This window comes from Streptomyces sp. NPDC087901 (genome assembly GCF_044742205.1).
Classification (GTDB): domain Bacteria; phylum Actinomycetota; class Actinomycetes; order Streptomycetales; family Streptomycetaceae; genus Streptomyces.
Genome location: NZ_JBIUUC010000001.1, coordinates 967,101 through 1,195,836, shown reverse-complemented (window position 1 = coordinate 1,195,836; position 228,736 = coordinate 967,101). Strand labels below are relative to the sequence as shown.

Genomic DNA, 228,736 nt, shown 5'->3' with positions numbered 1-228,736 from the left:
AATGGTCAGCGCCCAGAGGGTCCATGAAACGTCCACTGCGCCTCCGGCAGTTCGCTACGGCTACTGATCAGCGTCGTCGCTGCCGGAGGTCTCTTCCACCTGGGCGCGCGGGATGCGCGTCCGGGCCGGCGCCCCGGGACCGGTCACAGTCCGTACTGACGGGAACGCCGCGTTTGGGAGTACTCCCCTCCGCACAAAGAACAGTACAGGGAACACCAAGGAAAGGTAAAGAGAAGGGTAAAGACGTCCCAAAGCCCCAGGTCGGAGCGGGTGGGACGGGGCGGATGGCTCAGCGGTGCCCGGTACGGCGCGCGGCGGCCACCCGGTCCAGCACCTGCTCCAGGACGCGGCTGCCGGGCGGGGTCCTGAGCGGCTCGTACGTCCAGGCGTGACCGACCCAGGGGTCGGCCAGATGGTCGTCGGCGACCGGGGTGACGCGGAGCAGCGAACGCCACAGCGGGTCGAGCACCGGACCGTACGCCGAGGCGTCCTCCCGGTCCGCGACCATCATGAGATGCACCCCGGCGGAGGGCCCCTCGTCGGCGAGATAGCGCAACTGGGTGACGGCACGGTCGTCGAATCCGTGCGGGAAGTCGTTGACGATCAGCAGCTGCTCGGCCGGGTCGAGGTCGGGCGGCAGCGAATCGGCGGCTCCGGCCCTGATCGCCATCTGCACCAGGTCGACGCGCCGAGTGAGGCCGGCAAGGACCGAGGACACTCCCCCGGGCCCGGACGCGGGCGGGCTCGCGAGCACCCCTGCGCCGACCAGTGGGGCCAGGGCCGCAGCGGCGGAGCCCGCCGGGTCGATGACGTGGACCGAGAACTCGTTCGGCGGGTAGACGGCGAGCATCCGCGCGGCGTGCAGGACGGCGCTCTCCATGGCCAGCCGGCGCAGCTGGTCCGAATCGGTCAGGGCGGCTGCCTCGGACGCCGTGCGACCGCTGTCGATCCACATGCCGCGCTCCAGCGGCAGCCGGACGAGCAGCGGGATCTTCACCCCGGCGCTCTCCGGCAGATGGAGGTCACCGATCCGCAGAGCCATGGGGATCTCCATCGGGACGCGGTAGGCGTGCCAGACGGGGTTGTCCCAGCCCGCGTACGCGGCGGGGAGCGCGGGTTCCACCACGGCGGCCTCGGCGGCGAGCTGGACGAGATCGCGGTCCAGTGCCTCGCGGGCCCGGCCGGTCAGCTCGTCGCGCTTGGCCCGCGCCTCCTCGCGGGCCCGGTCGCCCGTGCCGCCGATCCGGCTGCGCGGATCGGACAGGGTCCGCTCCAGCTCCTGGTCCATCCGGGACTCGGCGAAGTCGACGGCGCTGCGGTACGCGGCGGTGGCCCGGGCCAGGTCCTCGAACATGCCCCAGACCTGGTTGTAGAGACGCTCGTCCATGGACCAGCCGGTCGCGTCCCCGGCGACGGGCGTCGCGGGCTGACCGGGCTGGGCGGGCGGCGCGGCGGGCGGGGGCGGCGGCGGTGCGGTGGCCTGGCGACGCGGGTGCGCGTAATCGATGGGGCCCCCTGCGGAGGGGGTGGCGGGTGCGACGGGGGTGGCGGGTGCGACGGGAGTGGCCGGCGGAGAGGGCTCACCCAGGGGGCCGGGCTGCTGGGCGGCTTGGGGCAGTCCGGGGCTTTGGGCCGGCGCCGGACCCCCGGCGTGCCTGACCCGGTCGCCCTCCGAGGTGCGGGGCGGGGGCGGGGCCACCGAGCGGGCCAGGCCGCGGGCGACCGCTTCCTGGATCGACCTCGCCAGTTCGGCCGCCCCGTCCACCCCCTGGTCGGCGAGCATCACGGCGAGACCGCCCGCGTAACCCTGGCCGACCGCGCGGACCTTCCAGGCTCCCTGCCTGCGGTAGAGCTCCAGGGCGGCGACCGCGGACTCGGAGTCCAGACCGGTCAGGGTGAAGGTGGCGATCTCCGTGCCGTCGAGTCCGGTGACCGCGACGAAGGGCGAGGCCACGGCGCCGAACCGGGTCGGGCCGCCCGCCTCCAGCGGCAGTGCCAACAGCACCGTGACGCGGTGCACCGCCTCGGGCAGGGCACCGAGGTCCACGGCGAGCCGATGCTCGGCGGCGGCCTGCCTGGACACCTCCAGTCCCGGCAGCTGCGGCGATCCGGGGTGGGCTATCCACTCGACGCCGTGGACCGTGCCGCGCTCGTCCCCGAGGGTGGCACCGGCCACCACGGGTGCGCCGGCCGAAACCCGGATCTCCAGACGGGTCTGGGGCAAGGTGTGGTTCTGCCCCCGGACCAGCTCGGCCGTCATTGCCCTGTCCCCTCGACGAGTTGCTTCTGCGCGGTGCGTTGTCGTGCATGGTGCGGTGTCGTACGTGGTGCGGTGTCGTACGTGGTGCGGTCGTACGTAGCGCCGTCGGGTCAGGCCGTCGGGTCAGGCCGTCGTACGTGGCGCCGCGCCTGCGGCAAGCTCCGGTGCCGTGCCGCTGTCACGTACCGGGCACTTAGAGGTGCTGCGATGCGGTGCAGCTCCCGACAGCCGATGCCGCCGGGAGCTGCGCGTGCCGATGCGGACCCTTGGGTCCGGCGCTGCCTACAGGTGCGGCAGGATCGCCGGCATGAGGTCCTGGAAGGTGCGGCCGTTGGCCGGGTTACCGATGGCGGTCATCTGCCATCCGCTGCCCGAACGGTGCACCTTCGCCATGATCTGGGCGGTGTACTGCCCGCCACCGTCCAGCGTGTAGCGGGCGAGCTCCTGGCCGTTGGTCTCGTCCACGATGCGGCAGAAGGCGTTCTGCACCTCCTGGAACGTCTGGCCGGTGAAGGAGTTCACCGTGAAGACGATCTGGTCGATGTGGACCGGCACCCGCTGGAGGTCGACGAGGATCGCCTCGTCGTCGCCGCCCGAGCCGGCACCGCCGACCAGGTTGTCCCCGGTGTGCTTGACCGAACCGTCATCGCTGACGAGGTGCCGGAAGAACACGACATCGACCGGCTGCTTGTCGGCGAACAGGACCGCCGAGGCGTCCAGGTCGATCTCCCGGGTGCGTGAGCCGAACAGACCGCGGCGCGGAGCCGCCTGCCAGCCGAGCCCCATCCGTACCGCGGTCAGGGTCCCCCCGTCGCTCTTCTGCAGGCTGATGGCCTGACCCTTGGTCATATTGACCGTCACGCGCTGTCCCCTCTCCGCTGTCCCCGCAACCGTCCTTGCGCGGTTTTCCAGCACCCTACGCAGTCACATCACAGGCACAGCCACCTAGGGCCGTTTTGTGTCGGTCTTGCAACACACCAGGTGCGGCAGGGTCAGGCCAGACCCGCCTCCCGCATCTGGCGCAACTCCTTCTTCAACTCCCCCACCTCGTCACGCAGTCGTGCCGCCACCTCGAACTGCAGGTCCGCGGCGGCCGCACGCATCCGGTCGGTCATCTCCTCGATGATCCCGGCGAGCTCGGTGGCCGGCCGGTCCGTGACCGCCGCCTTGTCCCCGCCGGCCTTTCCGGCCTTCCCCTTCGCGGCGCCGGCCTTGATGCCCAGCGTGGGCACAGGCGCTTTCGCACCCTTCGTCTGGCGGTAGCCGGTACCGAGCAGCTGCTCGGTGTCGACCTCCTCGCGGGCGATCGTCGCGACGATGTCGTTGATCTTCTTGCGCAGCGGCTGCGGGTCGAGTCCGCGCTCGGTGTTGTACGCGATCTGCTTCTCACGGCGGCGGTTGGTCTCGTCGATGGCCTGCGCCATCGCCGGGGTGATCTTGTCCGCGTACATATGGACCTGGCCCGACACGTTTCGAGCCGCACGTCCGACGGTCTGGATCAGCGAGGTGGCCGAGCGCAGGAAGCCCTGTTTATCGGCGTCGAGGATGGCTACGAGCGACACCTCCGGCAGGTCCAGGCCCTCGCGCAGGAGGTTGATCCCGACCAGGACGTCGTATTCACCGGATCGCAGTTCGCGCAGCAGCTCGATACGGCGGAGGGTGTCGACGTCACTGTGCAGATAGCGGACCTGGATGCCCAGCTCCAGGAAGTAGTCGGTGAGGTCCTCCGACATCTTCTTGGTGAGGGTGGTGACCAGGACCCGCTCGTCCTTCTCGGTGCGCTTGCGGATCTCGTGCACCAGGTCGTCGATCTGGCCCTCGGTGGGCTTGACGACGATCTCCGGGTCGACGAGTCCGGTCGGCCGGATGATCTGCTCCACGAAACCGTCGCCCCGGGAGAGCTCGTACTTGCCGGGGGTGGCGGAGAGGTAGACCGTCTGGTTGATCCGTCCCAGGAACTCCTCCCACTTCAGCGGGCGGTTGTCCAGGGCGGAGGGCAGCCGGAAGCCGTGGTCGACGAGGGTCCGCTTCCGGGAGGCGTCACCCTCGTACATCGCGCCGATCTGCGGCACCGTGACGTGCGACTCGTCGAGAACGAGGAGGAAGTCCTCGGGGAAGTAGTCGAGGAGGGTGTGGGGGGCGGTGCCGGGGTCGCGGTCGTCGAAGTGCATCGAGTAGTTCTCGACGCCGGAGCAGGTGCCGATCTGGCGGAGCATCTCGATGTCGTACGTCGTACGCATGCGCAGCCGCTGGGCCTCCAGCATCTTGCCCTGCTTCTCCAGCTCGGCGAGGCGCTGCTCCAGCTCCTTCTCGATACGGCCGACCGCCTTCTCCATGCGTTCGGGGCCTGCGACGTAGTGGCTGGCGGGAAAGATGTGAAGCGACCGGTCCTCGCTGATGATCTCGCCGGTGAGCGGGTGGAGCGTGGAGAGGGCCTCGATCTCGTCACCGAACATTTCGATGCGGACGGCGAGCTCCTCGTAGACCGGGAAGATCTCGATGGTGTCGCCGCGGACCCGGAAGGTGCCCCGGGTGAACGCCAGGTCATTGCGGGTGTACTGCATCTCGACGAAGCGGCGCAGCAGCTGGTCGCGGTCGATCTCGTCGCCCACCTTGAGCTGGACCATCCGGTCCACGTACTCCTGTGGGGTACCCAGGCCGTAGATGCAGGACACGGAGGCGACCACGACGACGTCCCGCCGGGTGAGCAGCGAATTCGTGGCGGAATGGCGCAGCCGCTCGACCTCCTCGTTGATCGAGGAGTCCTTCTCGATGTAGGTGTCCGACTGCGGTACGTACGCCTCGGGCTGGTAGTAGTCGTAGTACGAGACGAAGTACTCGACGGCGTTGTTCGGCAGGAGCTCGCGGAACTCGTTGGCCAGCTGGGCGGCGAGGGTCTTGTTCGGCGCCATCACCAGGGTGGGGCGCTGCAGCTTCTCGATCATCCAGGCAGTGGTCGCCGATTTACCGGTGCCGGTCGCGCCGAGGAGCACGACATCCTTCTCACCTGCCCGGACGCGCCGCTCCAGCTCGGCGATGGCCGCAGGCTGGTCGCCGCTGGGCTGGTAGGGACTGACGACCTCGAAAGGCGCCACCGAACGTTCGATCTTCGAAACGGGCCGCATGCAACCACCGTACGACCCCCCACTGACAACGGGGCCGGGTCAGCGCCGGCGGCGGTCCGCTGTCACCAGTCCTGGGGCTGCGCGGAGTCCTGGCGCTGCGAGTGGAACGAGGCCGGGTCGGCGTGCGTACCGAACCGGGGCACCTGGCGCTGGGCCGGGATTCCGGGGGCCCTGGCCCCGCGGATGACCGCGGGGTCGTTCCAGTCCGGGGTGCCCATGACCACCAGGGGGTCGAACATCACGACGACCGCGGCAAGCACCAGGAAGCAGGCCGGGCCGATCAGCATGGGGACGAGCAGCGCGGTCGCGCTGTCGCCGGAGCCCGCCGAGGCGTCGGTGAGGGCGGCCGGGTGGAGATGGACCCTGAGGGCTGCCATGCCGGTGTAGTGCATGCCGCTCACCGCGACACCCATCACCACGCTGGCACCGAGGCTGGGCAGGAAGCCGTGGATGGAGACGGCGGCCCAGAGCGCGGCGGTCGATGCCACCACGGCGATGACGACGGAGAGCGACACGGTGATCGTGTCGTACTCGAACTGCCCATCAAGTCGCATGCCGGCCATGCCGAGGTAGTGCATGGAGGCCACGCCGAGCCCGGTGATCGTTCCTCCCGTCACCAGTGCCATGCGGGTGGCGCCGCGGTATCCGACCAGGAAGATCCCGATGCCGACCATGACGATCGCGACGGCGAGGCTGGCGAAAGTGATCGGCCTGTCGTAGCCGATCGGTACCTCCTCGACGGTGAAACCCACCATCGCGATGAAGTGCATCGTCCAGATGCCGGAGCCTATGGAGGTCGCCCCCAGAGCCAGCCAGCCGGCCTTGAAGGAACGCTCGGTGCGCAGCGACCGGGTGGTACACCGCAGGCCCAGGGCCGCGCCCAGACAGGCCATGAGGAAGGCGGCCACGGGAGTGACCGCCCCATAGCCGAAGCCGTCGATTGTGCCCTGCATGCTCGTACGCCCTTCGCAGAAGCCCGGGTTCGGCTGACTTTAAGGCGCAAGGCCCGGCAAACAAACAGAAGAGCTGCATTTTATCGACAGGGGTGGCGGCCCGTGACCCGGTCCTCGGGACGGGTTCATGTGGTGGCCGTCCTTCACCTGTCCCCCCGTTCGGCGACGGCCGGAGCCCTCGGGCCGTCCGTAACTCTGATGCGAGGAGTCCACGTGTACGCAGGCACCGCAACCGCCTCCGTCGCTGCCGCCGCCCTGCTGGGCGCCGGCACGTTGCTGATGTCGAGTACGACCGCCGAAGCACCGGGAACGGCCGGCACCGCGGCCGGCCGTTCCGTGGCGGTGGCCCACGCCGTCGCCGCGGGCTCCGCGAGGGACGCCGGCACCGGCGTCCGGGCCGTGAGCGACGTGCCCCGGGAGCCGACGGGCGACCCGCTCGTCATCGCTCACCGGGGCGCGTCGGCATACGCGCCCGAGAACACACTGGCGGCGGTGGACAAGGCCGACGTCCTGGGCTTCGACTGGGTGGAGAACGACGTACAGCTCACCCGGGACGGCGTACCGGTCGTCATCCACGACACCGGTCTGAGGCGGACCACGGACGCCGAGAAGGTCTTCCCCGACCGTGCGCCGTGGGCGGTCAAGGACTTCACGGCCGCCGAGATCGCCCGGCTGGACGCGGGCAGCTGGTTCGGTCCGGCGTACGCCGGGGCCCGGGTGCCCACGCTCCGGCAGTATCTGCACCGGATCGGGCGCAACGACCAGAACCTGCTCCTGGAGATCAAGAGCCCCGAGACGTACCCCGGGATCGAGCAGGTGACCCTGCGGGTCCTGCGTCAGGAGGGGTGGCTCGACCGCGAGCATGTCCGCAGCCGTCTGGTGATCCAGAGCTTCGGCGCCGACAGCGTACGCAAGGTGCACGAGCAGCGCCCGGACGTCGTCACGGGCTTCCTCGGCACCCCTGCCGTCGCCGACCTTCCCTCGTACGCGGAGTTCACCGACCGGATCAACCCGGCGTACACCTCCATCTCGAGCGAGTACGTGGCAGCGGTGCACGCGCTGAAGGGCCCCCACGACAAACGGCTCCAGCTCCACACCTGGACGGTCAACGACGCGGAGCACGCGCTCCAGGTGACCGGCTACGGCGTGGACGGCATCATCACCAACACCCCCGATGTGGTGCGGGAGGCCACTGCCTGACCGCTCGGGACCGTTCGGGACCGCCCGGAATCCCTCTGGACCGCTCCGGACTGTCCGGGACCGCTCGGCGGCCGGCGCGGTGACGGCGGCCGGCGCGGTGACGGCGGCCGGGGGCGGTGACGGCCGCCGTCGTCCGTTGTCAGTGGCCGGTCGTACGGTGGTTCCCATGAACAACAACGGGGTTGTCGAGTGGGTCGTCGTCGACAGCGACATCGGCCCGCTCATGCTGGCCGCGACCGATACGGGCCTGGTGACCGTGGTCTTCCACGCCCGGCCGGCGGTACGGGACCGGGCGCTGGACCGGTTGGCCGCCCGGTTCGGCGCGGAGCCCGTCCAAGCGCCCGGCTCCGCACGGCTCGCGGAGCCGATACGTCAGTTCGCGGCTTACTTCGCGGGCACGCTGAGGGAGTTCTCGCTCGACCTGGACTGGTCGCTGACGAGCGGCTTCAACCGCCAGGTTCTCCGCGAGCTGGCGACATGTGTGCCGTACGGCGCGGTGGCCGGGTACGGGGACCTCGCCGACCGGGTGGGGCAGCCCGGTGCGGCCCAGGCGGTCGGTGCCGCCATGGGGTCCAACCCGCTGCCCGTGGTGGTGCCCTGCCACCGGGTGGTGGAGAGCGACGGCGGGCTCGGCGGCTTCGGCGGCGGGCTGGAGACCAAGCGGCAGCTGCTGGCTCTGGAGGGAGTGCTGCCCCAGCCGTTGTTCTGACTCTCCCGCCCCCACCGGCCGCGTCGTTTCGGGTGTACGTGACGGCCGGCGCGCTTCCGCCTGGCCGGAGCGTGCCCGCTGCTGCCGATCGCGGCGCCGGCGCTGCGCCGGACCGTCGCCCGCCGTGCCACGGCCCGAGCCCGGGTTCGGCGGCCGGGGCCGCCGGAACCCGCCCGCTCACAGGCTGCCCCGAAGCCGGTCAGAGGCTGATGTGGTACGCCTTGCGCAGTGTCTCGTGCACGGTCCACGTCGTGCGGTCTCCCTCGCGCAGCACACAGGCGTCGCCCGATCCGATCTCCAGCGTGGCGCCGCCCTCGACCTCCACGGTCGCGCGCCCGCTGATGACCACGAACAGTTCGTTGGCCTCGGTGTCCGTGACCACGCCGGGCGTGATCTGCCAGATCCCGCGCACCTGCTTGCCGTCAGCCGACTCCCACAGCACCTTGCCGGTGACCTCGGGTTCACCCGAGACGATCTGCCCGGGTTCGAGGGGTTCCGGTTCGAGCGGGACGTCGGGAATGTGTACGGCGAAAGAGGCAGGAGCTTGATCAAATGTGGTCATGGCCGGTCACCTTAGCCACCGCCTCCGGTCGCCTCGCCACCAGGACGGGCTGAAAGAAGCCCGACTCGTCGGGCTCGTACCACACGGGCGCCCGCAGCCCGGCCCGCGCCGCGAACTCGACGATCTGGGCCTCGGACAGCGCCCAGTAGGTGGAGCGCCGCGTACGCACGCCCCGGCGCTCCCCCCTCCTCTTCCTCATGTCGGCGGCCGTGACCCGCAGCCTCAGCCCGCGCGAGGCCGCCTCCTTCGCGGCACGGGCCACCGCCACAGGGCTCAGATCGCTGCCGGTGACCCGGTACCCCAGTGCGGCCAGCCCAGCGCCTGGGTCCCGATGTCGCAGGCGCGTCCAGCACGTCGTGCGCGCCGGCCTCGTCGCCGGAAAGGGGCCCACCGCCCGACGCGGCCACATCGCCCGGTGCGCCGGAACGGGGCCCAGCGCCCGACGCGGCGCATCGCCCTGGCCTGCACTGCCACCCCTGGGAACGACGCCGGCCGGGCCCGGCTCACCGACCAGCGCCGAGAGCGCCGCCGCCTGCCGTGCGATGCTCGCATCCCAGTCCGCGTGGATGAGGTCGTAGTCCGCGGCCAGGTCGTCGTGGAAGTGCCGAACCGTGGGCGACGAACGACCAGTCGAAGGCTCCATGGCCCGACGTTGACGCGGAGCGAAGCGACTTCCAGCCGTCCGGACCGCACACGTTTGAGTGTGTCCCGTCCGCGACAGGGATGTGAACATGTCACTGACTGAGCCGTTCGACGCCATCCCCTACGCGCCCGCCCTCTCCGCAGAGGTACAGGACGCCCTTGCCGCGCACCGGCCCGTCGTCGCCCTGGAGTCGACGATCATCGCCCACGGCCTGCCCCGCCCCCGCAATCTGCGGGTCGCCGAGGAGCTGGAGGGGATCGTGCGGGCGGCCGGTGCCGTACCCGCCACGGTCGCCGTGCTGGACGGCAGCGCCCGGGTCGGCCTGGACAAGGCCCAGTTGGAGCGGGTGGCCGAGGATCCGGCGATGCGCAAGCTGGGGCACCGGGACCTCGCACCCGCACTGGCGACGGGCGCGAGCGGGGCGACGACGGTCTCGGCGACCGCGTTCCTCGCCGCGCGTGCGGGGCTGCGCGTGTTCGCGACCGGTGGGCTCGGGGGCGTGCACCGGGGCTGGACCGAGACACAGGACGAGTCCGCCGACCTGCGGCTGCTGGCGCGTACGGACATCACCGTGGTCTGCGCGGGGGTGAAGTCGATCCTGGACGTGCCCGCCACGCTGCAGCGTCTGGAGACGCTCGGGGTCGGGGTACTCGGATACGGCACCGACCGGTTCCCCGGCTTCTATCTGAGCAGTTCGGGTGAGCCGGTCGACTGGACCGTGCGGTCGCCCGAGGAGGTCGCCGAGGTGATGGGGGCGCAGGACGCGCTCGGTGGCCCGGCGGCGGCACTGATCGTGGCCAACCCCGTACCGCAAGCCGAGCAACTGGATCCCGTCCTGCACGACCGGGTGCTGGCCGAGGCGCTGGACGCGTGCCGGGAGCGCGGCATCGCCGGGCAGGCCGTCACGCCGTATCTGCTCGACCATCTGATGCGGGGTACCGACGGGGCTTCGCTGGAGGCCAATCTGGCGGCCGTCCGCGGCAATGTGGCGCTCGCCGCGCGGATCGCCACCGCCTGGGCCGCCCGGTGACCGGCGGCCTTCTCGTCGTCGGGGACGTCGTCACGGACGTGGTCGCACGACACGGTTCGGCACTGGTCCACGGCACGGACACGGCGGCCAGAATCCGGACCCGAGCAGGCGGCGCGGGGGCCAACACGGCTTGCTGGGCAGTGCGTTCGGGCTGCCGGGACGTGCGGCTGGTGGCCCGCGTGGGCGCCGACTCCGCGGACTGGCACCGGGACCTGCTGCGGCGTGCGGGGGTGCGGGGGCTGCTGACCGTGGACGACGAGGCACCGACGGGCACCGTCGTCGCGCTGGTCGACCCGTCCGCCGAGCGCACCTTCCTCACCGACAGCGGGGCGGTGCTGCGGCTCTCCCCCGACGACTGGTCGCCGTCGATGCTCGACGGCATCGCCCACCTCCATCTGTCCGGCTACCTCCTGTTCGCGGCGACCAGCCGTGCAACCGCCCTGCGCGCGCTGCGGGAAGCCGGGCGGCGGAACATTCCGGTGAGCATCGACCCGGCTTCGGCCGGGTTCCTCGCCGAACTGGGCGTCGACCGGTTCCTGGCCCTGACCGAGGGGGCGGATCTCCTGCTGCCCAATGCGGACGAGGCAGGACTGCTGACCGGGCTTCCCGAACCTGCTGACGCGGCAGCCAAGTTGAGCCTGCTGGTCCGTCAGGTAGCCGTCACCTTGGGCGAGGGCGGCGTTCTGCTGGCCACTGCGGGGGCGGTGACCGCCCACATCGCGGCCGAACCTGTGCACGCGGCCGTGGATTCCACCGGGGCCGGCGACGCGTTCACCGGGGGCTTCCTGGCGGCCCGGCTGGCGGGCGCCGATGATGCGTCGGCTGCGGCGGCCGGGTGCCGCGCAGGGGCGGAGGCCGTCATGACCGTGGGCGGGCGGCCGCCTCTGCCCGCCGAGTGAGCGGCCGCGCTCCGGACCCGCCCACACCGACTCACCCATGCCCACCGAGTCGGCACGGCCGCGCTCCGCACCTGCCCAGCTCTGTTCGCCCCTGCCCGCCGAGCAGGACCAGGCACCTTTCGGGCTACCCGTCCTGCCGCAGCCCGGTCCAGGCGGGATGGCGCGGATCGTCGGCCCTGACGACCGCGTCCGCGCTCCCCGCGGGCGCCACCTCGTCCTCGTACCGGGCGAAGGCGGGCAGGGTCCACTGCTCTTCCTCCCGTGTACGCCGCCCCAGCGCACCCGCCGAGAGCCGCAGGTGGACGCTGAGGTCGAACGGGAACCAGTGCCCCAGCAACAACGGCCCGTGCAGAACCAGCACTCCGCCTTCCGGCAGGTGCCGGTACGGGCTCCGCGTGGCCCGGTCCGTCGCCGGGTCCCACAGATCGGGCAGCACCCGCCCGCTGCCGCCCGGCTCCAGCGGACCGAACACCTCACGCCACAGGGCCCCGGTGTCGAACCAGCTGCCGTAGTACGAGTCGGGGTCCCGCCTGCCGTACTCGTACCGCAGACTGGCCGGCCGCAGGAACCCCGCGGTGGACACCGGGAGTACCGCCCGGCCGCGCAGCCGCAGCCCCTGGGCGACCGCCTCGGCCAGCTCACCGGTGGGGGCGGCCGGGGCGCCGTCGACGGCGAGCTTGAGCCAGGGCCCGCCGTCGGCCGGCTTCAGTACGTCGGCGTGAGCGGCAAGCTCGTCCGCCAGCCGTTCCCAGGTGATCGCTTCGAATCGCACACGCCCATCATGGCCTTCCCCGCAACCACCTCAGCGACGGCCGTCCCACCACCTGGGCAACCGGCGCCCGCGTCGGCGAGAGCGCCTGCGGGCCCCGGCCGGGCGTCGCCCCGACGGCCGCGGGGCCCTTTCCCCACTCATCGCGGCCGGCCGTCGCCTTCACACGTCCCACGGTGCAGTGCTCCCCCGCTCCCTCGTTGCCGAAAATCTGCGGCGTTCGCCGATTCCAGCCATTACGGTCCTGCCCATGGATCTCGAATTCGCCCACACGTTCGCTGCCGAGTGGCAGGCCGCCTGGAACTCCCACGACCTGGAACGCATCCTGACGCACTATCACGAGGACGTGACGTTCAGCTCCCCCATGATCGCGCGGTTCACCGGCGACGCCTCCGGCACGGTCCGGGGCAAGAGTGAGCTGCGCGCGTACTGGGCACGGGGCCTGGAGCTCATCCCCGACCTCGAGTTCGAGGTGATGGACGTGCGCGTGAGCGTCGACACGCTGGTGATCGACTACCGCAATCAGATCGGGGGCCGGGTCTACGAGGTGCTGACCTTCCGCGACGGCCTGGTCGGCGCCGGCCTCGGCGCGTACGGGGAGACACTCGCCCGCTGACGGTCGGCGCCCGGTGGCCCGGTGGCCGGCCGGGGCGCCAGAGGGCGGGTGCCGCGCATCACTTCTTCTTGCCGCAGTCCACCGCATCGGCGTCGTCGGAGAGCTCGCTGCCCTCGGGCAGCAGATAGGTCACCCAGAGGACGACGGGCTCGGTGCCCAGATTGCGTCCGATGTGGCGGTGCTTCGCTCCGGACGGCTCGATGAAGGACGTGCCCGCAGGGGTCACCTCGACCGAGCAGTCGTCCAGGGTGCGCGTCAGTGTCCCGGACTTGACGACGGCGATCAGCTGACCGCGGTGCGTGTGCCAGCCGGTGGAGCCGCCGGGCTCGACGGTGATCGTCCGGAAGGTGACGTCGGTGCGCCCCTTCGGCGTCTTCACCTTCAGCTTGCCCACCGAGGTGCCTTCCGCGACGACGGTGGCGCTCACGCCGCTGCCGGGGGTGGCGACGGCCGCCGCCGGCACGAAGCCGAGCGCGGCCACACAGCCGCCGATGACGAGCGCCTTGCCCAGCCGCCCCTGCTGCTTCTGCGGCCCCTGCGGCCCCTGCTGCTCCCGCCGCTCACGCTGTCTGCCAATTCTCACGGGCAACTCCTCTGCATCGGTGTCCCGGACATCCCAAATGCCCCGACGCTACCCAGAAGTTGACCGATCGAATCACGCCACCGCACGCTCATCACGCACCGCGCAACTCCACGGCCAGCGGCCCGTCGCCGGTCACCTCGATCCGCCCGTCTTTTACGGCCTCGGCGAAGGTCAGCTCGCCGCGCCCCAGCGTGAGACAGAGCTCGGAATCGAGGGCGATGCGCGCATCGGCGCGCACGGCGGGCCCGTCGCCGTAGGCCGGTTCACCCGCCACCGGCTCCCCTGTACGGACATGGAACTCGCCCTCGTCGAGGTGCACATCGACCACCCCGCCGCCGGCCGTTCCCCCGAAGCCGTCCAGGGCGCGCAGCAGCGGAAGGGCGAACCAGTGCGCCCGGACCGCGTCCGTGGGCCGCCGCTCCGCCAGCGCGGGCGCCCCCCACTCGGCGAGCGCCGCGAGGACGGGCAGCAGCCCCTGTCCACGCTCGGTGAGTTCGTACACCGCCGCGGCGGCGGGCGGGGGCAGCTTGCGACGCGTGACCAGCCCGCCCTGCTCCATGTCCTTCAGCCGGGAGGCCAGGACATCCGTACTGACTCCGGGCAGGTCGGCATGCAGATCGGTGTAGCGGCGGGGGCCGGCCAGCAGTTCACGGACGATCAGCAGGCTCCACCGGTCACCGACGGCGTCCAGGGCCCGGGCACTGGCGCAGAACTGGTCGTAACTCCGACGGCGGACCGGGCGGGTTGCGGGCTGTTGCTGACGTGGCATGCGACGCAGTCTAGACATGTTGTTGGACTTTCCAAGCCCAAGCTTGGTAAAACCAAGTATCGCAATCGGGTCGGGGAGGCAGCACCGCATGGAATTCCGCCAGTCCAGCAAGCTCAACGAGGTCTGTTACGAGATCCGGGGCCCGGTCATCGAGCACGCCAACGCCCTTGAGGAGGCGGGTCACAGCGTGCTCCGCCTCAACACGGGAAACCCGGCGCTGTTCGGGTTCGAGGCGCCGGAGGAGATCGTCCAGGACATGATCCGGATGCTCCCGCAGGCCCACGGCTACACGGATTCGCGCGGCATCCTGTCCGCCCGCCGTGCCGTCGCGCAGCGCTACCAGGCGATGGGGCTGACGGAGGTCGGCGTCGACGACATCTTCCTCGGCAACGGTGTCTCCGAGCTCATCTCGATGGCCGTGCAGGGGCTGCTGGAGGACGGCGACGAGGTGCTCATCCCGTCCCCCGACTATCCGCTGTGGACCGCGGTGACGACGCTGGCGGGCGGCAAGGCCGTGCACTACGTCTGCGACGAGGCCTCGGACTGGAACCCGGACCTCGCCGACATGGCCTCGAAGATCACCGACCGCACCCGGGCCGTCGTGATCATCAACCCGAACAACCCGACCGGCGCCGTCTACCCGCGCGAGGTCCTCGAAGGCATCCTCGACCTTGCCCGCAGGCACGGCCTGATGGTGTTCGCCGACGAGATCTACGACCAGATCCTGTACGACGACGCCGAGCACCACAGCGTGGCGGTCCTCGCCCCCGACCTGGTCTGCCTCACCTTCAGCGGGCTCTCGAAGACGTACCGCGTCGCCGGGTTCCGCTCGGGCTGGATGGTGGTGTCGGGTCCCAAGCAGCACGCCCGCAGCTATCTGGAGGGGCTGACCATGCTCGCCTCCATGCGCCTGTGCCCCAATGCCCCGGCGCAGTACGCGATCCAGGCCGCCCTCGGTGGCCGCCAGTCGATCCGGGAGCTCGTGGTGCCCGGGGGCAGGCTGTACGAGCAGCGCAACCGCGCCTGGGAGAAGCTGAACGAGATCCCGGGGGTGTCCTGCGTGAAGCCGAAGGGCGCGCTGTACGCCTTCCCGCGCATCGACCCGAAGGTGCACCCGATCGTCGACGACGAGAAGTTCGTCCTGGACCTGCTGCTGCGGGAGAAGATCCAGGTCGTGCAGGGAACCGGCTTCAACTGGCCGCGGCCCGACCACTTCCGGATCCTGACTCTCCCGTACGCTGACGATCTTGACGCGGCCATCAGCCGCATCGGCCGCTTCCTGGCCGGATACCGGCAGTGACCGAACACCGGAGATGAACGGAGCCCGATCGTGAGCTGCCCCACCTGCCGGGTCCCCGTGCACACCCAGTTCGCCACGTTCGAGCTCGTCGGGCCGATCGTCGAGGGCGGGCTGGACCCGGCCTCCGACCCGGCCTGGGCGGACTCGGGCGCGAAGTCGCCTGCGGAATACGCCCGCTGGGCAGGTCATCTGTGCGGTGTGACCTGTCTGCGCATGGCGCTCGGCGCCGGCGCCCCGTCACTGTTCGCGCTGCGGGACGGAGCACTGGAGTACGGCGCGTACACCGAGGACGGCGACGGCGGGATCCGGGGACTGGTCTACGCCCCGTTCGCCACGTACGTACGCGAGAAGCACGGACTGGAAGCCACGGTCCACCGCCATCTCGCACCGGCGGAGATCCTGGACCTGCTGGACGAGGGCCGGTCCGTCATGGCGTCGGTGCACTACGCGATCCGCCATCCGCGGCGGCCCGCACCGGGGCGCGGTGGCCACCTGGTGCTCCTGACGTCCCGCACGGCCGACGGGACGGGCGTCCACTTCCACAACCCGTCCGGCACGACCGCCGCGACCCGGACGGCGGAGCTGCCGCTGGCCGGCTTCGAGCGCTTCTTCGCCGGCCGAGGCGTGTCTCTGCGCGCGACGGTATGACGCGCGCGGCCCGGAACGGGAGCGGGCCCGGGGGCGTAGCCGGCCCCCGGGCCCTGTGATTGCCGCCTGTACGGCACGCCGACACTTTTAAAGGTCCCGTGTCAGTCTGATGTCGCCGCGTCCTGCCTTTAGACGACCACGGATCGAAGCTCCGCGGGCCGGAGTCGAACCGGCATCTCGACGCGCACGGGCACGGGCCCGGTCGATTCGGCGATAGGCGGCGCATGCTGAGTCTGGAGCAAGAGTCTGAGATTGATCGCGGCCTGCCTCTGCCAGTTGGGCCACCCCGGCCCGCATCCGTACGAGAGGTACGGAAGTGCCGGGGGGAGGACTCGAACCTCCACTTGAACCGCGTCTTCACGACAAACTTCAGTGTCAGCTTTGCGCTCCTCGCGCACCCCGGCCGCGTCGACCGCCGCCGGGGATTCCATGGTCGGTCACCTCATCCGAAGAGGTAACCGAAGACCGCATCACCCACCCGCTGGTCCGTGACGTCCACGCCGTTGGCCTCCTCGCGGGCGAACTTGACGGCCTGCTGGAGCTTCTCCACCCGGTCGAGCAGTTCGTTGATCCGCCGTGCGGGCAGCGCCCCGGAGAACTTCACGGTCGTCCAGTAGCCGATCGGGATGTCCTCGTAGTACACCTCGACCTGCGCCGGGTGCTTCTCGGTGGCCTCCGCCTTCACGTGGTTGCGGGGCACCTTCCTGGTCCGCAGGGTCCGCACCGGCTCGGTCTTCCAGGAGTCCGTCGACGGGTCCTGGGCCCACGCCTCGGAGGCGTCGAGCACCGGGAGCTTGCGGATGAAGGTGTTGATGTCCGTGAGCTGCTTCTCCAGGAAGAGCAGATACGACACCGGCACGCCGCTCACCAGGACGCGGCCGTCGACCGAGACGTCGGCGCGGGCCGCACAGTTCGCCCAGTCCTTCGTGGCGGTCACGTCGAAGAGGCGGGTGAGGGTCGCCGCGGTCTCCCGCAGCACGTCCTCGGCCTTGATCTGCACGAGGGTCGACTCGGGCGGCAGCTGCTCGCCCTCCTCGTCCTTCGGCTGGTAGGTCCGGGAGAGCCCGGCCAGCAGACCGGCCTTCTGGAGGCCGTGATGCGCCGCCGTCAGGTCCTGGTGAGCCTTGGACTTGACGCCCTTCTCCACTGCGATGATCTGATTGAGTTTCGCCACGTCCAGGAATCTAGCAACAGCAACACGGGCCGCACCAGCGGTTTTTGCCGCACTGCGGTGCGCCCGGTGTGCCTGCCTGCTGCGCCCGCGCGCCCGCCCGTTCGGGTGGTTTCCGTACGACGCCCATGTTCCGCCGTCGGCCTGCGGGAGCGGCTTGCCACAGTGAGCCCCACGCGTCCTGCGTCTCTCCCCGCACCTGGAACGAAGGGCCTCCCCCCATGTCTCGCCTTCCCCGCTTCACCGGCGCGATGAACCCGGCCGCCCCGGGCTCCCCCGATGTCTCCCCGGACGTCCGGCACCGCCCGCGGCGCCGGGCCGCACTCGCCGCGGCCACGGCCGGCCTCGCGGTCCTGGCCGTGGGCACACCGGTCGCGTACGCCACGCTCGGCGCAAGCTCCCCCTCGGACCCCAGGCCGGCCACGGCGGCAGCGGTGCGCGGCAAGGACTACGTCGAGACACGGCTGTTCTTCGGCACCGAACGCCCCGATGGTGGATCTGATGTGACCGACCAGCAGTTCCTGGACTTCATCGACGCGGAAGTCACTCCGCGCTTCCCGAACGGGCTGACCATCCAGGACGGCCGGGGGCAGTGGCGGGACTCCAACGGGGTCATCGAGCGGGAGCGCAGCTACGAACTGACGCTGCTCTACCCGGCGTCCGAAGCCCGGGTGCGCGACCCGCAGATCGAGCGGATCCGCAACGCGTACGAGAAGGCGTACGCCCAGGACTCGGTGGCACGACTGGAGGAGCGCACGACGGCGGACTTCTGAGATGCCGGACGGCGGACTCCTCGCTGCCCGCCCGACGCAGTTCCTGAGCCGTCGGATACTGTTCCGCGGCCGGGTGCCGGGGCACCGGACGTCGACCAGCAGGGAGCACTCCAAATGGGCACGCCCGTACGTCACTTCACCGCGACGACCGAGCAGGGTCAGGTCTTCACGGTCAACCTCGAGCGGGACTTCCGGTACGACCCGTACCGCGACTTCCTCGTCTGTACGCACTGCGACTGGTCGCCGTCGCTCCTGACGACCCGGCGGATCATCGACATGGCCGGCGAGCACCTGACGTCCGTCCACCACGCCGGCCGGGGGCTGGCGCAGCAGGACAACGAGTCGTTCCGCAAAGCGCGGCTCATGATGCTGCCTGTCGTCGCCGTGCTGCTGATCGGTCTGCTGATCTTCCTGAACAACTGACCCGCCGGCCGGGTCAGCCGCCGCTGAGCTCCAGGAGCGCGCCCACCGGGTCGGAGTCCGGGGCGGCCCTGGGCCACCACTCGTCCTCGCCGGGGTCGGACTCGTAGCCGTACCACCGGCCGTCGTGGCCGAAGCGGAGCTGGAGCGTGCCACCGGGGTGGGTCAGGTGGTTGCGCCACGGCTGGAAGCGCGGGAAGCCGGCCGCCGCAAGGGCCGGGCGGGCGCGGTCGAACGGGCCGGCCGGGGGGTCCCACGGCGTCTCCAGGACGGCGAGCCCCTCGGCTCCGCCCTGGCGCCAGGCGGCCACGGCCCGGGCCAGGTCGGTGGTGTTGCGGCCGGTGGCGGATGCCAGCTCGCGGTAGAGGGCGCGAGTGGTGGCGGTGAGTCCGGCCGTGGGGCGGGCCGCTGCCAGCCGGACCGCGTCCTGCCAGGCGGTGAGCCCGGCCAGCGGGTCGGCGCCGGTGGCCAGCAGCGCGTGGGCGCGGGCGGCCGCGTCGGTGGCGAGCTGGTCGAGAGCGAGCGGGTCCCGGGCGCCGGGGAACTCCGGGTACGAGGGCGGCTGGCCCTGATGCGGTTCCAACGGGAACGGGGCGGGCAACGGCGGCAGGAAGCGGTCGGCGAGCGCCTCCCGCGCCGGTACGGACGGGGCGGCGGGCGCCGCGGGCCGCTCCCGCGCGGAGTGTGCGGCATTGCGGCGGCCCAGGTCCTCCAGGAGTTCGCGCTCGCCCCGGCCGCGCAGCAGCAGGAGGACGAACGGGTCGGCGTCCAGGAGGCGGCCCATCTGGTAGCAGAGTGCCGCGACGTGCTTGCACGGCCAGCCGTGGTCGGGGCAGGAACAGCTGGGGTCGAGGTCGTTCGCCGCGGGGAGCAGGGTGACGCCGGCGGCGGCGGCCGTGTCGGCGAGGGAGTGCGGCATCTCCTTGGCGAGCAGCGTGGCGAGATGGCCGGGGCGGGCGGCGACCGCGTCGAGGAAGGTGTCCCAGTCGGGGTCGGTGAGCGTGCGCAGCCGGAGCTCCGCGCGGTAGGGGCGGGGGCGGCTGCCGTGCACGTAGGCGACGACGCGCCCCGGGGTGACGGTGACCGCGGCGACGTTCCCGCTGTCCGCGTACGCGCGTCCGCGGGCGAGCCTCGGCGCGTCCATCGAGAGGTCCTCCAGAGCCGTCACCCAGGCCCGGCCCCACCAGCTGTCCGCGAACGGCTCGTCGTCGCCGGTCGTACGCGCGGGCACGGCCTCGAAGGTCCGCCGCAGGTCGTCGGGGCCCGGGCGGGACCGGGCGCCGGGCCGCGGATCGGGGCGGCCGGCGGCCGGCGGCCCGGAGGCGGGGCGGGGGCTCATGACGGCCTCCGGAGCGAGACGAGGTCGGCCAGGTCGTGGTCGCTGAGCTCGGTCAGCGCGGTCTCCCCGGTGCCGAGCACGGCGTCGGCCAGCGCCCGCTTGGCCAGCAGCATCTCGCCGATCCGGTCCTCGACGGTGCCCTCCGCGATCAGCCGGTGCACCTGGACCGGCTGGGTCTGCCCGATGCGGTAGGCGCGGTCCGTGGCCTGCTCCTCGACGGCCGGGTTCCACCAGCGGTCGTAGTGGATGACATGGGCGGCGCGGGTGAGGTTCAGCCCGGTGCCGGCGGCCTTGAGGGAGAGCAGGAAGACCGGCACCTCGCCGGACTGGAAGCGGTCCACCATCCGTTCCCGCTCGGGCACCGGCGTACCGCCGTGCAGGAGCTGCGAGGGGATCGCGCGCGAGGTGAGATGCGCGGAGAGCAGCCGGGCCATCGTCACGTACTGGGTGAAGATGAGCACCGAGCCGTCCTCGGCGAGGATCGTGTCGAGGAGTTCGTCGAGCAGGGCGAGCTTTCCGGAGCGGCCGGCGAGGCGGGTCGGCTCCTCCTTCAGATACTGCGCGGGGTGGTTGCAGATCTGCTTGAGGGAGGCCAGCAGCTTCATGATCAGGCCGCGCCTGGCGATGCCCTCCGAGGCCTCGATGTACGCCATGGTCTCGCGCACCGTGGCCTCGTAGAGCGTGGCCTGTTCGCGGGTGAGGAAGACGGGGTGGTCGGTCTCCGTCTTGGGCGGCAGCTCGGGGGCGATGCCGGGGTCCGACTTCTTGCGGCGCAGCAGGAAGGGCCGGACCAGCCGGGAGAGCCTCTCCACCGCTTCGTCGTTGGCGATCCCGGCAGCGGTTCCGGTGTTCTCCACGATGCGGGCGTGGCGGGCCCGGAACGCCTTGAGGGGGCCGAGCAGCCCGGGGGTGGTCCAGTCGAGCAGCGCCCAGAGCTCGGAGAGGTTGTTCTCGACGGGGGTGCCGGTCAGGGCGACCCGGGCCGGCGACGGGATGGTGCGCAGCGCCTTCGCCGTGGAGGAGTGCGGGTTCTTCACGTGCTGTGCCTCGTCGGCGACGACCAGTCCCCAGCTGTGGGCGGCCAGTTCGGCTGCGCTGGAGCGCATCGTGCCGTATGTGGTGAGGACGAAGCCGCCGTCGGGCTCGGCGAGGGTGCGGTCGGCGCCGTGGAACCGCCGGACGGGGACGCCGGGTGCGAAACGGTTGATCTCCCGGTGCCAGTTGCCCAGCAGCGAGGCGGGGCAGATCACCAGGGTCGGCGCGGGGTGGGCGCGGTGCAGATGGAGGGCGATGAGGGTGATCGTCTTGCCGAGGCCCATGTCGTCGGCGAGGCAGCCGCCGAGGCCCAGCGACGTCATCCGGTCCAGCCAGGCCAGACCGCGCAGCTGGTAGTCGCGGAGGGTGGCATCGAGGCCGGGCGGCGGCGCGATGAGAGTGTCGTCCTCGACGATGCGGGCGCGCAGCGCTGCCAGCGCTCCGACCGGCACCGCCTCGACCTGCTCGCCGTCCACCTCGGCACTGCCGGTCAGGGCGACGGCCAGTGCGTCCACCGGGTCGAGCAGTCCCAGCTCCCGCTTGCGTGCCTTGCGTACGAGAGCGGGGTCGACGACGACCCATTGGTCGCGCAGCCGCACCACGGGCCGGTGCGCCTCGGCGAGCACGTCCATCTCTGCCTCGGTCAGCTTCTGGTCCCCCAGCGAGAGCTGCCAGTTGAACGCGAAGAGCTGTTCGGCGTCGAAGAAGGAGGTGCCGTCGGTGGCTGAGCCGGGGGCCGGCCGTACGACCGCCTCGGCGGTGAGGGAGCGGGCGAGCTCCCGGGGCCAGTGCACGCTCACCCCGGCAGCCGACAGCCGTGCCCCGCCGGCGCCCAGCAACTCCTGCAACTCGTCCTCGGTGAGGGCCAGCACGTCGGGGACGGGCTGATCCAGCAGCCGTTCCAGCGGGGCCCATACGCGGGCGGCGCGGCGCAGGGCGAGCACGGCGTCGATCCGGGAGCGCGGGCCGAAGGGCTCGCCCGCCGTGCCGTTCCACAGGGCGGCCGCGTCGACGACGTAGGTGGGGTCGGCGAGGCTGTGCACCTGGGTGATGGCGGCGCCGGCATGCCGCGCGGCGGCCGGCGTGCGGCCGCCGGTCGCGTCGTCGGCCGCACCGGCCCTGTCATCGGCGCCGGTCGTGTCGAAGAGCTCGTAAGCGGACAGGTCCAGGCGCAGCGACACCCGTACGCCCGCGTCCAGTCCGGCCGCGACCTCCACCGCCCACTCCCGGGCGCCGGGCAGGTGCCTGGCCTCCCGGGCCGCGAACGGGGCCCCCATCGCGAAGGCGGCCGCGGGGGTCCGGGGCAGGGTGTCGGCCACCGCGTCGAGGAAGGAGCCGATGAGCGGCTCGGGGTCGGGGACCTGGAGGGGCGTGCGGTCCGGGAAGGGGATCGCGTAGCCATCGGCGGGCATGGCCGCGGCGACGGCACGCAGGTGGGCGACGTCCGCGGCGTCACGCGGTCCGGCCCGCCAGGCGTCGTGGTCGTCGGCGGTCAGCCCGGGAAGCATCCGGCCGCGGGACACCAGGTGCAGCGCGTGCAGGGTGGCGGCACCCCAGCAGCGGGTGGCGGGGTGGGCGGACCGCTGGTGGCGGGCACGGGCCAGCAGGGGCACGGCCTCGGCCACCGGGAGCAGCAGGGCCGGCACGGTGCTCCGGCGGACGTCCCCCTGCTCGCCGTGGTGCCGGACGACCGTGATCTCGGAGGTCCGCACGCCCGAGCCGTCCGCCTCGGCGGGTCCGGCAGTGCCTGCCGGGGCCACGGCGCCGGGCCCCCACAGGTCGCCCGGCTCGGGCAGCGGGTGCCCTTCCGGGTCCCAGAACGCGATGCGCCCCTCGCGCGGGAGCGCGGCGGGCAGGAAGACCGCGGCACAGCGCAGCAGGCGGCCGACGGCCGCGTCCTGCGGCGACGGTGCGATACCCACCGGCCCCTCCCCTTCCTGTCCGGGCCCCGCTCATGAGCCCTTGCGCCCCCGGTCTTCCCTGCCTGGTCAAGCCCGGCAGGACGGAAACCCTCTGACTCGCGAGTCTAGGCGGGGGGACTGACAGCGGACCGGCCGCCGCCGTGCCCGCAGCTCGTACGGGGTCGGGCAGCGACCGGAGAATCGGGTCCGGGGTCGTGCCTGGCAGGCGCCCCGGCCGGCCCATGGCGAGCAGTGGGGGCGGTGTCCGGCGAGTGACCGGGCCCGCGCCCGGCAAGCGGCCGGGGCAGCGCCCGGCGCGTGACCGGCTCCGTGCCAAGGCAGGCAGGCGGTCAGGTCAGGTCAGGTCATTGTCCGGCAGACGACCGGTTCTGCCTGGCAAACGACCGGGTCAGTGCCTGGCGAGTGGCTTCGAGCCGGTGGGACGGGGCCTCCCGGAAGCCGGGGCCGACTTCGTCGGCGTGGCGGGGCGCAGACGACCGGGGCCCGACGCCGGTGGCTCGGAGGAGGCGGGCGCCGACGGCTCGGCCGACGGGGGTGCGGGCTCCGCCGACCCGCTCGACGCCTCCGGTCCACGGTCGCCACGGTGCTCGTCCGGTGCACGGTCCACGGACTGCGGCACCGGCTGGGTGGGCTGCTGCTCTTGTTGTTGCTGCTGCGCGATCTGCTGCTGTTGCGGTGCCGGCTGCTGCGCCCGCTCCAGGAAGCGGAGCAGCTCCACCGGGAACGGCAGCACCAGGGTGGAGTTCTTCTCCGCCGCCACCGCCACCACGGTCTGCAACAGCCTCAGCTGCAACGCGGCGGGCTGGGCGGACATCTCCGATGCCGCCTCGGCCAGCTTCTTGGACGCCTGGAGTTCCGCGTCCGCGTTGATGACCCGGGCGCGCCGCTCACGGTCGGCCTCCGCCTGACGGGCCATGGAGCGTTTCATCGTCTCCGGCAGCGAGACGTCCTTGATCTCGACCCGGTCGATCTGCACGCCCCACCCGACCGCGGGGCTGTCGATCATCAGCTCCAGGCCCTGGTTGAGCTTCTCCCTGTTGGAGAGCAGATCGTCCAGATCGCTCTTGCCGATGATCGAACGCAACGACGTCTGCGCCATCTGCGAGACGGCGAACCGGTAGTCCTCCACCTCGACGACCGCGCTCGCCGCGTCGACCACCTTGAAGTAGATGACCGCGTCCACACGCACGGTGACGTTGTCCCGGGTGATCCCGTCCTGCGCCGGCACGGGCATGGTCACGATCTGCATGTTGACCTTGCGCAACCGCTCGACGCCGGGCAGCACCATGGTGAATCCGGGTCCTCGGATGTCGGCACGGAGCCGGCCGAGTCTGAGCACCACGCCCCGTTCGTACTGCTTGACGACCCGGGCGGCCGCCGCCGTGTAGACGGCACCCGCCGATACCGCCGCGACCGCTGCGATCAAGAGCTCCTGGACCATGACGGCCCCCTGCCATCCGGAAGTACCGGAACATCTGCTTCACGCCGTAATCAGCGCTATTACCACGTTATGCCCCCATTGAACAGCGAGCGAACCTCGGCCCGCCCTCCCGTCCCCCGCCCGGCCGCTTCCCGGATGCCGCGCCCGCCGTGAGCGGGCAGGGTGACCAGCGTCAGCACGTCCCTCCGTGGCGTACGGGGGTGGCGTGACGGAGTGCGTACGGATGAGCCGGACGAGACAGACGAGGACCCGCCCATGCCCGTGATCGACCATCGACGCCGCCGTCTCGGCATCGCAGCCGGGACCGCGCTCCTGACCCTCACCGTCGCAGGCTGTTCGGGCCTCGGCCGGACCGCCGTGGGTCCGGTCATCTACACCACCGAACGGGACGCCGTGGTCCTGGTGAACAGTCCCTCCGTGAAGGGATGCCACCGGCTCGCACCCGCGGGCGCCAGGGAAGTCGTCAACGAGACCCTGATCGACATCATCCTGTACCGCACGAGGGACTGCACCGGCCCGGGAACGACGTATCTCGCGACCACGCTCTCCGACGTCAACGCAGCCAGCGCGCTGCCCTGGCGCAGCTTCAGCACCGTCCACTGACCCGCCGGGCCCGCAGGTCTGCCAGGCCCGGCAGGTCCGCCGAGTCCCTCAGGTCCGGCCGCCGGACCCCTCAGGTTCACCGGGCCCGGCGGCCACGGGAGCGCGGCGCCACCGGGTGCCCGCACCGTCTCAGGCGCCGCGGCGGACCAGTGCGATCAGTGCCGCCGTTCCGGCCCGGCGGTCCCGGGCGATCAGGGCCATCACCACGATGAGCACTGCGGGCATGACCGCGTTCGGCGGGTCGAGCAGTGTCAACTGGACGATCGACGCCCCTGCCAGCAGTCCGCAGAAGGCGATGGCCGCCACCCCGGCCAGGACCGGGACCAGCAGCGCGATCGCCCCGGCCGTCTCCAGCCCACCGATGGCGTACATCGCACCGTGGCTCCAGCCCATCCGGCCGAAGGACTCGACGGCGGACTCATGGGCGATCAGCTTGGCGATCCCGCTGAAGCCCAGGAAGAGGGCGAGGGCGTACCGCGCCACACTCAGCGCGACGGCACCCCGGCCACGGCTGCCGACGGCGGTGGCGGGGGAAGCGGGGGCGGAGGCGGCCGGCGTGGCTGCGGCCGTCGTGATCTCGGACATGGCGGTCTCCTCGGGGAAGCGGTGCGCGGTGTCGCTCACACAAGGTCAGACCGGCTCCCGGCCGGCAACTCATCGCTCCGCAGCCCGTTGATTCGCCCTGCCGCCCGGTTACCCGGCCACGGCCCGCACCCAGACGCCGTCGTCCGTGAGATAGCGGTCCACCCGCAGTCCGGCCGCCTCCAGATGGCCCTCGAACTGTTCCTTCGACAGCGGACGCGCGAGGAACGTCTGCGACCAGCGCGCGTCGTCGAAGTCGTACTCGGCGCGCACGGAACGCACCCCGTCCCCGACCGGATCCGAGGAGACGATCCGGGTCGTGTACCCGGCCGGATGTACGCGCTCGCGCGGCAGTTCCGTGTGGTAGCCCTCTCCCTCGCGCTGGATGAGCACCACTCCGCCGTCGCGCACGTATCTCCGGCAGGTCCGCAGCAGCCCGTCCCGCACCCGGTGGTCGCCCGCATGCACCAGGAAGGACGCCAGCACGACCACGTCGAAGGTCTCGTCACCGAGGTCCAGGGACTCGATGGGGCTCTGCACCGTACGCGCGCCGCGCACCCGCTCCAGCATCTGCGCCGACTCGTCCACCGCCGTGACATCGAAGCCGCGGTCGACCAGCGGGTGCGTCACCCGGCCCGCGCCGCAGCCCAGTTCGAGGATGCCCGATCCGGCGGGGACGGACGCGGCGATGACGTCCGGTTCGTCACCGACGGCGAGGCGGGTGTACAACTCGACCGCGCACCCGTCCGGGGTGATCGCGCCGGGACCCGTGCCTGAATAGCCCTCACGTACCACTCGTCCGCTCATACCCGGCCGAACGAACGGTCGGCACCCGCCGTTCCCGCGCTCACACCGAACGGCGCGCGACCAGGGCCGCGTTGAGGTGCTGCAGGTCCGTGGGACGGGCCGGGGAAAGGCCGGTCAGCCGGCCGATGCGGCGGATGCGGTAGTCGACGGTGTTCGGGTGCACGTGCAGCGCGGCCGCCGCCGCCCGGCGGTCCAGACCGTTGGCGAGATACGTCTCCAGCGTGTGCAGCAGCTCCGGTTTCGCCTCCAGCGGCTGGAGCAGCCGCGCCAGCCCGTTCAGGGCCGCGCTCGGCCTGCTCAGCTGGTACTCCAGCAGGACGTCGGCCAGCCGGTACAGACCGGCGGGCCGTCCGGTGCGGGCGACGAGGTCGACGATCTCGGCGTTACGGGCCACGGCGGCCGGCACCGCTGCCGGTTCCGTGGTCTCCGCGGCCGCGACGACCGGGACACCCGCGGCCCGGGTGGCTTCGGCGATCAGGTCGCACAGACCGCCCGGCCCGCTCCACGGCGGCGGCTCGGCGACGGGCAGCAGGACCGTGCCGCCGGTCTCGTCGAGGGCGGTCAGCGCGGTCGTACCGGCGAACCGGTCCAGGGCCGTGCGGATCCGGCGGATCTTGCGGCGGGCCGCCACCCCGGTACCGGGGCCCGGCGCCTGCCCCACCTCGTCGTCATGACGGCCGAGTGCGAGCGTCATCGTCAGATACCGGCCGGCCGGGCGCAGTCCGGTACGCCGGGCGAAGCGGTCCAGGTCCTCACCCGTCAGCAGGGCCGCCATCAGGGCGTGCCGGCCGCCGTGTTCCTGGCTGTCCAGGATCTGCCGGGCCTCCAGATAGGCCCCGCTCACCGCGGAGGTCAGCTGCTGCTGGAGAACCATGATGCGGTTCATGATCTCCAGTACGGCCGGCAGGTCTCCGGGGACGGCGTCCTGAGCGGTCTCCTCCCAGCACATCCCGATGCCCACCTGGTACGCGGTGAGGATGGCGTCCAGCGGCACGCCCTCCTCGGCCCGCTGGGCCGCCGAGTCCCGCTGCTGGGCCAGTTCGGCGTCGGTGGCGGGTCTGCGGTGCTCGACGACATCGGCGAAGAGCCGCAGATTGTGCTGCACGATGTCCGCGATGTCGCCGGCGATCTCCTCGTGCGGCAGTTCGGCGTAGACCGGCAGATCGCTGAGCAGCCGGGCGACGACGCGGGCGGTCAGGGCGGGGGCACGGGCCCGCAACTGGGCTGCCACCGGACGGCCGCCGATGCACAACGGCCGCTGCGCATCGGCCCGCCGGTCCTCGCGTCCGCCCGTCAGAGCAACACGCCCTTTGTCATGCGTCACAAAAGCCCCCGCGGAAGTCTGCGTTACCCACCAGTTAAACGACGGCGTCCGAGTCTGCATGATGACCGGCGACACCCGCCATGCCCCCACCTCGCCCCACCATCGGAGGTCGCCGTGAACTCGCCCCGCAACAAAGCATTCTGTCGAACCGTCAGAGCATCTGTGACTGCGCTCGCACTGGCCGGACTGGCCATCGGAACGGGCGCTTCCGGCGCCTCGGCGGCGGGCGACGACACCACGTCGTACGTCGCGCTCGGCGACTCGATGGCCTCCGGTCCCCTCATCCCGGGCATCACGGGCCCGGTGGCCTGCGGCCGTTCCACGCACAACTACGCGCACGAGCTGGCCGCGAGCATCGGCGCCTCGCTGCGTGACGTCACCTGCAGCGGGGCCAAGTCCAAGCACATGACGGAGAAGCAGCCGCTCTCCCTGCTCGACATCCCGATGGGATCGGCGCCGCCCCAGTTCGACGCCCTGCGAGCGGACACCGACCTGGTGACGCTGACGATCGGCGGGAACGACGCCGGTCTGGTCGGCATCGCGCAGGACTGCATGACGCTCGACCCGACCGCCACCCCGTGCAAGGACAAGCTGACCGAGGGCGGGGTGGACCAGGTGGCACAGCGCATCGCGGAGTTCGCGCCCCGGCTGGCCGCCGTCCTGGACGGGATCCACCAGCGTTCGCCGCAGGCCCGCGTGATCGTCACGGGCTACGGGCTCTACATCAAGCCGGGCGGCTGCTGGCCGCTGCAGCCCGTGCTCCCGGTGGACGCCGACTTCCTCCAGGGCAGCGTCGACCGGATGAACACGGTGATCGCCGGGCAGAGCGCCGCCCACGGCGCCGAGTACGTCGACGTCGCCGCCCCCAGCAAGGGCCACGACGCCTGCCAGGCCCCCTCGGACAAGTGGGTCGAGGGGTACGTGCCGACCGCGGCAGCGGCCCCGCTGCACCCCAACCAGCAGGGTGAGGCGGCCTACGCCCGCATCATCGGCGCGCACCTCCAGGGGAACTGACCCGTGCGGCAGCGGCTGCTCAACGGCCTGCTCGCGGCGGCGCTCGGCGCGGCCGCCCTCCTCGCCCCGCCCGCCCAAGCGGCTCCGGCGGGCCACCCGACGGAGCGGGGCTGCGATCCGCTGGCAGTCGTCGAGTGCCTGCTGCCGTTCCCCAACGACTGGTACACCCGGCCGGACCCGGACACCGACACGGGCCGCCGGGTGGACTTCGCCACCGCCGTACTGCCCCGCGCCACGACCGGGCTGCCCATCGACCCGGCCGCCTGGAACCGGTCCGACGGCTTCTCCCCCGGCTCCGCTCTCATCGCCCAGGTGCCGGGCCTGGACCTGGCGGCCACCGGTGCGGCGCCGCTCACCGGCATCGGCCGCTCCCTCGACCGGGACGCCCCGGTCGTACTCCTGGACACCACGACCGGTGAGCGGTGGCCGTACTGGGCCGAGCTCGACGCCAACGCCGCGGACCCCGGGCGCCAGGCACTGCTGATCCACCCCGCCCGCAATTTCCGCGACGGCCACCACTACGCCGTGGCCCTGCGCCACCTCAAGGACGGTGCGGGCCGCACGATCCCGGCGGCCGCCCCGTTCGCCGCCGTCGCCGGCGAGCGGCTCCCCGCCCACGATCCGCTGCGCGCCCGGCAGGACCGGCTCCGCCCCGCCCTCACGGCCCTGCACAGGGCCGGCGTCATGACCGAAGGGCTCCATCTGGCCTGGGACTTCACCGTCGCCTCCACGCGCAGCCTCACCGGGGACCTCTTCACCATCCGCGACGACGCGTTCCGCCGCCTCGGCAACCGATCGCCCGGCTTCACCGTCACCGGCGTCACCGACTTCACCGCCGCCCAGGACGCCCGGATCGCCCGCGAGGTCACCGGACAGATCACCGTACCCAGCTATCTCAGCCTGCCGGGCGGCCCTCCCGGCTCCGTCCTGAACCGAGACCACGACGGCGTACCCCGCCGGCTGCACCTCAACACCCAGCTCGCCGCGTTCCGTTGCGAGATCCCCCGCTCGGCCTTCCATACCCCCTCCCGTCCCTCCCTCTACGGACACGGGCTGCTGGGCTCCCGCTCCGAGGTCGGCGCGGGCAACGTCAAGGACATGGCGGCCGAGCACAACTTCACGTTCTGCGCCACGGACTGGGCCGGCATGGCCAAGGAGGACATCCCCGTCGTCCTCGGCGCGCTCGCCGACCCGAACCTCTTCCCGGCCGTTCCCGAGCGCAGCGAACAGGGCATGCTGAACGCCCTGTTCCTCGGCCGCGCCCTGATCCACTCCAAGGGTCTGGGCAGCGACGCAGCGTTCCGCACCGCCGACGGCCGTCCGCTCGTCGACACCCGGCACGGCCTCGCGTACGACGGGAACAGCCAGGGCGGCATCCTCGGCGGCGCCCTGGTCGCCGCCTCGCCCGACATCCGGCGCGGCGTCCTGGGCGTCACCGCCATGAACTACGGGCTGCTCCTGAACCGGAGCGCCGACTTCGCACCGTTCCAGCAGGTCCTGGACGTGGCCTACCCGGACAGGCTGCACCAGCAGCTCGTCCTCCAGCTGTTCCAGATGGTGTGGGACCGCGGCGAGACGAACGCGTACGCGAACCACCTCACCGACCACCACCAGGTGCTGATGCACATCGCCTACGGGGACCACCAGGTCGCGAACGCGGCGGCCGACGTGGAGGCGCGCACGATCGGTGCCCGTCTGCTGTCCCCCGCGGTCGCCGCCGGCCGGAGCCCGGACACCGTCCCGCACTGGGGCATCCGCCGCATCACCTCCGGTCAACTGCCCTACCGGGGCTCGGCCATGACCGTCTGGGACAGCGGCACCCCCACACCCCCGCTCACCAACACCCCGCCCACCGGTCCCGATTACGGCCACGACCCGCACGAGGATCCCCGCAACTCGCCCGCCGCGCGTCAGCAGAAGGCCACCTTCCTGACCACCGGCCGTGTCATCAATGTCTGCGGCACCACCCCGTGCACCGCCACACCGACCTCCTGACGCCCCCCTCCCCGCCGGGCACGACCTCCCGCGGGGGACAGACAAGGAGCACCATGCGTACGCACCGCATAGCCGGAGCCGCCGTCGCCGCCGCCCTCCTCGCCGGTACGGCACTGGCCCCGTCCGCGCTCGCCGCACCGACCGCCGCATCGGCCTCCGCACAGGCCGCGGTCCCGTTCACCTCCGCCGGCGCCGTGCGCGCCGCCGACGGCGGTCACGCCCTCTCCTGGGCCTCGCCCGCCGCTTCGGTGACCGTCACCGCCGTCACCTCCCCCGACGCCACCACCGGCATCGCCCTCGGCACGGCCCCCGGCACCGGCTCGCTGACCGTCCCGGCCGGAACGCTCCCGGAGGCCGGGCGCTGGTACTTCCGGCTGGTCCCGGACGGCGGCAGCGCCCTCGTGGTCGCCGACCGCTCCCTCGGGCTGGCTTCCGCCCGCAACTTCCGCGACATCGGCGGCTACCGCACGACGGACGGGCGCTGGGTGCGCTCCGGCCTGGTCTACCGCTCCAACAAGCTGAACAGCCTCACCGATGCCGAGCAGCAGCGGCTGGTCTCCCAGCGCCTCACGCTCGACGTGGACCTGCGCAACGTCCAGGAGCGCAACGACGACCCGGACCGGCTGCCCGCGGGCGTCGCGTACCAGGTCGCCGACGTCGTCTCGCTCAGCCACGGCATCCGTTTCCACGACTCGGCCCTGATGACCCTGGCCCAGGCCATCGCGGCCGGTCTCTTCTCCGGCTCGTCCGACCTGGGCCAGTCCATCGGCTACCCGTTCATGGTCAACTTCGTGGGCGCCGACTACGCGTTCCACGACCTGGTCACCGCCGTCGCCACGAACACCTCGGGCGCCACGGTCTTCCACTGCAGCGCCGGCAAGGACCGCACCGGCTGGGGCACCGCCGTCCTGCTCACCCTGCTCGGCGTCCCGCGGGCCACCGTCGAGGCCGACTTCCTCGCCAGCAACCAGTACACCGGCGACCCGGAGGCCGTCGAACTGAGCTGGCTGCGCGCGGCGTTCGCCGAGGCCGATCACATCTACGGCGACTTCGACACGTACGTGCGCGAGGGGCTGAAGCTCGACGCGGCGACCGTGGAGACCCTGCGTGCCAAGCTGCTGACCGGCTGACCGGCCCGCCCGGTCAGCACACCGGGTAGCGGCCGGGCGGCCACGCCACTGTGTGCTCGAACTCCAGGGACAGGTCGTCGGCCATCTCCGCGATCACGGCCCGGCCCTCGGTGAGCACCAGCCACGACGACGGGAGATGCGCGTCGCCGTGGCGGGCGCCGAGCAGATTGCCGCAGACGGCGCCGGTGGAGTCGCTGTCGCCCGAGTGGTTGACGGAGAGCAGCAGCGCGTCGCCGGCCTGGCCGGCCTCCGGCAGGACCAGGGCGCAGTACACGGCGATGGCCAGGGCCTCCTCGGCCACCCAGCCGGCGCCCAGCGACTCCACCTTCTCGGCGCTCGGCGCGCCCTGCGCGGCCAGCTCGACAGCGCCGCGCAGGGCGGCGGCCGTCTCCTCGTGTCCGGGGTGGCGGGCCAGCAGGTCCATGGCCCGCAGGACGGACCCCGGCAGGGAGTCGCCCTCCATCAGATGGGCGACGATCGCCGCGAGCGCACCGGCGGCGTAGGCGCCGGTGGGGTGACCGTGGGTGATCTGCGCGCACCGGGCGGCCAGCGCGAAGCCCCCGGCCGCGGGCCGGCCGGTCAGGCCGAAGGGTGCGGAGCGCATGACCGTGCCGCAGCCCTTGGACTCCGTGTTCACGGGGCCCGGCACTCCGAGCGGGCCCCGCGGGTCGGGGGTGTGCCCGGCCGCGAGGCCGGTCAGGCACGCGTTTCCGGGCGCCCGGCGCGCGTACAGCCAGGGCTGCTGCCTGAGCCAGCCGGTACGGACGACGTCCTCCCCGCCGCGGGCCGGTGGGGAGGGATGGTTCTGGGTGTCCAGCCAGCGCAGGTAGGCGTTCCTGATGACGGCCGTCGCGGCGCCGTCGGTGCCCTCGGCCCCGGAGTGCGCCCTGATCAGTCCCTCGGCCGTGAAGAGGGTCATCTGGGTGTCGTCCGTGACGCGTCCGACGACCCCGTCCTCGTCGGCGGTGAGGCCCTGTACGCCCTGTTCCCCATGCGCCCGGCGGATACCGGCGAGCGACAGGAACTCCACCGGGTTGCCCAGAGCGTCCCCGATCGCCCCGCCCAGCAGACACCCGCGGACCCTGGACCTGCGGACTGCGGCGTCCCCCCATGCTGTGCCGTTCACGGCCGTCCCCCACTCTCTTCCGTCGGAACACCGCACTCGCGTCGTCGCGGGTCCATGCTGGTAGGAGAGGCGATGGCCATGCGTACCGGTAGTGAACCGACGACTGCCCGCAGTTCTCTGCGGATGCGGCTCTGGCTGAGTCTATGGGGCCTGGCCTGGGCCGTCTTCGGCGTGGCAGCGTTCACCTGGACCGGCAGGCCGGGGTGGGCGGCGGCCTGTGGGGTGCTCCTCGTGCTGGTCCTGGTGGATCTGACCGTGATCATCCACCATCTGCATCAGGGCCCGCACTACCAGCCCGGCCGCACCATCCCGCCGTACGAACCCGATCACGGCGGGCGGGGGCGGTACGGGCACTGAGACGCGGAGGTCTCAGCCCTCCGCGTCGAAGCGGGCCGCCTTCAGGAATTCCGGGTTCGGGTCCAGTGCCGCCGCCAGCCGGAAGTGGCGCGTGGCCCGCTCCGGATGACCGGAGCGCTCGAAGGTGCGGGCGAGGGCGAAGTGCGCGAACGCGTTGTCCGGCTCCCGCTCCAGCACGAGCTCGAACTCCAGCTCGGCGGGGCGCAGTTGGGCCGCAGCGAAGAAGGCCCGGGCGCGCAGCAGCCGGGCCGCGGTGTTCTCCGGGTGGGAGGCGATCACCGAGTCGAGCAGGTGCACCGCGCCCCGGGGGTCGCGCGCCGCCAGCAGTTGCTCGGCCGCGCGGAAGTCGATGACGTGTGTTTCGGGGTTCCTCTCGGCCACAGTCGCATCCTTCCCTCGTTCACCCTCAGATGAACGTCTGCCCGGCTGCCGGTGTTCCGGCCCGGGATCAGCCGGCCGCGGCTCGCCCGGTCAGCTCCGCCCAGACCGAGCGGACCTGCGGTTCCAGACCGTCGATCGGCCCGTCGTTGTCGATGATCAGGTCGGCCACCGCGCGCCGCTGTTCCCGGGTGGCCTGCGCGGCCATCCTGGCGCGCGCCTCCTGCTCCGTCATCCCGCGCAACCGCACGAGACGGTCGAGCTGGGTCTCCGGCGCCGCGTCGACCACCACGACCAGGTCGTAGAGGGGGGCGAGGCCGTTCTCGGTGAGGAGGGGGACGTCGTGGACGACCACGGAATCGGGGCCCGCGGCGCGCTCCAGCTCGGCGGAGCGGGCGCCGACCAGCGGGTGGACGATCGCGTTCAGGGCGGCGAGGCGCTCGCTGTCGGCGAAGACGATCGAGCCGAGCTTCGGCCGGTCCAGCGTGCCCTCGGAGGTGAGGATGCCGGTGCCGAAAGCCTCGACGACGGCGTCGAGCCCGGGGGTGCCGGGCTCGACGACCTCGCGGGCGATCCGGTCGGCGTCGATGAGGACGGCTCCGTAGCCGGCGAGCATCCGGGACACTTCGCTCTTGCCGGCGCCGATACCACCGGTCAGGCCCACTTTCAGCATGGGCGGCAGCCTAGTGCCCTGCCCGCGGCGCTGCGGAAAGTGGGTCAGGCCGAGGTCAGCCGTCGCCTTCACGCTCGGCCAGGAACCGCTCGAATTCGAGACCGATCTCGTCGGCGGACGGGAGGTCCACCGGCTCGGCGACCAGATTGCCCCGGGTCTCCGAACCGGCGATCGCGTCGTACTGGTGCTCAAGTCCCTCGACCAGCGAGACGAGTTCCTCGTCGCCCTGGTCGATCTGGCGGTCGATCTCCGTCTGGGTGCGGTGCGCCTCGGTGCGCAGGGTGTGGGCGACGGTCGGCAGGACCAGTCCCGTCGCCGCCGTGATCGACTCCAGCGCGGTGAGCGCGGCGTCCGGGTAGGCGGAGCGGGCGACGTAGTGCGGAACGTGGGCGGCGACACCGAGGACGTCGTGTCCGGCTTCCATCAGCCGGTACTCGACAAGGGCGGCAGCGGAGCCGGGCACCTGCGCCTCGTCGAACGGACTGCGGTGACCCGGCATGAGGTCGGTGCGGTTGCCGTGCGGGGTGATGCCGACCGGGCGGGTGTGCGGAACACCCATCGGGATGCCGTGGAAGGTGACCGCGAGACGGACACCGAGCCGCTCGACGATCTGCTCGACAGCTGCGGCGAACCGCTCCCACTCCACGTCGGGCTCGGGGCCGGAAAGCAGCAGGAAGGGCGCCCCGGTGGCGTCCTGGACCACCCGGACGTCCAGCGTCGGGGTCTCGTACGCCGACCAGCGGTCGCGCTTGAACGTCAGCAGCGGGCGCCGTGCACGGTAGTCGACGAGGCGGTCGTGGTCGAAGCGGGCCACAACCTGGTGGGGCAGCGATTCGAGCAGCCCGTCGACGATCTGCTCACCGGTCTCACCCGCGTCGATGTATCCCTCGAAGTGGTAGAGCATGACCAGGCCGGCCGACTCCTGGGCGAGCGCCATGTCGACGACAGCCAGGCCCTTCGGCTCCCATTCGTACAAACTCTGCGGATCAAGCACGGTTACCGCTCCTCCTTGTGTTCCTGAAGAAGAACGTCCCGGGGGGCACGGGCATTCCCGCCCGTGCCCCTTCACACGGTGTTTACCCAAGTACCCGCGTATGCAGTGCCGTGACCGCCTTCCGTGCGGAGGTGAACGCTCCGTGCTGCCAGGCGTCCGCGTAGCTCAGGTAGTCACCGGCGAAGTAGACCCGCCCCGCTGCCTGGTTGAGCGGTGCGAAGACCGGGGCGTCGGGGCCGCCCGACAGGGAGTGCCAGGAGGCCTCCAGGTACGGGGTCTGCCGCCAGTGGTGGGAGAACGACGTGGCGAGTTCCGTACGGTACTTCTCCCCGTGGATCTTCACACCCTGCGCGACGGCCCGCGCCTCCCGCTCGCGCGGGGTGAGGGCGGCGTACGCGTCGGCGTTGGAGCCGGTGTTGTAGTACCCGATGAGGGTGCCGCGCCGGCCCTGGTGTCCGTAGGACGGATACCAGATGTGGGCGAGGTCCATGTCCGTCTCCGTGATGCCGCCGTAGATCTGGTGATCGCTCTCCCACCAGCGGCTCTTGTACTCCAGTCCGATCTTCCCGGCCGATGACGGCTTGCAGGCCTCCAGGGCGGTCTGGACGGCCGGGCCGAGGTTGTGGGCGGTCTTGGCAAGGATGTTGGGCGGCAGGGCGGCGACGCAGTAGTCCGCCTCGATGCTGCGGGTGTGCCCGGACTGCGTGTAGGTGACGGTGACGCCGTGGGCGGTGTCGGTGATCTCCGTGACGGCGGCGCCGGTGCGGATCCTGCGCTCACCTATCGCCCTGGTGAGCGCGGCGGGTATCCGGTCCATGCCGCCGACGGGCTGGAACATCAGCATCGCCTGGTCGTACTCGAACTCGAAGGCGAAGTAGCGCCCGACGCCGCTGGCGAAGACCTCGGAGGCGGAGGGGACGGAGCCCAGTTCCTCACCGGGGGCGCCGGCGGCCGCGGGGTCGACGCGGTAGCCGCGCCGGGGGCTGCCGGTGTAGTCGAGGGTGTCGCCGATGTCGCCGAAGTCCTTGAGGAAGTCGAGCAGCCGCTCCTGGTCGTCGGCGGTGATCTGCCGGTCGAGGGCTCCCTTGTCGGTGGCCTTGGAGAGGAGCTCGGCCACGTAGCCGTACACATCGGCCTTGGCGGTGCGGTAGCGCGTCGGGGCCTTCATGCCCGACTTCTCGTTGTAGATATAGGCGTTGGCATTCACATTGGTGAACATCTCGATGGGAACGCCCAGTTCGCGACAGTAGTCGAGGGTGACCATCCACTGCGGAATCCGGCCAGGTCCGGCGTTCATGTACTGCCCGTCGGAGAACCGCGCCGTCTGCTTGACGCCGTGGATGTCGGTGGTGGAATCCCCGCCGCGCACGGTGAAGTTACGGCCACCCGTGCGACTGCGGGCCTCCAGGACCGTGCAGTCGTAGCCGGCCTTGCCGAGCTCGTAGGCGGTGGCGAGACCGGCGATGCCGCCTCCCACGACGACCACCTTGGCGGCGGCCTTGCCCTTCAGGTTGAAATCACCCTCGGTGGGGGCGCGGAAGGCCGGTTCGCGGCCTGCGGCCTGGGCGGTGGGGGCGAGGCCGAGCGCCCCCATGGTGGCGAACATCGCGCCCGCCCCGCCGGAGAGCCCGACGTTACGGAGAAAGGTGCGTCGGCTCGCGCCCGGCGTCGCGGGCGAGTGGTGCGAAGCGTGAGTCATGTCCCGGCTCTCCTTCGGATCTTGCGGTTGCCGGGATCCTGGCAAGGGTGTGTTACGGGCCATCAGCTACTCGTGTATCCCACACGTTTCCCTGTGTTCACCTCCCTCACCACACCCGCGAGTAATGGTCCAGACCTTGACATGTCCCGACCTCGTCCCTACCGTCACTGGGCAGCAAGTTCAGACACTCGCCCCACATTCATGTACGAGAACGTCCTGAACCCTTCACGGGAAGGCACCCCATGCGCACCCGCACGCTGTTCCCCGCCCTGCTGGCCACCGCCCTCGCCACCGGCGGCCTGACCCTCGCCACCGCCACCGCCGCCACGGCCGGCGCCGCGACGGTCATCGAGGTGAGCACCGCCGCCCAGCTCAAGTCGGCGCTCACGGCGGCCACCCCCGGCGACACGATCCACCTCGTGGACGGCACGTACACCGGAAACTTCAAGGCACTCGTTCCCGGCACCGCATCGGCACGCATCACCCTGACCGGCTCCGCCGCGGCGGTCCTCACGGCCGGCGGCGGCTACGGGCTCCACCTCAACGGCGCCTCGTACTGGACTGTGCGGGGCATCACCGTCACCGGCGGCCAGAAGGGCATCATGGCCGACGGCGCCAACGGCGTCGTGGTCGATTCGGTGACCGTGCACGACCTCGACATGGAGGGCGTCCACTTCCGCAAGTCCAGCAGCGACGGCGTCATCCGGAACTCCCGGATCTACGACACCGGGCACGACGGACGCGGCATGGGCGAGGGCGTCTACGTCGGCACCGCGGGCGACCTGTCCGACAGGAGCGACCGGGTACAGATCCTGGACAACACGATCGGGCCGGGCGTCGGCGGCGAGAACGTCGACATCAAGGAGGGCACCACCGGGGCGCGCATCGTCGGCAACACCTTCGACGGCAGCGGGCTGACCGGCGCCAACTACGACGACTCCTGGGTCGATGTGAAGGGCAACGGCGTCCTGGTCGAGGGCAACCACGGCTCCCGTACGACCAACAACGGCTACGAGACCCACACCCAGCAGAGCGGATGGGGCTGCGGGACCGTCTTCAAGGACAACACCTCGGACCTGTCCGGCGCGACAGGCGACAAACGGCTCGCGGTCAACGTCACCAACTACGGCGCGAGCTGCCCCACCACCGTCTACGCGAGCAACACGGTGACCGGCGGCAACGGCCTGACCAACATCACCGTCACCCCGTAGGAATCACGTAGGGATCCCGCAGAAGTCCGCGGAAGTCCGCAGGAATCCCGTCGCGGAGAACGAGTGAGGCCCGCTCCCCGAAGGGAGCGGGCCTCACCGTCATCTAATTACCGCAGCCGATGACCGGCCGGAAGGTCGGAGCGTCAGCTCTGGCCGCCCGCCAGCTTCTCGCGCAGGGCAGCCAGGGCCTCGTCCGACGCCAGGGCGCCGGAGTTGTCCGCGGACTCCGAGGAGTACGAGCCGCCGCCGCCGCCACCGCTGCCACCCGAGGCAGCCGGAGCGCTGCCGGCCGGGGCAGCAGCGCCCTCGGCAGCAGCGGCCTCGTCGGCCTCGCGGGACTTGATGACCTGGGCCTGGTGCTGCTCGAAGCGCGTCTGCGCCTCGGCGTACTGGGTCTCCCAGACCTCGCGCTGAGCCTCGAAGCCCTCGAGCCAGTCGTTGGTCTCGGGGTCGAAGCCCTCGGGGTAGATGTAGTTGCCCTGGTCGTCGTACGACGCGGCCATGCCGTACAGCGTCGGGTCGAACTCGACCGAGGCCGGGTCGCCACCGAAGGACTCGTTGGCCTGCTTCAGCGAGAGGCTGATGCGACGACGCTCGAGGTCGATGTCGATGACCTTGACGAAGATCTCGTCGTTGACCTGGACGACCTGCTCCGGGATCTCCACGTGGCGCTCGGCCAGCTCGGAGATGTGGACCAGGCCCTCGATGCCCTCGTCGACGCGCACGAACGCACCGAACGGAACGAGCTTGGTGACCTTACCGGGAACAACCTGCCCGATCTGGTGCGTACGGGCGAACTGCTGCCACGGGTCTTCCTGCGTCGCCTTGAGCGACAGGGACACGCGCTCGCGGTCCATGTCCACGTCGAGAACCTCGACGGTGACTTCCTGGCCGACCTCGACAACCTCGGAGGGGTGGTCGATGTGCTTCCAGGACAGCTCCGAGACGTGCACGAGACCGTCGACGCCACCCAGGTCCACGAAGGCACCGAAGTTGACGATCGAGGAGACGACGCCGGAGCGGACCTGACCCTTCTGGAGGGTCGTGAGGAACGTCTGGCGGACCTCGGACTGGGTCTGCTCGAGCCAGGCACGGCGGGACAGGACCACGTTGTTGCGGTTCTTGTCCAGCTCGATGATCTTGGCCTCGAGCTCCTTGCCCACGTAGGGCTGGAGGTCGCGGACGCGGCGCATCTCGACGAGCGACGCCGGCAGGAAGCCACGGAGGCCGATGTCGAGGATGAGACCACCCTTGACGACCTCGATGACGGTACCGGTGACGATGCCGTCTTCTTCCTTGATCTTCTCGATGGTGCCCCAGGCACGCTCGTACTGAGCGCGCTTCTTCGAGAGGATCAGGCGGCCTTCCTTGTCCTCCTTCTGGAGAACCAGGGCCTCGATCTCGTCGCCGACCTTGACGACCTCGTTCGGGTCGACGTCGTGCTTGATCGAGAGCTCGCGGCTCGGGATGACACCTTCGGTCTTGTAACCGATGTCGAGGAGGACCTCGTCGCGGTCAACCTTGACGATGACGCCTTCGACGATGTCGCCGTCGTTGAAGTACTTGATCGTCGCGTCGATCGCCGCGAGGAACGCGTCCGCGTCGCCGATGTCGTTGACCGCAACCTGCGGAGTGGTGGCGGTGGTCTCGGTGCTGCTCGTCATGTGGGAAAGGGCTCCGGTACGGACAGTGAGTCGAAGTTACTGCTACGCCGTGAGCCCGTATCGCCTCTGCAGAAGCCGGACAGCCTGGGAAGCGCCGGCCCCGTGAACCGGGAGGCGCCTCTCGTGAACCGAGGGGACATACATACAGATGCGAGCGCGGCCTGCTAGGTCTGAGGCGCGCAGGCTCGCAGCGCAACTTGTAGCATACGGGGGCAGCAGGGCACGGTCAATGCGCGAAGGCGCACACCAGGGGCGGAACAGCCCATACCCGGCACAACTCAGGTTCTCCGAGGCCACATCGGCCCCGGAAATGTTCCGGACACACGGGTTCCGTGCACACAGGTTTCCCTAGTACGTACCGCGTACGACGGGGTGAAGGCAAACTACAACGACGGACACGATGAGCCAAGAGATCTACGCGGCCGAACCCGAGGCGACACGCCGCAGCGCCGGCGAGGCCGAGAGCAGCCGGGCCAGCCGCGGCTGGTGGGACAGGAACGCGGACGAGTACCAGAACGACCACGGCGGCTTCCTCGGCGACGACCGCTTCGTCTGGGGTCCGGAAGGCCTCGACGAGGCCGAGGCCGCTCTCCTCGGCCCCGCGGAGTCGCTGAAGGGCCTGGACGTCCTGGAGATCGGCGCCGGTGCCGCGCAGTGTTCGCGCTGGCTGGCCGCTCAGGGCGCCCGGCCGGTCGCCCTCGACCTCTCCCACCGCCAGCTCCAGCACGCGCTGCGGATCGGCGAGGGCATCCCCCTGGTCGAGGCGGACGCCGGGGTGCTGCCCTTCCGGGACGGCTCCTTCGACCTGGCCTGCTCCGCCTACGGCGCGGTGCCGTTCGTCGCCGACCCGGTCCAGGTGTTCCGCGAGGTCCACCGGGTGCTGCGCCCCGGTGGCCGCTGGGTCTTCTCCGTCACGCATCCGCTCCGCTGGGCCTTCCCGGACGAACCGGGCCCCGAGGGCCTGTCCGTCGCCGCCTCGTACTTCGACCGCACCCCCTACGTCGAGCAGGACGAGCGGGGCGACGCGGTGTACGTGGAGCACCACCGCACGCTCGGCGACCGGGTGCGGGACGTGGTGGCGGGCGGCTTCCGCCTGGCCGACCTGGTCGAGCCGGAGTGGCCGGCGTGGAACAACCAGGAGTGGGGCGGCTGGTCACCGCTGCGGGGCAACCTGATCCCGGGGACCGCGATCTTCGTCTGCGTACGGGACTGAGACACCGGCCGGTGCGGGCGGCGGGGCCCCGCCGTACGAGACTGAGTGCGTGATCCGTACCGACGCCCTGGACCAGTTGCCCGTCCGCACCGCCGTGCCCGCGCTGCGGCAGGCGCTCGACGACCGCGGGGTCGCGGTGCTGTGCGCGCCGCCCGGCACGGGCAAGACGACCCTCGTCCCCCTCGTCCTCGCCGGCCTGACCGGGGAGGGACCGGTGCGCCGGGTCGTGGTCGCCGAACCCCGGCGGATCGCCGCGCGGGCGGCCGCCCGGCGCATGGCGTGGCTGCTCGGCGAGCGGGCCGGTGAACGCGTCGGGTTCACCGTGCGCGGGGAGCGGGTGGTGGGGCCGGACACTGTGGTGGAGGTCGTCACCACCGGGGTGCTGCTCCAGCGGCTCCAGCGCGACCAGGAGCTCGCCGGCATCGATGCGGTGATCATCGACGAGTGCCACGAGCGCCATCTTGACGCGGACACCGTGGCCGCGTTCCTCCTGGACGTACGCGAGGCGCTCCGCCCCGACCTGCGCCTGGTCGCCGCGTCGGCGACCACGGACGCGCAGGGCTGGGCCCGGCTGCTCGGCGACGCACCGGTGATCGAGGCGCAGGGCGTGTCGCACCCCGTGGAGGTGGTGTGGGCCCCGCCCGTCCGGCCGGTACGGCCGCCGCACGGGATGCGGGTCGATCCGGCGCTGCTGAGCCATGTCGCCGCCGTGGTGCGGCGGGCGCTGGCCGAGCGGGCCGGCGACGTGCTGTGCTTCCTGCCCGGCGTCGGCGAGATCGGCAGGGTGGCCGGGCAGCTGTCCGGGGTGGCGGCGGAGGTGCTCCAGGTACACGGGCGGGCCCCGGCCGCGGTGCAGGACGCGGTGCTGGCGGGTTCGTCCGAGGGGCGGCGGGTGGTGCTGGCGACCTCGGTGGCGGAGTCGTCGCTGACCGTTCCGGGGGTGCGGACCGTCGTCGACTCGGGGCTGGCCAGGGAGCCGCGCACCGACCACGCACGGGGGCTGAGCGCCCTGACGACGGTACGGGCCTCGCAGGCGGCGGGCCGCCAGCGGGCGGGCCGCGCCGGGCGTGAGGCTCCCGGGACGGTCTACCGCTGCTGGGAGCAGGCCGAGGACGGGCGGCTCGCCCGGTTCCCCTCCCCCGAGATCAAGGTCGCCGATCTGGCGGCGTTCGCCCTCCAGGCGGCCTGCTGGGGCGATCCGGACGCCACGGGACTCGCACTGCTGGACCCGCCGCCGGCCGGGGCGATGGCCGCGGCCCGCGAGGTGCTGACGGCGGTCGGCGCGGTGGAGGCGGACGGGCGGGTAACCGACCGGGGCGTACGTATGTCCCGGCTGGGGCTGCATCCCCGGCTGGCCAGGGCCCTGCTGGACGGGGCGGCCGAGGTCGGCGGGCGCCGGGCCGCGGAAGTGGTCGCGCTGCTGAGCGAGGAGCCGCCGCGGGACTACGGGGACGACCTGGCCGCCGCGCTGCGTACCGCACGGCTGGGCAAGGACGGTTACGCGGCGCGCTGGCGCCAGGAGGTGCGGCGGCTGTCCTCCTCGTCCAAGGGCGCCGGGACCGGCGGTTCCGGCACGGACGACGCCGCCGTCGGCCTGGTGGCCGCCCTGGCGTTTCCCGAGCGGGTGGCGCGGGCCCGGGGCGAGGGAACGTTCCTGATGGCGTCCGGCACGGGCGCGGAGCTGCGGGAAGGCTCGCGGCTGCGCAGCGCGCCGTGGCTGGCGGTCGCGGTCGCCGACCGCCCGTCCCACGCGGCATCGGCGCAGGTCCGGCTCGCCGCCGTCATCGACGAGGACACGGCACGCCTGGCCGCTGGGCATCTGCTGTTCGCGGGCGAGGAGGTCCGCTGGGACGGCCGCGACCTGGTGGCCCGCCGGGTGGAGCGCCTCGGCGCGGTCGAGCTGTCGGCGCGCCCGCTGAAGCGGCCGGATCCCGCGCTGGTCCGCGAGGCCCTGGTGGAAGGGCTGCGGCGGGAGGGCCTCGGGCTGCTGCGCTGGAACCGCGACACGGGGCAGCTGCGGGAGCGGCTGGCTTTTCTGCACCGGGAGCTCGGTGCGCCGTGGCCGGACGTCTCGGACGAGGCGCTGCTGGACCGCACGGAGCAGTGGCTGGAGCCCGAGCTGTCACGGGCCCGCCGCCGCTCCGACCTGGCCGGGATCGACGCGGGGCAGGCGCTGCGCAGGCTGCTGCCGTGGGCGACCGGTGAGGCGGCCCGGCTGGACGAACTGGCCCCGGAGCGGATCGAGGTGCCGAGCGGTTCGCGGATCAGGGTGGAGTACGGCGGCGCCCAGCCCGTGCTCGCGGTGAAGCTCCAGGAGCTGTTCGGCCTCCAGGAAACCCCGCGGGTCGCGGGGGTCCCGGTCCTGGTGCACCTGCTCTCCCCCGCAGGCCGTCCGGCGGCGGTGACGGCGGATCTGGCGTCGTTCTGGCGTGAGGGCTACAAGGCGGTGCGGGCGGAGCTGCGCGGCCGCTATCCGCGGCACCCGTGGCCCGAGGACCCGACGACGGTGGAGGCGACCCGGTTCACGAAGGCGCGGCTCAGGCGGGAGTAGGGGCGGGTTCCGGTTCCTTCTGCCTGACCGTCTCCGCCTCGCCCGGCCGCCGCGAGCGCGCCTCCAGCCACAGCGACAGGGCCAGCAGCGCCATGGCGAGGACGAGGAAGCCCCAGGGCAGGTACGAGGTCAGCAGCAGGACGAGCAGCCGCTGGGACTTGACCAGGTCGACGATCGAGACGATGTAGTCCTCGCGCATCTTCACATGCCCGGCGAACACGGTGACGGTGTCCTGGGCCAGGCCCATCGCCTTCGCGTTCCGCAGCTCCTCCCGGTGGATCTCCTCGCCGTTGACCGGGGCCCCGGTGACGGGGTCGACCCAGAACATCCGCTTGGTCGTGTACCAGCGGGTGATGCCGATCTTGGCGATCTGCGCCGGGGTGATGTCCTTGATCGGCATGGTCTTCGGCATGGGGACCTTGGTCCACGGAACGGTCTGCTCGAAGTAGTAGACCTCCATGCCCCGGAAGTCCTGCGTTCCCATGTAGTGGATGGGCGAGCTCGTACGGGTCTGGGCGTCGAAGTACTCGTAGTCTCGCTTCTCGGTGAGGAAGGGCCACTTGAACTCGATGCCCTCGCGGTTCACCGCGTCGCCGTCGACCGATTCGCCCGTGGCGTGGACCGGGTCCTGGCTGTGCGCGTCGAAGATGTAGCGCTCGGGGATCTTGGAGACCATCTTGCCGTCGGGGCCCTGCACATAGGACAGCGCGTCCCACACGACGACGTCACGGCCGGCGCTGCGCTCGATCTTCTCCGACTCCTCCACATTGCCCTTGAGGGTCTGCACGATGGTGATCTTGTCGACCTTCTCGGCCTTCAGGGTGCTGTAGTCGAGGAGGGTCGCCGGCTTCGCCTCCAGCACGGTCTCCTGGTACTGGTTCGGCGGGATCTTCGCGAGCCGCGGGAAGGCGTACCAGCGCAGCAGTGGTGACAGCGCGGCGAAGAAGACGGCGAAGGCCAGGAGTACGAGGCTGGCTCGGCGGCGCATGGGTGTCCTCCCTCTGCATTCCGTCCGCATGACGTGGTGCGGACGGTTGCTTCTCGGTGCGGTCGGCTACTGCTTCGGACCCGGGACCGTGGTCAGCAGGGGTTTGGGCGAGGTCTCGCCGGGCGGTGCGCCGATCGCGCTGATGGTGAGTACGAGGGCGAGGGCGGCGGCCAGTCCGATGGCAGCGGCAATCAGGGCGCGCATGCTCGGCCTCCCGGGAGCTCAGAACTGATGGGTCGTCAGGGCTGGGGCACCGTAGCAACCGGGGCGCGAGATGAGAACACGTAGAACAGCCCCTTGGCCGGGAGCCGGCGAAGGGGCTGTTCCGGGCGTGGTGAGCCCAGGTGCGCGAGGTCAGGCGGCAGCAGGGGCCTCGACCGTGAGCTCGATGACGACGGTGGCGCCGCCCTCGGTGGTCAGGCGCAGCTTGTACGTGCCCGCGGCGCCGTCGGCGTAGATCTTCGGCAGGGCGACCTTGCCGTCGGCGTCCGTGGTCAGCACGAGGGTGCGGACCGGGTCGCCGTCGTCGTTCGTGAAGTAGGGGCCCTTGTCGTTCTCGACCGGCTCGTCACCATCGGTGATCATGGTGGCCGTGACGGCGACCCCGTCGGCGACCGCGCCCTTGTACGTGGCCTCGGCCGTGACGTCGGCGAACGTCTGGCCCGCCACGGCGGTCAGGTCCGCGGTGCCCGTCCTGGCGATGGCGTCGGCCTGCCGGGCGGTGACGGTCGCCTCGTACGTGACGGCGGGCAGCGAACTGCCGGTGGCCGTCGCGGTCACGGTGAACCCGCCCGTCTTCTCGCCCGCCCGCAGCACCGGTGCGGTGACCGTGCCGTCGGTCCCCGTGACGAGGGTGACGGTGCTCTTCGCGCCGTCGAACGCGGCGTCCGTGTCACCGACGACGGTGAAGGTCACGGACACCTTGGCGAGCGGAGTGCCGCGGTCGCTCTTCGCCCGGACCTTGATCCGCTCGGCGAAGGCGTCGCCCGCCGTGGCGGTCAGCTCGCCGGTGCCCGCGTTCTGCACCGCGGCCAGGACCGGGGACGGGGTGGGCGTGGGCGTCGTGGGAGGCGTCGTCGGCGTGCTCGGATCGGTGGGACCGGGGCTCGGCTTCGCCGGGGGCTTCGGCGAAGGCGTCGGGGTGGGCGTGGGCGTCGGGGTGGGCGTCGGCGAGGTCGACGGGGTGGTGTGCGGGCCGTCGGAGCCGCCCCGGTGGGTTCCCGTGCTGTTTTCGGTCGGCAGGACGCCCGTGCCGTCCGGCACCTCGTGGGTGCCCCGGTTGTAGTACTCGAACCAGGTACGGACGGTACGCAGGTACTCGTCCGAGTGGTTGTAGCTCAGAACCGCCCGGTCCAGGTCGGCGGCGAGCGACAGGTCCCGGGAGCCGGCGCAGAGATAGCGCCCGGCGGCGAGCGCCGCGTCGTAGATGTTGTTGGGGTCCTTACGGCCGTCGGCGTTGCCGTCCTGGCCCCAGGTCGCCCATGTGGACGGAATGAACTGCATCGGGCCGACCGCACGGTCGTGCGTCGAGTCACCGTCGTAGACGCCGTTGTCCGTGTCCTTGATCAGGGCGAAGCCCTGGCCGTTGAGGGCCGGTCCGAGGATCGGGGAGAACGTGGTGCCCTGCGCGTCGACGCGGCCACCGCGGGCCTGGCCCGACTCGACCTTGCCGATCGCGGCGAGGAGCTGCCACGGCAGCCGGCAGGCGGCGTCCGTACCCGCGACGGCCTGCTGGGCCTTCTTGTACGCCGCCAGGATCGAGGCCGGAATGCCCGATTCCGCACTGCCTGTCACGGGCAGATTGACGGAGGTGCCCGGCTTGTTGGGCGTGTTCAGCGGCGGCAGGTCGGTGAAATAAGGCGAGTTGCCGGACGCGGCACCGTCACCCGAGGGCGCCGAACCGGCGGTCGGCTGGTTCGACTGGTCACCCTCTGACGCCACCAGCGGTGAACCGGGACCCTGCGAAGCGGTAAGCGCCGCCACAGCGGCGGCGGCCACGGCAGTCGTGGTCGCCCCTCTGCGCAGTCGGCGGCCGAATTGCGCTGCCATAACGTCTGGGCCCTCCCCGTCGTCGGCTGTCCGCGCTCCCCTGCGCCTGGACTCAGGCGACCCTACGGCAACTTGTGCGCACCGAACACGGCGGCCGGACCGCTTCTTACCGGTTTCTCACCTTCCGGCCAGCACGTTGTCCAGTTCGCGAGGGGTCCGTGACGGCAGCTCACTCATACTTCTCCCATGCCGTTCACGCTCAGCCACGCCGCAGCCGTCCTCCCGGGGATCCGCCGCAACGGAACAGGGCACGGGCCGTTTCTCGCCTCGGCTCTCGTCGCCGGCTCGTTCGCCCCCGACATGACGTACTACGCGGACACCGCGATCCCCGGCGCCATGGAGTTCGGGCAGGTCACCCACGCGTGGTGGGGGGTGTTCACGGTGGACGTCCTGATCACCGCGGCGACCGTGGCACTCTGGCTGCTGCTGCGCGAACCCCTCGTGGCACTGCTGCCCGCCCCATGGCGGGGGCGCGTACACGCGTGGGTACGCGGAGCCCGGCGCCCACCGGAACAGGGGCCGCGGGGCCTGCGGGACGCCGCGTGGTTCGTGGTGTCGGCCGTCATCGGTGCCGCCACCCATGTCGCCTGGGACGCCTTCACCCACCACGACCGGTGGGGGGTGCGACTGGTGCCCGTGCTCGGGCGGAACACCGCCGGATACCCGGTGTTCCAGCTGGTGCAGTACGGCAGTTCGGCCCTGGCGCTCACCGTGCTCGTGTGGTTCACCATGTCGGGGCTGCGCCGCACCGGGGCCCGGCCGGCACCGGCGTCACTGCCCGTCCTGGACCGGCGGGCGCGGTGGTGGGCCTGTGCGCTCCTCGGGCTGTGCGTCCTGCTGGGCATCGTGCACCGCTGCGCGCGCTGGTACGCGTACTTCGGACACGTCAGCACACCGCTCGACATCGTTCCGACCGCCTGCTTCGGCGCGGGCGCCGGGCTGGCGGTCGGACTCGTGTTGTACGGGGTGGGGATGCGACTCCGCAGCCGGGGCGCCGGCACACCGGCGCCCCCCGTCGCCGGTCCGGCCCGGGACACGAGCCGGACCGGCGACTGAGAGGCCGGCGGCCGAGAGCCAGCACCCCGGCCAAAGACCCGCGACGCGTCAGTGCGGGCGCGGCACCCCGGCAAAGACCCGCCTTACGTCGGGGCGGGCGCAGCACCCCGGCATAGACCCGCGTTACGTCAGTGCGCGGCGGACTCCCAGTCCGTGCCCACCCCGACCGACACGTCCAGCGGCGCCCGCAGTTGCACCGCCGTCGCCATCTCGTGACGCAGGATCTCCTCCACCCGCTCCCGCTCGCCCGTGGCGATCTCCAGCACGATTTCGTCGTGCACCTGGAGCAGCATCCGCGACTTCAGCTTCGCCTCGGTCAGCGCGCGGTCGACGTGGAGCATGGCGACCTTGACGATGTCCGCGGCCGTGCCCTGGATCGGTGCGTTGAGCGCCATCCGCTCGGCCGTCTCACGGCGCTGGCGGTTGTCGCTGTTGAGGTCCGGCAGATAGCGGCGGCGCCCGAAGACCGTCTCCGTGTAGCCGGTGGCGCGGGCCTCCTCCACCACCCGGTGCAGATAGTCACGGACTCCGCCGAACCGCTCGAAGTACGTGTCCATCAGGCCCCGGGCCTCGCCCGCCTCGATGTTCAGCTGCTGGGACAGACCGAACGCGGACAGCCCGTACGCCAGCCCGTAACTCATGGCCTTGATCTTGCGCCGCATCTCCGGGTCGACCGCGGACTTGTCGACGCCGAAGACCTGGGAGGCGACCGTGGTGTGCAGGTCCTCACCCGACGTGAACGCCTCGATCAGGCCCGCGTCCTCGGAGAGGTGGGCCATCACCCGCAGCTCGATCTGGCTGTAGTCCGCCGTCATCAGCGTCTCGAAACCCTCGCCGACGACGAAGCCCCGGCGAATCGCCCGGCCCTCGTCCGTACGGACGGGGATGTTCTGCAGATTGGGGTCGGTGGAGGACAGCCGGCCGGTCGCCGCCACCGTCTGGTTGAACGTGGTGTGGATACGGCCGTCCGCCGCGATCGTCTTGACCAGGCCCTCGACAGTGACCCGCAGCTTCGCCTGCTCGCGGTGGCGCAGCATGATGACCGGCAGCTCGTGCTCGGTCTGCGCGGCCAGCCACGCCAGCGCGTCCGCGTCCGTCGTGTAGCCCGTCTTCGTCTTCTTCGTCTTCGGCAGGCCCAGCTCGCCGAAGAGGACTTCCTGGAGCTGCTTGGGCGAACCGAGATTGAACTCGCGGCCCACCGCGGCGTGCGCCTCCTTCACCGCCTGCTGCACGGCGCCCGCGAACTGCTGCTCCATGCCCTCCAGATGGGACCGGTCCGCCGCGATGCCGTGCCGCTCCAGACGGGCCAGCAGGATCGACGTCGGCAGCTCCATGTCGTGCAGCAGCTCGGCGGCACCGACCTCCTTGAGCCGCGTCGTGAACGCGTCGCCCAGGTCCAGGACGGCACGCGCCTGCGTCATCAGGGCGTCGGCCTCGGCCTGGTCGTCCGCGCCGAACGCCAGCTGCCCGTCGGACGAGGACGCCGGGGCGAGCTCACGGCCCAGGTACTCCACGGCGAGGGCGTCCAGCGCGAAGGAACGCCGGCCCGGCTTGACCAGATAGGCGGCGAGCGCGGTGTCCATCGAGACGCCCTCGGTCCGCCAGCCGTGCTCCGGGAAGACCCGCATGACGCTCTTCGCGTTGTGCATGACCTTCGGCCGGTCCGCGTCCGCGATCCACGCCGCGAACGCCTGCTCGTCGGCCGCGTCGAGCAGCGCCGGGTCGAACCACGCGGCGGCCCCGCCGGCCGCGGCGAGCGCGATCTCGGTGACCGTGCCACTGCCGAGCGCCCAGGTGTCCACCGTGGCGACACCGAGCGGCTGGGCGCCGTGCTCGGCCAGCCACGGGGCGAGCTCACCCGCACCCAGCACCGAACCGTCCAGCTCGACACCCGCGGCGGGCACCGGGGCCTCGTCCTCGGCCTTGCCCGGGTCCACCGCGAGCAGCCGCTCCCGCAGGCTCGGGTTGCGGATCTCCAGCACATCGAGCACCCCGGTGACCGCCGTGCGGTCGTACGGAGCACGCTCCAGATCGGACGGGGTCTTCGGCAGCTCCACATCGCGGACCATCTCGGTCAGCCGCCGGTTCAGCCGCACCGCGTCCAGGTGGTCGCGGAAATTCTGCCCGGCCTTCCCCTTGACCTCCTCGGCCCGCGCCACCAGCTCGTCGAACGAACCGAACTGGTTGATCCACTTCGCGGCCGTCTTCTCACCCACCCCGGGAATGCCCGGAAGGTTGTCCGACGGGTCACCGCGCAGCGCGGCGAAGTCCGGATACTGCTGCGGAGTGAGCCCGTACTTCTCCTCGACCTTCGCCGGGGTGAACCGCGTCAGCTCCGACACACCCTTGGTCGGGTAGAGCACCGTCACATTGTCCGTGATCAGCTGGAACGAGTCACGGTCACCCGTGACGATCAGCACCTCGAACCCGGCCGCCTCGGCCTGGGTCGCCAGCGTCGCGATGACATCGTCCGCCTCGAAGCCGTCGACCGCGAAACGGTCGGCGTGCATCGCGTCCAGCAGCTCGCCGATCAGCTCGACCTGACCCTTGAACTCGTCCGGCGTCTTCGACCGGTTCGCCTTGTACTCGGGGAACTCCTCCGAGCGCCACGTCTTGCGCGACACGTCGAACGCCACCGCGAAATGCGTCGGCGCCTCGTCACGCAACGTATTCGCGAGCATCGACGCGAAGCCGTACACCGCGTTCGTCGGCTGCCCCGCCCCCGTCGTGAAATTCTCCGCAGGCAGCGCAAAGAACGCCCGGTACGCCAGGGAGTGCCCGTCCATCAGGAGCAGGCGCGGTCGGTTGTCTGCCGTCTTCTTCGATGCCGTCTCAGCCACACCCCGATCCTGCCACGTACCACTGACAATCCGGACCGTCGACCGCCCCCGGCCGCCCGGCGACCGCTCACCGGGCGGCCCGCCCGCCCCGCGTGCCAGGATCGAGAAGAAGGAAACACGCACAGCGGACCGCACGAGGTCCGCGGCAGGCCCGAAGGGGAGCACGATGGCCACCAAGCCGCCCGCAGGAGACCCGGTCCAGGACGCACCCCAGGTCGAGCCGGCCCAGCACGCCGCCGCCGGGCTGCCCGCCGTCGCCCACAGCCTGCGCATCGCCCAGCAGCAGATGGGCATCCGCCGCACCGCGCAGACCCTCCTCAAGGTCAACCAGAAGGACGGCTTCGACTGCCCCGGCTGCGCCTGGCCCGAGGGCGACAAGCGGCACACCGCCGAATTCTGCGAGAACGGCGCCAAGGCCGTCGCCGAGGAAGCCACCCTGCGCCGCGTCACCCCGGACTTCTTCGCCGCGCACCCGCTCGCCGACCTCGCCACCCGCAGCGGCTACTGGCTCGGCCAGCAGGGACGCATCACGCAACCTATGTATCTGCCCGAGGGCGCCGACCGGTACGAGGCCGTGACCTGGGAGCGCGCCTTCGCCGTCATCGCCGAGGAGCTCGGCGCGCTCGCCTCCCCCGACGAGGCGCTCTTCTACACCTCCGGGCGCACCAGCAACGAGGCCGCGTTCCTCCTCCAGCTGTTCGCCCGCGAATTCGGCACGAACAACCTGCCCGACTGTTCCAACATGTGCCACGAGTCCTCCGGCTCGGCACTCACCGAGACCATCGGCGTCGGAAAGGGGTCCGTCTCCCTGGAAGACCTCCACCACGCCGACCTGATCATCGTCGCCGGGCAGAACCCCGGCACCAACCACCCCCGGATGCTCTCCGCCCTGGAGAAGGCCAAGTCGTCCGGCGCGAAGATCATTTCGGTGAACCCGCTGCCCGAGGCCGGACTGGAACGCTTCAAGAACCCGCAGACCCCCCTCGGCATGGTCAAGGGCGCGGCACTCAACGACCTCTTCCTCCAGATCCGCATCGGCGGCGACCAGGCCCTCTTCCGGCTCCTCAACAAGATGATCCTGGAGACCGAGGGCGCCGTCGACGAGACGTTCGTGGCCGGCCACACCCACGGCTACGAGGAGTTCGCCGCCGCGGCAGCCGAAGCCGACTGGGAGCAGACCCTCGCCGCGACCGGCCTCGACCGCACCGCCATCGAAGAGGCCCTCGCCATGGTCCTCGCCTCGAAGCGCACCATCGTGTGCTGGGCCATGGGCCTCACCCAGCACAAGCACTCCGTGCCGACCATCCGCGAAGTCGTCAACTTCCTTCTGCTGCGCGGCAACATCGGCCGCACCGGCGCCGGAGTCTGCCCCGTCCGCGGCCACTCCAACGTCCAGGGCGACCGCACCATGGGCATCTTCGAGCGGCCCGCACCCGCATTCCTCGACGCCCTCGACAAGGAATTCTCCATCACCTCACCGCGGCACCACGGCTACGACGTGGTCCGCTCCATCCAGGCCCTGCGCGACGGCGACGCCAAGGTCTTCTTCGCCATGGGCGGCAACTTCGTCGCCGCCTCCCCCGACACCGACGTCACCGAGGCCGCGATGCGCACCGCACGCCTCACCGTCCACGTCTCGACCAAACTCAACCGCTCCCACGCCGTCACCGGCACCCGGGCCCTGATCCTGCCCACCCTGGGCCGCACCGACAAGGACGTCCAGGCCGGCGGCAAGCAGTTCGTCACCGTCGAGGACTCCATGAGCATGGTGCACGCCTCCCGCGGCAACCTCACCCCCGCAAGCCCCCACCTGCTCTCCGAACCCGCCATCGTCGCCCGCCTCGCCCGCGCCGTACTCGGCCCCGCGTCCACCACACCCTGGGAGGAGTTCGAGAAGGACTACGCGACGATCCGCGACCGCATCTCCCGCGTCGTCCCCGGCTTCGAGAACTTCAACCAACGCGTCGCCCACCCCGGCGGATTCACCCTCCCGCACGGCCCCCGCGACTCCCGCCGCTTCCCCACCGCCACCGGCAAGGCCAACTTCACCGCCGCCCCCGTCGAGTTCCCCGAACTCCCCGAAGGCCGCCTCCTGTTGCAGACCCTGCGCTCCCACGACCAGTACAACACCACCATCTACGGCCTCGACGACCGCTACCGCGGCATCAAGGGCGGCCGCCGCGTCGTCCTCGTCAACCCCGACGACGCCACCGCCCTCGGCCTCGCCGACGGCACCTACGCCGACCTCGTCAGCGAATGGAAGGACGGAGCCGAACGACGCGCCCCCGGCTTCCGCGTCGTCCACTACCCCACCGCCCGCGGCTGCGCCGCCGCCTACTACCCCGAGACCAACGTCCTGGTCCCCCTCGGCTCCACCGCCGACACCAGCAACACGCCCGCCAGCAAATCCGTCGTGGTCCGCTTCGAGAACCTGCGCTGACACCCCGGGCAGGCGGCACTAAGCGCCCGCTCAGCCGTCTGATATGAACAGTGCGCACACAAGAACGTGCACACAGCAGCGAACCACCGCAGACGATCGGAGCCGGACCCATGGGCGAGCACACCACACCCAAGTTCCCCCAGGAGATCATCGACGAGTACGCCGCCCTCGGCGTCGACCTGCCCGCCCTCTTCTCCGCAGGCCACCTCGGCGAACGCATGGGCGTCACGATCACCGAAGCCTCCGCGGACCGCGTCGTCGGCACCATGCCCGTCGAAGGCAACACCCAGCCCTACGGACTCCTGCACGGCGGCGCCTCCGCCGTCCTCGCCGAAACCCTCGGCTCCGTCGGCACCATGCTCCACGGCGGCGCAACCAAGGTCGCCGTCGGCGTCGACCTGAACTGCACCCACCACCGAGGGGTACGAAGCGGCCACGTCACCGGCGTCGCCACCCCCGTACACCGCGGCCGCACCACCGCCACGTACGAGATCGTCGTCACCGACGAACAGGACAAGCGCGTCTGTACCGCCCGCCTCACCTGCCTGCTCCGCGACGCCCCCAGGACCGACGCCTCCTGACCACGCACCACCCCGCACCACCCCCGCCCGGCCGGAACCCCAATCCGGCCGGGCAGACCCATATCCGGGCACAACCACCGCCACACACACCGAACTTGCACAACACCAGCAACCAACCCCCTTGACCACCCACCCCGTTCCATGGCCCACTCATCTGCCACGCCCCGCCTGCGCCCCCACCACACCGCGTCGACCACACCGCGCCGGATGTAACACTGCGTAACAAGCGCGCAATGTGCATCCACCCCACGCAACAAAACGAACCCGGCCCCGCAGGCACCGGGCACCGAGGCACGCCCTCCCACGCCTCCACACACCCCCCTCACGCGACAGCACCAAGATCACCCCAAGCCCCTTAACAGAGCTGCGCGTTCTCACCATGCGGTCACTTCACCGTCCGGTAAAAAGCCGTACATGTCCACACAGCCACCTCAAGCCTTGCTCAAGGGCATAACAAGACAGTCACATCCTGCGCCACCCCCATCCCCGACCCCCATCCCTGCCCTTAGAGTCACCGCCAGTCACCGCGCCGCCGGGCGCGTCTGCAGCACGGCCCTGTACCAATCAGTACGGCCCGGCGAACGACACGGCACCTCAAGCAGAGGAGGCCGCGCCAGGGAAAGGACTTTTCGTGCGACACCGTTCTTTGCTCATCCTCACCACAGTGCTCACCACAGGAGCACTGACACTCACCGCCTGCGGGTCGCGCGACGACGACAAGAAGGGCAGCGAGAGCAGCGGCAACCAGACCGTCGTCATCGGCGTCGACGCGCCGCTCACCGGTGACCTCTCCGCCCTCGGCCTCGGCATCAAGAACTCCGCCGACCTCGCCGCCAAAACGGCGAACAAGGAGAAGACGGTCCCGGGCATCACGTTCGAGGTCCAGCCCCTCGACGACCAGGCCCAGCCCTCCGTCGGCCAGCAGAACGCCACCAAGTTCATCGACAACAAGAAGGTCCTCGGCGTCGTCGGACCGCTGAACTCCGGCGTCTCCCAGTCGATGCAGAAGCCCCTCAACGACGCCGGCCTCACCCAGATCTCCCCCGCCAACACGGGCACCGAACTGACCCAGGGCGACAACTGGAAGACCGGCGACAAGAAGCGCCCCTTCAAGACCTACTTCCGCACCGCCACCACGGACCAGATCCAGGGCGCCTTCGCCGCGAAGTACCTGTACAACAACGCGAAGATCAAGCAGGTCTACCTCATCGACGACCAGAAGCCCTACGGCGCCGGTCTCGCAGCCTCCTTCAAGACGACCTTCACCGGCCTCGGCGGAAAGATCGTCGGCTCCGACCACGTCAACCCCGACGACCGCGACTTCAACGCAGTCGTCACCAAGGTCAAGAAGTCCGGCGCCAAGGCCGTCTACTACGGCGGTGAGTACCCCGCCGGCGCACCCCTGAGCCAGCAGCTCAAGGACAGCGTCCAGATCCCCCTCATGGGCGGCGACGGCATGTACAGCGCCGACTTCATCAAGCTCAACAAGAAGGCCCAGGGCGACATCGCCACCTCCGTCGGCAAGCCCGTCGAAGAGCTCGAATCCGCCAAGACCTTCATCGCGAACTACAAGACCGCCGGATACAAGGACGCCTACGAGGCCTACGGCGGCGGCACCTACGACGCCACCTGGGCCATCATCGAGGCCGTCAAGGCCGTCGTCGCAGCCAACGACGGCAAGCTCCCCGACGACGCCCGCACCAAGGTCCTCGACGCCGTCGGCAAGGTCAGCTTCGAAGGCGTCACCGGCCCCGTCTCCTTCGACGAGTTCGGCGACACCACCAACACCATGATGACCGCCTACCAGGTCGACGGCGGCAAGTGGGCATCCAAGCTCAGCGAGGCCTACAAGCCGTAACAAGCTCCCGGTCACGCACTGACTGACACCAGACCGCGCGGGAGCGCTACGAGCGCTCCCGCGCGGTGCCATATCCGAACCACTCCACGGAGGCCCTGCGGTGCACGAACTGCCGCAACAGCTGGCCAATGGACTCATCCTCGGCGCGATGTACGGACTCATCGCGATCGGATACACGATGGTCTACGGAATCATCCAGCTCATCAACTTCGCCCACGGCGAGATCTTCATGATCGGAGGCTTCGGAGCTCTCACCGTGTACCTCTGGATGCCGGCCGGCGCCAACCTCCTCGCAATCGTCCCACTCATGATCATCGGCGGCGTCATATGCTCCGTCGCCATCAGCGTCGCAGCCGAACGCTTCGCCTACCGGCCCCTGCGCACCGCCCCCAGACTCGCCCCGCTGATCACCGCGATCGGACTCTCCCTCGCACTGCAGCAGGCCATCTGGAAGTGGTACCCCGACGCCACGAAGGACCGACCCTTCCCCCAGTTCAAGGGCGAAGCATTCGACATCTTCGGCGCCCACATCCAGCGCGGTGACCTCTTCGTCCTCATCGCCGCACCCGTCTGCATGATCGCCCTCGGCCTCTTCGTCTCCAAGACCCGCTCCGGCCGCGGCATGCAAGCCACCTCCCAGGACCCCGACACCGCGAAACTCATGGGCATCAACACCGACCGCATCATCGTCATGGCCTTCGCCATCGGTGCCGCGTTCGCAGCCGTCGCCGCCGTCGCCTACGGGCTCAAGAACGGCCAGATCGGCTTCAAAATGGGCTTCATCATGGGCCTCAAAGCCTTCACCGCAGCCGTACTCGGCGGCATCGGCAACATCTACGGCGCCATGCTCGGCGGAGTCGTACTCGGCGTCGCCGAATCCCTCGCCACCGGCTACATGAGCGACGTCCCCGGCATGGACCTCTTCGGCGGCGGCGCCTGGAAGGACGTATGGGCCTTCGTCCTCCTCATCGTCGTCCTCCTGCTCCGGCCCCAAGGCCTGCTCGGCGAACGCGTCGCGGATCGGGCGTGATACGGATGACCACCCAGAAAGCACTCATCCCCCTCCCCGCACCGATCGCCCGGATCGCCACCGCCGCCGGCGCAGCCATCGCACTCGTCGGCACCTTCCTCCCCTGGACCTGGACCTCCGAATTCCCCGGCGACCTCACCGTCACCGGCTACCCCGGCGGCCTCCAGATCCTCACCCTCACCGGCGCCGTCCTCACCCTCCTCTTCACCCTCTGCGGATACGGCATCCCCGGCCTCCGCTGGCTCACCCCCGGCGGCACCAACAGCCCCGTACGCCTCCTCGCCCTCGGCACCCTCGGCGTCACCGGCTACACCATCGGCGCCATCACCTACGAGCTCGGCGGCGTAGTCAACCTCGAACCCGGAGCCTGGGTCAGCGGCATCGGCGCACTCATCGCCCTCGTAGCCGCCCTCGGACTCCCCAGCGACGAACCACTCCCCACCACCGAACCCCGGCCCGGCGCCTGGAAGCTCTTCCGCAACAGCCTCGCCGCACCCTCCGCAGGCCGCGCCAAGCCCCTCCCCGCCTGGGCCGAAATCCTCATCATCACCGCAGCCTTCGGCGCCGCGCTCTACATCTTCACCTTCTGCGTCGACATCCCCACCGAAGAATCCGAACAGTTCATCGGCTTCCTCATCACTGCGGCCTTCGCCTTCACCGCACTCACCCGGGCCGGCCTCATCGCCCGCATCACCGCGCTGACCACGAAGCACCGCAACGTCACCCTCACCGCAGCCCTGGCCGCAGCCTTCTGCTTCCCCTTCACCCAGGACACCGCGGAATACGCCCTCATCGGCGCGAACATCCTCATCTTCGCCACCGTCGCACTCGGCCTCAACGTCGTCGTCGGCCTCGCCGGCCTCCTCGACCTCGGCTACGTCGCGTTCCTCGGCGTCGGCGCCTACACAGCCGCCCTCGTCTCCGGCGCACCCCTCTCCGCCATCGGCGTCCAATTCCCCTTCTGGGCCGCCGTCCTCACCGGAGCCGCCGTCTCACTGATCTTCGGCGTCCTCATCGGCGCCCCGACCCTCCGACTGCGCGGCGACTACCTCGCCATCGTCACACTCGGCTTCGGAGAGATCTTCCGCGTCACCGTCAACAACCTCAACGGCAACAGCGGACCCGACCTCACCAACGGCTCCCAAGGCATCCCCAGCATCCCCGACCTCAACCTGTTCGGGATCGACTTCGGACTCAGCCACGACATCGGCCCCTTCACCCTCAGCAGGCCGGCCAACTACTACCTGCTGATGCTCGTCGTCACCGCCGTCGTCGTCCTCGTCTTCCGCCGCTCCGGAGACTCCCGCATCGGCCGCGCCTGGGTCGCCATCCGCGAAGACGAAACCGCAGCCACCGCCATGGGCATCAACGCCTTCCGGCTCAAGCTCCTCGCCTTCGCCCTCGGCGCCACCCTCGCCGGCCTCGCCGGCACCGTCCAGTCACACGTCAACTACACCGTGACACCCGAGCAGTACCAGTTCGCCGGCTCCGTACCCCCGAACTCCGCCTTCCTCCTCGCCGCCGTCATCCTCGGCGGCATGGGAACCCTCAGCGGACCCTTCGTCGGCGCCGCACTGCTCTACCTCATCCCGGCCAAACTGCAGTTCATGCAGGACTACCAGCTCTTCCTCTTCGGCATCGCGCTCATCCTCCTGATGCGCTTCCGCCCCGAAGGCCTGGTCGCCGACCGCCGGAAACAGCTCGAATTCCACGAGAACGACGAAACCGTCGTCGTACCCGAACCACGGCAACCCGAAGAAGCCGACGCCGGCATCACCAAGGCGGGGGCGTGAACACCATGACCACCACCACGAAAACCGCGACCACCGTCCTCGACGCCAGCGGCGTCACCATGCGCTTCGGCGGCCTCACCGCCGTACGCAACGTCGACCTCACCGTCAACGCGGGCGAAATCGTCGGACTCATCGGCCCCAACGGCGCCGGCAAAACCACCTTCTTCAACTGCCTCACCGGCCTCTACGTCCCCACCGAGGGCAAGGTCAGCTACAAGGGCACCGTCCTGCCGCCCAAGCCCCACCTCGTCACCAAGGCAGGCATCGCCCGCACCTTCCAGAACATCAGGCTCTTCGCCAACATGACCGTCCTGGAAAACGTCCTCGTCGGACGCCACACCAGGACCAAAGAAGGCCTCTGGTCCGCACTCCTGCGCCTCCCCGGCTACACCAAAGCCGAGAACAGCAGCCGCGAACGCGCCATGGAACTCCTGGAGTTCATCGGCCTCCAGGACAAGGCCGACCACCTCGCGCGAAACCTCCCCTACGGAGACCAGCGCAAGCTGGAAATCGCCCGCGCACTCGCCAGCGACCCCGGCCTCCTCCTCCTGGACGAGCCCACCGCCGGCATGAACCCCCAGGAAACCCGCGTCACCGAAGAACTCATCTTCGCCATCCGGGACCAGGGCATCGCCGTCCTCGTCATCGAGCACGACATGCGCTTCATCTTCAACCTCAGCGACCGCGTCGCCTGCCTCGTCCAAGGCGAAAAACTCGTCGAAGGCACCGCCGAAGTCGTCCAGAGCGACGAACGCGTCATCGCCGCCTACCTCGGTACCCCCTTCGAAGGCGCCCCCGGCGCAGAAGAAGTCGCCGAAGTCGAAGCCGCAGAAGCAGAAGCAGTAGCGGTTGCAGAAGCGGAAGCCGAAGCCGAAACAAACACCGGGGCCGACACCGGCACCAAGAACACCACCACCGAGGAGGAGGACACCCGATGACCGCACTGCTCGAGGTCGAGGACCTCCGCGTCGCCTACGGCAAGATCGAAGCCGTCAAAGGCATCTCCTTCAGCGTGGACGCCGGCCAGGTGGTCACCCTCATCGGCACCAACGGCGCCGGCAAAACCACCACCCTGCGCACCCTCTCCGGACTGCTCAAGCCCATCGGCGGACGCATCCTCTTCGAGGGCAAACCACTCACCAACATCCCCGCACACAAGATCGTCGCCCTGGGCCTCGCCCACTCCCCCGAGGGCCGCCACATCTTCCCCCGGCTGACGATCACCGAGAACCTCCTCCTCGGCGCCTACCTCCGCAACGACAAGGCAGGCATCGAAAAGGACATCCAGCGCGCCTACGACCTCTTCCCCATTCTCGGGGAACGCCGAAAGCAGGCCGCAGGAACCCTCTCGGGCGGCGAACAGCAGATGCTCGCCATGGGACGCGCCCTCATGTCCCAGCCCAAACTGCTCATGCTCGACGAACCCTCCATGGGCCTCTCCCCGATCATGATGCAGAAGATCATGGAGACCATCGTCGAGCTCAAGGCCGCGGGCACCACGATCCTGCTCGTCGAGCAGAACGCCCAGGCCGCCCTCTCCCTCGCGGACCAGGGCCACGTCATGGAGATCGGCAAGATCGTCCTCTCCGGCACCGGAGCGGACCTCCTCCACGACGAGTCCGTCCGCAAGGCGTACCTCGGCGAGGACTGACCTCGTACACGACGAAGGCCCGCGCCCCGGACGATCTGCTCCGGGACGCGGGCCTTCTTCGTGTACGCGTACGAGTGCGGGTACGGCTACTCCGCCGCCCGCTTCTTCTCCTCGGCGTCCTCGATCAACGCCTCCGCCAGCTGCTGCATCGACAGCCGCCGGTCCATCGACGTCTTCTGGATCCACCGGAACGCGGCCGGCTCGGAGAGCCCGTAATCCGTCTGCAGGATGCTCTTCGCCCGGTCCACGAGCTTCCGTGTCTCCAGCCGCTGCGACAGGTCCGCGACCTCGCCCTCCAGCGCCTTCAGCTCCGCGAACCGCGACACCGCCATCTCGATGGCCGGCACGACGTCGCTCTTGCTGAACGGCTTCACGAGGTACGCCATCGCCCCGGCGTCCCGGGCCCGCTCGACGAGGTCGCGCTGCGAGAACGCGGTGAGCATCAGGACGGGCGCGATGGACTCCTCCGCGATCTTCTCGGCTGCGGAGATCCCGTCGAGGACCGGCATCTTCACATCGAGGATGACCAGGTCCGGCTTGTGCTCCCGGGCCAGCTCGACCGCCTGCTGCCCGTCTCCGGCCTCACCGACGACCGAGTACCCCTCTTCTTCGAGCATCTCTTTGAGGTCGAGGCGGATGAGCGCCTCGTCCTCGGCGATGACGACGCGGGTCGTCAGCGGCGGGACGTGCGACTTGTCGTCGTCGGCGGCGGGCTGGGGCGACTCGGGGGTGGTCACGGGGGCTCCTTGTTTCAGGGCAGGTACAGCTCCCACGAGCCTACCTAGCTACGATATGGTGGCACTACGCAGGGCAGGGGGAACCCTTCCTTTCTAAGGCCCCAGTACTCCAACTGGTTAGAGAGGCCGCTCTCAAACAGCGGACAGTGTGGGTTCGAATCCCACCTGGGGCACTTTTCCTTAGATTCCAAGGTCGTGCGCAAACAGCACGGATTCACGCGACCGTGTGACCGCAGCACTATTCCCTCCCCCGGACACAAAGATCCCTTCAAGCTCGGCCACGTGTACGACCTCGAAACACGTAAGCACGCACTGACCCTCCTCGATCAAGGCCTCAGCCAGAACTCGGTCAGCAAACAGACCGGTATTTCCCGGGCCGCCATCCGCTCCTGGCTGAAGCAAATAGAGCCGCTCGGACGTAAACGCGGCGATAGATGCCCTCGGTGCCTGGATGTTCCAAGGCCCCCCGACTCCCCTGGCGCATACTCGTATCTGCTCGGTCTCTACCTCGGCGACGGCTGTATCAGTGCGGGTAGACGCGGCGTGTACGCGCTCCGTATCGCATGTGCCGACGCCTGGCCCGGCCTCATTGACTCTTGCGCCGAGGCCGTACAAATCGCGCGACCGGCCAACAAGGTGTGCCGTGTGCGGAGTCCGGGCTGCCAATACGTCACAAGCACAAGCAAGCACTGGCCTTGCCTCTTCCCCCAGCACGGGCCCGGCAAGAAGCACGAACGCAGAATCAGGCTCGCCGACTGGCAGCAGGAGATCGTCGATGCCTACCCCTGGGAGTTCATTCGAGGGCTCATCCACTCCGACGGCTGCCGCATCACCAACTGGACCACTCGCCTCGTCGGCGGCGTGCAACGACGCTACGAGTACCCCCGCTACTTCTTCACCAACCTCTCGGCAGACATCCTGGGACTCTTCACCAGCACGCTCGACCAAGTGGGAGTCGAGTGGAAGCACACCAACGGGAGGAACATCTCCGTCGCCCGACGGGCATCCGTAGCCCTCATGGATGCACACGTCGGGCCGAAATACTGAGCGAGCGAGCCGCCTACTTCGGGCTGTCGTCCTCGCCGATGTGGTGCACGCGCACCAGGTTCGTCGAGCCCGCGACGCCCGGCGGGGAGCCTGCCGTGATGACGACCACGTCGCCCTTCTGGCAGCGGCCGATCTTCAGGAGCTCCTCGTCGACCTGCGCCACCATCGCGTCCGTCGAGTCCACGTGCGGCCCCAGGAACGTCTCGACACCCCACGTGAGGTTCAGCTGGGAGCGGGTGGCCGGGTCCGGGGTGAAGGCCAGGAGCGGGATGGGCGAGCGGTAGCGGGAGAGGCGCTTGACCGTGTCGCCGCTCTGGGTGAAGGCGACCAGGAACTTCGCGCCGAGGAAGTCGCCCATCTCCGCTGCCGCGCGGGCGACCGCGCCGCCCTGGGTGCGGGGCTTGTTGCGGTCGGTGAGGGGCGGGAGGCCCTTGGCGAGGATGTCTTCCTCGGCGGCTTCGACGATGCGGGACATCGTGCGGACCGTCTCGATGGGGTACTTGCCGACGCTGGTCTCGCCGGAGAGCATCACGGCGTCCGTGCCGTCGATGACGGCGTTGGCGACGTCGGAGGCTTCGGCGCGGGTGGGGCGGGAGTTGTCGATCATCGAGTCGAGCATCTGGGTGGCGACGATGACCGGCTTGGCGTTGCGCTTGGCGAGTTTGATGGCGCGCTTCTGGACGATCGGGACCTGTTCCAGGGGCATTTCGACGCCGAGGTCGCCGCGGGCGACCATGATGCCGTCGAAGGCGGCGACGATGTCGTCGATGTTGTCGACGGCCTGGGGCTTTTCGACCTTGGCGATGACGGGAAGGCGGCGGCCTTCCTCGTCCATGATGCGGTGGACGTCTTCGATGTCGCGTCCGCTGCGGACGAAGGAGAGGGCGATGATGTCGGCGCCGGTGCGCAGGGCCCAGCGGAGGTCTTCGATGTCTTTTTCGGAGAGGGCGGGGACGGAGACTGCGACGCCGGGGAGGTTGAGGCCTTTGTGGTCGGAGACCATGCCGCCTTCGATGACGGTGGTGTGGACGCGGGGGCCGTCGACTTCGGTGACTTCGAGGGTGACGCGGCCGTCGTCGATGAGGATGCGTTCGCCGGCGGTGACGTCTGCGTTGAGGCCGGTGTAGGTGGTGCCGCAGGTGTGGCGGTCGCCTTCCATGGGTTCGACGGTGATGGTGAAGTCGTCGCCGCGTTCAAGGAGTACGGGTCCTTCGCGGAAGCGGCCGAGGCGGATCTTCGGGCCTTGAAGGTCGGCGAGGATGCCGACGCTGCGTCCGGCTTCGTCGGATGCTTTGCGTACGCGGTGGTAGCGGTCTTCGTGTTCGGCGTAGGTGCCGTGGCTGAGGTTGAGGCGGGCGATGTCCATTCCCGCGTCGACCAGGGCTTTGATCTGGTCGTATGTGTCGGTTGCGGGTCCTAGGGTGCATACGATCTTGGCTCGGCGCATGGTGTGAGCCTAAACCTTACTTACGGGTAGTTAATTGGCTGCGGATGACTGCTCAACAACCTTTAGGTGAAGGGTTTTTGACAAGTGTTGAATTGTGCGGCGAGGCGCTCGGATGAGCATTTGGTTGGGGGTTTCAGCGTTCGGGGTTTCAGAGTTTTGGTGGGTCATGATGAATCGGGCGTTCACCTGGGCGTAGACGGTTTGTTGTTGTGGTTCGAGGTCGAGTGCGGGGGCTGCTCCTGCGGGTGCGGGGAGTGGGCCGCCGTACGCGCCGCGGGTGTAGGCGGTGGGGGCGGTGTTCTCGGCGCCGAGGTCGGCGAGCTCGACGAGTGCGGCGAGTTGGGCGCCGACGGCGTCGGCGTATTCGCGGGCGCGCTGGACGGCTTCACGGACGGCTTGGCGGCGGGCTCGGCCGTGGGTGGGTGAGTCGGGGCGCAGGGCCCAATGGGGGCCGTCGATGCGGGTCATGTCGAGGTCGGCGGCGCGGGTGGTGAATTCGCCGAGTGCGGTGAAGTCGTTGAGGGTGGCGGTGATGTGGACGCGGCCGTGGTAGGCGCGGATTTTTTCGTCGCGTCCGCGTTGGTGGAGTTCGGGGGTGATGGAGAGGGCGCCGGTTTCGAGCTTGTCGATGGCTTCGCCGTAGCTGCGGGCGAGCTCGAGGACGGTGGTGTTGCGTTGGGTGAGGTCTTCGAGTGCGGCGCGGCGGTCTCTTCCGCGGGCGCTGACGGTGATGCCGACGCGGGCGATCTCGGGGTCGAACCGGAGGCGGGCTTCGCCGCGGACGGCGAGGCGGGGTTGGTCGGGGGTGCCGTAGGGCTGTGTGGTGTCGGTCATGGGTTCAGGGTGGCACTCGGGTGTGACAGTGCTGGGCCGGCGGGGGCGACGGCGGGTGGTCATCGAATAGAAACCTGTTGGGGGTGTTGCCGGGTGTGGTTCGTGGGTGATTATCTACGCGCGTCGTCCACGCGTGCGTGGGGTCTACGCGCGTTGTGTACGGACAGAACTGTGCACGGAGAGATCAGAGATGTGGGAGACGAGATGCCGCTGAACCGAAGGACGTTCCTGGGCACATCGGCCGCGGCCGGTGCCGGTGTGGCCATGGTGGGTGCCGGGGCGGTGCCTGCCGAGGCGCATGGCCACGGGCACGGGCGTCCGCAGAAGCGGTACTCGTTCACCGTGATGGGGACGACGGACCTGCACGGGAACGTCTTCAACTGGGACTACTTCACGGACAAGGAGTTCGACGACAAGGCTCACAACGATGTGGGTCTGGCGAAGATCTCGACGCTGGTGGACCAGGTGCGTCGGGAGAAGGGTCGTCACAACACCCTGATGATCGATGCGGGTGACACGATCCAGGGCACGCAGTTGTCGTACTACTACGCGAAGATCGATCCGATCACGGCGAAGCGCGGGCCGGTGCACCCGATGGCGCAGGCGATGAATGCGATCGGTTATGACGCGGCTGCGCTCGGCAATCATGAGTTCAACTACGGCATTCCGGTGTTGCGGAAGTTCGAGGAGCAGTGTGATTTTCCGCTGCTGGGTGCGAACGCGCTGGATGCGAAGACGTTGCGGCCGGCGTTCGCGCCGTATGTGATCAAGAAGCTGCGTACGCCGCACGGCCGGGATGTGAAGGTTGCGATTCTGGGTCTGACCAACCCGGGGATCGCTATCTGGGACAAGGCGAACGTGGGCGGGAAGATGGTGTTCCCGGGGCTGGAGGAGCAGGCGGCGAAGTATGTGCCGCGGCTGCGTTCGATGGGTGCGGATGTGGTGATCGTGTCGGCGCACTCGGGTAGCAGTGGGACGTCGTCGTACGGTGATCAGATTCCGTATGTGGAGAACGCGGCGGGTCTGGTGGCGGAGCAGGTGCCGGGGATCGACGCGATCCTGGTGGGTCATGCGCACCTGGAGATCCCTGAGTACTTCGTGGAGAACAAGCAGACCGGTAAGAAGGTGGTGCTGTCCGAGCCGCTGAAGTGGGGGCAGCGGTTGACGTTGTTCGACTTCGACCTGGTGTGGGAGAAGGGTCGCTGGGTGGTCGAGAAGGCCGGTTCGCAGGTGTTGAACTCGAACACGGTGGCTGAGGACCCGAAGATCACGAGGATGCTGGCGGACGAGCACACGAAGGTGGTTGCGTACGTCAACCAGGTGATCGGGACGTCGACTGCGGCGATGACGACGGCCGAGGCGGCGTGGAAGGACGAGCCGATCATCGATCTGATCAATGTCGTCCAGGCGGAGACGGTGAAGGCGGCGCTGGCGGGTGGCGAGTACGCGGCGCTGCCGGTGTTGTCGCAGGCGTCGTGTTTCTCGCGTACGGCGCAGATTCCTGCGGGGAATGTGACGATCAAGGATGCGGCGGGTCTTTATCCGTTCGAGAACACGCTTGAGGCGCGGTTGCTGACGGGCGCGCAGATCAAGGACTATCTGGAGTTCTCTGCGCGGTACTACGTGCAGACGGCGGCGGGTGTTCCGGTGGATACGGCGAAGCTGACGAACGCGGACAACACCCCCGACTACAACTATGACGCGGTGTCGGGTCTGACGTATGACATCGACATCGCGAAGCCGAATGGTTCGCGGATCGTGGGTCTGTCGTTCGAGGGCAAGGCGATTGATCCGGCTGCGCAGTTCGTGCTGGCGGTGAACAACTACCGGGCGAGCGGTGGGGGCAACTTCCCGCATGTACCGGGTGCGAAGCAGTTGTGGGCGAATTCGGAGGAGATCCGGAACACGATCATTGCGTGGGTGCAGGCGAAGGGCTCGGTGGACGGTGCGGAGTTCGCGTCGGTGGACTGGCGTCTGACGCGGGACGGTGTGCCGGTGTTCTAGCGATCGGTAGCGTTGGTTTGAGGGTTCCGCCGGCGGCGTGGCGTCCAGGAGGTGTCTGGGCGCCGCGCCGCGGGCGTTTCGGGCCCGTGAGGGCGGGTGGTTGGCCGGCGGCGGCTTCCGCCGGCGCCGGTGGATCGGGGGGTGCCGGGTGCGGTTGTCGACGGCGCGCTGCCGGTGGCGCCGTGGCGAGGGATCGTCGGCTCATCCGCCGAGACTTTCAGTTGCTGACAGTGGGCATGGGAGTAAAGTCGTTCCGCCGGTGACTGCAAGGGTGCGGTCACCCGGGTCTGATTCCCTGTTCGCATCGAGCAATCCAAGGACGACCGTGGGCAAAGAAAGATCGAAGAAGCCCTTGATCGAACTGCACGTGGGTGGCCTTCACCTGGTCATTACGCGTGTCCCGGCTCTTCTCAGCATTATTCTGGTGCTGAACGCGGCTCCCGTGATTAACAGCATCACGGCGCTCGCGTCGAGTCGCTGACGAACCTCGGCCTTCAACTCGGCTCTCTGAACTGGTGGAATGAAAAGGCCCTTGGCCCTGTTCCGCCGCCTCGTTCTCAAGATTCACAGCAGGTGTGATCTTGCTTGCGATCATTGTTATGTCTACGAACACGCTGATCAGAGCTGGCGTACCAGCCCGAAGGATGTCTCTGAACAGGTAGTTCCACTGGCGGCTCTGCGATTCGCCGAGCCTGCTGGAACACATGCACTGCCCTCCGTGTCAGTGATCCTGCACGGAGGGGAGCCGTTGTCGGCAGGTGCCCCGCCGGACGGTGTTCCGTCCGGGGAAATATCGGTGCCGTTCTCGTCGGCATCGTCTGTTTCGGTCTCCGTATCCATACCAACGGGCTGTGGCTCGACCCCCGCCTTCTCTGTGTGCGGGGTGGGTCAGTTGGTTTGTACGAGGGGGGTGAGGCCCGGGCTCTGTGCGGGGATGCCGGGGTGGTGGGGGGTGAGGCCGAAGGTGGTGAAGGCGGTGCGTTGCGGGAGGGGGTAGGGGGTGGCGCCGGTGAGGTTGTTGAGGATGGTGGCGCTGCGCCAGGCGGCGAGGCCGAGGTCGGGGGCGCCGACTCCGTGGGTGTGGCGTTCGGCGTTCTGTACGTAGATGTTGCCGGTGATGGCGGGGTCGAGGTCGAGGCGGTACTGGTCGTCGATGCGGGGGCGTCCTGAGGCGTCGCGGCGGAGTTGGGTGCCGAGGCTGCCGAGGATGTGGTCGAGGGGGCGTTCGCGGTAGCCGGTGGCGAGGACGACTGCGTCGGTGGTGAGGCGGGAGCGGGTGCCTTGTTGGGTGTGTTCGAGGTGGAGTTCGACGCGGGTGGTGGCGACGCGGCCTGCGGTGCGTACGTGGACGCCGGGGGTGAGGGTGGCGTCGGGCCAGCCGCCGTGGAGGGTGCGGCGGTAGAGCTCGTCGTGGATGGCGGTGATGGTGTCGTGGTCGATGCCTTTGTGGAGTTGCCATTGGTGGGGGACGAGTTGGTCGCGTACGGGTTCGGGGAGTGCGTGGAAGTAGCGGGTGTAGTCGGGGGTGAAGTGTTCGAGGCCGAGTTTGGAGTACTCCATGGGGGCGAAGGCGGGGGTGCGGGCGAGCCAGTGGAGTTTTTCGTGGCCGGCGGGGCGGGCGCGGAGGAGGTCGAGGAAGATTTCGGCGCCGGACTGTCCTGAGCCGATGACGGTGATGTGTTCGGCTTCGAGGAGTTGTTGTCGGTGGTGGAGGTAGTCGGCTGAGTGGATGACGGGGACGGTTCCGGCGTCGGTGAGGGGTTTGAGGGGTTCGGGGATGTGGGGTTCGGTTCCGATGCCGAGGGCGATGTGGCGGGTGTGGGCGCGGCCGAGTGCTTCGGCTTCGCCGTCGGGGTCGAGTTGGGTGAAGTCGACTTCGAAGTGGGCGTGTTCGGGGTTCCAGCGGATGGCGTCGACTTGGTGGCCGAAGTGGAGGCCGGGGAGTTGTTGGCTGACCCAGCGGCAGTAGGCGTCGTATTCGGCGCGTTGGATGTGGAAGCGCTCGGCGAAGTAGAAGGGGAAGAGCCGGTCGCGGGTGCGTAGGTAGTTGAGGAGGGTCCAGGGGCTGGTGGGGTCGGCGAGGGTGACGAGGTCGGCGAGGAAGGGGACTTGGAGGCTGGCGCCGTCGATGAGGAGGCCGGGGTGCCAGTGGAAGGCGGGGCGTTGTTCGTAGAAGGCTGTGGCGATCGGGGTGGGGATGCCGTGGGCGAGGGCGGCGAGGGAGAGGTTGAAGGGCCCGATTCCGATGCCGATGAGGTCGTGCGGCTGGTCGGTGTCGGGGGTGGGACGGTCGGGCCGGGCTGTCATCGGTGCGTGCTGCCTTCTGTGAGTTCGGTGGTGAGGTGGGTGACGAGGTTGAGGAGTTTTTGCAGGTCGTCGGGGGTGGTGTGGGGGTTGAGGAGGGTGGCTTTGAGCCAGAGGCGGCCGTGGGTGCGGGTGCGGCCGAGTACGGCGTGGCCTCGGGTGAGGAGGGTGCGGCGGATGGTGGCGACGGTGTGGTCGTCGGTGTTGGTGGGGCGGAAGAGGACGGTGGTGATGGTGGGTCGGTCGTAGAGGTCGAGGGTGGGGGTTTTGGTGATGAGGTCGGCGAGGTGGTGGGCGGCGGCGCAGGTGCGGTCGATGAGGTCGGCGAGTCCGGTGCGGCCGAGTGCTTGGAGGGTGACGGCGATTTTGAGTGCGTCGGGGCGGCGGGTGGTGCGGAGGGAGCGGCCGAGGAGGTCGGGGAGTCCGGCTTGGGTGTCGTCGTCGGCGTTGAGGTAGGGGGCGTGGTGGTGGAGGGCGTCGAGGTGGTGGTGGTCGGGGACGGCGAGGATGCCGGCTGATGCGGGTTGCCAGCCGAGTTTGTGGAGGTCGAGGGTGACGCTGTGGGCGCGGTCGAGGCCGTTGACCTTGTGGCGGTGGGCGGGGCTGAGGAGGAGGGGGCCGCCGTAGGCGGCGTCGATGTGGAGTTCGGCGCCGTGTGTGTCGCAGAGGTCGGCGATGTCGGTGAGGGGGTCGATCTGGCCGGTGTCGGTGGTTCCTGCGGTGGCGGTGACGAGGAGGGGTGCCTGTCCGTGGTGGCGGGTGAGGGTGTCGGCGAGGGCGGTGAGGTCGATGGTGCCGTGGGGGGCGGGGACGGTGAGGGGTGCGGGGAGGCCGAGGAGCCAGGCGGCGCGGGTGATGCTGTGGTGGGCGTTGGTGCCGCAGATGGTCTGGACGGGGCCGTGGCGTTCGCGGGCGAGGAGCAGGGCGAGTTGGTTGGCTTCGGTGCCGCCGGTGGTGATGAGGGCGTCGGGGTGGGTGTGGTGGGGGTAGATCTCGGCGGCGAGTGCTGCGGTGGTGGCGGCTTCGAGGGTGGAGGCGGCGGGGGCCTGGTCCCAGGAGTCCATGGAGGGGTTGAGGGCGGAGGCGGCGAGGTCGGCGGCGGTGGCGAGGGCGAGGGGTGGGGTGTGGAGGTGGGCTGCGCAGAGGGGGTCTGCTGGGTCTGCGGCGCCTTCGGTGAGCGCGCCGATGAGGGTGGCGAGGGCGTGGTGGGGGCCGGTTCCGTGTTCGGGGATGACGGGGTCGAGGGCGGTGCGCGTGTGGGCGGTGACGGTGTCGGGTCCGCCGGCGGGGAGGGGGCCGTTGCGGCGGCGGGCGCCTTCCTGGAGTGCGGTGAGGACGGTGTCGATGAGGGGGCGCAGGGCGGTGGGGCCGGTGGTGGATCCGGCGAGGGGAGGGGTGGGCATGGGTCGGTGGCCCTTCGGGTGCGCACGGGTGGACATGCCAGCTTGTCCGGGTTTCGGTGGGCGTTGCCGGGGAGCCTGGTGATCTGAACTCGAAAGGGGGATGGGTGGGCGCTTGGGGGTGTCGGTGAGGGGGTCGGGTGGTAGTGGGTTCGGGGTGGTTGAGGTGCGTGTGGTTGTGGGTCCGTACATGGGTGTGCCCGGCCTGCCCTCGGGGTGAGGGCGGGCCGGGCACGGGTGGTGCGGGGTGGTGCGGGGTTCGGGTCAGTGGGCGTTGCGGACGGTGAGGGCGCGGCTCAGGTCAGTGGGCGTTGCGGACGGTGAGGGCGCGGCTCAGGTCGTCGATCTGGTCGGCGAGTTTGCGGCGCAGGGCGGGGATGAGGGCCTGGTCGGTGAGGGCTTGTTCGCCGAGGTGGAGGCTGTCGGCGTCGATGGCGTAGGCGGGGAAGGCGTAGCGTCCGGCGGCTTCGGCGATGGCGGGGCCGCGGCGTACGGCGAGGGCGGTGGCCTCGGGGTAGTAGCGGGGTACGTAGGTGGCGACGAGCTCGGTCTGTTCGGGCTGCCAGAAGCCTTGGGCGGTGGCGGTGAACAGGTAGTTGGAGAGGCTGTCGTCGGTGAACATGGCGTGCCAGGCTGCGGCCTTGGCCTCGGCGGTGGGCAGAGCGGCGCGGCAGCGGGCGGCGCCTTCCTGGCCGGTGGCGCTGGGGTCGGCTTCGAGTTCGGCGGCGATGGCGGTTTCGTCGGTGGCGCCGAGGACGGCGAGGCGGGTGAGGACGCGCCAGCGCAGTTCGGGGTCGAGTTCGGGGCCGCCGGGGACGGTGCCGTCGGTGAGCCAGCCGTGGATGGTGTCGGGCTGGGTGGCGGCGTCGATGAAGTGGCGTACGGCGGTGAGGCGGAGGCCGGGTTGGGCGCCGTCCTCGGTGCGGCGGATGAGGTCGCGGGTGAGGGCGGTGAGGGTGGCGAGGGCGGCGGGGCGGTCCTCGGGGGTGACGTAGCGTGCGGCGATCTGGGTGTCGGCGAAGGCGAGGACGCCTTGGAGGAGGGCCAGGTCGGTTTCGTGCGGAAGGTGGGTGCGCGCGGCTTCGAGGTAGGTGGCGGGGGCGAGTTCGCCGTCGCGGACCATGTCGCGGGCGGCGTTCCAGACGACGGCGCGGGTGAGGGCGTCGGGGATGCCGGAGAGGCTGTTCAGGACGGTGTTCCAGGAGCCGGGGTCGAGGCGGATCTTGGCGTAGGTGAGGTCGTTGTCGTTGAGGACGACGAGTGCGGGGCGGCGGCCGGGGCGGGTGGTGGTGCTGTCGCTGCCCTGGTTGGTGGTGCTGTCGCTGCCCTGGTTGGTGGTGCTGCCGCTGCCCTGGGTGGTGCTCGCCTGCGTGGCCGTGTGGCCGTCCTGGGGGCTGCTCTCCTGGGGGATGCCGATGTCGAAGCGGTCGCGCAGGACGAGGCGGTCGGGGCCGGACTGGGTGTCGATGGCGTGGTCGTAGGTGCCGACGGTGATGCGGTGGGGGCGGGTGCCCTGGTGGTCGACGGTGAGGGACCAGGTGGTGTCGGTCTCGGTGAGGTGCGGGGTGAGGGTGTCGACTCCGGTGGTGCGCAGCCACTGCTCGGCCCAGGCGTGGACGTCGCGATCGGTGGCGGAGGCGAGGTTGTCGATGAAGTCGGCGAGGGTGGCGTTGCCGAACCTGTGGCGGGCGAAGTGGGTGTTGATGCCGGCCAGGAAGTCCTTCTCGCCGAGCCAGGCGACGAGTTGGCGCAGGGCGGAGGCGCCCTTGGCGTAGGAGATGCCGTCGAAGTTGAGCATCGCGGACGCGGTGTCGGGGACGGCGGCGGGGTCGGGGGCGACGGGGTGGGTGGAGGGGCGCTGGTCGGCGTCGTATCCCCAGCCCTTGCGGGCGACGCCGAAGTCGACCCAGGTGTCGGTGAAGCGGGTGGCTTCGGCGAGGGTCTGGTAGCCCATGTACTCGGCGAAGGACTCGTTGAGCCAGATGTCGTCCCACCAGGTGAGGGTGACGAGGTCGCCGAACCACATATGGGCCATCTCGTGGGCGATGACCATGCCGCGGGTCTGGCGTTCGGTGTCGGTGACGGCGGAGCGGTAGATGAATTCGTCGCGGAAGGTGACGAGGCCGGGGTTCTCCATGGCGCCCGCGTTGAACTCGGGGACGAAGGCCTGGTCGTAGGAGTCGAAGGGGTAGGGCTCGTCGAACTTCTCGTGGAACCGGTCGAAGCAGGCGCGGGTGATGTCGAGGATCTCGTCGGCGTCGGCGTCGAGGTGGGGCGCGAGGGAGCGGCGGCAGTGGATACCGAAGGGCAGTCCGGCGTGTTCGGTGGTCACGGAGTGCCAGGGGCCTGCGGCGACGGCGACGAGGTACGTGGAGACGGGCGGTGTGGGGGCGAGGGTCCAGCGGCCGTCGCCGGTGTGCTCGGCGATGCCGTTGCCCAGGACGGTCCAGCCTTCGGGGGCGGTGACGGTGAGCGCGAAGACGGATTTGAGGTCGGGCTGGTCGAACGCGGCGAAGACGCGCTGGACGTCCTCCATGAAGAGCTGGGTGTAGACGTAGGTCTCGTTGTCGGTGGGGTCGGTGAAGCGGTGCATGCCTTCGCCGGTGCGGGAGTAGCGCATGGCGGCGTCGATGTGCAGTTCGTGGGGGCCGGTGGTGAGGCCGGTGAGGGGGAAGCGGTTCTCGTCCAGGTCCGCGGGGTCCAGTGCGTGTCCGTCGAGGCTGATGGAGCGCAAGGTGGCGGGCTTGATCTCGACGAAGGTGTCACCGTCGGCGAGGGCGGTGAACTGGATGACGGTTCGGGAGTCGAAGGTCTCCTCCCCCGCGGTCAGATCGAGGTCGATCGTGTACCGCTGTACGTCGAGGAACTGGGCTCGGGCCTGCGCTTCATCGCGCATCAGTACGGACATGGGAGCCATGCTGCCGTATGCGGTGGGCGGTGTGCAGGCGGGTTCTCGCAGGGCTGACGGGTCCGCCCCGGTCCTTTGAGGGCTAAGATTCTTGATGACGTTGTACCTGCACGGAGGAGTGCCCGGGATGGCGAAGAAGCAGGCTTCCGCGAGTTCCGGCGTTGCCGGGGGTTCCGGGGATGCCGCGGGGTCCGCGCCGCGGCAGGATGCGGTGGCGTCGATCGTGGCGGACTGGCGGCGGGAGCGGCCTGAGCTGGATACGGCTCCGCTGGAGGTGTTCGGCCGTCTGCATCGGGCGTTCCTGCGGTACAGCGCGGCGATCTCACGGCCGGTGGAGCGCAAGGGGCTGTCGATGGCCGGCTTCGATGTGCTGACGGCGCTGCGCAGGGCGGGGGCGCCGTTCCGGCGTACGGCGGGTGAGCTGGCCGATTCCGGGCTGATCAGTTCGGCGGGGGTGACGCTGCGGATCGACCGGCTGGAGAAGGACGGGCTGATCCGGCGGGAGCGGGATCCGCAGGACCGCCGGGTGGTGCACTCGCGGCTGACGGACGAGGGGCTGTCGGTGATCGACGAGCTGTTCTCGGAGCATCTGGACAATGAGCGGCGGATGCTGGCGGGGCTGACGCCGGCGGAGTGCGCGCAGTTGGCGGGGCTGCTGGAGAAGCTGGAGCGGTCTGTGCTGGCGGCGGAGTCGGGCGCGTAGCGGTGCGCTCTGTGGGGACCCCGCTCCTGCCGGGCACCGTTGCCCCGGTGCGGGGCGTGTCCTCAATCGCCGGACGGGCTTGATTCCGGGCACCGTTGCCCCGGTGTGAAGGTGTCCTCAATCGCCGGACGGGCTTGGTTCTGCCGGTGGCAGGCTTGAGCCGACGGCGTCGGCCTCCGCGGCACCGTATGTCCTCAATCGCCGGACGGGCTGGTTCTGCCGGGGTCCGGGCTGATGGTGCCGGTGCCCGGATCGGCGGTGCCGGCGATTGAGGACATCGGTCAGGCCGTCGCCGCCTGGGCTTCCGCCTCTGTGCGGTACATGCGGCGGACCCGGACCACGCCGAGGTCGTGCTGGTAGAGGTTCTCCGCCTGGTCGGCGTCGGTGCGCAGGTCCTCCAGCATGATGCGGTCCTGTTCGAGGACGTCCCAGTGGCGGTCCTCCAGGAGCGTCTTGTAGAGGAAGCGCCAGGTGTCGCGCTGCCAGCCCGTCACCTTGCGGTAGCGCCAGAAGAAGACGGCGCAGCGGTCCTCGTCGATGGGGGTGGCCATGCCGACGATGCCGAAGGGTCCGCCTGGGCCGGCGGTCGGCGGGTAGGGGATGGTGAGGTCGACCCAGTCGACGCCGGTGCGGCAGAGCTCGACCCAGTCGAAGTTGACGCCGCTCTGGTCGGTCTTCTCGAAGAAGAACCCGCGCTCGGTCTCGCGGATGCGGAAGCGTGCGGTGGTCTGTCCCTCGGCCATGCTGTGCGAGTCGCGGTGGAGGAACGAGCCGTGCATGGGGTCGAGCAGGTTCTCCACCGCGTAGCGCCAGTTGACGTTCCACTCGGCGTAGCAGAGGAAGGCGGAGGTGCCGGGGTCGGTGAGGTGTTCGGGCAGCACGAGTGGTGCCGGTTCGGGGTGCTCGTTGTCGCCGAAGTAGGCGAGGATGCCGCCGGCGGTCTCGATGACGTGGGGGGCTGCGACGAGCTGTTTGCCTTCGAGGTTGCAGCCGGGCAGGCCGGGTACGGCGGCGACGGTGCCGGTGCCGTCGACCTGGACGCCGTGGTACCAGCAGGCGATGCGGTCGCCGAGGTGCTTGCCGAGGGAGAGGCGGGCGCCGCGGTGGGGGCAGCGGTCCTCCAGCATGTGGAGGGTGCCGTCGGCGCGGCGGAAGAGGAGCCATTCCTCGCCGAGGAGGGTGAGGCGCTTCATGCCTCCGGCGGGGACGAAGTCGGAGGGGCAGACGGCGTACCACTGGTTGCGGATGCCGGTGGCGAAGAGCCGGTCGGCGGTGCGGTTGCCGGGGCGGGCGACCTCGGAGGGGCGGGTGGGGGTACCGGGGTCCACGGTGGGGGTGTCGGTGGTCATGGTCGTCTCACGCTCCCAGGCGTCGCATCTCGTTGCGGAAGGTTTCCTCGGTCCACGGGCTGCCGTCGGGTCCTGGCAGGTCGCGGGCGTTGAGTCCGGCGACGAGGCCGGGCAGGTCGTGGGCTCCGCTGCCGAAGACCTCTTCGATCACTGCGGCGAGCTTCTTCTCGTACGGGGTGGGCTCGGTGGTGCGTGCCTGGTTCGGGTTGAGGTACGGCGGGGTGGTCGGGCTGGTCATGTCGGCTCCCTTCGGGGGGGGTGGTTCAGAGGTCGAGTACGAGGCGGGGGGTGCGGGCGCGGGAGACGCAGAGCATCATCGAGGCGCCCGCTTCGCGTTCGGTTTCGGTGAGCAGGAAGTCACGGTGGTCGGGGGTGCCTTCGAGGACCTTGGTCTCGCAGGTGCCGCAGATGCCGTCGCGGCAGGAGGAGGTGACGGGGATGCCGGCGTTCTCCAGTGCGTCGAGTGCGGTGGTGCCGGGGCCGACTTCGACGGTGCGTCCGGTGCGTGAGCAGACGATGTCGAAGCTGCTGTCCTCGCCGTCGCGGGGTGCGGCGGTGGGTGCGGCGAAGCGTTCCGTACGGGCATCGGGGCAGCGTTCCTCGACGGCGGCGAGGAGCGGTTCGGGGCCGCAGCAGTAGACCTGGGTGCCCGGCGGCAGGTCGCCGAGGAGGGTGTCGAGGTCGATGTGGCCCTGTTCGTCCTGGGGGACGAATTCGACGGATCCGCCGGGCAGTTCGGCGAGTGCGGCAAGTTCTGTACCGAAGGCCATGGAGGTGCGGGTGCGGCCGCCGTGGACGAGCCGCCACGGGGTGTTGGTGCGGGCTGCTTCGCGGGCCATGGCGAGGATCGGGGTGATGCCGATGCCGCCTGCGATGAAGAGGTAGCCGGTGGCGTCGCCCGTGGTGTCGAGCTCGAAGTGGTTGCGGGGGCCCTGGACGTGAAGGGTCTGGCCGGGGCGGAGCTGGGTGTGGACGTGGGCGGAGCCGCCGCGGGAGGCGGGTTCGCGGAGGATGCCGATGCGCCAGTGGGTGGTGTCGGCGGGGTCGGAGCACAGGGAGTACTGGCGGATGTGTCCGCCGGTGTGTACGTCGATGTGGGCTCCGGGCTGCCAGGCGGGGAGCGGGGCGTTGTCCGGGTGGGTGAGTTCGATGCTCAGGACGCCGTCGGCCTCCCAGGTCATGCGGTGGACGAGCAGGTCGAGCCGGGGTTCCTCGGCGGGCGTCATGACGGGTTGCCTCCTTCTCCAGAGGTATCGGTGGCGGTGGCGGGGAGCTTGACGGGCGGGGTGAACGGGGTGTTCATCGGGCCGAGTGCGGCGAGGTCGATCTCGACGAGGGTGGGGCCCGGGGAGGCGATGGCCTCCTTGATGACGGGTCCGGCGTCGGCTTCGGCGGCGATCCGTGCGTACGGGAGGCCTACGGCGGCGGCCAGGAGGGCGAAGTCGGGGGTGGTGAGGTCGACTCCGGAGCGGCGGGGGAAGTGGTTGTCCTGCATGTTGCGCAGGACGCCGTAGCCGCCGTCGTTGAAGACGAGGAGGGTGAGGTCGGGCTTCTCCTGGGAGAGGGTGAGGAGTTCGCCGAGGTGGACGGCGAGTCCGCCGTCGCCGGCGATGACGACGGTGGGGGTGTCGGGGCGGCCGAGTGCGGCTCCGATCCCCATGGCGAGGCCCTGGCCGATGCCGCCGCCGCGGGGGAAGACGTTGGTGGCCGGGTCGGTGATCTCCAGGAGTCGGTTTCCCCAGGTGGAGGAGGGGATGGTGACGTCGCGGGCGATGACGGATCCGGGCGGGCAGGCGTCGCGGACGGCGTCGTTGATCGCGGCCTGGGGGCCGATGGCGTGGCGTTGCGCGGTGCGGGCGTCGGTGCGGGCCTTGCGGACGCGGTCCGGCCAGCTCGTCTCCGTACTACCGCTGGTGACGCGTCCAAGGAGTGCGGCGAGGACGGTGGCGGCGTCGCCGTGCAGGGCGCAGGTGGCGGGGTAGACGCGGCCGGGGGCGGCCGGGTCGAGGTCCAGCTGGATGTGGACGGCGGGGAGTTCGAGGCTGTAGTCGGAGGTTTCGTTGGAGCGGAAGTGGGTGCCGATGGAGAGCAGGACGTCGGCTTCGGCGAGCAGGGCGCGGCCGGCGGGTGCGGTGGCGTAGTTGCCGAGGACCCGGTCGTCGGATTCGGGGACGGAGCCGCGGCCGGAGTTGGAGGTGACGAGTCCGGCGTTCAGCGCGTCGAGGAGTGCGGCGAGTTCGGGGCGGGCGCTGTTGGCTCCGCCGCCGGCCCAGACGAGGGGGCGGTGGGCGGCGGACAGCAGCGCTGCGGCCTGGTCGAGGAGTGCCGGGTCGGGCAGTGCGGGGGTGGCCGCCTTCGGCACGGGGGTGCCGGTGAGCTGCTGGGGGGCGAACTGCAGGTCGATGGGCCATTCGACGCTGACCGGTCCGTGCGGTGCGGTGAGGGCGCGGGCCGCTGCGTCGCGGAGGATGTCGCCGGCGTGCGCGGCGTCGGTGACGGTGACGGCGTGGGTGGAGACCGCGCGGAGCATGCCGAGCTGGTCCTTGGTCTCGTGGATGAAGCCGCGTCCGGAGCCGAGGTATTCGCTGTCGATCTGTCCGGTGATGTGGAGGACGGGGGTGCCGGAGCTCAGGGATTCGATGAGGGATCCTGCGGCGTTGCCCGCTCCCGTACCGGTGCTGGTGAGGGCGCAGCCGAGGTTGCCGGTGGCGCGGGCGTAGCCGTCGGCGGCGTTGACCGCGGCGGCTTCGTGGCGGACGGGGACGAAGCGCAGGTCGCGGTCGACGGCTTCGACGAGCGGCAGGTTGTGCACGCTGACGATGCCGAACACCGTGTCGACGCCGAGTCCGCGCAGCGTCTCGACGAGCAGGTCGCCGCCGTTGGGTTGGGTCATGTCGTTGCGCTCCTGAAGTGGGTGGGGGTAGGGGGTTACGCGACGCTGCGGTTGACGCCGCCGCAGACGTCGACGGTGGTGCCGGTGATGTACGAGGCCCTGGGTGACAGGAGTGCGGTGACGGCGTAGGCGACTTCGTCGGCGTTGCCGAGACGGCCCAGCGCGATGCCGCGGTCGGCGGCGAGTTCGGCCTGCCAGGCGGGGTAGTCGAGGGGGCTGCCGGAGGCGGCGTAGCGGCGTTCCCACTGTCCGGTGTCGACGAGGCCGAGGCAGACGGAGTTGACCCGGATGCCGTCGGGGGCGAGTTCCTTGGACAGGGAGGTGGAGAGGTTGAGGATGCCGGCGCGGGCGGCGCTGGTCGTCATCAGTGCGGTCTCGGGCTGTTTGGCGAGGACGGCGTTGATGTTGACGACGGAGGCGTTGCCGGAGGCGCGCAGGTGGGGCAGGGCGGCGTTGAGGGGGTTGAGGACGCCGAAGAACTTGAGTTCGAGTTCGTCGCGCCAGTCGTCGGCGGTGGTCTCGGCGAAGGGCTTCATCCGGGAGGCGCCGGCGTTGTTGACGAGTCCGTCGAGGCCGCCGAGGCGGGCCGCCGCGTTCTCGGTGAAGGCCTGCACGGCGGCTTCGTCGCGTACGTCGCAGGGGGCGTGGTAGAGCGATTCGGGGCCGGCGAGTCCGTCGAGGGCGGTGGTGAGTGCGTCGGCGCGGCGGCCGCAGGTGGCGACGCGGGCGCCTTCGGCGAGCAGCATGCGGACTGTGGCGAGGCCGACTCCGGAGCTGCCGCCGGTGACGAGGATGCGGCGGCCTTTCAGGTGGAGGTCCATGGGGCGGGCTCCTTTCGGTCTGGGGGCGCGGGTGTGGATGAGCCGGGGCGGTCCGGCGCACCGCCTTGTCCTCGGTCGCCGGCCGGGCTTGACCGGCCCGCCGGACGGGCCTGGCCGGTCCGCCGGACGGTTTCAATGGCCGCCGGAACGGGCTTGATCCGGTCAGTGCATCGTGAATCCGCCGTTGACCGCGAAGGTCTGGCCGGTCATGTAGCCGGACTCGTCGCCGATGAGGAAGGCGATGAGGCCGACGAGGTCGGCCGGCTGCTGGGGCCGGGAGATCGCCCGGTTCAGGCGGTACAGCTCGTGGCGTTCGGCGGGGATGTCGACGGCGGACTCCCCTTCGGTGAGGCCGGGGGCGACGGCGTTGACGGTGATGCCGAAGTCGCCGGTCTCGCGTGCCATGGCCCGGGTCAGGGAGATGACGGCGCCCTTGGAGGCGATGTAGTGGGCGAGCCGGGGGGAGCCGTACAGGGCGGCGTCCGATGCGAGGTTGACGATGCGTCCGCTGCCGTGTTCCCGCATGAGCGGGAGGAGGGCGCGGGCGACGAGCCAGGGGCCGCGGGCGTTGACCGTCATGATGCGGTCCCAGGCTTCGACGTCGATCTCGTGGAAGGGTTTGCCTCCCACCGCGTTGGCGAGTCCGGCGTTGTTGACCAGTCCGTACAGCCGGGTGCCGTCTCCGGCGAGGGTCGCGGCGAGTGCGGTGACGGATTCCGGGTCGGCGACGTCGAGCGGGAGGAAGTCGGCGGTGATGCCCTCGGCGCGCAGGTCGTGGGCGGCCTGTCTGCCGGTGGTCTCGTCGAGTTCGGCGATGACGACGCGGTGGCCGTCGTTGCCGATCCGGCGGGCCGCGGCCAGTCCCAGGCCGCGGCCGGCGCCGGTGACGACGACCGTACGGGGGGTGTCGTCGGTGGCCATCAGTCGCGGGTGATGCCGTGCATCGGGGAGTGCTCGGGGTAGGTGGGGACCTGCGGCTTCTGCGTGCCGATGATGACGCAGAACAGGGCGTCGGTGTCGCCCTCGTTCTTCAGGGAACGGGCCACTCCGGCGGGGACGACGATCATGTCGCGGTAGCCGAGGGTGCGGTATTCGGCCTCTTCGGCGCCGCGGTGGATGCCGACCTTGACCTGGCCCTCCAGGACGAAGAAGGCCTCCTCGACGTCGTGGTGGGTGTGTTCGGGGCCTTCGGCGCCCGGCGGGAGCAGCATGTTGGAGAGGGTGAAGCCACCGGAGGGCAGGATGCGGTTGTCGTTCTCGTGGTTACCGGTGGCGCCGGAGCCGACGTAACGGATCTGGGCGCGGCGGTACTGGGCTCCGGCCTTCTCCTGGAAGGAGAGGGTGTTCCAGTCGGGCTCGCGGGAGTCCTTGGTGGCGATGAGGGAGTCGGTGAACTTCGCGAGGTCGCCGTCGGTCTCGTACGGGGTGTTGTCGATGGGCACGAGATGCTCCTTGGTTCGGTGGTGGGGGTGGGTGGTGACTGCGTCGTTACGCGGGTACGCGGGCGACGACGTGGAGGTGGGCGCGGACCCAGGCGTTGAAGGCCTCGGGGCGTTCCTGGTTGGAGAGGTGTCCGGCGCCGGAGAGGGTGACGTACACGGATTTGGTGAGTCCGCCGGCGATGGCCTGTGACTCGTCGGTCCCGGTGACGGTGTCCTGCTCGCCGCACAGGACGAGGGCCGGTGCGGTGATGGCGGGCAGGTCGTCGGTGAGGTCGGCTTCGGCCATGGACGCGGCGGCGTATCCGTAGCCGGGGCTCCGGACGGAGGCGGCCATGGTGGCGACGACGCGTTCGACGAGTTCGGGGGGTGCGCCGGCGGAGACGAGGCGTGGTCCTCGGGCCGCGGCGAAGGTTCCGGGTCCCTGGTCGGCGAGTTGTCCGGCGCGCTCTCGCATGGAGCGGGCCTTGTCCGGGTGCGTTCCGGAGCCGCGGCTGGAGTCGGCGACGATCAGGGAGGCGACGAGGTCCGGGTGGCGGGTGGCGAGGCGCAGTGCGATGACGCCGCCCCACGAGACGCCGAGGACGTGGGCGGGGGCGCCGTGTTCGCGGATGAGGGCGGCGGCGGTGTCGGCGTAGCCGTCGAGGCCGGGGGCGTGGGCGGGGTCGGCGGAGTCCGCGTATCCGGGGGCGTCCCAGGCCACGACCCGTACCTGGTCGGCGAGTCCGTCGAGTTGGGGGGTGAAGGCGGCGGAGGAGGAGCCGATGCCGTGGAGGCAGAGCAGGAGCGGGGCGTCGGGGTCGCCGGCTTCCCGGGTGTGGACGGCCCCGGCGGAGGGGGCGGCGGTGTCGACGGCGGCCGGCGCGGCTTCCGGGCGGGTCGTGGCGGTCACAGGATCTGTCCTGCCCTGCCGACGACGGCGCCGAGGCTGCGGAGCACGGCGTGCGGGACGACCTGGCTGGTGGCGGGGTTGGCTTCGTCGGGCCGGTGGGCCACCTCGAAGCGGTACGTGCCGTGCGGGCCGGCCGCTTCGATGACGTGCCGGGTGAGGGTGGCGGCCGGGTCGGCGACGACGACGACCTCGACGAGGGCGGGGTCGCCGGTGGCGAGGGCGACGGATGCGGCGACGTTGGTCGACTTGGGGAACTTGACCGGTACGTCGATCGCGGTGCCGCGCATCACCTCGACGGGTTCGGTGGTGGTCCGCAGCCGCTCGGTCAGCTCCGCGTCCATCCATGGCTGGTGGAGGGTGCCGGGGAGCTTGGTGGTGGTGAGGGTGACGGAGGTGAGGGGGCCGAGTCCGCGGACGGCCTGGAGGAGGTCGAGTCCGCCGACGGCTCCGCCGGTGAAGTAGACGCGTCCGGGTCCGGCGGCGCGCAGCCGGTCGGTGAGGTCGGGGTCGACGAGGGCGCCGGTGGAGGCGATCAGCAGGTCGGCGCCGCTGTCGAGGACGCGCTCGGCCCATTCCCGTACGACGGCCTGGCCCGCTGCTTCGACGATGAGGTCGCAGACGGCGAGGGCGTCCTCGAAGGAGAGCTGGGGTGCGGGGGCGTCGACGAGGGGGCGGTTGTCGATGATGCAGGTGAGTTCGGCGCCGGGGATGTGGCCTTCGGCGAGTGCGGTGCCGACGACGCGTCCGATGGCTCCCCAGCCGACGAGGCCGATGCGGCGCACGGGGCGGGCGGGTCGGGTGGTGGTGTCCGGCCGGGGGGTGAGGGTGGCGGTCATGCGGTCACCTCTTCTGGTGCGTCGGTGGGGGTGGCGAGGGGGCCGGGGTCGGGGGTGCCGGCCATGTGGCAGCGGATGGCGGGTGAGGGCGGTCCGGCGGTTCCCCAGAGGTCGGAGAGGTCGGGGGTGCGGCGCCACACCTTGGCGATCCAGGCGTCCTCGACGATCTGGGCGACCTCGGAGGTGTATTCGCAGACGAGCCCGGCGGGGTCGGTGAAGTACGAGAAGGTGTTGTTGCCGGGGCCGTGCCGGCCGGGCCCCCACTGGGGGTTGATGCCGTGGTGGCGCAGGCGCCCGAGGCCGCGCATGAAGTGGTCGACGGACGTCATCTCGTAGGCGACGTGGTTGAGCGAGGTCCAATCGGCCTGGTTGAACGCGATGCAGTGGTGGTCGGCGTTGCAGCGCAGGAACGCCATCTGGTGCTCGGACCAGTCGGAGACGCGCAGGCCGAGGACCGAGGTGTAGAAGGCGACGGCGGCGTCGATGTCCGTGGTGTTGAGGACGGTGTGGGTGACGCCGACGGGGACGGCGGCGTCCCGGCCGCGCGGGGTGACGGCGTGGGTCTGGGCGCTGAGTTCGATCAGCCGGCCCTCGGGGTCGGTGAAGCGGAGTCCGTAGCCGCCGCCGACCTGGTCGAGGGGGCCGGGGCCTGCGACGGGGACGATGCCCCGGGCGAGCAGGCGGCGGGCGGCCTCGTCGATCTCGGCGGGGGTGGCGACGGCGAAGGTGATGCGGCCGAGGCCGTTGCCTTCGCCGCGGCTGAGGTGGAGGACGTGGTGCTCCTCGCCGGTGCCGCGCAGCCAGGTGGCGTCCGTTTCCTGTTCGACGGGCTCCAGGCCCCAGACCTCGCGGTAGAAGTCGGCGGACTCGGTGAAGGCGGGGGTGCGGAGCTCGACGGAGCGCAGGGCGCGGAGCCGGGCGACGGGTTCGAGGGACGGGCGGCGGGCGTGGGGGTTTTCGTACGGCATGGGGGGCTCCGGCTTCTTCTCGCTCGGCTTCACTGGGTTGCCCAGGGCAGCGGGGTGGTGTCGGTGGCCCAGTAGAGGGACTTCTGCCGCTGGTAGCCGCGGATGAGGTCGCGGCCCTTCTCGGTGCCGATGCCGCTGTCCTTCAGCCCGCCGAACGGGGTGGAGATGCTGAACTGCTTGTACGTGTTGATCCAGACGGTGCCCGCGTCGACGCGGCGGGCGAGGCGCCAGGCTCTGGCGTGGTCGCGGGTCCAGATGCCGCAGGCCAGTCCGTACACACTGTCGTTGGCCTGGGCGACAAGGTCGTCCTCGTCGTCGAAGGGCAGGGCGACGATGACCGGGCCGAAGATCTCCTCCTGGCAGACGCGGGCGGTGTTGGGCAGGCCGTCCAGGACGGTGGGGAGGTAGTAGGCGCCGTCGCGGTAGCGCTCGCCTTCGGGGGCCGCTCCCCCGCAGCGGACGGTGGCGCCCTCCTCGCGGGCCAGGTCGACGTAGGCGGCGACGCTGTCGCGGTGACGGTGGTGGACGAGCGGGGCGACCTGGGTGTCGGGGTCGGTGCCGGGTCCGACGCGCAGCTTCTCGGTACGGGAGACGAGTTCGCCGAGGAACTCCTCGTACCGGGAGCGGGCGATGAACAGCCGGGAGCCGGCGATGCAGCTCTGTCCGCTGGAGGAGAAGACGCCGTACATGACGCCGGCGAGCGCCTGCTCCAGGTCGGCGTCCTCCAGCACGATCGTCGGGGACTTGCCGCCCAGCTCCAGCGAGATGGGGACGAGCTTGTCGGCGGCGATGTGGGCGAGGGTGCGGCCGGTGGCGGTGCCGCCGGTGAAGGTGATCTTCTCCACGGCCGGGTGGCGGACGATCGCGTCGCCGATGACGCTGCCGCGGCCGGGCAGGACGGAGAACAGGGCGGCGGGCATCCCGGCCTCGGTGAGTGCCTGGTGGACGAGGCGGCCCAGGGCGAGCGCGACGAGGGGGGTCCACTCGGCGGGCTTGAGGAGGACGGCGTTGCCTGCGGCGAGTGCGGGGGCGACCTTCTGGGCGTCGCTGGCGATCGGCGAGTTCCAGGGGGTGATCGCGCCGACGACGCCGATGGGCTCGTGGACGCTCATCGTGACGTACGGGCCGCGGGAGGGGGTGACGGTGTCCTCGGCGGTCTCCAGGGCGGCGGCGGTGTAGCGGAAGGTGCCGGCGGCGCTCAGGACGAGGGCGTGGGTCTCGGTGCGGCATTTGCCGGTGTCGGCGGTCTGCAGGGCGGAGAGCCGGTCGGCGCTCTGCTCGACGAGGTCGGCGATGCGGTGGAGCAGCCGGGCGCGGAGGTGGGCGGGGAGCTCGCGCCAGGCGGGGTCGTGGGCGGCGCGGGCGGCGGCTGCGGCGGCCTCCTCGACGTCGTCGAGGGATGCGGCGTGCACGGTGGCGATGACCTGGCCGGTGGCCGGGTCGACCGTCTCGATGAGGGCACCCCGGCCCTGCCGCCACTGCCCCGCGACCAACACCTCGTCGGCAAGCATCAGTTGGCCTCCTGCAATCGAATCGGTTACCTCAGGCCTAAAAATCTAAGTGCTTAAGTATTTATCCGCAAGCCCCCTCGGCAAAATCTCCTTTTGCCTCGAAGGTCTTGACGGCGGCCACCCCTGGGCAGGTAAAACTTAAGCGCTAAGAAGCTAGGCACTTATAGAAGTTTCCAGAGGGCAGTGGGAGATTTCACAAGCTCACGAGCGCCGCACGGCCGTCCCCCACCCGTACGCTCAGCTGACTCACGACTCCTCTGCAACCTCGTACACCTGGCTCCCCAACCGCTCCGGCCCCACGCGGAGCAGGAGGAACCCTGGATGAGCACCGACATCTCGAAGGACGCCGCACCGGGCCCGTCGCCGGCCGGCACCACCCGCGCCACCATCGCCGCCCGCTTCGAGCGCCTGCCGCTCTCCCGCTGGCATGTCACCGTCCGCCTGATCGTGGGTGTCGTCACCTTCTTCGAGGCCTTCGACCAGCTGCTGATCGCCTACGCACTGCCGGAGCTCCGCGACGAATGGCAGCTGTCCACGGGCGACGCCACCGCGGTCCTCACGGTCGGCTCGGCCGGCATGCTGATCGGCGCCCTGCTCTCGGGACGGCTCGCCGACCGCTACGGCCGGGTGAAGGTGATCGCGTACTGCGTGGCCGCGTCCGGCATCGCGAGCCTGGCGCTGACCGCCTGCACCTCACTCACCCCGTTCCTGGGCCTTCGCTTCCTCCAGGGACTTGCGATCGGGGGCGAGGTGCCGGTGGCGGCGGCCTTCATCAGCGAGATCACCCGGAGCTTCAAGCGGGGCCGCTTCGTCCTGCTGTACGAACTCGTCTTCCCGGCCGGCCTCACCATCGGCGCCCTCGTCGCGGCCTGGGTGGTCCCGGCGGCGGGCTGGCGCGTGATGTTCGCGGTCGCCGCCGTGCCCGGCCTGCTGGCCTTCCTCGTCCAGCGCAAGGTCCCGGAGTCGCCGCGCTGGCTGGCGGAGCGGGGACGGCTGGACGAGGCCGAGGCGGTCATGACCGAGATCGAGGCCAAGGTATCGGCGGCGACGGGTGAACCACTCCCCCGGCCGGCCGGCCCCGCAGCCACCGCTCCGGAGCCCACGGCAGCGGCCGCCACCCCGGCGGAACGCGCAGCGACCGGCGTGCGCGGCCTGTTCACCGGCCGCTACCGGCGCCGCACGCTGGTCGTCGGCGTGATCTGGTTCACCGGCTACTTCGTCAACTACGGCGTGACGTCCTGGCTGCCCAGCATCTACAAGGACGAGTACGGCCTCACGCTCTCCGACGCCCTGCTCTACTCCACGGTGACCTCGGTCGCCGGCCTGCTCGGCTGCCTGATCGTCGCCCTCACGGTGGACGTCCTGGGCCGGCGCCGGATCTTCGCCCTCTGCCTCGGTGCCTCGGCCGCGCTCCTGCTCACCCTGGCCGCACTCGGCGCCGGCACCCCCGCACAGGTCCTGATCTGGACCTCCCTCTCCGCGGTCGGCTTCTTCGGCTCCAACATCTGCCTGTACCTGTACACGCCCGAGCTCTACCCGACCCGGATGCGCGCCCTGGGCTGCAGCGTCGGCGGCGCGGTCAACCGGCTGGGCGTGATCCTCGGCCCGATCCTGGTGGGCGTGGTCTACGCGGCGGGCGACAGCGTCGCGGCGGTGTTCGTGATGCTGGGCGCGGTGGCCGTGGTGGGCGCTGTGGTGGCGGGGACGCTGGCGGAGGAGACGGCGAACCGGCCGCTGGAGGAGATCTCGCCCTGAGGCCTGATCTCTGAGGTCTGAGCCCCGCGCTCTGAGCCCCGCGCTCTGAACTCTTAGTTCTTAGCTCCGAGTCCTGAACTCTTAGCCCTTGGCCCGAACGACGGACGCCGAAACCGGAGCCCCGGACGCCGAAACCCTCGGCTCGGGGCTCCGGTCGCTACGCCTGTGCGCCGCCCGTCCCGTTCGCCGACTCCTCCGCGATGCGCTCATGGTGGCGGATGACCTCGGCCACGATGAAGTTCAGCAGCTTCTCGGCGAACGCCGGGTCCAGATGGGCGCTCTCCGCCAGCTGCCTCAGCCGCGCGATCTGGCGGGACTCGCGGGCCGGGTCCGCCGCGGGGAGCTGGTGGGCGGCCTTGAGGTGGCCGACCTGCTGGGTGCACTTGAAGCGCTCGGCGAGCATGTGGACAACAGCCGCGTCAATGTTGTCGATGCTCTCGCGCAGCCGGTTCAGTTCGGCGCCTACGGAATCGTCGATGTCGCTCGTGGTCATGGTCAGCGAGCTTAGACGGACCGGGCTACGGGATGATCGTCGGAGGGTGTTCCGGGTCCGGGACCCGGTCGCTCCAGCCGCCCGGCACACTGCGGCCCTGCTGCTCGCGGAAGCGCACCGGGGCCATGCCGACGCGGCGGGCGAACAGGCGCGAGAAGTACGCCGGGTCGTCGTACCCGACCCTGCGGGCGACCGCGGCGACGGGCAGGTCGCCGGTGGCGAGGAGCTCCTTGGCACGGCCGAGCCGGATGCCCAGGAGGTAGTCCTTCGGGCTGCAGCCGGCCCCCCGCCGCACCGCGGTGCGCAGTTCGGCGGGTGTCATGCCGTGCCGGGCGGCGTGCTCGGCGACGGAGAGCGGCTGGAACGCGTCCCGGGCCAGGGCGTGCAGCACCGGGTCACCGTCGGGGTTGACGTCGGCACGGGCCCGGCGCAGCGCGACGAGGAGTTCGTGGACGGCCGCGCCGGTCTCCACCTCCAGCAGCGGATTGCCGCGCCGGGCCGCCCGGACCATCCGGCCGACGGCGGCGCGCGGCGCCGCGGTGTCGGAGAGCGGGACCAGGGGGCGGTCCGGCTCGATGTAGCCGAGCTCGGTGTACGTGGCGGTGGCGGGCCCGGTGAAGTCGACGAAGCTCTCGTCCCAGCCGGTGACCGGGTCGGCGCCGTAGTGGTGCGGGGTGCCGGGGGTCAGCCAGATCAGGCTGGGCGCGGTGACGGGGACCCGGCGCCCGTCCGGGCCGATGAACCATCCGCTGCCCGCGTTGATGACGACGGCCACGTGGTGGTCCAGGGTGCGGGGGCCGACGGTCGGCAGCGTGCCGTGCTGCAGGCCGACGCCCAGGCAGACCAGACCGAGGCGGTGGTGGAGCGGGCTCGGGGTGAAAAAGCGCATCCAGGTGTGGTACATCGGCCTTCGCTCCTCCGTCCGCGGTGAGGTGACGTGCAGCGTCGTGTGCTGCGTCCAATCAGCAGTGATCTTTGTCCATGGACCGGCCGCACGCCAGGGGGCGAGGCTGGGCCGTGACATTCCTCCCGGGTTCGCCCGCTCCGTCACACGTACCGCGTTCCGCTCGTACCGGGCCGCGCAGCGCGGCGTTCACGGGACCGCGCGCACAGGAGAGAACGAGCACGATGGCTGACTTCACCGTGGGGGACGACCACTTCCGGATCGATGGGAAGCCCGTACGGCTGCTGTCGGGAGCCCTGCACTACTTCCGGGTGCACGAGGCGCAGTGGGAGCACCGGCTGTCGATGCTGCGGGCGATGGGCCTGAACTGTGTCGAGACCTATGTGCCGTGGAACCTCCACGAGCCGCAGCCCGGCGAGTACCGGGACGTCGCGGCCCTCGGCCGCTTCCTGGACGCCGCGCACCGGGCCGGTCTGTGGGCGATCGTCCGGCCGGGCCCGTACATCTGCGCGGAGTGGGAGAACGGCGGGCTGCCCGCATGGGTGACCGGGCGGTTCGGCAGGCGGGTGCGGACCCGGGACGCGGGCTATCTGGACGCGGTGGAGCGGTGGTTCGCCGAGCTGCTGCCGCAGGTGGTGGAGCGGCAGACCGGCCGCGGCGGTCCGGTGATCATGGTGCAGGCGGAGAACGAGTACGGCAGCTACGGCACCGATGCGGTCTATCTGCGCCGGGTGGCCGAGATGCTCGTCGCGTTCGGCGTGAGTGTTCCGCTGTTCACCTCCGACGGGCCGGAGGATCACATGCTCACCGGCGGCTCGGTGCCCGGCCTGCTCGTCACGGCGAACTTCGGTTCGGGGGCGCGCGAGGCGTTCCGGGTGCTGCGTCGCCATCAGAGCGCCGGCCCGTTGATGTGCATGGAGTTCTGGTGCGGCTGGTTCGAGCACTGGGGCGCGCCGCCCGTCGTACGGGATCCGGCGCAGGCCGCCGGCGCGCTGCGGGAGATCCTGGAGTGCGGGGCGTCGGTGAACATCTACATGGCGCACGGGGGGACGAACTTCGCGGGCTGGGCTGGCGCCAACCGCTCCGGGCCGCTCCAGGACCAGGACCTGCTGCCGACGGTGACGTCGTACGACTACGACGCGCCGATCGACGAGTACGGGCGGCCCACGGAGAAGTTCCGGCTCTTCCGGGAGCTCCTCGCGCCGTACGCGGACGGGCCGCTGCCCCCGCTGCCGCCGGAGCCCGCCGGCCTGGCTCCGGTGCGGGCCGGACTGACGGAGTGGGCGCCGCTGCCGGACGTCATGGACGCGCTGGGCGAGGAGGAAGCGGCGGAGTCCGGTGTGCCGCCCACGTTCGAGGAGCTGGGGGTCGACCGCGGCCTGGTGCGGTACCGGGTCGCGGTGCCGGGTCCGCGCGGCCCGTACACCCTGAGCGTTTCGGGCCTGCGGGACCGGGCGGTGGTGTACGTGGACGGGGTCCGCAGGGGCGTCCTGAGCGAGGAGGACGGCACTCTGGCGGAGCCGGTGGGCGGGCCCGCCGAGGTGGAGCTGTGGGTGGAGTCGCTGGGCCGGGTCAACTACGGGCCGCGGCTGGGCGAGCCGAAGGGGATCACCGGAGGCGTGCTGCACGAGCGCCAGTTCCTGCACGGGGTACGGGCGCGGGCGCTGCGGCTCGACGCGTTCGACGAACCGGCGGCCGTGGCGGGCGTCCCGTTCGTGCCGGTCGACGGGTCCGGGGGTACCGGTCTGTACCGGGGCACGTTCGAGGTCGCCGACGTGTCCGGAACGGGGCACGCGGGGCTTGAACTACCGGGCTGGACAAGAGGGTTCGTCTGGGTGAACGGCTTCTGCCTCGGGCGCTACTGGTCGGCGGGCCCGCAGCGGACGCTGTACGTGCCGGGTCCGGTGCTGCGGGACGGCGTGAACGAGGTGTGGGTGCTGGAGGTGGAGAGCGCGGGGGCACCGTATGCGGAGCTGGGGCCGGGGGTGCCCGTACGGACGGGCGGCCCGGCGGACACGGACGCCTGACGGATCCCGCCTGCCCGGGCCGCACCCGCCTGCCCCGGTCTACAGTGGTGAGGAGTTGAGCGTCGCGAAGTGGGGGTGGGGACGTGACGGACAGCCCCCACGGCAGCCCGGTGGTGCACGGTTTCCCGCATCTGGCCACCATCCGCTCGGCGATCACCGCGCTCTACCGCCGCCTGTCGTACGACGGCGTCCACCGCTTCGCCCCGAGCCTCGCCCCCGCCGATGCGGCGTTCGCCGACGCGGACGACCTGTATCTCGGTGCGCAGCGGGTGGCGCGGGCGATGGTGCAGCATCTGCGGCTGCCGGACGCCCGGATGATCGTGGCGTTCCGTGCGATGGAGCATGCCGGAAGTGTCGAACTCGCGGCGGGGCCGGAGTACTTCATCGAGCTGAACGACCGCTTCCGTACCCATCGCAGGGACATCGGTGCCGCGTTGTCGCACGAGGTCATGCATGTGCTGCTGCACCGGCTGGGCCTGGAGTTCCCGGGGACGCGTGACAACGAGATCCTCACCGACACCGCGGCGGCCTATCTGGGGGCGGGCTGGCTGCTGCTGGACGCGTTCCGTCAGGACGCCACGTCCAGCCAGAAGCTCGGCTACCTCACTCCGGAGGAGTTCGGGTACGTGCTGGCCAAGCGGGCGCTGGCCTTCGACGAGGATCCCTCGCCGTGGTTCACCAGCCCGCAGGCGTACACCGCGTACACCAGGGGCCGGGCGCAGGCCCTGCGCGAGAGCGCGCAGCCGCCGCTGACGGCGGCGGGCTGGTCGGGCCGGCGCCGGTACGCCAGGGACCGGCGGTACGCACAGGACCATCCGGGTTCGGTTCCGGTCCAGGGTCCCGAGGTTCCGTACGCCTTCGAGGCCGGCGGCGACGGGCTGCGGGTCGCCTTCCCGTGCCCGACCTGCCATCAGCGCAACCGGGTTCCGGTCCGCGGCCGGGTGCGGGCGCGGTGCGCACTGTGCCGGACGGTGCTGGACTGCACCACCTGAGACCGCACCACCTGAGAGGGCCCGCCACGGGCAAGAGGCCCTGGCGTGCGGCGTATTACAGTCGAAATATGACAGAAGATCCGATGGCGCAGGCAGGGGGCGGGCCAGGCCTGTTCGATGCGCTGTACGAGGGTGAGAACGCCGTCGTACGACTGCTCCGCGCCGGTGTGCCCGCCGAGTCGGTGGACGAGGACGGTGCGAGCGCGCTCTATCTCGCGGCGGTGTCGGACCGCCCGGGAGTGGTGCGGCTGCTCCTCGCAGCGGGCGCCGACCCCGACCGGGCATGCGGCCCCGAGTCGGGTGATCTGCCGCTGTGCGGGGCTGCGTGCGGCGGGCACACGGAGGTGGTCGAGGCGTTGCTGGCGGCCGGGGCGCGACCGGATCTGCGCGAGCAGTTCGGGTTCACGGCGCTGCGGTGGGCGGTGGGGCTCGGCCACGCGCGGACCGCCGAAGTGCTGCTGGCGTACGGCGCCGACCCGTGCCTGCCGGGTCCGGAGGGCGAATCACCTCTGCTGCGCGCCGCCCGCCGGGGCTCCCTGCCGACGGTGCGCGCGCTGCTGCGGCACGGTGCGGGGGCGGTGGAGGGCGCGGCCGAGGAGGCGCTCGGCGAGGCGCGGCGTCTGCTGGACACCGACCTGGAGCAGGAGATGCGGGCGGGCCTGCGGGAGTTGTACGGGGACACGGAAGCGTACGAGGTCGTGGTGGACCGGAGCGTCGTCGACGGCGGAGAGACGCTGACCGTCGAACTGGTCCGCGACGGGCGGCCGACTGCGGGCCGGGACCAGCAGACGGGGCACGGCGCGATCGCCACGGTGCTGGAGACGGAGCTGGGCCTTTCCGCCCCCTTCGAGGAACTGGCGCGGCGGGCTCTGCGGTCCGGGGGCCCGGAGCTGGAGAACTGGCGGACCTCGGCCGAGGCGCTGTGCGAGCGCGGCGGGGAGGAGACCCGCCAGGCGGCGGCCGCGTGGTGCGCGGCGGCCGATCCCTTGCGGCGGGCGTTCGGCACGGAGGTGCTGGCGCGGTTGGGGGCACCCGTGCCGCGCGAAGACCGTTCAGGTGGTGAAAGCAGCCCGTCCGGCGTGTGATGACGGAAGCGGCACCCGGGGCGGACCCGGCTGACGCTCCGTCCTCGAACGCCGGACGGGCTTGAAAGGCATGCCGGCCCGCCCGGAAAACTCCGGACGGGCCGAAAATCGACCGGCTACGCCGCGCGGCGGCCGCGCGCCGGAGCGCCGCCGCGGCCGGAACCGCCGGAGCGACCCGCGCCACCGCCACCGGTACCGCGTGAAGCGCCACCGCCACCGGTAGCACGTGCAGCGCCACCGCCACCGGTACCGCGTGAGGCGCCACCTGCGCCCGAGCCGCGGGACCCGCCGCCCGCACCCTGCGCGCCGCTGCCGCCCGCGCCGCTGCCGCCGGCAGCGCCTGCGCCACCGGCGCCGCCGCGCCTGCCCCGGCCACGGCTGCCCGAGCGGAAGCCGCCCGCGGCACCGGTACCCGTGCCCCCGCCGGACCGCGTGCGCGGCTTCGGCGGAGTCGGCTGCGGGACCTCGACCACGATCGCGATGCCGGACGGTTCGCGCGCCCCGGTGATCCGGGAGAGCTCCTCGTCGCTGGACTTGATCCGGGTGGTGCGGGGTGCGATGCCCGCGTCCTGCATGAGGCGGGTCATCTCCCGCTTCTCCTCGGGCAGCACCAGCGTGACGACGCTGCCGGACTCCCCGGCGCGCGCCGTGCGTCCGCCGCGGTGGAGGTAGTCCTTGTGGTCCGTGGGCGGGTCCACGTTGACGACCAGGTCGAGGTCGTCGACGTGGATGCCGCGGGCCGCCACGTTCGTCGCGACGAGCGCGGTGACCTCACCGGTCTTGAACTGGTCCAGGGTCCGGTTGCGCTGCGGCTGCGAGCGTCCGCCGTGCAGGGCGGCAGCCCGGACACCGCTGGCGAGCAGCCGCTTGGCGAAGCGGTCGGCGGCGCGCTTGGTGTCGACGAACATGATCACCCGGCCCTCGCGGGCGGCGATCTTCGTGGCGACGGCCTTCTTGTCGGTCTCGTCGAGCACGTGGAGCACGTGGTGCTCCATGGTGGTGACGGCACCGGCGGACGGGTCGACCGAGTGCACGACGGGGTCGGTCAGGAACATCTTGACCAGCCGGTCGATGTTCTTGTCCAGGGTCGCGGAGAACAGCATCCGCTGGCCGTCGTCCTCGACCTGCTTGAGCAGGGCGACGACCTGCGGCATGAACCCCATGTCGGCCATCTGGTCGGCCTCGTCGAGGACGGTGATGGCGACGTCGTCCAGGCGGCAGTCGCCGCGCTCGATGAGGTCCTTGAGACGGCCCGGCGTGGCGACGAGCACCTCGGCGCCTCGGCGCAGCGTGCCGGACTGCTTGCTGATCGACATACCGCCGACGACGGTGGCCATCCGCAGGTTGACTGCGGTGGCGTACGGCGTCAGCGCGTCGGTGACCTGCTGGGCGAGCTCGCGGGTCGGGACGAGAACGAGCGCCAGCGGCGCCTTCGGCTCGGAGCGGCGGCCGGCGGTGCGGGCCAGCAGCGCGAGGCCGAAGGCGAGGGTCTTCCCGGAGCCGGTGCGGCCGCGGCCGAGGATGTCCCGGCCGGCGAGCGAGTTCGGCAGGGTGGCGCCCTGGATCGGGAACGGGTCGGTGACGCCCTGCGCGGCAAGGGTTTTCAGCAGGGCGGCGGGCATGTCCAGCTCGGCGAACGCCTCGACGGCGGGCAGCGCGGGGGTCATGGTTTCGGGCAGGGCGAACTCACCCTGCGGCGGCGTGGCCCTGCGACGGGGTGACGCCTTGCCGGATCCCTTGCCGGAACCCTGTGCGGTTGCCTGTGTCTGGGCCGTGCCACGCCCCCTCGACGGGCGATTGCGGGCGGGACGGTCCTGACGTTCGGAGCGGGTCATACGGAATTGCCCTCCTGGGGATTCCTGGGGAACTACGTGGGACTTCGGGACTGACTGGGACTGCGGGGACCACGGGAGAGTTCCGGGGGTTGCGCGGACATGCGGACGGACCGCTGTACGCGGCGCGAGGAACTCTCGGGACGCCCCGGGGTGCTTCGTCGCACCCGGTGCTGGGCACCGAACGGCGCCCGGTCTTTGCGTTGCTTCCCAGGGACAGCACAAGCCGGGACCCGCACCTTCACGGTGCGGGCCCCGGCTGCGAGGTACGCGTCCGGCAATTAGGCCGGGACGATGTTCTCCGCCTGCGGGCCCTTCTGGCCCTGCGTGACGTCGAAGGAGACCTTCTGGCCCTCCTGGAGCTCACGGAAGCCCTGGGTGGCGATGTTGGAGTAGTGGGCGAAGACGTCAGCGCCGCCGCCGTCCTGCTCGATGAAGCCGAAGCCCTTTTCCGAGTTGAACCACTTCACGGTTCCAGTAGCCATGTCATTCTCCTAAAACAGGTGCAGTGCCGGAAATCCGCACTTTACGAATTCCAAGTCGCCGCATTGAGCCCCACCCGGAGAAAGCCGGAAAACATTAAAGCGCCTGAGGAAGCATTCCCGTCAGGCGCACATAAAGTTCATGGGTACCAAAACTGCAACCGGATCACCGTAGCACGATCTGCCGACCAGCGGTGGGACACGCCGCGCCGCCGGCCGGCAGATTTTTGCGCGAACCCTTGGGGCGTCCGGCCTGGAGCCGTCTCGAGCCGTCTCGAATCTGTTCGAACCGGTTCCCGCCGGGCCGGTTCAATGGCGCAGGGCGATGCCGTCCAGGACCATCGAGAGGTACTGGCGGGCGATCTCCTCCGGGCTGTGCTGCCCGCCCGGCCGGTACCAGGACGCGGCGACCCAGACGGTGTCGCGGACGAACCGGTAGGTGAGGCGGATGTCGAGATCGGCGCGGAAGGTCCGGTCGGCGACACCGCGCTCCAGGGTGCCGAGCCAGGCCTTCTCGAACTTCTCCTGGGAGTCGACGAGGTACTGGAACCGGGGCTGGGCGGCCAGGTGCCGGGCCTCCTTCTGGTAGATGGCGACGGCGGCGCGGTGCCGGTCGATCTCACGGAAGGATTCGGTGACGAGCGCCTCGATGGTCTCCCTGGGGCCGAGCCCGGCGTCGAGGACGGCGTCGTATCCCTCCCAGAGCTCGCCAAGGAAGGTGGAGAGGATCTCGTCGAGCATCGATTCCTTGGAATCGAAGTGGTAGTAGAGGCTGCCCGCGAGCATGCCGGCCGCGTCCGCGATCCTGCGGACGGTCGTGGCGTTGTATCCCTGGGCGGCGAACACCTCGGCGGCGGTGGCGAGCAGTTCGCCACGGCGCTCGGGCGAGGGGGTCACCTGGGGCTTCTTCTTGGTAGGCACCCGCCCATTCTCCGCCCCGCGGGAACGGCCGCGGACGGCCCCGTCGTCCGCTCCCCCGGCCGGCCGCTCCTCCGCCGCCCGGCGGGCCGTCAGGGCTCCGTGACCGTCTGTCCGTCGTCGTTGCCCCTGCGGACCGTGCGCAGTGGGTGGCCGGGTCGCCAGGACTGGATGAGCAGGGTGTCACCGCCCTCCAGGCCGATGCGCACCACCTCGGTCAGCTCCACCCGGAAGAGGTGGAAGGGTTCCGGCGGCTTCACCTCGCCGATGAAGCGGGCCAGTACCTCGGGGTCGGTCACCTCCACGGCGCGTCCGGAGATCCGTACGTCGCCGTCGGCCATCTCGGCGTCGGGACCGGGGTTGGCCTGCACCGCGAAGCGGGGGTCGCGGAACAGGTCCAGTGCCTTGCGCGAGTTCGGCATCATGCCGAGGAACGGCTCGCCGAGCCGGAACTCCACTTCGAGGCCGGTCACCCGTGGCGAGCCGTCCTTGCGGAGGGTCGCCAGGACGTGGTGCTTGTACTGCTCGAAGCGCTGTCGGACGGTGTCGGCGAAGACGGGCTCCGCCGACCGGAAGTCTGCCCAGGAGGATGAGGTCATGACTCCATCGAACCCGGGAAACCCGACATCCTCTGTCCGGATTCCCTAAGGACGGTCGCGTACCACCCGGACGGATGCCGCGCAGGCCCCGGCGTGGTGTGCTGGAGGAGGTGGAGGCCGCCGTCCCGGCGGCGGGGAGGGCCGCTCCCGCCCCCGAGGTGAGTTCAGATGGCGATCTTCATGAAGGCGTCGCTGCCCGGCATGACGACGGACCAGTACGACGCGCTCAACGCGGAACTCCAGGCACTGCCCGGCGACACCTTCGCGGGCTGCCTGTCGCACGTCTGCGTCCCGACCGATTCGGGCATCGAGGTGTACGACCTCTGGGAGTCCGAGGAGGCCATGGACAAGTTCGGCGCGGTGATGATGCCCGTCGCCGAGAAGCAGGGGCTGCCCGCCTCGAGCGAGCGCCCGAAGGTCTCGCAGGTGCACCGCTACTGGATTCCGGGCTCGTAGACCGACCGAGCCGACAGAGTGACCAGGGCCGCGTATCCCTGCGTCCGCAGGACGACCGGCGCCCTGCCCCGCACCAGCACCGCGTCGTAGCAGCCGAGCCGGCTGTCCGTACCGTCGATGACCGCACCGTCCTCCAGTACCACGGCCAGCACCGCCCCGCCCTCCGGAGCCATCAGCCGGAGGGTGCCGCGCACCACCGCGGTCTCGGCCCGTGCGCGGTCCCTGCGGTACATCACGTTGAGGTTCACGACCGGACCCGCCAGCAGCCGGCCGTCGGTCTCCAGGTCGCCCGGGAAGTCGTGCGGCCAGTACGGCTCGTCGACGATGTGGTGCTCACCGCCCACCATCAGGTCCATCCCGGCCCCCTCCACCACGGTCAGGGTGCGGTCGACGCCCGGGAACACGGAGAACGGCCCGTCAGCCGCCACGTCCGCCAGGCTGACCCGCCAGTCGAATCCGTCCGTCGGGGCGCCGGGGGACGCGACGATCTCCCGGGTGGTGCCCCCGCCGTTCCTCCATGGCACCGGTGTGCGGCCGGCCGCACGCAGGATCCGGAACGCCTCGGCGGTCATCAGGGGGCTCCGATCGTCGGGGGTGAGGAACCCCGAGCCTAAACCCGGGTGCTGCCCGCTCCTGCGGGTTCGCTATCTTGATCGCCGCCGCCCCCACCGGCTTCTGGTCCATTCACCGACGAAGGAGCCGGCCATGGAGGCCGCCGTCACCACGTGCTACCGCCATCCCTCGTACGAGACGTATGTGAGCTGCACCCGCTGCGAGCGCTTCATCTGCCCGGACTGCATGCGCGAGGCGGCCGTCGGTCATCACTGCGTGGAGTGCGTGAAGGAGGGGCGGCGTTCGATACGGCAGGCGCGGACGGTGTTCGGCGGTGCGGTCCCCCGCAGTGCCGTGCCGCTCGTCACCTATGTGCTGATGGGCCTCAACATCCTGGCGTACCTGGGTGAGCTGGTCCGTCCGGGGATCGTCGACCGGTTCGCGATGACGGGTGCCGGGCTGACCGGCCCGGACGGCAGCCAGTACGTCTACGTGAACGGGGGCTTCCCCGGCCTCGACGTGACCGGCGTGGTGGACGGCGAGTGGTACCGGCTGCTGACCGGGGCCTTCCTGCATCTGCCGCCGGGCGAATCGTCCTTCGGCTCGCTGCCGTTCGGTGTGCTGCACATCGCCTTCAACATGTACGCGCTGTGGAATCTGGGCCGGGTCGTCGAGGAGCAGCTGGGGCGGGTCCGGTATCTCGCGCTGTATCTGCTGTCCGCGCTGGGCGGCTCCGTTCTGGTCTACCTGATCGCGCCGCTCGACTCCGCGGTGGGCGCCTCGGGAGCGGTCTTCGGTCTCGCGGCGTCGTTCTACGTCATCAACCGGCGTCTGGGCCGGGACATGCAGGCGGTGAACCGGTTCCTGGCCGGGTTCCTGCTCTGGATGGTGATCTCGGCGGGCTTCACCTCGTGGCAGGGGCACCTGGGCGGGCTGCTGACCGGCGCGGTCGTCACGGTCGTGTACGCGTACGCCCCGGCGCAGCGGCGTACGCCCGTACAGGCGGCCGGGTGTGTGGTGCTGCTCGCCGTCCTGGTGCTGCTGGTGGTCCTCAAGAGCTCGGCGCTGACGGGCTGAGCGGCAGCGGGTGCCGGGTCTGACACGATGACCGCATGCGGAATGATCACTCTGCGCCGGGAGTCACTCGTTCCGGTGCGGTCTCCCTGGTGCGGCGGCTGCATCCACTGGACTGGCTGGCGGGCGGGCTGCTCGTCCTGGGCGTGACGGCGGTGGTGACCGGGCTGTTGCCCGCTGATCCGGCGGCGGATCAGATGCGGCGCATCGGACCCCTGCTGGTGTTCCTGGCCACGGTGATCGTGCTGGCGGAGCTGGCGGGCCGGGCGCAGGTCTTCGACGTGGTGGCGGCGTGGGTGGCGCGCGCGGGCCGGGGCCGCTATCCCCTGCTCTTCGGGCTCTGCGTGGTGTTCGCCTCGCTCACCACGATCACGCTGAATCTGGACACCACCGCGGTGTTGCTCACGCCGGTGATGCTGGCGCTCGGTACCCGGGTGGGCATCGCGGCCCTGCCGTTGGCGATGACGACGGTGTGGCTGGCCAACACGGCGAGTCTGCTGCTGCCGGTGTCGAACCTGACGAATCTGCTGGCGGCGGACCGGGTGGCGCTGTCCCCGGCCGGTCTGGCCGCGGTGATGTGGCTGCCGCAGCTGGCGGCGATCGGGGTGACGGCCCTGTGCCTGTGGGTGTTCTACTGGCGCCGCGGCCGGCGCGGGGCGGACCGTTACGTCCCGCCCGCCGTGCCGGTTCCGGGTGATCCGGTGCTCTTGCGGATCTGTTCGGTGGCGTGCGGCGGTTTCCTGCTCGCGATCCTGGTGGCGGACGTACCGCTGTGGTCGGCCTCGCTGGTGGCGATGGTGATCGTGGTGGCGGCGTATGCGGTGCGGCGCCGGGAGGAGCTGCGGGTGTCTCTGGTCCCGTGGCGGCTGCTGGTGCTGGTACCCGGGATGTTCCTGGTCGTGGAGACGGTCGGCGCGCACGGTCTGCACGAGTTGCTGGTGCGGGCGCTCGGCTCGGACAACGGCTTCGTGGGCATGCTGCGGTCGGCCGGGGTGGGTGCGGGGCTGTCCAATGTGCTGAACAACCTGCCGGCGTACGTGGCGGGCGAGGCGGTCATCCCCGCTGACAACCACAACCAGCTGCTCGCCCTGCTGATCGGGGTCAACGCGGGGTCCGTCGTCACTCCGTGGGGTTCGCTGGCGACCCTGCTGTGGTTCGAGCGGTGCCGCTGGCAGGGGACGCGGATCTCCGTGCGGCGTTTCGTGCTGACCGGTCTGGTGCTGTCGGTGACGGCGGTGTCCGCGGCCACCTGCGCGCTCGCCCTGGTCACCTGAGGTGCTGCGGAGGCACTGCGGGAGGCAGTGCGGAGGAGGGGCCGGAACCGCCCCGGGATGCGCCACGGCGCCTGCCGAATCGTCCGGTCGGGGACGGGCAGGCGCCGCGTTCAGTTCCGTACGCCGTTGTACGGGACGTCTGGTGTGCCGTGATCAGACCGTCAGGGAACGGTCCGTCGGGCGGATCGGGGCCGGCAGTGCGCTGGCTCCGGTCAGGAAGCGGTCCACGCCGCGTGCCGCGGAGCGGCCCTCGGCGATGGCCCACACGATGAGGGACTGGCCGCGGCCCGCGTCACCGGCGACGAACACGCCGCCGACGTTGGTGGCGTAGTCGTCGTCACGGGCGACGTTGCCCCGCGCGTCGAGCTCCAGGCCGAACTGCTGGACCAGACCGTTGGCCTGGTCGGTGCCGGTGAAGCCCATCGCGAGGGTGACCAGCTGTGCGGGGATCGACCGCTCGGTGCCGGGCTTCTGCTCCAGCTTACCGTCCTTGAACTCCACCTCGACGAGGTGGAGGGCCTGGACGTTGCCGTCCTCGTCGCCCTCGAAGTGGGTGGTGGAGACGGAGTACACCCGCTCGCCGCCCTCCTCGTGCGCGGAGGTGACCTTGTAGAGCATGGGGAAGGTCGGCCAGGGCTGGTTGGCGTTCCGGTCCTCGCCCGGCTGCGGCATGATCTCCAGCTGGGTGACGGAGGCCGCGCCCTGCCGGTGGGCGGTGCCGACGCAGTCGGCGCCGGTGTCGCCGCCGCCGATGACGACGACGTGCTTGCCCTCGGCGGTGATCGGGGAGACCGTCAGGTCGCCCTCCTGCACCTTGTTGGCGAGCGGCAGGTACTCCATCGCGAAGTGCACGCCGTTCAGCTCACGGCCCGGGACGGGCAGGTCGCGGGAGACGGTGGCGCCGGCGGCGATGACGACGGCGTCGTACCGGCGCCGCAGCTTCGCGGCGTCGACGTCCTTGCCGACCTCGACCTCGGTGCGGAACTTGGTGCCCTCCGCGCGCATCTGCTCGATGCGGCGGTTGATGTGCGACTTCTCCATCTTGAACTCGGGGATGCCGTACCGGAGGAGTCCCCCGATGCGGTCCGCGCGCTCGTAGACGGCGACCGTGTGGCCGGCCCGGGTCAGCTGCTGGGCGGCGGCGAGTCCGGCCGGGCCGGAGCCGATGACGGCCACGGTCTTGCCGGAGAGACGCTCGGGCGGCTGCGGGGTCACGTCGCCGCGGTCCCACGCCTGGTCGATGATGGAGACTTCGACGTTCTTGATGGTGACGGCCGGCTGGTTGATGCCGAGTACACACGCCGACTCGCACGGCGCCGGGCAGAGCCGCCCGGTGAACTCGGGGAAGTTGTTCGTGGCGTGCAGGCGCTCGGACGCGGCGGTCCAGTCCTCGCGGTAGGCGTAGTCGTTCCACTCGGGGATGAGGTTTCCGAGCGGACAGCCCTGGTGGCAGAACGGGATACCGCAGTCCATGCAGCGGCCGGCCTGCTTGCTGATGATCGGGAGCAGCGAGCCCGGAACGTAGACCTCGTTCCAGTCCTTGACGCGCTCGCCGACGGGGCGGGTCTTGGCGACCTCGCGGCCGGTGGTCAGGAAGCCCTTGGGGTCAGCCATTGGTCGCCGCCTCCATCATCTTCTCGGTGGTCTCCTGCTCGGAGAGACCGGCGAGCTCAGCGGCGTCCTTGGCGGCGAGCACTGCCTTGTAGGTGGACGGGATGATCTTGCTGAAGCGGGCCACCGCGGCGTCCCACTCGGCGAGAAGCTTTTCGGCGACCGTGGATCCGGTCTCCTCCCGGTGGCGGCGCACCACGTCGTGCAGCCACTGCTTGTCGGTGTCGGAGAGCTCCTCGACCGCGCCGAGGTTCCCGATGTTGACGTTGTCGCGGTTCAGGTCGATGACGTACGCGACGCCGCCCGACATGCCGGCCGCGAAGTTGCGTCCGGTCTCGCCGAGGACGACGGCGTGTCCGCCGGTCATGTACTCGCAGCCGTGGTCGCCCACGCCTTCCGAGACGACCGTGGCGCCGGAGTTGCGGACGCAGAACCGTTCACCGGTGCGGCCGCGCAGGAACAGTTCGCCGCCGGTGGCGCCGTAGGCGATGGTGTTGCCCGCGATGGTGGAGTACTCGGCGAGGTGTTCGGCGCCGCGGTCCGGGCGGACGACGACGCGGCCGCCGGAGAGGCCCTTGCCGACGTAGTCGTTGGCGTCACCCTCCAGGCGCAGCGTCACACCGCTGGGGAGGAAGGCGCCGAAGGACTGGCCCGCGGAGCCGGTGAAGGTGATGTCGATGGTGTCCTGGGGCAGACCCGCACCGCCGAACTTCTTCGTGACCTCGTGACCGAGCATCGTGCCGACGGTGCGGTTGATGTTGCGGATCGCGATCTGCGCGCGGACCGGCAGGGCGGCCTCGGCGCTGTCGGCGTTCAGGGCGTCGGCGGCGAGCTTGATGAGCTCGTTGTCGAGGGCCTTGGCCAGACCGTGGTCCTGCTCGGCGATCTGGTGACGGACGGCGCCTTCGGCCAGCTCGGGGACGTAGAACAGGGGCTTGAGGTCGAGGCCCTGTGCCTTCCAGTGCGTGATGGCACGGTCGGTGTCCAGGAACTCGGCGTGGCCGACGGCCTCTTCGATCGTACGGAAGCCGAGCTCGGCGAGGATCTCGCGGACTTCCTGGGCGATGAACTCGAAGAAGTTGACGATGTACTCGGCCTTGCCGGAGAAGCGGTCGCGCAGGACCGGGTTCTGGGTGGCGATGCCGACCGGGCAGGTGTCGAGGTGGCAGACGCGCATCATGACGCAGCCGGAGACGACGAGCGGCGCGGTCGCGAAACCGAACTCCTCGGCGCCCAGCAGCGCGGCGATGACGACGTCGCGGCCGGTCTTGAGCTGGCCGTCGGTCTGTACGACGATGCGGTCGCGCAGGCCGTTGAGCAGCAGGGTCTGCTGGGTCTCGGCGAGGCCGAGCTCCCAGGGGCCGCCCGCGTGCTTCAGGGAGGTGAGCGGGGATGCGCCCGTTCCGCCGTCGTGGCCGGAGATGAGGACGACGTCCGCGTGCGCCTTGGAGACACCGGCGGCGACCGTGCCGACGCCGACCTCGGAGACCAGCTTCACGTGGATGCGGGCCGCCGGGTTGGCGTTCTTGAGGTCGTGGATCAGCTGAGCCAGGTCCTCGATGGAGTAGATGTCGTGGTGCGGCGGCGGGGAGATCAGACCGACACCCGGGGTGGAGTGCCGGGTCTTGGCGACCCACGGGTAGACCTTGTGGCCGGGCAGCTGGCCGCCCTCGCCGGGCTTGGCGCCCTGCGCCATCTTGATCTGGATGTCGTCCGCGTTGACCAGGTACTCGCTGGTGACACCGAAGCGGCCGGAGGCGACCTGCTTGATGGAGGAGCGGCGTGCCGGGTCGTAGAGCCGGTCGGCGTCCTCGCCGCCCTCGCCGGTGTTGGACTTGCCGCCCAGCTGGTTCATGGCGATGGCGAGGGTCTCGTGCGCCTCGCGGGAGATCGAGCCGTACGACATGGCGCCGGTGGAGAAGCGCTTGACGATGTCGGAGACGGACTCGACCTCGTCGATGTCGATCGCCTCGCGGTCCGAGTTGAACCCGAACAGGCCGCGGAGCGTCATGAGGCGCTCGGACTGCTCGTTCACCCGGTCCGTGTACTTCTTGAAGATGTCGTACCGGCGGTTGCGGGTGGCGTGCTGGAGGCGGAAGACCGTCTCCGGGTCGAACAGGTGCGGCTCGCCCTCGCGGCGCCACTGGTACTCGCCGCCGATCTCCAGCGCGCGGTGCGAGGCGGAGATGCCGGAGGCGGGGTAGCCCTTGGCGTGCCGGGCGGCGACCTCCTTGGCGACGACGTCGAGTCCGGCGCCGCCGATCTTGGTGGCGGTGCCGTTGAAGTACTCCGCGACGAAGTCCTCGTCGAGGCCGACGGCCTCGAAGACCTGGGCGCCCCGGTAGGAGGCGACGGTGGAGATGCCCATCTTGGACATGACCTTCAGGACGCCCTTGCCCAGGGCGTAGATGAGGTTGCGGATGGCCTGTTCGGCCTCGATGCCCTCGATGAAGGTGCCGGCGCGGACGAGGTCCTCGACGGACTCCATGGCCAGGTACGGGTTGACCGCGGCGGCGCCGTAGCCGATCAGCAGGGCGACGTGGTGGACCTCGCGGACGTCACCGGCCTCGACCAGCAGGCCCACCTGGGTGCGCTGCTTGGTGCGGATGAGGTGGTGGTGGACGGCCGAGGTCAGCAGGAGCGACGGGATCGGCGCGTGCTCGGCGTCGGAGTGCCGGTCCGACAGGACGATCAGGCGGGCGCCGTCCTCTATGGCGGCGTCGACCTCGGTGCAGATCTGCTCGATCCGCGCGGCCAGTGCCTCGCCGCCGCCGCCGACCCGGTAGAGGCCGGAAAGCGTCGCGGCCTTCATGCCCGGCATGTCGCCGTCGGCGTTGATGTGTATGAGCTTGGCCAGCTCGTCGTTGTCGATCACCGGGAAGGGCAGCGTGACTGCGCGGCACGCGGCGGCGGTCGGCTCCAGGATGTTCCCCTGGGGGCCGAGCACGGAGCGCAGCGAGGTGACGAGCTCCTCGCGGATGGCGTCCAGCGGCGGGTTGGTGACCTGGGCGAACAGCTGGGTGAAGTAGTCGAAGAGCAGCCGGGGGCGCTCGGAGAGCGCGGCGATCGGCGAGTCCGTGCCCATGGAGCCGAGGGGTTCGCCGGCGGTGCGGGCCATCGGGGCGAGGAGGACGCGGAGCTCTTCCTCGGTGTAGCCGAAGGTCTGCTGGCGGCGGGTGACGGAGGCGTGGGTGTGGACGATGTGCTCGCGCTCGGGGAGGTCCTCGAGCTCGATCTCGCCGGTTTCCAGCCACTCCTCGTACGGGTTCTCGGCGGCCAGGGACGCCTTGATCTCGTCGTCCTCGATGATGCGGTGCTCGGCGGTGTCGACGAGGAACATCTTGCCGGGCTGGAGGCGGCCCTTGCGGACGACCTTCGCGGGGTCGATGTCCAGGACGCCGACCTCGGAGGAGAGCACGACGAGGCCGTCGTCGGTGACCCAGTAGCGGCCGGGGCGCAGACCGTTGCGGTCGAGGACCGCGCCGACCTGGACGCCGTCGGTGAAGGTGACGCAGGCCGGGCCGTCCCAGGGCTCCATCATCGTGGAGTGGTACTGGTAGAAGGCGCGCCGGGCCGGGTCCATGGAGTCGTGGTTCTCCCACGCCTCGGGGACCATCATCAGGACCGAGTGCGGCAGCGAACGGCCGCCGAGGTGGAGCAGCTCCAGGACCTCGTCGAAGGAGGCGGAGTCGGAGGCGTCCGGGGTGCAGACGGGGAAGATCCGGTCGAGCTGCGCCTCGCCGAAGAGGCTGGAGGCGAGCTGGGACTCGCGGGCCTTCATCCAGTTGCGGTTGCCCTTGACCGTGTTGATCTCGCCGTTGTGCGCGACGAAGCGGTACGGGTGGGCGAGCGGCCAGCTCGGGAAGGTGTTGGTGGAGAAGCGGGAGTGGACCAGCGCGACCGTGGTGGCGAAACGGCGGTCGGAGAGGTCCGGGAAGAACGGCTCCAGCTGCCCGGTGGTGAGCATGCCCTTGTAGACGATCGTCCGGGCGGAGAGCGACGGGAAGTAGACCCCGGTCTCACGCTCGGCGCGCTTGCGCAGCACGAAGGCCTTGCGGTCCAGGACGATGCCGGTGCTCTCGCCGTCCGCGACGAAGAGCTGGCGGAACTCGGGCATGGTGGCGCGGGCGCCGTTGCCGAGGATGTCGGGGGTGACCGGGACCTCGCGCCAGCCGAGGACCTTGAGGCCTTCTTCGGCGGCGATCTTCTCGAGGTTGCGGACGGCTTCGGTGGAGTCGTCCGCGGGCAGGAATGCGATGCCGACGGCGTAGGCACCGGCCTCGGGGAGGTCGAAGGGGACCTCTTCGCGCAGGAAGGCGTCCGGGACCTGGAGCAGGATTCCGGCACCGTCACCGGAGTCGGGCTCGGATCCGGTGGCGCCGCGGTGTTCGAGGTTGCGCAGTACGGTCAGCGCCTGCTCGACCAGCTCGTGGCCGGCCACGCCGGTCAGAGTGGCTACGAACCCGACACCGCAGGCGTCGTGCTCGTTGCGGGGGTCGTACATCCCCTGCTGGGCGGGGCGACCGTCCATGGGCGACCAGGCGTCGGTGCGCATCGGCTCTCCCGTCGTCGTCGTGGCATTTGCGTGCCGAGGGACGACGTTGGCCCTCTGCGAAATTTCGTGCAGATTACATGATGGGACGCTTCTCAAAAAGCGGATAGCTCGTTCCAACATACGGACACCGCCGTGACGGTGGAGTGGGTCGCAGTCGGAGGATCGGCGCCCGGGAGACCACAGAGAGCAGGCGTCGTTGCCTGCGGTGTCTACGGCTCATGCCCGGCGGCAAAGGAAACGAAACCGCCGGGTAACGACTACTTATGTGTAGCCCTGCATAGAGTCTCATTTTACGTCGCGTACAGCCGATCCGCCCAGTGGCGGCGATCAGGACGTACGTCACACGGATGACGCACACGTTACGGCCGCGGGCGAGGCAGCGGGGCCACGCACACCGGCTGGTGCACGTGGCCCCGGAACGCACGGTCCGCAGGCTCAGCCCCCGACGGCGACGCCGAACAGGGCGCCCAGACCGTAGGTGATCGCGGCCGCCGCACCACCGAGCACCAGCTGTCGCAGCCCGCTGAACCACCAGCTGCGGGCGGTGACCCGGGCCACGACCGCGCCGCAGCCGAAGAGCCCGGCCAGGGCGAGCAGCACCGCGGGCCACATCGCGTCCGCGCCGAGCAGGAACGGCAGCACGGGCAGGAGCGCACCCAGCGCGAAGGCGCCGAACGAGGACACGGCGGCCACGAGGGGCGACGGCAGGTCGCCCGGGTCGATGCCGAGCTCCTCGCGGGCGTGGATCTCCAGGGCCTGCTCGGGGTCGCGCGACAGCTGCCGGGCGACCTCGCGGGCCAGCCCGCTCTCGACTCCGCGGGACTCGTAGAGCGCGGCGAGCTCCCGCTCCTCGTCCTTGGGGTGCTTGCGCAGCTCCCGCCGCTCGACGTCGAGCTCGGCCTCGACGAGCTCGCGCTGCGAGGCCACGGAGGTGTACTCACCGGCCGCCATCGAGAAGGCTCCCGCGGCCAGACCGGCCAGGCCGGTGATCACGATCGTGCGGTGCGAGACCTCACCGCCCGCGACGCCGGTCATCAGGGCGAGGTTCGAGACGAGCCCGTCCATGGCACCGAACACCGCCGGACGCAGCCAGCCGCCGTTCACATCACGGTGGGTGTGGTTGTCCCGGTGCGCCTCGTGCAGTACGGCGTCGGTCTCGATGATGGACACAGCTCTCCCCTTCTCCGGCAGCGGATTTCGTGCGCTCCGCCCCGCTCGACACCATCGAAAGTACGCACGAAAAATGGCTCCCGCCAGCAAGGCAGGCCGTACTTACCACCCTCCGTAGTCGCATAGGTACGCCTTGCCTTGCTGTCCGAAGGCCGTCATCCGAGTGGCCCTTTTGTGGTGATAATCGGCCTCTGTCGTGGCTCCGCGTGGCACAGATCCCACAGGGACGAGAACTGGCTCGGTACGAGCGAAGGGTCGACGCGATGGAGCTGACCGCAGGAAATCCGGCATGGCCGCGGACGAACGGCGCGCGGGCGGCGGTACGCGGGGCTCCGGACCGGGCCGGTCCGGCCCGGGGCAGCCTCGGCGACCGGGCCAGGGGCGCGCTGCTGGGGCTCGCGGTGGGCGACGCGCTGGGCGCGCCCGCGGAGAACATGCGGCCCTCCGAGATCCGCCGCCGCTGGGGCCGGATCGAGGGCTTCGTGAGCGACGACCCGGCGGGCACGGACGACACGGAGTACGCGATCTTCTCCGGGCTGCTGCTGGCCCGGCACGGTTCGGCGCTGACCGTCACCCATGTCGAGCGGGCCTGGCATCTGTGGATCGCGGATCTGGACGAGGGGCCGTTCCGCGGCGCCGGTTTCAGCGAGCGGGGCACGCTGGAGAACCTGCGCCGGGGCCTGGCCGCCCCGATCTCCGCCCAGCACCGGCACGCCTGGAGCGACGGCCTGGCGATGCGGGCGGCCCCCTTCGGCGTCTTCGCGGCGGGCCGGCCCGTGGAGGCGGCACGGCTGGTCGCGGTGGACGGCCGGGTCAGTCATGACGGCGAGGGCATCTACGGCGGCCAGGCGGTGGCGGCCGGGGTCGCGGCCGCGATGACGGGCGCCGGGGTCACCTCCGTGATCGCCGCCGCGCTCTCCGTCGTACCGATGGACTCGTGGACGGCACGCTCGCTGCGCCGGGCGGTGACGGCCGCGCAGCACCCGTATCCCGACCGCCTCACGAGGGAGAGGGCGGTGCGCTCGGCCGTCGTCATCGGCGGATACCCGTGGACCGACCTGGCGCCGGAGGCGGTCGGCCTGGCCTTCGGCGCGTTCGCGGCGGCGCGCGGGGACTTCCGTACGGCAGTGCTGACCGCGGTCAACATGGGCCGCGACGCCGACACGACCGCTGCGGTGGCGGGCGCCCTGGCCGGAGCGCTGCAGGGCGCGTCCGCCATCCCGCGCAACTGGGCGGACGCGATCGGCCCGGTCCGAGGCAGCTGCCTCCCGTCGATGCGCGGCTACCACGTCCTGGACATCGCGGAACTGCTCACCCCGGACGAGACGGACGAGCGGGGAGGGGACGAGCGGGGAGCGAACGAACGGGGCGGGGACGAGCAGGCACGCGACCACCAGGCACTGAGTGGTCCGCCCGAACCGGCGGCCTCTGTGGGCAACGCCCCCGTCCCTGGAACGGCGGTGCGGCGATGACCACGGCAAGGGATGCCTCCCGTACCGCGCACCCGGGCGGCACGACGCATCCGGACGACGCGCGTGAGCACCCCGGCGGCGAGCGGCTGCGGGAGGCCGCGCGCGGCGAGACCGGCCAGGGCGCCGCTCACGCGGCCCCGGACCTCTCCCCCGCCGCACGGCCGGCGTCACCGCGCCGGGCCCGGATCGAGGGGCTGCTGCTCGGGCTGGCCTCCGGGGACGCCGCCGGGTGGCCGGCCGCGCGGCACCGGGCGGCCCGGATGCCGGAGTGGACCCGGCGCCTGACCCGTGAGCTCGACACCTTCGCCGAGCAGAACGCGACGACCACGCTGCCCGTCCCCATCGCGCTCAACCAGCCGCCCGAGCCCCTGCGGCTCGGCCCGTCCGACGACGCCGAATGGGCGGCTTTCGCCGCCGGGACCGTGCTCACCTCGGCGGCGGGCGCGCTGCAGGGCCTCTCCCCCGGACGCCGGATGCGGGCCGCCGTGGACGCCGCCTGGAACGCGCTCGCCGCCGAGGTCGCCGCGGCGGCCGCGCGGGCGCCCGAGGTCGAGTCGGCGGTCCTGCCGCTGCGGGCCCGGATCTCGGTCCGGGCCGGGCTCGGCAACCTCGCCGCCGGTCTCCGCCCGCCCGCCACCGGCCATGACAACCCGCACTACTTCGACGACGCGGCATGTGTGCGGGCCGCCGTGCTGGCCGTCGTGCACCCCGGCGACCCCGAGGCCGCGGCCGACCTCGCGGAGTTCGACGCGCGATACACCCAGGACGGTGACGGGGTGCACGGGGCTCGGGCGATGGCCGCCGCGATCGCCGAGGCGCTCGGCGGTGCGGACGTGGACACCGCGGTGAACGCCGCGCTAGCGCAGCTTCCCGAGGGCACCGAGATCGCCCGCAACGCCGCCCACGCGGTCCGCATCGCCCGCGACTTCGCCGGTGAGCGGGCCGGGGCGTTCGCCCTCGTACCGGTGCTGGAGCATCAGATCGTCGATCACGTCTACAGCTACGGGATCGCCGCGGCCGAAACGGTCCCCGTCGCCCTCGCCCTGGCCACCGCTGCCCGCGGCGACATCGCGCAGGCCGTGCCGTCGGCGGCCTGCCTGTCCCGGGTCGCCGACTCAGCGCCCGCACTGGCCGGGGCGCTCACCGGGGCACTGGGCTCGATCACCGCCGTGCCCGACGGCTGGCGCGAGGCGTGCCGCACCCTGGCGGGGTGCGCGCTGCCCCGTTTCGCGGGCACGGATCTGATCGAACTCGCCGGGCTGCTGGCAGACACGGAACCGGTGCCCCCGGGTGGACAATTCGGACATGACATCCACAGCGCCCACGGCGCCCACGAGGTCCGCACCCCCCACGACGCCCGCGGCGCCCACCCTCGATGAACGGATCGCGGGCGCGATCGTCGGCGCAGCCGTCGGCGACGCGCTCGGCGGTCCGGTCGAGGGCCGGTCCCCCGAGCAGATCGTGGCCCGCCACGGCGGGCGGATCACCGGCGTCGTCGGCCCGTGGGACGGCGACGACTGGCGCACCGCACGCCCCATCGCGCCGTACCACAAGGGCGACGGACACGTCACCGACGACACCTTGATGACCCATGCGCTGGTGCGGGTGTACGGGAAGGTCCGCGGCCGTCTCGACGCGTACGCCGTCGCCGAGCACCTCGTACCTGAACTGATCTCGAATCCTCGCTGGATTCCGGAGCTGGAGGCCGAGGCGCTGCCGCTCCAGCGGATCTTCCTCGCCGAGAAGTGGATCGTCGCCCGGCTGCACTACGGCCACGTCGACCCGCGCGAGGCGGGCACCGGAAACATCGTCAACTGCGGGGCGGCGATGTACATGGCGCCGGTGGGCCTGGTGAACGCGGCCCATCCGCAGGCCGCGTACGCCGAGGCGCTGGATGTCGCGGGGGCCCATCAGTCCAGTTACGGCAGGGAGGCCGCCGGCGTGTTCGCGGCCGCGGTCGCCGCGGCCTGCACGCCGGGGGCGACACCCGCGAGCGTCGTCGAAACGTGTCTGTCGCTGGCCAAGGACGGGACCAGGGCCGCGATCGAGGCGGTCTGCGAGACCGCCGCACGTCACCGGGACTTCGAGTCGGCGATCGCCCCGCTGCGGGAGGCCGTCGCCCCGTTCGACACGGTCGGCCCCGACTACCGTGCCCCCTCGCTCGGCGCCCGCCGCCCGTCCCGGCTGCACGCCATCGAGGAACTGCCGGTCGCCCTCGGGATGCTGCTGGTCGCGGACGGGGAGTACCGGCAGACCGTGCTCGGTTCGGTCAACTACGGGCGGGACTGCGACTCGATCGCCACGATGAGCGGCGCGATCGCGGGAGCACTGTACGGCGAGCGGGCGATCCCGGCGGACTGGGTGCGGACGGTCGGTGAGGCCAGCCGGCTCGATCTCCACGCCCCCGCCCGCACCCTGGCCGACGTCGCCCGCGAGGTGTTCGCGCACGACACGGCCCGCCGCCGTGCCCACGAGGCCGCCTTCGCCACGCTGGCGGGCCGGCCATGACCGCGACGGTGCGGGCCACCTGGGTCCAGCCCGAGGACCTCGTCGGGCACGAGCTGCGGCAGGCGGCCGAGGACGGGCGGGACGCCCGGGACATCGAGCGGCGGTGGTACGAGGCCGGCGGCTCGCCCGCCCCGGACCGCGCGGGTTCCTCGGAGCCCCCGGCGTCTCCCGGGCTGCGCGCGGTCGCCGGGCATCTGCTGGACGAACTCGCCCTGCTGGAGTCGCCGCTGGCCGACGATGAACCGACCGGCCTCGACGCGATCCGGGCCGCCTGCCCGCACTGGCCGCACCCGCGCACGGAGCCGTCCGCCGTGGACCGCGAGCGGCTGCACGCGGCCTGGCTGGGCCGCGCCGCCGGGTGTCTGCTGGGCAAGCCGGTCGAGAAGCTGCCGCTGGAGGGCATCCGCGCCCTGGCCGGCGCCACCGGCAACTGGCCGCTGAGCACCTGGTTCACCGCCCGCGGCCTGCCCCCGGCCCTGGCCGCCACCTATCCCTGGAACCGCCGTTCCAGGGCGACGTCCCTGGCCGAGAACATCGACGGCATGCCCGAGGACGACGACCTCAACTACCCTCTTCTCACTGTGTTGTTGCTCCAGCGGTACGGCACCTCCTTCACCACCGCCGACCTCGCCAGGCTCTGGCTGGAGGAGCTTCCGGCGGGCCGGACGTTCACCGCCGAGCGGGTCGCGTACCGCAATCTGCTCGACGGCATCGAACCGCCGGACACCGCTGGACACCGCAATCCGTTCCGGGAGTGGATCGGCGCGCAGATCCGTGCCGATGTGCACGGCTGGACCCATCCCGGCGACCCCGCCGCGGCAGCGGAACAGGCCCACCGCGATGCGGTCCTCACCCACACCGGGAACGGGGTGTACGGCGCGATGTTCACCGCGGCGGCGCTGGCCGAGGCGGCCGGGGGCGAGGCCGATGTGCACGGGTGTCTCGGCGCCGGTCTGCGCGTGGTGCCCCCGGGCTCGCGGTTCGCACAGGCCGTACGGGACGGCATCGCCACGGCCCGCGAGGAGGAACGTTTCGATACGGTCGTCGACCGGTTGCACGCGGGGTACGGCAGGTATCACTGGGTGCATGTGCTGCCCAACGCGGCTCTGCTCGCCGCCGCACTCACCCACGCCGACGGTGACTTCACCGGCTCGATCTGCCGTGCGGTGTCGGGCGGCTGGGACACCGACTCCAACGGGGCGACCGCCGGTTCCCTCGCCGGTCTGCTGGCCGGACGGCCGGACGCGCTGCCCGACCGGTGGACCACCCCGCTGAAGAACCGGCTCGCCACGTCCGTCACCGGTTTCGACTCGGTCGGCTTCGACACCCTCGCCGACCTGACCCACCGGCTCACCCACGAGGAGGCACTCCGCCCATGACCAGAGTCGCGGTGCTCGGCAGCACCAATATGGATCTTGTGGCCTACGTCGACCGGGCCCCGGAGCGCGGGGAGACCGTCACCGGACGGGAGTTCCGCACCATTCCCGGCGGCAAGGGCGCCAACCAGGCCGTCGCGGCCGCCCGCGCGGGCGGTGACGTGATGATGATCGGCGCGGTGGGCGACGACGAGTACGGCCTTCGGATGCGGGAGAACCTGGAGCATTCGGGCGTCGACACCGATCTCCTGCACACCGCGGAAGGACCCAGCGGCACCGCGCACATCGTGGTCGACGCCAAGGGGTCCAACGCGATCGTCGTCATCCCCGGCGCCAACGGCACCGTCACTGCGCTCGGCCCGGGTGAGATCGCCGCCATCGCCGAGGCCGATCTGCTGCTGCTCCAGCTGGAACTGCCGATGTCCGCCGTGATCGAGGGGGCCCGGGCCGGTCACGCCCAGGGGGTGCGGACGGTCCTCACCCCGTCCCCCGTACAGGAACTGCCCGTCGAACTCCTCGACTGTGTCGACCTGCTGATCGCCAATGAGCACGAGGCGGCCGAACTGTCGGGGCACGCCGAACCGCACGCGGCGGCCGAGATCCTGCTCAGCCAGGTCCCCGCGCTCGTCATCACGCTCGGTTCGAAGGGCTGCCTGTACGCGGCACGGGGCAGCCAGACCGTCCACTTCCCCGCCCCCGAGGTGACCGCCGTCGACACCACCGGCGCCGGGGACACCTTCGTCGGAACGCTTGCCGTGGCGCTCGGCGAGGGGCAGCCGGTGCCGCAGGCCCTCGCCTGGGCCTCGTCGGCCGCCGCGCTGTGCGTGCAGAAGCCCGGCGCCTCGGTCTCCATGCCGTACCGCAGCGAAATCGACGCCGCATGAGCGCGCCGGGAGCACCGCCCCTGACGGGGCTGCGCGTCATCGATCTCGCGACGCTGTTCGCAGGCCCTCTCTGTGCCACCGTGCTGGGCGACTTCGGCGCCGATGTGATCAAGGTCGAGCATCCGAGCAAGCCCGATCCGTCCCGGGGGCACGGGCCGACGAAGGACGGGGTCGGTCTGTGGTGGAAGCTGCTCGGCCGCAACAAGCGCAACCTCACGCTCGACCTGTCCTGCCCGGGCGGCCGCGATCTGTTGCTGCGGCTCGCCGCCGACACCGATGTGATCATCGAGAACTTCCGGCCGGGCACGCTGGAACGGTGGGGGCTCGGGCCCGCGGAGCTGCACGCCGTGAACCCGCGGCTGGTGCTCGTCCGGGTCACGGGCTTCGGCCAGTTCGGCCCCTACGCCCACCGGCCCGGCTTCGGCACACTCGCGGAGGCGATGAGCGGGTTCGCGGCGATCACCGGAGAGCCGGACGGCCCTCCGACGCTGCCACCGTTCGGTCTCGCCGACTCGATCGCGGCGCTCGCCACGTCGTTCGCCGTGATGGCGGCGCTGGCCGGCCGGGACCGCACGGGCGTGGGCCAGGTCGTCGACATGGCGATCATCGAGCCGATCCTGACGGTGCTCGGCCCGCAGCCGCTCTGGTACGACCAGCTCGGTTACGTCCAGCCGCGCACCGGCAACCGTTCGCGCAACAACGCCCCGCGCAACACGTACCGCACCTCGGACGGGCAGTGGGTGGCCGTCTCCACCTCGGCGCAGTCCATCGCGGAGCGCGTGATGCGCCTGGTGGGCCGGGCGGAGCTGATCGACGAGCCGTGGTTCGCCTCCGGGACCACACGGGCCGAGCACAGCGACGAGCTCGACGAGGCGGTCGGCAACTGGGTCGCGCGGCACACCCGGGACGACGCGATCTCCGCGTTCGAGAAGGCGGAGGCGGCCATCGCTCCGATCCACGACATCCGTGACGTGATGGAGGACCCGCAGTACCGGGCCCTGGACTCCATCACGGAGGTCGACGACCCGGAGCTGGGCCCGCTGCGGATGCAGAATGTCCTCTTCCGGCTCTCCGGAACCCCCGGAGGGATCCGCTGGGCGGGGCGGCCGCACGGGGCCGACACCGAGGAGATCCTCACCGGTCTCGGGCTGAGCGGCGCGGAGATCGAGGCCCTGCGGGCGGAGCGTGTCCTGTGACCATCACGACCCCGCTCACCTGGCTGTACGTCCCCGGCGACCGGCCGGACGTGGTGCGCAAGGCACGTGCTTCGGGGGCGGACGTGGTGATCGTCGACCTGGAGGACGCGGTCGCCCCCGACCGCAAGGAGTACGCGCGGTCGGCCGCCGTCGAGCTGCTCTCCGAGCCGGCCTCCCCCACCGCGGCGCCGGTCCATGTCCGTGTCCACACGGAAGCGGACGTCCTGGCCCTGGCCGGGCTGCCGGGCCTGGCCGAACTGAGGCTGCCGAAGATCACCCACGCGGCGTCCGTCCATCACATCGCGGCGCTGGCCCCCGGGGTCCCCCTCTGCCCGCTGCTGGAGTCGGCGCTCGGCATCGAGCACGCGTACACGGTGGCGTCCGCCCACCCCCAGGTGCGCTCCATCGCCCTGGGCGAGGCGGACCTGCGGGCGGATCTGGGGGTACGGGACGACGCGGGGCTCGACTGGTCGCGCAGCCGGGTGGTGGTCGCGGCCCGGGCGGCCGGGCTGGCCCCGCCCACCCAGTCGGTGTTCCCGGACGTCCTCGACCTGGACGGGCTGTGGGCCTCCTGCGCCCGTGGGCGGGCGCTCGGTTTCCTCGGCCGGGCCGCGATCCATCCCCGGCAGCTCCCCGTGATCGAGCGGGCGTTCCAGCCGACGCCGCAGGAGGTCGAGGCGGCTCAGGAGATCGTCGAGGCGGCCCGGGAGCAGGCGGGTGCGCTGGCCCTGCCGGACGGCCGGTTCGTCGACGCGGCGGTGGTGGCCCAGGCCCACCGCACGCTGGCCCTCGCCGGGCGGGGGCGGTGAGCGGGGTGTGGTGGCGGGGCGACGGTGAGCGGGCCGTGCCCCGGTGACCGTGTCGTCCTCGATCGCCGGACGGGCTCGACTGCACTCCTGCCCGGCAGACGAAGCCGAGCCGTCGGGCGATCGAGTCCACCACGACCTGCGGAGATCGCGTGCGGGCTGCGAGAACCGGCCCGGCCGGCGATCGAGGACACCTGCCGACGGCAGGTGTGGCGCACAACGACGACGAGGGGCCGCCGAATCGTTCGGCGGCCCCTCGTCGTTGTGGCGGCGTGTCAGCCCTTGGCCGTCTCCGCCGCGCCGTTCGTCTTCGGCTCGCCCACCTCGGGCTCGGCATCGGCATCGGCATCGGCCGATGTCGTATCCCCGGAAGGCTTCGCCTCACCGGACTCGGACTCCGCGTCCTCGACGCCTTCGGCGTCAGCCACGTCCGTGGCCTCGGGCGCCTCCGGCGCCCCGGGCTCGACGATCTCCTCGCGTCCCGGCCGCACCTTCGCCGAGATCACGATGTACACCACCGCCAGCACGAACACGATCAGCGCGGTCCACACGTTCAGACGCAGGCCCAGGATGTGGTGGGCCTCGTCGACGCGCATGTACTCGATCCAGGCGCGGCCGGCGCAGTACGCGGCGACGTACAGCGCGAACGCCCGCCCGTGGCCGAGCTTGAAGCGGCGGTCCGCCCAGATCACCAGGAGCGCCACACCGATGCACCAGAGCGACTCGTACAGGAACGTCGGGTGGTAGGTACCGGCGACCCGGTTGGGGCCCTCGCTGATCTTCAGCGCCCACGGGACATCGGTGGCCCGGCCGTACAGCTCCTGGTTGAACCAGTTGCCCCAGCGGCCGCAGGCCTGGGCCAGGGCGATTCCGGGGGCGAGCGCGTCGGCCCAGGCGGGCAGCGGGATCCCGCGGCGGCGGCAGCCGATCCAGGCACCGACCGCGCCGAGCGCGATCGCACCCCAGATGCCGAGGCCGCCCTGCCAGATCTTGAAGGCGTCGACCCAGTTCTCACCGTCGCTGAAGTACAGCTGGTAGTCGGTGATGACGTGGTAGAGCCTGCCTCCGACAAGGCCGAAGGGCACGGCCCAGACGGCGATGTCGGCAACAGTGCCGGCTCTGCCGCCTCGGGCGACCCAGCGCTTGTTGCCGAACCAGACGGCGACGAAGACACCGATGATGATGCAGAACGCGTAGCCGCGAAGCGGGATCGGTCCGAGATCGATCACGCCGGTCGACGGGCTGGGGATGTAGGCAAGATTCATGGCATCGTCGACGCTACCCTGCCGGGCGGGACGTACGGCAACCCGCCCGACAACGTCTGGGTAACGAGCCGGTCATCGATTCCCCCGGTTGCGCGCCGGTCGGAGCGCAGGTGGCCCCGGAGGCCGTGCCCGGTCCGAGGTCACCCGGCAGCGCTTCAGGACCCCGACGGAGCGGGTGTGACGGTGCCCGGCTTCTTGCCCTTGTCGGCCTCGGCGACCCACTTCTTCAGGTTGGCCACGGTGATGGGCTCGTCCCCCTTCTTGGGGAAGATCGACTCGCCGTTGAGCAGCGCCGTCGGTGTGCCCTGGAATCCGCCCTTCTCGAACGCGGTGTTGGACTTCTCCACCCAGGCGTCGTGCGCGCCGTCCTCCACACAGCTGCGGAACGTGGGCGTGTCGAGCCCCTCGACCTTCTTGGACAGCTCGATCAGCTTGCTGTTGTCGCCGAAGGCGTCGTCGGACTCCTGCGGCTGGTTGCTGTACAGGACGTCGTGGTACGCCGGGAACTTGCCGGCGTCCTGGGCGCATGCTGCCGCGTTGGCCGCCCTGAGCGAGCCACTGCCGCCGAGATTGCCGTCGATCAGCGTGGCGAAGTGGTAGTCGACCCTGATCTGCCCGCTCTGCTCCATTTGATGGATCGTGTCCCGGAACGCGTTCTCGAACTGGGCGCAGACCGGGCAGCGGAAGTCCTCCCAGACCGTGAGCGTGGACGGGGCGTCGTCCGCTCCCACCGGAATGGCCAGGCTGTCCTTGCCGGTGGCGCCGGACGGCGCGACGGCCGGGCCCGAAGCCTTGTCCTTGTCGCCCTTGCCTCCGGTGTTCGCCGCGATCACGCCGACGACGGCGGCCAGTCCCAGGACCCCCACCACGGCGGCGGAGACGATCAGCGTGCGGCGGCGGCGCTCCTGCGCCCTCGCCTGCTCGCGCTGCTGGATCAGCCGGTCTCGCGCGGCCCTTTTTCCCTCTTGGTTCTTCTCGCTCACACCCGCAGCAACGAACCGGGGAGGCACTCGCGTGCCTCCCCGGTCCCATGTCCACCCATTCGGGTTACGTCAGGTGTCAGCGCTTTCGAACACCTTCGGCCAGATCGGCCGCCAGTGAGCGGACGGCCGCCAGTCCTGCCGCCTCGTCGGGCGCGTCCAGCATCCGCTTGACGAAGGCCGAGCCGACGATGACGCCGTCGGCGAAGCCGGCGACCTCGGCGGCCTGGTCGGCGTCGGACACGCCGAGGCCGACGCAGACCGGGAGGTCGGTGGTGGCGCGGGTGCGCCTCACCAGGTCCTGGGCCTGCTCGCCGACCGAGACACGGGTGCCGGTGACACCCATCAGCGACGCCGCGTAGACGAAGCCGGAGCCGGCCTCCGTGATGGTGGCGAGGCGCTCGTCCTTGCTGCTGGGCGCGACGACGAACACGGTCGCGAGACCGTGCTTGCCGGCGTGCTCGCGCCACAGCGCGGACTCCTGGACCGGAAGGTCGGGCAGGATGCACCCGGCGCCGCCGGCCTCGGCGAGCTCGGCGGTGAAGCGCTCGACGCCGTACCGGTCGATCGGGTTCCAGTACGTCATGACGAGGATCGGGATGCCCGTCGCGTCGTACGCCTCGCGGACCGTACGCATCACGTCGGCGATCCGTACGCCGCCGCGCAGCGCGATGTCGTCGGCGGTCTGGATGACCGGACCGTCGAGCACCGGGTCGCTGTGGGGCAGCCCCACCTCGACGACGTCGGCGCCGCCTGCGGCCACGGCCTTGACGGCCTCGATGGCGCCGTCCACGGTCGGGAAGCCGGCGGGCAGATACGCGATCAGCGCGGCCCTGCCCTCCGCCTTGGCGGCGGCGATCGTGGTGCTCAGCAGCTCGATGTTGCCGCTCACTTGACGTCCCCCTCGATCTCCGCGCCGATGCTGTCCGCGTCGGCCTCGACGGCCGCGTCCGTCTCGTACAGCCCGAAGTAGCGCGCTGCCGTGTCCATGTCCTTGTCACCGCGGCCGGACAGGTTGACCAGGATCAGTCCGTCCTTGCCGAGTTCCTTGCCGACCTCCAGGGCACCGGCCAGCGCGTGCGCGCTCTCGATGGCCGGGATGATGCCCTCGGTGCGGGAGAGCAGGCGCAGCGCCTGCATGGCCGCGTCGTCGGTGACGGCACGGTACTCGCCCCGGCCGATGTCCTTCAGGTACGCGTGCTCCGGGCCGATGCCCGGGTAGTCCAGACCGGCCGAGATGGAGTACGGCTCGGTGATCTGGCCCTCGTCGTCCTGGAGGACGTAACTGCGCGAGCCGTGCAGGATGCCGGGCTCGCCCGCGGTCAGGGTGGCCGCGTGCTCTCCGGTCTCCACACCGTGTCCGGCGGGCTCGCAGCCGATGAGGCGGACGCCTGCGTCCGGGATGAGGGCGTGGAAGAGCCCGATGGCGTTGGAGCCGCCGCCGACGCAGGCGATCGCCGCGTCCGGCAGCCGGCCGGCCCGTTCCAGGATCTGCCGCCTGGCCTCGACGCCGATCACGCGGTGGAAGTCGCGGACCATCGCCGGGAAGGGGTGCGGGCCCGCGACCGTACCGAAGAGGTAGTGGGTGCGGTCCACGTTGGCGACCCAGTCGCGGAACGCCTCGTTGATGGCGTCCTTGAGCGTGCGGGAGCCGGACTTCACGGCGATGACCTCGGCGCCGAGCATCCGCATGCGCGCCACGTTCAGCGCCTGCCGCTCGGTGTCGATCTCGCCCATGTAGATGGTGCATTCGAGGCCGAAGAGCGCGCAGGCGGTCGCGGTGGCGACGCCGTGCTGGCCGGCTCCGGTCTCGGCGATGACGCGGGTCTTGCCCATGCGCCTGGTGAGCAGCGCCTGGCCCAGCACGTTGTTGATCTTGTGCGAGCCGGTGTGGTTGAGGTCCTCGCGCTTGAGGAAGATCCGCGCGCCGCCGGCGTGCTCGGCGAAGCGGGCGACCTCGGTGAGGGCGCTGGGGCGGCCGGTGTAGTTCACCATGAGCTCGTTGAGCTCGGCGGCGAAGGCAGGGTCGGCCTTGGCCTTGTCGTACTCGACGGCCACCTCGTCCACAGCGGCGACGAGCGCCTCCGGGATGAACTTTCCGCCGTACGCACCGAAGTACCCCTCGGCGCTGGGGATCAGACCCTCCGGGTCCGGAATGAAGAAGTCGGACGACATCTCGACGTGCTCCTCGGCATGGCAGTGAATGGGTTCACCGTATGCGCCGTGAGCGGAGCGCCGCCGCGGCCGTGGGCGGCCGGGCGGTGCGGTCGTGCGGATCCGCCGGTGGGGCGGGGGCGACGGCCGGGGCTCGCTCTACTGCGCGGACCCCGTGCGCCATCGCATGCCGTTGACCTGGCCGGGCTCGTCACCGATCACGTACCGCACCCGCCGGCCGTGCACCCGGCGTGCGGGGGCGCGGCAGCCGCGGGGGCGGCAGCCGCGCGCCAGCGGCGCGTGCGGGTCCCGCAGCTGCCGCGCCCCGGCGGGGCGCAGCCCCGGCCGGGGACGGAACGCGGAACAGTCGGCGGACACGGGTGCGGTCAGCTCCGTCCGTGCCGGAGCGCCGGGTGGGCGCCGGCGGCGACCAGGTCGGCGACGGCCGACCGCGGGTCACGGCCGGTGACCAGGGACTCGCCGACCAGCACGGCGTCCGCGCCCGAGTTGGCGTAGGCGATCAGGTCGTGCGGGCCGCGGACGCCGGACTCGGCGACCTTGACGATGTGGTCGGGGATCTCGGGGGCGACGCGCTCGAAGGTGGAGCGGTCGACCTTGAGGTCCTTCAGGTTGCGGGCGTTGACGCCGATGATCTTCGCGCCGGCGTCCACCGCGCGCTCCGCCTCCTCTTCGTCGTGCGCCTCGACCAGCGGCGTCAGGCCGATGGACTCGGCGCGCTCGATCAGGGAGACGAGGGCCTCCTGGTCGAGAGCGGCGACGATCAGCAGGACGAGGTCGGCTCCGTAGGCGCGCGCCTCCCACAGCTGGTACGAGGTGACGATGAAGTCCTTGCGCAGGATCGGGATGTCGACCTTGGCGCGGACGGCCTCCAGGTCGGCCAGCGATCCGCCGAAGCGGCGCTCCTCGGTGAGGACCGAGATGACGGACGCGCCGCCGGCCTCGTAGTCCGCGGCGAGCGCGGCAGGGTCGGCGATGGCGGCCAGGGCACCCTTGGAGGGGCTGGAGCGCTTGACCTCGCAGATGACGGTCACGCCCTCGCCGCGCAGGGCGGCGACTCCGTCCTTGGCCTGAGGAGCGCGGGCCGCGCGTTCCTTGAGCTCGTCGAGGCTGACGCGCGCCTGCCGCTCCGCGAGGTCGGCGCGAACGCCGTCGATGATCTCGTCGAGCACACTCACGCGAGAGGCCCCCTTCCGGGACGTTGACAAGGGAACAGGACTGGCCCTGCCGATGGTATCCGCAGGAGACCGATGGGCTCGCATCCGGCCGGTGGATGTCCCACTACCTGGGCATTCACGGCGCCAGCGCCGATCCGAACGGCAGGTTCCGGACCACACCGAAGATCAGCAGCACGGCTCCGATCCCCCACAGGTAAACCGGCTTCAGGTCGATCCGCAGCGGCCTCCCGGTGGCCGCTCGGACCATCCAGAGGGCCCAGAACACGGCGAGGGCCGCGTAGCCGATGACGGCGACGGCGTTGGAACCGAGCGCCGCCACGATGTCACCGTGCGCGAAGGCGTGGGCGCTGCGCAGTCCGCCGCAGCCGGGGCAGTAGATGCCGGTGAGCCGGAGCAGCGGGCAGACCGGGTAGTGCCCCGGTTCGTTGGGGTCGACCGTACCGACGTAGGCGAAGGCCCCGACGACGCCGGCCAGGACGGCGGCCGGCGCGGCGATCCGTCGGAGCCGTGAGGCGGGGACGGGAGCGCGGGTGGGAACAGGCGGGAGGACCGGCGCAGGCCCGTTGCCGGGCGTCGGTGGCGGGCCGGTCACCGGCCGGGGGCCCGGTGTCGGCGGGTCGGCGGCCGGTGAAGGCGCGGCGGGGAAAGACGATGCGTCCACTCGGTGATTGTCGCCGCTGATACGGAAAGGCGCAGCCCGGGCGTGGGCTGCGCCTTGCGCGCGTACGTCCTCAGGACGGGTCAGGAGGTCTGCGCCTGTCCGGCGCGGGCCCTGGCCTCCGCCAGCTCCGTGGACTCCTTCGGCATGCCGAGGCCGGCGGCCTTCATCGCGAGGCCGACGATCCCGCCGACGAAGACCACGACGATTCCGGCCCAGAAGCCGAGGGGGTTGGCCGCGACCATGAAGACGCCCGCGATGCAGAAGCCGATGAAGGCGATGATGACACCGGTCCAGGCGGCCGGGGTGTGTCCGTGGCTGCTGCCCGCCATGAGTTGCTCCTCGTTGGTGTTGCGCTGTTGGTATCGCTCGGGGCCGCCGCACCCGTGCCGCTGTGGGTGCCGCTCTGCTGCGAGCTCACGGCCATTGTCCCGTACGTGCGAGTGCGACGTGAGCTGGGGGTCACGCCTCGCGCGTCGGGTCCTCGCCGCGGTCCAGGGCCTTCCACAGGTCCTCGGGCCGGTCCGGGTCCGGGGCCGTGCGAGGGGCCTTGCGGGGGCGCGGGGTGCCGTCGCGCTCGTACCGTCCGGACATCGTGGGCCAGCGGCGGCCGAAGCGCAGGGCGAGGAGCCCGGCGAGCAGGATCAGCAGGCCGCCGGCCGCGGTGACGTAGGGCCAGGCGGTGTGGCTGAGGGCCTCGATGGCGGCGGAGCTGTCGCCGGTGGACTGCGCGGCTTTCTCGTCGAGTGCGGCGCTGTCGGACGCGCCGAGGTAGGCGCTCAGTGCGGCGCCGAGCCCGCTGAGGGCCAGCAGTCCCGCCACGGCCAGCCGGCCGGCGCCGCGGACGGCGAAGACGGCGACGAGGGCGGCCAGGCCGACTATGGCGAGGGCCGCGGGGAGGCCGGTGACGTCCTGCCCGTCGGCGTTCAGCGCCAGGGTGCCGCCGCCGACGGAGGCCTTGCCCCCGGCCCAGGTCTGCCCGGAGGCGAGCAGGACGACGGTGGCGCCGGCGGCCCCGAGGAGCAGGCCGGCTGCCAGGCTTCGGCGGCTTCCCGCGCTGTCGGGCGCGGTGGCGGCTTCGGCACGGGGCTGGGGTACGGGGACAGCACTCACGTACTCCACTATCCCTTACGGCCCCGCGTTGGCCGTAAGGGCCCCTTGTGCCGGTTGTCTCACTTCCTCTCCCGCTGCCGGTCGCGGGTGAGGTGTCAGTTGCCGCCGAGCCGGTTCGCGGTGTGCACGGCGCGCAGCACCGCCGCGGCCTTGTTGCGGCACTCGGTGTCCTCGGCGACCGGGTCGGAGTCGGCGACGACACCGGCACCGGCCTGGACGTATGCCGTGCCGTCGCGCAGCAGCGCGGTGCGGATCGCGATGGCGGTGTCGGAGTCCCCGGCGAAGTCGAGGTAGCCGACGCAGCCGCCGTACAGTCCGCGGCGGGTGGGTTCGAGCTCCTCGATGATCTGCATGGCGCGCGGCTTGGGAGCGCCGGAGAGGGTGCCCGCCGGGAAGCACGCGGTGAGGACGTCGAAGGCGGTGCGGCCCTCGGCGACGCGGCCGGTGACGGTGGACACGATGTGCATCACATGGGAGTACCGCTCGATCGACATGAAGTCGACGACCTCGACGCTGCCGGGCTCGCAGACCCGTCCCAGGTCGTTGCGGCCGAGGTCGACGAGCATCAGGTGCTCGGCGCGTTCCTTCGGGTCGGCGAGGAGTTCGTCGGCGAGCGCCTGGTCCTCCTGCGGGGTGGCGCCGCGGTGCCGGGTTCCGGCGATCGGGTGGACCATCGCGCGGCCGTCCTCGACCTTGACGAGGGCCTCGGGGCTGGAGCCCGCGACGTCGAAGCCGTCGAAGCGGAAGAGGTACATGTACGGCGAGGGGTTGGTGGCGCGCAGCACTCGGTAGACGTCCAACGCGCTTGCCGTGCACGGGGTTTCGAAGCGCTGGGAGGGGACGACCTGGAAGGCCTCGCCGGCCCGGATGCGCTCTTTCACGTCCTCGACCGCGTCCTGGTAGGCCTTGCCTCCCCACAGTGCGGTGTACGGCGGGAGCTCGGAGGGCGGCAGGACCGCCGGGGTGTTCTCGACGGGGCGGCGCAGGTCCTGCTCCATGGCGTCGAGCCGGGCGACGGCGTCGGCGTGCGCCTCGTCGGCACCGGTGGCCAGGTCGTTGTGGTTGATCGCGTTGGCGATCAGCAGGACGCTGCCGTCCCAGTGGTCGAGAACGGCGAGGTCGGAGGTGAGCAGCATCGTCAGCTCGGGGAGCCTGAGATCGTCGCCGCCGCTCTCGCCGATCTTCTCCAGCCGGCGCACGATGTCGTAGCCCAGGTAGCCGACCATGCCGCCGGTGAAGGGCGGCAGCCCGGATTCCTGGTCGTGCGGGGTGTGCAGGGTCTCGATGGTGGCGCGCAGGGCCTGCAGCGGGTCGCCGTCGACGGGGACGCCGACCGGCGGGGAGCCGACCCAGTGGGCCTCGCCGTCGCGGGTGGTGAGCGTGGCGGCGCTGCGTACACCGATGAAGGAGTAGCGCGACCAGGTGCGGCCGTTCTCCGCGGATTCCAGGAGGAAGGTGCCGGTGCGCTCCCCCGCGAGCTTGCGGTAGAGACCGACGGGGGTGTCGCCGTCCGCGAGGAGCCTGCGGGTGACGGGGATGACGCGCCGGTCGACGGCCAGCTTGCGGAACGTGTCGAGATCCATGGCGGCAGACCCTACTGTCCGAGCGGGAGGACGTCGGCGTCGAAACAGGTGCGGTCGCCCGTGTGGCAGGCGGCACCCGTCTGGTCGACCCTGACGAGGACGGTGTCGGCGTCGCAGTCCAGGGCGACGGACTTGACCTGCTGGATGTGGCCGGAGGTGTCGCCCTTGACCCAGTACTCCTGGCGGCTGCGCGACCAGTAGGTGCAACGGCCGGTGGTCAGGGTGCGGTGCAGGGCCTCGTCGTCCATCCAGCCGAGCATCAGCACCTCGCCGGTGTCGTACTGCTGGGCGATGGCCGGGACCAGTCCGTCGGCGCCGCGCTTGAGGCGGGCGGCGATGGCGGGGTCGAGGTCGCTGGCGGGCCGGGGGGTGCCGGGCGTGGGCGTGCTGGTCATGTGCCCATTGTGCCGTGGGTACGGAGGCCTCCCGGCGTGCGTCCACTGGGCGGACCGTGGCCGACGGTCGTACCCTGGCGGGCATGTCGACCCATGCGAAGCGCGAACGACTTCTGCTTGCCGACCTGTTGGAGGCGGTGGGCCCCGAGGCACCGACTCTCTGCCACGGCTGGACGACCCGGGAGCTGGCGGCCCATGTGGTGGTACGGGAGCGCCGGCCCGACGCGGCGGCCGGTCTGGTCATCGGACCGCTGAAGAACCGGCGGGACCGGGTCATGACCGAGTTCACCGAGAAGCCGTACGAGGAGCTGATCCAGCTCATCCGTACGGGTCCGCCGAGGATGTCCCCGTTCGGGCTGAAGCAGCTGGACGAGGCGGCCAACACGGTCGAGTTCTACGTGCACACGGAGGATGTCCGCCGGGCGCAGCCGGACTGGTCGGCGCGGGAGCTGGACCCGGTGTTCGCCGACGTCCTGTGGTCGCGTACGGAGAAGGCGGCGCGGATCCTCGGGCGGAAGGCGCCGGTGGGGCTGGTGCTGCGCCGCCCGGACGGCCAGACGGCGGTCGCTCACCGGGGCACGCCGGTGGTGACGGTGACCGGTGAGCCGGGCGAGCTCCTGCTGTTCGCGTTCGGACGGCAGGACGCGGCGCGGGTCGAGCTGGAGGGTGAGCAGGACGCGATCGGCCGGCTGACGACGGCGAAGCTCGGCATGTAGCGCCGCTCGTTTCGCGCGCTGTCCACCGCGAATCGTTGTCTACCGCGCGACAGAAGGTGCGCGATGCGTGGGCCGGGCCGGCGGGGCGGGCCGCTCCGCCTTCCGGCCGGTGCGGGAGCCGACGTATCCCAGGAGGAATCCGGCCGGGATCGTGACGAGTCCCGGCGTCTGGAGCGGGAACCAGTGGAAGTCGCGGTACGGGAACAGCGCGATGTGGGTGCCGGAGAACGCGGGCGAGAACACCATCAGGACCGCGATCAGCGGCAACGTGCCGTAGACGGTCCAGCGCACCCCGCGCGCGTTGAAGCCCGGCCGGAACAGCGCGTACAGCAGCACGGGCGGCAGTACGGAGGCGGCGGCGGCGAACGAGAGCGAGAGCAGCACCTGCGGATTGCGGTCGTGGGTGTACATCGAGACGTAGACGGAGAGCGCGCCGGTCAGGACGACGGCCAGGCGGGCGCGGAGGATCTCGCGACCGGCTGACCGGTCGGACCGGGCGGCGGTGCGGGACCGGGCCTTCGTCGCGAAGTCGCGGGCGACGGAGGAGGCGGCGGCCAGCGTGATGCCGGCCACCGCGGCCAGTGTGGTGGCGAACACCGCGCAGGCCACGAACGCGAAGAGCAGACTCTCGCGCGGCCCGTCGGCACCCGGGTCGAGCGCGCCGGTCACCAGCAGCAGCGCGGTGCCGCCCGCCGGGTCCGCGGCCTGAATGATCTTGTGGCCGAGCAGGGCGGACGCGCCGAGGCCGACCACGACGACGCCGGCGCACAGGAAGGCCACCGGGGCCGCCGCCCAGACGGTGGCGCGGCGTACGGTCCAGCTGTCGCGCATCGGGTGCAGCCGCATCATGATGTGCGGCATGCAGGCGGCCCCGAGGACCAGGGTCAGCTGGAAGCCGAGCAGATCCAGGGTGCCGGCGAAGGTGTGGCCGAACTGAAGCCCGGGGCGCGCGTAGGACCCGCCCGCGCCGCTGCCTTGCTGGGCGGCGTCGAAGAGGGCGAACGGGTTCCAGCCGTAGCGGGCGAGCACCAGACCGGCGAGCAGGGTCACCGCGGCCAGCACCACGGCGACCTTGACGATCTGGATGTAGCCGGTGCCCCGCATGCCGCCGACGGCGGAGTAGCAGACCATCAGGGCGCCGCTGGCGACGGTGCAGCTGGTGAGCGCTCCGTCGGGCAGCCCGAAAACGGATGCCATGACCCGGCCCGCGGTGGCGAGTTGGACCAGCAGCAGGGGGGCCAGGACGACCAGAGTGGTGAGCCCCAGGGCGCGGCGTACGGTCGGGTCGCCGAGCCGGTCCGCCAGGAAGTCGCCGAGGGTGAACACGCCCTTGCGGCGCATCGGTTCGGCCAGGATCCGCATGACCAGCACGAGGGAGGCCACCGTGGCGACAGCGAAGAGAATGCCGTCGAAGCCGGCGAGTGCGACGGAGCCGGTGGTGGAGAGCAGGGTGGCGGCCGAGATGTAGTCACCGGCGATGGCCAGCCCGCTCCCGGCCGGGCCGAGGGCGGAGCCGCCGCCCGCGTAGAAGTGTTCCGGGTCGTCCTGGTCCGCCGCGGCCAGCCCGCACAGCAGCAGCGACACGGCGACGAATCCGAGGAAGACGACCACGGCCAGCGACCGGGCGTCGAAGCCGCCGCTCACCGGCGCGGTCCCGGCGCCGGGACGGGCGTGGCAGCGGGTGCGCAGGCGCTCGCGCGGGCGCGAGGCGTGCGAGGTGTCGGGCGCTCAGAAGACATGCCGGTTACGGCATCAGTCTCCCGGGTCCGCGTACACAGGGCGGGGCGGGGGCGCTGCGCGGGTACAGCCGGTGCGGGTGAGGTCTGTGCGCGAGCACATCGCGTCTGCCGCCCGGTGGGCGCGGGCGCGATGTGCTCGCGGGACCGTCAGATGTGCTCGCCGGACCGTCAGCCGGGCAGCAGGCGGCGGGCCGCCAGGGCGAGGGAGACCTCGACCGCGTCGGACGGGCGGGTGAGACAGCGTCCGGTCAGCTGCTCGAAGCGGCGCAGCCGGTTCAGGACCGTGTTGCGGTGGCAGTAGAGCCGGGCCCCCGCCCGCTGCGCGGAACCGTCCGAGTCGAGCCACGCCGTGAGCGTCTCGATGATCACGTCGCGGTCGGCCGGGTCCAGCCGGTCGAGTGGCCCCAGTACCCGCGCGGCCAGCGCCGAGCCGAGCCCCGGGGACGAGACGACCAGGGCGGCGGGCAGCTGCTCGTCGAGCAGGACGACCCCGCCCGCGGCCGGGCAGGCCCGCAGGGCGGTCTCGGCGAGCCGCCGGGCGTCCCCGAGTGCCGCCAGCCCGACGACGACGGAGCTGATGCCGACCCGGGCTCCCGGCGGGGCGCACAACCCGGCGGCCAGCGCGGCCAGTTCCGCGTCCCCGTCGACCGCACCGGCAGGCGCGTCGGGCGGCCCGTCGCTCCCCTCCGCTGTCGCGGATCCGGGGGCCGCCTCGGTGAGCGGTGCGACGGGTTGCGCCGCCCCCTCGCACCGGGCCAGCGGAAGGATCGCGAACTCCGCGTCCGGGCCCGGGTGCCAGAGCGCGTCCGTCCCGGCGGGCAGCGTCATCGGCGGCTGCGCGGTGCCGTGCGGGGCGCGACGGGCGGTGGAGACCGCGAGCACCGCGTACCTGCCGTGTTCCGGCAGCTCCAGCATCGTGGCGGCGTCCGGCAGTTCGGCGATCTGCGCGGTGCCGTCCAGCAGCGCCGCCGTCATCAGGCGCTGCCGGTTCTCCCGCCGCCAGGCCAGCCGGCGCTCGGTCTGGCGGTAGGCGTCCGCGACGACACCGCAGTGCTCGTCCACGAAGTTCCAGACGTCCGCCGCGACATGCACCAACAGCCGGATGTCCTCGGGGTGGCGGCGCGCGGTGTCGTCCACCAGGTCCTGCCAGACCATCGCACCGCCCATCCGGAAGGCGTGCAGAACCGCGTCGAGCGGCAGGCCCTGCTCGGCCCGGACCTCACCGATCCGCCGGGAGGTGCGGTGGGCCGCGTCCCGGAACTCCCGGGGCTGGATCAGCGATCCGACGTTGTGCCGCAGCGAGTGGTGCACCTCCTGCCAGATCTCCGCCGCGTCGGCCTCGATGGCCGAGCGGTAGGCGGGCTCCTGCTCGCGCAGCGCCTCGACGAGCCGGTCCGTCAGCTCCGGCAGGGCCTCGATCAGCACCCGGGCCGACCGGTGCAGTACGGCGACGGCCTCGCGATCGGCCAGCGAACGGAAGCGGCGCGGCATCGGTGCGACGGGGGGCGGCCCGTGCAACGCCCTGACCCGTGAACGTACGACCTGCGGCATGGCGGCCTCCACCGGGATTCGGCCGGCTCCAGAAAACGACCGGCTCCGGTTCACTCAGCCCGGCGTTGGGCATGAGCACACCGAATCATCCTGACGCCCGCAGAATGGCATACCGCCCAGTCGGTACCTAGAGGTTTGCGGCGTACTTCTCATCACGGTCCTGCAACCTCCCGGACTCGGAGCCGAAACCCGGGCCGGCCACGGGCCCCGGTTCCGCGCGTGTACCGGACGGGCCTCAGCGGTCCAGCAGCCTGGCCAGCTCGGTCCTGGACCGCACCCCCAGCGCCGCGAACACATTGCGCAGATGGTGGTCGACGGTCCGCGTGCTCACCGAGAGCCGCAGCGCCACCTCACGGTTGGTGGCCCCCTCGGCGACGCACCGGGCGATGCGCTGCTGCTGCGGGGTGAGGGCCGCCATCGGATCCGTGCCGCCCGCCGCGGCCGGGCCCTCCACGGCCTCCCCGGCGGCCCGCAGTTCACCGCTCGCCCGATCGGTCCAGCCCCGTGCACCGCACCGCTCGAAGGCGACCAGGGCGTCGCGCAGCGGGCCCCTGGCCTCCCGGGTGCGGCGGCGCCTGCGCAGCCAGGCCCCGTACAACAGCTGGGTGCGGGCGCGTTCGAAGTCGCCGCCCGCGCGGTCGTGGTGGGCGAGCGCCTCCTCGTACCGGCCGGCCACGTCGGCCTGTGCCGCCAGCAGGGCGCGGCAGCGGGCCAGCTGGGCGGGGGCCTGGGGGTCCGTGGTGCGTGTGACCCAGACGGCGAACTCCGCCACGGCGTCGGCGACCGGGTCCGCTCCCCTGCCCCGGGCAGGCCGCCCGGCCAGGACGGACGCCTCGACGTAACACGGTACGGCGAGCATCCGGGTGGCGAAGTGCCCGCGCCGGGGACCGGGCCTCACGAGCGGGTCGAGCCGGGCGGCGGCCGCGCCGGAGCGCCCCGCCGCCAGGTCCGCGCGGGCGAGTGCCCAGGTGGCCAGGGTCGCGGCCTGGGCGAGTCCGTGCGGTCCGGCCCCCGCGAGGGCCGCGTCGGCATGGGTGGCGCAGGCCTCCGTGCCACCCTCCACGGAAGCGGCGAGTGCGAGCACGGCGTGCAGGTGGGAGGCGGTGTTGGGCTGCCCGGTACGCCGGGCAGCGTGCAGGCCCTCCAGCGCGTGCGCCCGGGCGGAGGCATGGCGGCCGGCCCTGAGCTCGGCGTACGCCAGGTGTTCCAGGGCCTGCGGCAGCAGGGCCTCGGGGCCGGCCGACCGTACGGCGGCGAGCGCCCGGGTCCCGAACCGGCAGGCGGCGTCGACGTCGCCCAGCACCAGGGCCGAGACCCCGCCGCGCAGCAGCTGGGCCGGGTCGCGCGCCCGGCCGGCGGAGTCGAGGCAGCGGCGCAGCAGCGCCTGCCCTTCGGCGATGCGCCCGCAGAGCACCGCGCTCATGCCGTCGCAGTACTGGGCGAGGGCCGGATCGGACACGGATACCGGGATACGGGTCATGGCGTCGAGGTACGCGAGCGCGTCCCCCATCGCCCAGGCGGCCTCGGCGGCGCCGAGCTGGGCGTCGAGGGCGCGGCTCGGGTCGTGCGGCGCGAGCAGCGCCGCAGCGGCGAGGAGGGCCTCGTGGGCGTCGGCGGCCGGTCCGTCGCGCAGGGCGAGGAGCCCGCGCACCAGGTGCGCGCCGTCGTGCGCGGGGCAGGCACCCACCCGGGCCAGCAGCGCGCGGGCCCGGCCGGTGTCACCCGCGAGCCGGGTGTGCTCGGCGGCGCCGGCGAACCGGGCGGCCCGCACCGCCTCGTCGCTGGAGAGCACCGCGGCACGGGCGAGCGCGGCTGCCCGCTCGGCGTGCGGCCGAGGTGCCACGGCCGCCGCCTCCAGTGCGTCGGCCAGCCCGTCGTCGGGCCCCTCGGCGGCGCAGGCACGTTGGACGAGCGCGGGGAGCACGGACGGTCCGGCAGCCATGTGTCCCGGCCCGTGCCGGAGGGCTCCCTGCTGTAGGGGGAGGGCCGGCACGGCACAGGTGGCACCGTCACGAGCCGGACCGGAGACGTTGCCGGGCGCGGAACCGGAACCGGAAGCGGGCGCGGGCGCGGGCGCGGGCACGGAACCGGAAGCGAAACCGGCCGGGGAAGGGGAACCGGCCGCGCAGGCGTCACCGGGGCGGAAGCCTGAAGCGGACACCCCGCCCCCGCCGCCGCCCGGTCGGGAACCGGGCGCAGCCGCCCCGCCGTCACCCACGCGGGAACCGGAAGCCGTCACGTACGAGGCACCGGATCCGGTCCGAGGGGAGGCGAGGCCGCCGTAACCCGTTCCCCCCACCCCCGTGGCCCGTCGCAGCGGCCGGCGGACGCGTCCGCGGGCGCCGGCCGTCGCCAGCAAGGTGGCGAGCAGGCCGTGGACCGCGCGGCGGCGCTGCGGGGAAGCGCGGTACAGGACCGCCCGGCGCAGCAGTGGGTGGTTGAAGTGGAGGCGGTCGCCCGCCCGTTGGAGGGCACTGGCGGTCCCGGCCGGGGTCAGCAGGGCCACGTCGAGCGCTGCGGGGCCGAGACCTGCCGAGGCGGCCGCGCGGAGCAGGAGGGCCATGTCCGTGCCGGCACCCTCCGGCTCGTGTTCCTGCGCCGCAGCTGCGAGCAGCAACAGCGTGCGGGTGTCCGGGGGCAGCCCGTCGAGGCGGGCGGCGTACGCGTCCAGGACGCCCTCGGCGCCGGGCAGCGGATACGGCGGCGGGGTGCGGCCGGCGAGCTGGTCGGGGGTGAGCCGGCCGGTCAGTCCGGCGAGCAGCCGGGGATTCCCGGCAGCCTCCCGGAGGAGTTCGCCTCGGACCACCGGATCGACCTGGTCCGCGGCGTCGGTGATCCGGTCCAGGACGGCCGCCGCCGCGTCGTCGTCGAGGGGTCCGAGCCGGAGCGCGGGCAGCCCAGCGAAGCTCGTCTCGTCCCCGGCGCCGATCACCACTGCGACCCGGCTGCCCGCGCCGAGCCTGCGGGCCGCGAAGACGAGGGCGGCACGCGAAGCGGGATCCCAGTCGTGCGCGTCGTCCACGCACACCAGGAGGGGCTGTTCGGAGCCGAGTTGCCGCAGCAGGCCGAGCAGCGCCGTGGGGGTGATGCCGTCGTGCAGCACCGCGTCGGGCGACAGCGGAAGCGGGCCGGGGGCGGAACAGAGCAGAGCGTGCAGCCCGCTGTACGGAAGCCGCTGCTCGGCGGGGGCCGCGGTGGCGGTCAGGACGGGGCCGGTGCGCCGTTCGTGGTGCGCGGCGACGGCCCTGTCCAGGAGCGCGGTGCGACCGATGCCGGGCAGTGCGGTCAGCACCAGCGCGCTGCCGTCACCGTTGCGCAGCCGTACCAACAGGGTGTCGAGGATGGCGAGTTCACCGCTGCGGCCGTACAGCCGGAGCGGACTGTGCACGGTCGTCGATGGAGTCACAACCAGCACGTTACTTCCGCGTAAACAGTGTCGGAAGATGTGCGTCCGCACCCGGCCCGCCCCCGGCCGCTTGCGGGGCGCCCTCCCAAGGTGAGCCGTAGGTGACTGTGCACGCGCACATCGCGGACCCGGTCTCGCGCGCGCCGCCCGTAACGTCGGGCCATGACTGATGAATTCCGTACGGACGACGGTCTGACGCTGCGCTACTGGTCCTGGTCCCGCGGGCCGCGGGCCGGACTGCCCCCGGTGCTTCTGCTGCACGGTTTCGCCGCCGATGCCCGGCTGAACTGGGAGGGCCCCGGTGTGGTCGAGGCCCTCGTGGCGCGGGGCCGCCACGTCCTCGCGCTCGACGCCCGGGGGCACGGTTCGTCGGACAAGCCGCACGACGACGCCCGGTACGGCGAGTCGGTGATGGCCCGGGACGTGAGGCAGCTGATCGACCGCACCGGTGGCGGCGAAGTGCATCTGGCGGGCTACTCGATGGGGGCGGTCGTGGCGCTGCTGGCGGCCGCCGACGACGAGCGGATCACCCGGCTGGTGGTCGGCGGGATCGGCGCGGGCGCGGTGGAGGTGGGCGGGCTGGACACCCGGGCCATGCCGCCGGAGCTGGTGGCGGCCGCGCTGACGGCCGAGGACGCGGCCGACGCCCCCGAACGGACCCGGGGCTTCCGGATCCTGGCCGACACCACGGGCTCCGACCGGTTGGCCCTCGCCGCACAGATCCGCTCGGTGCACCGGGGCCCGCTGCCGCTGGACCGGATCCGGATACCCACGCTGGTGCTCGCCGGGGCGGACGATCCCCTGGCCGTGCGGCCCGAGGTGCTGGCCGACGCCCTCACGGGGTCACGCCTGAAGGTGCTGCCGGGGGACCATCTCACCGTCGTCCGCGATCCGGGATTCGCCGCCTCCGTCGCCGGGTTCCTCACCGAGGACGACTGACGCGCCCCGACGGCGAAGAGCCGGGAGCCCGACGGCAAAGAACCGGGGCCCGACGGCGAAGGGCCGGACCGCACTGCGCGGTCCGGCCCTTCGCCAACGTCAGGAACGACGTCGGGGACTACGAGGTGTGGGGGCAGTTGCCCCGCGACTCGGCGATCGTCAGACTCGCCGCGGGCAGCGGGCACAGGAACTGCTCGTAGCGGGAGTCGTTGTCGATGAAGCGCTTCAGCCACGAGATGCTGTACTTCGCGATCGTGGTGTTGGAGGAGTTCGGGGTGAAGTGCGTGGCCCCGCGCAGCTCCACGTACGCCTTGTCCAGCGTGCTCGGCAGCGACTGGTAAAACGGCTCGGAGTGAGTGGCGACGGGGGCGATCGTGTCACCGTCCGCGCCGAAGATCAGGGTGGGTGTACGGACTTCGGGCCACGTGGTGTCGAGGTTCCAGCCGGTCAGCGGGATCGCCGCCTTCAGCGAGGTGCGGCTCTTCGCGGCCTCCAGGGTGCCGCCACCGCCCATGGAGTGGCCCATCACTCCGAGCCGGGAGGTGTCGATCCGAGTACGCACCGAGCTCGTCTTCGTCAGGTAGTCCAGCGCGGCCAGGAGCTGGCGGCCCCGGCTGTCGGGCTGGTCCATCGTGGTGTTGGTGTCGATGGTGAAGACGACGAAGCCCTGGGAAGCGAGCCGCGGTCCGAGCCAGGCGATGCTGGACTGGTAGGCGGTGAAGCCCGGCGAGATGGCGACCGCGCCGAAGGTGCCGTCCGAGGTGGACGTCGGGTAGTAGATCGTGCCGCCGCCGAAGCCGCTGACGCTGAGCGAGGAGACGCTGGTCTGCGAGACCGCGTACGAGCCGCGGCTCGCCTCGATACTCGCGTTGCTCGGGGCCGGACCGCGCTCGTAGGGGTTGTCGGCGGCCTGGGCGCCCGGCATCAGCGCGGTGCACAGACCCGCGGTGGCGACGGTGGCGGCCAGCAGGCCCTTGACGAGACGGGAACGGCTCTTGGACATCCGGTGGCGCGGGGAGGTGTCGCCGGAGGGGAGGTGCTGCACGAGGGGGGCCTCTCGGTCGTGGCGGGGCCACGCCGGGCAGGAACCGAAAGCCGCTTCGGGGTGCACCGCGTGGAACCGCCGTTGTTCTCTGGCGGTCGCCACTTTTGCGGTGCACCCCGGTGGCGCGCATCGGCAACTTCACCGGCCTTCAAGACCGGTGTCCCCTGCCGGTCCTCAGCGGACCGGGTGTCCGGCCTCCCGCAGAGCGCCCTTGACCTCGGAGATCCGCAGATCGCCGAAGTGGAAGACGGACGCGGCGAGGACCGCGTCGGCCCCGGCGTCGATGGCCGGTGCGAAGTCCGCGAGCCGGCCCGCGCCGCCGGAGGCGATGACGGGCACGGTCACGTGCTTCCGCACGGCCGCGATCATCTCGGTGTCATAGCCGTCCTTGGTGCCGTCGGCGTCCATCGAGTTGAGCAGGATCTCGCCCGCGCCGAGTTCGGCGGCCCGGTGGGCCCATTCGACGGCGTCGATGCCGGTGCCCTTGCGTCCGCCGTGCGTGGTGACCTCGAAGGTGCCGGCGGGGGTGCGCCGGGCGTCCACGGACAGGACGAGCACCTGACGGCCGAACCGCTCGGCGATCTCCCGGATCAGCTCCGGCCGGGCGATGGCCGCGGTGTTGACGCCGACCTTGTCGGCGCCGGCCCGCAGGAGCTTGTCGACGTCGTCGGGGGTACGGACGCCACCGCCGACGGTGAGCGGGATGAAGACCTGCTCGGCGGTGCGGCGCACCACGTCGTAGGTCGTCTCCCGGTCACCGCTGGAGGCGGTGATGTCGAGGAAGGTCAGCTCGTCGGCGCCCTCGGCGTCGTACAGCTTCGCCATCTCGACCGGGTCACCGGCGTCGCGCAGGTTCTGGAAGTTGACGCCCTTGACGACCCGGCCGTTGTCCACGTCGAGGCAGGGGATGACACGTACCGCGAGCGTCATCACGCACCTGCCCGGTAGGCCTCGACCTCGACCTCGACGACCAGGCTCGGGTCGACGAAACCGGACACGATGATCATGGTGGCGGCGGGACGGACGTCGTCGAACAGCTCCTTGTGGGCGCGGCCGACCTCGTCTGTGTCCCGGGCGTGCGTGACGTACATCCGGGTACGGACGACGTCCTCGCGGCCCAGGTCCAGCTGCTTCAGCGCCTCGAAGGCGACCTCGAAGGAGGCGACGGCCTGCTCGTAGGGGCTGCCCGCGGAGATCTGGCCGCCCACCACCGACGTGCACCCGGCCACGAGCACCAGCCCGTTCGGCAGCTCGACGGCGCGGGAGTAGCCGAACTTCTCCTCCCAGGGGGCGCCGGAGGAGATGCGCTTGACGGAGTCGGTCATACGGAGACCGCCTCCAGCGCCTCTTCGAGGGTGAACGCCTTCGCGTACAGCGCCTTGCCGACGATCGCGCCCTCGACGCCCGCCGGGACGAGCGAGGAGATGGCGCGCAGGTCGTCGAGCGAGGAGACACCGCCGGAGGCGACGACGGGCTTGTCCGTGGCCGCGCAGACGTTCTTCAGGAGCTCCAGGTTGGGGCCCTGGAGCGTGCCGTCCTTCGCGATGTCGGTGACGACGTAGCGGGCGCAGCCCTCGGAGTCGAGGCGGGCGAGCGTCTCGTAGAGGTCGCCGCCGTCGCGGGTCCAGCCGCGGCCGCGCAGCGTGGTGCCGCGGACGTCGAGGCCGACCGCGATCTGGTCGCCGTGCTCGGCGATGACCTTGGCGACCCATTCCGGGGTCTCCAGGGCGGCGGTGCCGAGGTTGACGCGGCGGCAGCCGGTGGCGAGGGCGGCGGCGAGCGAGGCGTCGTCGCGGATGCCGCCGGAGAGCTCCACCTTGATGTCCATGGCGCCGGCCACTTCGGCGATGAGCGCGCGGTTGTCGCCGGTGCCGAAGGCGGCGTCCAGGTCGACGAGGTGCAGCCATTCGGCGCCGGCGCGCTGCCAGGCGAGTGCGGCCTCCAGCGGGGAGCCGTACGAGGTCTCGGAGCCGGACTCGCCGTGCACCAGGCGGACCGCCTGGCCGTCGCGGACGTCTACGGCGGGGAGCAGTTCAAGCTTCGGCATTACAGCGTCTCGATCCAGTTGGTCAGCAGCTGGGCGCCGGCATCGCCGGACTTCTCGGGGTGGAACTGGGTGGCCCACAACGCGCCGTTCTCCACGGCCGCCACGAACCGTTCGCCGTGCGTGGCCCAGGTGACCTTGGGGGCACGGATCTTGGCGTTGGTGACTTCGAGGGACCAGTCGTGCGCCGCGTAGGAATGCACGAAGTAGTACCGGGACTCGGGGTCGAGTCCGGCGAACAGCCGGGAGTCCTCGGGGGCCTCCACGGTGTTCCACCCCATGTGCGGGACGATGTCGGCCTTGAGCGGGCCGACGGTGCCGGGCCACTCGTCGAGACCCTCGGTCTCCACGCCGTGCTCGATGCCGCGCTCGAAGAGGATCTGCATGCCGACGCAGATGCCCATGACCGGACGCCCGCCGGAGAGCCTGCGTCCGATGATCCATTCGCCGCGGGCCTTCTTCAGGCCCTCCATGCAGGCGGAGAACGCACCGACGCCGGGCACCAGCAGCCCGTCGGCGTTCATCGCCGTGTCGAAGTCGCGGGTGATCTCGACGTCGGCGCCGACGTGGGCGAGGGCGCGCTCGGCGGACCGCACGTTGCCGAAGCCGTAGTCGAAGACGACGACCTTCTTCTTCGTATCCACGTTTCGCTCCTCAGTCCCAGAGGCCCTGGATCCGCATGACGCCCGCTACCAGGCACATCACGGAGGCGATCCCGAGCAGCACGATGACGCCCTTGGGCATGCCCTGCTTCGAGAAGGAGTAGACCCCGCCGGCCAGGAAGAGGCCGACCAGGATCAGGACGGTGTTGAGGCCGGTCACAGGGCGCCCTTCGTGGAGGGGAGGATGCCGGCCGCGCGCGTGTCGTGCTCGCTGGCGTAGCGCAGGGCCCGGGCGAGCGCCTTGAACTGGCACTCCACGATGTGGTGGGCGTTGCGCCCGTACGGGACGTGGACGTGCAGGGCGATCTGCGCCTGGGCGACGAAGGACTCCAGGATGTGCCGGGTCATCGTCGTGTCGTACTCACCGATCATCGGCGCCATGTTCTCGGGCTCGGTGTGCACGAGGTACGGGCGGCCGGAGAGGTCGACCGTGACCTGGGCGAGCGACTCGTCCAGCGGGACGGTGCAGTTGCCGAAGCGGTAGATGCCTACCTTGTCGCCGAGGGCCTGCTTGAAGGCGGCGCCGAGTGCGAGGGCGGTGTCCTCGATGGTGTGGTGCGAGTCGATGTGCAGATCGCCTTCGGTCTTGACCGTGAGGTCGAACAGTCCGTGGCGGCCGAGCTGGTCGAGCATGTGGTCGTAGAAGCCGACCCCGGTCGCGACATCGACCTTGCCGCTGCCGTCGAGGTTGATCTCGACGAGCACGGAGGTTTCCTTGGTGGTCCGCTCCACTCTTCCTACGCGGGCCTCGCGAGTCATGCGTCGTGCTCCTTCTTCAGTTCGCGTACCGCATCGAGGAACGCGTCGTTCTCTGCCGGGGTCCCTGCGGAGACCCGCAGCCATCCCGGTACGCCGTTGTCCCGGACCAGGACGCCCCGGTCGAGGATGTGCTGCCAGGCGGTGTGGCTGTCGGCGAAGCGGCCGAACTGGACGAAGTTGGCGTCCGAGTCGGTGACGTCGAAGCCGAGAGCGCGCAGCTCGGTGACGATCCGGTCGCGCTCACCCTTGAGCTGCGCGACGTACCCGAGGAGCGTATCGGTGTGCTCCAGGGCGGCGAGCGCGGTGGCCTGGGTGACGGAGGACAGGTGGTACGGCAGCCGCACCAGCTGGACCGCGTCGACGACGGCCGGGGCCGCCGCGAGGTAGCCGAGCCGCAGTCCTGCGGCGCCGAACGCCTTGGACATGGTGCGGGAGAGCACCAGGTGGGGGCGGCCCTCGATCAGCGGGAGCAGCGAGGCGTGGTGGCTGAACTCGCCGTACGCCTCGTCGACCACGACCATCGACGGGCCTGCGGCCTGGGCGGCGTCGTGCAGCGCGAGAACGGTGTCGGCGTCGACGGCGGTGCCGGTGGGGTTGTTGGGTGAGGTGATGAAGACGACGTCGGGGCGCTCCTGCGCGATGACCGCGCGGGCCGCGTCGACGTCGATGGTGAAGTCCTCGTTGCGCGGTCCGGAGATCCAGCCGGTGCCGGTGCCGCGGGCGATGAGGGCGTGCATCGAGTACGAGGGCTCGAAGCCGATCGCGGTACGGCCGGGGCCGCCGAAGGTCTGCAGCAGCTGCTGGAGCACCTCGTTGGAGCCGTTGGCCGCCCAGACGTTGGCGAGTCCGACCTCGTGCCCGGCGGTGCGGGTGAGGTAGCGGGCGAGCTCGGTACGCAGCTCGACGGCGTCCCGGTCGGGGTAGCGGTTGAGGTCGCGGGCGGCCTCACGGACCCGTTCGGCGATCCGGTCGACGAGTGCGTCGGGGAGCGGGTACGGGTTCTCGTTGGTGTTCAGCCGGACGGGTACGTCGAGCTGGGGCGCCCCGTACGGGGACTGGCCGCGCAGTTCGTCGCGGATGGGGAGGTCGTCCCAGGCGTTGCGCGGGGCGCTGTTGTCCTTGGAGCCGATGCCCGTGGTGCTGTTGCCCTTGGAGCCGATGCCCGTGGTGCTGTTGTCGCCGGTGTTCGTCACTGCTGCGGAACCTTCCACCCGAACCTGGCCTTGAGTGCGGCGCCGTGGGCGGGGAGGTCCTCCGCCTCGGCGAGGGTCACCACGTGGTGGGTGACCTCGGCGAGCGCGTCGCGCGTGTAGTCGACGATGTGGATGCCGCGCAGGAAGGACTGCACGGACAGGCCCGAGGAGTGGCAGGCACAGCCGCCGGTGGGCAGGACGTGGTTGGAGCCGGCGCAGTAGTCGCCGAGCGAGACGGGCGACCAGGGGCCGACGAAGATCGCCCCGGCGTTACGGACCCGGCCGGCGACCGCGGCGGCGTCGGCGGTCTGGATCTCCAGGTGCTCGGCGGCGTACGCGTCGACGACCTTGAGGCCGTCCTCCAGGTCGTTGACCAGGACGATCGCGGACTGGCGGCCGGCCAGCGCGGGCTCGATCCGGTCGGTGACGTGCTTGGTCGCGGCCACCTGGGGCCGCAGCTCGGCCTCGGTGGCGGCGGCGAGCTCCTCGGAGTCGGTCACCAGGACCGCGGCGGCCATCGGGTCGTGCTCGGCCTGGCTGATCAGGTCGGCGGCGACGTGGACCGGGTCGGCGGTGGCGTCGGCGAGGATCGCGATCTCGGTGGGGCCGGCCTCGGCGTCGATGCCGATGCGGCCCTTGAGGAGGCGCTTGGCGGCGGCGACGTAGATGTTGCCGGGGCCGGTGACGAGGTTCACGGGCAGGCAGTCCTCGGTGCCGTACGCGAACATCGCGACGGCCTGGGAGCCGCCGGCGGCGTACACCTCGTCCACTCCGAGCAGGGCGCAGGCGGCCAGGATCGTGGGGTGCGGCAGTCCGCCGAACTCCTTCTGCGGCGGGGATGCGACGGCGATGCCCTCGACACCCGCCTCCTGGGCGGGGACCACGTTCATCACGACGGACGACGGGTAGACGGAGCGCCCGCCCGGCACGTACAGCCCGACGCGCTCGACCGGCACCCACTTCTCGGTGACGGTGCCACCGGGGACGACCTGGGTGGTGTGCGTAGTGCGGCGCTGCTCGCGGTGGACGAGGCGGGCGCGGCGGATCGACTCCTCCAGGGCCGCGCGCACGGCGGGGTCGAGCTGCTCCAGCGCGCCGGTGATCGCGTCGGCGGGGACGCGGACCGTGCCGATGCGTACCCCGTCGAGTTTCTCCCCCCAGTCGATCACTGCCGCCGAGCCACGATGGCGTACGTCCTCGCAGATGGGCCGCACCGTCTCCAGGGCGGCTTCCACGTCGAACTCGGCACGGGGCAGCAGGTCGCGCAGGGCGCCGCCCTCGGGGAGGGCATCGCCGCGCAGATCGATTCGAGAGATCACACCGCAATTCTCTCAGACCGCCTCAGGCGCCCGGACGTCCGTATCACTGGCTGATACATGCCCCTGGTGTGACGGCTGACTATGGGCGTTCACCTGGTCACTCAGAGGGAATAAGGGGATTACGACCTGGTGCGCGACAGGGAGCGGACCAGCGAGCGGCGTCACGCGGCTTCGATCCGGCTTCGGTTCCGGCTTCGGTTCCCGATTCAGTCCCCGTTTCAGTTCCCGTTCCGACTCCAAGCGGAGGAGGGAATCGACGCGGGGCGTCGTTGAACCGACGCCGGCGCTGACGGCAACGCCGGCGCCGGATTCGCCTGACGCCGGGAGCCCGCTCGCCATCACGCACCGGGTCGTTACAGCTCCGAGTGGAAGGAGCGCCGGTGACCGAACCGCGCGACGGGGAATTTCCGGACGGCCTCAGCGCGGCAGAGCTGGGCATGTGGCAGTCCTTCCGGACCGGGACCACCTACGACCTGCGCGCCCGCGACAGGGTGCGCGACGATCCCTTCGCCCCATACGTCTGGGGACCCGAGCGCAGCGTGGAAGCCCGGGTCGTCGCCCGGCTGCTGCTGAGCGGTCCACGGCCCCGGCCGGGCCGGGTGGCGGCGCTGAAGCTCCGGGGCGTGCGGATCACGGGAAGGCTCGACCTCGCGGGCGGGCGCGTCGATCCGTACGTGGAACTGACGGGCTGCCGCTTCGACGAGGAGGTGGTGCTGCCCGAGTGCCACTTCACGACGCTGCGGATGGTGGGCTGCGTGATGCCGCGGCTGGAGGCGGCGCGGCTGCGCACCGAGGGCGACCTGCATCTGCCGCGGTGCCGGATCGAGCGCGGGATCAGGCTCACGGATGCCCAGATCGGTACGGATCTGCTGATCAACCAGATCGAGATCGGCCCCGACCGGCAGGGGCGGGCGCTCATCGGTGACGGACTCACGGTCGCCCAGGACCTGCAGGCCGAGATGATCGAGACGCTCGGCGAGCTGAGCCTGCGCGGGGCGAAGGTGGGCGGTTCGCTGAGTCTGCGCGGCAGCCGGCTGCGGGCGACGCAGGGGCGCCGAGCGCTCAACGCCCCGCAGCTCAGCGTGGAGCGGACGCTGTACATGAGCGAGGCCTGGGTCAGCGTGGACTCGGGGAACCTGGGCACCACTCCCCCGTACGGCACCCCCACCTCCACGACACCGGCCCGCGGCACCCGCCCCCAGGTCTTCCGGTGCCGGGGCGGGGTGCGGCTGGACGACGGGCGGTTCGGTGACGCGGTCGATCTGCACAAGGCCGTCTTCGTGCTGGCCGGCCACGAGGAGCTGTCGCTGCGCCGGATAGTCGCTCCGGAACTGCGGTTCAACCCGGCCCGCCCGGCCCAGGGCAGGGTGGTGCTCAACGGGGCGAAGGTCGTCACGCTGATCGACGTGTCGACCAGCTGGCCGGGCCCGGGCGGTCTGGCGATGGGCGGTTTCGTGTACGAGAACCTCGTCCCGTACGGACACTTCCCGCTCTCCCGGCGCCTTGAATGGGTGTCGGCGGCGACCCCGGAGTACGTGCCGGAGCCGTACGAGCGGCTGGCCGCCGTGCTCCGCAGCAGCGGGGAGGACTCGGACGCCCGCGAGGTGCTGCTCGCCAAGCAGCGGCGCCGCCGCGAGACGCTGCCGCCCGCCGCGAAGCTCTGGGGCTTCGTTCAGGACTGGACGGTGGCGTACGGCTACCGGCCGGGGCGGGCAGCGGTGTGGATGGCGGTGCTGTGGGCGGCGGGCACGCTGGCCTTCTCGCGATACGAGCCGTCCGCGATCAAGAGGGACGAGCATCCGGAGTGGAACGCGGCCCTGTACGCACTGGATCTGCTGGTGCCGGTGATCAACCTCGGCCAGGACGGGTACTGGCGGATGGAGGGCGGCTGGCAGTGGGTCGCGGCCGCCCTGGTCCTGCTGGGATGGATACTGGCCACCACCGTCGCGGCCGGCGCCTCTCGGATGCTGCGCCGCAACTGACCGGGCGGGCGGCCCGCCGGAAGAGCCGCCGGCCCCGGTCGCCTTGCCCCGGCAGGCCGGGAGGTGACCGAACGGTCGCGTCCCGGCGTCGGGCACACTGCCGAATCCTCACCACCGGAACGTCCGGAACAGGCCAGATTCCGTAATTTCCTTTACTTTTTCTTGACCCTCAGCAGCACAACCCATCCACTCCCTACCAAAGCTTCACAGCACCCCTCTGGCGCCGCCCCGACCAGCGCTTTTCAATGGTCTGCACCATGCCTTTCCTCCGCGCTCTGCTCCGTACCGCGCGCATGATCCGGCACACCCCGGAGCTCTCCGCCGGGTTGCCCGCCGACCATGCGGTGATGCTCGACGCCCCCGACGAGCGGCTCTCGCCCGCGCTGGTGGCGGCCGCCCTGGGGGAGTACGAACCGGCGGCGAAGCTGCTGGCGACGACCCGGGACGCCGCCGAGTGGGAGAGCCGGGACCGATATCTGAACCGGCTGGTGGCCTTCGCCCGGAACCGGGACGGCTGGCTCCGCGACTGGCTGGCCGCCGCCCCGCACGACTGTGACGCGATCCTCGTCAAGGCCCAGCTCGCGGTCGAGCGGGCCTGGGAGTCACCGGCCCGCGCCGAGCAGCTGCGCGCGGTCGCGCCGATGATCACGGCGGCGGCCGAGAGCGATCCGCGCGATCCGGTGCCCTGGCGCCTCGCGCTGGACCACGCCCGCGGCACCCATGCCACCCACACCACGTTCGAGGCCCTGTGGGAACAGGCCATACAGCGCTCCACGCACCATTACGGCTGCCATGTCGCCGCTCTCCAGTACCTCTCCGCCGCCTGGTACGGCTCGCACCGCGAGTGCTTCGACTTCGCCGAGCGGGCAGCCGAGGACTCGCTGCCCAGCTCCCTGGTGCAGGCGCTGCCGCTGCGGGCCGCCTTCGCGGTGCTGACCGAACGGCCGGGGGCCGGGTTCACCTCGGTGCAGGAGGAACGGATCGACGCCGCGGCGGATATGGCGATCTCGCTGTCCGCCGCCTTCGCACCGGGCGACGCATGGCCGGCCGAGGTGCGCAATCTGCTCGCGTACGTGCTGGTGGTGCGGGGGCGGTGGGACGAGGCACTGGAACAGTTCCGGCAGATCGGACCCCACGCGGCATCGTTCCCCTGGGCCTGTGTGTCCGACGATCCGCTCGGCAGGTTCCTCGACGTAAGGGACTCGGCACGGCTCCGGGTGGCCTCCGGGACGCCGCTCGGCCACCGGGCCGACCGGGGACGGGCGCGCGGCCATTACGCTTGACCGTTGTGACCACCGCTCGCCTGCCTCTGTTTCCGCTGAACGCGGTGCTGTTTCCCGGCCTTGTGCTGCCGCTGAACGTCTTCGAGGAGCGTTATCGCGCCATGATGCGCGAGCTGCTGAAGACCGATGAGGACGAACCGCGCCGCTTCGCCGTGGTCGCCATCCGCGACGGGCGCGAGACCGCCCCGACGGCGGCGGGCATGCCGGACGCGGTGACGGTCCCCGTCGAGCGCGGCCCGGCGGACGGCTTCGGCCCGGACCCTGTCCAGACGTTCCACCGGGTCGGCTGTATCGCCGACGCGGCGAAGATCCGGGAGCGTTCGGACGGCAGCTTCGAGGTCCTGGCGACCGGCACCAGCCGTGTGAAGCTCCTGTCCGTGGACGCGAGCGGCCCCTATCTCACCGCCGAGCTCGAAGAGCTGGACGAGGACCCGGGCGAGGGGGCGGAGGCGCTCACCGAGGGCGTCCTGCGGGCCTTCCGCGCCTACCAGAAGCGGCTGGCGGGCGCGAGCGAGCGCTCCCTGACCACGGGCGCGGACCTGCCCGGCGAGCCGTCGGTCGTCTCCTATCTGGTCGCCGCCGCGGCGGTCCTCGACATCCCCGCCAAACAGCGGCTGCTGCAGGCCCCGGACACCGCGACCCGGCTCCGCGAGGAGCTGACGATCCTGCGCTCCGAGACGGCCGTCATCCGCCATCTCCCGTCGTTGCCCGCCGTGGAACTCACCCGCGCCCCGACCCACCCCAACTGAGCGACCGGAGGGCCACTCCCCCGTGGCGAAGAAGCCGAAGAAGCAGCCCCAGTCAGGCGGCACCCCCGCGACGGTCGCGCTGACCGCGGCCGGCACGGAGTTCACGGTGCACGCGTACGAGCACGACCCCGCGTCGGCCTCCTACGGCGAGGAGGCGGCCGAGGCCCTCGGCGTCTCCCCCGACCGGGTGTTCAAGACGCTGGTCGCCGACGTGGACGGCCGCCTGACGGTCGCGGTCGTCCCCGTGGCGGGCTCCCTGGACCTGAAGGCCCTGGCCTCGGCGGCCGGCGGCAAGCGCGCCACCATGGCGGACCCGGCGGCGGCGGAGCGCACTACGGGCTATGTCCTCGGCGGCATCTCCCCACTGGGCCAGCGCAAACGGCTGCCCACGGTGCTGGACGCGTCGGCTCGGTCCCACGCGACGATCTGCGTGTCGGCGGGCCGCCGCGGCCTGGAGGTCGAACTGTCCCCCACGGACCTGGCATCCCTGACGGCCGCGGTCTTCGCCCCGATCGGCCGCGGCTAGGGCTCACGGGGCCCGCGGGGCCCCGCCGGGAGGCGCCGGGAAGCAGGGGGAAGCACGGGGAAGCACGGGGAAGCACCGGGAAGCACCGGGAAGCACGGGGAAGCACCGGGAAGCACCGGGAAGCACCGGGAAGCACCGGGAAGCACCGGGAAGCACCGGGAAGCACCGGGAAGCACCGGCCAGGCTCGCGGGCCCGGTCGGCCCGTCCACCGCCCCGGTTCCGTCCTCAACCGCCGGACGGGCTGAACTCACCGGCCTCCCCAGCCCGTCGCACGCCCGAGGCTCACCGGCCTCTCCAGCCTGTCCGGCGCTTGAGGACCGGGGTCCGGGGCAGAGCCCCGGTTACGGGAAGGGGCGGGTAGGGGACAAGCTCCGCGCAGCGGCCCCGCTCACGCCCCCGCGGACGGACCGGGCGGCCCCGCCTCGGGCGAGGACGACGGCGCGGGCGCAGGCCCGGACGGCGCGGGTCCAGACGGCGCGGGTCCAGACGGCGCGGGTCCAGACGGCGCGGGTCCGGACAGCGCAGGTCCGGACGGCGCGGGTCCGGACGGCGCCCCGTGGTACACCCCCCACTCCGGCTCCGGGTCCCGCGGCCCGAACAGCGCCGTCAACCCCAGATGCACGGCCATCGCCGCCAACGACCACGCCAGCAACGCCCCCTTCGCATGCAGCTCCAGCGGCGCATCGAAGATCACGCCCTTGCCGACCTCGCGCGCATGGGCGACCACGTCGTCGGTCGGCCCCAGCCGGGTACCGAGCTGCCACGCCAGGAGGGAGCCGAGTACGCCCCCCACGGCGAGCCCCACCACGAGGGCGATCCCGCCCTTCCGGTGGAACCAGAAGACCAGCGCAGCCGAAACCGCACCGAAGGCCAGCGCGAGCAGCGCGAACGTGCCGTCGGCGCCGATCGCCTCCTCCCCCTCGCTGTCGCTGAGGAAGACGGCCGTGTCGTCGGAGACCAGCGGCACCCGGGGTGCCAGCCACAGCCAGAGCAGGCCGAGCGCGACCCCGGCGACCGTGACCGCGACGGCGACCAGTGCCGCCCGGCGCAGTTCCGTACGGAGTTCCCCCTCCTCCGGCGACCGCAACAGGGTTCCGAGGTGGGATCCACCGGGGCCACCCCCTTCCGGCGGCTTCTGCCACGGGTCGTGGGGCGAGGGCTGGTGCGGCGGCGTCAGAGGTGCTGTCACCGTGCCATCGTGCCAGGCGTCCCTGTGGCGCGCCTCACCGGACCGCTGCCCTGCGGTACGCCCAGGTCGCCACGGCGAGCGAGAGGACGCCCACGACGGCGCAGACGGCGAGATCGAGGGCGATGACGGCCCAGTCGGGGTGGGCGTCGAAGGAGCGGGCGAGCGCCTCGACGCCGTAGGTGGAGGGCAGCAGGTCGCGGGCCCAGCCGATGGGCCCGGGCAGCCGGTCCGCCGGGAGCACTCCCAGCAGCAGCGCCGCGGACATGCCCAGCTGGCCCAGCAGCGTGGCCAGCTCCTGCCGGGGCGCGAGCAGCCCGAAGGCGGCGCCGAGTCCGGAGAGCGCCGCACCTGAGAGGGGGATGACCGCGACGAGCACCCACAGATGGGTCATCGGCAGCCCGAACAGCACGCTGCCCGTCACCGCCGTCACGATCGTGCCGGGCACGGTGAAGGAGGCGTACGCCCCGGCCGCTCCGAGCACCACGGCCGCGGGCGGCACCGGCAGGGTCGCGTAGTGGTCGAGCCCTCCGCCGGCCCGCAGCTGCCCGAAGTACTGGGCCAGCATGTTCAGCGCGACGAAGGCGACGACCAGGACGCTGGACCCGGCCACGACGGCACGGGCCTCGGAGCCGCCGTCCACGACCCCGCGCATCAGGACCATGATCCCGATGGACTGGAAGGTCGCCACGAAGAGCAGCGGGATGCGGGCGACGCGGGCCCGGGACAGCTGGGCCCGGTAGACCGCGGCGAGCGAGGGGAACAGCCGGGCGCGCGGCGCGAGCGGCACGGGCTCACGGCGCGGTGCGCCGTCGTCGGCCGGAGCGGACGCCGGGCCCGGTGCGCCGTCGTCGGCCGGCGCGGGCAGGTCGCGGGACCCGGTCCGCCCGGTCCGCCCCGTCCGCCCCGGCTGCCCGGCCTTCCCGGACACCGCTTCCGCAGGAACGATGCTCGTCACCTGACGCTGCTCCTGTTCGGTCCCTGCCCGGCCACACACCCGTACCGCTCCGCTTCGCCCACCGCACCGATCCCGCTCATGACTTCACCAGTCCCTTGGTCGCGTCCCCGCCGAGCGCCAGGTAGACATCCTCCAGGCTGGGTGTCGCCAGGGTGAAGTCGTCGAGTGCGGCGAAGGCCGCGCCACCGGTCACGGCGGCGACCGCCGCCCGCGCCTCGTCGGGCCCGAGCCGCAGCACCCAGCGGCGCCCGGACTCCTGCGCGGACGCCCGCAGGGCGGCGACCTCGGGCACGTCCAGCGGCGCCCGCTCGCGCCACACCAGTTCCACCCGGACCTCGCCCGCGACCCGCTCCTTGAGCCCGGCCGGGGTGTCGCAGGCTATGACCTTGCCGCGTTCGATGACGGCGACCCGGTCGAGGACGGTCTCGGCCTCGATCACGTTGTGGGTGACCAGCAGCACCGTCGCACCGCGTTCGGCGCGCCGGCGGTCGACGGCGGCCCAGACGGCTCGCCGGGCCACGGGGTCCATTCCGGTCGTCGGCTCGTCGAGGATGAGCACCGGCCGCTCCCCGACCAGTGCGGCCGCGACGCAGGCGAGCCGTCGCTGTCCGCCGGAGAGCTTCTTCAGGGGGCGGCCGGCGAGCTCGTCGAGGCCGAGTTCACCGAGCACCGCGTCGCGTTCGGCACGGGCCTCGCGTACCGGCAGGCCGCGCAGCCGTCCGGTGGTCTCGGCGGCGAGGGCGACGGTCAGCTCGTCGAGCGCGGTCGATTCCTGCCCGAGGTAGCCGATCAGCCGGGAGGCCCGTTCGGGGTGGCGCACGAGGTCGTGGCCCAGCATGTCGACGCTGCCGGAGTCCGGCCGCATCAGTCCGGTGAGCTGTCGTACGAGGGTGGACTTGCCTGCGCCGTTGGGGCCGAGCAGGCCGAAGATCTCACCGCGCCGGATGTCCAGACTGATGCCGTCGGTGGCACGCACCTCGGGTGTGGCGGGAGTTCCGCGCCGGCCCCGGGCCGCGGGGTAGGTCTTGACCAGATCACGCACCGCGCACACAGTGCCGTTCGCCGTCTGCGCCTGTGCTGTGCCCGTACTCACGAGGTACGAGGGTACGGGGTCCGGAGACCCTCATTACGCCCGGGGCCGCACCGATCGGACATCAACGCGGTAAAAACGGGCCGGGTTGAGCACCGCGGGTACCGATGCGGCCTCAGTCCCCGGACGCCACCGCGTTCTCCGGTTTCCCCATGGCAGGAGCGGGCCGGTCGGCCGCCGGGAGGTGCCTCTCGCCTGCGGGGGCGTGCTCCGCCGCAGCCCGTACGTCGATCTCGCGCCAGAAGCCCGCCCGGATCGCATAGCGGTCGTGCTCGTCGATCTGGTCGTCCTTGTGCGCGAGCAGCCCGAAGCGGGCCGCATACCTCAGCAGTTCGCCGTCGATGCGGTGCGGGATGCGGGGGTACATGGTGGACAGCTTCTGGAGGTGGACGGTCTCCGGGAGCCGTTCCATCCAGCGCCGGGCGAAGACCTGCCCCACCTCGAAGGGGTCACCGCCGACCGTGGTGATGTCCTCCTCCCGGTCCGCCCAGCGCTGCTCGGCGCTGGTGACCTGGGCGAGCGTCGGCAGGGAGGCGGTCTCGGGGGGTTCACCGAGGGGGCCGCCGCGCTCCACCCATCCCCGGTCGGAGGACCAGCGCAGGGTCGCGTTGGCGGGCGGCGGGGCAGGCTGCTGCCGGTCCGCCTGGGCCCCGGGGCCGCGCAGGGTGCCCGCGAGGTCCTTCGGGGTCGGGACGCCCCTGCCGCCCTGGCCGTGCGCGGTGTGGCCGGGGTGGCCGGTGTTCTCGTCGGGCAGTGTGGACGTGCCGTTACGGGCGGCTTCGGCCTGGGCCTCCGAGGCGCGCTCGGCGGAGGCCGCGAGGGCCGCCTCGGGCAGGGGTGCGGAGAGGATCGCGGCGATCTCGGGGCGCGGTACGGGCGGCGGGGCGCAGGCGCCGCCGGTCTCCTTGGCCCGCACGGCCTGGGTGATCCAGGCCCGGTCCAGCACGCGCCGCTCGTCGGCCTCCGCGACCAGGTCCTCCGACTGGTTGTAGTCGCCGTCGGCGGCCTGGACGGCCCAGAGGTGGACGGCGACGCCGTGTTCCTTGGCGGACATCAGGCCGGGCAGCAGATCCCCGTCGCCGGTCACCAGGACGACGTCCGAGCAGGCCCGGTTCCTGGCGAGTTCGGTGAGCTCGGCGTGCATCGCCGCGTCGACGCCCTTCTGCGCCCAGCGCCCGTCGCTGCGGGTGAGGGCGCCCAGCCGTACCGTCACCCGCGACATGACGCGCAGCCTGCGGTGTTCGGGCTGCGGTACGCGGTCGGGGGCGCCGTCGAACCAGTAGATCCGCAGCAGAGGCTGTTCCGTATCGGCCTCGGCCCGCTCCCTGAGGCCCTGGATCAGGGCCGCGTGGTCGACGGTGATGCGGGAACGTGCGGGCTCTCCGGCCAGCAGGCTCGCGGCTGCGCCCAGCAAGTAGCCGGCGTCCACCAGGACGACGCAACGGTCCACGCGTTCCACCCTCTTCCAGGAATTCGGGAACGGGTCCAGCGGGTCCGGTCTTCGGAGAAGGATCGGATCCGCTTACTCAGGGTTTCCTTCGAGTCTGCCCGACCACGCGGGGGTTAACGGTCGGAACTCGATCATCGGCGTGGCGGATCCGGAAAACGGCGCATCATACCCCCTCGCTACGCACGGTAATGATCCAACATGCGGTGTTTACCCGATTATGTGAATCTGACATCGGTCCTGGCCCCGAGAGTCCCCATAGGAGGAACACCATGGCCAAGAACAAGAACCGCAAGCAGGGCAGCCAGCAGGACCGCGCGTCCGAGTCGGAGCGCGGTGCGCAGGAGGCACGGTCCACGGCTTTCGAGTCGCAGAACCAGCCCCAGGCGCAGTCCCAGGGCAGCCCTGCCGATGTTGCGCGTAAGCATCAGCGGCGCTTCGGCCACAACTGACCGGACTTCTCCGGTACGGCCACAGGCCGGTAGCCGAGAGGGGCGCACCCGCTTTCGCGGGGCGCCCCTCTCGTGCGTGTGCGGACGACTGCTCAGCCGGCCAGGCAGGACGGGCCGAGCAGCACCTTCAGGTCCCCGAAGAGCGCTGGGTCGGCCTTCACCCGGTGCCGGTCGAGCCGGAGCACCGTGGTCTTGCGGGGGCCCTGGAGTCTGATCCGTACCTCGGTGTCGCCGCGGTGGCTGCTGAGCACCTCACCGAGCCGGCTGACCATGGGTGGGGTGATCTTGACCGTGGGGATGGTCAGGATCACGGGGGCGTTGGTGCCCGCGTTCGAGATGTCGGGGACCTGCATCTCCATGGCGACGAGCCGGGGTACGTCCTCCCGCTTGTCGAGCCGTCCCTTCACGAAGACGACGGTGTCCTCGACGAGCTGGGTGGAGACCAGCTGGTAGGTGGCCGGGAAGAACATGCACTCGATGGAGCCGGCCAGGTCCTCGACGGTGGCGATGGCCCAGGCGTTGCCCTGCTTGGTCATCTTGCGCTGGAGGCCGGAGATGATGCCGCCCACGGTGACGATCGCGCCGTCGCTGTGCTCGCCGCCCATGAGCTGCGAGATCGCGGCGTCGGCCTTGTCGCTCAGCACGTGCTCGATGCCGAACAGCGGGTGGTCGGAGACGTACAGCCCGAGCATCTCGCGCTCCTGGGCCAGCAGGTAGGACTTCTCCCACTCGATGTCGGAGAACTCCACGTCGAGCCCGAAGCCCGGCTCGTCGCTGTCCTCCTCACCGCCGCCGAAGAGGTCGAACTGCCCCTCGGCCTCCTTGCGCTTGACCTGCACCACGTTGTCGATCATGGGCTCGTGGTGGGCGACGAGGCCCTTGCGGGTGTGGCCCATCTCGTCGAAGGCCCCGGCCTTGATGAGCGATTCCACGGTCCGCTTGTTGCAGACGACCGCCTCGACCTTGTCGAGGAAGTCGGGGAAGGTGCTGTACTTCCCCTTCGCCTTGCGGCACCGGATGATCGAGTCGACGACGTTCTGGCCGACGTTACGGATGGCCGTCAACCCGAAGAGGATGACGTCGTCACCCTGTGCGGCGAAGTTCGACTCGGACTCGTTGACGTTCGGCGGGAGCACCTTGATGCCCATGCGACGGCACTCGTTGAGGTAGACCGCCGACTTGTCCTTGTCGTCCTTGACCGAGGTGAGCAGCGCCGCCATGTACTCGGCGGGGTAGTTGGCCTTGAGGTATCCGGTCCAGTAGGTGACCAGGCCGTACGCGGAGGAGTGCGCCTTGTTGAAGGCGTATCCGGCGAACGGGACCAGCACGTCCCACAGCGCCTTGATCGCGGCGTCGGAGAAGCCGTTCTTCTTGGCACCGGCCTCGAAGAGGACGAAGTTCTTCGCCAGCTCGTCGGCCTTCTTCTTGCCCATTACGCGGCGCAGGATGTCGGCCTCGCCGAGCGAGTACCCGGCGACGATCTGGGCGGCCTTCTGCACCTGCTCCTGGTACACGATCAGGCCGTAGGTGAGGCCGAGGACCTCCTTGAGCGGCTCCTCCAGCTCCGGGTGGATCGGAGTGATCTCCTGGCGGGCGTTCTTGCGCTCGGCGTAGTTCGTGTGCGAGTTCATGCCCATCGGGCCCGGCCGGTACAGGGCCGAGACGGCGGAGATGTCCTCGAAGTTGTCGGGCTGCATCTGGCGCAGCAGCGAACGCATCGGCCCGCCGTCGAACTGGAACACCCCGAGCGTGTCACCGCGGCAGAGCAGCTCGTACGTCTTGGGGTCGTCCAGCGGCAGCGCCAGCATCTCCAGGTCGACGCCCTTGTTGGACTTCACCATCTTGATGGCGTCGTCCATGATCGTCAGGTTGCGCAGCCCCAGGAAGTCCATCTTCAGCAGGCCGAGCGACTCGCACTGCGGGTAGTCCCACTGCGTGATGGTGACGCCGTCCGAGTGCCGCACCCAGACCGGGGCGTGGTCGACGATCGGTTCGCTGGACATGATGACGCCAGCGGCGTGCACGCCCATCTGCCGGACCAGGCCCTCGACGCCCTTCGCGGTGTCGATGACCTTCTGGACGTCCGGCTCGTTCTCGTACATCCCCCGGATCTCGCCGGCCTCGCTGTAGCGCGGGTGCTTGGGGTCGGTGATGCCGTTGAGGTCGATGCCCTTGCCGAGGACGTCGGCGGGCATGGCCTTGGTGAGCCGGTCGCCCATCGCGTAGGGGTAGCCGAGGACACGGGCCGAGTCCTTGATCGCGTTCTTGGCCTTGATCTTGCCGTAGGTACCGATCATGGCGACCTTGTCGGCGCCGTACTTCTCGGTCACGTACCGGATCACCTCGACGCGCCTGCGCTCGTCGAAGTCGATGTCGACGTCGGGCATGGAGACGCGCTCGGGGTTGAGGAACCGCTCGAAGATCAGTCCGTGCTCGATCGGGTCGAGGTCGGTGATGCCCATCGCGTACGAGACGATCGAGCCGGCGGCAGAGCCTCGGCCGGGGCCGACCGCGATGCCGTTGTTCTTGGCCCACATGATGAAGTCGGCGACGACCAGGAAGTATCCCGGGAACCCCATCTGGATGATGATGTCCATCTCGTACTCGACCTGCTTCTGCCGGTCCTCGGGGACCCCGCCCGGGAAGCGGCGGTCCATCCCGACGCGGACCTCCTCCTGGAACCAGGTGATCTCCGTGTAGCCGTCCGGGATGTCGAACTTCGGCATCAGGTCGCGCTTCTCGAACATCCCGGTGGTGTCGATCTGCTGCGCCACCAGCAGGGTGTTGGCGCAGCCCTCCTGCCAGGCGTCCGAGGAGTCGACGCCGTACATCTCGTCCGTTGTCTTGAGGTAGTAGCCGGTGCCGTCGAAGCGGAAGCGGTCCGGGTCGGAGAGGTTCTTGCCGGTCTGGATGCAGAGCAGTGCGTCGTGTGCGGTCGCCTCGCTGGCGTAGGTGTAGTGCGAGTCGTTCGTCACGAGCGGCGGGATGTTCAGTTTCTTGCCGATTTCGAGGAGCCCGTCACGGACCCGGCGCTCGATCTCGATGCCGTGGTCCATCAGCTCCAGGAAGTACTTGCCCTCGCCGAAGATGTCCTTGTAGTCGGAGGCCGCCTGGACCGCCTCGTCGAACTGCCCGAGCCGCAGCCGCGTCTGCACCTCGCCCGAGGGACAGCCGGTGGAGGCGATCAGGCCCTCGGACCACTGGGAGATGGTCTCCCTGTCCATGCGCGGCCACTTCTGCAGCCAGCCCTCGGCGTAGGCGTCCGAGGACAGCTTGAAGAGGTTGTGCAGCCCCTTGGCGTTCGACGCCCAGATCGTCTTGTGCGTGTAACCACCCGAACCGGAGACGTCGTCGCGCTTCTGGTGCGGCTGGCCCCACTGGATCTTCCGCTTGTGCTTGCGCGACTCCGGAGCGACGTACGCCTCGATACCGATGATCGGCGTCACATTCGCCTTGACGGCCGAATGGAAGAAGTCGTACGCCCCGTGCAGGTTGCCGTGGTCCGTCATCGCGATATGGGACATGCCCATCTCGTTGCAGGCCTCGAACATGTCCTTGAGCCGCGCGGCACCGTCCAGCAGCGAGTACTGGGTGTGGACGTGAAGGTGCGTGAAGGGCGGCTTGGTCACGGCGCTGTGCCTCCGGTGGAGTGAGGGTGGCGGGGCTGGGGGTGTCTCGGGGGACAGCGTGGAAGTCTACGTCTCCGCGGTGACAAGCGACGGGCACTCCGCGATACGGTCGCGCGTTGGAAGGGCGGGAACACCCGTCCCTTTTGTCATGTACGTCGTCATGCAGGCCAGGTACCAGGAGGCACCCAGAGATGTCGGAAACGCAGACCGGCGCAGCGCAGCGCGGGGAGCAGATCCTCGAGGTCTTCGACACCGCTTTCGGTGAGCTGCTGGCCGCCGATCCGGCAGCCTTCCGGGTGAAGTTCCGCAAGATGGCGGGCTCGTCCTTCGCCTTCTACCGGGGCACGGCGTGTCTCTTCTACAACGACCTGGAGCGGGAGCGGCACGGCGGCCCGTACCTCGACGAGCGCACCGGCCGGGTGTGGATCCACGGCGATCTGCACGCGGAGAATTTCGGCACGTACATGGACGCCAACGGCCGCCTGGTCTTCAACGTGAACGACTTCGACGAAGCCTATGTGGGCCCCTTCACCTGGGACCTCAAGCGCTTCGCCGCCTCCGTCGCCCTGATCGGTTACGCGAAGGCGCTGAGCGACGACCAGATCAGCGAGCTCGTCCGGGTCTACGCGGCGGCCTACCGCGAGCGGATCCACGCGCTGGCGACGGGCGCGAAGAACGACGAGGTGCCGCCGTTCACACTCGACACCGCCGAGGGGCCGCTCCTGGGCGCCCTGCGGGACGCCCGCTCCCTGACCCGGTTCTCGTTGCTGGACTCGATGACCGAGATCCGTGACTTCGAGCGCAGGTTCGCGGAGGGCGGCGGCTCGATCGACCTGGACGCGGCGACGCGCTACAAGGTCCTCGCGGCGTTCGACGGCTATCTGGAGACGCTGCCGGAGTCGAGCCTGACCCGCCCGGACTCCTACCGGGTCAAGGATGTCGTCGGCCGTCGCGGCATCGGCATCGGATCAGCCGGGCTGCCCTCGTACAACATCCTCCTGGAGGGCAACAGCGACGCCCTGGAGAACGATGTCGTGATCTATCTCAAGCAGGCGCAGACCCCTGCCGTCTCCCGGCACATCACGGACGCGGCGGTGCGGGGCTACTTCCAGCACGAGGGGCACCGCACGGTGATCTCGCAGCGTGCCCTGCAGGCGCACGCCGACCCGTGGCTGGGCTGGACCGAGCTGGACGGGTCCGGTCAGCTGGTCGCCGAGGTCTCGCCGTACGCGGTCGACCTGGACTGGTCCGACATCGACGAGCCCGAGGAGATCGCGGCCGTCGTCGCCGACCTCGGCCGGGCGACGGCGACGATGCACTCCGCGGCGGACGACGAGAGCGGCCACTCGCTGGTGCCGTTCTCCACCGAGCGGGCGATCGACGCGGCGATCGCGGCCGACGAGGAGGGCTTCGGGGACCTGCTGGTGGACTTCGCCCACAGCTACGGGGCCCGGGCGCGCGCGGACCACCAGATCTTCGTGGACCTGTTCCGCAACGGCCGCATCCCCGGGCTGTAAGCAGCTCGCAAGGACCTGTGGGCCTTCCCACCCTGCCCGGGACCTTTAGGTGTCGCATACAGGTTCGCATGCGACACTCCCTGACAATGGACATCTCCGGGACGCAGCTCAGAGTCGTACGCGCGGCGCTTTTCACAGCGCTCGTCGTGACGCTCTCCGCCGCCTCCCACGTGCTGCTCTCCCGGGTCCCGCTGCCGATGACCCTCGTCGCCGTGCTGGCCGGCGCAGTCTTCGTCATGGCCTACGCGCTGGCCGGCCGGGAGCGCGGCTTCGGGGCCATCGCCGGGCTGCTGGTGCCGCTGGAACTGGCCGTGGACACCGTCTTCACCACCGGCCAGCACCTCTGTTACGGCGCGGCGGGCGGCCCGATCGCGGGACCGCTGCGGTCGGTCGGCGTCGACGTGCTGTGCGGCGGCGGTGACGTCGGGACGGGCGCGGCGGGGCTCGGCAGCGTCGGCCAGGTGGGCACTCCCCTGACCTCGGTGACCGCGGGCGGTCACGGCGCGGCCGCACTGCTGGCCTCGCCCGGCCCCCTGGTGCCGTGGCTGCTGCTCGCCGCGCATGTGACGGTCGGGCTGCTCGCCGCGGCCTGGCTGCACCGCGGCGAGCTGGCGCTCGCCGGGCTGCTGGGCACGTTCGCCCTGCTGGCCTTCCGGCCGCTGCTGATCGCGGTGGCCGTGGCGGGGGCTGTCCGCCGCTCCGTACTCCCGAAGGTCCGTACGGCCGGCCCCGGCCCGCACCTGCTCGTCCACAGCCGCTTCCTGGTGCACTCCGTGGGACGGAGGGGACCGCCGCGCTCGGCCTGCGCCACCGCCTGAGCACGCAAGTCCCTGATGACGTACGACCACGCACCCCACGGAGAACCGACCATGAGCAAGCGCAACAGCCAGGCCAACAAGTCCGCCGCCCGCGAGCGGCTGCGTGAGGAGCGCGAGCGCCAGGCCAAGAAGGACCGCACCCGCCGGCAGGTCGTCGTCGGCGTCTCGGTCGTCGCCGCCCTCGCGATCATCGGCGGCGGCGCCTACGGCGTGATGCAGCTGAACAAGCCGGACCACTGGGACGCGGCGACGGACGCGAAGAGCGTCACCGCACCGAAGAACACCTCGGGCAAGGACGGCACGACCGTCGTGGTCGGCAAGTCGACCGCCAAGAAGACCCTGGAGCTGTACGAGGACTCCCGCTGCCCGGTCTGCGCCAATTTCGAGCAGACCGTCGGTGAGACCGTCCACAAGGACGTCGACGCGGGCAAGTACAAGATCAAGTACATCGGCGCCACGTTCCTCGACAGCAACGGCGGCGAGGGCTCGAAGAACGCGCTGAGCGCCCTGGGCGCCGCGCTGAACGTGAGCCCCGAGGCCTTCCTCGACTACAAGTACGCGCTCTACTCCGCGAAGTACCACCCGGAGGAGACGGACGACAAGTTCAAGGACGACTCGTACCTGATCAAGGTCGCCGACACGGTGGACGCGCTGAAGGGCAATGACGCCTTCCAGAAGAACGTCAAGGACGGCACGTACGACGCCTGGGCCATGAAGATGTCCGCCGCCTTCGACAAGAGCGGCGTCGAGGGCACTCCGACGCTGAAGATGGACGGCAAGACGCTGACCGGTTCGGACAACAAGAACGCCCCGATGACGGTGGCGGACTTCAACACCGCGATCACCGCCGCGCTGAAGGGCTGATCCGCCCGGCCCCGGACGAACGGGCAGGTGAACCCGCCGGGTTCACCTGCCCGTTCGCGTCCGCCGTGCGCGCGGACCGTCAGGATCCGGCCACTGCGGCCCGTGTTGACGGCAGATGACGACGCCGTGCCGGACGGCTTCCTCCATGGATCCAATGCGGACACACCGGCCATGAGTGCGCCCCGGCAGATGACGTTCGTGTCTCAAACTCCGGAGCGGGCGGAAGATTTTCTGCCCGTTACGCCGATTTGCACCGTGAATGATTGGGCCGGATCGATCCTCACCCACACATGACATGCCCACGTAATCTCCCGGCGGCGGGTGAGGAAATCCCTCCCCCACACATCCGCGAGGAGTCCTTGTGCGCACTCTTGCTCGTATATCACCGCGTATGCGTCACCGTGCGATCGGCACCGCCGTGCTGGCCGGAACCCTGGCCCTGGCACCCCTCTCCGTCTCCTCCGGCGCCACCGCCGCTTCCGGCAGGGCCGCCGCGGCCACATCGGCCGAGGCCTGCGCCGACGCCCCGGCCGGCGCCGCCGCCCGCCAGTCCCGCCCCACGGGCCCGCAGCACGCCGCGGACCCCAACGCACTCACCACGGCCCAGGCCGCGGCCATCGACAAGCAGCTCAAGCAGAGAGTCGCCGAGCGCCGGGTCACCGGCTCCACGCTCGCCGCCGGCGCGACCGTCCCGGTCTACTTCCACGTCATCCACTCCGGCAGCACGGGCAAGCTCACCGCGGGCGCCATCAGCAGCCAGATGAGCGTGCTGAACGCCGCGTACAGCGGCCAGGGCACCGGCAACACCCCCTCCGGCTTCCAGTTCTCCCTGGCGGGCACCGACTACACGGACAACGCCACCTGGTACAACGTCTCCTCGGGCTCGTCGGCCGAGAAGGCGATGAAGACGGCCCTGCGCAAGGGCGGCAAGAACGCGCTCAACGTCTACACCGCCAACCTCGGCGGCGGACTGCTCGGCTGGGCGACCTTCCCGAGCTCCTACAGCTCCAGCCCCTCCATGGACGGCGTGGTGATCCTGGACACCTCGCTCCCGGGCGGCTCCGCCACCAACTACGACGAGGGCGACACCGCGACGCACGAGGTCGGCCACTGGATGGGGCTCTACCACACGTTCCAGGGCGGCTGTAACGGCAACGGCGACTACGTCTCCGACACCCCCGCGGAGAAGTCCGCCGCCTTCGAGTGCCCGACCGGGCGCGACACCTGCACCAACAAGACGGGCGTCGACCCGATCCACAACTTCATGGACTACACGTACGACTCCTGCATGTACCAGTTCACCGCGGGCCAGGTGCAGCGGATGAGCGACAGCTGGACCGCGTACCGCGGCTGATCCGCTCTCTCATGCCCGAGGGGCCCCGCGCCGTTCCGTGCGCGGGGCCCCTCGTGTGCTCACAGCGTGGCGAGGAAGCCGATCGCGACCTTCCAGGCCAGCTCGGCCGACGCCTGGTCGAAGTCCGGCAGTTCCGCGTCGGTGAACAGGTGCCCCGCACCGGGGTACCGGTAGACCTCGACATCGGCGCCGGTCCGCTGCATCTGCAGATACCAGGAGTTCAGCCAGTCGTGCGTCTCGAACGGGTCCGGGTCGGCGACGTGCAGCTGCACGGGCAGCTCGTCCACCGACGCGTTCTCGGCGATGTCCGACGTGCCGTGGAAGAGCAGCAGCCCGCGCGCCTTCGCGTCCCCGAGCGCCAGCGTCTGGGCGACGGACGCACCGAGCGAGAAGCCCACGTACACCAGCCCGCGGTCGGAGTAGGGCGCAGCGGCGAGCACCGCCCGCTTGAGCAGCTCCTCCTTGCCCGTCTCCTCCTTGAAGGCCAGTCCTTCCTCGACGGATTCGAAGGTGTGTCCCCCGAAGAGATCGGGAACGTGCACCTCATGCCCGGCGGCACGCAGCCGGTCGGCGGCCGCGTGCACCGCGGGGCGCAGACCGTACGTCGAGTGGAAAAGCATGATGTTCATGGGGTCCATGGTGCCAGTTCACCGGACCTCCAAGCCGAGAGCATGGAGAGCGACGACATGGAGAACGTACTGCGTCCGCTGATCGTCCTCGGCGGGGCGGCCCTGATCACGCTGGTGGTGGGCTGGCTGCTCGACCTGCTGCTCAGGCGGGCCGACGGCCGGCACCACGAGACCCCGTTGTGGGGTCTGCTGCGGCGCTGCCGGCTCCCGTTCCAGCTGACGTTGTGCACGGCCCTGCTGCGGGGCACTTATACCCAGACCCGGCTCGACCTGGTGAAGGACCACGGGGCGGGCATCGGTCAGGTGCTGACGCTGGTTCTGATCGGCGCGTCGGCCTGGCTGGTGGTGCGGATCGCGGTGGCGGTGGTGGATTCGGTGTACGCGCGCTACGCGGCGAACACCCGGGACCCGGCACGGGTGCGGCGGGTGCGGACGCAGGTGACGCTGATCCAGCGGGTGGTCATCGCGATCGTGACGACCGTCGCCGTCGCCGCGATGCTGCTGACGTTCCCCGCCATGCAGACGGTCGGCACCTCGATGCTGGCATCGGCCGGCGTCCTCGGCATCGTCGCGGGTGTCGCCGCCCAGTCCACGCTCGGCAATCTCTTCGCGGGCCTTCAGATCGCCTTCGGCGACATGGTGCGGATCGGTGACACGGTGGTGGTGGACGGTGAGTGGGGCACGGTCGAGGAGATCACGCTGACCTTCCTCGCGGTCCGGACCTGGGACGAGCGGCGGATCACGATGCCGGTCTCGTACTTCACCAGCAAGCCGTTCGAGAACTGGTCGCGCGGCGGGGTCCAGATGAGCGGTTCGGTCTTCTTCCACCTCGATCACTCGGCACCGGTCGCCGCCATGCGCGAACAGCTGCGGGACATCCTGGGCGAGTGTGCCGCGTGGGACGGCCGGGACTGGTCGCTGGCGGTCACCGACACCACGCCCTCCACGATCCAGGTGCGTGCGGTGGTCACGGCGAAGGACGCGGACGACATCTGGACGGTGCGCTGCGCGGTCCGGGAGCAGCTGATCGGCTGGCTGCGCGACCACCATCCGTACGCGCTGCCGAGGATCGCCACGGCCCCCGCGGCGCCGGCGCCCGGTGACGCGTGGCCGACGGTGAACGGCGCGGACGAGAAGGCCGGGGGCTGGGGCAGGGCGCCGCGCACCGGGCGCGGCTGAACGGAACGGGGGTCACCGCAGGCTGCGTACGTCCAGCTGGCGCAGCACCCGGTCGACCACCTCGGGGTCCGCTCCGGCCTCGCTGCGCGCGGAGAGCACCGCGTGACGGGCGGCCGACATCATCTCGCGCTGAACGCGGTTGACCGCCTTGAACCGTTCGGCACGCTGGGCGTAGGCCTCGCGCCGCTCGTCGTCGACCATGTCGGGGCTGATCCGCGCGCCCACGTCGTAGGCGAGCCGCTGGAGACGTTCCGCGAGGTCCTCGGGGAACTCCTCCACCTCCTGGATCTCCTTGAGCCGCTGCTTGGCCGCCTTCGCGGCGCGGATCGCGAGGTCCCGCTCCAGCGCGGCCTCGGCATCGGTGTCCGCCCGGACCCCCAGCCGGCGCACCAGCCAGGGAAGCGTGAGGCCCTGGAAGACCAGAGTGACCATGATCACGGCGAACGCGATGAAGACGATCTCGTCGCGGCCGGGGAACGGCTTCCCGTCGTCCGTCTCCAGCGGGATCGCCAGCGCCAGGGCGACCGAGGCCACGCCGCGCATCCCGGCCCACCACATGATCACGGTCTCCCGCCAGCTGGTGGGGATCTCCTCGCTGACGTCGCGGCGGGTGTGCAGCCGTTTGGCCAGCCAGGTCGCGGGGAGCAGATAGAGCAGCCGTACGCCGACGACGACGGCGACGACGGCCAGCGCCCAGCCGGCCATCTCCAGTTCACGCCCGTCGGCGGTCCCGAAGACGTTGTGCAGTTCGAGGCCGATCAGCCCGAAGGCGACACCGGTGACGAGGGTGTCGACGATCTCCCAGAAGGTGCGGCCGGTGAGCCGGCCGAGGACGTCATCGGCGTCGGCCGTGTGCTCGGCGAGGAAGAGCGCGGTGGTCAGGACGGCGAGCACACCGGAGCCCATCAGCTCCTCGGCAAGCACGTAGCTGACGAACGGCACCAGCAGGGAGAGGCCGACCTGGAGGGTGGCGTCGCCGAGCAGGCCCATGAGTTTGATGGTGAGCCAGCCGAGCGCGGCGCCCACCGCCACGGCGACGACGGCCGACAGGACCAGCAGTCCGAACGCCTCGGGCACCGAGAAGGTGCCGCTCACCGCCGCGGCGATCGCCACGTGGTAGAGCACGATCGCGGTCACGTCGTTGAACAGTCCCTCGCCCTCCAGGATGGAAACGAGCCTGCGGGGCAGTCCGACCGATCCGGCCACGGCGGTGGCCGCGACCGGGTCGGGCGGGGCGACGAGCGCGCCGAGTGCGACGGCCGCTGCGATGGGCAGTCCGGGGACGACCGCGTTGGCCACCGCGGCGACGGCCGCCGTCGTGAGGAAGACCAGTGCCACGGCCAGCAGGAAGATCGGCCGTTTGTTGGCGGCGAACTGCCGCCAGGAGGTGCGCTGCACGGAGGCGTAGAGCAACGGGGGCAGCAGCGCGGGAAGAATGATCTCGGGCGGGATGTCCACGTTCGGTACGAAGCTGAGGAAGGCCATCACGACGCCCATGAGGGTCATCAGCACCGGCGCGGGAAGCCCGAGCCTGTCCCCCAGTGGCACGGTGACCACGGCTCCGAGCAACAACAGGAGCAGCAGGGCCATTTGATCCACGAGGTGCCTTCCGGAGCGCGCCGGACCGGCCTCGGTGACCGGCCGGCCTCGGGTTCAACCCTGCCATGCGGGCCCCGCGATCCGGACAACGCCCCCATCGCGGACCCGCGGGCCCGGCATGATCCGAACGAGAGGCCCTACCCCTCCACGGCCCGGCGCATCGCCCGGTGCGGAATGCCCGCGTCCGGGAACTCGGGGCCGTAGGCGGCGTATCCGAGCCGCTCGTAGAAGCCGAGGGCATGCGTCTGGGCGTGCAGGTCGACGGCCGACAGGCCGAGTTCGCGGGCGGCGTCCTCGATGGCCCGCACCAGGGCCGCTCCGACGCCGAGACCGCGCGCCTCCTTGGTCACGGCGAGCCGCCCGAGCGAACCGACGGTGGGATCGCCGCCGGTCTTCGCCGCCACGGCCGGGCCGTGCAGCAGCCGTCCGGTGCCGAGCGCCGTGCCGTCAGCGGCGACGGCGATGACGTGCACCGCGTCCGCGTCGTAGGAGTCGTACTCGATCTCCTCGGGCACGTTCTGCTCGCCGACGAAGACGTCCTTGCGGATCTGGAAACAGGCGGCGCGGTCCTGCTCACCGGTGACCGTGCGGGTGCTGTAGGCGGTCATTCGCTCTCTGCCGCGATCCGGTCGAGGGCCTGCTGGAGGTCGTCCGGATAGGTGCTGGAGAACTCCACCCAGCTGCCGTCCGACGGGTGCTCGAAGCCGAGCCTGACCGCGTGGAGCCACTGCCGGGTCAGGCCCAGCCGCTTGGCCATGGTCGGGTCGGCCCCATAGGTCAGGTCGCCGACGCACGGGTGGCGGTGGGCGGACATGTGCACCCGGATCTGGTGCGTGCGGCCCGTCTCCAGCTTGATGTCCAGGAGGCTGGCGGCGCGGTACGCCTCGATCAGGTCGTAGTGCGTCACGGAGGGCTTGCCCTCGGCGACGACGGCCCACTTGTAGTCGTGGGTGGGGTGGCGTCCGATGGGGGCGTCGATGGTGCCGCTCATCGGGTCCGGGTGGCCCTGGACCAGCGCGTGGTACTTCTTGTCGACGATCCGGTCCCGGAACTGGGCCTTCAGCAGGGTGTAGGCCCGCTCGGACTTGGCGACGACCATCAGCCCGGAGGTGCCCACGTCGAGCCGGTGCACGATGCCCTGACGCTCGGCGGCGCCCGAGGTCGAGATCCGGTAGCCGGCAGCGGCGAGGCCGCCGATGACGGTGGTGCCGGTCCAGCCGGGGCTCGGGTGCGCGGCGACGCCGACCGGCTTCATGATCACGACGATGTCGTCGTCGTCGTGGACGATCTCCATGCCCTCGACGGGTTCGGCGACGATCTGCACCGGAGCGGGAGCCTGCGGCATCTCCACTTCCAGCCAGGCGCCGCCCCGCACCCGCTCGGACTTCCCGACCACCGAACCGTCCACCTGCACCTTCCCGGCGGCGGCCAGCTCTGCGGCCTTGGTGCGGGAGAAGCCGAACATGCGGGAGATGGCGGCGTCGACGCGCTCGCCTTCCAGGCCATCGGGTACGGGCAGGGTTCGGATCTCGGGATGCGTACTCACCTGTCGAGTATGCCTTGCGCGTGCTAGTCCTTGTGCACGGTGCCGTCGGGGTCCAGGCCCTTGAAGGAGAGCAGCACGATCAGGATGCCGCCGCAGACGATGGCGGAGTCCGCCAGGTTGAAGACGGCGAAGTGTGCGGGGGCGATGAAGTCGACCACCGCGCCCTCGAAGACACCGGGCGCGCGGAAGATGCGGTCGGTGAGGTTGCCGAGCGCACCACCGAGCAGCAGACCGAGCGCGATCGCCCACGGCAGGCTGTAGAGCTTGCGCGCGAGGCGGGCGATCACCAGGATGACGGTCGCCGCGATGATCGTGAAGATGATCGTGAAGGCCTCACCGAAACCGAACGCGGCGCCCGCGTTACGGATCGCGTCGAGCTTGAGCCAGTCACCGAAGATCTCGATGGGCTCCTGGTGCTCCAGCTTCGCCACCACGAGCATCTTGCTGCCGAGGTCCAGGAGGTAGGCGAACACGGCGACGCAGAAGAGCAGGATGATCCGGCGCCGGCGCGTGGCCGGCGACCGGTCGACCGCCGCGGAATCCGCGTCCTGCCCGTCCGGCTCGACGGCCTCCGGGGACCCGCTCCCTGCCGCCTGCTCCGGCTCGGCTCCTTCGTGTCCCTCAGCCTCGGGGATGTCCGGCGTACCGATGATGCGCTCCGCCTCTGCCACGTGAGTCCCTCAACCTAGTTCCCGACTGAGGACGAGGGTACGACACACCGGTGGGGATCAGCCGCGTCGCTCCTGCTTCTGTTTGTCCTCGACGCAGAGGGTGGCCCGGGGGAACGCCTGCATCCGTGCCTTGCCGATCGGATTGCCGCAGATCTCGCAGAGTCCGTACGTGCCCGCGTCGAGCCGGGCCAGTGCCCGTTCGGTCTGCTCCAGCATCTCCTGGGCGTTGGCGGCGAGCGACATCTCGTGCTCGCGGGTGATGTTCTTGGTGCCGGTGTCCGCCTCGTCGTCACCCGCCCCGTCGCCGGAGTCCCGCATCAGCCCGGCCAGGGCCAGACCGGACGCCTCCAGCTCGTTGCGCAGCCGTGTGACCTCGCCGGTCAGCTCGGTGCGCGCGGCCACGACCTCCTCCGGCGTCCAGGGGTCTTCTCCCGGCCGTACGGCCAGCTCGCCGGGGGCCGTCGCCGCGGCCCGTGCCGGGGGCACGGGTGCCGTGCTCCGGCCTGCCGTCCGGGTCCTGGCCGCGCTCTTCTTGGCTACCACCGTGTGGGCTCCCGTCTGCTCGGCGGCCTCGGCCGCCCCCGTGGCCGCCTCGGCGGCCTTCTTCGAAGCCTTGTCGGCCGCGGTCTTCTTCGCCGCCGCCTTCCTGGCCGCGGTCTTCTCGGCCGCCGGTCCGGTGGCCGCCATCTCAGCAGCCTTCTTCACGGCCTTCTTCACAACCTTCTTGGCAGTCTTCTCAGCTGCCTTCTTCGCAGTCTTCTTCGCCGCGGTGGTCCGCGCGGAGGCGTGCTCCGGCCCGGGCTCCGGCGCGCTGTGCGTATCCGCGTCCGAAGTGCTCTCCCGGCCGGTCCCTTCTGTCGTCTCCCCGGCCGCCGCGCCCGTGGATGTCGCTGACGCCGTCTTCTCTGCGGCGGTCTTCTTCGCCACCATGGCCGCGGCCCCTTCACGCATTGTGATCTTGCTCGCGAGTCGTGCTGGGACGATAAGTCGACCCCAGCCCCGCGGCAACGGGGCACGCCGCCGCATCGCCCCTCCCCGAGTCCGGATCACCGCACGCCTGAAACCGTTGTGCCCAGCTCCCCGCCCGGTAATCCGCCTTCCGGCCGCCCTCCTGGCGGCGCCGGGACCCGTTGCGCCCGTCTGGCCATTCGGGTCACACCGGGGCTGTCGGAAAACCGGTCGGCCGCCGCACCCCGGGGCCCGTACACTGGCCTCAGCGAGAGGCATGGATGGGACGAGTAGCGTCGTACGCAGCCCAGAGCGACCCGGGGACGGTGGGAGCCCGGGGGCGAGCGCGCCGCGAAGATCACCCCGGAGCCGCCGGAAGAAAGCTTTGGACAGTGGGCTCCGCCCACGGGCGCAAAGCAAGTAGAACCGGCATCGCACCCCAATGAGGGGGCCACGGGCGGCACGCCCGGGGCCAAGGAGGGTGGTACCGCGGGATCCGGGCACCGGTTCTCGTCCCTCCGACGGAAGTGGAACACGTCCGCCGGAGGAAGCCCGCACATGACATCGCCGCAGTACCGCCAGGTACCCGCCCAGGTCGACCTGCCCGCGCTGGAGCACGCCGTGCTCGACTTCTGGCACGAGAACAAGGTCTTCGACCAGAGCCTCGAACAGTCCGAGGGCCGCCCCGAGTGGGTCTTCTACGAGGGCCCGCCGACCGCCAACGGCATGCCGGGCGCCCACCACATCGAGGCCCGCGTCTTCAAGGACGTCTTCCCGCGCTTCCGCACCATGCAGGGCTACCACGTCGGCCGGAAGGCCGGCTGGGACTGTCACGGTCTGCCGGTGGAGCTCGCGGTCGAGAAGGAGCTGGGCTTCAACGGCAAGAAGGACATCGAGGCGTACGGCATCGCCGAGTTCAACGCCAAGTGCCGCGAGTCCGTCACCCGGCACACCGACGCGTTCACCGAGCTCACGACCCGGATGGGCTACTGGGTCGACCTCGACGACGCGTACCGCACGATGGACCCCGAGTACGTCGAGTCCGTGTGGTGGTCCCTGAAGGAGATCTTCAACAAGGGCCTGCTCACCCAGGACCACCGCGTCGCCCCCTGGTGCCCCCGCTGCGGCACCGGCCTCTCCGACCACGAGCTGGCCCAGGGGTACGAGACGGTCGTCGACCCCTCGGTCTTCGTGCGCTTCCCGCTGACGTCCGGCCCGCTGGCCGGCGAGGCGGCCCTCCTGGTCTGGACGACGACCCCCTGGACCCTGGTCTCCAACACGGCCGTCGCCGCGCACCCCGAGGTCGAGTACGTCGTCGCGACGAACGGCGAGGAGAAGCTGGTTGTCGCCCGGCCGCTCGTCGAGAAGGCGCTAGGCGAGGGCTGGGAGCTGACCGGTGACTCCTTCACCGGCCGCGAGATGGAGCGCTGGACCTACGAGCGCCCGTTCGCTCTGGTCGACTTCCCGGCCGAGGCGCACTACGTCGTCAACGCCGAGTACGTGACGACCGAGGACGGTACGGGTCTGGTCCACCAGTCCCCCGCCTTCGGCGCCGACGACCTCCTGGTCTGCAAGGCCTACGGCCTTCCGGTCGTGAACCCGGTCCGCCCCGACGGCACCTTCGAACAGGACGTGCCGCTGGTGGGCGGCGTCTTCTTCAAGAAGGCCGACGAGGCGCTCACCGAGGACCTGGCCGCCCGCGGCAAGCTCTTCCGGCACGTCCCGTACGAGCACAGCTACCCGCACTGCTGGCGCTGCCACACGGCGCTGCTGTACTACGCGCAGCCGTCCTGGTACATCCGCACGACCGCGGTCAAGGACCGGCTCCTCGCGGAGAACGAGAAGACCAACTGGTTCCCCGACTCCGTCAAGAACGGCCGTTTCGGTGACTGGCTGAACAACAACGTCGACTGGGCCCTGTCCCGGAACCGCTACTGGGGCACCCCGCTGCCGATCTGGCGCTGCGAGGACGACCACCTCACCTGCATCGGCTCGCGGGCCGAGCTGACCGAGCTCACCGGCACCGATCTCTCCGGCCTGGACCCGCACCGGCCGTTCATCGACGAGATCACGTTCACCTGCTCGCACGAGAACTGCCAGCTGGAGGCGTACCGCGTCCCCGAGGTCATCGACGCCTGGTACGACTCGGGTTCGATGCCGTTCGCGCAGTGGGGCTACCCGTACAAGAACAAGGAGATCTTCGAGAGCCGCTACCCGGCGCAGTTCATCTCGGAGGCCATCGACCAGACGCGCGGGTGGTTCTACACGCTGATGGCGGTCGGCACCCTGGTCTTCGACAAGTCCAGTTACGAGAACGTCGTGTGCCTCGGCCACATCCTCGCCGAGGACGGCCGGAAGATGTCCAAGCACCTGGGCAACACCCTCGAACCGATCCCGCTCATGGACCAGCACGGCGCCGACGCGGTCCGCTGGTTCATGGCGGCGGGCGGTTCCCCGTGGGCGGCGCGCCGCGTCGGCCACGGCACGATCCAGGAAGTCGTCCGCAAGACGCTCCTCACGTACTGGAACACGGTCGCCTTCCAGGCCCTGTACGCCCGTACGTCGGACTGGGCGCCCTCTGCCGCCGACCCGGCACCGGCCGACCGCACGGTCCTGGACCGCTGGCTGCTCAGCGAGCTGAACGCTCTGGTGGACCAGGTCACCAAGGCGCTGGAGGGGTACGACACCCAGCGCGCCGGCAAGCTGCTGTCCGCGTTCGTCGACGACCTGTCCAACTGGTACGTGCGCCGCTCCCGCCGCCGCTTCTGGCAGGGCGACAAGGCGGCGCTGCGCACCCTGCACGACGTCGTCGAGACGGTCACCCGGCTGATGGCCCCGCTGACCCCGTTCATCACCGAGCGGGTCTGGCAGGACCTCGTCACGACGGTCACGCCGGACGCCCCCGTCTCGGTGCACCTCTCCACCTGGCCGCAGGCGGACCTGTCGGCGATCGACCCGGGCCTCTCGACGCAGATGGCCCTGGTTCGCCGCCTGGTCGAGCTGGGACGCGCCACACGTGCCGAGTCGGGCGTCAAGACCCGCCAGCCGCTCTCCCGCGCCCTGGTCGCGGCCTCGGGCTTCGAGACCCTCTCCCCCGAGCTGCACGGCCAGATCACGGAGGAACTGAACGTCTCTTCCCTGGCCTCGTTGTCCGATGTCGGCGGCTCGCTGGTCGACACGACGGCGAAGGCGAACTTCCGGGCCCTGGGCAAGCGGTTCGGCAAGGGCGTCCAGGCGGTCGCGAAGGCTGTCGCGGACGCGGACGCGGCGGCGCTCTCACTGGCCCTGCGTGAGGGCACCGCGTCGGTCGAGGTCGACGGGGAGAAGGTCACGCTGGCCCCGGACGAGGTCATCATCACGGAGACCCCGCGCGAGGGCTGGTCGGTCGCGTCCGACTCCGGCGCCACGGTCGCCCTGGACCTGGAGATCACCCCGGAGCTGCGGCGTGCGGGCCTGGCCCGTGACGCGATCCGGCTGATCCAGGAGGCACGCAAGAACAGCGGGCTGGACGTGGCGGACCGCATCGCCGTCCGCTGGACGTCCACGTCGCCCGCGACCGCCGAGGCCCTGACCGAGCACGCATCGCTCATCGCGGACGAGGTCCTGGCCCTGGACTACGCGCAGGGCGAGGCGGACGCGTCCTACGGGGAGCCCTTCGAGGACGAGGGCCTGGCCCTGACGTTCCGCCTCCGCAAGACGGAGCGCTAGCCCAACCAGCCGGAGGCCCGCCCGGACCGCACGGTCCGGGCGGGCCTCCGGCGTTTTCCCCTGCCCGCCCTTCCCGAACCCGGGGCTCAAACGCCGGCGAGGCTGAATCTCAAGCTCTCCGGCGATTGCGGAGCGGGGGTCCGGGGGCAGAGCCCCCGGCTACGGGAAGGGGCGGGCAGGGGAACAAGCCCCGCGCAGCGGACCCCACGCCCCGGCCCACCCCCACGGCAAAGGGCCGGGCCCCGGGGAATCCCCGGGGCCCGGCCCTCAGCCTGCCGACGGCTACGCGCTCAGCGAGCGCGAACCGCTCAGTTGTCGTCCTCGTCGATCAGGAACCCGCGCATCGGCGAAGGCGCCTGCTGCATCGGCTGCGGCGCCTGCGGCCGCACCGGTGCCATCGGCTGGGTCATCGCCGGCGACATCTGCTGCTGGCCGCCGTAGGAGGGCCCACCGCCCATGGACGGGTTGCCGCCCATCTGCTGGTTGCCGTGACCGCCGTGGTTGCCGCCCATGGTGTGACCCATGGCACCGGCACCGGCCGGAGCCAGCGAAGGCGACGGCGGCAGCGAAGCGGCCGCAGGGGTCCGCGGCGGAGCCAGCGAGTCGTCGGCCTGGGTCTCCAGCTGACGCAGCTGGCTCTCCAGGTAGGACTTCAGACGGGTCCGGTACTCGCGCTCGAAGCCACGCAGGTCCTCGACCTTGCGCTCCAGCGTCGCGCGGGCCGACTCCAGCGAGCCCATCGCCACGCGGTGCTTCTCCTGCGCGTCCCGCTCCAGGGCGTCCGCCTTGGCACGCGCGTCGCGCTCCAGGCCCTCGGCACGGCTGCGCGCCTCACCGACGATCTTGTTGGCCTCGGAACGGGCCTCCGCGATCGCCTGGTCGGCGGTCTGCTGCGCCAGGGAGAGGACACGGGCGGCGCTGTCGCCACCGGGGCCCTGCTGCTGCATCTGCGGCTGCTGCTGCTGCATCTGCTGCATCTGCTGCTGCTGCGGGTTGTGACCGCCCATGGGGCCACCCATCGGTCCACCCATGGGACCGCCCTGCATCGGGCCGGGGCCGTGCGGACCCTGCGGACCGGGGCCGTGCGGACCCTGGGGGCCGTGGCCACTGGGACCGGCCGGCAGCTGAGGAGCACCACCGGGCAGCTGGGGCGGACCCATCTGCGGGGGCTGCTGCTGCTGGACCGGCGGACCAGATATGGCGGCGGGCACCGGTGCGCCGGGACGGTCCTGCGGCTCCGGCTTGCGCATACCTTGCTGCTGCTGGTTCTGCGCGGCGGCACGCGTGGCGGCGGCCAGCTTGGCGCGCAGGTCCTCGTTCTCACGGAGCAGGCGGGTCAGCTCGGACTCGACCTCGTCGAGGAAGGCATCGACCTCGTCCTCGTCATAGCCTTCTCGGAGGCGGACCGTCGTGAACTGCTTGTTCCGCACGTCCTCGGGGGTCAGCGGCATCTCTTCTTCACCTCTACGTAGTCGTCGGCAGTCGGCAGGACCGTATCGCTCACAGCCTGGTCACGATGCTGATCAGGATGGAAACGATGATCATCAGAACGAAGAAGGACAGGTCGAGTGCCACGCCCCCGAGACGCAGCGGCGGAATGAACCGCCGCAGGAGCTTCAGCGGTGGATCGGTGACCGTGTAAGTCGCCTCAAGGACGACCACCATCGGCTTGCCCGGCTGCCATGAACGTGCGAACTGGAAGACGTAGTCCATGACCAGCCGGAAAATCAGCACGATGAGGAAACACATCAACGCGATGTAGACAACACTTTGTGCGACGCCCATCCTCGCGCTTCCCTCTCCCCTGGCTCTCGTAGCTCCGGCCTTGCGGCCGGGTCGTTCCCGGTGTCGTGTTCTCAGCTCTGGTTGAAGAATCCGCCCTCTGCGATGCGGGCCTTGTCCTCCGCCGTGACATCGACGTTAGCAGGCGACAACAGGAACACCTTCTGCGTCACTCGTTCAATGCTGCCATGGAGACCGAAGACGAGTCCTGCGGCAAAGTCGACAAGTCGCTTCGCGTCCGTATCGTCCATCTCCGTGAGATTCATGATCACCGGAGTGCCCTCACGGAAGTGTTCCCCGATGGTACGGGCCTCGTTGTAGGTCCTGGGGTGCAGCGTGGTGATGCGGTACGGCTCCCGCTCGGACACGACCTTGGGCATGATCACCGGTGCGTTCTTCTCCATGTTCGGGCGTTCAGGTGTGATGGATGCCACGGGGGCGATTCGGGCGGGTCGCTCTCGCTCCGCCGGAATCTGAACCGGCTCCCGCTGCGCCGGAGGCTGCACCACTCGTACCGGTTCGTCCCGCTCCCGCTCCACCTGATGCGCGGGCTGGTGCCGACGCCGGTCGCGCTCGGGCTCCGGCTCGGGTTCGAATTCGTCGTCGGGGTCGAACCCCGGACCGTCGTACCCATCGTCCTCCACGAGGCCGAGGTAGACCGCCATCTTGCGCATCGCGCCGGCCATGCTCTGAGTCCTCCGCTCTGTGGTGGATCGGCATCTGTCACCAAGTGCCCGCGATCCACTGTGGCCTACCCGCCATGGGCGGTAATGACCATATTTTCTGCTGTGGTCCGACTTGCTTGGCGACGTTACCCGAGCCCGGGTCGGACTCCGAGTACCGCAGTACCGACGCGCACATGTGTCGCTCCGGCCGCAACCGCGTCCTCGAGGTCCGCACTCATCCCTGCAGAGACCATGTTCGCAGCCGGATGGTTCCCGCGCAGCCGGGATGAGAATTCCATCAGCCGGTCGAACGCGGCACGTTGCCTTCCGGCGAACGGCCCGGCGAGCGGCGCGACGGTCATCAGGCCGTCCAGCCGGAGCCAGGGCGCGGATGCGACCGCGTCGGCCAACTCCTCGATCCCGTCGGGCGCGACACCGCCACGCTCACCGCGAGCGCCGCTCTCCGCGTCGAGTGCGACCTGGATGAGACAGCCGAGTTCGCGTCCGCCTCGGCCGGCCGCGGCGGAAAGCGCGGTCACGAGCTTCGCACGATCCACCGACTGCACGACATCGGCATAACTCGCCACGGATCGGACCTTGTTGGTCTGCAATTGACCGACAAAGTGCCACGTGAGGGACAGATCCGCACATTCGGTGGATTTCGGAGCTGCATCCTGGTCACGATTCTCCGCGACATGACGCACACCGAGTTCATGCAGAATCCGCACATCGCTCGCGGGGTAGGTCTTGGTGACCACGATGAGGGTCACTTCTTCCCGATTGCGACCGGCGGCGGCACAGGCGGAGGCAATGCGTTCCTCCACCTGTGCCAGATTCGCGGCGAGTTGTTCCTTACGGTCCGTCATGCCCTATCAGTCCAACCAGACATATCCGGCGAGCCGCCCGGTGGTGCGGTCGCGTCGGTACGAGAAGTGATCGCCCGATTCGAGGGTGCAGACGGGCGACATGCGCCGGTCGGTGACCCCGAGGTCCGCCAACTGCGCGTGGACTCCGGCGGTGACGTCCACCGCCGGAGTGCCCCAGCTGGTCTCGGACCACGAAGCGGGGACGACCGCCGCGACCTCGTCCCGCATTCCGGCCGGCACCTCGTAGCACCGGCCGCAGACGGCCGGCCCGGTGCGGGCGGTGATCCGGGAGGGGTCCGCGCCGAGTTCGACCATGGCCCCGACCGCGGCGGGCACGACTCCGGCAACCAGCCCGGGGCGGCCCGCGTGTGCTGCTGCGACGATCCCGGCGACCGGGTCGGCGAGCAGCACGGGGGTGCAGTCGGCGGTGAGAACGGCGAGCGGGAGGCCGCGTCGTGCGGTGACCACCGCGTCCACGGCGGGGATCTCCCGGGCCTCGCCCCAGGGGGCGTCGACCACGGCGACATCCCGCCCGTGCACCTGGTTCATCCAGACGACCTGCGCCGGATCGAGCCCGCGGGCCCGTGCCGCCCGCTCCCGATTGGCGAGAACGGCGGCGGAATCGTCGCCGACCGCGCCGCCGAGGTTGAGCTCCGCGTACGGAGCGGCGCTCACCCCGCCCCACCTGTCGGTGAAGGAGAAGTGAGCGCCGCCGTCCGAAGAATCAGAATCCTCATGGCTCAATGAGTGGTGCGGACCTATCACTTCAAGAAGTCCGGAACGTCCAGCTCTTCGGCCTGGGAGTCCTGGTAGGGACGGGCCGGCGGGACGACCGGCGGCAGGTGGCTCTCATGGGCCACCGGAACCGGCTCGGCCTGGACCGGCTGCTCCTCGCGCGGGGGCACGGAACCCAGCCCGCTCGTCTGGCGCACGGGCTCGGCGGCCCGGACCGGCGGAGCCGGCTCCTCGCGCTTGGTGGAGCTCGCACCCAGGACGTTCTCCCGCCGGGCCGGCGGCTGTCCGCCGTCGAAGCCCGCCGCGATCACGGTGACCCGCACCTCGTCGCCCAGTGCGTCGTCGATGACCGCACCGAAGATGATGTTCGCCTCCGGGTGAGCCGCCTCGCTCACCAGCTGGGCGGCCTCGTTGATCTCGAAGAGACCGAGGTCGCTGCCGCCGGAGATGGAGAGCAGGACACCGCGGGCGCCGTCGATGGACGCCTCCAGGAGCGGCGAGGAGATCGCCATCTCCGCCGCGGCCACCGCACGGTCGTCGCCGCGGGCCGATCCGATACCCATGAGCGCCGATCCGGCCTCGGACATGACCGACTTGACGTCGGCGAAGTCGAGGTTGATCAGACCCGGGGTGGTGATGAGGTCGGTGATGCCCTGAACGCCCGAGAGCAGCACCTGGTCGGCCGACTTGAACGCGTCGAGCACGCTGACCTGGCGGTCCGAGATGGACAGCAGTCGGTCGTTGGGAATGACGATGAGGGTGTCGACCTCTTCGCGGAGTTCGGCGATGCCGTCCTCCGCCTGGTTCGCGCGACGCCGGCCCTCGAAGGTGAACGGCCGGGTGACCACACCGATCGTCAGGGCGCCGAGCGAGCGCGCGATATTGGCGACGACGGGTGCGCCACCGGTGCCGGTGCCGCCGCCTTCTCCTGCGGTGACGAAGACCATGTCGGCCCCCTTGAGGACCTCCTCGATCTCCTCACGGTGGTCCTCTGCCGCCTTACGACCGACGGCCGGGTTCGCCCCGGCGCCGAGGCCGCGGGTGAGTTCACGGCCGACGTCGAGCTTGACGTCGGCGTCGCTCATCAACAGGGCTTGCGCATCCGTGTTGATCGCGATGAACTCGACGCCCTTGAGACCGACCTCGATCATTCGGTTGATGGCATTGACACCACCGCCGCCGACACCGATGACCTTGATGACTGCGAGGTAGTTCTGCGGTGCTGCCACGTCGAAGGCCTCTCGCCTCGAGTTACGTGTCGTCGCTTGGCGGTAGTCCCGCCGCGACGACGGATGCCGATTGGGACGGTCCGAACGCCGACCCAAACCCTAACGTTGAAGTTTAGGGTTACCAGTGTGTCTGCTTCATGGACTCTTCCGAACAGGACACTAAGTCGACAAGTGGCGCACGTTCAACGAACACGCCGAACCTCCCGTTTTTCTTTTCACCCTATGTGATCACCCGTAGCGCTGACCAACCAGGGTGCTGGCCAGGCCAAATGTGCGTCAACTACCCGACACCGCCGGAGCGGTGGGTGCACTCACGTCGAAGTGTCCCGCTTTGGGAGCGGCTTCCATGAGGGCGGTGAGGACTTTCGCCTTCACCACACCTTCTTCGCTGCTCCCCCAGATCACCGTCCGACCCCCGGTGAGCCCCAGGGAAACCGAATCGTACGAGATGACCCGCACGACCTGGGTGTCCTTGGCGACTCCGTCCGGAAGATCGCCCGCGACCCGGACGGCTTCCCGCACCAGCCGGTCACTGCCGAATCGGCGCAGACTCGCGGACTGACCAAGCGTCAGTTTCAGCAGAGGTACACGCCCGGGAGCCTTGTCCACCGTGGCGAAGCGCACGCCTTCGGCGTCCACTTCAATGAACTTTGCGCCCTTTTTCACCAACAGGACCGGCTGTCGTTCGGTCACTTTAAGTCCGATGTCGTGCGGCCATGACCGTACGACATCCACTGAGTCGATACGAGGCAACTTCTGGCGCAACCTCTCGGCGACCGCGTCCGTGTCGACGGAGATCAGCGGGGCACCCATCGGCACCGCCGCCGCGGCCTCCACCTCGGCCGGAGTCAGTACGTCGACACCGGTGATCCGGACCTGTTCGGTACGGAGCCAGGAGGAACCGTAGAGCGCCCAGACAGCCCCGGAGCCGAGCAGCAGCACGGCCGCGGCGATCACGATCAGGAGCGTGCGCCGGGACATCCGGCGCCCCTCCGCGTCCGGGCGCGCCGGACTGTCCCGGGTGTCCTTCTGCTGCCCTGTACCGCGCTGGGCGGTCGTCGGTCCGGCCACGCTCGCTCCTTATGCCGGGTCCGGGGGCGCCGCCCCCGGACCCGCCCGCCTCACGCGCCTCGGCGTGCGGCGATCGCCTCGTACACCATGCCGACCAGCAGGTCGTCGGCGTCCCGGCGGCCGAACTCGGCGGCGGCGCGGGACATTTCGTACAGCCGGTGCGGATCCGACAGCACCGGGAGGACGTTGCCCTGCACCCACTCGGGGGTGAGCGCCGCGTCGTCCACCAGCAGGCCGCCGCCGGCGTTGATCACCGGCTGGGCGTTGAGCCGCTGTTCGCCGTTGCCGATGGGCAGCGGGACGAAGGCGGCGGGCAGCCCGACGGCGGTGAGCTCCGCGACGGTCATCGCACCCGCGCGGCACAGCATCATGTCGGCCGCGGCGTACGCGAGATCCATCCGGTCCACGTACGGTACCGGGATGTAGGGCGGCATCCCGGGCATGTTGTCGATGCGCGGCAATTCGTTCTTCGGGCCGACCACGTGCAGGATCTGGATGCCGGACCGCTGCAGCAGCGGTGCGACCCGCTGGACCACCTCGTTGAGGTGGCGGGCGCCCTGCGAGCCGCCGGAGACCAGCAGCGTCGGCAGGTTGGGGTCGAGGCCGAAGGCGGCACGCGCCTCGGGGCGGACCCGCGCCCGGTCCAGGGTGGCGATGGTGCGGCGCAGCGGGATGCCGATGTAGCGGGCACCGCGCAGCTTGCTGTCGGGGGTGGAGACGGCGACGCCGTGCGCGTACCGCGAACCGATCTTGTTGGCCAGGCCCGGCCGGGCGTTGGCCTCGTGCACCACGATCGGCACCCCGGCGCGCTTGGCGGCGAGGTAGCCGGGCAGCGCGACGTAGCCGCCGAAGCCGACCACGCAGTCCGCCTTGGTGCGCTCCAGGATCTGCTCGGCGGCCTTGATGGTGCCGCGCAGCCTGCCCGGGACGGTGATGAGTTCAGGGGTGGGCTTGCGCGGCAGCGGTACGGCCGGGATCAGGGCGAGTTCGTACCCCCGCTCGGGTACGAGCCTGGTCTCGAGTCCGCGCTCCGTGCCGAGAGCGGTGATTCCCACGCTCGGGTCCTGCCTCCGCAGTGCGTCCGCGAGGGCAAGCGCGGGCTCGATGTGGCCGGCGGTCCCCCCACCGGCGAGTACGACATGCACCGAAATTCACCGCTCTCCGGACGGACGCTTCTTGACGCGCCGTCTCATCGTCTTCCATCTCACCCCGGGCCTCCGCATGGCCAGGGCAGCCTTCGCTGCGGGATCCGCTCGCGCGAACGCGATCAGCAGCCCGACAGCGAACATGGTCGGCAGCAGGGCCGACCCTCCGTAGGAGAACAGCGGGAGCGGGACACCGGCGATCGGCAGCAGGCCGAGCACCGCACCGATGTTGATCACGGCCTGAGCCGTGATCCAGGTGGTCACACCTCCCGCTGCGTACCTCACGAAGGGGTCCTCCGTGCGTCCGGCCACGCGGATACCCGCATAGCCTAGAGCCGCGAAGAGGGCGAGTACCGACAGCGTCCCCGCCAACCCCAGTTCCTCCCCGGTGATGGCGAAGATGAAGTCGGTGTGCGGTTCTGGGAGTTGGCCCCATTTTTCCACACTCGCACCGAGCCCGGATCCGAACCATCCGCCGGACGCCAGAGCGTAGATGCCGTGCACGGCCTGCCAGCACGAGCCTCCGGGGCCGGGTTCGCTGGCCCCCATGCAGTCGAGCCGGGACATCCGGTTCGGGCTGGTCTTGATCAGCAGGAAGGCGATCAGGCCGGCGGAGGCGAGCACTCCGGCGAACAGCCGGGTCGGCGCTCCGGCCAGCCAGAGCAGTCCGAACAGGATGGCCGTGAGAATGATCGCAGTGCCCATGTCACCGCCGAGCATGATCAGCCCGAGCAGCATGAAGGCGACCGGGACCAGCGGCACGAGCATGTGCTTCCACTGGTTCAGCAGCCGTTTGTCCTGTTTGCGGGAGAGCAGGTCGGCTCCCCACAGGACGAGGGCCAGCTTGCCGAACTCACTGGGCTGGAGCTGGAAGGGACCGCCCAGGTAGAGCCAGTTCCGGTTGCCGTTGACCGACATCCCTATCCCGGGCACCTGGACCAGCACCATCAGGAAGACAGCGCCCATCAGCAGGGGGTAGGACAGGGCCCGGTGGAGCTTCACGGGCATCCGGGCGGCGGCCGCCATCAGACCGGCCCCGATGACGGCGGCGAGGAACTGCTTGCGGAAGAAGTACGTGCCCGGCTTGCCGAGCTCCAGCGCCTTGATCATCGATGCGGAGTAGACCATCACGAGACCGAGCACGGTGATGAGCAGCCCGGCACCCAGGATCAGGTAGTACGCGGTCAGCGGGCGGTCCCACGCCCGGCGCGCCTGTTCGTACAGCCGCCGGGCTCCGCCGCCCCGGGGGGAACGGGGGCCGCCGGAGGTCCTTGAGCGCGCCACAGAGGGCCGCCGGGCGCCGGCGGCGGGCCGGACGCGCAGGGCGAGGCCGGCGGGGATCGGTGCACCCCCGGCCGCGAGGAGGGGCGGATGGAGCACCCGGCTGATCGCCGAGGTCGCCCGTGAGCGGTCCCCGCGGCGTGCGGCAGAGCTCTCTTCGGCCGGCATGGTCCCTGTCCCCTCCACTGCTCGTGCCCGGGGCTTCGGTGCCGGGGGCCCGGGCCCCCGGCCCAGGCCGTACGTACCCGGATGCTCCGGGACGGTACGGCGCGGAGGCCGGGCCCGTCAGGCGCTCTCGGCCGCGAGTGCGCGGACGGCGTCCGCGAAGGCCTCGCCCCGCTTGTTGTAATTGACGAACATGTCCATCGAGGCGCAGGCCGGGGCCATCAGTACGGTGTCTCCCGGCCGGGCGAGCCGTGCCGCCTCGCGGACCGCCTCGGACATCGCCCCAGTGTCGGTCCGGTCGAGGTCGGTCACCGGGACCTCGGGCGCGTGTCGCGCGAGCGCTTCGCGGATCAGGGCCCGGTCGGCGCCCATCAGCACGACGCCCCGCAGGCGCTTCGCGCATCCCGTCACCAGCTCGTCGAAGGTGGCGCCCTTGGCCAGTCCCCCGGCGATCCAGACGATCGGGTCGTAGGCGGCGAGGGAGGCCTCGGCGGCGTGGGTGTTGGTGGCCTTGGAGTCGTCGATGTACGTGACCCCGGCGACGTCCGCGACGTGCTCGATGCGGTGCGGGTCGGGGCGGAAGGCCCGCAGCCCGTCGCGCACGGCGGCGGGCTGCACACCGAAGGCGCGGGCCAGCGCCGCGGCTGCGAGGGCGTTGGCGATGTTGTGCGGGGCGGGCGGGTTGACGTCCGCGACCTCGGCGAGCTCCTGGGCCTGCTTCTGCCGGTTCGTCACGAAGGCGCGGTCGACGAGGATGCCGTCGACGACCCCGAGCTGGGAAGGTCCGGGGGCGCCGAGGGTGAAGCCGATCGCCCGGCAGCCCTCTTCGACGTCCGCCTCGCGCACCAGGTCCTCGGTGGCGCCGTCCGCCACGTTGTAGACGCAGGCGACGGTGTTGCCCTCGTAGATCCGGCCCTTGTCGGCGACGTACGCCGCCATGGAGCCGTGCCAGTCGAGGTGGTCGGGGGCCAGGTTGAGGACGGCCGCGGAGTGGGCGCGCAGCGAGGGCGACCAGTGCAGCTGGTAGCTGGAGAGTTCGACGGCCAGTACGTCGTACGTCTCCTCGCCGAGGACGGCGTCCAGGAGCGAGACGCCGATGTTGCCGACGGCGGCGGTGCGCAGCCCTGCGGCCTCCAGGATCGAGGCGAGCATCCGCACGGTCGTGGTCTTGCCGTTGGTACCGGTGACCGCGAGCCAGGGCGCGGCACCGGGTCCGCGCAACCGCCAGGCGAGTTCGACGTCGCCCCAGACCGGGACGCCCGCCTCGGCGGCTGCGGCGAAGAGCGGCTTGTCGGGCTTCCAGCCCGGGGTGGTGACGATGAGCTCGGTGGACTCGGGCAGGGTGGCCCCGTCGCCGAGGCGCACGGTGATGCCCTGCGCCTCCAGCTCCGCGGCCTGACCTCGGGAGCGCTCGTCGTCCCCGTCGTTGACCACGGTGACGACGGCGCCGAGGCCGTGCAGCACCCGGGCCGCCGGGATCCCGGAGACCCCGAGTCCAGCGACCGTGACGTGCTTGCCCTGCCAGTCCACGTTGCTCACTTCTTGGCTGCCCACCCTGCGTAGAAGAGGCCGAGGCCGACGATCACGCACATGCCCTGGATGATCCAGAAGCGGACCACGACAAGGACTTCGGACCACCCCTTCAGTTCGAAGTGGTGCTGGAGCGGTGCCATCCGGAAGACGCGCTTGCCGGTCATCTTGAACGAGCCGACCTGGATGACGACGGACATCGTGATCATCACGAAGAGGCCGCCGAGCACCGCCACCAGGAACTCGGTGCGGGAGCAGATCGCCAGACCGGCGAGCGCGCCGCCGAGGGCCAGCGAACCGGTGTCACCCATGAAGATCTTGGCGGGCGAGGTGTTCCACCACAGGAAGCCGAAGCAGGAACCCATGAGCGCGGAGGCCACGACCGCGAGGTCGAGTGGATCTCGTACCTCGAAGCAGGCGCTCGGGTTGGTGAGGGTTGCCGCGTTGGCGCAGGACTCCTGGAACTGCCAGAGCCCGATGAAGGTGTAGGCGCCGAAGACCATCACCGCCGCGCCGGTGGCCAGGCCGTCCAGGCCGTCCGTCAGGTTCACGCCATTGGACATGGCGAGAATCATGAACAGCGCCCAGACCACGAACAGCACCGGGCCGATCGACCAGCCGAAGTCCTCGACGAACGAGAGCTTGGTGGAGGCGGGGGTGTTGCCGCGGGCGTCGGCGAACTGGAGCGCGAGCACCGCGAAGGCGATGCCGACGATCAGCTGGCCGGCCATCTTGGCCTTGGCCCGCAGGCCCAGCGAACGCTGCTTGACGATCTTGATGTAGTCGTCGAGGAAGCCGACGAGGCCCATTCCGGTCATCAGGAAGAGGACCAGTACGCCGGAGAAGCGCATGTCCTCGCCGGTGATCACCTTGGCCAGGACGTACGCCAGGATCGTCGCCAGGATGAAGGCGATGCCGCCCATGGTGGGCGTGCCCTTCTTCGATCCGTGGCTGCGCGGGCCGTCGTCCCGGATGAACTGCCCGTATCCCTTGCGGGCCAGCAGCTTGATCAGCAGCGGGGTACCGACCAGGGTCAGGAAGAGCCCGATGGCCCCCGCGAAGAGGATCTGCCTCATCGGCCGGCGACCTCGCCCTCGGTCGCGTTCTCCAGCAGTGCCATGGCGACCTGCTCCAGGCCGACCGACCGGGACGCCTTCACCAGCACGACGTCTCCCGGGCGCAGTTCACTGCGCAACAGGTCGACGGCAGCCTGTGCGTCGGACACATGCACCGACTCCTCACCCCACGAACCCTCGTTGTATGCGCCCAGTTGCAGCCAGGAGGCTTCTCTGCCCCCGACTGCGACGAGCTTGCTGACGTTGAGCCGGACGGCAAGCCGTCCGACCGCGTCGTGCTCGGTGAGCGAGGCGTCGCCGAGCTCGGCCATCTGGCCGAGCACCGCCCACGTACGACGCCCCTTCCCCATGGCGGCCAGCGCGCGCAGCGCGGCCTTCATGGATTCGGGGTTGGCGTTGTAGGCGTCATTGACGAACGTCACGCCGTCCGGACGCTCGGTGACCTCCATGCGCCAGCGGGAGAGGGTGCCCGCCTCGGAGAGCGCCACGGCGATCTCGTCTGCGGACAGGCCCAGCTCATGGGCGACGGCGGCCGCGGCGAGCGCGTTCGACACGTGATGCTCACCGTACAGGCGCATGGTCACATCGCTGCACCCGGTGGGTGTGTGGAGCCTGAACGCGGGGCGGCCGTCCTCGGTGAGCCGGACGTTCTCACCCCGTACGTCCGCATCCGCGGCTTCACCGAAGAGCAGCACCCGGGCCTTGGTCCGGGAGGTCATGGCGCGGACGAGCGGGTCGTCGGCGTTGAGTACGGCGAGACCGTCCTCGGGGAGGGACTCGACCATCTCGCCCTTGGCCTTGGCGATCTGCTCCCGGCCGCCGAACTCACCGATGTGCGCGGTGCCGACGTTGAGGACGAGACCGATCCGCGGCGGGACGAGCCCGGTGAGGTAACAGATGTCGCCGATGTAGCGGGCACCCATTTCGAGAACCAGGTGCTTGGTCTCCTCGGTGGCGCGCAGCGCGGTGAGCGGCAGACCGATCTCGTTGTTGAGGTTGCCCGCCGGGAAGACGGTGGGGCCCTTGCGCTCCAGGAGCTGGGCGATCAGGTCCTTGGTCGAGGTCTTGCCGGCGGAGCCGGTGAGGGCGACGACGGTGGTGCCGAGGCGGCCGACGACGGCGCGGGCGAGCGCACCGAGCGCCGCCACCACGTCGTCGACGACGATCGCGGGCACACCGACGGGGCGGGCGGCCAGGACGACTGCCGCGCCCGCCTCGACGGCGCGCTGAGCGTAGTCGTGGCCGTCGACGCGTTCGCCGGTGAACGCGACGAAGAGGCTGCCTTGCTTCACCTCCCGGGAGTCGATGACGACGGGCCCGCTGACGGTTGCCGCCGGATCCGGTATGTCGTACGACTGCCCGCCGACGATTTCGGCGATCTCGGCGAGGGAAAGGGCGATCACTTGGTCATCCCTGACTGTTGTTCTCGTGGGTGGGGGCACGGGGGGTGGTGTTCTCGTGTCCCAGGGACCGCTCGATGGCCGTACGCAGGACCACCCGGTCGTCGAAGGGGCGTACCACTCCGTGGACGTCCTGGCCCTGCTCGTGGCCCTTGCCGGCGATCAGCACGGTGTCGCCCGGTCCGGCGCGGCCGACGGCGGCCGCGATGGCGGCGGCCCGGTCGGCGTCGACCAGGACGTCGCCACGTTCGTGCACGGGCACTTCGGCGGCGCCCGCGAGCATCGCGGCGAGGATGCCCAGGGGGTCCTCGGAGCGGGGGTTGTCCGAGGTCAGTACGGCAGTGTCGGCGAGCCGGGCCGCGGCCGCTCCCATCGGGCCGCGTTTGGTGGTGTCACGGTCGCCGCCGCAGCCGAGGACGATGTGCACCTTGCCCTCGGTGACCTTCTGCAGGGAGCGCAGCACCGACTCGACGGCGTCGGTCTTGTGCGCGTAGTCGACGAGTGCGAGGTACGGCTGTCCGGCGTCGACCCGTTCCAGCCGGCCGGGCACGCCGGGCACGGCGGCGACACCGTCGGCCGCGGTCTGCGGGTCGATGCCGGCGACGGCGAGGGTGACGATGGCGGCCAAAGTGTTTGCGACGTTGAACGGGCCGGGCAGCGGGGCGCCGGCGGTGGCTCGCTCGCCCTTGGGCCCGACGACGGTGAAGGTGGAGCCGAGCTGGCCCACCTCGACGTCCTCGGCCCGCCAGTCGGCGTCCGGATGGCCCTCGGCGGAGAACGTGGTGATGGGCACGGAGGCCTCGGTGATCAGCCTGCGGCCGTACTCGTCGTCGTAGTTGACGACGCCCTGCCTGCTGCGCTGCGGGGTGAACAGCCGCGCCTTGGCCTGGAAGTAGTCCTCCATGCCGGAGTGGAACTCCATGTGCTCCGGGCTGAGGTTGTTGAAGACCGCGACGTCGAAGACGCAGCCGTCGACCCGGCCGAGCACCAGGGCGTGGCTGGAGACCTCCATCGTCACCGCGTCCACGCCTCGTTCGCGCATGACGGCGAACAGGGCCTGCAGGTCGGTGGCTTCGGGAGTGGTGCGTTCGGACTTGATGCGCTCGTCGCCGATCCGCATCTCCACGGTGCCGATGAGGCCGGTGTCGCGCCCTGCGCCGCGGAAGCCGCCTTCGATGAGGTACGCGGTCGTGGTCTTGCCGGATGTTCCGGTGATGCCGATCTGGAGCAGGTCGGCGCCGGGGTGGCCGTAGATCTCGGCGGCGAGTTCGCCCATCCGGCCGCGCGGATCCTCGGTGACCAGTACCGGGAGTCCGGTGGCCGTGGCGCGTTCCGCGCCCGCCGGGTCGGTGAGGATCGCGGCGGCGCCGAGACCGGCGGCCTGTGCGGTGAAGTCGGCACCGTGCAGACGGGCACCCGGCAGCGCCGCGTACACGTCCCCGGGACGTACGGCCCGGGAGTCGTGGGTGATGCCGGTGACTTCGCCGGTGCCCGGCGGTTCCACTCCCAGCCGGGCTGCCAGCGTAACCAGGGAAGTCGGCCGCAGCCGATCCGGGCGGGGCGCTCCCGGGTAGTTCACAGGGGCGTCCTTCTGGGTGGTTCGGGACTGTTCAGCGTGGGGCACGGCGGTGAGCGTACCGGGCGCACCCGGCCTCTCGCGAAGTGAGGTGGCGTAGGTGCGGTGGTTCCCGTTCCGGTTCCCCGGATCGGGGGTGATGGTTGTCACTGGTGGTCTCCCCGAGTTCACTCGCCGGGTTTGAAGGACACCGGCAGCCGGGCCGACTCGCTGCCGGACGGTGCGGTCTGCAGCGTCTTCAGCGCGAATTCCATGACCTGCTTGTAGATGGGTCCGCAGATCTGGCCGCCGAAGTAGCTGCCCTTGGTGGGGTTCTGGATGGCGCAGTAGACGGTGATCTGAGGGTTGTCGGCGGGGGCGAATCCGGCGAAGGAGGCGGTGTAGCCGTGGTAACCGCCGCGCACCGGATCGACTCGGTTGGCCGTACCGGTCTTGCCCGCGACCCGGTAGCCAGGGATCTTGGCCTTCGTTCCGGTGCCCTCCTCGTCGCCGACGACCGACTCCAGCATGCCTGCCAGCGTCTTGGCGGTCTTCTCGCTGACCACCCTGCTCTGTTCGGGTGCCTCGGCGGGGGTGAAGCGGCCGTCGGCGCCCTTGGTGCCGCGGACGAGGGTGGGTTCGATGCGGACCCCGCCGTTGGCGATCGTCGAGTAGATCGAGGCGGCCTGCATGGCGTTGAGCGAGAGGCCCTGGCCGAACGGGATCGTGTACTGCTGCGAGGTCGACCAGTCCTGCGGCTTGGCGAGGATTCCGGCTGTCTCACCCGGGTAGCCGAGTCCGGTCGGTGAGCCGATGCCGAACTTGCGCAGGTAGTCGTAGAGCACCTTGTTGGACCCGGCCTGGGTCTTGCCCAGCTGGCCGGTGGCCAGGATGGTGCCGATGTTGCTGGACTTGGCGAGTACGCCGTTGAGCGTGAGGTACCAGGTGGGGTGGTCGATGTCGTCCTTGAAGAGCCGGTCGCCCCGGTGCAGCCGGTTGGGAACGGTGACGTGGGTACCTGGAGTGGCGACGCCCTCCTCCAGTACGGCGGCCATCGACATGACCTTGCTGGTCGAGCCGGGCTCGTACACGTCCTGGAGCGCCGCGTTGCCCAGCGAGGCGGCGTCGGCCTGCGAGAGGTCGTTCGGGTCGAAGCCCGGCGCGTTGGCCATGGCGAGGACCTCGCCCGTGCGGGTGTTCTGCACGACGACGTAGCCGCGGTCGGCCTTGGACTTCGCCACCTGGTCGGAGATGGCCTTCTGGGCCGCCCACTGGATGTCGCGGTCGATGGTCAGCTCGATGTCGGAACCGGCGACGGCAGGGACCTCCTTGGTGCCCGCGGTGGGCACCCGGCGGCCGCCGGACTGGGCGTACTTGATCGTGCCGTCCTCGCCCGCGAGCTCCTTGTCCAGCTGCGATTCGAGGCCGCCCGCACCCTTGCCCTCGGCGTTGACGTATCCCAGTATCCCGGCGGCGAGGCCGCCGTTGGGGTAGACGCGCTTGGTGGTCGACTCCTGGAAGACACCGGCCAGCACATTGGCCCCGGCACCGCCGGCCGCCTTGTCCTTCGAGGCCTTCTCCGCGAAGACGGACTTGAGGTCCTTGATCTGTGTCCAGACCTGCGGGGTCTGCCTGCGGGCCAGCACCGCGTACCGGCTCTTGGGCTTGGAGAGCTTCTTCGTCAGTTCGGCCGCGTCGACGCCGAGGATGGGTGCGAGCAGCGCGGCGGCCTGCTGGGGCGCGTCGGGTGCCTTGCTGTCCTCGGGAGTGAACATCTTGGGGTCGGCGGTGATGTCGTACGCGTCGACGCTGGTGGCCAGTGCGATGCCGCCCCGGTCGGTGATCTCACCGCGCTCGGCGGCGACGGTGTAGCTGAGGTAGCGGTTCTGCTCGGCCTTGGCGGCGTACGCGTTGGCGTCGACGGCCTGCACCTGGAGGAGCCGGACGACGAACGCGATCATCACGAGGGTCAGGGCCAGGCTGACCAGCCGCAGCCGCGGCCGTGGGCTGCCGAGGCGCAGCGGGCGGCCGGAGCGGCTGCGCGGGGTCCGTCCGCGCGGCGCGGCGGACGAGGGCCGTCGTCGCGGCTCGGGGCGGGCGGCGGGCCGGGGGCGGCCGGAGCGGCCCGCCGCGTTACGCGGGCGGGCGGGTCCGGGTACCCGGCGGCGCGGTGGTTCCTGGGAGGGCACTGCGTCACCTGCCGGGGCTCGTGGAGGGCTGTTCTGCCGGGGTACGCGCCTTCGCGGAGGCGCTCGGCTTCACCGCGGAGGCGCCGGTCGCGGATGTGCCGGGCTTGGCCGCGGGCGTGCTCGGCTCGGCCGCGACAGTGCCCGTCGCGGTGGGCGAAGGGGTGGAGCGGGGTGAGGCCGGCAGGGCCGCGGGTGGCGGCTCGGGGACGTCGGGCTTCTTCGGCGCCGCGGTGGTCGGCGGAGCGCCGGCGGCGGAGGGTACGCCGCGGACCTTGCCGTTCGGGCCGAGGAAGGCGGGGCTGCCGCCGGGGACCATGCCCAGTTCTCGTGCGCGCCGCGCCAGGGCGTCGGGTTCGGAGGCGCTGTCGACGTCGCGCTGGAGGGCCTGCTGATCGTCGGTGAGGTCGGTGGTGCGCTTCTTCAGCTCGCTCAGCCGGAACGATCCTTCGTTGAGCGCGGAGTTCAGCAGCAGCAGCGTGATCAGTCCGCCGCCCAGGAGCAGGACGACCAGCAGGACGAAGGGGGTCCGGGCCGCGTTGCTCGGCCCGGACGGCATCAGCCGGCTGAGCCGCGCGGCGCGCCCTTTCAGCTGACCGGCCGGTTTGCTCACCGCGCCACTCCGTCCCCGGGCCGGATCCGAGAGGCCTCCGGGCGCCCGCTGCTCATCGCTCCTCCTCGCGGATCCGCTGGGCTCCGCGCAGCCGGGCGGGGGCGGCGCGCCGGTTCTCGGCGACCTCCTCCTCGGTGGGCAGCTCGGCGCCGCGGGTCAGCAGCTTGAGCCGCGGCTGGTAGCGCTCGGGGACGACCGGCAGTCCGGGCGGCGCGGTGTTGGCGGCGCCCGCCGCCAGCACCTGCTTGACCAGGCGGTCCTCCAGCGAGTGGTAGGACAGAACGGCGATGCGCCCGCCGACGGCGAGACTCCGGACCGCGGCCGGGATCGCCCGCTCCAGCACGGTCAGCTCGCCGTTGACCTCGATGCGCAGCGCCTGGAAGGTGCGCTTGGCGGGGTTGCCGCCGGTGCGCTTGGCGGCCTGTGGCAGCGAGTCACGGATGAGCTCGACGAGCCGGGCGCTGTTGGTGAAGGGCTCCTTCTCCCGTTCGCGCACGACTGCGGAGACGATCCGCTTGGCCTGCTTCTCCTCGCCGTACGCGCGCAGGATCCTGACCAGCTCGCCCGGCGGGTAGGTGTTGAGCACCTCGGCCGCGCCGATGCCGGTCGTCTGGTCCATGCGCATGTCGAGCGGGGCGTCCTGGGCGTACGCGAATCCGCGGTCGGCCTCGTCCAGTTGCATGGAGGAGACGCCGAGGTCGAACAGAACGCCCTGGACCTTGGGGACGCCGAGCCGGGCCAGCACCTCGGGCAGTTCGTCGTAGACGGCGTGCACCAGCGTGGCGCGGTCGCCGTACGGGGCGAGCCGCTCGCCGGAGAGGCGCAGCGCCTCCTTGTCCCGGTCGAGCGCGATCAGCCGGGCGGTGGGGAAGGCCGCGAGCAGGGCCTCGCTGTGTCCGCCGAGGCCCAGGGTGCAGTCGACGACCACGGGCGGCTGCGGGCTCGGTGCCTCCAGAGCCGGGGCCAACAGGTCCAGGCATCGCTGGAGCATCACCGGGACGTGTCGGGTCTGGCTCATGCGCCCTCTCAGGCTCAGGTCCCGGGGGCGCTGCACGTACGGCCTGGTCCCCGCCCGCTCGCGAAGGGGAGGTCCGCCGGCGCCGGGGAAGGGGCGTCAGCCGACCGGCGAGCGGGAGAGGGCCGGGCCGTACGTACGCCGCGCACACGGGGAATACATCGGAATGTGCAGGGTGTCGGTAACTTCCCGTCACTTTAGTCCACCCTGCCATTCGATCGATTCCCGATCAATCAACCCGACAGCGCGTCGGCCCTCGCTTTGTTCACCCGGCCGGGTGACCGAGTGTGAGGCTTGTGGGGTACCTCACAACAAGCGTCGTTGACGTTCTTTGTCCGCTTCGACACCACGCCTGTGCGGCCCACGAGAGCTAACGTCTTGTCCATGTCGACTTCCGCGCACTCCTCTGCCGATCCCTCCGCTCCCGTCGCGGGCCGGACCCGCACCGGCGGCACCGTCACCGACCACCTGGTCGAGGCGAACGTTCAGTACGCCGCCGAGTTCAGCGATCCCGGAATGGACGCGAAGCCGGTGCTGCGCGTCGCCGTGGTCGCCTGCATGGATGCCCGGCTCGACCTGCACAAGGCGCTCGGCCTGGCCCTCGGCGACTGCCACACCATCCGCAACGCGGGCGGCGTGGTCACCGACGACGTGATCCGCTCGCTGTCGATCAGCCAGCGGGCCCTCGGCACGCGCAGCGTGATTCTGATCCACCACACGAACTGCGGCATGGAGTCGATCACCGAGGAGTTCCGCCAGGAACTGGAGATGGAGGTCGGCCAGCGGCCGGCCTGGGCGGTGGAGGCCTACAGCGACGCGGACCAGGACGTACGACAGTCGATGCAGCGGGTCCGCACCTCGCCGTTCCTGCTCCACACCGACGACGTGCGCGGTTTCGTCTTCGACGTGACCACCGGTCTGCTGCGCGAGATCTTTCCGGCTTCCTGACGACCAAGGGCTCGGGTGCTTCCGGTTTCCTGGCACGAGGGGGCCGGACGGGCACCTTCGTGCAGCGAAAATCCTGCCCAACCCGACATATCGGCCCCCAGTTATCCACAGGCGAGTGACACGAAGCGGTAACGGCAACAAGAATGCGGGTGTGACACCCCGTCGGGCCTCGTCCGATGCGGTGTCCGTGTTTCGGGGTGGGCCGGGCCGCACAAGGGCGCCGGTCCGTGACTGGGGAATCCCGCTGCTCCTGGTGAGCGTGGGGCAGGGCCGAGGAGGGCCGGGTGACGACCTATGACGATCGAGCGAGCCTCACAGATCTGACCACCACAGTGGAGCAGGTGCGCAGGTCGGTGGAGAGTGTGATCGAGGGCAAACCCGAGGTCGTACGCCTTTCGCTGACCGTGCTGCTCGCGGAGGGCCATCTGCTGATCGAGGACGTGCCCGGAGTGGGCAAGACCATGCTGGCCAAGGCGCTGGCCCGGTCCATCGACTGCTCGGTGCGGCGCATCCAGTTCACACCGGATCTGCTGCCGTCGGACATCACGGGTGTGTCCATCTTCGATCAGCAGCGCCGTGACTTCGAGTTCAAACCGGGCGCGATCTTCGCCCAGATCGTGATCGGCGACGAGATCAACCGCGCCTCGCCCAAGACCCAGTCCGCGCTCCTGGAGTCGATGGAGGAGCGTCAGGTCACCATCGACGGGCACACCTACGAGCTGCCCGACCCCTTCATGGTCGTGGCCACGCAGAACCCGGTGGAGATGGAGGGCACGTACCCCCTGCCCGAGGCCCAGCGCGACCGGTTCATGGCCAGGGTGTCGATCGGCTATCCCAGCGCCGAGGCCGAGCTGCAGATGCTCGACGTGCACGGCGGCGCCTCGCCGCTCGACGACCTCCAGCCGGTGGCGCACGCCCACGACATCGTCAAGCTGATCGAAGCGGTGCGCACGGTCCACGTCGCCGAGGCCGTCCGGCGCTACGCGGTGCAGCTCGTCGGGGCCACCCGCAGCCATCCCGATCTCAGGCTCGGCGCCTCACCGCGTGCCACCCTGCACCTGCTGCGTGCGGCCAAGGCCTCCGCCGCGTTGAGCGGCCGCGACTACTGCCTGCCGGACGATGTGCAGGCCCTGGCAGCCGCCGTGCTCGCCCACCGGCTGCTGCCCACGGCACAGGCCCAGCTGAACCGCCGCACCGCCGAGCAGGTGGTGCTGGAGATCCTTCAGCAGACCCCCGTGCCGACGGCGTCGGGCGGCGCTGCCGTCCCGGCGCCCCAGCACGAGCCGGGCGCTGGGTACGGCGGCCGGCAGCAGCCCGGCGCACGGCGGCTCTGATGGCCGCCGGGGGGCCGACCGCGATGGAGGACAGCGACGACAAGGGCGGTCTGCGGGCCGCCCTGGGTGGTCTGACCACGCGCGGACGGTCCTTCCTGGCGGCCGGTGTCGCCGCCGCGGTCTGCGCCTATGTGCTGGGCCAGGGAGATCTGCTGCGGGTCGGCCTGCTGCTCGCCGTGCTCCCGCTGGTCTGTGTGACGGTGCTCTTCCGGACCCGCTACCGGGTCGCCGGCACCCGTCGGCTCTCGCCGTCCCGGGTACCCGCGGGCACCGAGGCGCGGGTCCATCTGCGGATGGACAACGTCTCGCGGCTGCCCACCGGACTGCTCATGCTCCAGGACCGGGTGCCGTACGTGCTCGGGCCGCGGCCCCGGTTCGTCCTGGACCGGGTGGAGGCGGGCGGCCGGCGCGAGGTGTCCTACCGAGTGCGGTCGGACCTGCGCGGGCGCTACCCGCTCGGGCCGCTGCAGCTGCGGCTGAGTGATCCGTTCGGGATGTGCGAGCTGACCCGTTCGTTCAGCGCGTACGACACGCTCGTCGTCATCCCGCGGACCGAGCCGCTGCCTCCTGTGCGGCTGGCGGGCGAGGCCACCGGTTACGGCGAGGGGCGGCAGCGCTCGCTCGCGCTGGCGGGCGAGGACGACGTCATCCCGCGCGGCTACCGGCACGGCGACGATCTGCGCCGAGTCCACTGGCGCTCCACCGCGCGCTACGGCGAGCTGATGGTGCGCCGCGAGGAGCAGCCGCAGCGGGCCAGGTGCACGGTGCTGCTGGACACGCGGCAGACCGCCTACCAGGGGTCGGGGCCCGACTCGGCGTTCGAGTGGGCGGTTTCCGGCGCGGCGTCCGCGCTGGTGCACATGCTGGAGCGGGGCTTCGCGGTCCGGCTGCTGACGGACGACGGGATGGCGGTGCCGGGCGAGGGCGAGAGCGGCTTCACCGGCTCCACCCAGGACTCGGCGGAATCGGCCGGACTGATGATGGACGCCCTCGCCGAGGTCGACCACTCCGACGAGGACGGCCTCTCCCGCGCGTACGACGTACTCCGCGGTGGCAACGAGGGCCTGCTGATCGCCTTCCTCGGTGAGCTGGACGAGGAACAGGCTGCGGTGGCGGCACGGATGCGGCAGCGCAGTGGCGGGGCCGTCGCGTTCGTCCTGGACAGCGCCGCCTGGGTGCACGGCGAATCGTCCGCCTCCGACGCGGCCTGTGAGCAGCGGCTCCGGCTGCTGCGCGAGTCGGGGTGGACGGCGGTGCCGGTCCGGCCCGGCATGGATCTCACCCGGCTGTGGCTGCAGGTGAGCCATCATGGCTCGCTCGCCCAGTCCACCGCTGTGGGTGGCACAACGGGCGGTACGACAGGTTTCTCCGGTGGTTGGTCATGAGGGGACGGTCATGAGCGGTCGTGGTCGGCTGGCGCTGTGCGCCTTTGCGGCGACGCTGATGGCGGCTTGTTCGATGCTGCCGCTGGTCGACCCGGCCACCTGGATCCTGCAGGCCTCGTTCCTGCTGGCCGTCCAGTGCGGCGTGGGTGCGCTCGGCCGGCGGGTGCCGCTGCCGCGGCTGCTGACCGTCGCCGCGCAGGCGATCGTCCTGGTGGTGCTGCTGACCATCGCGTTCGCCCGGGACGAGGCGCTGGCGGGCTTCCTGCCCGGCCCGCAGTCCGTACAGCGGCTCGCGGATCTGCTGGCGGCGGGCGCGGACGACGTCGGGCGGTACGCGATCCCGGCGCCGAACACGGCGGGCATCCGGCTGATGCTGGTGGGCGGTGTGCTGCTGATCGGGCTCGCGGTGGACGCGCTGGCGGTCACGTTCCGCAGCGCCGCGCCGGCCGGGCTGCCCCTGCTGGCCCTCTACTCCGTCGCCGCAGGTCTCTCCAACGGCAGCGCGGACTGGCTGTGGTTCCTGCTGGCCGCCTGCGGCTATCTGCTCCTCCTGCTGGCCGAGGGACGTGACCGGCTCTCCCAGTGGGGGCGTGTCTTCGCCGGCACGGCCAGGCCCCGGGGCGGTTCTTCCTCCGGTATCGGCGCCTCGGGCAACGGGGCGCTCGCCCCGGTGCGCACCGGGCGGCGCATCGGCGCGGTCGCACTGGGAATCGCGCTGGTCGTGCCCGCGGCCCTGCCCGCACTCGACAGCGGACTGCTGGCCGGCACGGGGGGCGGCAACGGCAAGGGGAGCGGTGGCGGCACCATCTCCGCGGTGAACCCGCTGGTCTCACTGCAGAACAACCTGAACCAGCCGGAGAACCGGGAGGTGATGTCGTACCGCACCAACGCGACCGGTGTGCAGGACTTCTACCTCCGCATCCTGGCCCTGGACCAGTTCAACGGAAACGAGTGGCGGGCCTCCACCCGCCGGCTGAAGGACGTACCGAAGCGGCTCCCGAACCCGGCGGGTCTGTCGCCGGACGTCGCCGTGACGGAGATCAGCACGAACATCTCCGCGTCCCGTTCGTACCAGCAGACCTACCTGCCGCTCCCCTACCCGGCGACCGAGGTGAGGGTGGGCGGGCGCTGGCGGTACGAGCCCGAGGGCCGCACTCTCGTCGGGGACGACGGGGAGACCACCGGCGGTGCGCAGTACGAGGTCTCCAGCCTGGTCGTGCAGCCGACCGCCGGCCAGCTCGCGGGCGCGGGCACGGTCCCGGCAGCCCTGCGCCGCGAGTACACCCAGGTGCCCGACTCCCTGCCCGAGGTGGTCAGGAAAACGGCTGCCGAGGTGACGGCGGGGTCCACCAACGCGTACGAGAAGGCGGTGAAGCTGCAGAACTACTTCGCCTTGGAGGGCGGCTTCACGTACGACACCTCGGTGAACTCGGGCACCGGCAGCGCTGCGATCGGCCGCTTCCTGAGGGACAGACGGGGCTTTTGCGTCCACTTCTCGTTCACCATGGCCGCGATGGCTCGGACGCTGGGGATTCCGGCCCGCGTCGCCGTGGGCTTCACGCCCGGTACCGCACAGTCGGACGGTTCGATGTCGGTCGGCCTGCGCGATGCGCATGCCTGGCCGGAGCTGTATTTCGAGGGTGTCGGATGGACCCGCTTCGAGCCGACGCCGACGCGCGGCTCCGCGCCGTCGTACACCCTGCCGGACACGCCCTCCGGTGGCTCCGCCGATCCGGACCTGCCCGAGACGGGTGCCTCGGCTGCGGCTCCGGCCACGCCGTCCGCCTCGGACAGCTGCCCGGCGCAGGAAGGCACGCAGAGCGAGGAGTGCGGCAGTTCGGCGCTCCCGGGAGCGGTGACGCCCACGGACACGGGGACGCCCGTGGGCACCGTGCTCGGACTGGTCCTGGTGGCCGTGCTCGTCCTGCTGCTCCCGATGCTGCCCATGTTCTGGCGCATCCGGGTCCGGGCCCGGCGGCTGGGCTTCTCCACGGGGCGCACCCCGGCGGACGCGACCGCGAGAACGCTGGCGGCCTGGCAGGAGATCACCGACACCGCGTGGGACCACGGCATCGAACCGGACGAGTCCCAGACCCCGCGCAAGGCCGCGGCCCGTGTCGTACGGATGGGCCGGCTGGGCACGGAGGCGGCCGCGGCGGTGCACCGTGTGGCGAGCGCGGTGGAGCAGGTGCTCTATGCGCCGGAGCCGCGGCCCGTGTCGGGGCTCGCGGAGGACGCCGAGGCGGTACGGGCGGGCCTCCGCGGCGCTGCCGACCGGTTCGCCAGGTTCCGCGCGGTCGTGGCACCGCGATCGGCCGTTCGAGTGATGTGGGCGATGTCGGAGCGCCGGGCGGCACTGACCGGCCGGTGGCGGGCACCGCAGCGACCGGCGTGGTTGCGGCGCCCGTCCCGGCAGCAGGGCTGACGCCTCGCCCCGTGCAGGCCCGCCTCCAGGGTCTGCACGCGGGGCACCGCGCATCGCCCTCGGCGGCGCCCGAGCACCCTGTGTCTGCCCTCCCCGGCCTCCGGGCCCTGCCGCATAGCCCTCGCGGCTGGCCCCGGCCTCCGGGCCCTGCCGCATAGCCCTCGCGGCTGCCGACGGCCCGGGCAGGCGCAGGGCCGGATGGGGGAGCCGGATGGGAGAACCGGGTGCGAGGTCGGCCCGGCGGCCGGGCAGGCGCAGGGCCGGGCCCTGCCGGGCCGGAAGGCGCACCTCTGGCCGGGCGCACGAGTGAGGGGCGGTCGCAGAAATGCGACCGCCCCTCACCCATAAGTGTTCTGAGCGCTTACTGGCCCTGCTCATCACGGCGGCGCTGCCACCGTTGTTCGATCCGGTTCATCACGGACCGGCGCTGTTTGGGCTGTCGGCGTTCGCCCGCACCACCCGCGCGGACTGCTTGTTGCTCGCCCGGCTTCGGCGCTTTGCGCCAACCGGTGACCGCGAGCACCGCGCAGCCCAGCATGACGAGGAACCCCACCACGCTGATCCAGATCTGCTGGGCGACCATTCCGGCCATGAGGAGCGCGATTCCCACCAGGAAGCCAGCAACTGCCTGGTAGACCCGTCGCCGGGTGTATGTACGCAGCCCACTTCCCTCGAGCGCTGTCGCGAACTTGGGATCTTCGGCGTACAGCGCTCGCTCCATTTGCTCGAGCATTCGCTGCTCGTGCTCCGAGAGCGGCACGGAGTCCTCCTCGTCGTCGGCCGCGGGGGGCGGCCGGTATGCGGCCCTTCCAGGATAGGCAGGGAATCGCCCCCGTGAAACCCGCCCTCATTGCCAATCAGCCAGTCCGGGCCGCCACGACGGCTCAGCTGCTGAGGCGTTGATTCCCCAACCTCCGATCCGTCATGCCGGATGGTGTCCCCCGATCATACGGGGCCAATGCCCTGATCGGGGCTGCTGGGGCGTACTCCGTCTGCAGCTGCGTTGCTGATCAGCCGCGCTGCCGGTCGCGATCCGGCCGGTGGCTCAGGCCCGCCTGGTGCCCAGGACGTGCAACTGGGTCGCCACCGAGTGGAACGCCGGCAGCTCAGCGGCCGCCGTCTCCAGCTTGAGCAGGGCTTCCATCGCACCGGGCTCGGTGTCCACCAGTACGCCCGGCACCAGGTCCGCGAAGACGCGGACGCCATGGACAGCGCCGACCTCGACGTCCGCACCCTCGACCAGCTCGGTGAGCTGCTCCGCCGTGTACCGCCGCGGCACCGGGTCACCCTCGCCCCAGCGTCCGGCCGGGTCGCCGAGCGCGTGCCGGGCCTCGGTGAAGTGACCGGCGAGGGCCCGGGCCAGGACCGCACCGCCGAGCCCGGCGGCAAGGAGGCTGAGCGCGCCGGACGGACGGAGCGCCTCGACCGCGTGCCGCACACCCTCGGCGGGGTCGTCCACGTACTCCAGGACTCCGTGGCAGAGCACCGCGTCGTAGCCATCGCGCCCGACCACGTCGAACAGGCCGAGGATGTCCCCCTGGACCCCGTGGACCCGGTCGGCGACCCCCGCCTCGGCGGCGCGGCGCTCCAGCGCGAACAACGCGTTGGGACTGGGATCGACGACGGTGACCCGGTGCCCCAGACGCGCGACGGGCACGGCGAAGTTGCCCGTACCGCCGCCGGTGTCCAGTACGTCCAGGGCGTCCCTGCCGGTCGCCTTGACCTGGCGGTCGAGAGCGTCCTTGAGGATCTCCCAGACCACGGCGGTACGGAGGGAGGCGCGGGGGCGCAGCTGGTCCGACACGGCAGTTGTCTCCTCGGCACGGTGCCGCCGCTGACGGCGGAGCGTGAACGGCGCAGGTAGTAGGTCCCGTCCACCCTATTGCCTTGCGCCGCCGTCGCCGTCATCCCGCATCCGACCGTTCCCCGCGGGGTTGCGGGAGGACCGGCTGGAGCGCCAGCAGCCGCTCCACCAGGCGAAGGAACATCGCCGCGTCGCGCAACAGGTCGTCCGCGTCCCGTCGGCCGGCCGCACCCGGTATGCCCGCTTCCGCCCGGGCCCGGCGACGGGCGCCGGAGGCGAACAGCGCGCTCCACTCGGTGAGCTCCGGGGCGATTTCCGGCAGGACCTCCCAGGCGCTGCGGATCCTCTCCCGGCGCCGCCGGGAGGTCTCGGGCCGTCCGCGGACGGCGAGCACCGCGGCGGCGGTGCGCAGCGCGGCGAGGTGGGCGGTGGCATAGCGCTCGTTCGGTACGTCGAGAACAGCTGCCTCTTCGAGGCCGGCGCGGGCCTGGGCGAGGAGATCGAGAGCGGCGGGCGGCGCCGTGGTGCGCCGGAGTACGGGGTGGACGTCGTGTGCCGGACCGGTCGGTGAGGGGGCAGGGCCGTCTGCGCGGCGTCGCGGAGCGGCTGCTGCGGACGAGTGGGCCATGACAGAACCTCCTGTCTCGTAACGGCTTCGTGGCCGTCTGTATCCATCGTGACCGCCACCACTGACAATCGGCCCGAATCCCCCTTCGAACTGGGCTTTTGCCTCGATCGCAAGTTCGGGCTACATTTTTGTACTGACCGGTCAGTACAAGGAACCACGGGGAGGGTCAGTGGACAGCCTGGACAGCCCGCACGGGGCAGCTGTCACAGCCGACGGTCTCGGCCTCAAGGGGCCGCGCGGATGGGCGTTCCGGGACGTGACGTTCAGCGCCGCCCCCGGGTCCCTGATCGCGGTCGAGGGCCCATCCGGTTCGGGGCGCACCTGCCTGCTGCTCGCTCTCACCGGCCGGATGCGCCCCACCGAGGGCGAGGCCGCGACCGGCGGCCTGCGCCTGCCGCGCCGGGCCGCGGCCGTACGCCGTATCGCGGCACTGGGCCCGGTGCCCGGGGTCAGCGAACTCGACCCGGCCTTCACGGTCGCCGAGCACCTGCGCGAACGCGCCCTGTTGCAGCGCCGTTTCGACGGCTCTCTGCGCACCCTGCTGCGGCCGCGCCGCGAGCGCGTCGCCGAGGCACGGGCCCGGATCGACACCGCGCTGAAGACGGCCGGGCTCGACCTCGCCACCCTGCCCAAGGCCGAGCGGACCTCCGTACGGGATCTGGAGCGGCTGGAGACGCTGCGGCTCTCCGTCGCCCTCGCGCTGATCGGCCGGCCGCGGCTGCTCGCGGTGGACGACACCGACCTCAAGCTCTCCGACGCGGAACGCGCGAAGGCCTGGGAACTGCTGCGTCTCCTCGCCGCCGACGGCACGACCGTGCTGGCCGTGTGCAGCCAGGCTCCCGAGGACGCCGTCACCGTGCGCACCGGCACCACCGGCACGACAGACCCCACAGACACCACCGGGGAGCCCGCGTCGCCGGCCGCCCCGGTACACGACGAAGGGACGGCCGATGCGTTCGCCGAGACTGGCCGCGCTTGAGCTGAGGCGCTTCGGCAGGGGGAAGCTGCCGCGCGCCGCACTGGCCGCGCTCCTGCTGCTGCCGTTGCTCTACGGGGCCCTGTACCTGTGGTCGTTCTGGGACCCGTACGGCCGTCTGGACCGCATCCCCGTCGCGCTGGTCAATGACGACAAGGGCGCCACCGCCGCGGGCAGGCACCTCGCGGCCGGCGACGAGATCACCGGCAAACTGCTCGACTCCCAGGTCTTCGAGTGGCACGAGGTGAGCGCCACCGAAGCACACAAGGGCGTCGAGGACGGCACGTACTACCTCTCGCTGACCATGCCCTCGGACTTCAGCGAGCGCATCGCCTCCAGCGCCGGCGACTCCCCCGAGACGGGCGCGCTCCAGGTGCGCACCAACGACGCGAACAACTACATCGTCGGTCAGATCTCCCGGACGGTCTTCTCCGAGGTCCGCACCGCCGCGTCGACCAACGCCTCCCGGGGCTTCCTCGACCGGATCTTCATCAACTTCTCCGATCTCCACGACGCGACGGCGAAGGCGGCCAGGGGCGCCGCCGACCTCGAGGGCGGGATCGGCAAGGCGAAGAAGGGATCGAAGGACCTCGCGGACGGGCTGAAGGACGCGAAGGCCGGCAGCAGCCGGCTGGCCACCGGCATCGTCCAGCTGAACAAGGGCGCGGGCGACCTGGAAACCGGCTCGCGCCAGGTCGCCGACGGCACCCAGCTGCTGGCCGACAAGGTCAACGGGGTGGCCGCCGACGTCCGCCCGTTCCTGAAAGACAACGGCAAGGCGATCGGCGACACGGCCCGGCTCGTCGCCGACTCCTCGCAGACCGTACGGGACAACCTCGACCTGCTGGTGAAGGCGGCCCCCACCGCCGCCACCGCCGCCCACACGGCCTCCGACGACCTCGCCGAGGTCCATCGCACCCGGTGCGTGGAGCAGCCGCTTCCCGATCCCACCGTCTGCGCGCCGCTGAAGCGGGCCGTGACGGCGGCGGCCGATGTCGCCGCCGTGGCCGACGACGTCAACGTCCTGGTCGAGAACCAGAACGGGGACCTCAAGAAGCTGCGGACCCAGCTGACCACCCTGCAGCAGCAGGCGAACGCACTCGCCGAACGCTCCCCGCACCTGGACGAGGACCTGGAGAGCGCCGTCAAGAAGGTCAACGCGCTCAACACCGGTGCCCGCAAGGTCGCCAAGGGTGCCGACCAACTGCACACCGGCCTGGCCACCGCCAAGTCGGGCTCCGCCGAGCTGAACACCGGGGTCGGCGACCTCAAGAAGGGTGCGACGAGCCTCGACAGCGGGATGATCCGGCTCGGCGACGGTTCGGCCACGCTCGCCAAGGGGCTCGACGACGGGGTCGACAGGATCCCCGACTACGACAAGAAGGACCGCGACGCCCGTACGGGGGTCATGGCCGACCCCGTGCAACTGGCCTCCCAGTCGCTGCACGCGGCCCCGAACTACGGCACCGGCTTCGCCCCCTACTTCATCCCGCTCTCCCTCTGGGTCGGCGCGATGGTGGCGTACATGCTGATCCAGCCGCTCAACCGGCGCGCCCTGGCCGCCGGGGCACCGGCCTGGCGGATCGCCTTCGCGGGCTGGCTGCCGGTGGCCGCGATCGGTCTGCTCCAGGTGGCCGCGCTGATGTCCGTACTGCACTGGGGGCTCGGCCTCCAGATGGCCCACGCCGCCGGCACGATCGGCTTCCTGGCCCTGGTCACCTGCTGCTTCGGGGCGATCGTGCAGTGGCTGAACGCCCGCTTCGGGGCGGCGGGCCGCATCCTCGTCCTCGCGGTGCTGATGCTCCAGCTGACCTCGGCCGGCGGCACGTACCCCGTACAGACGAGTCCGGGCTTCTTCAACGCGATCCATCCGTACCTGCCCATGAGCTACGTCGTCGAGGGCCTGCGCCGTCTGATCACGGGCGGCGGACTCGGGCCGGTCTGGCAGGGCTGTGCGGTACTCCTGGCCTTCACCGCCGGGGCACTCGCGCTGACCGCGTTCTCCGCGCGCCGCAAGCAGGTGTGGACCCTGGACCGGCTGCACCCGGAGCTGAGTCTGTGAGCGCTCCCGGACCTGTGAGAATCAGGAGCATGGAAAGCAGTAGCGCCACACGCCGCCAGGCCACCCGGCAGAAGCTCTACGAAGCGGCCGTGACCCTCATCGCGGAGAAGGGGTTCTCGGCCACCACGGTGGACGAGATCGCCGAGCGTGCCGGCGTCGCCAAGGGCACCGTGTACTACAACTTCAAGAGCAAGACCGAGCTCTTCGAGGAGCTCTTGCGCCACGGAGTCGGGCTGCTCACCTCCTCGCTGCGTACGGCGGCGGAGGAGACCGACGAGCGCGGTGGCAGCCGGGTCGAGGCGCTGGACGCCATGATCCGGGCCGGTCTGGTCTTCATCGACCGCTATCCGGCCTTCACCCAGCTGTACGTGGCCGAGCTGTGGCGCACCAACCGCGCCTGGCAGGCCACCCTGCTGGTGGTGCGTCAGGAGGCCGTCGCCGTGGTCGAGGGTGTTCTCAGGCAGGGTGTCGAGGGCGGCGAGCTCAGCGATGAGATCGACATCCCGCTGACGGCGGCAGCGCTGGTCGGCATGGTGCTGGTGGCGGCGCTGGACTGGCAGGCGTTCCAGCCGGAGCGGTCGATCGACGACGTGCACTCGGCGCTGTCACTGCTGCTGCACGGGCGGGTCAGCGGGCGCTGACCCCGGATCCGTCCCTCCCCCGGGACACACGAAGGCGCCGGTCCGACAGGGCTCGGTCCCCCCGAGCCTCGCCTGACCGGCGCCTTCCGTGCTGCCGGAGGACCTTCCCCCGTGAACCCCCGTGTTCCCCCGTGGTCCCGAGTCCTCCGCCGTGCACCCCCGTTCGGAAAGGAGTGCCGCGCCCGTTCCGCCGCCCCGTGCCGGCGGTACCGGCGCAGCGCCCCTTCCGTGGTCTCCACTCTGCCGTTTCCGCAGGTCGCACCCCATCCGCGTCCCTACTCATCTCACCTCCTAGGTACGGATACTCAGACCTGCGCACCCGCACCCTCCCGCTCCGGTACGGCGCCTGGTTACGATCACGTCCGTGTCCGTACTCCCCCTGGTGTTCACGAGTGGCTGGGCGAGCGGGATCAACGCCTACGCGGTGGTCCTCCTCCTCGGCATCTTCGGCGCTACCGGAGTCACCGACGAGGTGCCGGCCTCGCTGCAGCGCACCGACGTCCTGATCGTGGCCGGTGTGCTCTTCCTGTGCGAGGTGGTGGCGGACAAGATCCCGTACGTGGACTCGGTCTGGGACGCGGCGCACACCGTCATCAGACCGCTCGCCGGGGCCGTCGTGGCGGCTCTGCTGGCGGGCGACAGCGGTTCGCTGCCGGAGGTCGCCGCGGGGGCCATCGGTGGTTCCACCGCGCTGATGAGCCATCTGGTGAAGGCCGGCACCCGGATGGCGGTCAACACCTCCCCCGAGCCGTTCAGCAATATCGCCGTGAGCACGGCCGAGGACCTGGGCGTCGCCGGAGTCGTCACCTTCGCCATATTCCATCCGTGGATCGCGGCTTCCATCGCCGCGGTGCTGCTGGTGCTCGGCCTGGTGATACTCGTCTTCCTCGCCTCCCGGATCCGCCGGTTCCTGCGCCGCAGAGCGCAGCGACGCGAGGAGAAGCGGCTGGCCGCCTCCGCTTCCCACCGGCCTGACGGCTGAGCTGTCAGCAGCGGCCGTTAAAGTCGCAGCCATGGCACGTATTGCGGTGATCGGCGCCGGGTTGGGCGCGATGTCGGCGGCGGCACGGCTGGCCGTGGCGGGCCACCGGGTGACGGTCTACGAGCGGTCGGAGACCTTCGGCGGCTCGCTCGGCCGCCATGCCCTGGACGGCTTCACGTTCGACACGGGCCCCGGCCTGCTCCATCTGCCCGCCGTCTACCGCGACCTGTTCGTGAAGACCGGCAAGGAATCGCTGGAGCAGTGCGTCACCCTGAGCCAGGTCGACCCGGCGAGCCGCCATGTCTTCGCGGACGGCACCGATGTGTCCCTGCCGAACGCCTCGCGGGCCGGCGTCGTCGGAGCCCTGGACGCCGCACTCGGGGGCGGCGCCGGCGCAAGCTGGGGTGCGTTCCTCGACCGGGCAGGGGACGCCTGGGACCGGTCCCGGCGGCCCCTGCTGGAGGAGCCGCTGCGCCCCGACTGGCAGGTGCTGACCCGCGATCCGTATCCGGCGCCCGTGAAGCGGCGGCTGCTGCGCCCCGCCCTTCGGGCCGGCACGGTGACGGAGATCGGCTCCTGGGAGCTGGCGGATCCCCGGCTGGCCGCCCTGCTGGACGGGTACGCGCTGTCGTACGGCCTCGATCCCCTGCACGCCCCGGCGAGCGCGGCCCTGTTGCCGTACATGGAGGAGACGTTCGGCAGTTGGTACGTCTCCGGCGGCATGCGGGCGCTGGCGCAGGCGGTGTACGAGCGGTGTCTGGCCCGGAAGGTGGAGTTCGTCTTCGGCGCGGAGGTGGCCCGGGTCCTGAAGAAGAACGGCAGGGCTGCGGGCGTGGAGCTGGCGGACGGGACGGTCACGGAGGCGGCCCACGTGGTGCTGGGTGCCCGGCCGCACCCCGGTCTGATGCCCGTTCAGGAGCTCTGGCAGGACGGCGACGTGGCGGTTCAGCCGCGGCCCGAGGGCTCCGCCCCGACGGGCCGGTTCCTGGTGCTGCTGTCACTGCGCGGCGCCAGGCCCGCGGATGCCGTGCACCGGACGCTGGTGCATCCGGCGGACGGGGCGGCCGAACGCGAGGCGGTGTTCGACGGCCGTCTCGCGACGCACCCCACGGTGACGGTGCTGCGCCCCGACGATCCCTCCACCCGCCCCGACGAGGCCCACGAGGCCGTGACGCTGACGGCGACGGTCGCCCCGCACGGCCCGGTGGACTGGACGGACGAAGCGCTGCGGGCGCGGTTCGCGGACACCCTGATCGACACCGCGGGCGCGGCCGTGCCGGCTCTGCGGGACCGGGTGCTCCGCATGGAGGTGCGGACACCCGCGGAGTCCGCTGCCGAGACGGGCGCGCCGGGCGGTGCCGTTCCCGCGCCCGCGCTGGCGGGCGCGGAGGGCGGCTACCTCCACGCGGGCAATCGCACCCGGCTGCCGGGACTGTTCCTGGCGGGCGGCTGGTCGCATCCCGGCGGTGGTCCGGCTCACGCGGGGATGTCGGGGGCGCTGGTCGCGGGGCTCATCGTCGAGGGGGACGGGTTCCGCGGGTCGCAGTGAGTGCCGCGGCCGGGAGCGGGGCGGCGCTTCGCCCCCGGTCGCCGGAAGGGCACCCCGTCAGGCGCTGGAATCAGTAGCGGTACTGCTCGTTGTAGCCCGTGTCGTACCCGTTCGGATACGGCGCCTGCTGGGCGGGCTGCTCGGGAGGCATCGGCGGGTACTGCTCGCCCTCGCGCTGCTGCGGCACCCAGACACCTCCCGGCGGGGTCTCGGAGGCGTACGGCTGGGACTGGGCGTACGGGTCGGCGAACTGCTGGCCGCCACCGTAGCTGTCGTAGGACCCGTCACTCCCGTAGTTCCCGTACGCCCCGTACTGCGGGGTGCTCGCGGTGGTGCCGATGTACGGGTCGGAGTAAGCGGCGTACTGCTGCTGGTCCGTGCCGTAGTCGTACTGCCCGGCTTCCGCGTAGGTGTCCTGGCCCGCTCCCGCGTAGGGGGGTTCCTGGCCTTGCGCCGGGTACGGGGAGTAGTCGGTGTACGCGGCGTACTGCGGCTGTCCCTGCGGCTGCTGGTGCTCCTGGTACTGATCCTGCTGGTACTGATCCTGCTGGTGTTCGTGCTGCGGGCGGTGATCGGTGTAGATGCCGTACTGACCGGTGTCGTCGGGCAGTGGCTCCGGCGCGTAGACCGCGGCCGCACCGGCCTGCGGTGCGGCGGACGGCTGGGCCGGCTCCTCACCGTCGTGCTCCATCTCCAGGTCCGAGACCTGGAGTGTGGGCTCGCGGTCGGTGCCGCCGCGGCGGCGCCGGCTCTCCCCCGGGCTGCCCCCTATGGCCCAGCCGGTCGAGAAGCCGCGACGGAAGGAGAGCGTGACGTACGTCTGGCCAGTCGCGAAGGCGATCGCGCCGACGGCGATGACGAACACGGACGGCATCAGGACACCGATGACGACACCGACGAAGCCGGTGAAGGCGAGCAGGCGCCAGCGCAGGCGTGCCTTGTACTGCAGCAGCACCTCGCCGAGCAGCCACAGCGCAACGATGCCGAACGCGATGTAGAGGACCGTCCAGCCCATGCCCGCCCCCTTCTACGGCCACCGCCCCGGGTCGCGGCGGGTACGGCCGGTCACGACTGCTTGTGCAGTCCGAGATTTTCGTAGATTTCGAGCGTCGCCGTCGAGTTGTTCAACGTGATGAAGTGCAGCCCGGGGACACCCTCGGAAAGCAGCTTCGCGCAGAACCGCGTTGCGAAGTCGATGCCAATGGAGCGTACAGCGGCGGGATCGTCCTTGGCGGCGAGGATGCGTTCTTTCAGGGACGCGGGCAGCGTCGCATTGCTGAGCTGCGCGAATCGCTCCAATTGCCCGACGCTCGTGAGGGGCATCACCTCGGGGATGACCGGGGTTTCGCAACCCGCAGCGACCACCCGGTCACGCATCCGCAGATAACTCTCCGGATCGAAGAACATTTGCGTGATCGCGTAATCCGCACCGGCGCGGCACTTGTCCACGAAATGCCGGATGTCGGTGTCCCAGTCCGCCGAGCGCGGGTGCCGTTCGGGGAATGCCGCGACGCCGACGCAGAAATCGCCGGATTCCTTGATCAGCCGGACGAGGTCCGCCGCGTACCGCACGCCCTGCGGGTGCTCGACCCACGGACCCATCGGGTCGCCCGGCGGGTCTCCACGCACGGCGAGGATGTTCCGGATACCGGCGTCCGCGTACTGACCGACCATGTTGCGCAGTTCGGCGACGGAGTGGTTGACGGCGGTGAGGTGCGCGACCGGCGTGAGCGTGGACTCGGCGGCGATGTCCTGGGTCGCCTTCACCGTGCCGGCCCGGGTGGATCCGCCGGCTCCGTACGTCACGGAGACGAAGCTCGGTCCCACCGCCTCGACCCGGCGCAGCGCGTTCCAGAGGTTCCGCTCGCCCTTCTCGGTCTTGGGCGCCCAGAACTCGAAGGAGTACGAGGTCTTGCCGGTCGCGAGCATCTCACGCACGGTGCGCGCGTGATCCGTCCTGGTGGAAGGTGTACCAAGGGCCATACCGGCAGGTTAACCAGGGCGCGGCAAGCTCCCAACCGAACTGGGGCGATTTGCCTCGATTACCCGCTTCTTTGTCCACACTTCGGACACTCATGTCTCAAACCGGCACCTTCGGCCCCCGCATCACCCGGCGGCGCGGTCGCGGATCCTTCCCGCCAGTCCGGCGGCGGCAGCAGCCGGATCGGATGCCTCCGTGACGGCCCGCACGACGACGACCCGGCGCGCTCCGGCGTCCAGCACCTCGTCGAGGTTGTCTGCGTCGATCCCGCCGATGGCGAACCACGGACGGGCGGGGGCGAGCGAGGCGGCGTAGCGGACGAGATCCAGGCCGGGGGCGTGCCGGCCGGGCTTGGTCGGCGTGGGCCAGCAGGGGCCGGTGCAGAAGTAGTCCACACCGGGTTCGGCGACGGCCGCGTCGACCTCGGACTCGGCATGGGTGGAGCGGCCGATGACCACGTCATCGCCGATGATCGCGCGTGCGGCCGGGACAGGCAGGTCGCCCTGGCCCAGGTGCAGCACGTCGGAACCGATGGCGTGGGCGACGTCGGCCCGGTCGTTGACCGCGAGGAGCTTGCCGTGGCGCTTGCAGGCGTCGGCGAAGACCGCGAGGTGTTCGAGCTCCTCGGCCGCCTCCATGCCCTTGTCGCGCAGCTGGATGATGTCCACGCCACTGGAGAGGACCGCGTCGAGGAACGCGGGAAGGTCACCCTGGCGCCGGCGGGCGTCCGTGCACAGGTAGAGCCGGGCGTCGGACAGCAGCGCGCGAGGCGTGGACATGGTGCGGTTCCCCCCGGGGAAGGCGATGGCGGTGGTTCGGTGGCGCCGCGCGGGACGCGGGCCGCGTCGTGCGGCCCGCGTCCCCCGTGCGGCTGTCGGTCAGACGGCGAGCGCCTGGGCGCGGCGCTTCACCTCCGTGCCGCGATTCTCACTCAGCGCCTGCGCGGGCGTGCCCGGCAGGCTCGGGTCGGGGGTGAAGAGCCATTCCAGCATCTCCGCGTCGGAGTAGCCGTCGTCCCTCAGGAGCGTCAGGGTCCCCGAAAGGCCCTTGACCACCTTGTCGCCGTCGATGAAGGCGGCAGGCACCTGAAGCGCACGGTTCTCACCACGTCGTAGGGCAATGAGCTGACCGTCCTTGACCAGCTGGCGCACGCGTGTCACCTCGACACCGAACATTTCGGCGATGTCGGGAAGGTGGAGCCAGGCAGGGACGAGAGCATCGATCTTTGCGTCAATCTCGGTCACGGGGACAAGCGTGCCATCCCGGACCGGCAGTCGGTACCCGGGCCGCCCGTACGGGGGCCGGACGCGCCGTCAGAGCGTGGCCGATTTCAGGGGCACGGAGGGGTCGGCGACCCGCTCCGGGGCGAGCTCCGCCCCCGATTCGACGAGTTTGCGCCCCTGCGCCAGATCGCGCGGACGGCCGACCGCCAGTACGGCGACGAGCGCCCCGGCGCGCAGCCAGCACACCGTCCACGCGGGTTCGGCCGGATCGCCTCGCCACACCAGGGTGTCGGCCCCCGCGTGGTGGCCCGCGTACTGGACGAAGCGGCCGAACTGCTCGGACCAGAAGTAGGGCACGGGGTCGTAGACCGGGAGCTGCCCGTCGCCCTCCGGGGTGGCGGCGGTGACGGCGGCGGCGACGGTCCGCGGCCCCTGGAGGGCGTTGTCCCAGTGGTGGACGAGCAGCCGCTCACCGTACCTGGCCGAGGGGAAGGAGGCGCAGTCCCCGACCGCGTACACATCGGGGAGCGAGGTGCGCAGGGACGCGTCCGCGGTCACCGATCCGTCCGGGCCGAGCTCGATCCCCGATCCGGCCAGCCAGCCGGTCGCGGGCCGGGCGCCGATGCCGACGACGACCGCGTCCGCCGGGATCTCACGGCCGTCCGCCAGGACCACGTGACCGGCTTCGATGCGGTCGACCCGGGCACCGGTGACGAGTGCGGCGCCGCTCTCGGCGTACCAGCCGGTCATGGGGGCCGCCACCTCTGCGGGCAGCGCGCCGGCGAGCGGGCGTCCGGCCGCCTCGACGACGGTGACCGCGCAGCCGGCCGCGCGGGCCGCGGTGGCGAACTCGGCGCCGATCCAGCCCGCGCCGACGACCACGACATCGTGCCGCTGTTCGAGGACCGGGCGCAGCCGCGCGGCGTCGTCCAGCGTGCGCAGGAGGTGGACGCCCGGGACGCCCTCGGTGCCGGGCAGCATCAGGGGCTCGGCGCCGGTGGCGACAACCAGGACGTCGTAGGGGACGGGCCCGTCCGGGGTGTCCAGTTCGTGGTCGCCCGCGCGCAGCGCGGTCACGTCGAGGCCGAGCCTCAGGGTGATGTCCAGCGCCTCGAAGTCGATGTCGAAGGCCGAGTCCTCGGCCTTGCCGAGAAGGACCGCCTTCGACAGCGGGGGCCGGTCGTACGGCTGGTGCGGTTCGGCGCCGATCAGCGTGACGGGGCCGGTGAAGCCCTGTTCTCGCAGGGCCACCGCGGTCTGTACGCCCGCCATGCCCGCTCCGGCGATCACGACGCGGCGGCTCTGCCGCGGCTCTGTCTGCTGTTGTCCGGTCTGCTCGTCCACCCTTCCACCTTAAGCAACTGACGGTCCGTCAGGAAGGTGCTTCCCGGTTCGCCGCCACCGGACCACCGCGCCCCTTCCCCCGTTCACGGCACCACCGGCTCCCCTTGCCGGGGGCGCGGGGCAGGGGTTTAGGGTAGCCGTGCACATCACTCGCGGGAGCCCGGTCGTACCGGGCTGAGAGGGAGGCTGGACGGCCTTCGACCGTACGAACCTGATCCGGGTCATGCCGGCGAAGGGAGGGGCTGGACGCCCATGCGCACACACCGTACGAACGGGTCCGACGTCCTCGTCATCGGGGGCGGCATCATCGGCCTGGTGACCGCCTGGCGGGCCGCGCAGCGCGGCCTGGCCACCGCCGTCGTCGATCCCGAACCGGGCGGCGGCGCAGCCCAGGTCGCGGCGGGGATGCTGGCCGCCGTCACCGAACTCCACTACGGCGAGGAGATGCTGCTCGGTCTCAACGTCGCCTCCGCCGCGCGCTATCCGGCGTTCGCGGCCGAACTGGAGGCGGCGAGCGGACAGGACATCGGCTTTCGCACCTGCGGCACCCTGGCCGTCGCACTGGACGCCGACGACCGCGCCCATCTGCGGGAACTCCATGCCCTGCACTGCCGCTCGGGCCTGGAGTCGGAGTGGCTCACCGGCCGGGAGTGCCGCCGCCTCGAACCGATGCTCGCACCGGGCATACGCGGCGGCCTGCGGGTCGACGGCGACCACCAGGTCGACCCGCGCCGGCTGGCCGCCGCACTGCTGACGGCGTGCGAGCGGGCCGGGGTCGTCCTCCACCGCCAACGTGCCGAGCGGCTCTCGGTCACGGGCGACCGGGCCACCGGAGCCGTACTGGCCGACGGTACGCAGCCGGAGGCCGATCAGGTGGTGCTCGCCGCGGGCAGCCTCAGCGGCCGGCTCGCAGGGGTGCCGAAGCACGTCCTGCCCCCGGTCCGCCCGGTGAAGGGCCAGGTGCTGCGGCTGACCGTGCCCACCACGTACGCACCCTTCCTCTCCCGCACCCTGCGGGCCGTGGTCCGGGGCAGCCACGTCTATCTCGTGCCCCGTGAGAACGGCGAGCTGGTCATCGGCGCCACGAGCGAGGAAATGGGCTGGGACACCACCGTCACGGCGGGCGGTGTGTACGAGCTGCTGCGCGACGCGCACGAACTGGTGCCGGGCATCACCGAACTGCCGCTCACCGAGACCCGCGCCGGTCTGCGCCCCGCCTCCCCCGACAACGCCCCGCTGCTCGGCCGCACCGCGCTGCCCGGCCTCCATCTCGCCACCGGCCACCACCGCAACGGGGTGCTGCTCACCCCCGTCACCGGGGACGCCATGGCGCAGCTGCTGGCGGACGGCGAGCTGCCCGAGGTGGCCCGCCCCTTCTCCGCCGGCCGCTTCTCGCCCGCCGCCGCCCCCGTACCTCAGGAGCAGCCCGCATGACCGAGCCCACCACCCTTTCCGTCTCCGTGAACGGCGAGGCCCTCGCCGTCGCGCCGGGCACCACCCTGGACACCCTGGTCGCCTCGCTGACCAGCGCGTCCTCGGGCGTCGCGGCCGCCCTGAACGAGACCGTCGTGCCGCGCGGCCAGTGGCCCGCTGCCGCGCTCACCGACGGCGACCGGGTCGAGGTCCTCACCGCGGTCCAGGGAGGCTGACCATGTCCGACGACGTCTTCACCCTCGGCGGCACCGTCCTCGGCTCCCGGCTGATCATGGGAACGGGCGGGGCGCCCAGCCTGGACGTGCTGGAGCGGTCCCTGACCGCCTCGGGCACCGGGCTGACGACCGTGGCGATGCGCCGGCTCGACCCGACCGTGCGGGGCTCCGTGCTCTCCGTACTGGAGAAGCTCTCCATCCGCGTGCTGCCGAACACGGCGGGCTGCTTCACGGCGGGCGAGGCCGTGCTCACCGCCCGGCTCGCCCGCGAGGCGCTCGGCACCGACTGGGTCAAGCTGGAGGTGGTGGCGGACGAGCGCACCCTGCTGCCCGACCCCATCGAGCTGCTGGACGCCGCGGAGACGCTGGTGGACGACGGCTTCACCGTGCTGCCGTACACGAACGACGACCCGGTGCTGGCCCGGAAGCTCGAGGACGTGGGCTGTGCGGCGATCATGCCGCTCGGCTCCCCCATCGGCTCCGGTCTGGGCATCCGGAACCCGCACAACTTCCAGCTGATCGTCGAGCAGGCGCGGGTCCCGGTGATCCTGGACGCGGGCGCCGGCACGGCGTCGGACGCGGCGCTCGCCATGGAACTGGGATGTGCGGCCGTGATGCTGGCGTCGGCGGTGACCCGGGCCCAGGAACCCGAGCTGATGGCCGCGGCGATGCGCCACGCGGTGGAGGGCGGGCGGCTCGCGTACCGCGCGGGGCGGATTCCCCGCCGCCACTTCGCCGAGGCGTCGTCGCCGACGGAGGGGCGGGCGGTGCTGGATCCGGAGCGCCCGGCGTTCTGAGTCCGGAGGCCCGGCCGGTGCGTGAGGCGGATCTCATGTCCCTGCCACAGCATGCTCCGGCCCCGTGCCACGGCGGCGGATCGCATGTCCCTGTCACGGCTCGGCTGCAGTTGGGCCCCGGGATCGCCCCGGCCAGTCGGCCGTGTCCGTGGTGGCTCGTAGACTCGCCTGCGTGGATACGACCCTCCAGGACCCTCTCGTCGGGCAGCTGCTCGACGGCCGCTACCGCGTCGATGCCCGCATCGCCGTGGGCGGCATGGCCACGGTCTACCGGGCCATGGACACCCGGCTCGACCGGGTGCTCGCCCTCAAGGTGATGCATCCGGCGCTCGCGACCGACGCCTCGTTCGTCGAGCGCTTCATCCGCGAGGCCAAGTCGGTGGCCCGGCTCGCGCACCCCAACGTGGTCGCGGTCTTCGACCAGGGCGCCCATGCGCAGTACGTCTACCTCGCGATGGAGTACGTCGCGGGGTGCACGCTGCGCGACGTACTGCGCGAGCGGGGCGCTCTGCAGCCGCGGGCCGCGCTGGACATCCTGGAGCCGGTGCTCGCCGCCCTGGGGGCCGCACACCGGGCGGGCTTCGTCCACCGGGACATGAAGCCGGAGAACGTGCTGATAGGCGACGACGGCCGGGTCAAGGTCGCCGACTTCGGCCTGGTCCGGGCCGTGGGCTCGGTCACGAACACCACCGGGTCCATCCTGGGCACCGTCTCCTATCTCGCCCCCGAGCAGATCGAGCACGGCACCGCGGACACCCGCGCCGATGTGTACGCGTGCGGCGTCGTGCTGTACGAGATGCTCACGGGCACCAAGCCGCACACCGGGGAATCCGCCGCCCAGGTCATCTACCAGCACCTCAACGAGGACGTCCCGGCCCCCTCCGCCGTCGTCCCCGGTCTCGCGGCCGAGCTCGACGAGCTGGTGGCGAGCGCCACCGCCCGTGACCCCGGGATCCGGCCGTTCGACGCGGTGGCGCTGCTCGCCGAGTCCCGCCGGGCCCGGTCCGGCCTCACCGACGCACAGCTCGACGCCGTGCCGCCGCAGGCCCTGGCCGAGGTGCACGACGACGCCGAGGACCGCACGAGCGTGATCCCCCGGGTGCTGCCGCCGGGCCAGGGCACCGCCCACCACACCAGCCGGCTCGAAATGCCCCCGCAGCTGCCCCCGCAGCCGCCGGGCCGCCGCGCGGGGCTCCGCGGGACGCCGCGGCGCGGTGTCATCGCTGCAGTCCTCGCCGTGCTCCTGGTCCTGGGGGTCGGCGGTGGCGTCTGGTACATCAACTCCGGACAGTTCACCCGGGTCCCCTCGCTGCTGGGCCAGAGCGAGAAGGCGGCCAAGGAGAGGCTCTCGAAGGCCGATCTCGAACTCAAGGGCGTGCGGAGGGCCTACAGCGACACCGTCGACCGCGGCAAGGTGATCAGCAGCGACCCGAAGTCGGGTGCCCGCATCCGGGGCAATGACTCGGTGGCGCTGGTCGTCTCGCGCGGTCCCGAGATCGTGACGGTGCCCGATGTCCAGGGCTTCAGGCTCTCCGAGGCCAGACGTCAGCTCGAGAAGAAGGGCCTCGTGCCCGGCATGACCACCAAGGAGTTCAGCGAGGACGTGGCTGTCGGCGAGGTGGTGCGTACGGAACCCGAGGCGGGCGCCGAGCGCCACCCGGACTCCGCGGTCGCGATCGTCGTCTCCAAGGGCAGCCCGGTCGACGTCCCCGACGTCACCGGCCTTTCCGTCGAGGACGCCACCGCCGCGCTGGACGACGAGGGGCTGAAGGCGAAGGTGCTGCCGGACCGGGTGAACTCCCCCGAGGACGCCGGCGACATCGCTCGCCAGTCCCCTGCCGAGGGCGAGGAGGCCGCCGAGGGCGACACCATCACGCTGACGGTCTCCGAGGGCCCGCAGATGATCGACGTGCCGGACGTCACCGGCAAGGACGTCGACGACGCCCGCAGCGAGCTGGAGGACGCGGGCTTCGAGGTCAAGGTCGACCGCCCGTTCCTCTCCTTCAGCGACACCATCGCGAGCCAGTCCGTCGACGGCGGCGACCAGGCTCCCGAGGGCAGCACCATCACCATCAAGACCAAGGGGCTCTAGATCCGTATGCGCAACCCTGTCGGCGGCCACATCCCGGTGGCCGGCGGCCTCGCCAAGGTCGGCCTGCCCTACGCCCGTGAGATGGGTGCGGAGGCCGTCCAGGTCTTCGTCGCCAATCCGCGCGGCTGGGCGACCCCGGCCGGGAACCCGGTGCAGGACGAGTTGTTCCGCACCGAGTGCGCCGCCGAGTCCATGCCCGCGTACGTCCACGCCCCGTACCTGATCAACTTCGGCTCGCACACCCCGGCGACCGTGGAGAAGTCCGTGGAGTCCCTGCGCCACTCCCTGCGCCGGGCCCGCGAGATCGGCGCCCTGGGCGTCGTGGTGCACACCGGTTCGGCGACCAACGGCCGGCCGCGCGAGGAGGCGCTGGCGCAGGTGCGTACTCACATGCGGCCGTTGCTGGACGAGCTGACCCACGACGACGACCCTTTCCTGCTGCTCGAGTCGACCGCCGGCCAGGGATATTCGCTCTGCTCACGGACCTGGGACTTCGGCCCGTACTTCGACGCGCTCGACGCCCACCCGAAGCTCGGCATCTGCCTCGACACCTGCCACATCTTCGCGGCGGGACACGACCTGGCCGGTCCGGCGGGCATGAAGGAGACGCTGGACCTGCTGGTGGAGACGGTGGGCGAGGGCCGGCTGAAGCTGATCCACGCCAATGACTCCAAGGACGTGGCCGGGGCTCACAAGGACCGGCACGAGAACATCGGGTCGGGCCACATCGGCGAGGAGCCGTTCCGGGAGCTGTTCTCCCACCCGGCCACCGAGGGCGTTCCGCTGGTCATCGAGACACCCGGCGGCAAGGAGGGCCATGCGGCGGACGTCGCCCGGCTGAAGGAGCTGCGCGGCCGGGGCTGACCGGGCGGACACCCTGTCGAGGAATACCCCAGGGGGGTATGGCGTTCTTGCTGTCGGCAGGAACCGCTCCTCGGCATTGGGGGAACACCATGCAGGACCACGCACAGCACGTCGGCCACAGCACCCACAGCGCCCACGCGGGCCACACCAGCCACGCCAACCACCTGGACCACGCCGGCCACACCGGCCACACCGGCCACACCGACCACACCGGTCACGGTTCCGGCGGCGTCAGCTGGGCGATGGCGGCCCGGGCGACCCTCCACTGCCTCACCGGATGCGCTATCGGCGAAGTCCTCGGCATGGTGGTCGGCACCGCGCTCGGCTGGGGCAACGTCCCGACGATGGTCCTCGCGATCGTCCTGGCGTTCTTCTTCGGCTACACGCTGACGCTGCGATCGGTCCTGAGGGCGGGCGTCGACTTCAGGACGGCGTTCCGGGTCGCCCTCGCGGCCGACACGCTCTCGATCGCGGTGATGGAACTGATCGACAACGGGGTGATCGCCCTGTGGCCGGGCGCCATGGACGCGATGCTCTCGGACGTCCTGTTCTGGGGAGCGCTCGCGATCTCCCTGGCCGTCGCGTTCGTCGTCACCACACCGGTGAACAAGTGGATGATCGGGCGCGGCAAGGGACACGCGGTGGTGCACCGGTACCACCACTGAGGCGGTACGGGAGGGGCCTTGGCGGCCGGATCAGAGCTCGGGGCCTTCCCCGGGCTCTTCCTGGTAGGAGTAGCGCTGTTCCTTCCAGGGATCGCCGATGTTGTGATAGCCGCGTTCCTCCCAGAAGCCGCGGCGGTCGGCGCTCATGTACTCGATGCCCCGGACCCACTTGGGGCCCTTCCAGGCGTACAGGTGCGGTACGACGAGCCGGAGCGGGAAGCCGTGTTCGGCGGTGAGGAGTTCGCCGCCCTTGTGGGTGGCGAACAGGGCCCGCTCGGAGGTGAAGTCGTCGAGCCGGAGGTTCGAGCTGAAGCCGTACTCGGCCCAGACCATCACATGGGTGACCTGCGGCGCGGGCGGTGCGAGCGCCACGACGTCACGGGCGAGCACTCCGCCCCACTCGGCACCGAGCATGCTGAACTTGGTCACGCAGTGCAGATCGGCTACGACCGAGGAGAACGGCAGCGCCGAGAACTCCTGATGGTTCCAGCAGTGCTTCTCGCCGTCGGCCGTGGCCCCGAAGACCCGGAACTCCCAGCGTTCGGGTTTGAACTTGGGCACCGGCCCGTAATGGGTAACCGGCCAGCCACGCTGCAGTCGCTGTCCCGGCGGAAGCTCGGACTGCTCTGATGCGTGGTGTTCCCGGCTTTCCGGCTGACCCATGTCTCCATGGTGACAGACAGGCAGGGGTGGTCATGACCAGGGCAGAGGCGTTTCGGGCAACTCGTACTAAGCATGCACTTACTGGACGCTCACCGGGTGCGATGCGAAGATGCGGCCAACTTGCCCAGTTCACCGGTTGGAAGGAGCCTCTGCGATGCAGGGCGACCCCGAGGTCCTCGAGTTCCTGAACGAACAGCTGACCGCCGAATTGACTGCCATCAACCAGTATTTCCTGCATGCAAAGATGCAGGACAACTTCGGCTGGACGAAGCTCGCGAAGTACACGCGGTCCGAGTCCTTCGACGAGATGAAGCACGCCGAGCTCCTGACCGACCGCATCCTTTTCCTCGATGGACTGCCGAATTATCAGCGGCTTTTCCACGTACGCGTGGGCCAGACGGTCACCGAGATGTTCCAGGCGGACCGCCAGGTCGAGGTGGAGGCGATCGACCGCCTCAAGCGCGGCATCGAGCTGATGCGCAACAAGGGCGACATCACGTCCGCAAACATCTTTGAGTCGATCCTGGCGGACGAGGAGCACCACATCGACTATCTCGACACCCAGCTGGAACTGGTCGAGAAGCTCGGCGAGCCGCTCTACATCGCCCAGCTGATCGAGCAGCCGGAGAGCTGACCGCCGCGGGGCCGCCCATACGGCCGCCGGGTGTCAGGCGGCGTCGGTGTCAGGCGGCGTCGGTGTCAGGCGGCGTCGGGAAGGGACATCGGCGCGGAACGTGGGCCGGCGCCGGGAGCGATGCCCTGATCGGCATCGGCAGCGGCGCCGGCCGTGACGCGGTCCGCGGTGCCCGATGTCGGCTTCTGGTCGAGCAGCTCACGCCGCGGGCAGGAGCCGCGGCCGAGCATCGCCTGGATGGTGCGGACGCAGCCGCCGCAGTCGGTCCCCGCCTTGCAGGCGGAGGCTATCTGGCGGGGCGTACAGGCTCCGGCTTCCGCATGCTTCTTGACCTGCTGCTCCGTAACGCCGAAGCACGAGCAGACGTACATGCGGTTCACCTCCCGACGGGATGGATCGTGGGCGCCGCCCCGATAATCGGTGAGGCTAACCTAACCTTACCCGTCGCTCAAGGCCCGCAAAAGCCCCGGTACGCGCTGTGGGGCACGGATCACATCGATCCGTGCCCCACAGTCGTACGTGCGCTTCGTTCGGTGACGCCTACTGGTCCCGGTACATCTCGGCGACCAGGAACGCGAGGTCCAGCGACTGACTGCGGTTGAGCCGCGGGTCGCAGGCCGTCTCGTAACGCTGGTGGAGGTCGTCCACGAAGATCTCGTGGCCGCCGCCGACGCACTCGGTGACATCGTCACCGGTGAGCTCGACGTGGATACCGCCCGGGTGCGTGCCGAGGCCCTTGTGCACCTCGAAGAAGCCCTTGACCTCGTCCAGGACGTCGTCGAAGCGGCGGGTCTTGTGGCCGGACGCCGCCTCGAAGGTGTTGCCGTGCATCGGGTCGGTCACCCAGGCCACGGTCGCGCCGGATGCGGTGACCTTCTCGACCAGCTCCGGGAGCTTGTCGCGGACCTTGTCGGCGCCCATCCGGACGACGAAGGTCAGCCGGCCGGGCTCGCGCTCGGGGTCGAGGCGCTCGATGTAGCCGAGAGCCTCGTCGACGGTGGACGTCGGGCCGAGCTTGATACCGATGGGGTTGCGGATCTTCGAGGCGAACTCGATGTGCGCACCGTCCATCTGGCGGGTGCGCTCACCGATCCACACCATGTGGGCCGAGGTGTCGTACAGCTGACCGGTCCGCGAGTCGACGCGGGTCAGCGCCGACTCGTAGTCCAGCAACAGGGCCTCGTGCGAGGAGTAGAACTCGACGGCCTTGAACTCGGCCGGGTCCGTGCCGCACGCCTTCATGAAGTTCAGCGCATTGTCGATCTCGCGGGCCAGTGCCTCGTAGCGCTGGCCGGACGGGGACGACTTCACGAAGTCCTGGTTCCAGGCGTGCACCTGGCGCAGGTCGGCGTAGCCACCGGTGGTGAAGGCGCGGACGAGGTTCAGCGTGGAAGCGGATGCGTGGTACATCTGCTTCAGCCGGTCCGGGTTCGGGATGCGCTCGGCCTCGGTGAAGGCGAAGCCGTTGACGGAGTCGCCGCGGTAGGTCGGCAGGGTCACGCCGTCGCGGGTCTCGGTCGGCTTGGAGCGCGGCTTGGAGTACTGACCGGCGATCCGGCCCACCTTGACGACGGGCACGGAGGCCGCGTAGGTGAGGACGGCACTCATCTGGAGCAGCGTCTTCAGCTTGGCGCGGATGTGCTCGGCGGACACGCCGTCGAAGGCCTCGGCGCAGTCACCACCCTGCAGCAGGAACGCCTCGCCCTTGGCGACGGCTCCCATGCGGGCGCGCAGCTGGTCGCACTCGCCGGCAAAGACGAGCGGCGGATACGACGCGAGGTCCGCGAGTACATCGCGCAGCGCCTCGGAGTCGGGGTACTCGGGCTGCTGCGCCGCGGGAAGGTCTCGCCAGGTGTTGCCACCGGCGACGGAGGTATTGGCGTTCACGGTCACGGTTCCCACATTACGGGGTCGCGTCCACCGGTTTTCCGGGTGCTCAACGGATGAGACGGACACGCGGCCCGGCCAGTGACGGGGAACACAACGGGCCCTGTCGGCCTCCACGTCGTAAGGAATGGGGCAAGTGGACCACGGGGGCGGCGCGTTGAAGCGGGGTCAACGTGATCACGGCGATGCCGGCGCTGCGGGCGACGGGAGCGGCACGCTCCGGCACCGCCGGGCGGAAACAGACCGGACCGGTGTTCCCGGGACGGCTGAGGGCAGGCGGCGGCCGGAGCCCGCGACACACCGGTCCGGCCTCCTCGGACCGAGCCCGGGAACGGGGCCCGGAAAGGGTGCCCGGGAACGGCCCGCCGGAAACCGCCGCCCGGTCGCGAGGAAGGGGCCCCTTCGTGTCCCGGTCATGAGTTATGGTTCGGGCATGTTCGCGCACTCGACCCGTAACTGGTGGTGGACCGCTCATCCAGCGGCCCACTGATCGCGCGTACACACCGACGCAGAGGCCGCCCGAGGGGCGGCCTTTCTCATGTCCGGGGCCGTTCCTCCCAGCTGATCCAGTGGAAGGAACACCGCAGATGGCACCGCACTCCGCACCGCACACGATCGTCCAGAGACTCCTTGGCGACGACTGCCCGCCCTTCGCCCTGCTGCGCAGGCGCACCCCCGGCCACGACCACGACACCGTCGAGGTGCTGATCGGCCAGGTCCTGGAGGCCGACAGGCTCGCCGGCATCCCCGTGGGCGAACAGCCCGCCCTCGCCCTGGTGCCGTTCCGGCAGATCGCCGAGCGTGGTTTCGACGTCCGCGACGACGGCACGCCGTTGGCCGTGCTGGTCGCGGACGAGACGCACGAGCTGCCCCTCGACGAGACGCTGGACGCGCTGCCCGCCCACGCGGTGCGGGTCGAGGACGGTGCGTTCGACGTGTCCGACGAGGAGTACGCGGGGACGGTGCGGCGGGTCATCGAGGACGAGATCGGCCGGGGCGAGGGCGCGAACTTCGTCATCCGGCGGACCTTCCGGGGCGAGATCCCGGGGTTCGGCCGGGCGGACGCGCTGGCGCTCTTCCGGCGGCTGCTGGCCGGCGAGCGGGGCGCGTACTGGACGTTCGTCGTGCACACCGGTGACAGGACGCTGGTCGGCGCCAGCCCCGAGGTGCATGTGCGGATGTCCGGCGGGACGGTCGTGATGAATCCGATCAGCGGCACCTACCGCTACCCGGCCGAGGGGCCGACCGCCGAGAGCCTGCTGGCCTTCCTCGGCGACCGCAAGGAGACCGAGGAGCTCTCCATGGTGGTCGACGAGGAGCTCAAGATGATGTGCACGGTGGGCGACATGGGCGGGGTGGTCATCGGGCCGCGGCTCAAGGAGATGGCTCATCTCGCGCACACGGAGTACGAGTTGCGCGGCCGCTCCTCGCTGGATGTGCGCGAGGTGCTGAAGGAGACCATGTTCGCGGCGACGGTCACCGGCTCCCCCGTGCAGAACGCCTGCCGGGTCATCGAACGGTACGAGTCCGGCGGGCGCGGCTACTACGCGGGCGCGCTGGCCCTGTTGCGGCAGGGGCCCGACGGGGCGCAGACGCTGGACTCACCGATCCTGATCCGGACCGCCGACATCTCGGCCCGGGGCGAGCTGCGGGTGCCGGTCGGGGCGACGCTGGTGCGCCACTCCGATCCGGAGAGCGAGGTCGCCGAGACCTATGCGAAGGCGGCCGGCGTGCTGACCGCGCTGGGGGTGCGGCCGGGCCGGCCGCAGGCCGAGGGGGCGCGTCCCCGGCTGGCCGACGACCCCCGGGTGCGGGCGGCTCTGGACGCCAGGCGGGAGGGGCTGGCGCCGTTCTGGCTGCGGATGCAGGAGCGCACCGACACCCTGTCCGGCCATGCGCTGGTGGTCGACGGCGAGGACACGTTCACCTCGATGCTGGGGCATCTGCTGCGCTCCTCGGGCCTCGATGTGTCGGTGCGCCGCTATGACGAGCCGGGGCTGCGCGAGGCCGTACGGGCGCACGAGGGGCCCGTCGTGCTGGGCCCGGGGCCGGGGGATCCGGGCGACGCGGCCGACCCCAAGATGCGGTTGCTGCGCTCCCTTGCGGCGGAGCTCGTACGGGATCACCGGCACGGGCTGCTCGGGGTGTGCCTGGGCCATGAGCTGATCGCGGCGGAGCTGGGGCTGGACATCGTCCGCAAGACCGTTCCGTACCAGGGCGCGCAGACCCGGATCGATCTGTTCGGCCGCCCGGAGACCGTCGGCTTCTACAACAGCTTCACCGCGCGCTGCGACGACGCGGCGGCCACCGAGCTGGCGGCGCACGGCATCGAGGCGAGCCTGGACCCGGCGACCGGGGAACTGCACGCACTGCGTGGGGACGGCTTCGCCTCGGTGCAGTTCCATCCGGAGTCGGTGCTGACGCTGCGCGGGGCGACGATCGTGGGCGAGCTCCTGGCGGGGCTTCCGGTTCGCGGCTGACGCTCCCGGCGCCGCCCGTGCCCCGGCGGGGTCGTCAGGGCGCGGGCGGCGCCGGGACCAGCACGTTGTGGCTGCGGCGGCCGGCCAGGTAGTCGTCGACGTTCTGGACCGTGGCGCCGATGATCTGGCCCAGGGCGTCCTCGGTGTAGTACGCCTGGTGCGAGGTGACGAGGACGTTCGGGAAGGTGACGAGCCGGGCCAGGGTGTCGTCGTCGACGCCTTCCAGGGACTTGTCGAGGAAGAAGAGCCCGGCCTCCGCCTCGTACACGTCGAGTCCGACCCCCAGGAACCGGCCTGCCCTCAACTCCCCGACCAGGGCGGAGGTGTCGACGAGTCCGCCCCGGCTGGAGTTGATCAGGATCGCGTCGTCCTTCATGTGTGCCAGGGCGTCCTTGCCGATGATGTGGTGGGTCGCGGGCAGCAGCGGGACGTGCAGGCTGATCAGGTCGGACTCGGCGAGTAGCTGTTCCTTGTCGACGTACCGCATGCCCAGCTCGACGCAGGCCGGGTTCTCGGCGACGTCCCAGCCGAGCAGATTCATGCCGAAGCCATGGGCGATCCGGGTGAAGGCCTCACCGATCTTGCCGGTGCCGATGATGCCGGCCGTGCGGCCGTGCATGTCCCGGCCGAGAAGGCCGTCGAGGCGGAAGTCGAAGTCCCGGGTGCGGGTCGTGGCGCGGACGACGCGGCGGTTGACCGCCATGGCAAGGGTCCAGGCGAATTCGGCGACCGAGTAGGGCGAGTACCAGGAGACCCGGGCGACCCGCAGGGCGAGGCGCTCGGCCACGTCCAGGTCGATGTTGTTGAAGCCGGTGGAGCGCTGGGCGATCATCTGGGTGCCGCCGGCCGCGAGGGTCTGCAGGACCTTGCCGCCCAGGTCGGCGTTGACGCTGGTGGAGATGATCTCGTAGCCCGCCGCGATGGGGGCGGTGTCCCGGTTCAGGAAGACGTCCAGGCAGCGCACCTCGTGCTTCCCGGCGAAGGCCTTCTCGATCAGCGGCTTCTCGTCGGACTGCACACCGAATGCCAGGATTTCCACGACGTCTCCTGTGACTGATGCGGGCTGGGGCCTTTCGTTCGGATCCGGCTGGGTCCTTTCGTTCGGATCCGGCTGGGTCAGGGAGCGGGGTCCGGTGCCGTGCACCGCACGGCGGAGGAGGGAGTCATGGCGGAGCCCTGACGACCGACGGCAATGCCGCGAGGTGCGGTGCCGGACCCCGCGAGCCCAGCCTGATCCGAACGAAAGGCCCCAGGTGCGGGGCCCGCTCGGGGAGCGGGCCCCGCGGGGCCGGTCATCGCGAATATAAGCCCGACGGGCCGAGTGCGCCGCTCAGCCGAAGAAGACCCCCACCTCCGCGTAGAGCGCCGGATCGACCGTCTTGAGCCGGGCGGTCGCCTCCGCGATCGGCACCCGCACGATGTCCGTGCCACGCAGGGCGACCATCTTCCCGAAGTCGCCGTCGCGCACCGCGTCGATGGCGTGCAGCCCGAAGCGGGTGGCCAGCCAGCGGTCGAACGCGCTGGGGGTGCCACCGCGCTGGACATGGCCCAGCACGGTGGTCCTGGCCTCCTTGCCGGTGCGGCTCTCGATCTCCTTGGCCAGCCATTCACCGACACCCGAGAGCCGGACATGGCCGAAGGAGTCGTGCGAGCCGTCCTTGAGGACCATCTCGCCGTGGGCGGGCATGGCCCCTTCGGCGACCACCACGATCGGTGCGTAGCTCGCCCGGAACCGGGAGGTCACCCAGGCACAGACCTGGTCGATGTCGAAGCGCTGTTCCGGGATGAGGATGACGTTGGCGCCGCCGGCCAGCCCCGAGTGGAGCGCGATCCAGCCGGCGTGGCGGCCCATCACCTCGACGACGAGGACCCGCATGTGGGATTCGGCCGTGGTGTGCAGCCGGTCGATGGCCTCGGTCGCGATGGAGACGGCGGTGTCGAAGCCGAAGGTGTAGTCGGTGGCGGACAGGTCGTTGTCGATGGTCTTGGGTACGCCGACGCAGGGGACGCCGTACGTGTCGGACAGGGTCGCCGCGACACCGAGGGTGTCCTCGCCGCCGATCGTGACGAGTGCGTCGACGTCGTACTTGGCGAGGTTGTCCCTGATCCGGCGGACGCCGTGCTCCGCGTTGAGCGGATTGGTGCGCGACGACCCGAGGACGGTGCCGCCGCGCGGCAGGATGCCGCGCACGGCCGGGATGGAGAGCGGCACCGTCACGCCCTCCAGCACCCCGCGCCAGCCGTCCCGGAAGCCGATGAAGTCGTAGTCGTACTCCTGCACGCCCTTGCGGACCAGGGCGCGGATGACCGCGTTGAGCCCGGGGCAGTCGCCGCCGCCGGTCAGTACTCCGACCCGCATGAAAGCATCCCTTCGCCGAAGTGAGCTCACTCAGCTCCACGCTAAGGGTGATCCGGGTCACAGCGGGATGGGTCGGACGGTCAATTCCCGCGCAATGCACAGGAGTTGATCTCAGGCGTCGTCGAGGCCGCGCTCGATGGCGTACCTCACCAGCTCCACCCTGTTGTGCAGCTGGAGCTTGCCCAGGGTGTTCTGGACGTGGTTCTGGACGGTGCGGTGCGAGATGACCAGCCGCTCGGCGATCTGCTTGTACGAGAGTCCCTTGGCCACGAGCCGCAGCACCTCGGTCTCCCGGTCGGTGAGCTCCGGGGCCTTCGGCTCGTTCGACGCGACGGGTGCGGGTTCGGAGGCCAGCCTGCGGTACTCGCCGAGCACGAGTCCGGCAAGGCCGGGAGTGAAGACGGGGTCGCCGACCGCGGTGCTGCGGACCGCCTCGGTCAGCTCCTGGGTGCTCGCCGACTTCAGCAGATAGCCGGTGGCGCCGGACTTGACCGCTTCCAGTACGTCGGCGTGTTCGCCGCTCGCGGAGAGCACCAGGACCCGCAGTCCGGGCTGCGAGCCGACGAGCTCCTTGCAGACCTGGACGCCCGGCATCCCGGGCAGGTTGAGGTCGAGGACCAGGACGTCGGGGGTGACTGCCCCGGCCCGGCGGACGGCCTGCGGGCCGTCGCCCGCGGTCGCCACCACGTCGAAGCCGGCCTCGGCGAGGTCGCGGGCGACGGCGTCGCGCCACATCGGGTGGTCGTCGACCACCATGACCCTGATGGACCGCTGCTGCCCGGCGTCCTCTTCGTGTGCTGCGCTCATCGGACTGAACCCGCCTTCCCCCGTGAAACCTTCGGAACCTTCAGTTCGACCTCGGTGCCCTGGCCGGGCACCGAGATCAGTTCTGCCGTGCCGCCCAGGTCGCGCAGCCGCCCGCGGATGGAGAGGGCGACGCCGAGGCGCCCCTCGCCCTCTGCCTGGGCGAGCCGCCCCTCCGGGATACCCGGTCCGTCGTCCCGGACCGTGACGATCACCTCGTCCGGCCAGTCCTCCACCAGGATCCACGCCCGGGCGCTCTCCCCGGCGTGCACCCGGACATTGTCCAGGGCCGCGCTCACCGCGGCCGCCAGTTCCCCGGCCGCCGCGGGCGGGAGCAGCACCGGCGCGCCGGGCTCCGCGAAGGTCACCCGGGATCCGGCGTGCGGGGCGAGCAGGGCCCGCAGGTCGGTGTCGTCCGGGTCCTCGGTCTCGTTGTCGTCCGTCTCGACGGTGCGGACCACGGCGCCCTCGGCCGCGTCCTCGGATACCCGGGTGGGGGGTACGAGTCCGCTCGAGACCAGGGTGCGCAGGGCGACCTCCTGCTCCCCCGCCATCCGGCCCAGCTCGGCAGCCTCGCCGCCGAGCGCCGTACCCCGGCGCTGCACCATGGCGAGGACCTGGAGCACGCTGTCGTGGATGTCGCGGGCGAGGCGTTCCCGCTCGCGGGTGGCGGCCTCGATCTCCAGGGCGCGGGCGAGGGTGCGCTCACTGGCGCGGGCGACCTCGACGACGTACCCGATGGCGATGGAGGCGACCCAGACCAGCAGGACGTTGTGCAGGGTGTCGCGGCTGGGTTCGGCGCGCTCGATCAGGTTGGCGACGGCGACGAAGGTGGAGGCGAAGGCCGCCCAGCGCCAGCCGCCCTTGATCGCGAAGGCCAGGACGGAACCGGCGGTCCAGATGGACGGCAGGGTCGGGCCGTCCATGTGCTGGGCCTGGAAGTCGGCGAGCGGGGTGATGAGGATGCCGATCAGCGCGAGCGTGAGGTCGGCGCCCAGGAAGCGCTTGGTGCAGGCCACGGCGCCCGAGACCTTCGGCAGGGTGGCGAGCGTCCAGACGGCCATGACCGCCAGGAAGACGACGGCCACCCACGGCCGCTCGTACTTGTCCCGTCCGAAGGCGGCGAGCAGGATCGCGTAGAGCATCGTCAGAATGCGGTACGCGGTCAGGGCACGCCACAGCGGCTGCTCGACCGACATCCGCACGACCCGCACACGTTTGGCCATCTTCTTCTCCCCCACCCCCGGACCGCCCCCGTCGCACACCCGGGCTCAGGCGCTGCCGCGGTCCGTTTCCTGCTCGTCCCGGCCGCCGGACGCGGCCTTCTTGGCGGCCTCCGCCCGTTCCTTCGCCTCGTCGGCGATCTGCCGCTTGGCGGCGGTCGCGTAGATGTCGACGTACTCCTGGCCGGAAAGCTTCATGATCTCGTACATGACCTCGTCGGTGACCGAGCGCAGGATGAAGCGGTCGCCGTCCATGCCGTGGTAGCGGCTGAAGTCGAGCGGCTTGCCGATCCTGATCCCCGGGCGCATCAGCTTGGGCATCACCTGGCCCGGCGGCTGGATCTTCTCCGTGTCGATCATCGCGACGGGGATGACCGGCGCACCGGTGGCGAGGGCCACCCGGGCGAGGCCGCCGGGCTTGCCGCGGTAGAGGCGGCCGTCGGGCGACCGGGTGCCCTCCGGGTAGATGCCGAACAGCCCGCCGCTCTCGATGACCTCGATGCCGGCCTTGATCGCCGCCTCGCCGGCCCCGCGGGCGCCCGAGCGGTCGACCGGGAGCTGTCCGACGCCCTTGAAGAAGGCGGCAGTGAGCTTTCCCTTGACCCCGGGCGCGGTGAAGTACTCGGCCTTGGCGATGAAGGTGACCTTGCGGTCCAGGACGGCGGGCAGGAAGAAGGAGTCGGAGAACGACAGATGGTTGCTGGCGAGGATCGCGGGCCCCTGCGCGGGGATGTTCTCCAGGCCCTCCACCCACGGCCTGAAGGCGAGCTTCAGAGACCCGCCGATGGAGAACTTCATAGCGCCGTAGATCAACTCGGGTGCCTCCTGTGTGCTGTCCGACAGACCTTAAAGCATGCTGCGCCCCGCACTCCCGCCCGGCGCGGGCGGGGTGTCCGCGGCCCCGGCCGGTGACGGCCCTGGTCGGTGTCGGTCCGGTCGCGTACGGTGAAGTAATCCTTCTGCACTCCCCCCTTTCGCTCCCCTTCGAGCCTCACGAACAGGAGACCCCGGTGCCGGTCCTTCCTGGAGCCGAGCCGTTCCGCCACGAGGGCGGAGAGGTCGGCGTCCTTCTCTGTCACGGATTCACCGGCTCCCCGCAGTCACTGCGCCCCTGGGCCGACTATCTGGCGGAGCGCGGGCTCACGGTCTCGCTGCCGCTGCTGCCCGGGCACGGCACCCGCTGGGAAGACATGCAGGTGACCGGCTGGCAGGACTGGTACGCGGAGGTGGACCGGGCGCTGCGGGAGCTGCTGGAGCGGTGCGAGCAGGTCTTCGTGTTCGGTCTCTCCATGGGCGGCGCGCTGTCGCTGCGGCTCGCGGCGAAGCACGGAGACGCCGTCCGGGGTCTCGTGCTGGTCAACCCGGCCAACAAGGTGCACGGCCTGTCGGCGTACGCGCTGCCGGTCGCCCGTCACCTGGTGCGGACGACGAAGGGGCTGGCGAGCGACATCGCGCTGGAGGGCTCCCACGAGGTGGGCTACGACAGGGTGCCGCTGCATGCGGCGCACTCGGTGCGGAAGTTCTTCCGGCTGGTCGACGCCGAGCTTCCCCAGGTGACCCAGCCGATCCTGCTGCTGCACAGCCCGCAGGACCATGTGGTGCCGCCCGCCGACACCGCCCGGATCCTGAGCCGGGTGTCCTCGACGGATGTCGAGGAGATCCTGCTGGAACAGAGCTACCACGTCGCGACGTTGGACCACGATGCGGAGCGGATCTTCGACGAGAGCTACTCGTTCATCGGCCGCCTCGCTCCGAGCGTCGGAACGAAGGGAAGCAGGTCCGGTGGCTGAGCACGACGCGGAGCGCACAGGCAGCGAGGAGGAGCGCGAGCCGCTCCCCGCCGGGGGGACGGCCGTGCCCGACGAGGGCGGCGGCGCTCCGGCGCCGGAGGCCCCGTCCGCGCCCACGGGGGCGGAGGGCGAACGCCCGGTCGACGAGGACGCCGTCTGGAAGGCGATCATCGAGGGGTACGGGGAGGAGCCGCCGGACCCGCCGGGTGCCCGGCCCTTCCGGTCCATCGAGGACCTCGCGCTTCCGGAGGACGGCCCGCTGACCGCTCTGGACCCGGACAAGGGCATCGACAAGCGGCCGCCCAAGCCGCCGGAGAAGCCGCTCGGCAGCTCGGTGGTCTTCGCCCCGGGAGTCGGCGGCCCGCGTGACTACGAGCCGGCGAAGCCCGCCGATGGCGACATCGACGACGACAGCGGCGAGGGGCACTTCGTGCCGCCGGAGCCGCCACCGCTGCCGGAGGCCGACGTCACGGCGAAGTTCGCCTGGCTCGCGGTGGTCGGCGGCCCCATCCTCCTGCTGCTGGCGGTGCTGCTCCAGTGGGAGATGACCTGGTGGCTGACCACGGTCGGCGTCGGCGGCTTCCTGGGCGGTTTCGTGACGCTGGTGGCGCGGATGGAGCATGACGACGAGGACGGTGACGACCCCGGCCGCGGCGCGGTGGTCTGATCTCGCGCGCTGTTACGGCCTTCCGTTCGGATCAGGCCGGACCATGACATGCCGTGCCCGCGGACCGAGCCATGACCTGGCGTGCCCGTGCCCGTGCCCGCAGGTCCGGCATGTCATGCCCGGCCCGGTCCGCACGAGAGGTGCTAGGTCGCTGCGGGCACCCTGAGTGCGGCCAGCACCGGCAGGTGGTCGGTCGCCGCCAGCAGGTCGGCGCCGGCGATACCGGGCAGTCCGACCGGGACCCCGCAGCCGAGCACCTCGATGCCGTCGGTCGCGAAGACGGCGTCGAGCCGCTTGTGCGGGTCGTGCGTCGGGAAGGTGTGCTCGCCGCCTCGGGGCCGTACGGCCCAGCAGTCCTGGAACCGCCCGGCGAGCAGCCGGAAAGCCTGCCCGCCCGGTACGTCGTTGAGGTCACCGGCCACCACCACGTGGTCCACGCCCATCGCGTCCACTGTCTCCAGCAGCCGCTCCGCCTGGGCGCGGCGCTCCGAGCGGTCAAGGCTCAGATGACAGCTCAGCACCCCGATCCGGGTGCCCGCGATCCGGACCACGGCGGTGGCGAAGCCCCTGCGGTGCAGTCCCGGGGTGAGCGGCAGAAGGATGTCCTCGGTGCGCTCCACCGTGGCGCGCAGCGAGCAGAGCAGCAGCGGACCGGCCGCGGTGGCGCCGCCGCCGAGGACGACCAGACCACTGCGGGCGGCGAGCCGGGCGGCGCGCTTGCGCCAGCGGAAGAAGCGCGGCGCCTCCTGGACGAGAACCAGGTCGGGTGCGCAGGCCTGGATGACACGGGCCAGCGCCGCGCAGTCGTCGCGCATCGACCGGATGTTGTAGCTGAGCACCCTGACGACTGCCGAGCCGTCCTGCTCGGTACGGGAGTCGGGCAGCGACATCATGGCCATGCGGTTCACGATACGGCGAACGCCCGCCGCTCCCCGGGAGGGGCGCGACGGGCGTCCGTCATATCCGTGGTGCCGGGCCGGATCAGCCCTGCCGGGCCAGGTCCGCCGCGCCCACAAGACCGGCCTTGCCGCCCAGTTGGGCCGCGAGCACCTGGGCGTGCGGGCGCCACTCGCCGCCGATCAGCCAGCGCCGGAAGGACTTGCGGATCGGGTCGAGGACCAGTTCACCCTCGTCCGAGACGCCGCCGCCGACGATGAAGGCGGACGGGTCGAAGAGCGAGGCGAGGTCGGCCAGTCCGGCGCCGGCCCAGCGGGCCAGCTCGCGGAACGAGTCGACGGCCACCGGGCAGCCCTGCCGGGCGGCCTCGCTGATGTGCTTGCCCTCGATGCCCTCGACCGTGCCGTCACCGAGCGCCAGCAGGATCGTGGCGTTCTCGGGGGTGGCGTTGGCGCGCTGCTTCGCGTACCGCACGAGGGCGCGGCCGGAGGCGTACTGCTCCCAGCAGCCCTGGCTGCCGCAGCCGCAGAGCAGCCCGTCCGGGACGACCCGGATGTGGCCGAACTCGGCGGCCACGCCGAAGCGTCCGCGGCGCAGCTTGTTGCCGATGATGATGCCGCCGCCGAGGCCCGTGCCCAGCGTGATGCAGATGACGTCCTCGTGGCCCTGGCCGGCACCGAAGCGGTATTCGCCCCAGGCAGCCGCGTTGGCGTCGTTCTCGACGACCACGGGGAGGCCGACGCGCTGCTCGACCTTGTCCTTCAGCGGCTCGTGCCGCCAGTTGATGTTCGGCGCGAACAGCACCGTGGCACGCTTGTCGTCGACGTATCCGGCCGCGCCGATGCCGACCGCTTCGACCGGGTGCCCCTCGCTCGCCCCGGACACCGCCGCCGCGATGGCGTCCACGATGCCTTCAGCCGTCGGCGGGGTCGACACCTTGAAGGTCGAGAGGATGTGGCCCTCTTCGTCCACCACTCCTGCTGCGATCTTCGTGCCGCCGATATCGACGCCGATGGTGAGTCCCATGAATCCCTCAGTTTCGGTCGAGCCCCGCTGAGGCAACCGTACCCGAGGCCGGGCCCCGTCCCGTCGGTGCCGGTCAGTCCAGGTCGATGTGTTCGCCGGTGCCGGGCCCCTCATCACGGGGGTCAGTGGGGTCTTCCGCCTTCGTTTCCGTGCCTGCGGGGTCTCCGGCACCCTGGGTCCAGCGGCGTTCCTGGCCCTCGACCGCAGAGCGGTACGCGGCGAGCAGTTCGCTTCCCGCCGCCGCGATGTGATCGAAAACGTCCGGATTGCGTTCGATGACGGGCTCGACGGCGGACTTCGCCTGCTTGATGACCTGCTGCACGGCCCCCTGCGCCGCCACGCCGAACAGCGGCGTCGGGAGGGACCCGAGCTTGTCGGCCACGGCGTCGACCAGCTTGCGCAGCTCCTCGGCGGCGGAGCCGGGCGGCGGGCCGTACTCGGCGCGGCGGCGGGCCTTCTCGGCGGCGAGGTCCTCGGCGCAGGCCTGTGCCCACGCGTCGTCGTCGGCGGGACGATCGGTGGCTTCGCTCATGGCGGACTCCTGCGACGTGGTTGTCCGGCGGCCCGGCATCCGGGACGCCTACAGACGACGTTACCCGAACGGTGGTACGCCGTTCAGCTCGTCCTCGGCCACAGGGCGGGGTCCGGCGTGAAGCGGACCCTCAGCACCCCGTCCGTGAGGGCCGCGCCCGAGACGGTGCAGCGGCGCAGCGCGGACTCCAGGGGCACGATGCGGTGGAAGGGGCCGACGGTGAGGAGCAGCTCACTGCCGCGGCGGACGAGCTGGAGGTCCTTCTTGACCGCGCCGGGAAGGCGCAGGCACCAGACGAGTATGCCGTCGGCGCCGTCCGGCCCCTCGGGGGCTCCGGCCTCCTCGATCCACCAGGGGTCGTCGGCGCGGCCGCCGTCCCGGCCGTCCGGGATCAGGGCGGGCTCGTCGTCCACGAGACCGGTGAGGTCGCCGGGGCCCTGCGGGTCGCGGCCGAGGTGGGGCAACCGCAGCGGCAGGGCCTCGGCGGGACGCTCCTCGTGCCAGTGGTCGAGGCACTTCTCCTGCTGGGCGGCGAGCGCGGCGAACCAGGGGTCGGACGAGTGCCGCGGCAGCACTCGGTTGGCCACCAGCGCGTCGACCCGCAGCCCGTGCAGGGCGAGCCCGGTACGCGCGGCGCGCAGAGCGTCCTCGGCGGCAGCACCCGGTTCGGCGACCAGCCGGAGCGTGGTCGCGCGGTCCTCGATCAGCGCCTGGACCCCGGCCAGCTCGGCGTCGCGCCGTGCGGCGGCCTCGTACAGCCGCTGTGCGGGCATGGGCACACCGGCGAGCTGCGCGAGCATCGGGCGCAGGGCGCGGGCGGCCTGGCGTTCCTGGGGCAGCAGCCGGCGCAGATAGCGGCGCAGCTGTTCGGGCAGGGCCAGCACGGCCAGGGCTTCGCGCAGCGGCGGCAGGTCGACGACGAGGAGGTCGTAGCCGGCGCGGGCCCAGTCGCCCTGTGCGGCGCGGCGCAGGCAGTGCAGCAGGGCGAGTTCGGCGCTGCCGGGAAGTTCGGTGAGTTCCTCGCCGTCCATACGGTTGCCGCCGAGCAGATCGAGCACGCCGGACAACTGGTCCTGGAGGGTGAGGAGTTCGCTGCGGAAGTGCGCGCCGGAGTCGATCCGGACGGACCACAGCGCGTCGGTCACCTGCGTGGGTTCGGTGTCCGTCGGGAAGCCGGGTATGGCATCGGCGGAGATCAGCAGGGTGCGGTGGCCGCCGCGGGCGCCGGCCAGCGCGGTGGCCGCCGAGACGGTGGTACGGCCGGCGCCGCCGAGGCCGGTGACCAGGACCGTACGCACCGGATCAGGCCTTCGGGACGGACTCGACACGCTTCTTGAGACCGGCCAGGGCGCGGTCGATGATGACCTTCTCGGCCTTGCGCTTGATCATGCCGAGCATCGGGATCTTGACGTCGACGGTCAGCCGGTAGGTGACCTCGGTGCGGCCGCCGTCGCCGAGCGGCGCGAGGGCGTAGGAGCCGTCGATGGCGCGCAGCATCTGAGACTTGACCAGGGTCCAGCTGACCTCGTAGTCGCCGATCCAGGTGTACGCGAGGGTGTGGTCGTCCTTGATCGCGCCGGCGTCCAGGACGAGGCGGACCTTCTCGGCACGGCCGCGGTCGTCGGTGCCGAGCACCTCGGCCTCCTTGACCTCGCCGGTCCATTCCGGATAGCGGTCGAAGTCGGCGATCACACCCATGACGTCGGCCGGTGCCGCCTCGATCGTGATGCTCGAGCTGGTGTGTTCAGCCATCGCTGTGGCCCTCCAGTGCGGTGTACCGGTCGGTCGGCAGAGGCCTGCCGCCAGAAGGCTATCGCGTGAGCACGGCGCCTCGTCCCAGGGCCTGCCGCGATGCGCGGCCGGACCCGGTCACCACTCCAGCGCCCAGGGCCGGCCGGTCGAGGCGAAGTGGCCGACGTTCACGCACTCGGTGGTGCCGATCCGCATCCGGCGGGCCAGCGGCTGGTGGACGTGGCCGAACACGGAGTAGCGGGGGCGGGTGCGGCGGATGGCGTCGAGCAGCGCCCGGCTGCCGCGCTCGAAGCGGCGCGCCACGGTGTCGTACGTCAGCTCCGGGACCTCGGGCGGGATGTGTGTGCAGAGCACGTCGACCGGGCCGACCGCCTCGATCTTGGCCGCGTACTCCTCGTCGCTGATCTCGTACGGGGTGCGCATCGGGGTCTGCAGGCCGCCGCCGACGAAGCCGAAGACGCGGCCGCCGATCTCGATCCGGTCGCCGTCCAGGACGGTGGTGCCGGGGCCCGCGTACTCGGGCCACAGGCCGGGGATATCGACGTTGCCGTAGGTGGCGTACGTAGGGGTGGGCAGCGCGGCGAACATCTCGGCGTACTGCTTGCGGACGGCGGAGACGATCGCGGCGTTGCGGTCCGTCCCCGCCCACAGCTGCCGGCCGAAGTCCCGCGCCTCCTCGAAACGGCGTTCGGTGCGCAGGGCGACGATCCGGTCGGCGTTCTCGACACCGAAGAGGTCGGGGAAGATGCCGCGTGAGTGGTCCGCGTAGTCGAGGAAGAGCACCAGGTCACCCAGGCAGATGAGGGCGTCGGCCCCGTCACCGGCGCGGGCCAGCGCCTCGGTGTTCCCGTGCACGTCGCTGACCACGTGGACGCGGGTGCGCCTTCCGGCGGAGGCATCCCGGGTGTTCGGTCCTGCTCGCATGACGATCACCCTAGGACTCCGGCGCCCGCGTGGGTAGGGGCGGCCGGACCTGCGGTTACCTCCGGGCGTCGAACGAGGTGCACTACTGTGCCGATGAGGACCACCGATATGTGTGACGCATAAGACATCTGGCCTGAACCCCCTATCCGGAACCGAGTACCGGTGGGTAACGTCCGGGCAGTCCAGTCGTGCTCACCCCACTGAGCACCCCCGATCTTGGACCGCAGCCGGTGCGTCACACAGAGCCGTGGCACCGGAGCCCGATGAGGAGCAGCAGTCTTGCGCGAGTTCAGCCTTCCGGCCCTGTACGAGGTCCCCTCGGACGGCAACCTGACGGATCTCATCCGCCGCAATGCCGCTCAGCATGCCGATGTCGCGGTGATGAGCCGCAAAGTTGCGGGCGTCTGGACGGACGTCACCGCCACCCAGTTCCTGGCCGAGGTCAGAGCGGCCGCCAAGGGGCTGATCGCCGCCGGTGTCGAGCCCGGCGACCGGGTCGCCCTGATGTCCCGCACCCGCTACGAGTGGGTGCAGCTGGACTTCGCGATCTGGAGCGCGGGCGCCGTCACCGTGCCGGTGTACGAGACCAGCTCACCCGAGCAGGTCCAGTGGATCCTCGGCGACTCGGGCGCGGTCGCGGTCCTGGTGGAGAGCGACGCCCACGCGGAGGCCGTGGCCTCGGTACGCGACCGGC

Annotated in this window: 201 protein-coding genes, 2 tRNA genes, 1 pseudogene and 1 riboswitch (2 of these 205 only partly in view); of the genes and pseudogenes, 77 read left to right on the top strand and 127 right to left on the bottom strand. The window is 71.1% G+C overall.

All coding sequences use genetic code 11. The features are described from left to right. The 5 genes from ACIOEW_RS05295 to ACIOEW_RS05275 all read right to left on the bottom strand — a co-directional run. Positions 1–36 carry the 5' end (the start) of a TerC family protein gene (locus ACIOEW_RS05295; RefSeq protein WP_362546690.1) on the bottom strand. It extends 978 nt beyond the left edge of the window, so the window shows 36 of its 1,014 coding nt (coding positions 1–36); the start codon lies at positions 34–36; its stop codon lies off the left edge, out of view. A gap of 253 nt (positions 37–289) precedes the next feature. Beyond that, on the bottom strand, positions 290–2,260 hold the full coding sequence (locus tag ACIOEW_RS05290; protein ID WP_401961392.1) for a TerD family protein: 1,971 nt from the start codon (positions 2,258–2,260) through the stop codon (positions 290–292). A 282-nt stretch (positions 2,261–2,542) separates the two neighbouring features. After that, a complete protein-coding gene (locus ACIOEW_RS05285) occupies positions 2,543–3,121 on the bottom strand; it encodes a TerD family protein (protein ID WP_123526718.1) in 579 nt (192 codons plus the stop codon). 131 nt (positions 3,122–3,252) lie between these two features. Next, positions 3,253–5,385, bottom strand: coding sequence for an excinuclease ABC subunit UvrB (gene uvrB, locus ACIOEW_RS05280; RefSeq protein ID WP_401961389.1), 2,133 nt, complete (start codon positions 5,383–5,385; stop codon positions 3,253–3,255). A 62-nt stretch (positions 5,386–5,447) separates the two neighbouring features. Continuing rightward, a complete protein-coding gene (locus tag ACIOEW_RS05275; protein ID WP_362546681.1) occupies positions 5,448–6,338 on the bottom strand; it encodes an MHYT domain-containing protein in 891 nt (296 codons plus the stop codon). Between the two features lie 213 nt (positions 6,339–6,551). On the opposite strand from ACIOEW_RS05275, the gene ACIOEW_RS05270 reads away from it, so the two are divergent. Further along, positions 6,552–7,538, top strand: coding sequence for a glycerophosphodiester phosphodiesterase (locus ACIOEW_RS05270; RefSeq protein WP_401961386.1), 987 nt, complete (start codon positions 6,552–6,554; stop codon positions 7,536–7,538). A gap of 166 nt (positions 7,539–7,704) precedes the next feature. Next, a complete protein-coding gene (locus tag ACIOEW_RS05265; RefSeq protein WP_401961383.1) occupies positions 7,705–8,247 on the top strand; it encodes a methylated-DNA--[protein]-cysteine S-methyltransferase in 543 nt (180 codons plus the stop codon). A gap of 199 nt (positions 8,248–8,446) precedes the next feature. Here ACIOEW_RS05265 and ACIOEW_RS05260 read toward each other — a convergent pair whose 3' ends face one another. Further along, a complete protein-coding gene (locus ACIOEW_RS05260) occupies positions 8,447–8,809 on the bottom strand; it encodes a cupin domain-containing protein (RefSeq protein WP_362551543.1) in 363 nt (120 codons plus the stop codon). After that, positions 8,796–9,452 carry a hypothetical protein gene (locus tag ACIOEW_RS05255; protein ID WP_401961380.1) on the bottom strand — a complete coding sequence of 219 codons (657 nt, stop codon included), beginning with the start codon at positions 9,450–9,452 and terminating at the stop codon, positions 8,796–8,798. Before ACIOEW_RS05255 ends, ACIOEW_RS05260 begins: the two co-directional genes overlap by 14 nt. A gap of 88 nt (positions 9,453–9,540) precedes the next feature. On the opposite strand from ACIOEW_RS05255, the gene ACIOEW_RS05250 reads away from it, so the two are divergent. After that, complete coding sequence (locus tag ACIOEW_RS05250) at positions 9,541–10,482, top strand: pseudouridine-5'-phosphate glycosidase (protein WP_401961378.1); 942 nt, start codon at positions 9,541–9,543, stop codon at positions 10,480–10,482. After that, positions 10,479–11,381 (top strand): PfkB family carbohydrate kinase, encoded by a 903-nt coding sequence (locus tag ACIOEW_RS05245; RefSeq protein WP_362551534.1) that lies wholly within the window; start codon positions 10,479–10,481, stop codon positions 11,379–11,381. Before ACIOEW_RS05250 ends, ACIOEW_RS05245 begins: the two co-directional genes overlap by 4 nt. A 124-nt stretch (positions 11,382–11,505) precedes the next feature. Here the strand turns inward: ACIOEW_RS05245 and ACIOEW_RS05240 are convergent, their stop codons facing one another. Next, on the bottom strand, positions 11,506–12,153 hold the full coding sequence (locus ACIOEW_RS05240) for a uridine kinase (protein WP_362551531.1): 648 nt from the start codon (positions 12,151–12,153) through the stop codon (positions 11,506–11,508). A gap of 247 nt (positions 12,154–12,400) precedes the next feature. Between ACIOEW_RS05240 and ACIOEW_RS05235 the strand changes: the two genes are divergently transcribed. Then, positions 12,401–12,766, top strand: coding sequence for a nuclear transport factor 2 family protein (locus ACIOEW_RS05235; protein WP_362551528.1), 366 nt, complete (start codon positions 12,401–12,403; stop codon positions 12,764–12,766). Positions 12,767–12,824: 58 nt separating this feature from the next. On the opposite strand, the gene ACIOEW_RS05230 is transcribed toward ACIOEW_RS05235, so the two are convergent. Together ACIOEW_RS05230 and ACIOEW_RS05225 are read right to left on the bottom strand one after the other, a co-directional pair. Next, positions 12,825–13,349 carry a cupin domain-containing protein gene (locus tag ACIOEW_RS05230; protein ID WP_401961374.1) on the bottom strand — a complete coding sequence of 175 codons (525 nt, stop codon included), beginning with the start codon at positions 13,347–13,349 and terminating at the stop codon, positions 12,825–12,827. A gap of 91 nt (positions 13,350–13,440) precedes the next feature. Continuing rightward, positions 13,441–14,118, bottom strand: a complete 678-nt coding sequence (locus ACIOEW_RS05225; protein WP_362551522.1) for a helix-turn-helix domain-containing protein — start codon at positions 14,116–14,118, stop codon at positions 13,441–13,443. 88 nt (positions 14,119–14,206) lie between these two features. On the opposite strand from ACIOEW_RS05225, the gene ACIOEW_RS05220 reads away from it, so the two are divergent. Both ACIOEW_RS05220 and ACIOEW_RS05215 read left to right on the top strand, forming a co-directional pair. Further along, on the top strand, positions 14,207–15,418 hold the full coding sequence (locus ACIOEW_RS05220; RefSeq protein WP_362551520.1) for a pyridoxal phosphate-dependent aminotransferase: 1,212 nt from the start codon (positions 14,207–14,209) through the stop codon (positions 15,416–15,418). A gap of 30 nt (positions 15,419–15,448) precedes the next feature. Further along, positions 15,449–16,066, top strand: coding sequence for a peptidase (locus tag ACIOEW_RS05215; RefSeq protein ID WP_362551517.1), 618 nt, complete (start codon positions 15,449–15,451; stop codon positions 16,064–16,066). A 317-nt stretch (positions 16,067–16,383) separates the two neighbouring features. Here ACIOEW_RS05215 and ACIOEW_RS05210 read toward each other — a convergent pair. Next, positions 16,384–16,470, bottom strand: a tRNA-OTHER gene (locus ACIOEW_RS05210). Positions 16,471–16,508: 38 nt separating this feature from the next. Continuing rightward, positions 16,509–17,240, bottom strand: a complete 732-nt coding sequence (locus ACIOEW_RS05205) for a hypothetical protein (protein WP_401961371.1) — start codon at positions 17,238–17,240, stop codon at positions 16,509–16,511. Between the two features lie 218 nt (positions 17,241–17,458). Here ACIOEW_RS05205 and ACIOEW_RS05200 point away from each other — a divergent pair, with 218 nt between their 5' ends. Then, the gene (locus ACIOEW_RS05200) at positions 17,459–18,010 is read left to right on the top strand and encodes a DUF3574 domain-containing protein (protein WP_401961368.1); all 552 of its coding nucleotides are present in this window, start codon (positions 17,459–17,461) and stop codon (positions 18,008–18,010) included. Positions 18,011–18,124: 114 nt separating this feature from the next. After that, entirely contained in the window at positions 18,125–18,433 is a 309-nt protein-coding gene (locus ACIOEW_RS05195; RefSeq protein ID WP_362551511.1) for a hypothetical protein, read from the top strand. 13 nt (positions 18,434–18,446) lie between these two features. On the opposite strand, the gene ACIOEW_RS05190 is transcribed toward ACIOEW_RS05195, so the two are convergent. The 3 genes from ACIOEW_RS05190 to ACIOEW_RS05180 form a co-directional block, all read right to left on the bottom strand. Further along, positions 18,447–19,769 carry an SWIM zinc finger family protein gene (locus tag ACIOEW_RS05190; RefSeq protein ID WP_401961365.1) on the bottom strand — a complete coding sequence of 441 codons (1,323 nt, stop codon included), beginning with the start codon at positions 19,767–19,769 and terminating at the stop codon, positions 18,447–18,449. Continuing rightward, positions 19,766–22,726, bottom strand: coding sequence for a DEAD/DEAH box helicase (locus ACIOEW_RS05185; RefSeq protein ID WP_401961363.1), 2,961 nt, complete (start codon positions 22,724–22,726; stop codon positions 19,766–19,768). Before ACIOEW_RS05185 ends, ACIOEW_RS05190 begins: the two co-directional genes overlap by 4 nt. 388 nt (positions 22,727–23,114) lie before the next feature. Beyond that, positions 23,115–24,167 (bottom strand): SPFH domain-containing protein, encoded by a 1,053-nt coding sequence (locus ACIOEW_RS05180; protein ID WP_362551502.1) that lies wholly within the window; start codon positions 24,165–24,167, stop codon positions 23,115–23,117. Between the two features lie 255 nt (positions 24,168–24,422). On the opposite strand from ACIOEW_RS05180, the gene ACIOEW_RS05175 reads away from it, so the two are divergent. After that, on the top strand, positions 24,423–24,770 hold the full coding sequence (locus ACIOEW_RS05175) for a hypothetical protein (protein ID WP_401961360.1): 348 nt from the start codon (positions 24,423–24,425) through the stop codon (positions 24,768–24,770). A 129-nt stretch (positions 24,771–24,899) separates the two neighbouring features. On the opposite strand, the gene ACIOEW_RS05170 is transcribed toward ACIOEW_RS05175, so the two are convergent. The 3 genes from ACIOEW_RS05170 to ACIOEW_RS05160 form a co-directional block, all read right to left on the bottom strand. Further along, positions 24,900–25,355: a DoxX family protein gene (locus ACIOEW_RS05170; RefSeq protein ID WP_401961357.1), complete on the bottom strand. Its 456-nt coding sequence runs from the start codon at positions 25,353–25,355 to the stop codon at positions 24,900–24,902. 108 nt (positions 25,356–25,463) lie between these two features. Then, entirely contained in the window at positions 25,464–26,159 is a 696-nt protein-coding gene (locus tag ACIOEW_RS05165; protein WP_401961355.1) for a class I SAM-dependent methyltransferase, read from the bottom strand. 40 nt (positions 26,160–26,199) lie between these two features. Further along, the gene (locus ACIOEW_RS05160) at positions 26,200–27,411 is read right to left on the bottom strand and encodes a PucR family transcriptional regulator (protein ID WP_401961571.1); all 1,212 of its coding nucleotides are present in this window, start codon (positions 27,409–27,411) and stop codon (positions 26,200–26,202) included. Between the two features lie 186 nt (positions 27,412–27,597). Here ACIOEW_RS05160 and ACIOEW_RS05155 point away from each other — a divergent pair, with 186 nt between their 5' ends. From ACIOEW_RS05155 to ACIOEW_RS05145, 3 genes are read left to right on the top strand one after another with little or no spacing between them, the layout of a single operon-like run. Then, positions 27,598–28,497, top strand: a complete 900-nt coding sequence (locus ACIOEW_RS05155) for an SGNH/GDSL hydrolase family protein (RefSeq protein WP_401961353.1) — start codon at positions 27,598–27,600, stop codon at positions 28,495–28,497. 3 nt (positions 28,498–28,500) lie between these two features. Then, the gene (locus tag ACIOEW_RS05150; RefSeq protein WP_401961351.1) at positions 28,501–30,492 is read left to right on the top strand and encodes a hypothetical protein; all 1,992 of its coding nucleotides are present in this window, start codon (positions 28,501–28,503) and stop codon (positions 30,490–30,492) included. A gap of 53 nt (positions 30,493–30,545) precedes the next feature. Continuing rightward, complete coding sequence (locus ACIOEW_RS05145; protein WP_401961348.1) at positions 30,546–31,622, top strand: tyrosine-protein phosphatase; 1,077 nt, start codon at positions 30,546–30,548, stop codon at positions 31,620–31,622. A gap of 13 nt (positions 31,623–31,635) precedes the next feature. Here ACIOEW_RS05145 and ACIOEW_RS05140 read toward each other — a convergent pair whose 3' ends face one another. Continuing rightward, a complete protein-coding gene (locus ACIOEW_RS05140) occupies positions 31,636–32,748 on the bottom strand; it encodes an ADP-ribosylglycohydrolase family protein (protein ID WP_401961346.1) in 1,113 nt (370 codons plus the stop codon). Positions 32,749–32,802: 54 nt separating this feature from the next. On the opposite strand from ACIOEW_RS05140, the gene ACIOEW_RS05135 reads away from it, so the two are divergent. Further along, positions 32,803–33,105: a DUF6343 family protein gene (locus ACIOEW_RS05135; RefSeq protein WP_401961343.1), complete on the top strand. Its 303-nt coding sequence runs from the start codon at positions 32,803–32,805 to the stop codon at positions 33,103–33,105. A gap of 12 nt (positions 33,106–33,117) precedes the next feature. On the opposite strand, the gene ACIOEW_RS05130 is transcribed toward ACIOEW_RS05135, so the two are convergent. The 4 genes from ACIOEW_RS05130 to ACIOEW_RS05115 form a co-directional block, all read right to left on the bottom strand. Beyond that, entirely contained in the window at positions 33,118–33,486 is a 369-nt protein-coding gene (locus tag ACIOEW_RS05130) for a tetratricopeptide repeat protein (RefSeq protein ID WP_401961340.1), read from the bottom strand. Between the two features lie 67 nt (positions 33,487–33,553). Next, positions 33,554–34,156: a dephospho-CoA kinase gene (coaE, locus tag ACIOEW_RS05125; protein WP_401961337.1), complete on the bottom strand. Its 603-nt coding sequence runs from the start codon at positions 34,154–34,156 to the stop codon at positions 33,554–33,556. Between the two features lie 55 nt (positions 34,157–34,211). Next, a complete protein-coding gene (locus ACIOEW_RS05120; protein ID WP_362551469.1) occupies positions 34,212–35,150 on the bottom strand; it encodes a PAC2 family protein in 939 nt (312 codons plus the stop codon). Positions 35,151–35,232: 82 nt separating this feature from the next. Further along, positions 35,233–36,756, bottom strand: a complete 1,524-nt coding sequence (locus ACIOEW_RS05115; protein WP_401961569.1) for a flavin monoamine oxidase family protein — start codon at positions 36,754–36,756, stop codon at positions 35,233–35,235. A gap of 335 nt (positions 36,757–37,091) precedes the next feature. Between ACIOEW_RS05115 and ACIOEW_RS05110 the strand changes: the two genes are divergently transcribed. Continuing rightward, entirely contained in the window at positions 37,092–38,060 is a 969-nt protein-coding gene (locus ACIOEW_RS05110) for a right-handed parallel beta-helix repeat-containing protein (protein ID WP_401961335.1), read from the top strand. A gap of 143 nt (positions 38,061–38,203) precedes the next feature. On the opposite strand, the gene rpsA is transcribed toward ACIOEW_RS05110, so the two are convergent. Then, positions 38,204–39,724 carry a 30S ribosomal protein S1 gene (gene rpsA / locus ACIOEW_RS05105; protein WP_362551463.1) on the bottom strand — a complete coding sequence of 507 codons (1,521 nt, stop codon included), beginning with the start codon at positions 39,722–39,724 and terminating at the stop codon, positions 38,204–38,206. Between the two features lie 400 nt (positions 39,725–40,124). On the opposite strand from rpsA, the gene ACIOEW_RS05100 reads away from it, so the two are divergent. Both ACIOEW_RS05100 and hrpB read left to right on the top strand, forming a co-directional pair. Continuing rightward, on the top strand, positions 40,125–40,937 hold the full coding sequence (locus tag ACIOEW_RS05100; RefSeq protein ID WP_401961332.1) for a class I SAM-dependent methyltransferase: 813 nt from the start codon (positions 40,125–40,127) through the stop codon (positions 40,935–40,937). 49 nt (positions 40,938–40,986) lie between these two features. Next, the gene (gene hrpB / locus ACIOEW_RS05095) at positions 40,987–43,488 is read left to right on the top strand and encodes an ATP-dependent helicase HrpB (protein ID WP_401961330.1); all 2,502 of its coding nucleotides are present in this window, start codon (positions 40,987–40,989) and stop codon (positions 43,486–43,488) included. On the opposite strand, the gene ACIOEW_RS05090 is transcribed toward hrpB, so the two are convergent. The 3 genes from ACIOEW_RS05090 to ACIOEW_RS05080 all read right to left on the bottom strand — a co-directional run bounded on the left by ACIOEW_RS05090 (position 43,475) and on the right by ACIOEW_RS05080 (position 46,525). Next, the gene (locus ACIOEW_RS05090; protein WP_401961327.1) at positions 43,475–44,476 is read right to left on the bottom strand and encodes a DUF3068 domain-containing protein; all 1,002 of its coding nucleotides are present in this window, start codon (positions 44,474–44,476) and stop codon (positions 43,475–43,477) included. The genes hrpB and ACIOEW_RS05090 overlap by 14 nt on opposite strands. Before the next feature lie 66 nt (positions 44,477–44,542). Then, entirely contained in the window at positions 44,543–44,680 is a 138-nt protein-coding gene (locus ACIOEW_RS05085) for an SPW_0924 family protein (protein WP_350988706.1), read from the bottom strand. 150 nt (positions 44,681–44,830) lie between these two features. Then, a complete protein-coding gene (locus ACIOEW_RS05080; RefSeq protein ID WP_401961325.1) occupies positions 44,831–46,525 on the bottom strand; it encodes a lytic transglycosylase in 1,695 nt (564 codons plus the stop codon). A gap of 186 nt (positions 46,526–46,711) precedes the next feature. Here ACIOEW_RS05080 and ACIOEW_RS05075 point away from each other — a divergent pair, with 186 nt between their 5' ends. Then, positions 46,712–47,581 (top strand): DUF4184 family protein, encoded by an 870-nt coding sequence (locus ACIOEW_RS05075; protein ID WP_401961322.1) that lies wholly within the window; start codon positions 46,712–46,714, stop codon positions 47,579–47,581. A gap of 128 nt (positions 47,582–47,709) precedes the next feature. Here the strand turns inward: ACIOEW_RS05075 and polA are convergent, their stop codons facing one another. After that, entirely contained in the window at positions 47,710–50,421 is a 2,712-nt protein-coding gene (polA, locus tag ACIOEW_RS05070; protein ID WP_401961319.1) for a DNA polymerase I, read from the bottom strand. 166 nt (positions 50,422–50,587) lie between these two features. Between polA and ACIOEW_RS05065 the strand changes: the two genes are divergently transcribed. From ACIOEW_RS05065 to ACIOEW_RS05035, 7 genes are all read left to right on the top strand, one after another. Further along, on the top strand, positions 50,588–52,861 hold the full coding sequence (locus tag ACIOEW_RS05065) for an FdhF/YdeP family oxidoreductase (RefSeq protein WP_401961316.1): 2,274 nt from the start codon (positions 50,588–50,590) through the stop codon (positions 52,859–52,861). 110 nt (positions 52,862–52,971) lie between these two features. After that, positions 52,972–53,442: a PaaI family thioesterase gene (locus ACIOEW_RS05060; RefSeq protein WP_401961313.1), complete on the top strand. Its 471-nt coding sequence runs from the start codon at positions 52,972–52,974 to the stop codon at positions 53,440–53,442. A 646-nt stretch (positions 53,443–54,088) separates the two neighbouring features. Beyond that, positions 54,089–55,300 carry a branched-chain amino acid ABC transporter substrate-binding protein gene (locus ACIOEW_RS05055; protein ID WP_362551564.1) on the top strand — a complete coding sequence of 404 codons (1,212 nt, stop codon included), beginning with the start codon at positions 54,089–54,091 and terminating at the stop codon, positions 55,298–55,300. 100 nt (positions 55,301–55,400) lie between these two features. Then, positions 55,401–56,330: a branched-chain amino acid ABC transporter permease gene (locus tag ACIOEW_RS05050; RefSeq protein WP_350988694.1), complete on the top strand. Its 930-nt coding sequence runs from the start codon at positions 55,401–55,403 to the stop codon at positions 56,328–56,330. A 5-nt stretch (positions 56,331–56,335) separates the two neighbouring features. Beyond that, positions 56,336–58,123 (top strand): branched-chain amino acid ABC transporter permease, encoded by a 1,788-nt coding sequence (locus ACIOEW_RS05045; protein WP_401961309.1) that lies wholly within the window; start codon positions 56,336–56,338, stop codon positions 58,121–58,123. A gap of 5 nt (positions 58,124–58,128) precedes the next feature. Next, on the top strand, positions 58,129–59,061 hold the full coding sequence (locus ACIOEW_RS05040; protein WP_401961567.1) for an ABC transporter ATP-binding protein: 933 nt from the start codon (positions 58,129–58,131) through the stop codon (positions 59,059–59,061). Continuing rightward, entirely contained in the window at positions 59,058–59,774 is a 717-nt protein-coding gene (locus ACIOEW_RS05035; RefSeq protein ID WP_362551432.1) for an ABC transporter ATP-binding protein, read from the top strand. The genes ACIOEW_RS05040 and ACIOEW_RS05035 overlap by 4 nt, the downstream gene beginning before the upstream one ends. Positions 59,775–59,860: 86 nt before the next feature. Here the strand turns inward: ACIOEW_RS05035 and ACIOEW_RS05030 are convergent, their stop codons facing one another. After that, on the bottom strand, positions 59,861–60,511 hold the full coding sequence (locus ACIOEW_RS05030) for a response regulator (RefSeq protein ID WP_326735623.1): 651 nt from the start codon (positions 60,509–60,511) through the stop codon (positions 59,861–59,863). Positions 60,512–60,609: 98 nt separating this feature from the next. Between ACIOEW_RS05030 and ACIOEW_RS05025 the strand changes: the two genes are divergently transcribed. After that, positions 60,610–60,684 (top strand) — tRNA-Leu (locus ACIOEW_RS05025). 109 nt (positions 60,685–60,793) lie between these two features. Beyond that, complete coding sequence (locus ACIOEW_RS05020; RefSeq protein WP_401961305.1) at positions 60,794–61,558, top strand: transcriptional regulator; 765 nt, start codon at positions 60,794–60,796, stop codon at positions 61,556–61,558. Between the two features lie 13 nt (positions 61,559–61,571). On the opposite strand, the gene pyk is transcribed toward ACIOEW_RS05020, so the two are convergent. Both pyk and ACIOEW_RS05010 read right to left on the bottom strand, forming a co-directional pair. After that, a complete protein-coding gene (pyk, locus tag ACIOEW_RS05015) occupies positions 61,572–63,005 on the bottom strand; it encodes a pyruvate kinase (protein ID WP_330827025.1) in 1,434 nt (477 codons plus the stop codon). A 162-nt stretch (positions 63,006–63,167) separates the two neighbouring features. Continuing rightward, a pseudogene (locus ACIOEW_RS05010) lies at positions 63,168–63,839 on the bottom strand (SIMPL domain-containing protein); the annotation flags it as partial. A 204-nt stretch (positions 63,840–64,043) separates the two neighbouring features. On the opposite strand from ACIOEW_RS05010, the gene ACIOEW_RS05005 reads away from it, so the two are divergent. Then, positions 64,044–65,843 (top strand): 5'-nucleotidase C-terminal domain-containing protein, encoded by a 1,800-nt coding sequence (locus tag ACIOEW_RS05005; protein ID WP_362551558.1) that lies wholly within the window; start codon positions 64,044–64,046, stop codon positions 65,841–65,843. A gap of 888 nt (positions 65,844–66,731) precedes the next feature. Here the strand turns inward: ACIOEW_RS05005 and ACIOEW_RS05000 are convergent. The 3 genes from ACIOEW_RS05000 to pepN form a co-directional block, all read right to left on the bottom strand. Further along, the gene (locus ACIOEW_RS05000) at positions 66,732–68,150 is read right to left on the bottom strand and encodes a lysine N(6)-hydroxylase/L-ornithine N(5)-oxygenase family protein (protein ID WP_401961302.1); all 1,419 of its coding nucleotides are present in this window, start codon (positions 68,148–68,150) and stop codon (positions 66,732–66,734) included. Next, a complete protein-coding gene (locus tag ACIOEW_RS04995; protein ID WP_401961299.1) occupies positions 68,147–69,550 on the bottom strand; it encodes a pyridoxal phosphate-dependent decarboxylase family protein in 1,404 nt (467 codons plus the stop codon). The genes ACIOEW_RS05000 and ACIOEW_RS04995 overlap by 4 nt, the downstream gene beginning before the upstream one ends. A 298-nt stretch (positions 69,551–69,848) precedes the next feature. Continuing rightward, positions 69,849–72,455 (bottom strand): aminopeptidase N, encoded by a 2,607-nt coding sequence (gene pepN, locus ACIOEW_RS04990; protein ID WP_401961297.1) that lies wholly within the window; start codon positions 72,453–72,455, stop codon positions 69,849–69,851. Positions 72,456–72,582: 127 nt separating this feature from the next. Between pepN and ACIOEW_RS04985 the strand changes: the two genes are divergently transcribed. After that, a complete protein-coding gene (locus tag ACIOEW_RS04985) occupies positions 72,583–73,158 on the top strand; it encodes a MarR family transcriptional regulator (RefSeq protein ID WP_362551414.1) in 576 nt (191 codons plus the stop codon). A 281-nt stretch (positions 73,159–73,439) separates the two neighbouring features. On the opposite strand, the gene ACIOEW_RS04980 is transcribed toward ACIOEW_RS04985, so the two are convergent. From ACIOEW_RS04980 to ACIOEW_RS04930, 11 genes are all read right to left on the bottom strand, one after another. Further along, complete coding sequence (locus tag ACIOEW_RS04980) at positions 73,440–74,507, bottom strand: Rieske 2Fe-2S domain-containing protein (RefSeq protein ID WP_401961295.1); 1,068 nt, start codon at positions 74,505–74,507, stop codon at positions 73,440–73,442. Positions 74,508–74,514: 7 nt separating this feature from the next. Further along, positions 74,515–74,745 carry a recombinase-like helix-turn-helix domain-containing protein gene (locus ACIOEW_RS04975; protein WP_362551408.1) on the bottom strand — a complete coding sequence of 77 codons (231 nt, stop codon included), beginning with the start codon at positions 74,743–74,745 and terminating at the stop codon, positions 74,515–74,517. Between the two features lie 25 nt (positions 74,746–74,770). Further along, positions 74,771–75,733, bottom strand: coding sequence for a PDR/VanB family oxidoreductase (locus tag ACIOEW_RS04970; protein WP_401961292.1), 963 nt, complete (start codon positions 75,731–75,733; stop codon positions 74,771–74,773). After that, positions 75,730–77,400 carry a thiamine pyrophosphate-binding protein gene (locus tag ACIOEW_RS04965; protein WP_401961289.1) on the bottom strand — a complete coding sequence of 557 codons (1,671 nt, stop codon included), beginning with the start codon at positions 77,398–77,400 and terminating at the stop codon, positions 75,730–75,732. The genes ACIOEW_RS04970 and ACIOEW_RS04965 overlap by 4 nt, the downstream gene beginning before the upstream one ends. A 35-nt stretch (positions 77,401–77,435) precedes the next feature. Continuing rightward, positions 77,436–78,221 (bottom strand): SDR family oxidoreductase, encoded by a 786-nt coding sequence (locus ACIOEW_RS04960; RefSeq protein ID WP_362551399.1) that lies wholly within the window; start codon positions 78,219–78,221, stop codon positions 77,436–77,438. Positions 78,222–78,383: 162 nt separating this feature from the next. After that, positions 78,384–79,142, bottom strand: a complete 759-nt coding sequence (locus ACIOEW_RS04955) for an SDR family oxidoreductase (protein ID WP_362551396.1) — start codon at positions 79,140–79,142, stop codon at positions 78,384–78,386. Beyond that, positions 79,142–79,663 (bottom strand): cupin domain-containing protein, encoded by a 522-nt coding sequence (locus ACIOEW_RS04950; protein ID WP_401961287.1) that lies wholly within the window; start codon positions 79,661–79,663, stop codon positions 79,142–79,144. Before ACIOEW_RS04950 ends, ACIOEW_RS04955 begins: the two co-directional genes overlap by 1 nt. 46 nt (positions 79,664–79,709) lie before the next feature. Further along, entirely contained in the window at positions 79,710–80,444 is a 735-nt protein-coding gene (locus ACIOEW_RS04945) for an alpha/beta hydrolase (protein ID WP_362551552.1), read from the bottom strand. A 104-nt stretch (positions 80,445–80,548) separates the two neighbouring features. Continuing rightward, complete coding sequence (locus ACIOEW_RS04940; protein ID WP_362551394.1) at positions 80,549–81,388, bottom strand: aspartate dehydrogenase domain-containing protein; 840 nt, start codon at positions 81,386–81,388, stop codon at positions 80,549–80,551. Continuing rightward, the gene (locus ACIOEW_RS04935) at positions 81,385–82,356 is read right to left on the bottom strand and encodes a VOC family protein (protein WP_401961286.1); all 972 of its coding nucleotides are present in this window, start codon (positions 82,354–82,356) and stop codon (positions 81,385–81,387) included. Before ACIOEW_RS04935 ends, ACIOEW_RS04940 begins: the two co-directional genes overlap by 4 nt. Before the next feature lie 29 nt (positions 82,357–82,385). After that, positions 82,386–83,867: an aldehyde dehydrogenase gene (locus tag ACIOEW_RS04930; RefSeq protein WP_401961284.1), complete on the bottom strand. Its 1,482-nt coding sequence runs from the start codon at positions 83,865–83,867 to the stop codon at positions 82,386–82,388. Positions 83,868–84,188: 321 nt separating this feature from the next. Here ACIOEW_RS04930 and ACIOEW_RS04925 point away from each other — a divergent pair, with 321 nt between their 5' ends. Then, the gene (locus ACIOEW_RS04925) at positions 84,189–85,622 is read left to right on the top strand and encodes an MFS transporter (RefSeq protein WP_362551385.1); all 1,434 of its coding nucleotides are present in this window, start codon (positions 84,189–84,191) and stop codon (positions 85,620–85,622) included. A gap of 157 nt (positions 85,623–85,779) precedes the next feature. On the opposite strand, the gene ACIOEW_RS04920 is transcribed toward ACIOEW_RS04925, so the two are convergent. Beyond that, positions 85,780–86,115, bottom strand: coding sequence for a chorismate mutase (locus ACIOEW_RS04920; protein ID WP_362551382.1), 336 nt, complete (start codon positions 86,113–86,115; stop codon positions 85,780–85,782). 25 nt (positions 86,116–86,140) lie between these two features. Further along, on the bottom strand, positions 86,141–87,019 hold the full coding sequence (locus ACIOEW_RS04915) for an AraC family transcriptional regulator (protein WP_350988651.1): 879 nt from the start codon (positions 87,017–87,019) through the stop codon (positions 86,141–86,143). A 224-nt stretch (positions 87,020–87,243) separates the two neighbouring features. On the opposite strand from ACIOEW_RS04915, the gene ACIOEW_RS04910 reads away from it, so the two are divergent. The 3 genes from ACIOEW_RS04910 to ACIOEW_RS04900 all read left to right on the top strand — a co-directional run bounded on the left by ACIOEW_RS04910 (position 87,244) and on the right by ACIOEW_RS04900 (position 91,123). Next, complete coding sequence (locus ACIOEW_RS04910; RefSeq protein ID WP_401961282.1) at positions 87,244–89,046, top strand: beta-galactosidase; 1,803 nt, start codon at positions 87,244–87,246, stop codon at positions 89,044–89,046. Between the two features lie 83 nt (positions 89,047–89,129). Continuing rightward, entirely contained in the window at positions 89,130–90,038 is a 909-nt protein-coding gene (locus ACIOEW_RS04905) for a hypothetical protein (RefSeq protein ID WP_362551376.1), read from the top strand. A gap of 68 nt (positions 90,039–90,106) precedes the next feature. Further along, positions 90,107–91,123: an ankyrin repeat domain-containing protein gene (locus ACIOEW_RS04900; RefSeq protein ID WP_401961280.1), complete on the top strand. Its 1,017-nt coding sequence runs from the start codon at positions 90,107–90,109 to the stop codon at positions 91,121–91,123. A 116-nt stretch (positions 91,124–91,239) separates the two neighbouring features. Here the strand turns inward: ACIOEW_RS04900 and ACIOEW_RS04895 are convergent, their stop codons facing one another. From ACIOEW_RS04895 to ACIOEW_RS04880, 4 genes are all read right to left on the bottom strand, one after another. Then, the gene (locus ACIOEW_RS04895) at positions 91,240–92,958 is read right to left on the bottom strand and encodes a DEAD/DEAH box helicase (RefSeq protein WP_401961278.1); all 1,719 of its coding nucleotides are present in this window, start codon (positions 92,956–92,958) and stop codon (positions 91,240–91,242) included. A gap of 278 nt (positions 92,959–93,236) precedes the next feature. Next, on the bottom strand, positions 93,237–93,440 hold the full coding sequence (locus ACIOEW_RS04890) for a cold-shock protein (RefSeq protein WP_015607926.1): 204 nt from the start codon (positions 93,438–93,440) through the stop codon (positions 93,237–93,239). Positions 93,441–93,746: 306 nt separating this feature from the next. Next, the gene (locus tag ACIOEW_RS04885) at positions 93,747–94,358 is read right to left on the bottom strand and encodes a TetR/AcrR family transcriptional regulator (protein WP_362551366.1); all 612 of its coding nucleotides are present in this window, start codon (positions 94,356–94,358) and stop codon (positions 93,747–93,749) included. A gap of 89 nt (positions 94,359–94,447) precedes the next feature. Further along, on the bottom strand, positions 94,448–94,954 hold the full coding sequence (locus tag ACIOEW_RS04880) for a pyridoxamine 5'-phosphate oxidase family protein (RefSeq protein WP_401961275.1): 507 nt from the start codon (positions 94,952–94,954) through the stop codon (positions 94,448–94,450). 168 nt (positions 94,955–95,122) lie between these two features. On the opposite strand from ACIOEW_RS04880, the gene ACIOEW_RS04875 reads away from it, so the two are divergent. After that, positions 95,123–95,410, top strand: coding sequence for a hypothetical protein (locus ACIOEW_RS04875; protein WP_401961272.1), 288 nt, complete (start codon positions 95,123–95,125; stop codon positions 95,408–95,410). Here the strand turns inward: ACIOEW_RS04875 and ACIOEW_RS04870 are convergent. Then, positions 95,389–95,982, bottom strand: coding sequence for a HutD family protein (locus tag ACIOEW_RS04870; protein WP_401961271.1), 594 nt, complete (start codon positions 95,980–95,982; stop codon positions 95,389–95,391). The genes ACIOEW_RS04875 and ACIOEW_RS04870 overlap by 22 nt on opposite strands. Positions 95,983–96,115: 133 nt before the next feature. Between ACIOEW_RS04870 and ACIOEW_RS04865 the strand changes: the two genes are divergently transcribed. Next, entirely contained in the window at positions 96,116–97,039 is a 924-nt protein-coding gene (locus ACIOEW_RS04865; RefSeq protein ID WP_401961270.1) for a rhomboid family intramembrane serine protease, read from the top strand. 35 nt (positions 97,040–97,074) lie between these two features. Beyond that, positions 97,075–98,310 (top strand): SLC13 family permease, encoded by a 1,236-nt coding sequence (locus tag ACIOEW_RS04860; RefSeq protein ID WP_362551351.1) that lies wholly within the window; start codon positions 97,075–97,077, stop codon positions 98,308–98,310. Between the two features lie 153 nt (positions 98,311–98,463). Here the strand turns inward: ACIOEW_RS04860 and ACIOEW_RS04855 are convergent, their stop codons facing one another. The 3 genes from ACIOEW_RS04855 to ACIOEW_RS04845 all read right to left on the bottom strand — a co-directional run bounded on the left by ACIOEW_RS04855 (position 98,464) and on the right by ACIOEW_RS04845 (position 105,646). After that, positions 98,464–99,924 carry a glutamate synthase subunit beta gene (locus ACIOEW_RS04855; protein ID WP_401961268.1) on the bottom strand — a complete coding sequence of 487 codons (1,461 nt, stop codon included), beginning with the start codon at positions 99,922–99,924 and terminating at the stop codon, positions 98,464–98,466. Beyond that, positions 99,917–104,476: a glutamate synthase large subunit gene (gene gltB, locus ACIOEW_RS04850; protein ID WP_401961266.1), complete on the bottom strand. Its 4,560-nt coding sequence runs from the start codon at positions 104,474–104,476 to the stop codon at positions 99,917–99,919. Before gltB ends, ACIOEW_RS04855 begins: the two co-directional genes overlap by 8 nt. A gap of 435 nt (positions 104,477–104,911) precedes the next feature. Beyond that, positions 104,912–105,646, bottom strand: coding sequence for a VIT1/CCC1 transporter family protein (locus ACIOEW_RS04845; RefSeq protein WP_401961264.1), 735 nt, complete (start codon positions 105,644–105,646; stop codon positions 104,912–104,914). A gap of 263 nt (positions 105,647–105,909) precedes the next feature. On the opposite strand from ACIOEW_RS04845, the gene ACIOEW_RS04840 reads away from it, so the two are divergent. The 7 genes from ACIOEW_RS04840 to ACIOEW_RS04810 are packed head-to-tail and all read left to right on the top strand — an operon-like array spanning position 105,910 to position 113,891. Continuing rightward, positions 105,910–107,118: an ADP-ribosylglycohydrolase family protein gene (locus ACIOEW_RS04840; RefSeq protein ID WP_401961262.1), complete on the top strand. Its 1,209-nt coding sequence runs from the start codon at positions 105,910–105,912 to the stop codon at positions 107,116–107,118. After that, positions 107,115–108,497, top strand: coding sequence for an ADP-ribosylglycohydrolase family protein (locus tag ACIOEW_RS04835; protein WP_401961260.1), 1,383 nt, complete (start codon positions 107,115–107,117; stop codon positions 108,495–108,497). Before ACIOEW_RS04840 ends, ACIOEW_RS04835 begins: the two co-directional genes overlap by 4 nt. Continuing rightward, positions 108,424–109,626: an ADP-ribosylglycohydrolase family protein gene (locus ACIOEW_RS04830; RefSeq protein ID WP_401961258.1), complete on the top strand. Its 1,203-nt coding sequence runs from the start codon at positions 108,424–108,426 to the stop codon at positions 109,624–109,626. Before ACIOEW_RS04835 ends, ACIOEW_RS04830 begins: the two co-directional genes overlap by 74 nt. Beyond that, on the top strand, positions 109,623–111,005 hold the full coding sequence (locus ACIOEW_RS04825) for an ADP-ribosylglycohydrolase family protein (RefSeq protein WP_401961256.1): 1,383 nt from the start codon (positions 109,623–109,625) through the stop codon (positions 111,003–111,005). Before ACIOEW_RS04830 ends, ACIOEW_RS04825 begins: the two co-directional genes overlap by 4 nt. Next, positions 111,002–111,886, top strand: coding sequence for a ribokinase (gene rbsK / locus ACIOEW_RS04820; protein WP_401961253.1), 885 nt, complete (start codon positions 111,002–111,004; stop codon positions 111,884–111,886). The genes ACIOEW_RS04825 and rbsK overlap by 4 nt, the downstream gene beginning before the upstream one ends. After that, positions 111,883–113,082 (top strand): CaiB/BaiF CoA transferase family protein, encoded by a 1,200-nt coding sequence (locus ACIOEW_RS04815; protein ID WP_401961251.1) that lies wholly within the window; start codon positions 111,883–111,885, stop codon positions 113,080–113,082. Before rbsK ends, ACIOEW_RS04815 begins: the two co-directional genes overlap by 4 nt. Continuing rightward, positions 113,079–113,891 carry an HpcH/HpaI aldolase/citrate lyase family protein gene (locus ACIOEW_RS04810; protein ID WP_401961249.1) on the top strand — a complete coding sequence of 271 codons (813 nt, stop codon included), beginning with the start codon at positions 113,079–113,081 and terminating at the stop codon, positions 113,889–113,891. Before ACIOEW_RS04815 ends, ACIOEW_RS04810 begins: the two co-directional genes overlap by 4 nt. Positions 113,892–114,163: 272 nt before the next feature. Here the strand turns inward: ACIOEW_RS04810 and lgt are convergent, their stop codons facing one another. The 11 genes from lgt to hisI form a co-directional block, all read right to left on the bottom strand. Continuing rightward, the gene (gene lgt / locus ACIOEW_RS04805; RefSeq protein ID WP_401961248.1) at positions 114,164–115,153 is read right to left on the bottom strand and encodes a prolipoprotein diacylglyceryl transferase; all 990 of its coding nucleotides are present in this window, start codon (positions 115,151–115,153) and stop codon (positions 114,164–114,166) included. A gap of 155 nt (positions 115,154–115,308) precedes the next feature. After that, positions 115,309–116,136, bottom strand: coding sequence for a DsbA family protein (locus ACIOEW_RS04800; RefSeq protein ID WP_401961247.1), 828 nt, complete (start codon positions 116,134–116,136; stop codon positions 115,309–115,311). A gap of 76 nt (positions 116,137–116,212) precedes the next feature. Continuing rightward, entirely contained in the window at positions 116,213–117,025 is an 813-nt protein-coding gene (trpA, locus tag ACIOEW_RS04795) for a tryptophan synthase subunit alpha (RefSeq protein ID WP_401961246.1), read from the bottom strand. Next, on the bottom strand, positions 117,022–118,308 hold the full coding sequence (gene trpB, locus ACIOEW_RS04790; RefSeq protein WP_362551309.1) for a tryptophan synthase subunit beta: 1,287 nt from the start codon (positions 118,306–118,308) through the stop codon (positions 117,022–117,024). Before trpB ends, trpA begins: the two co-directional genes overlap by 4 nt. Before the next feature lie 138 nt (positions 118,309–118,446). Further along, positions 118,447–118,626, bottom strand: a complete 180-nt coding sequence (gene trpM, locus ACIOEW_RS04785) for a tryptophan biosynthesis modulator TrpM (protein WP_362551549.1) — start codon at positions 118,624–118,626, stop codon at positions 118,447–118,449. Positions 118,627–118,673: 47 nt separating this feature from the next. Beyond that, entirely contained in the window at positions 118,674–119,483 is an 810-nt protein-coding gene (gene trpC, locus ACIOEW_RS04780; protein ID WP_401961245.1) for an indole-3-glycerol phosphate synthase TrpC, read from the bottom strand. 115 nt (positions 119,484–119,598) lie between these two features. Then, positions 119,599–120,075, bottom strand: a complete 477-nt coding sequence (locus tag ACIOEW_RS04775) for a DUF2752 domain-containing protein (protein ID WP_401961564.1) — start codon at positions 120,073–120,075, stop codon at positions 119,599–119,601. 149 nt (positions 120,076–120,224) lie between these two features. Further along, entirely contained in the window at positions 120,225–120,473 is a 249-nt protein-coding gene (locus ACIOEW_RS04770; protein WP_362551303.1) for an HGxxPAAW family protein, read from the bottom strand. A gap of 130 nt (positions 120,474–120,603) precedes the next feature. After that, complete coding sequence (locus ACIOEW_RS04765) at positions 120,604–121,263, bottom strand: TIGR02234 family membrane protein (protein WP_362551300.1); 660 nt, start codon at positions 121,261–121,263, stop codon at positions 120,604–120,606. A gap of 86 nt (positions 121,264–121,349) precedes the next feature. Beyond that, complete coding sequence (locus ACIOEW_RS04760) at positions 121,350–122,837, bottom strand: anthranilate synthase component I (RefSeq protein ID WP_401961241.1); 1,488 nt, start codon at positions 122,835–122,837, stop codon at positions 121,350–121,352. 11 nt (positions 122,838–122,848) lie between these two features. After that, complete coding sequence (gene hisI, locus ACIOEW_RS04755; RefSeq protein WP_311312946.1) at positions 122,849–123,232, bottom strand: phosphoribosyl-AMP cyclohydrolase; 384 nt, start codon at positions 123,230–123,232, stop codon at positions 122,849–122,851. A gap of 83 nt (positions 123,233–123,315) precedes the next feature. Here hisI and ACIOEW_RS04750 point away from each other — a divergent pair, with 83 nt between their 5' ends. Next, positions 123,316–123,948, top strand: a complete 633-nt coding sequence (locus tag ACIOEW_RS04750; protein ID WP_401961239.1) for a TIGR03085 family metal-binding protein — start codon at positions 123,316–123,318, stop codon at positions 123,946–123,948. Positions 123,949–123,987: 39 nt separating this feature from the next. On the opposite strand, the gene ACIOEW_RS04745 is transcribed toward ACIOEW_RS04750, so the two are convergent. From ACIOEW_RS04745 to ACIOEW_RS04735, 3 genes are all read right to left on the bottom strand, one after another. Continuing rightward, positions 123,988–125,592, bottom strand: coding sequence for a cation acetate symporter (locus ACIOEW_RS04745; protein WP_401961236.1), 1,605 nt, complete (start codon positions 125,590–125,592; stop codon positions 123,988–123,990). A 263-nt stretch (positions 125,593–125,855) separates the two neighbouring features. Beyond that, entirely contained in the window at positions 125,856–127,238 is a 1,383-nt protein-coding gene (locus ACIOEW_RS04740) for a PucR family transcriptional regulator (protein WP_401961234.1), read from the bottom strand. A gap of 235 nt (positions 127,239–127,473) precedes the next feature. Continuing rightward, complete coding sequence (locus ACIOEW_RS04735; protein ID WP_401961231.1) at positions 127,474–130,653, bottom strand: AAA family ATPase; 3,180 nt, start codon at positions 130,651–130,653, stop codon at positions 127,474–127,476. 153 nt (positions 130,654–130,806) lie between these two features. Here ACIOEW_RS04735 and ACIOEW_RS04730 point away from each other — a divergent pair, with 153 nt between their 5' ends. Continuing rightward, the gene (locus ACIOEW_RS04730; protein ID WP_362557127.1) at positions 130,807–131,583 is read left to right on the top strand and encodes an alpha/beta fold hydrolase; all 777 of its coding nucleotides are present in this window, start codon (positions 130,807–130,809) and stop codon (positions 131,581–131,583) included. 118 nt (positions 131,584–131,701) lie between these two features. Here ACIOEW_RS04730 and ACIOEW_RS04725 read toward each other — a convergent pair whose 3' ends face one another. The 9 genes from ACIOEW_RS04725 to hisD all read right to left on the bottom strand — a co-directional run bounded on the left by ACIOEW_RS04725 (position 131,702) and on the right by hisD (position 138,605). After that, entirely contained in the window at positions 131,702–132,586 is an 885-nt protein-coding gene (locus ACIOEW_RS04725) for an alpha/beta hydrolase family protein (RefSeq protein WP_401961562.1), read from the bottom strand. A gap of 216 nt (positions 132,587–132,802) precedes the next feature. Beyond that, a complete protein-coding gene (gene hisF, locus ACIOEW_RS04720) occupies positions 132,803–133,558 on the bottom strand; it encodes an imidazole glycerol phosphate synthase subunit HisF (protein WP_362557125.1) in 756 nt (251 codons plus the stop codon). Beyond that, positions 133,558–133,953, bottom strand: a complete 396-nt coding sequence (locus ACIOEW_RS04715) for a RidA family protein (protein ID WP_362557123.1) — start codon at positions 133,951–133,953, stop codon at positions 133,558–133,560. The genes hisF and ACIOEW_RS04715 overlap by 1 nt, the downstream gene beginning before the upstream one ends. Beyond that, on the bottom strand, positions 133,950–134,675 hold the full coding sequence (priA, locus tag ACIOEW_RS04710) for a bifunctional 1-(5-phosphoribosyl)-5-((5-phosphoribosylamino)methylideneamino)imidazole-4-carboxamide isomerase/phosphoribosylanthranilate isomerase PriA (RefSeq protein WP_145762961.1): 726 nt from the start codon (positions 134,673–134,675) through the stop codon (positions 133,950–133,952). Before priA ends, ACIOEW_RS04715 begins: the two co-directional genes overlap by 4 nt. Next, complete coding sequence (gene hisH / locus ACIOEW_RS04705; protein ID WP_362557121.1) at positions 134,675–135,316, bottom strand: imidazole glycerol phosphate synthase subunit HisH; 642 nt, start codon at positions 135,314–135,316, stop codon at positions 134,675–134,677. The genes priA and hisH overlap by 1 nt, the downstream gene beginning before the upstream one ends. Positions 135,317–135,326: 10 nt before the next feature. Then, entirely contained in the window at positions 135,327–135,494 is a 168-nt protein-coding gene (locus tag ACIOEW_RS04700; protein WP_168713658.1) for a hypothetical protein, read from the bottom strand. Next, positions 135,491–136,093: an imidazoleglycerol-phosphate dehydratase HisB gene (hisB, locus tag ACIOEW_RS04695; RefSeq protein WP_362557119.1), complete on the bottom strand. Its 603-nt coding sequence runs from the start codon at positions 136,091–136,093 to the stop codon at positions 135,491–135,493. Before hisB ends, ACIOEW_RS04700 begins: the two co-directional genes overlap by 4 nt. Further along, positions 136,090–137,223, bottom strand: a complete 1,134-nt coding sequence (locus ACIOEW_RS04690; RefSeq protein WP_401961560.1) for a histidinol-phosphate transaminase — start codon at positions 137,221–137,223, stop codon at positions 136,090–136,092. The genes hisB and ACIOEW_RS04690 overlap by 4 nt, the downstream gene beginning before the upstream one ends. 59 nt (positions 137,224–137,282) lie before the next feature. Next, positions 137,283–138,605: a histidinol dehydrogenase gene (gene hisD, locus ACIOEW_RS04685; RefSeq protein ID WP_401961228.1), complete on the bottom strand. Its 1,323-nt coding sequence runs from the start codon at positions 138,603–138,605 to the stop codon at positions 137,283–137,285. Between the two features lie 380 nt (positions 138,606–138,985). On the opposite strand from hisD, the gene ACIOEW_RS04680 reads away from it, so the two are divergent. The 4 genes from ACIOEW_RS04680 to ybaK all read left to right on the top strand — a co-directional run bounded on the left by ACIOEW_RS04680 (position 138,986) and on the right by ybaK (position 143,145). Beyond that, the gene (locus ACIOEW_RS04680; protein WP_401961225.1) at positions 138,986–140,587 is read left to right on the top strand and encodes an oxidoreductase; all 1,602 of its coding nucleotides are present in this window, start codon (positions 138,986–138,988) and stop codon (positions 140,585–140,587) included. 245 nt (positions 140,588–140,832) lie between these two features. After that, positions 140,833–141,870 carry a hypothetical protein gene (locus ACIOEW_RS04675; protein ID WP_362557113.1) on the top strand — a complete coding sequence of 346 codons (1,038 nt, stop codon included), beginning with the start codon at positions 140,833–140,835 and terminating at the stop codon, positions 141,868–141,870. 5 nt (positions 141,871–141,875) lie between these two features. Continuing rightward, positions 141,876–142,619: an LON peptidase substrate-binding domain-containing protein gene (locus ACIOEW_RS04670; RefSeq protein ID WP_401961222.1), complete on the top strand. Its 744-nt coding sequence runs from the start codon at positions 141,876–141,878 to the stop codon at positions 142,617–142,619. A gap of 22 nt (positions 142,620–142,641) precedes the next feature. Next, positions 142,642–143,145, top strand: a complete 504-nt coding sequence (gene ybaK / locus ACIOEW_RS04665) for a Cys-tRNA(Pro) deacylase (protein WP_362557110.1) — start codon at positions 142,642–142,644, stop codon at positions 143,143–143,145. 389 nt (positions 143,146–143,534) lie between these two features. On the opposite strand, the gene ACIOEW_RS04660 is transcribed toward ybaK, so the two are convergent. The 4 genes from ACIOEW_RS04660 to ACIOEW_RS04645 all read right to left on the bottom strand — a co-directional run bounded on the left by ACIOEW_RS04660 (position 143,535) and on the right by ACIOEW_RS04645 (position 147,839). Then, on the bottom strand, positions 143,535–144,335 hold the full coding sequence (locus tag ACIOEW_RS04660) for an ABC transporter permease (RefSeq protein ID WP_401961220.1): 801 nt from the start codon (positions 144,333–144,335) through the stop codon (positions 143,535–143,537). A 34-nt stretch (positions 144,336–144,369) separates the two neighbouring features. After that, complete coding sequence (locus ACIOEW_RS04655; protein ID WP_401961557.1) at positions 144,370–145,122, bottom strand: ABC transporter permease; 753 nt, start codon at positions 145,120–145,122, stop codon at positions 144,370–144,372. A 244-nt stretch (positions 145,123–145,366) separates the two neighbouring features. Then, positions 145,367–146,341 (bottom strand): ABC transporter ATP-binding protein, encoded by a 975-nt coding sequence (locus ACIOEW_RS04650; protein WP_401961554.1) that lies wholly within the window; start codon positions 146,339–146,341, stop codon positions 145,367–145,369. A gap of 154 nt (positions 146,342–146,495) precedes the next feature. Continuing rightward, positions 146,496–147,839 (bottom strand): NYN domain-containing protein, encoded by a 1,344-nt coding sequence (locus tag ACIOEW_RS04645; protein WP_401961218.1) that lies wholly within the window; start codon positions 147,837–147,839, stop codon positions 146,496–146,498. 260 nt (positions 147,840–148,099) lie between these two features. On the opposite strand from ACIOEW_RS04645, the gene ACIOEW_RS04640 reads away from it, so the two are divergent. Next, positions 148,100–148,279: a hypothetical protein gene (locus ACIOEW_RS04640; protein ID WP_148017758.1), complete on the top strand. Its 180-nt coding sequence runs from the start codon at positions 148,100–148,102 to the stop codon at positions 148,277–148,279. A 92-nt stretch (positions 148,280–148,371) separates the two neighbouring features. Here ACIOEW_RS04640 and dnaE read toward each other — a convergent pair whose 3' ends face one another. After that, entirely contained in the window at positions 148,372–151,908 is a 3,537-nt protein-coding gene (gene dnaE / locus ACIOEW_RS04635) for a DNA polymerase III subunit alpha (RefSeq protein ID WP_362557103.1), read from the bottom strand. Positions 151,909–152,099: 191 nt separating this feature from the next. Here dnaE and ACIOEW_RS04630 point away from each other — a divergent pair, with 191 nt between their 5' ends. The 4 genes from ACIOEW_RS04630 (at position 152,100) to ACIOEW_RS04615 (ending at position 156,461) form a co-directional block, all read left to right on the top strand. After that, positions 152,100–153,425: a DUF2252 domain-containing protein gene (locus ACIOEW_RS04630; RefSeq protein ID WP_362557102.1), complete on the top strand. Its 1,326-nt coding sequence runs from the start codon at positions 152,100–152,102 to the stop codon at positions 153,423–153,425. An 86-nt stretch (positions 153,426–153,511) separates the two neighbouring features. Then, a complete protein-coding gene (locus tag ACIOEW_RS04625; protein ID WP_401961552.1) occupies positions 153,512–154,243 on the top strand; it encodes a hypothetical protein in 732 nt (243 codons plus the stop codon). A 51-nt stretch (positions 154,244–154,294) separates the two neighbouring features. Beyond that, positions 154,295–155,107, top strand: coding sequence for a DsbA family protein (locus ACIOEW_RS04620; RefSeq protein WP_362557100.1), 813 nt, complete (start codon positions 154,295–154,297; stop codon positions 155,105–155,107). Positions 155,108–155,498: 391 nt separating this feature from the next. Then, the gene (locus ACIOEW_RS04615) at positions 155,499–156,461 is read left to right on the top strand and encodes a zinc metalloprotease (protein ID WP_362557098.1); all 963 of its coding nucleotides are present in this window, start codon (positions 155,499–155,501) and stop codon (positions 156,459–156,461) included. Positions 156,462–156,520: 59 nt separating this feature from the next. Here ACIOEW_RS04615 and ACIOEW_RS04610 read toward each other — a convergent pair whose 3' ends face one another. Beyond that, complete coding sequence (locus ACIOEW_RS04610; RefSeq protein ID WP_362557096.1) at positions 156,521–157,099, bottom strand: dienelactone hydrolase family protein; 579 nt, start codon at positions 157,097–157,099, stop codon at positions 156,521–156,523. Between the two features lie 48 nt (positions 157,100–157,147). Here ACIOEW_RS04610 and ACIOEW_RS04605 point away from each other — a divergent pair, with 48 nt between their 5' ends. Beyond that, on the top strand, positions 157,148–158,269 hold the full coding sequence (locus ACIOEW_RS04605) for a mechanosensitive ion channel family protein (RefSeq protein ID WP_401961212.1): 1,122 nt from the start codon (positions 157,148–157,150) through the stop codon (positions 158,267–158,269). Between the two features lie 12 nt (positions 158,270–158,281). Here ACIOEW_RS04605 and ACIOEW_RS04600 read toward each other — a convergent pair whose 3' ends face one another. The 5 genes from ACIOEW_RS04600 to ACIOEW_RS04580 form a co-directional block, all read right to left on the bottom strand. Then, positions 158,282–159,868, bottom strand: coding sequence for a Na+/H+ antiporter (locus ACIOEW_RS04600; RefSeq protein WP_350988535.1), 1,587 nt, complete (start codon positions 159,866–159,868; stop codon positions 158,282–158,284). A 137-nt stretch (positions 159,869–160,005) separates the two neighbouring features. After that, on the bottom strand, positions 160,006–160,476 hold the full coding sequence (locus ACIOEW_RS04595) for a GNAT family N-acetyltransferase (RefSeq protein WP_401961209.1): 471 nt from the start codon (positions 160,474–160,476) through the stop codon (positions 160,006–160,008). Further along, positions 160,473–161,414 carry an RluA family pseudouridine synthase gene (locus ACIOEW_RS04590; RefSeq protein WP_350988531.1) on the bottom strand — a complete coding sequence of 314 codons (942 nt, stop codon included), beginning with the start codon at positions 161,412–161,414 and terminating at the stop codon, positions 160,473–160,475. Before ACIOEW_RS04590 ends, ACIOEW_RS04595 begins: the two co-directional genes overlap by 4 nt. A 23-nt stretch (positions 161,415–161,437) precedes the next feature. Next, positions 161,438–162,085: a signal peptidase II gene (gene lspA, locus ACIOEW_RS04585; RefSeq protein ID WP_401961206.1), complete on the bottom strand. Its 648-nt coding sequence runs from the start codon at positions 162,083–162,085 to the stop codon at positions 161,438–161,440. A gap of 57 nt (positions 162,086–162,142) precedes the next feature. Further along, positions 162,143–163,015, bottom strand: a complete 873-nt coding sequence (locus ACIOEW_RS04580) for a TraR/DksA family transcriptional regulator (protein ID WP_401961203.1) — start codon at positions 163,013–163,015, stop codon at positions 162,143–162,145. Positions 163,016–163,591: 576 nt separating this feature from the next. Between ACIOEW_RS04580 and ileS the strand changes: the two genes are divergently transcribed. Beyond that, positions 163,592–166,741 (top strand): isoleucine--tRNA ligase, encoded by a 3,150-nt coding sequence (gene ileS, locus ACIOEW_RS04575; RefSeq protein WP_401961201.1) that lies wholly within the window; start codon positions 163,592–163,594, stop codon positions 166,739–166,741. Positions 166,742–167,049: 308 nt separating this feature from the next. On the opposite strand, the gene ACIOEW_RS04570 is transcribed toward ileS, so the two are convergent. From ACIOEW_RS04570 to rsmH, 16 genes are all read right to left on the bottom strand, one after another. Beyond that, complete coding sequence (locus tag ACIOEW_RS04570; RefSeq protein WP_362555195.1) at positions 167,050–168,192, bottom strand: DivIVA domain-containing protein; 1,143 nt, start codon at positions 168,190–168,192, stop codon at positions 167,050–167,052. A 49-nt stretch (positions 168,193–168,241) separates the two neighbouring features. Continuing rightward, positions 168,242–168,526: a YggT family protein gene (locus tag ACIOEW_RS04565; protein ID WP_136328318.1), complete on the bottom strand. Its 285-nt coding sequence runs from the start codon at positions 168,524–168,526 to the stop codon at positions 168,242–168,244. 71 nt (positions 168,527–168,597) lie between these two features. Next, on the bottom strand, positions 168,598–169,209 hold the full coding sequence (locus tag ACIOEW_RS04560; RefSeq protein WP_136328319.1) for a cell division protein SepF: 612 nt from the start codon (positions 169,207–169,209) through the stop codon (positions 168,598–168,600). Between the two features lie 125 nt (positions 169,210–169,334). Then, the gene (locus ACIOEW_RS04555) at positions 169,335–170,054 is read right to left on the bottom strand and encodes a YggS family pyridoxal phosphate-dependent enzyme (RefSeq protein WP_401961196.1); all 720 of its coding nucleotides are present in this window, start codon (positions 170,052–170,054) and stop codon (positions 169,335–169,337) included. A 6-nt stretch (positions 170,055–170,060) separates the two neighbouring features. After that, positions 170,061–170,798, bottom strand: coding sequence for a peptidoglycan editing factor PgeF (gene pgeF / locus ACIOEW_RS04550; RefSeq protein WP_362555191.1), 738 nt, complete (start codon positions 170,796–170,798; stop codon positions 170,061–170,063). Positions 170,799–170,815: 17 nt separating this feature from the next. Continuing rightward, positions 170,816–172,018: a cell division protein FtsZ gene (ftsZ, locus tag ACIOEW_RS04545; protein ID WP_362555189.1), complete on the bottom strand. Its 1,203-nt coding sequence runs from the start codon at positions 172,016–172,018 to the stop codon at positions 170,816–170,818. Positions 172,019–172,294: 276 nt separating this feature from the next. Beyond that, the gene (locus ACIOEW_RS04540; RefSeq protein ID WP_401961192.1) at positions 172,295–173,089 is read right to left on the bottom strand and encodes a cell division protein FtsQ/DivIB; all 795 of its coding nucleotides are present in this window, start codon (positions 173,087–173,089) and stop codon (positions 172,295–172,297) included. Between the two features lie 50 nt (positions 173,090–173,139). Beyond that, on the bottom strand, positions 173,140–174,234 hold the full coding sequence (gene murG, locus ACIOEW_RS04535; RefSeq protein ID WP_362555185.1) for an undecaprenyldiphospho-muramoylpentapeptide beta-N-acetylglucosaminyltransferase: 1,095 nt from the start codon (positions 174,232–174,234) through the stop codon (positions 173,140–173,142). Positions 174,235–174,240: 6 nt separating this feature from the next. Then, positions 174,241–175,683, bottom strand: coding sequence for a putative lipid II flippase FtsW (ftsW, locus tag ACIOEW_RS04530; RefSeq protein ID WP_401961188.1), 1,443 nt, complete (start codon positions 175,681–175,683; stop codon positions 174,241–174,243). A gap of 117 nt (positions 175,684–175,800) precedes the next feature. Further along, positions 175,801–177,219 (bottom strand): UDP-N-acetylmuramoyl-L-alanine--D-glutamate ligase, encoded by a 1,419-nt coding sequence (gene murD / locus ACIOEW_RS04525; RefSeq protein WP_401961186.1) that lies wholly within the window; start codon positions 177,217–177,219, stop codon positions 175,801–175,803. Next, on the bottom strand, positions 177,216–178,286 hold the full coding sequence (gene mraY, locus ACIOEW_RS04520; protein ID WP_362555179.1) for a phospho-N-acetylmuramoyl-pentapeptide-transferase: 1,071 nt from the start codon (positions 178,284–178,286) through the stop codon (positions 177,216–177,218). Before mraY ends, murD begins: the two co-directional genes overlap by 4 nt. After that, complete coding sequence (gene murF, locus ACIOEW_RS04515; RefSeq protein WP_362555177.1) at positions 178,283–179,689, bottom strand: UDP-N-acetylmuramoyl-tripeptide--D-alanyl-D-alanine ligase; 1,407 nt, start codon at positions 179,687–179,689, stop codon at positions 178,283–178,285. Before murF ends, mraY begins: the two co-directional genes overlap by 4 nt. 4 nt (positions 179,690–179,693) lie before the next feature. After that, complete coding sequence (locus ACIOEW_RS04510; protein ID WP_401961184.1) at positions 179,694–181,412, bottom strand: UDP-N-acetylmuramoyl-L-alanyl-D-glutamate--2,6-diaminopimelate ligase; 1,719 nt, start codon at positions 181,410–181,412, stop codon at positions 179,694–179,696. A gap of 17 nt (positions 181,413–181,429) precedes the next feature. Continuing rightward, positions 181,430–183,430, bottom strand: a complete 2,001-nt coding sequence (locus ACIOEW_RS04505; RefSeq protein ID WP_401961182.1) for a penicillin-binding transpeptidase domain-containing protein — start codon at positions 183,428–183,430, stop codon at positions 181,430–181,432. A gap of 4 nt (positions 183,431–183,434) precedes the next feature. After that, positions 183,435–184,040 carry a septum formation initiator gene (locus ACIOEW_RS04500; RefSeq protein ID WP_401961180.1) on the bottom strand — a complete coding sequence of 202 codons (606 nt, stop codon included), beginning with the start codon at positions 184,038–184,040 and terminating at the stop codon, positions 183,435–183,437. Positions 184,041–184,092: 52 nt separating this feature from the next. Beyond that, complete coding sequence (gene rsmH / locus ACIOEW_RS04495) at positions 184,093–185,058, bottom strand: 16S rRNA (cytosine(1402)-N(4))-methyltransferase RsmH (protein ID WP_350998567.1); 966 nt, start codon at positions 185,056–185,058, stop codon at positions 184,093–184,095. A gap of 381 nt (positions 185,059–185,439) precedes the next feature. Here rsmH and ACIOEW_RS04490 point away from each other — a divergent pair, with 381 nt between their 5' ends. The 4 genes from ACIOEW_RS04490 to ACIOEW_RS04475 all read left to right on the top strand — a co-directional run bounded on the left by ACIOEW_RS04490 (position 185,440) and on the right by ACIOEW_RS04475 (position 191,147). Beyond that, positions 185,440–186,003, top strand: coding sequence for a carbonic anhydrase (locus tag ACIOEW_RS04490; protein WP_362555169.1), 564 nt, complete (start codon positions 185,440–185,442; stop codon positions 186,001–186,003). A gap of 284 nt (positions 186,004–186,287) precedes the next feature. Continuing rightward, the gene (locus ACIOEW_RS04485) at positions 186,288–187,337 is read left to right on the top strand and encodes a MoxR family ATPase (RefSeq protein ID WP_350998561.1); all 1,050 of its coding nucleotides are present in this window, start codon (positions 186,288–186,290) and stop codon (positions 187,335–187,337) included. Next, positions 187,337–188,722: a DUF58 domain-containing protein gene (locus ACIOEW_RS04480; RefSeq protein WP_362555167.1), complete on the top strand. Its 1,386-nt coding sequence runs from the start codon at positions 187,337–187,339 to the stop codon at positions 188,720–188,722. Before ACIOEW_RS04485 ends, ACIOEW_RS04480 begins: the two co-directional genes overlap by 1 nt. Before the next feature lie 10 nt (positions 188,723–188,732). Continuing rightward, on the top strand, positions 188,733–191,147 hold the full coding sequence (locus tag ACIOEW_RS04475; protein WP_401961178.1) for a DUF3488 and DUF4129 domain-containing transglutaminase family protein: 2,415 nt from the start codon (positions 188,733–188,735) through the stop codon (positions 191,145–191,147). 361 nt (positions 191,148–191,508) lie between these two features. Here ACIOEW_RS04475 and ACIOEW_RS04470 read toward each other — a convergent pair whose 3' ends face one another. The 3 genes from ACIOEW_RS04470 to ACIOEW_RS04460 all read right to left on the bottom strand — a co-directional run bounded on the left by ACIOEW_RS04470 (position 191,509) and on the right by ACIOEW_RS04460 (position 193,579). Then, a complete protein-coding gene (locus tag ACIOEW_RS04470; protein ID WP_350998553.1) occupies positions 191,509–191,907 on the bottom strand; it encodes a DUF3040 domain-containing protein in 399 nt (132 codons plus the stop codon). Between the two features lie 285 nt (positions 191,908–192,192). Then, entirely contained in the window at positions 192,193–192,951 is a 759-nt protein-coding gene (locus ACIOEW_RS04465) for a methyltransferase (RefSeq protein ID WP_362555163.1), read from the bottom strand. Positions 192,952–193,051: 100 nt separating this feature from the next. After that, entirely contained in the window at positions 193,052–193,579 is a 528-nt protein-coding gene (locus ACIOEW_RS04460; RefSeq protein ID WP_362555161.1) for an SAV_6107 family HEPN domain-containing protein, read from the bottom strand. A 178-nt stretch (positions 193,580–193,757) separates the two neighbouring features. Here ACIOEW_RS04460 and ACIOEW_RS04455 point away from each other — a divergent pair, with 178 nt between their 5' ends. The 5 genes from ACIOEW_RS04455 (at position 193,758) to ACIOEW_RS04435 (ending at position 199,789) form a co-directional block, all read left to right on the top strand. Then, a complete protein-coding gene (locus ACIOEW_RS04455; RefSeq protein ID WP_401961550.1) occupies positions 193,758–194,558 on the top strand; it encodes an ATP-binding cassette domain-containing protein in 801 nt (266 codons plus the stop codon). Then, entirely contained in the window at positions 194,530–196,617 is a 2,088-nt protein-coding gene (locus ACIOEW_RS04450; protein WP_362555159.1) for a YhgE/Pip domain-containing protein, read from the top strand. Before ACIOEW_RS04455 ends, ACIOEW_RS04450 begins: the two co-directional genes overlap by 29 nt. A gap of 29 nt (positions 196,618–196,646) precedes the next feature. After that, the gene (locus ACIOEW_RS04445; protein WP_362555157.1) at positions 196,647–197,258 is read left to right on the top strand and encodes a TetR/AcrR family transcriptional regulator; all 612 of its coding nucleotides are present in this window, start codon (positions 196,647–196,649) and stop codon (positions 197,256–197,258) included. A gap of 364 nt (positions 197,259–197,622) precedes the next feature. Then, positions 197,623–198,240, top strand: a complete 618-nt coding sequence (locus ACIOEW_RS04440; RefSeq protein WP_362555155.1) for a DUF4126 domain-containing protein — start codon at positions 197,623–197,625, stop codon at positions 198,238–198,240. 31 nt (positions 198,241–198,271) lie between these two features. Then, entirely contained in the window at positions 198,272–199,789 is a 1,518-nt protein-coding gene (locus tag ACIOEW_RS04435) for a phytoene desaturase family protein (RefSeq protein ID WP_401961172.1), read from the top strand. A 70-nt stretch (positions 199,790–199,859) separates the two neighbouring features. Here the strand turns inward: ACIOEW_RS04435 and ACIOEW_RS04430 are convergent, their stop codons facing one another. The 5 genes from ACIOEW_RS04430 to ACIOEW_RS04410 form a co-directional block, all read right to left on the bottom strand. After that, complete coding sequence (locus ACIOEW_RS04430) at positions 199,860–200,804, bottom strand: hypothetical protein (RefSeq protein ID WP_401961171.1); 945 nt, start codon at positions 200,802–200,804, stop codon at positions 199,860–199,862. Positions 200,805–200,854: 50 nt separating this feature from the next. Further along, positions 200,855–201,772 carry a methylenetetrahydrofolate reductase [NAD(P)H] gene (metF, locus tag ACIOEW_RS04425; RefSeq protein WP_362555150.1) on the bottom strand — a complete coding sequence of 306 codons (918 nt, stop codon included), beginning with the start codon at positions 201,770–201,772 and terminating at the stop codon, positions 200,855–200,857. Between the two features lie 123 nt (positions 201,773–201,895). Continuing rightward, positions 201,896–202,549 (bottom strand): thiamine phosphate synthase, encoded by a 654-nt coding sequence (thiE, locus tag ACIOEW_RS04420; RefSeq protein ID WP_401961169.1) that lies wholly within the window; start codon positions 202,547–202,549, stop codon positions 201,896–201,898. 99 nt (positions 202,550–202,648) lie between these two features. Continuing rightward, the gene (locus ACIOEW_RS04415; RefSeq protein WP_362555147.1) at positions 202,649–203,014 is read right to left on the bottom strand and encodes an Rv2175c family DNA-binding protein; all 366 of its coding nucleotides are present in this window, start codon (positions 203,012–203,014) and stop codon (positions 202,649–202,651) included. 69 nt (positions 203,015–203,083) lie between these two features. After that, positions 203,084–204,265 (bottom strand): FAD-dependent oxidoreductase, encoded by a 1,182-nt coding sequence (locus ACIOEW_RS04410; RefSeq protein WP_362555201.1) that lies wholly within the window; start codon positions 204,263–204,265, stop codon positions 203,084–203,086. A gap of 214 nt (positions 204,266–204,479) precedes the next feature. Then, positions 204,480–204,592: riboswitch (TPP riboswitch) on the top strand. Here ACIOEW_RS04410 and thiO point away from each other — a divergent pair. The 6 genes from thiO (at position 204,590) to ACIOEW_RS04380 (ending at position 210,404) form a co-directional block, all read left to right on the top strand. Continuing rightward, positions 204,590–205,771 carry a glycine oxidase ThiO gene (gene thiO / locus ACIOEW_RS04405; protein WP_401961166.1) on the top strand — a complete coding sequence of 394 codons (1,182 nt, stop codon included), beginning with the start codon at positions 204,590–204,592 and terminating at the stop codon, positions 205,769–205,771. (Overlaps the previous riboswitch by 3 nt.) Next, on the top strand, positions 205,768–205,986 hold the full coding sequence (gene thiS / locus ACIOEW_RS04400; RefSeq protein ID WP_362555143.1) for a sulfur carrier protein ThiS: 219 nt from the start codon (positions 205,768–205,770) through the stop codon (positions 205,984–205,986). Before thiO ends, thiS begins: the two co-directional genes overlap by 4 nt. 2 nt (positions 205,987–205,988) lie before the next feature. Continuing rightward, on the top strand, positions 205,989–206,783 hold the full coding sequence (locus tag ACIOEW_RS04395; RefSeq protein ID WP_401961164.1) for a thiazole synthase: 795 nt from the start codon (positions 205,989–205,991) through the stop codon (positions 206,781–206,783). A 172-nt stretch (positions 206,784–206,955) separates the two neighbouring features. Further along, complete coding sequence (gene pknB, locus ACIOEW_RS04390; protein WP_401961162.1) at positions 206,956–208,875, top strand: Stk1 family PASTA domain-containing Ser/Thr kinase; 1,920 nt, start codon at positions 206,956–206,958, stop codon at positions 208,873–208,875. Between the two features lie 6 nt (positions 208,876–208,881). Beyond that, complete coding sequence (locus ACIOEW_RS04385; protein WP_401961159.1) at positions 208,882–209,739, top strand: deoxyribonuclease IV; 858 nt, start codon at positions 208,882–208,884, stop codon at positions 209,737–209,739. 89 nt (positions 209,740–209,828) lie between these two features. Next, positions 209,829–210,404 (top strand): DUF4396 domain-containing protein, encoded by a 576-nt coding sequence (locus tag ACIOEW_RS04380; RefSeq protein ID WP_401961157.1) that lies wholly within the window; start codon positions 209,829–209,831, stop codon positions 210,402–210,404. Between the two features lie 30 nt (positions 210,405–210,434). Here the strand turns inward: ACIOEW_RS04380 and ACIOEW_RS04375 are convergent, their stop codons facing one another. Further along, the gene (locus tag ACIOEW_RS04375; RefSeq protein WP_401961155.1) at positions 210,435–211,067 is read right to left on the bottom strand and encodes a sulfite oxidase-like oxidoreductase; all 633 of its coding nucleotides are present in this window, start codon (positions 211,065–211,067) and stop codon (positions 210,435–210,437) included. Positions 211,068–211,221: 154 nt separating this feature from the next. Between ACIOEW_RS04375 and bfr the strand changes: the two genes are divergently transcribed. Then, positions 211,222–211,701 carry a bacterioferritin gene (gene bfr / locus ACIOEW_RS04370; protein ID WP_362555134.1) on the top strand — a complete coding sequence of 160 codons (480 nt, stop codon included), beginning with the start codon at positions 211,222–211,224 and terminating at the stop codon, positions 211,699–211,701. A 65-nt stretch (positions 211,702–211,766) separates the two neighbouring features. Here bfr and ACIOEW_RS04365 read toward each other — a convergent pair whose 3' ends face one another. Then, positions 211,767–212,072 carry a bacterioferritin-associated ferredoxin gene (locus ACIOEW_RS04365; RefSeq protein WP_401961153.1) on the bottom strand — a complete coding sequence of 102 codons (306 nt, stop codon included), beginning with the start codon at positions 212,070–212,072 and terminating at the stop codon, positions 211,767–211,769. 169 nt (positions 212,073–212,241) lie between these two features. Further along, positions 212,242–213,594, bottom strand: a complete 1,353-nt coding sequence (locus tag ACIOEW_RS04360; RefSeq protein WP_362555130.1) for a class II 3-deoxy-7-phosphoheptulonate synthase — start codon at positions 213,592–213,594, stop codon at positions 212,242–212,244. Between the two features lie 121 nt (positions 213,595–213,715). Between ACIOEW_RS04360 and ACIOEW_RS04355 the strand changes: the two genes are divergently transcribed. Both ACIOEW_RS04355 and ACIOEW_RS04350 read left to right on the top strand, forming a co-directional pair. Beyond that, the gene (locus ACIOEW_RS04355; protein WP_401961150.1) at positions 213,716–214,078 is read left to right on the top strand and encodes a trp operon leader peptide; all 363 of its coding nucleotides are present in this window, start codon (positions 213,716–213,718) and stop codon (positions 214,076–214,078) included. Positions 214,079–214,175: 97 nt separating this feature from the next. Then, a complete protein-coding gene (locus ACIOEW_RS04350; protein ID WP_401961148.1) occupies positions 214,176–216,068 on the top strand; it encodes an anthranilate synthase family protein in 1,893 nt (630 codons plus the stop codon). Between the two features lie 34 nt (positions 216,069–216,102). Here ACIOEW_RS04350 and ACIOEW_RS04345 read toward each other — a convergent pair whose 3' ends face one another. From ACIOEW_RS04345 to ACIOEW_RS04325, 5 genes are all read right to left on the bottom strand, one after another. Further along, entirely contained in the window at positions 216,103–217,107 is a 1,005-nt protein-coding gene (locus tag ACIOEW_RS04345; protein WP_362555126.1) for a 2-hydroxyacid dehydrogenase, read from the bottom strand. A gap of 291 nt (positions 217,108–217,398) precedes the next feature. Then, on the bottom strand, positions 217,399–218,427 hold the full coding sequence (locus ACIOEW_RS04340) for a 6-phosphofructokinase (protein ID WP_362555124.1): 1,029 nt from the start codon (positions 218,425–218,427) through the stop codon (positions 217,399–217,401). 111 nt (positions 218,428–218,538) lie between these two features. Beyond that, positions 218,539–219,234 carry a response regulator transcription factor gene (locus ACIOEW_RS04335; RefSeq protein WP_362555122.1) on the bottom strand — a complete coding sequence of 232 codons (696 nt, stop codon included), beginning with the start codon at positions 219,232–219,234 and terminating at the stop codon, positions 218,539–218,541. After that, positions 219,231–220,457, bottom strand: coding sequence for a MacS family sensor histidine kinase (macS, locus tag ACIOEW_RS04330; RefSeq protein WP_401961147.1), 1,227 nt, complete (start codon positions 220,455–220,457; stop codon positions 219,231–219,233). The genes ACIOEW_RS04335 and macS overlap by 4 nt, the downstream gene beginning before the upstream one ends. Before the next feature lie 45 nt (positions 220,458–220,502). Next, positions 220,503–221,267 carry a lysophospholipid acyltransferase family protein gene (locus tag ACIOEW_RS04325; RefSeq protein WP_401961146.1) on the bottom strand — a complete coding sequence of 255 codons (765 nt, stop codon included), beginning with the start codon at positions 221,265–221,267 and terminating at the stop codon, positions 220,503–220,505. A gap of 197 nt (positions 221,268–221,464) precedes the next feature. Between ACIOEW_RS04325 and ACIOEW_RS04320 the strand changes: the two genes are divergently transcribed. Both ACIOEW_RS04320 and ACIOEW_RS04315 read left to right on the top strand, forming a co-directional pair. Beyond that, a complete protein-coding gene (locus ACIOEW_RS04320; RefSeq protein ID WP_362555117.1) occupies positions 221,465–222,244 on the top strand; it encodes an alpha/beta fold hydrolase in 780 nt (259 codons plus the stop codon). After that, the gene (locus ACIOEW_RS04315; protein WP_401961143.1) at positions 222,237–222,911 is read left to right on the top strand and encodes a hypothetical protein; all 675 of its coding nucleotides are present in this window, start codon (positions 222,237–222,239) and stop codon (positions 222,909–222,911) included. Before ACIOEW_RS04320 ends, ACIOEW_RS04315 begins: the two co-directional genes overlap by 8 nt. A 143-nt stretch (positions 222,912–223,054) precedes the next feature. Here ACIOEW_RS04315 and ACIOEW_RS04310 read toward each other — a convergent pair whose 3' ends face one another. The 6 genes from ACIOEW_RS04310 to ACIOEW_RS04285 form a co-directional block, all read right to left on the bottom strand. Next, entirely contained in the window at positions 223,055–223,810 is a 756-nt protein-coding gene (locus ACIOEW_RS04310) for an endonuclease/exonuclease/phosphatase family protein (RefSeq protein WP_362555113.1), read from the bottom strand. Positions 223,811–223,892: 82 nt separating this feature from the next. Then, positions 223,893–224,834, bottom strand: coding sequence for an ROK family glucokinase (locus ACIOEW_RS04305; protein ID WP_350998474.1), 942 nt, complete (start codon positions 224,832–224,834; stop codon positions 223,893–223,895). A gap of 73 nt (positions 224,835–224,907) precedes the next feature. After that, on the bottom strand, positions 224,908–225,366 hold the full coding sequence (locus ACIOEW_RS04300; RefSeq protein ID WP_362555111.1) for a DUF5304 domain-containing protein: 459 nt from the start codon (positions 225,364–225,366) through the stop codon (positions 224,908–224,910). Positions 225,367–225,449: 83 nt separating this feature from the next. Then, entirely contained in the window at positions 225,450–226,664 is a 1,215-nt protein-coding gene (locus tag ACIOEW_RS04295) for an ArsA family ATPase (RefSeq protein WP_401961141.1), read from the bottom strand. 4 nt (positions 226,665–226,668) lie between these two features. After that, positions 226,669–227,118 carry an SRPBCC family protein gene (locus ACIOEW_RS04290; RefSeq protein WP_362555107.1) on the bottom strand — a complete coding sequence of 150 codons (450 nt, stop codon included), beginning with the start codon at positions 227,116–227,118 and terminating at the stop codon, positions 226,669–226,671. 117 nt (positions 227,119–227,235) lie between these two features. Then, positions 227,236–228,042, bottom strand: coding sequence for a metallophosphoesterase (locus ACIOEW_RS04285; protein WP_362555106.1), 807 nt, complete (start codon positions 228,040–228,042; stop codon positions 227,236–227,238). Positions 228,043–228,321: 279 nt separating this feature from the next. On the opposite strand from ACIOEW_RS04285, the gene ACIOEW_RS04280 reads away from it, so the two are divergent. Further along, positions 228,322–228,736 carry the 5' end (the start) of an AMP-dependent synthetase/ligase gene (locus ACIOEW_RS04280; RefSeq protein ID WP_401961140.1) on the top strand. The gene runs 1,382 nt beyond the window's last position, so the window shows 415 of its 1,797 coding nt (coding positions 1–415); its start codon is at positions 228,322–228,324; its stop codon lies beyond the right edge, outside the window.

Excerpts from the sequence above, each read along its gene's own strand:
- rbsK (WP_401961253.1), top strand. The coding sequence starts at position 111,002 with ATGACCAGAGTCGCGGTGCTCGGCAGCACCAATATGGATCTTGTGGCC.
- ACIOEW_RS04915 (WP_350988651.1), bottom strand. The coding sequence starts at position 87,019 with ATGTACCACACCTGGATGCGCTTTTTCACCCCGAGCCCGCTCCACCAC.
- ACIOEW_RS04930 (WP_401961284.1), bottom strand. The coding sequence starts at position 83,867 with ATGCTTGCCGACGAGGTGTTGGTCGCGGGGCAGTGGCGGCAGGGCCGG.
- pyk (WP_330827025.1), bottom strand. The coding sequence starts at position 63,005 with ATGCGCCGAGCCAAGATCGTATGCACCCTAGGACCCGCAACCGACACA.
- ACIOEW_RS04875 (WP_401961272.1), top strand. The coding sequence starts at position 95,123 with ATGGCGATCTTCATGAAGGCGTCGCTGCCCGGCATGACGACGGACCAG.
- ACIOEW_RS04555 (WP_401961196.1), bottom strand. The coding sequence starts at position 170,054 with ATGACGGACCGTAAGGAACAACTCGCCGCGAATCTGGCACAGGTGGAG.
- ACIOEW_RS04715 (WP_362557123.1), bottom strand. The coding sequence starts at position 133,953 with ATGACCGACTCCGTCAAGCGCATCTCCTCCGGCGCCCCCTGGGAGGAG.
- ACIOEW_RS04760 (WP_401961241.1), bottom strand. The coding sequence starts at position 122,837 with ATGGATCTCGACACGTTCCGCAAGCTGGCCGTCGACCGGCGCGTCATC.
- ACIOEW_RS04965 (WP_401961289.1), bottom strand. The coding sequence starts at position 77,400 with ATGACCCAACCCAACGGCGGCGACCTGCTCGTCGAGACGCTGCGCGGA.
- ACIOEW_RS04610 (WP_362557096.1), bottom strand. The coding sequence starts at position 157,099 with ATGGACCCCATGAACATCATGCTTTTCCACTCGACGTACGGTCTGCGC.
- ACIOEW_RS04890 (WP_015607926.1), bottom strand. The coding sequence starts at position 93,440 with ATGGCTACTGGAACCGTGAAGTGGTTCAACTCGGAAAAGGGCTTCGGC.
- ACIOEW_RS05225 (WP_362551522.1), bottom strand. The coding sequence starts at position 14,118 with ATGCCACGTCAGCAACAGCCCGCAACCCGCCCGGTCCGCCGTCGGAGT.
- ACIOEW_RS04290 (WP_362555107.1), bottom strand. The coding sequence starts at position 227,118 with ATGGCTGAACACACCAGCTCGAGCATCACGATCGAGGCGGCACCGGCC.
- ACIOEW_RS05135 (WP_401961343.1), top strand. The coding sequence starts at position 32,803 with ATGCTGGTAGGAGAGGCGATGGCCATGCGTACCGGTAGTGAACCGACG.
- ACIOEW_RS04615 (WP_362557098.1), top strand. The coding sequence starts at position 155,499 with ATGCGTCACCGTGCGATCGGCACCGCCGTGCTGGCCGGAACCCTGGCC.
- ACIOEW_RS05165 (WP_401961355.1), bottom strand. The coding sequence starts at position 26,159 with ATGAGCGGACGAGTGGTACGTGAGGGCTATTCAGGCACGGGTCCCGGC.
- ACIOEW_RS04925 (WP_362551385.1), top strand. The coding sequence starts at position 84,189 with ATGAGCACCGACATCTCGAAGGACGCCGCACCGGGCCCGTCGCCGGCC.
- ACIOEW_RS04880 (WP_401961275.1), bottom strand. The coding sequence starts at position 94,954 with ATGACCTCATCCTCCTGGGCAGACTTCCGGTCGGCGGAGCCCGTCTTC.
- ACIOEW_RS04830 (WP_401961258.1), top strand. The coding sequence starts at position 108,424 with ATGACATCCACAGCGCCCACGGCGCCCACGAGGTCCGCACCCCCCACG.
- ACIOEW_RS05085 (WP_350988706.1), bottom strand. The coding sequence starts at position 44,680 with ATGCGCGCCCTGATTGCCGCTGCCATCGGACTGGCCGCCGCCCTCGCC.
- ACIOEW_RS04935 (WP_401961286.1), bottom strand. The coding sequence starts at position 82,356 with ATGCCGTACGAAAACCCCCACGCCCGCCGCCCGTCCCTCGAACCCGTC.
- ACIOEW_RS04310 (WP_362555113.1), bottom strand. The coding sequence starts at position 223,810 with ATGGCCATGATGTCGCTGCCCGACTCCCGTACCGAGCAGGACGGCTCG.
- ftsW (WP_401961188.1), bottom strand. The coding sequence starts at position 175,683 with ATGCCGGCCGAAGAGAGCTCTGCCGCACGCCGCGGGGACCGCTCACGG.
- ACIOEW_RS04595 (WP_401961209.1), bottom strand. The coding sequence starts at position 160,476 with ATGACCGCCTACAGCACCCGCACGGTCACCGGTGAGCAGGACCGCGCC.
- ACIOEW_RS04490 (WP_362555169.1), top strand. The coding sequence starts at position 185,440 with ATGTCGACTTCCGCGCACTCCTCTGCCGATCCCTCCGCTCCCGTCGCG.
- ACIOEW_RS04750 (WP_401961239.1), top strand. The coding sequence starts at position 123,316 with ATGTCGACCCATGCGAAGCGCGAACGACTTCTGCTTGCCGACCTGTTG.
- ACIOEW_RS05000 (WP_401961302.1), bottom strand. The coding sequence starts at position 68,150 with ATGACAGCCCGGCCCGACCGTCCCACCCCCGACACCGACCAGCCGCAC.
- rpsA (WP_362551463.1), bottom strand. The coding sequence starts at position 39,724 with ATGACGAGCAGCACCGAGACCACCGCCACCACTCCGCAGGTTGCGGTC.
- ACIOEW_RS04960 (WP_362551399.1), bottom strand. The coding sequence starts at position 78,221 with ATGGACCTCCACCTGAAAGGCCGCCGCATCCTCGTCACCGGCGGCAGC.
- ACIOEW_RS05235 (WP_362551528.1), top strand. The coding sequence starts at position 12,401 with ATGGATCTCGAATTCGCCCACACGTTCGCTGCCGAGTGGCAGGCCGCC.
- ACIOEW_RS04740 (WP_401961234.1), bottom strand. The coding sequence starts at position 127,238 with ATGCCGCAGGTCGTACGTTCACGGGTCAGGGCGTTGCACGGGCCGCCC.
- ACIOEW_RS04365 (WP_401961153.1), bottom strand. The coding sequence starts at position 212,072 with ATGTACGTCTGCTCGTGCTTCGGCGTTACGGAGCAGCAGGTCAAGAAG.
- ACIOEW_RS04460 (WP_362555161.1), bottom strand. The coding sequence starts at position 193,579 with ATGGCCCACTCGTCCGCAGCAGCCGCTCCGCGACGCCGCGCAGACGGC.
- ACIOEW_RS04350 (WP_401961148.1), top strand. The coding sequence starts at position 214,176 with ATGGCACCGCACTCCGCACCGCACACGATCGTCCAGAGACTCCTTGGC.
- ACIOEW_RS04825 (WP_401961256.1), top strand. The coding sequence starts at position 109,623 with ATGACCGCGACGGTGCGGGCCACCTGGGTCCAGCCCGAGGACCTCGTC.
- ACIOEW_RS04675 (WP_362557113.1), top strand. The coding sequence starts at position 140,833 with ATGGTCTGCACCATGCCTTTCCTCCGCGCTCTGCTCCGTACCGCGCGC.
- ACIOEW_RS04335 (WP_362555122.1), bottom strand. The coding sequence starts at position 219,234 with ATGAGCGCAGCACACGAAGAGGACGCCGGGCAGCAGCGGTCCATCAGG.
- ACIOEW_RS04900 (WP_401961280.1), top strand. The coding sequence starts at position 90,107 with ATGACAGAAGATCCGATGGCGCAGGCAGGGGGCGGGCCAGGCCTGTTC.
- macS (WP_401961147.1), bottom strand. The coding sequence starts at position 220,457 with ATGGCCAAACGTGTGCGGGTCGTGCGGATGTCGGTCGAGCAGCCGCTG.
- ACIOEW_RS04475 (WP_401961178.1), top strand. The coding sequence starts at position 188,733 with ATGAGCGGTCGTGGTCGGCTGGCGCTGTGCGCCTTTGCGGCGACGCTG.
- ACIOEW_RS05080 (WP_401961325.1), bottom strand. The coding sequence starts at position 46,525 with ATGGCAGCGCAATTCGGCCGCCGACTGCGCAGAGGGGCGACCACGACT.
- pepN (WP_401961297.1), bottom strand. The coding sequence starts at position 72,455 with ATGTCCGTACTGATGCGCGATGAAGCGCAGGCCCGAGCCCAGTTCCTC.
- trpB (WP_362551309.1), bottom strand. The coding sequence starts at position 118,308 with ATGTCGTCCGACTTCTTCATTCCGGACCCGGAGGGTCTGATCCCCAGC.
- ACIOEW_RS04380 (WP_401961157.1), top strand. The coding sequence starts at position 209,829 with ATGCAGGACCACGCACAGCACGTCGGCCACAGCACCCACAGCGCCCAC.
- ACIOEW_RS05250 (WP_401961378.1), top strand. The coding sequence starts at position 9,541 with ATGTCACTGACTGAGCCGTTCGACGCCATCCCCTACGCGCCCGCCCTC.
- ACIOEW_RS04565 (WP_136328318.1), bottom strand. The coding sequence starts at position 168,526 with ATGGGCGTCGCACAAAGTGTTGTCTACATCGCGTTGATGTGTTTCCTC.
- ACIOEW_RS04385 (WP_401961159.1), top strand. The coding sequence starts at position 208,882 with ATGCGCAACCCTGTCGGCGGCCACATCCCGGTGGCCGGCGGCCTCGCC.
- ACIOEW_RS05060 (WP_401961313.1), top strand. The coding sequence starts at position 52,972 with ATGGGCGAGCACACCACACCCAAGTTCCCCCAGGAGATCATCGACGAG.
- ACIOEW_RS04605 (WP_401961212.1), top strand. The coding sequence starts at position 157,148 with ATGGAGAACGTACTGCGTCCGCTGATCGTCCTCGGCGGGGCGGCCCTG.
- ACIOEW_RS04410 (WP_362555201.1), bottom strand. The coding sequence starts at position 204,265 with ATGGCGGGCGTACAGACCGCGGTGGCCCTGCGAGAACAGGGCTTCACC.
- ACIOEW_RS04910 (WP_401961282.1), top strand. The coding sequence starts at position 87,244 with ATGGCTGACTTCACCGTGGGGGACGACCACTTCCGGATCGATGGGAAG.
- priA (WP_145762961.1), bottom strand. The coding sequence starts at position 134,675 with ATGCCGAAGCTTGAACTGCTCCCCGCCGTAGACGTCCGCGACGGCCAG.
- ACIOEW_RS04895 (WP_401961278.1), bottom strand. The coding sequence starts at position 92,958 with ATGACCCGCTCCGAACGTCAGGACCGTCCCGCCCGCAATCGCCCGTCG.
- hisF (WP_362557125.1), bottom strand. The coding sequence starts at position 133,558 with ATGACGCTCGCGGTACGTGTCATCCCCTGCCTCGACGTGGACAACGGC.
- ACIOEW_RS04970 (WP_401961292.1), bottom strand. The coding sequence starts at position 75,733 with ATGACGCCCGCCGAGGAACCCCGGCTCGACCTGCTCGTCCACCGCATG.
- ACIOEW_RS05275 (WP_362546681.1), bottom strand. The coding sequence starts at position 6,338 with ATGCAGGGCACAATCGACGGCTTCGGCTATGGGGCGGTCACTCCCGTG.
- ACIOEW_RS04285 (WP_362555106.1), bottom strand. The coding sequence starts at position 228,042 with ATGCGAGCAGGACCGAACACCCGGGATGCCTCCGCCGGAAGGCGCACC.
- lgt (WP_401961248.1), bottom strand. The coding sequence starts at position 115,153 with ATGAATCTTGCCTACATCCCCAGCCCGTCGACCGGCGTGATCGATCTC.
- ACIOEW_RS04355 (WP_401961150.1), top strand. The coding sequence starts at position 213,716 with ATGGGGCAAGTGGACCACGGGGGCGGCGCGTTGAAGCGGGGTCAACGT.
- ACIOEW_RS05180 (WP_362551502.1), bottom strand. The coding sequence starts at position 24,167 with ATGGTCCAGGAGCTCTTGATCGCAGCGGTCGCGGCGGTATCGGCGGGT.
- ACIOEW_RS04480 (WP_362555167.1), top strand. The coding sequence starts at position 187,337 with ATGGCCGCCGGGGGGCCGACCGCGATGGAGGACAGCGACGACAAGGGC.
- ACIOEW_RS04305 (WP_350998474.1), bottom strand. The coding sequence starts at position 224,834 with ATGGGACTCACCATCGGCGTCGATATCGGCGGCACGAAGATCGCAGCA.
- ACIOEW_RS05255 (WP_401961380.1), bottom strand. The coding sequence starts at position 9,452 with ATGGAGCCTTCGACTGGTCGTTCGTCGCCCACGGTTCGGCACTTCCAC.
- ACIOEW_RS04430 (WP_401961171.1), bottom strand. The coding sequence starts at position 200,804 with ATGGGCTGGACGGTCCTCTACATCGCGTTCGGCATCGTTGCGCTGTGG.
- ACIOEW_RS04870 (WP_401961271.1), bottom strand. The coding sequence starts at position 95,982 with ATGACCGCCGAGGCGTTCCGGATCCTGCGTGCGGCCGGCCGCACACCG.
- ACIOEW_RS05090 (WP_401961327.1), bottom strand. The coding sequence starts at position 44,476 with ATGCGCCGCCGAGCCAGCCTCGTACTCCTGGCCTTCGCCGTCTTCTTC.
- ACIOEW_RS05195 (WP_362551511.1), top strand. The coding sequence starts at position 18,125 with ATGGGCACGCCCGTACGTCACTTCACCGCGACGACCGAGCAGGGTCAG.
- ACIOEW_RS05065 (WP_401961316.1), top strand. The coding sequence starts at position 50,588 with ATGGCCACCAAGCCGCCCGCAGGAGACCCGGTCCAGGACGCACCCCAG.
- ACIOEW_RS05170 (WP_401961357.1), bottom strand. The coding sequence starts at position 25,355 with ATGTCCGAGATCACGACGGCCGCAGCCACGCCGGCCGCCTCCGCCCCC.
- ACIOEW_RS05115 (WP_401961569.1), bottom strand. The coding sequence starts at position 36,756 with ATGTTCGCCACCATGGGGGCGCTCGGCCTCGCCCCCACCGCCCAGGCC.
- ACIOEW_RS05260 (WP_362551543.1), bottom strand. The coding sequence starts at position 8,809 with ATGACCACATTTGATCAAGCTCCTGCCTCTTTCGCCGTACACATTCCC.
- ACIOEW_RS05290 (WP_401961392.1), bottom strand. The coding sequence starts at position 2,260 with ATGACGGCCGAGCTGGTCCGGGGGCAGAACCACACCTTGCCCCAGACC.
- ACIOEW_RS05005 (WP_362551558.1), top strand. The coding sequence starts at position 64,044 with ATGCCGCTGAACCGAAGGACGTTCCTGGGCACATCGGCCGCGGCCGGT.
- ACIOEW_RS04630 (WP_362557102.1), top strand. The coding sequence starts at position 152,100 with ATGTCGGAAACGCAGACCGGCGCAGCGCAGCGCGGGGAGCAGATCCTC.
- ACIOEW_RS04865 (WP_401961270.1), top strand. The coding sequence starts at position 96,116 with ATGGAGGCCGCCGTCACCACGTGCTACCGCCATCCCTCGTACGAGACG.
- uvrB (WP_401961389.1), bottom strand. The coding sequence starts at position 5,385 with ATGCGGCCCGTTTCGAAGATCGAACGTTCGGTGGCGCCTTTCGAGGTC.
- ACIOEW_RS05220 (WP_362551520.1), top strand. The coding sequence starts at position 14,207 with ATGGAATTCCGCCAGTCCAGCAAGCTCAACGAGGTCTGTTACGAGATC.
- ACIOEW_RS05265 (WP_401961383.1), top strand. The coding sequence starts at position 7,705 with ATGAACAACAACGGGGTTGTCGAGTGGGTCGTCGTCGACAGCGACATC.
- bfr (WP_362555134.1), top strand. The coding sequence starts at position 211,222 with ATGCAGGGCGACCCCGAGGTCCTCGAGTTCCTGAACGAACAGCTGACC.
- hisI (WP_311312946.1), bottom strand. The coding sequence starts at position 123,232 with ATGACCAGCACGCCCACGCCCGGCACCCCCCGGCCCGCCAGCGACCTC.
- ACIOEW_RS04835 (WP_401961260.1), top strand. The coding sequence starts at position 107,115 with ATGACCACGGCAAGGGATGCCTCCCGTACCGCGCACCCGGGCGGCACG.
- ACIOEW_RS04395 (WP_401961164.1), top strand. The coding sequence starts at position 205,989 with ATGTCCGACGACGTCTTCACCCTCGGCGGCACCGTCCTCGGCTCCCGG.
- ACIOEW_RS05190 (WP_401961365.1), bottom strand. The coding sequence starts at position 19,769 with ATGAGCCCCCGCCCCGCCTCCGGGCCGCCGGCCGCCGGCCGCCCCGAT.
- ACIOEW_RS05035 (WP_362551432.1), top strand. The coding sequence starts at position 59,058 with ATGACCGCACTGCTCGAGGTCGAGGACCTCCGCGTCGCCTACGGCAAG.
- ACIOEW_RS05045 (WP_401961309.1), top strand. The coding sequence starts at position 56,336 with ATGACCACCCAGAAAGCACTCATCCCCCTCCCCGCACCGATCGCCCGG.
- ACIOEW_RS05100 (WP_401961332.1), top strand. The coding sequence starts at position 40,125 with ATGAGCCAAGAGATCTACGCGGCCGAACCCGAGGCGACACGCCGCAGC.
- ACIOEW_RS04445 (WP_362555157.1), top strand. The coding sequence starts at position 196,647 with ATGGAAAGCAGTAGCGCCACACGCCGCCAGGCCACCCGGCAGAAGCTC.
- ACIOEW_RS04815 (WP_401961251.1), top strand. The coding sequence starts at position 111,883 with ATGAGCGCGCCGGGAGCACCGCCCCTGACGGGGCTGCGCGTCATCGAT.
- ACIOEW_RS04580 (WP_401961203.1), bottom strand. The coding sequence starts at position 163,015 with ATGGTGGCGAAGAAGACCGCCGCAGAGAAGACGGCGTCAGCGACATCC.
- ACIOEW_RS04620 (WP_362557100.1), top strand. The coding sequence starts at position 154,295 with ATGAGCAAGCGCAACAGCCAGGCCAACAAGTCCGCCGCCCGCGAGCGG.
- ACIOEW_RS04975 (WP_362551408.1), bottom strand. The coding sequence starts at position 74,745 with ATGACCAGCCCGACCACCCCGCCGTACCTCAACCCGAACCAGGCACGC.
- ACIOEW_RS05145 (WP_401961348.1), top strand. The coding sequence starts at position 30,546 with ATGCGTACGCACCGCATAGCCGGAGCCGCCGTCGCCGCCGCCCTCCTC.
- ACIOEW_RS04640 (WP_148017758.1), top strand. The coding sequence starts at position 148,100 with ATGGCCAAGAACAAGAACCGCAAGCAGGGCAGCCAGCAGGACCGCGCG.
- ACIOEW_RS04340 (WP_362555124.1), bottom strand. The coding sequence starts at position 218,427 with ATGCGGGTCGGAGTACTGACCGGCGGCGGCGACTGCCCCGGGCTCAAC.
- ACIOEW_RS04560 (WP_136328319.1), bottom strand. The coding sequence starts at position 169,209 with ATGGCCGGCGCGATGCGCAAGATGGCGGTCTACCTCGGCCTCGTGGAG.
- ACIOEW_RS05200 (WP_401961368.1), top strand. The coding sequence starts at position 17,459 with ATGTCTCGCCTTCCCCGCTTCACCGGCGCGATGAACCCGGCCGCCCCG.
- ACIOEW_RS04570 (WP_362555195.1), bottom strand. The coding sequence starts at position 168,192 with ATGCCGCTGACCCCCGAGGACGTGCGGAACAAGCAGTTCACGACGGTC.
- ACIOEW_RS04985 (WP_362551414.1), top strand. The coding sequence starts at position 72,583 with ATGGCGAAGAAGCAGGCTTCCGCGAGTTCCGGCGTTGCCGGGGGTTCC.
- coaE (WP_401961337.1), bottom strand. The coding sequence starts at position 34,156 with ATGCTGAAAGTGGGCCTGACCGGTGGTATCGGCGCCGGCAAGAGCGAA.
- thiO (WP_401961166.1), top strand. The coding sequence starts at position 204,590 with ATGCGCACACACCGTACGAACGGGTCCGACGTCCTCGTCATCGGGGGC.
- ACIOEW_RS04860 (WP_362551351.1), top strand. The coding sequence starts at position 97,075 with ATGCGGAATGATCACTCTGCGCCGGGAGTCACTCGTTCCGGTGCGGTC.
- ACIOEW_RS04955 (WP_362551396.1), bottom strand. The coding sequence starts at position 79,142 with ATGGCCACCGACGACACCCCCCGTACGGTCGTCGTCACCGGCGCCGGC.
- rsmH (WP_350998567.1), bottom strand. The coding sequence starts at position 185,058 with ATGAGCCAGACCCGACACGTCCCGGTGATGCTCCAGCGATGCCTGGAC.
- ACIOEW_RS04855 (WP_401961268.1), bottom strand. The coding sequence starts at position 99,924 with ATGGCTGACCCCAAGGGCTTCCTGACCACCGGCCGCGAGGTCGCCAAG.
- ACIOEW_RS04300 (WP_362555111.1), bottom strand. The coding sequence starts at position 225,366 with ATGAGCGAAGCCACCGATCGTCCCGCCGACGACGACGCGTGGGCACAG.
- mraY (WP_362555179.1), bottom strand. The coding sequence starts at position 178,286 with ATGAGGCAGATCCTCTTCGCGGGGGCCATCGGGCTCTTCCTGACCCTG.
- ACIOEW_RS04450 (WP_362555159.1), top strand. The coding sequence starts at position 194,530 with ATGCGTTCGCCGAGACTGGCCGCGCTTGAGCTGAGGCGCTTCGGCAGG.
- ileS (WP_401961201.1), top strand. The coding sequence starts at position 163,592 with ATGACATCGCCGCAGTACCGCCAGGTACCCGCCCAGGTCGACCTGCCC.
- ACIOEW_RS04375 (WP_401961155.1), bottom strand. The coding sequence starts at position 211,067 with ATGGGTCAGCCGGAAAGCCGGGAACACCACGCATCAGAGCAGTCCGAG.
- metF (WP_362555150.1), bottom strand. The coding sequence starts at position 201,772 with ATGGCCCTTGGTACACCTTCCACCAGGACGGATCACGCGCGCACCGTG.
- ACIOEW_RS04730 (WP_362557127.1), top strand. The coding sequence starts at position 130,807 with ATGACTGATGAATTCCGTACGGACGACGGTCTGACGCTGCGCTACTGG.
- ACIOEW_RS04725 (WP_401961562.1), bottom strand. The coding sequence starts at position 132,586 with ATGTCCAAGAGCCGTTCCCGTCTCGTCAAGGGCCTGCTGGCCGCCACC.
- ACIOEW_RS04840 (WP_401961262.1), top strand. The coding sequence starts at position 105,910 with ATGGAGCTGACCGCAGGAAATCCGGCATGGCCGCGGACGAACGGCGCG.
- gltB (WP_401961266.1), bottom strand. The coding sequence starts at position 104,476 with ATGCGCACCGACGCCTGGTCGCCCATGGACGGTCGCCCCGCCCAGCAG.
- ACIOEW_RS04770 (WP_362551303.1), bottom strand. The coding sequence starts at position 120,473 with ATGGCGGGCAGCAGCCACGGACACACCCCGGCCGCCTGGACCGGTGTC.
- ACIOEW_RS05110 (WP_401961335.1), top strand. The coding sequence starts at position 37,092 with ATGCGCACCCGCACGCTGTTCCCCGCCCTGCTGGCCACCGCCCTCGCC.
- ACIOEW_RS04625 (WP_401961552.1), top strand. The coding sequence starts at position 153,512 with ATGGACATCTCCGGGACGCAGCTCAGAGTCGTACGCGCGGCGCTTTTC.
- thiS (WP_362555143.1), top strand. The coding sequence starts at position 205,768 with ATGACCGAGCCCACCACCCTTTCCGTCTCCGTGAACGGCGAGGCCCTC.
- ACIOEW_RS05075 (WP_401961322.1), top strand. The coding sequence starts at position 46,712 with ATGCCGTTCACGCTCAGCCACGCCGCAGCCGTCCTCCCGGGGATCCGC.
- ACIOEW_RS04435 (WP_401961172.1), top strand. The coding sequence starts at position 198,272 with ATGGCACGTATTGCGGTGATCGGCGCCGGGTTGGGCGCGATGTCGGCG.
- hisB (WP_362557119.1), bottom strand. The coding sequence starts at position 136,093 with ATGACTCGCGAGGCCCGCGTAGGAAGAGTGGAGCGGACCACCAAGGAA.
- ACIOEW_RS04920 (WP_362551382.1), bottom strand. The coding sequence starts at position 86,115 with ATGACCACGAGCGACATCGACGATTCCGTAGGCGCCGAACTGAACCGG.
- ACIOEW_RS04995 (WP_401961299.1), bottom strand. The coding sequence starts at position 69,550 with ATGCCCACCCCTCCCCTCGCCGGATCCACCACCGGCCCCACCGCCCTG.
- ACIOEW_RS05040 (WP_401961567.1), top strand. The coding sequence starts at position 58,129 with ATGACCACCACCACGAAAACCGCGACCACCGTCCTCGACGCCAGCGGC.
- ACIOEW_RS04940 (WP_362551394.1), bottom strand. The coding sequence starts at position 81,388 with ATGACCGCCACCCTCACCCCCCGGCCGGACACCACCACCCGACCCGCC.
- ACIOEW_RS04980 (WP_401961295.1), bottom strand. The coding sequence starts at position 74,507 with ATGACCACCGACACCCCCACCGTGGACCCCGGTACCCCCACCCGCCCC.
- thiE (WP_401961169.1), bottom strand. The coding sequence starts at position 202,549 with ATGTCCACGCCTCGCGCGCTGCTGTCCGACGCCCGGCTCTACCTGTGC.
- ACIOEW_RS05175 (WP_401961360.1), top strand. The coding sequence starts at position 24,423 with ATGCCCGTGATCGACCATCGACGCCGCCGTCTCGGCATCGCAGCCGGG.